Source organism: Streptomyces misionensis (assembly GCF_900104815.1).
Classification (GTDB): domain Bacteria; phylum Actinomycetota; class Actinomycetes; order Streptomycetales; family Streptomycetaceae; genus Streptomyces; species Streptomyces misionensis.
The window spans coordinates 5,765,001-5,995,686 of record NZ_FNTD01000004.1 but is presented as its reverse complement, the minus strand read 5'-3'; the positions used below and the strand labels follow the sequence as shown (position 1 = coordinate 5,995,686).

Annotated in this window: 173 protein-coding genes, 1 tRNA gene, 2 rRNA genes, 3 pseudogenes, 2 CRISPR repeat arrays and 1 riboswitch (2 of these 182 only partly in view); of the genes and pseudogenes, 63 read left to right on the top strand and 116 right to left on the bottom strand. The window is 72.2% G+C overall.

Annotation, left to right across the window (positions count from 1 at the left end; all coding sequences use genetic code 11):
- From BLW85_RS28915 to BLW85_RS28885, 7 genes are all read left to right on the top strand, one after another.
- Positions 1-11,553: the 3' end of a non-ribosomal peptide synthetase gene (locus BLW85_RS28915; RefSeq protein ID WP_074993773.1), read on the top strand. The gene continues 11,940 nt to the left of window position 1, outside the view; only the last 11,553 of its 23,493 coding nucleotides appear in the window; its start codon lies beyond the left edge, outside the window; it ends in the stop codon at positions 11,551-11,553.
- Between the two features lie 77 nt (positions 11,554-11,630).
- Positions 11,631-12,602, top strand: a complete 972-nt coding sequence (locus tag BLW85_RS28910; RefSeq protein ID WP_074993771.1) for an ornithine carbamoyltransferase — start codon at positions 11,631-11,633, stop codon at positions 12,600-12,602.
- Positions 12,599-13,912 (top strand): MFS transporter, encoded by a 1,314-nt coding sequence (locus tag BLW85_RS28905; protein WP_167381441.1) that lies wholly within the window; start codon positions 12,599-12,601, stop codon positions 13,910-13,912. The genes BLW85_RS28910 and BLW85_RS28905 overlap by 4 nt, the downstream gene beginning before the upstream one ends.
- A 40-nt stretch (positions 13,913-13,952) precedes the next feature.
- Complete coding sequence (locus BLW85_RS28900) at positions 13,953-14,894, top strand: TauD/TfdA family dioxygenase (RefSeq protein ID WP_070021911.1); 942 nt, start codon at positions 13,953-13,955, stop codon at positions 14,892-14,894.
- Positions 14,895-14,929: 35 nt separating this feature from the next.
- Positions 14,930-15,715 carry a thioesterase II family protein gene (locus BLW85_RS28895; protein WP_070021910.1) on the top strand — a complete coding sequence of 262 codons (786 nt, stop codon included), beginning with the start codon at positions 14,930-14,932 and terminating at the stop codon, positions 15,713-15,715.
- Positions 15,716-15,725: 10 nt separating this feature from the next.
- Positions 15,726-16,490 (top strand): 4'-phosphopantetheinyl transferase family protein, encoded by a 765-nt coding sequence (locus BLW85_RS28890; protein ID WP_070021909.1) that lies wholly within the window; start codon positions 15,726-15,728, stop codon positions 16,488-16,490.
- On the top strand, positions 16,487-16,969 hold the full coding sequence (locus BLW85_RS28885; RefSeq protein ID WP_070021908.1) for a hypothetical protein: 483 nt from the start codon (positions 16,487-16,489) through the stop codon (positions 16,967-16,969). Before BLW85_RS28890 ends, BLW85_RS28885 begins: the two co-directional genes overlap by 4 nt.
- Positions 16,970-16,979: 10 nt before the next feature.
- Here BLW85_RS28885 and BLW85_RS28880 read toward each other — a convergent pair whose 3' ends face one another.
- Positions 16,980-18,824 (bottom strand): AfsR/SARP family transcriptional regulator, encoded by a 1,845-nt coding sequence (locus BLW85_RS28880; protein ID WP_070021907.1) that lies wholly within the window; start codon positions 18,822-18,824, stop codon positions 16,980-16,982.
- Between the two features lie 268 nt (positions 18,825-19,092).
- On the opposite strand from BLW85_RS28880, the gene BLW85_RS28875 reads away from it, so the two are divergent.
- Together BLW85_RS28875 and BLW85_RS28870 are read left to right on the top strand one after the other, a co-directional pair.
- Positions 19,093-19,806 (top strand): ABC transporter ATP-binding protein, encoded by a 714-nt coding sequence (locus BLW85_RS28875; RefSeq protein ID WP_107409350.1) that lies wholly within the window; start codon positions 19,093-19,095, stop codon positions 19,804-19,806.
- Between the two features lie 144 nt (positions 19,807-19,950).
- On the top strand, positions 19,951-20,169 hold the full coding sequence (locus tag BLW85_RS28870) for a hypothetical protein (protein ID WP_070021905.1): 219 nt from the start codon (positions 19,951-19,953) through the stop codon (positions 20,167-20,169).
- A 100-nt stretch (positions 20,170-20,269) separates the two neighbouring features.
- Here the strand turns inward: BLW85_RS28870 and BLW85_RS28865 are convergent, their stop codons facing one another.
- The 3 genes from BLW85_RS28865 to BLW85_RS28855 all read right to left on the bottom strand — a co-directional run bounded on the left by BLW85_RS28865 (position 20,270) and on the right by BLW85_RS28855 (position 25,494).
- Positions 20,270-23,272: an AfsR/SARP family transcriptional regulator gene (locus BLW85_RS28865; RefSeq protein WP_074993767.1), complete on the bottom strand. Its 3,003-nt coding sequence runs from the start codon at positions 23,270-23,272 to the stop codon at positions 20,270-20,272.
- Between the two features lie 381 nt (positions 23,273-23,653).
- Positions 23,654-24,298, bottom strand: coding sequence for a response regulator (locus tag BLW85_RS28860; protein ID WP_070021903.1), 645 nt, complete (start codon positions 24,296-24,298; stop codon positions 23,654-23,656).
- Complete coding sequence (locus tag BLW85_RS28855; RefSeq protein WP_070021902.1) at positions 24,286-25,494, bottom strand: sensor histidine kinase; 1,209 nt, start codon at positions 25,492-25,494, stop codon at positions 24,286-24,288. Before BLW85_RS28855 ends, BLW85_RS28860 begins: the two co-directional genes overlap by 13 nt.
- Positions 25,495-25,775: 281 nt before the next feature.
- Between BLW85_RS28855 and BLW85_RS28850 the strand changes: the two genes are divergently transcribed.
- On the top strand, positions 25,776-26,168 hold the full coding sequence (locus BLW85_RS28850) for a hypothetical protein (RefSeq protein WP_070021901.1): 393 nt from the start codon (positions 25,776-25,778) through the stop codon (positions 26,166-26,168).
- A 292-nt stretch (positions 26,169-26,460) separates the two neighbouring features.
- Here the strand turns inward: BLW85_RS28850 and BLW85_RS28845 are convergent, their stop codons facing one another.
- From BLW85_RS28845 to BLW85_RS28830, 4 genes are read right to left on the bottom strand one after another with little or no spacing between them, the layout of a single operon-like run.
- The gene (locus BLW85_RS28845; RefSeq protein WP_074996241.1) at positions 26,461-27,720 is read right to left on the bottom strand and encodes an FAD-dependent oxidoreductase; all 1,260 of its coding nucleotides are present in this window, start codon (positions 27,718-27,720) and stop codon (positions 26,461-26,463) included.
- 27 nt (positions 27,721-27,747) lie between these two features.
- Positions 27,748-28,383, bottom strand: a complete 636-nt coding sequence (locus BLW85_RS28840; protein ID WP_074993765.1) for a maleylpyruvate isomerase family mycothiol-dependent enzyme — start codon at positions 28,381-28,383, stop codon at positions 27,748-27,750.
- Positions 28,380-29,207, bottom strand: coding sequence for a fumarylacetoacetate hydrolase family protein (locus BLW85_RS28835; RefSeq protein WP_070021899.1), 828 nt, complete (start codon positions 29,205-29,207; stop codon positions 28,380-28,382). Before BLW85_RS28835 ends, BLW85_RS28840 begins: the two co-directional genes overlap by 4 nt.
- 2 nt (positions 29,208-29,209) lie before the next feature.
- Positions 29,210-30,379: a cupin domain-containing protein gene (locus BLW85_RS28830; RefSeq protein WP_074993763.1), complete on the bottom strand. Its 1,170-nt coding sequence runs from the start codon at positions 30,377-30,379 to the stop codon at positions 29,210-29,212.
- A 71-nt stretch (positions 30,380-30,450) separates the two neighbouring features.
- Here BLW85_RS28830 and BLW85_RS28825 point away from each other — a divergent pair, with 71 nt between their 5' ends.
- Positions 30,451-31,227 carry an IclR family transcriptional regulator gene (locus tag BLW85_RS28825; RefSeq protein ID WP_074996240.1) on the top strand — a complete coding sequence of 259 codons (777 nt, stop codon included), beginning with the start codon at positions 30,451-30,453 and terminating at the stop codon, positions 31,225-31,227.
- A gap of 72 nt (positions 31,228-31,299) precedes the next feature.
- Here the strand turns inward: BLW85_RS28825 and BLW85_RS28820 are convergent, their stop codons facing one another.
- Positions 31,300-32,520, bottom strand: a complete 1,221-nt coding sequence (locus BLW85_RS28820; RefSeq protein WP_074993761.1) for an ATP-grasp domain-containing protein — start codon at positions 32,518-32,520, stop codon at positions 31,300-31,302.
- 65 nt (positions 32,521-32,585) lie between these two features.
- Positions 32,586-33,902 carry an MFS transporter gene (locus tag BLW85_RS28815; RefSeq protein ID WP_071828561.1) on the bottom strand — a complete coding sequence of 439 codons (1,317 nt, stop codon included), beginning with the start codon at positions 33,900-33,902 and terminating at the stop codon, positions 32,586-32,588.
- Positions 33,903-34,029: 127 nt separating this feature from the next.
- Between BLW85_RS28815 and BLW85_RS28810 the strand changes: the two genes are divergently transcribed.
- Positions 34,030-34,914 (top strand): phytanoyl-CoA dioxygenase family protein, encoded by an 885-nt coding sequence (locus BLW85_RS28810; protein ID WP_341867965.1) that lies wholly within the window; start codon positions 34,030-34,032, stop codon positions 34,912-34,914.
- A 72-nt stretch (positions 34,915-34,986) separates the two neighbouring features.
- Here the strand turns inward: BLW85_RS28810 and BLW85_RS28805 are convergent, their stop codons facing one another.
- Genes BLW85_RS28805 through BLW85_RS28785 form a run of 6 tightly spaced genes read right to left on the bottom strand, consistent with a single transcriptional unit; the run spans position 34,987 to position 42,339 of the window.
- Positions 34,987-37,329, bottom strand: a complete 2,343-nt coding sequence (locus tag BLW85_RS28805) for a peptidogalycan biosysnthesis protein (protein ID WP_074993757.1) — start codon at positions 37,327-37,329, stop codon at positions 34,987-34,989.
- A gap of 50 nt (positions 37,330-37,379) precedes the next feature.
- On the bottom strand, positions 37,380-37,931 hold the full coding sequence (locus tag BLW85_RS38530) for a P-loop NTPase family protein (protein WP_143060471.1): 552 nt from the start codon (positions 37,929-37,931) through the stop codon (positions 37,380-37,382).
- The gene (locus tag BLW85_RS38910; RefSeq protein ID WP_074993753.1) at positions 37,928-38,740 is read right to left on the bottom strand and encodes an HAD family hydrolase; all 813 of its coding nucleotides are present in this window, start codon (positions 38,738-38,740) and stop codon (positions 37,928-37,930) included. The genes BLW85_RS38530 and BLW85_RS38910 overlap by 4 nt, the downstream gene beginning before the upstream one ends.
- Positions 38,737-39,432: a class I SAM-dependent methyltransferase gene (locus tag BLW85_RS28795; protein WP_070021890.1), complete on the bottom strand. Its 696-nt coding sequence runs from the start codon at positions 39,430-39,432 to the stop codon at positions 38,737-38,739. Before BLW85_RS28795 ends, BLW85_RS38910 begins: the two co-directional genes overlap by 4 nt.
- 23 nt (positions 39,433-39,455) lie before the next feature.
- Positions 39,456-41,321, bottom strand: a complete 1,866-nt coding sequence (locus tag BLW85_RS28790; protein WP_079172442.1) for a B12-binding domain-containing radical SAM protein — start codon at positions 41,319-41,321, stop codon at positions 39,456-39,458.
- A 25-nt stretch (positions 41,322-41,346) separates the two neighbouring features.
- Positions 41,347-42,339 (bottom strand): thymidylate synthase, encoded by a 993-nt coding sequence (locus BLW85_RS28785; RefSeq protein WP_070021889.1) that lies wholly within the window; start codon positions 42,337-42,339, stop codon positions 41,347-41,349.
- 367 nt (positions 42,340-42,706) lie between these two features.
- Between BLW85_RS28785 and BLW85_RS39540 the strand changes: the two genes are divergently transcribed.
- The 5 genes from BLW85_RS39540 (at position 42,707) to BLW85_RS28765 (ending at position 46,924) form a co-directional block, all read left to right on the top strand.
- Positions 42,707-43,447, top strand: a complete 741-nt coding sequence (locus BLW85_RS39540) for a hypothetical protein (RefSeq protein ID WP_167381440.1) — start codon at positions 42,707-42,709, stop codon at positions 43,445-43,447.
- Complete coding sequence (locus BLW85_RS39535; RefSeq protein ID WP_074993751.1) at positions 43,444-44,229, top strand: energy-coupling factor transporter transmembrane component T family protein; 786 nt, start codon at positions 43,444-43,446, stop codon at positions 44,227-44,229. Before BLW85_RS39540 ends, BLW85_RS39535 begins: the two co-directional genes overlap by 4 nt.
- Positions 44,226-45,095, top strand: coding sequence for an energy-coupling factor ABC transporter ATP-binding protein (locus BLW85_RS28775; RefSeq protein WP_070021886.1), 870 nt, complete (start codon positions 44,226-44,228; stop codon positions 45,093-45,095). The genes BLW85_RS39535 and BLW85_RS28775 overlap by 4 nt, the downstream gene beginning before the upstream one ends.
- Positions 45,092-45,925, top strand: coding sequence for an energy-coupling factor ABC transporter ATP-binding protein (locus tag BLW85_RS28770; protein WP_074993749.1), 834 nt, complete (start codon positions 45,092-45,094; stop codon positions 45,923-45,925). Before BLW85_RS28775 ends, BLW85_RS28770 begins: the two co-directional genes overlap by 4 nt.
- Positions 45,926-46,486: 561 nt before the next feature.
- Positions 46,487-46,924 carry a hypothetical protein gene (locus BLW85_RS28765; protein ID WP_107409349.1) on the top strand — a complete coding sequence of 146 codons (438 nt, stop codon included), beginning with the start codon at positions 46,487-46,489 and terminating at the stop codon, positions 46,922-46,924.
- Between the two features lie 48 nt (positions 46,925-46,972).
- Here the strand turns inward: BLW85_RS28765 and BLW85_RS39810 are convergent.
- A pseudogene (locus BLW85_RS39810) lies at positions 46,973-47,107 on the bottom strand (ATP-binding protein); the annotation flags it as partial.
- A 74-nt stretch (positions 47,108-47,181) separates the two neighbouring features.
- A CRISPR array of direct repeats spans positions 47,182-48,856; the repeat unit is 29 nt; unit sequence CGGTTCACCTCCGCCTGCGCGGAGCGGAC.
- A 216-nt stretch (positions 48,857-49,072) separates the two neighbouring features.
- Here BLW85_RS39810 and BLW85_RS28755 point away from each other — a divergent pair.
- The 8 genes from BLW85_RS28755 to cas2e all read left to right on the top strand — a co-directional run bounded on the left by BLW85_RS28755 (position 49,073) and on the right by cas2e (position 58,774).
- Positions 49,073-52,009 (top strand): CRISPR-associated helicase/endonuclease Cas3, encoded by a 2,937-nt coding sequence (locus BLW85_RS28755; RefSeq protein ID WP_074996239.1) that lies wholly within the window; start codon positions 49,073-49,075, stop codon positions 52,007-52,009.
- A gap of 217 nt (positions 52,010-52,226) precedes the next feature.
- Entirely contained in the window at positions 52,227-53,819 is a 1,593-nt protein-coding gene (gene casA / locus BLW85_RS28750; protein ID WP_208624912.1) for a type I-E CRISPR-associated protein Cse1/CasA, read from the top strand.
- Positions 53,820-53,885: 66 nt separating this feature from the next.
- Positions 53,886-54,623 carry a type I-E CRISPR-associated protein Cse2/CasB gene (casB, locus tag BLW85_RS28745; RefSeq protein ID WP_074993745.1) on the top strand — a complete coding sequence of 246 codons (738 nt, stop codon included), beginning with the start codon at positions 53,886-53,888 and terminating at the stop codon, positions 54,621-54,623.
- A gap of 68 nt (positions 54,624-54,691) precedes the next feature.
- Positions 54,692-55,885 (top strand): type I-E CRISPR-associated protein Cas7/Cse4/CasC, encoded by a 1,194-nt coding sequence (gene cas7e, locus BLW85_RS28740; RefSeq protein ID WP_074993743.1) that lies wholly within the window; start codon positions 54,692-54,694, stop codon positions 55,883-55,885.
- Positions 55,882-56,757 (top strand): type I-E CRISPR-associated protein Cas5/CasD, encoded by an 876-nt coding sequence (gene cas5e / locus BLW85_RS28735; protein ID WP_074993741.1) that lies wholly within the window; start codon positions 55,882-55,884, stop codon positions 56,755-56,757. The genes cas7e and cas5e overlap by 4 nt, the downstream gene beginning before the upstream one ends.
- Complete coding sequence (gene cas6e / locus BLW85_RS28730; protein WP_074993739.1) at positions 56,754-57,446, top strand: type I-E CRISPR-associated protein Cas6/Cse3/CasE; 693 nt, start codon at positions 56,754-56,756, stop codon at positions 57,444-57,446. Before cas5e ends, cas6e begins: the two co-directional genes overlap by 4 nt.
- Positions 57,443-58,432, top strand: coding sequence for a type I-E CRISPR-associated endonuclease Cas1e (gene cas1e / locus BLW85_RS28725; RefSeq protein ID WP_074993736.1), 990 nt, complete (start codon positions 57,443-57,445; stop codon positions 58,430-58,432). The genes cas6e and cas1e overlap by 4 nt, the downstream gene beginning before the upstream one ends.
- A gap of 24 nt (positions 58,433-58,456) precedes the next feature.
- Positions 58,457-58,774: a type I-E CRISPR-associated endoribonuclease Cas2e gene (cas2e, locus tag BLW85_RS28720; protein ID WP_074993734.1), complete on the top strand. Its 318-nt coding sequence runs from the start codon at positions 58,457-58,459 to the stop codon at positions 58,772-58,774.
- Between the two features lie 18 nt (positions 58,775-58,792).
- Positions 58,793-61,263: a CRISPR direct-repeat array (repeat unit 29 nt; unit sequence GCCCGCTCCGCGCAGGCGGAGGTGAACCG).
- Positions 61,264-61,865: 602 nt separating this feature from the next.
- On the opposite strand, the gene BLW85_RS28715 is transcribed toward cas2e, so the two are convergent.
- Together BLW85_RS28715 and BLW85_RS28710 are read right to left on the bottom strand one after the other, a co-directional pair.
- Entirely contained in the window at positions 61,866-63,194 is a 1,329-nt protein-coding gene (locus BLW85_RS28715) for a class I SAM-dependent RNA methyltransferase (protein WP_074993732.1), read from the bottom strand.
- A 144-nt stretch (positions 63,195-63,338) separates the two neighbouring features.
- The gene (locus BLW85_RS28710; RefSeq protein ID WP_070022963.1) at positions 63,339-65,387 is read right to left on the bottom strand and encodes an APC family permease; all 2,049 of its coding nucleotides are present in this window, start codon (positions 65,385-65,387) and stop codon (positions 63,339-63,341) included.
- A 424-nt stretch (positions 65,388-65,811) separates the two neighbouring features.
- Here BLW85_RS28710 and BLW85_RS28705 point away from each other — a divergent pair, with 424 nt between their 5' ends.
- Both BLW85_RS28705 and BLW85_RS28700 read left to right on the top strand, forming a co-directional pair.
- The gene (locus BLW85_RS28705) at positions 65,812-66,483 is read left to right on the top strand and encodes a potassium channel family protein (protein WP_070022964.1); all 672 of its coding nucleotides are present in this window, start codon (positions 65,812-65,814) and stop codon (positions 66,481-66,483) included.
- Positions 66,483-67,157, top strand: coding sequence for a potassium channel family protein (locus BLW85_RS28700; RefSeq protein WP_070022965.1), 675 nt, complete (start codon positions 66,483-66,485; stop codon positions 67,155-67,157). Before BLW85_RS28705 ends, BLW85_RS28700 begins: the two co-directional genes overlap by 1 nt.
- Before the next feature lie 135 nt (positions 67,158-67,292).
- Here the strand turns inward: BLW85_RS28700 and BLW85_RS28695 are convergent, their stop codons facing one another.
- The 7 genes and pseudogenes from BLW85_RS28695 to BLW85_RS28665 form a co-directional block, all read right to left on the bottom strand.
- Positions 67,293-68,075 (bottom strand): DUF3159 domain-containing protein, encoded by a 783-nt coding sequence (locus tag BLW85_RS28695; RefSeq protein WP_070022966.1) that lies wholly within the window; start codon positions 68,073-68,075, stop codon positions 67,293-67,295.
- 470 nt (positions 68,076-68,545) lie between these two features.
- Positions 68,546-69,265 (bottom strand): response regulator, encoded by a 720-nt coding sequence (locus tag BLW85_RS28690; RefSeq protein WP_074993730.1) that lies wholly within the window; start codon positions 69,263-69,265, stop codon positions 68,546-68,548.
- Positions 69,266-69,368: 103 nt separating this feature from the next.
- A pseudogene (locus tag BLW85_RS28685) lies at positions 69,369-71,855 on the bottom strand (ATP-binding protein); the annotation flags it as partial.
- Positions 71,856-71,981: 126 nt separating this feature from the next.
- A complete protein-coding gene (locus tag BLW85_RS28680) occupies positions 71,982-72,686 on the bottom strand; it encodes an ABC transporter ATP-binding protein (RefSeq protein ID WP_074993728.1) in 705 nt (234 codons plus the stop codon).
- Positions 72,687-72,889: 203 nt separating this feature from the next.
- Positions 72,890-73,654, bottom strand: coding sequence for a DUF3710 domain-containing protein (locus BLW85_RS28675; RefSeq protein WP_070022971.1), 765 nt, complete (start codon positions 73,652-73,654; stop codon positions 72,890-72,892).
- Position 73,655: 1 nt separating this feature from the next.
- Positions 73,656-74,216 (bottom strand): dUTP diphosphatase, encoded by a 561-nt coding sequence (gene dut / locus BLW85_RS28670; RefSeq protein WP_070022972.1) that lies wholly within the window; start codon positions 74,214-74,216, stop codon positions 73,656-73,658.
- Complete coding sequence (locus BLW85_RS28665) at positions 74,213-74,797, bottom strand: PaaI family thioesterase (RefSeq protein ID WP_070022973.1); 585 nt, start codon at positions 74,795-74,797, stop codon at positions 74,213-74,215. Before BLW85_RS28665 ends, dut begins: the two co-directional genes overlap by 4 nt.
- A gap of 113 nt (positions 74,798-74,910) precedes the next feature.
- Between BLW85_RS28665 and BLW85_RS28660 the strand changes: the two genes are divergently transcribed.
- Positions 74,911-75,399: a DUF3093 domain-containing protein gene (locus BLW85_RS28660; RefSeq protein WP_070022974.1), complete on the top strand. Its 489-nt coding sequence runs from the start codon at positions 74,911-74,913 to the stop codon at positions 75,397-75,399.
- Between the two features lie 14 nt (positions 75,400-75,413).
- On the opposite strand, the gene BLW85_RS28655 is transcribed toward BLW85_RS28660, so the two are convergent.
- From BLW85_RS28655 to BLW85_RS28640, 4 genes are all read right to left on the bottom strand, one after another.
- Positions 75,414-76,328, bottom strand: a complete 915-nt coding sequence (locus BLW85_RS28655) for a hypothetical protein (RefSeq protein ID WP_074993726.1) — start codon at positions 76,326-76,328, stop codon at positions 75,414-75,416.
- Between the two features lie 13 nt (positions 76,329-76,341).
- Positions 76,342-76,638 carry a DUF4193 domain-containing protein gene (locus tag BLW85_RS28650; protein WP_037654155.1) on the bottom strand — a complete coding sequence of 99 codons (297 nt, stop codon included), beginning with the start codon at positions 76,636-76,638 and terminating at the stop codon, positions 76,342-76,344.
- Positions 76,639-77,040: 402 nt separating this feature from the next.
- The gene (locus BLW85_RS28645; RefSeq protein ID WP_074993724.1) at positions 77,041-78,288 is read right to left on the bottom strand and encodes a sensor histidine kinase; all 1,248 of its coding nucleotides are present in this window, start codon (positions 78,286-78,288) and stop codon (positions 77,041-77,043) included.
- Positions 78,289-78,294: 6 nt separating this feature from the next.
- Entirely contained in the window at positions 78,295-78,948 is a 654-nt protein-coding gene (locus BLW85_RS28640; protein ID WP_003993508.1) for a response regulator transcription factor, read from the bottom strand.
- 412 nt (positions 78,949-79,360) lie between these two features.
- On the opposite strand from BLW85_RS28640, the gene BLW85_RS39525 reads away from it, so the two are divergent.
- Positions 79,361-79,534, top strand: coding sequence for a hypothetical protein (locus tag BLW85_RS39525; RefSeq protein ID WP_167381439.1), 174 nt, complete (start codon positions 79,361-79,363; stop codon positions 79,532-79,534).
- 88 nt (positions 79,535-79,622) lie between these two features.
- On the opposite strand, the gene BLW85_RS28635 is transcribed toward BLW85_RS39525, so the two are convergent.
- Both BLW85_RS28635 and BLW85_RS28630 read right to left on the bottom strand, forming a co-directional pair.
- Complete coding sequence (locus BLW85_RS28635; protein ID WP_070022977.1) at positions 79,623-80,438, bottom strand: inositol monophosphatase family protein; 816 nt, start codon at positions 80,436-80,438, stop codon at positions 79,623-79,625.
- Between the two features lie 8 nt (positions 80,439-80,446).
- A complete protein-coding gene (locus BLW85_RS28630) occupies positions 80,447-81,574 on the bottom strand; it encodes a ferrochelatase (RefSeq protein ID WP_074993722.1) in 1,128 nt (375 codons plus the stop codon).
- A 171-nt stretch (positions 81,575-81,745) separates the two neighbouring features.
- Between BLW85_RS28630 and BLW85_RS28625 the strand changes: the two genes are divergently transcribed.
- On the top strand, positions 81,746-82,996 hold the full coding sequence (locus BLW85_RS28625) for an MFS transporter (protein ID WP_074993720.1): 1,251 nt from the start codon (positions 81,746-81,748) through the stop codon (positions 82,994-82,996).
- Complete coding sequence (locus tag BLW85_RS28620) at positions 82,944-84,275, top strand: D-arabinono-1,4-lactone oxidase (protein ID WP_074993719.1); 1,332 nt, start codon at positions 82,944-82,946, stop codon at positions 84,273-84,275. Before BLW85_RS28625 ends, BLW85_RS28620 begins: the two co-directional genes overlap by 53 nt.
- Here BLW85_RS28620 and BLW85_RS28615 read toward each other — a convergent pair.
- Positions 84,199-84,945 (bottom strand): hypothetical protein, encoded by a 747-nt coding sequence (locus tag BLW85_RS28615; RefSeq protein ID WP_074993717.1) that lies wholly within the window; start codon positions 84,943-84,945, stop codon positions 84,199-84,201. The genes BLW85_RS28620 and BLW85_RS28615 overlap by 77 nt on opposite strands.
- Positions 84,946-85,425: 480 nt before the next feature.
- Between BLW85_RS28615 and sepH the strand changes: the two genes are divergently transcribed.
- Entirely contained in the window at positions 85,426-86,469 is a 1,044-nt protein-coding gene (gene sepH / locus BLW85_RS28610; protein ID WP_070022982.1) for a septation protein SepH, read from the top strand.
- Between the two features lie 72 nt (positions 86,470-86,541).
- Here the strand turns inward: sepH and BLW85_RS28605 are convergent, their stop codons facing one another.
- Positions 86,542-87,393 (bottom strand): sulfurtransferase, encoded by an 852-nt coding sequence (locus BLW85_RS28605; protein ID WP_074993715.1) that lies wholly within the window; start codon positions 87,391-87,393, stop codon positions 86,542-86,544.
- A gap of 333 nt (positions 87,394-87,726) precedes the next feature.
- Here BLW85_RS28605 and BLW85_RS28600 point away from each other — a divergent pair, with 333 nt between their 5' ends.
- Complete coding sequence (locus tag BLW85_RS28600) at positions 87,727-88,518, top strand: VOC family protein (protein ID WP_070022984.1); 792 nt, start codon at positions 87,727-87,729, stop codon at positions 88,516-88,518.
- Between the two features lie 78 nt (positions 88,519-88,596).
- Here BLW85_RS28600 and BLW85_RS28595 read toward each other — a convergent pair whose 3' ends face one another.
- The 4 genes from BLW85_RS28595 to BLW85_RS28580 form a co-directional block, all read right to left on the bottom strand.
- Positions 88,597-89,247: a thymidine kinase gene (locus tag BLW85_RS28595; RefSeq protein ID WP_070022985.1), complete on the bottom strand. Its 651-nt coding sequence runs from the start codon at positions 89,245-89,247 to the stop codon at positions 88,597-88,599.
- A gap of 51 nt (positions 89,248-89,298) precedes the next feature.
- Complete coding sequence (locus BLW85_RS28590; RefSeq protein ID WP_070022986.1) at positions 89,299-90,489, bottom strand: alkaline phosphatase family protein; 1,191 nt, start codon at positions 90,487-90,489, stop codon at positions 89,299-89,301.
- Positions 90,489-91,085, bottom strand: coding sequence for a DUF5998 family protein (locus BLW85_RS28585; RefSeq protein ID WP_070022987.1), 597 nt, complete (start codon positions 91,083-91,085; stop codon positions 90,489-90,491). The genes BLW85_RS28590 and BLW85_RS28585 overlap by 1 nt, the downstream gene beginning before the upstream one ends.
- Positions 91,086-92,181: 1,096 nt before the next feature.
- Complete coding sequence (locus BLW85_RS28580) at positions 92,182-95,013, bottom strand: bifunctional acetate--CoA ligase family protein/GNAT family N-acetyltransferase (protein ID WP_074993713.1); 2,832 nt, start codon at positions 95,011-95,013, stop codon at positions 92,182-92,184.
- Positions 95,014-95,191: 178 nt separating this feature from the next.
- Between BLW85_RS28580 and BLW85_RS28570 the strand changes: the two genes are divergently transcribed.
- A complete protein-coding gene (locus tag BLW85_RS28570) occupies positions 95,192-95,473 on the top strand; it encodes an HPr family phosphocarrier protein (protein WP_070022989.1) in 282 nt (93 codons plus the stop codon).
- 346 nt (positions 95,474-95,819) lie between these two features.
- Here the strand turns inward: BLW85_RS28570 and BLW85_RS28565 are convergent, their stop codons facing one another.
- The 4 genes from BLW85_RS28565 to BLW85_RS28550 form a co-directional block, all read right to left on the bottom strand.
- The gene (locus BLW85_RS28565; RefSeq protein WP_074993711.1) at positions 95,820-96,506 is read right to left on the bottom strand and encodes a GntR family transcriptional regulator; all 687 of its coding nucleotides are present in this window, start codon (positions 96,504-96,506) and stop codon (positions 95,820-95,822) included.
- A gap of 238 nt (positions 96,507-96,744) precedes the next feature.
- Complete coding sequence (locus BLW85_RS28560) at positions 96,745-97,488, bottom strand: M23 family metallopeptidase (protein WP_074993710.1); 744 nt, start codon at positions 97,486-97,488, stop codon at positions 96,745-96,747.
- A gap of 12 nt (positions 97,489-97,500) precedes the next feature.
- Positions 97,501-97,663: riboswitch (cyclic di-AMP (ydaO/yuaA leader) on the bottom strand.
- 211 nt (positions 97,664-97,874) lie between these two features.
- A complete protein-coding gene (locus BLW85_RS28555; protein ID WP_074996237.1) occupies positions 97,875-99,245 on the bottom strand; it encodes a M16 family metallopeptidase in 1,371 nt (456 codons plus the stop codon).
- Positions 99,246-99,262: 17 nt separating this feature from the next.
- The gene (locus tag BLW85_RS28550) at positions 99,263-100,657 is read right to left on the bottom strand and encodes a M16 family metallopeptidase (RefSeq protein ID WP_074993708.1); all 1,395 of its coding nucleotides are present in this window, start codon (positions 100,655-100,657) and stop codon (positions 99,263-99,265) included.
- Positions 100,658-101,100: 443 nt separating this feature from the next.
- Between BLW85_RS28550 and BLW85_RS28545 the strand changes: the two genes are divergently transcribed.
- Positions 101,101-103,560, top strand: a complete 2,460-nt coding sequence (locus BLW85_RS28545; RefSeq protein WP_074993706.1) for a DNA gyrase/topoisomerase IV subunit A — start codon at positions 101,101-101,103, stop codon at positions 103,558-103,560.
- A gap of 16 nt (positions 103,561-103,576) precedes the next feature.
- Here the strand turns inward: BLW85_RS28545 and BLW85_RS28540 are convergent, their stop codons facing one another.
- Together BLW85_RS28540 and BLW85_RS28535 are read right to left on the bottom strand one after the other, a co-directional pair.
- A complete protein-coding gene (locus BLW85_RS28540) occupies positions 103,577-104,665 on the bottom strand; it encodes a CobW family GTP-binding protein (RefSeq protein WP_074993704.1) in 1,089 nt (362 codons plus the stop codon).
- Positions 104,666-104,730: 65 nt separating this feature from the next.
- Complete coding sequence (locus BLW85_RS28535) at positions 104,731-105,894, bottom strand: citrate synthase/methylcitrate synthase (RefSeq protein WP_074993701.1); 1,164 nt, start codon at positions 105,892-105,894, stop codon at positions 104,731-104,733.
- A gap of 122 nt (positions 105,895-106,016) precedes the next feature.
- Here BLW85_RS28535 and BLW85_RS28530 point away from each other — a divergent pair, with 122 nt between their 5' ends.
- The 3 genes and pseudogenes from BLW85_RS28530 (at position 106,017) to BLW85_RS28520 (ending at position 109,998) form a co-directional block, all read left to right on the top strand.
- Positions 106,017-107,279, top strand: coding sequence for a citrate synthase (locus BLW85_RS28530; protein ID WP_074993699.1), 1,263 nt, complete (start codon positions 106,017-106,019; stop codon positions 107,277-107,279).
- Positions 107,280-107,376: 97 nt separating this feature from the next.
- On the top strand, positions 107,377-108,318 hold the full coding sequence (locus BLW85_RS28525) for a sucrase ferredoxin (protein WP_074993697.1): 942 nt from the start codon (positions 107,377-107,379) through the stop codon (positions 108,316-108,318).
- 34 nt (positions 108,319-108,352) lie between these two features.
- Positions 108,353-109,998, top strand: a pseudogene (locus BLW85_RS28520) (ATP-binding protein).
- A gap of 46 nt (positions 109,999-110,044) precedes the next feature.
- Here the strand turns inward: BLW85_RS28520 and BLW85_RS28515 are convergent.
- The 3 genes from BLW85_RS28515 to BLW85_RS28505 form a co-directional block, all read right to left on the bottom strand.
- The gene (locus tag BLW85_RS28515; protein ID WP_070022998.1) at positions 110,045-111,100 is read right to left on the bottom strand and encodes an ABC transporter substrate-binding protein; all 1,056 of its coding nucleotides are present in this window, start codon (positions 111,098-111,100) and stop codon (positions 110,045-110,047) included.
- A gap of 68 nt (positions 111,101-111,168) precedes the next feature.
- Positions 111,169-112,032: an ABC transporter permease gene (locus tag BLW85_RS28510; protein ID WP_070023029.1), complete on the bottom strand. Its 864-nt coding sequence runs from the start codon at positions 112,030-112,032 to the stop codon at positions 111,169-111,171.
- A complete protein-coding gene (locus BLW85_RS28505; protein ID WP_070022999.1) occupies positions 112,022-112,837 on the bottom strand; it encodes an ABC transporter ATP-binding protein in 816 nt (271 codons plus the stop codon). Before BLW85_RS28505 ends, BLW85_RS28510 begins: the two co-directional genes overlap by 11 nt.
- Positions 112,838-112,995: 158 nt before the next feature.
- On the opposite strand from BLW85_RS28505, the gene BLW85_RS28500 reads away from it, so the two are divergent.
- Positions 112,996-113,676, top strand: a complete 681-nt coding sequence (locus BLW85_RS28500; protein ID WP_070023000.1) for a response regulator — start codon at positions 112,996-112,998, stop codon at positions 113,674-113,676.
- A gap of 57 nt (positions 113,677-113,733) precedes the next feature.
- Here BLW85_RS28500 and BLW85_RS28495 read toward each other — a convergent pair whose 3' ends face one another.
- The 6 genes from BLW85_RS28495 to BLW85_RS28470 all read right to left on the bottom strand — a co-directional run bounded on the left by BLW85_RS28495 (position 113,734) and on the right by BLW85_RS28470 (position 120,791).
- Positions 113,734-115,326, bottom strand: coding sequence for a solute symporter family protein (locus BLW85_RS28495; RefSeq protein WP_074993695.1), 1,593 nt, complete (start codon positions 115,324-115,326; stop codon positions 113,734-113,736).
- Positions 115,323-115,874 (bottom strand): DUF485 domain-containing protein, encoded by a 552-nt coding sequence (locus BLW85_RS28490; protein WP_074993693.1) that lies wholly within the window; start codon positions 115,872-115,874, stop codon positions 115,323-115,325. Before BLW85_RS28490 ends, BLW85_RS28495 begins: the two co-directional genes overlap by 4 nt.
- Before the next feature lie 69 nt (positions 115,875-115,943).
- Positions 115,944-116,636 carry a response regulator transcription factor gene (locus tag BLW85_RS28485; protein WP_070023003.1) on the bottom strand — a complete coding sequence of 231 codons (693 nt, stop codon included), beginning with the start codon at positions 116,634-116,636 and terminating at the stop codon, positions 115,944-115,946.
- Entirely contained in the window at positions 116,633-117,784 is a 1,152-nt protein-coding gene (locus tag BLW85_RS28480) for a sensor histidine kinase (RefSeq protein WP_074993691.1), read from the bottom strand. Before BLW85_RS28480 ends, BLW85_RS28485 begins: the two co-directional genes overlap by 4 nt.
- A complete protein-coding gene (locus BLW85_RS28475; protein WP_074993689.1) occupies positions 117,781-118,335 on the bottom strand; it encodes a CcdC protein domain-containing protein in 555 nt (184 codons plus the stop codon). Before BLW85_RS28475 ends, BLW85_RS28480 begins: the two co-directional genes overlap by 4 nt.
- Before the next feature lie 332 nt (positions 118,336-118,667).
- Positions 118,668-120,791: a DNA gyrase/topoisomerase IV subunit B gene (locus BLW85_RS28470; RefSeq protein WP_070023006.1), complete on the bottom strand. Its 2,124-nt coding sequence runs from the start codon at positions 120,789-120,791 to the stop codon at positions 118,668-118,670.
- A gap of 441 nt (positions 120,792-121,232) precedes the next feature.
- On the opposite strand from BLW85_RS28470, the gene BLW85_RS28465 reads away from it, so the two are divergent.
- A complete protein-coding gene (locus tag BLW85_RS28465) occupies positions 121,233-121,463 on the top strand; it encodes a DUF7455 domain-containing protein (protein ID WP_070023007.1) in 231 nt (76 codons plus the stop codon).
- A 99-nt stretch (positions 121,464-121,562) separates the two neighbouring features.
- Here the strand turns inward: BLW85_RS28465 and BLW85_RS28460 are convergent, their stop codons facing one another.
- From BLW85_RS28460 to BLW85_RS28430, 7 genes are all read right to left on the bottom strand, one after another.
- Complete coding sequence (locus tag BLW85_RS28460; RefSeq protein WP_074993687.1) at positions 121,563-122,456, bottom strand: serine protease; 894 nt, start codon at positions 122,454-122,456, stop codon at positions 121,563-121,565.
- A 119-nt stretch (positions 122,457-122,575) separates the two neighbouring features.
- Positions 122,576-124,108 carry an RNA polymerase sigma factor gene (locus BLW85_RS28455; RefSeq protein WP_070023030.1) on the bottom strand — a complete coding sequence of 511 codons (1,533 nt, stop codon included), beginning with the start codon at positions 124,106-124,108 and terminating at the stop codon, positions 122,576-122,578.
- Positions 124,109-124,547: 439 nt separating this feature from the next.
- Positions 124,548-125,435, bottom strand: a complete 888-nt coding sequence (locus BLW85_RS28450; protein ID WP_070023009.1) for a FadR/GntR family transcriptional regulator — start codon at positions 125,433-125,435, stop codon at positions 124,548-124,550.
- Between the two features lie 166 nt (positions 125,436-125,601).
- Positions 125,602-127,824, bottom strand: a complete 2,223-nt coding sequence (locus BLW85_RS28445) for an ABC transporter ATP-binding protein (RefSeq protein WP_079172652.1) — start codon at positions 127,822-127,824, stop codon at positions 125,602-125,604.
- A gap of 141 nt (positions 127,825-127,965) precedes the next feature.
- Positions 127,966-128,724 (bottom strand): NUDIX hydrolase, encoded by a 759-nt coding sequence (locus BLW85_RS28440; RefSeq protein ID WP_070023010.1) that lies wholly within the window; start codon positions 128,722-128,724, stop codon positions 127,966-127,968.
- Positions 128,725-128,843: 119 nt separating this feature from the next.
- Positions 128,844-130,442: a DUF4192 domain-containing protein gene (locus BLW85_RS28435; protein ID WP_074993683.1), complete on the bottom strand. Its 1,599-nt coding sequence runs from the start codon at positions 130,440-130,442 to the stop codon at positions 128,844-128,846.
- 234 nt (positions 130,443-130,676) lie between these two features.
- Entirely contained in the window at positions 130,677-131,027 is a 351-nt protein-coding gene (locus BLW85_RS28430; protein ID WP_074993681.1) for an antibiotic biosynthesis monooxygenase family protein, read from the bottom strand.
- Positions 131,028-131,178: 151 nt separating this feature from the next.
- Here BLW85_RS28430 and BLW85_RS28425 point away from each other — a divergent pair, with 151 nt between their 5' ends.
- The gene (locus tag BLW85_RS28425) at positions 131,179-131,760 is read left to right on the top strand and encodes a TetR/AcrR family transcriptional regulator (RefSeq protein WP_070023013.1); all 582 of its coding nucleotides are present in this window, start codon (positions 131,179-131,181) and stop codon (positions 131,758-131,760) included.
- 60 nt (positions 131,761-131,820) lie between these two features.
- On the opposite strand, the gene BLW85_RS28420 is transcribed toward BLW85_RS28425, so the two are convergent.
- Positions 131,821-133,980: a RecQ family ATP-dependent DNA helicase gene (locus BLW85_RS28420; protein ID WP_074993679.1), complete on the bottom strand. Its 2,160-nt coding sequence runs from the start codon at positions 133,978-133,980 to the stop codon at positions 131,821-131,823.
- 396 nt (positions 133,981-134,376) lie between these two features.
- On the opposite strand from BLW85_RS28420, the gene BLW85_RS28415 reads away from it, so the two are divergent.
- The gene (locus BLW85_RS28415; RefSeq protein WP_074993677.1) at positions 134,377-134,991 is read left to right on the top strand and encodes a hypothetical protein; all 615 of its coding nucleotides are present in this window, start codon (positions 134,377-134,379) and stop codon (positions 134,989-134,991) included.
- Positions 134,992-135,598: 607 nt separating this feature from the next.
- On the opposite strand, the gene BLW85_RS28410 is transcribed toward BLW85_RS28415, so the two are convergent.
- From BLW85_RS28410 to BLW85_RS28345, 14 genes are all read right to left on the bottom strand, one after another.
- Positions 135,599-136,228 carry a hypothetical protein gene (locus BLW85_RS28410; RefSeq protein WP_071828765.1) on the bottom strand — a complete coding sequence of 210 codons (630 nt, stop codon included), beginning with the start codon at positions 136,226-136,228 and terminating at the stop codon, positions 135,599-135,601.
- A 68-nt stretch (positions 136,229-136,296) separates the two neighbouring features.
- Positions 136,297-136,998, bottom strand: a complete 702-nt coding sequence (locus BLW85_RS28405) for a ribonuclease HII (protein ID WP_070023017.1) — start codon at positions 136,996-136,998, stop codon at positions 136,297-136,299.
- Between the two features lie 268 nt (positions 136,999-137,266).
- Positions 137,267-137,884 carry a pyridoxamine 5'-phosphate oxidase family protein gene (locus tag BLW85_RS28400; RefSeq protein ID WP_070023018.1) on the bottom strand — a complete coding sequence of 206 codons (618 nt, stop codon included), beginning with the start codon at positions 137,882-137,884 and terminating at the stop codon, positions 137,267-137,269.
- Positions 137,885-137,928: 44 nt separating this feature from the next.
- Entirely contained in the window at positions 137,929-138,906 is a 978-nt protein-coding gene (locus tag BLW85_RS28395; RefSeq protein WP_074993675.1) for a quinone oxidoreductase family protein, read from the bottom strand.
- Positions 138,907-139,006: 100 nt separating this feature from the next.
- Positions 139,007-140,446: an MFS transporter gene (locus tag BLW85_RS28390; RefSeq protein ID WP_074993673.1), complete on the bottom strand. Its 1,440-nt coding sequence runs from the start codon at positions 140,444-140,446 to the stop codon at positions 139,007-139,009.
- A 154-nt stretch (positions 140,447-140,600) separates the two neighbouring features.
- The gene (locus BLW85_RS28385; protein WP_244174922.1) at positions 140,601-141,167 is read right to left on the bottom strand and encodes a TetR/AcrR family transcriptional regulator; all 567 of its coding nucleotides are present in this window, start codon (positions 141,165-141,167) and stop codon (positions 140,601-140,603) included.
- Between the two features lie 92 nt (positions 141,168-141,259).
- The gene (locus tag BLW85_RS28380) at positions 141,260-142,771 is read right to left on the bottom strand and encodes a class I adenylate-forming enzyme family protein (protein WP_070023022.1); all 1,512 of its coding nucleotides are present in this window, start codon (positions 142,769-142,771) and stop codon (positions 141,260-141,262) included.
- 19 nt (positions 142,772-142,790) lie between these two features.
- Positions 142,791-144,761: an FAD/NAD(P)-binding protein gene (locus tag BLW85_RS28375; protein WP_074993669.1), complete on the bottom strand. Its 1,971-nt coding sequence runs from the start codon at positions 144,759-144,761 to the stop codon at positions 142,791-142,793.
- A 31-nt stretch (positions 144,762-144,792) separates the two neighbouring features.
- Positions 144,793-145,839, bottom strand: coding sequence for a 2-oxoacid:ferredoxin oxidoreductase subunit beta (locus tag BLW85_RS28370; protein ID WP_074993667.1), 1,047 nt, complete (start codon positions 145,837-145,839; stop codon positions 144,793-144,795).
- On the bottom strand, positions 145,832-147,730 hold the full coding sequence (locus BLW85_RS28365) for a 2-oxoacid:acceptor oxidoreductase subunit alpha (protein ID WP_425275374.1): 1,899 nt from the start codon (positions 147,728-147,730) through the stop codon (positions 145,832-145,834). The genes BLW85_RS28370 and BLW85_RS28365 overlap by 8 nt, the downstream gene beginning before the upstream one ends.
- 2 nt (positions 147,731-147,732) lie before the next feature.
- Positions 147,733-149,160, bottom strand: coding sequence for a methylaspartate mutase (locus BLW85_RS28360; RefSeq protein ID WP_070025972.1), 1,428 nt, complete (start codon positions 149,158-149,160; stop codon positions 147,733-147,735).
- On the bottom strand, positions 149,157-149,591 hold the full coding sequence (locus BLW85_RS28355; protein WP_070025973.1) for a cobalamin-dependent protein: 435 nt from the start codon (positions 149,589-149,591) through the stop codon (positions 149,157-149,159). The genes BLW85_RS28360 and BLW85_RS28355 overlap by 4 nt, the downstream gene beginning before the upstream one ends.
- Positions 149,592-149,649: 58 nt before the next feature.
- Complete coding sequence (locus BLW85_RS28350) at positions 149,650-150,870, bottom strand: fatty acid desaturase (protein WP_239697896.1); 1,221 nt, start codon at positions 150,868-150,870, stop codon at positions 149,650-149,652.
- A gap of 217 nt (positions 150,871-151,087) precedes the next feature.
- A complete protein-coding gene (locus BLW85_RS28345; protein WP_079172439.1) occupies positions 151,088-151,417 on the bottom strand; it encodes a helix-turn-helix domain-containing protein in 330 nt (109 codons plus the stop codon).
- A gap of 327 nt (positions 151,418-151,744) precedes the next feature.
- On the opposite strand from BLW85_RS28345, the gene BLW85_RS28340 reads away from it, so the two are divergent.
- Together BLW85_RS28340 and BLW85_RS28335 are read left to right on the top strand one after the other, a co-directional pair.
- A complete protein-coding gene (locus tag BLW85_RS28340) occupies positions 151,745-155,722 on the top strand; it encodes a type I polyketide synthase (RefSeq protein ID WP_279628619.1) in 3,978 nt (1,325 codons plus the stop codon).
- A gap of 254 nt (positions 155,723-155,976) precedes the next feature.
- Positions 155,977-156,528 (top strand): TetR/AcrR family transcriptional regulator, encoded by a 552-nt coding sequence (locus BLW85_RS28335; RefSeq protein WP_239697895.1) that lies wholly within the window; start codon positions 155,977-155,979, stop codon positions 156,526-156,528.
- 106 nt (positions 156,529-156,634) lie between these two features.
- Here BLW85_RS28335 and BLW85_RS28330 read toward each other — a convergent pair whose 3' ends face one another.
- From BLW85_RS28330 to BLW85_RS28320, 3 genes are all read right to left on the bottom strand, one after another.
- A complete protein-coding gene (locus BLW85_RS28330; protein WP_074993661.1) occupies positions 156,635-157,537 on the bottom strand; it encodes an ADP-ribosylglycohydrolase family protein in 903 nt (300 codons plus the stop codon).
- 12 nt (positions 157,538-157,549) lie between these two features.
- Entirely contained in the window at positions 157,550-158,209 is a 660-nt protein-coding gene (locus BLW85_RS28325; RefSeq protein ID WP_070025977.1) for a histidine phosphatase family protein, read from the bottom strand.
- Between the two features lie 140 nt (positions 158,210-158,349).
- On the bottom strand, positions 158,350-158,955 hold the full coding sequence (locus BLW85_RS28320; protein ID WP_070025978.1) for a YdbC family protein: 606 nt from the start codon (positions 158,953-158,955) through the stop codon (positions 158,350-158,352).
- 150 nt (positions 158,956-159,105) lie between these two features.
- On the opposite strand from BLW85_RS28320, the gene BLW85_RS28315 reads away from it, so the two are divergent.
- Positions 159,106-159,639, top strand: a complete 534-nt coding sequence (locus BLW85_RS28315; protein WP_074993659.1) for a TerD family protein — start codon at positions 159,106-159,108, stop codon at positions 159,637-159,639.
- A gap of 84 nt (positions 159,640-159,723) precedes the next feature.
- On the opposite strand, the gene BLW85_RS28310 is transcribed toward BLW85_RS28315, so the two are convergent.
- Positions 159,724-162,618 (bottom strand): vitamin B12-dependent ribonucleotide reductase, encoded by a 2,895-nt coding sequence (locus tag BLW85_RS28310; protein WP_070025980.1) that lies wholly within the window; start codon positions 162,616-162,618, stop codon positions 159,724-159,726.
- 161 nt (positions 162,619-162,779) lie between these two features.
- Positions 162,780-163,340, bottom strand: a complete 561-nt coding sequence (nrdR, locus tag BLW85_RS28305; protein WP_070026028.1) for a transcriptional regulator NrdR — start codon at positions 163,338-163,340, stop codon at positions 162,780-162,782.
- Between the two features lie 562 nt (positions 163,341-163,902).
- Here nrdR and lexA point away from each other — a divergent pair.
- Positions 163,903-164,682 (top strand): transcriptional repressor LexA, encoded by a 780-nt coding sequence (gene lexA, locus BLW85_RS28300; protein ID WP_070025981.1) that lies wholly within the window; start codon positions 163,903-163,905, stop codon positions 164,680-164,682.
- A 94-nt stretch (positions 164,683-164,776) separates the two neighbouring features.
- Here the strand turns inward: lexA and BLW85_RS28295 are convergent, their stop codons facing one another.
- From BLW85_RS28295 to BLW85_RS28280, 4 genes are all read right to left on the bottom strand, one after another.
- Positions 164,777-166,762, bottom strand: a complete 1,986-nt coding sequence (locus tag BLW85_RS28295; RefSeq protein WP_074993658.1) for an ATP-dependent DNA helicase — start codon at positions 166,760-166,762, stop codon at positions 164,777-164,779.
- 77 nt (positions 166,763-166,839) lie between these two features.
- Entirely contained in the window at positions 166,840-167,433 is a 594-nt protein-coding gene (locus BLW85_RS28290; RefSeq protein WP_074993656.1) for a GNAT family N-acetyltransferase, read from the bottom strand.
- 31 nt (positions 167,434-167,464) lie between these two features.
- The gene (locus BLW85_RS28285) at positions 167,465-169,342 is read right to left on the bottom strand and encodes an IucA/IucC family protein (protein WP_074993654.1); all 1,878 of its coding nucleotides are present in this window, start codon (positions 169,340-169,342) and stop codon (positions 167,465-167,467) included.
- A gap of 374 nt (positions 169,343-169,716) precedes the next feature.
- A complete protein-coding gene (locus tag BLW85_RS28280) occupies positions 169,717-171,207 on the bottom strand; it encodes a diaminobutyrate--2-oxoglutarate transaminase family protein (RefSeq protein WP_071828822.1) in 1,491 nt (496 codons plus the stop codon).
- Between the two features lie 261 nt (positions 171,208-171,468).
- On the opposite strand from BLW85_RS28280, the gene BLW85_RS28275 reads away from it, so the two are divergent.
- On the top strand, positions 171,469-172,698 hold the full coding sequence (locus BLW85_RS28275; RefSeq protein ID WP_208624911.1) for a trypsin-like serine peptidase: 1,230 nt from the start codon (positions 171,469-171,471) through the stop codon (positions 172,696-172,698).
- Between the two features lie 92 nt (positions 172,699-172,790).
- Here BLW85_RS28275 and hflX read toward each other — a convergent pair whose 3' ends face one another.
- From hflX to miaA, 6 genes are all read right to left on the bottom strand, one after another.
- Positions 172,791-174,281: a GTPase HflX gene (gene hflX / locus BLW85_RS28270; RefSeq protein ID WP_074993652.1), complete on the bottom strand. Its 1,491-nt coding sequence runs from the start codon at positions 174,279-174,281 to the stop codon at positions 172,791-172,793.
- A gap of 223 nt (positions 174,282-174,504) precedes the next feature.
- Positions 174,505-176,025 carry a M1 family metallopeptidase gene (locus BLW85_RS28265; protein ID WP_074993651.1) on the bottom strand — a complete coding sequence of 507 codons (1,521 nt, stop codon included), beginning with the start codon at positions 176,023-176,025 and terminating at the stop codon, positions 174,505-174,507.
- 130 nt (positions 176,026-176,155) lie between these two features.
- A complete protein-coding gene (locus BLW85_RS28260; RefSeq protein WP_074993649.1) occupies positions 176,156-178,315 on the bottom strand; it encodes a RelA/SpoT family protein in 2,160 nt (719 codons plus the stop codon).
- A gap of 281 nt (positions 178,316-178,596) precedes the next feature.
- Positions 178,597-179,466: a diaminopimelate epimerase gene (gene dapF, locus BLW85_RS28255; protein ID WP_074993646.1), complete on the bottom strand. Its 870-nt coding sequence runs from the start codon at positions 179,464-179,466 to the stop codon at positions 178,597-178,599.
- 57 nt (positions 179,467-179,523) lie between these two features.
- The gene (locus BLW85_RS28250; RefSeq protein ID WP_070025989.1) at positions 179,524-180,138 is read right to left on the bottom strand and encodes a hypothetical protein; all 615 of its coding nucleotides are present in this window, start codon (positions 180,136-180,138) and stop codon (positions 179,524-179,526) included.
- Positions 180,139-180,246: 108 nt separating this feature from the next.
- A complete protein-coding gene (miaA, locus tag BLW85_RS28245; RefSeq protein ID WP_070025990.1) occupies positions 180,247-181,185 on the bottom strand; it encodes a tRNA (adenosine(37)-N6)-dimethylallyltransferase MiaA in 939 nt (312 codons plus the stop codon).
- A gap of 564 nt (positions 181,186-181,749) precedes the next feature.
- Here miaA and BLW85_RS28235 point away from each other — a divergent pair.
- Positions 181,750-182,034, top strand: coding sequence for an antitoxin (locus BLW85_RS28235; RefSeq protein WP_070025992.1), 285 nt, complete (start codon positions 181,750-181,752; stop codon positions 182,032-182,034).
- A gap of 39 nt (positions 182,035-182,073) precedes the next feature.
- On the opposite strand, the gene BLW85_RS28230 is transcribed toward BLW85_RS28235, so the two are convergent.
- Both BLW85_RS28230 and miaB read right to left on the bottom strand, forming a co-directional pair.
- Positions 182,074-182,781, bottom strand: coding sequence for a class III extradiol dioxygenase subunit B-like domain-containing protein (locus tag BLW85_RS28230; RefSeq protein WP_074993642.1), 708 nt, complete (start codon positions 182,779-182,781; stop codon positions 182,074-182,076).
- A 191-nt stretch (positions 182,782-182,972) separates the two neighbouring features.
- Positions 182,973-184,499, bottom strand: a complete 1,527-nt coding sequence (miaB, locus tag BLW85_RS28225) for a tRNA (N6-isopentenyl adenosine(37)-C2)-methylthiotransferase MiaB (RefSeq protein WP_070025994.1) — start codon at positions 184,497-184,499, stop codon at positions 182,973-182,975.
- 142 nt (positions 184,500-184,641) lie between these two features.
- Here miaB and BLW85_RS28220 point away from each other — a divergent pair, with 142 nt between their 5' ends.
- Complete coding sequence (locus tag BLW85_RS28220; RefSeq protein WP_070025995.1) at positions 184,642-185,001, top strand: DUF6204 family protein; 360 nt, start codon at positions 184,642-184,644, stop codon at positions 184,999-185,001.
- A gap of 64 nt (positions 185,002-185,065) precedes the next feature.
- The gene (locus BLW85_RS28215; protein WP_074993640.1) at positions 185,066-185,506 is read left to right on the top strand and encodes a MarR family winged helix-turn-helix transcriptional regulator; all 441 of its coding nucleotides are present in this window, start codon (positions 185,066-185,068) and stop codon (positions 185,504-185,506) included.
- A gap of 46 nt (positions 185,507-185,552) precedes the next feature.
- Here the strand turns inward: BLW85_RS28215 and BLW85_RS28210 are convergent, their stop codons facing one another.
- A complete protein-coding gene (locus tag BLW85_RS28210; protein ID WP_070025997.1) occupies positions 185,553-185,981 on the bottom strand; it encodes a pyrophosphohydrolase domain-containing protein in 429 nt (142 codons plus the stop codon).
- 107 nt (positions 185,982-186,088) lie between these two features.
- Between BLW85_RS28210 and BLW85_RS28205 the strand changes: the two genes are divergently transcribed.
- Complete coding sequence (locus BLW85_RS28205) at positions 186,089-187,087, top strand: TAXI family TRAP transporter solute-binding subunit (protein WP_074993638.1); 999 nt, start codon at positions 186,089-186,091, stop codon at positions 187,085-187,087.
- Here the strand turns inward: BLW85_RS28205 and BLW85_RS28200 are convergent.
- Positions 187,077-188,519 carry a sensor histidine kinase gene (locus BLW85_RS28200; RefSeq protein WP_070025999.1) on the bottom strand — a complete coding sequence of 481 codons (1,443 nt, stop codon included), beginning with the start codon at positions 188,517-188,519 and terminating at the stop codon, positions 187,077-187,079. The genes BLW85_RS28205 and BLW85_RS28200 overlap by 11 nt on opposite strands.
- Before the next feature lie 9 nt (positions 188,520-188,528).
- Positions 188,529-189,215: a response regulator transcription factor gene (locus BLW85_RS28195; protein WP_070026000.1), complete on the bottom strand. Its 687-nt coding sequence runs from the start codon at positions 189,213-189,215 to the stop codon at positions 188,529-188,531.
- Between the two features lie 295 nt (positions 189,216-189,510).
- On the opposite strand from BLW85_RS28195, the gene BLW85_RS28190 reads away from it, so the two are divergent.
- The 8 genes from BLW85_RS28190 (at position 189,511) to BLW85_RS28160 (ending at position 195,955) form a co-directional block, all read left to right on the top strand.
- Positions 189,511-190,287 (top strand): amino acid ABC transporter ATP-binding protein, encoded by a 777-nt coding sequence (locus tag BLW85_RS28190; RefSeq protein WP_070026001.1) that lies wholly within the window; start codon positions 189,511-189,513, stop codon positions 190,285-190,287.
- 107 nt (positions 190,288-190,394) lie between these two features.
- Positions 190,395-191,228: a glutamate ABC transporter substrate-binding protein gene (locus BLW85_RS28185; protein ID WP_070026002.1), complete on the top strand. Its 834-nt coding sequence runs from the start codon at positions 190,395-190,397 to the stop codon at positions 191,226-191,228.
- Between the two features lie 75 nt (positions 191,229-191,303).
- Positions 191,304-191,969 (top strand): amino acid ABC transporter permease, encoded by a 666-nt coding sequence (locus BLW85_RS28180; protein WP_074993636.1) that lies wholly within the window; start codon positions 191,304-191,306, stop codon positions 191,967-191,969.
- A complete protein-coding gene (locus BLW85_RS28175) occupies positions 191,966-192,901 on the top strand; it encodes an amino acid ABC transporter permease (protein ID WP_070026004.1) in 936 nt (311 codons plus the stop codon). Before BLW85_RS28180 ends, BLW85_RS28175 begins: the two co-directional genes overlap by 4 nt.
- Positions 192,902-193,080: 179 nt before the next feature.
- The gene (locus BLW85_RS28170; RefSeq protein WP_074993634.1) at positions 193,081-194,682 is read left to right on the top strand and encodes an FAD-dependent monooxygenase; all 1,602 of its coding nucleotides are present in this window, start codon (positions 193,081-193,083) and stop codon (positions 194,680-194,682) included.
- 186 nt (positions 194,683-194,868) lie between these two features.
- Entirely contained in the window at positions 194,869-194,916 is a 48-nt protein-coding gene (locus BLW85_RS40945) for a hypothetical protein (protein WP_309506048.1), read from the top strand.
- Positions 194,917-194,987: 71 nt separating this feature from the next.
- Complete coding sequence (locus tag BLW85_RS28165; protein ID WP_070026006.1) at positions 194,988-195,545, top strand: cupin domain-containing protein; 558 nt, start codon at positions 194,988-194,990, stop codon at positions 195,543-195,545.
- Entirely contained in the window at positions 195,542-195,955 is a 414-nt protein-coding gene (locus BLW85_RS28160; protein ID WP_239697894.1) for a rhodanese-like domain-containing protein, read from the top strand. The genes BLW85_RS28165 and BLW85_RS28160 overlap by 4 nt, the downstream gene beginning before the upstream one ends.
- A 112-nt stretch (positions 195,956-196,067) precedes the next feature.
- Here the strand turns inward: BLW85_RS28160 and recX are convergent, their stop codons facing one another.
- The 4 genes from recX to BLW85_RS28140 form a co-directional block, all read right to left on the bottom strand.
- Positions 196,068-196,877 (bottom strand): recombination regulator RecX, encoded by an 810-nt coding sequence (gene recX / locus BLW85_RS28155; RefSeq protein ID WP_074993632.1) that lies wholly within the window; start codon positions 196,875-196,877, stop codon positions 196,068-196,070.
- A 2-nt stretch (positions 196,878-196,879) separates the two neighbouring features.
- Positions 196,880-197,995 carry a recombinase RecA gene (gene recA / locus BLW85_RS28150; protein ID WP_070026008.1) on the bottom strand — a complete coding sequence of 372 codons (1,116 nt, stop codon included), beginning with the start codon at positions 197,993-197,995 and terminating at the stop codon, positions 196,880-196,882.
- 398 nt (positions 197,996-198,393) lie between these two features.
- Positions 198,394-199,620: an AI-2E family transporter gene (locus BLW85_RS28145; protein ID WP_074993629.1), complete on the bottom strand. Its 1,227-nt coding sequence runs from the start codon at positions 199,618-199,620 to the stop codon at positions 198,394-198,396.
- A gap of 150 nt (positions 199,621-199,770) precedes the next feature.
- Positions 199,771-199,965, bottom strand: coding sequence for a DUF3046 domain-containing protein (locus BLW85_RS28140; RefSeq protein ID WP_070026009.1), 195 nt, complete (start codon positions 199,963-199,965; stop codon positions 199,771-199,773).
- Positions 199,966-200,045: 80 nt separating this feature from the next.
- Between BLW85_RS28140 and BLW85_RS28135 the strand changes: the two genes are divergently transcribed.
- A complete protein-coding gene (locus BLW85_RS28135; protein WP_208624910.1) occupies positions 200,046-200,990 on the top strand; it encodes a hypothetical protein in 945 nt (314 codons plus the stop codon).
- Positions 200,991-201,045: 55 nt separating this feature from the next.
- Here the strand turns inward: BLW85_RS28135 and BLW85_RS28130 are convergent, their stop codons facing one another.
- Genes BLW85_RS28130 through BLW85_RS28120 form a run of 3 tightly spaced genes read right to left on the bottom strand, consistent with a single transcriptional unit; the run spans position 201,046 to position 203,010 of the window.
- A complete protein-coding gene (locus BLW85_RS28130) occupies positions 201,046-201,354 on the bottom strand; it encodes an AzlD domain-containing protein (protein ID WP_070026011.1) in 309 nt (102 codons plus the stop codon).
- Positions 201,351-202,100, bottom strand: a complete 750-nt coding sequence (locus BLW85_RS28125) for an AzlC family ABC transporter permease (RefSeq protein WP_074993627.1) — start codon at positions 202,098-202,100, stop codon at positions 201,351-201,353. The genes BLW85_RS28130 and BLW85_RS28125 overlap by 4 nt, the downstream gene beginning before the upstream one ends.
- A 22-nt stretch (positions 202,101-202,122) precedes the next feature.
- A complete protein-coding gene (locus BLW85_RS28120; RefSeq protein WP_074993625.1) occupies positions 202,123-203,010 on the bottom strand; it encodes an AraC family transcriptional regulator in 888 nt (295 codons plus the stop codon).
- 232 nt (positions 203,011-203,242) lie between these two features.
- Between BLW85_RS28120 and BLW85_RS28115 the strand changes: the two genes are divergently transcribed.
- Together BLW85_RS28115 and BLW85_RS28110 are read left to right on the top strand one after the other, a co-directional pair.
- Positions 203,243-208,204 carry an ATP-dependent helicase gene (locus BLW85_RS28115; protein WP_074993623.1) on the top strand — a complete coding sequence of 1,654 codons (4,962 nt, stop codon included), beginning with the start codon at positions 203,243-203,245 and terminating at the stop codon, positions 208,202-208,204.
- Positions 208,205-208,258: 54 nt separating this feature from the next.
- Entirely contained in the window at positions 208,259-209,104 is an 846-nt protein-coding gene (locus tag BLW85_RS28110; protein ID WP_070026015.1) for an Fpg/Nei family DNA glycosylase, read from the top strand.
- An 84-nt stretch (positions 209,105-209,188) separates the two neighbouring features.
- On the opposite strand, the gene BLW85_RS28105 is transcribed toward BLW85_RS28110, so the two are convergent.
- From BLW85_RS28105 to BLW85_RS28060, 10 genes are all read right to left on the bottom strand, one after another.
- The gene (locus BLW85_RS28105) at positions 209,189-209,485 is read right to left on the bottom strand and encodes a hypothetical protein (RefSeq protein WP_074996236.1); all 297 of its coding nucleotides are present in this window, start codon (positions 209,483-209,485) and stop codon (positions 209,189-209,191) included.
- 132 nt (positions 209,486-209,617) lie between these two features.
- The gene (locus BLW85_RS28100; protein ID WP_070026016.1) at positions 209,618-210,088 is read right to left on the bottom strand and encodes a Dps family protein; all 471 of its coding nucleotides are present in this window, start codon (positions 210,086-210,088) and stop codon (positions 209,618-209,620) included.
- A 253-nt stretch (positions 210,089-210,341) separates the two neighbouring features.
- Entirely contained in the window at positions 210,342-210,716 is a 375-nt protein-coding gene (locus BLW85_RS28095) for a helix-turn-helix domain-containing protein (RefSeq protein ID WP_070026017.1), read from the bottom strand.
- Positions 210,717-210,825: 109 nt separating this feature from the next.
- A complete protein-coding gene (locus BLW85_RS28090) occupies positions 210,826-211,371 on the bottom strand; it encodes a CinA family protein (RefSeq protein ID WP_070026018.1) in 546 nt (181 codons plus the stop codon).
- On the bottom strand, positions 211,368-212,141 hold the full coding sequence (gene pgsA, locus BLW85_RS28085; RefSeq protein WP_074993621.1) for a CDP-diacylglycerol--glycerol-3-phosphate 3-phosphatidyltransferase: 774 nt from the start codon (positions 212,139-212,141) through the stop codon (positions 211,368-211,370). Before pgsA ends, BLW85_RS28090 begins: the two co-directional genes overlap by 4 nt.
- The gene (gene rimO, locus BLW85_RS28080; RefSeq protein WP_071828863.1) at positions 212,138-213,610 is read right to left on the bottom strand and encodes a 30S ribosomal protein S12 methylthiotransferase RimO; all 1,473 of its coding nucleotides are present in this window, start codon (positions 213,608-213,610) and stop codon (positions 212,138-212,140) included. The genes pgsA and rimO overlap by 4 nt, the downstream gene beginning before the upstream one ends.
- Positions 213,611-213,702: 92 nt before the next feature.
- Entirely contained in the window at positions 213,703-214,545 is an 843-nt protein-coding gene (locus BLW85_RS28075) for a helix-turn-helix domain-containing protein (RefSeq protein ID WP_074993619.1), read from the bottom strand.
- Positions 214,546-214,840: 295 nt separating this feature from the next.
- A complete protein-coding gene (locus BLW85_RS28070; protein ID WP_208624909.1) occupies positions 214,841-217,588 on the bottom strand; it encodes a DNA translocase FtsK in 2,748 nt (915 codons plus the stop codon).
- A gap of 123 nt (positions 217,589-217,711) precedes the next feature.
- Entirely contained in the window at positions 217,712-218,389 is a 678-nt protein-coding gene (locus BLW85_RS28065) for a response regulator (RefSeq protein ID WP_070026022.1), read from the bottom strand.
- Positions 218,390-218,662: 273 nt separating this feature from the next.
- Positions 218,663-224,119, bottom strand: coding sequence for a HAMP domain-containing protein (locus tag BLW85_RS28060; protein ID WP_107409198.1), 5,457 nt, complete (start codon positions 224,117-224,119; stop codon positions 218,663-218,665).
- A gap of 409 nt (positions 224,120-224,528) precedes the next feature.
- On the opposite strand from BLW85_RS28060, the gene BLW85_RS28050 reads away from it, so the two are divergent.
- The gene (locus BLW85_RS28050) at positions 224,529-227,291 is read left to right on the top strand and encodes a SpoIIE family protein phosphatase (protein ID WP_070026024.1); all 2,763 of its coding nucleotides are present in this window, start codon (positions 224,529-224,531) and stop codon (positions 227,289-227,291) included.
- A 47-nt stretch (positions 227,292-227,338) separates the two neighbouring features.
- Here the strand turns inward: BLW85_RS28050 and BLW85_RS28045 are convergent.
- The 4 genes from BLW85_RS28045 to BLW85_RS28030 all read right to left on the bottom strand — a co-directional run.
- Positions 227,339-227,411: transfer RNA gene (locus BLW85_RS28045), tRNA-Thr, on the bottom strand.
- An 84-nt stretch (positions 227,412-227,495) separates the two neighbouring features.
- Positions 227,496-228,158, bottom strand: coding sequence for a DegT/DnrJ/EryC1/StrS family aminotransferase (locus tag BLW85_RS28040; protein ID WP_074993615.1), 663 nt, complete (start codon positions 228,156-228,158; stop codon positions 227,496-227,498).
- A gap of 115 nt (positions 228,159-228,273) precedes the next feature.
- Positions 228,274-228,390: ribosomal RNA gene (gene rrf, locus BLW85_RS28035) — 5S ribosomal RNA — on the bottom strand.
- A 72-nt stretch (positions 228,391-228,462) separates the two neighbouring features.
- Positions 228,463-230,686: ribosomal RNA gene (locus BLW85_RS28030) — 23S ribosomal RNA — on the bottom strand (it continues 895 nt past the right edge of the window).

Genomic DNA, 230,686 nt, shown 5'->3' with positions numbered 1-230,686 from the left:
ACCACCTGGGAAGTCCCCGCCGATCCGACGCACGTGTCCATCGGTGCGCCCATCGACAACACCCAGCTGTACATCGTCGACACCCACATGGAACCCGTCCCCGTCGGCGTCGTCGGCGAACTGTGCATCGCCGGAGACGGCGTCGCCCAGAGCTACCTCGGCCGCCCCGGGTTGACCGCCGAACGCTTCGTCCCCGACCCCTTCGGCCCCGCCGGCACCCGCCTCTACAAAACCGGCGACCTCGCCCGCCGCATGCCCGACGGAACCCTCGAATTCCTCGGCCGCACCGACCACCAGGTCAAAATCCGCGGCTACCGCATCGAACTCGGCGAAATCGAATCCCGGCTCCTCACCCACCCCGCCGTCAAGGACGCCGCCGTCACCGCCCGCACCGAAGAAACAGGCGACACCTGGCTCGTCGGCTACCTCATCCCCAACGGCACGGTCGATCACCACGAACTCCGCACCCACCTGCGCGAAACCCTCCCCGACTACATGGTCCCCGGCGCCTTCGTCGAACTCGACACCTGGCCCCTGAACACCGCCGGCAAACTCGACCGCAAGGCCCTCCCCACTCCCGACGTCGTGCCCCAGGCCGAGTACGTCGCACCCCGCACCGAAGCAGAGAAGAAGATCGCCGACGCCTGGGCAGCCGCGCTCGGACTCGAACGTGTGAGCGTCCAGGACAGCTTCTTCGACCTCGGCGGCGACTCCATCCGGGCCATCGTCCTCGTCGGCGCCATCCGCTCCGCCGGCTTCCAGGTCGCCGTCCAGGACATCTTCGAACACCGCACCATCGCCGAACTCGCCCACCACCTCGACGCACACGACAACCCCGCCGAAACCGACCACTACGTCCAGCCCTTCGAACTGATCGACGACCAGGACCGGAACCTGCTCCCCGCAGACGTCACCGACGCCTACCCCGTCTCCCAGGTCCAGCTCGGCATGCTCGTCGAAATGTCCCTCGGCACCGAACGCGCCGCCTACCACAACGTCGACGCCTTCCGCATCCGCGACAACCAACCCCTCGACCCCACCGCACTCCAACACGCCACCGACGAACTCCTCACCCGCCACGAAATCCTCCGCACCGGCTTCGACCTGACGGGGTACTCCCGGCCGCTCCAGCTGGTGCACGGCGCCGTGACGCATCCGGTGACGGTCACGGACCTCAGCGCTCTGGACGGGGACGCGTTCGCCGCCGCGCTGCGTGCGGTGAACGAGGAGCAGAGCGCGACGCCGTTCGACCTGGCCCGGCCGCCGCTGCTCAGGGCGCGTGCGGTGCTCCAGGACGACGAGTCGTGGTGGCTGGTGCTCACCCACGCGCATCCGATCCTGGAGGGCTGGAGCTACCACTCGGTGATGGCCGAACTGGTCGAGCTGTACCACCAGTTCGCGCAGCACGGCGAGTTCGAGCCCGCGCGGCCCACGCCGAGCCGGTACGCGGACTTCGTCGCCGCGGAGCTGGCCTCCCTGGACGACGCGCAGGACCAGGCGTACTGGCAGGCGATGGTCACCGACCACGCCGGCTTCGAACTGCCGTCGCCGTGGGGCGATCCGCGGGGGGCCGACGCGGAGTCGTACGAGACGTACCAGGTGCACGTCCCGATGCACGACCTGGAGCCGCGACTGCGGGAGTTGGCGACCGCGGCCGGTGCCTCGCCGAAGAGCGTCGTCCTCGCCGCGCACCTGAAGGTGCTCGCGCAGCTCACGGAGGAGGAGTCGTTCTTCGCCGGGCTCGCCTTCGACGCGCGGCCCGAACTCCCGGGCGCCGACCGGGTCGTGGGCATGCACCTGAACACCGTGCCGTTCCCGTACGACCGTACGGCCGGGACCTGGCGGGAGCTGGTGAGCCAGGTCTTCCGGCAGGAGGCGGAGCTGTGGGCGCACCGCCGGTACCCGCTGCCCGCGATCCAGCGGACGGCGGGCGGCAACCGGCTGCTGTCCACGGTCTTCAACTACCTCGACTTCCACCAGGTGGACACCGCGGTGGTGGACGAGGAGGCGAGCGTCGGCATCGGCTCGACGGAGTTCCCGCTGGCCGTGGTGGCCCGCGGTGGCTATCTCGGGCTGCGCACGGACACCCGTCACCTCGGCCGGGAGCAGGCGGCCCGGCTCGCCGAGATGTACCGGATGGTGCTGGAGGCCATGGCGGCCGATCCGGACGGCGACGCCCGGGGCACCTTCCTGCCGGCGTCGGACCGGGCGGTGGCGCCCGTCGAGGCGGGCGCGTCCGGGCCGGTCACGGACACCCTGCACGGGCTGTTCGCGCGGCAGGCCGCGCTCCGGCCCGACGCGGGCGCGGTGACCGCGGGCGGCGAGACGCTGAGCTACGCGCGGCTGGAGGCCCGTGCCAACCGCATCGCGCACCGGCTGCGTGAACTCGGCGTCGGCGCCGAGTCGGTGGTGGGGCTGTGCCTGGGCCGCGGCGCGGGGCTCGTGCCGTCGCTGCTGGGCGTGCTGAAGGCCGGTGCGGCCTATCTGCCGCTCGACCCGGCGCAGCCGGCCGCCCGGCTGGCCACCATGGTGGAGGACCTCGGGCCGAAGGTGGTCATCACGGAGGCCGAGCACCTCGCGGTCGCCGAGTCCGCGCACGGCGGTGCGCTGATCGTGCTGGACGGCGCGGACGAGCGGTCGCTCGACGCCCTCCCCGACACCGCCGTGGAGCAGGTCACGGACCCGGGGCAGCTGGCGTACGTGATCTACACGTCGGGGTCCACCGGTGTCCCGAAGGGCATCGGGGTGAGCCACGCCAATGTGCTGCGGCTGATGCGGGCCACCGCGGAGCGGTTCCCGCTGGACGAGCGGCATGTGTGGCCGCTGGTGCACAGCTTCGCCTTCGACGTCTCGGTGTTCGAGCTGTGGGCGGCGCTGCTGCACGGCAGCCGGCTGGTGGTGGTCGACGCGGACACCGCCCGGGACCCGGACGCCCTGCTGGACCTGGCGGTCGCGGAGCGGTTCACGGTGCTGTTGAACAGCCCGTCGGCGTTCCGCGGCGTCTGTGCCGCCGCCGAAGGGGGCGACGAACGGCTCGCGCGGGTGCCGCTGCGGGCGATGTTCTTCGGTGGCGAGAAGCACACGGGTGCCGCGCTCGCCCCCTGGATCGACCGGTTCGGGCTCGACGAGCCGCAGCTCGTGGAGTTGTACGGGCCGACCGAGGCGACCGTGCAGGTGACCCACCACCGCATCACCGAGACCGATCTGAGCGCTCCGGCGATCCCGCTCGGGCTGCCGTTGCCGGGTACCCGGGTGCACGTCCTGGACCGGGAGGGGCACCTGGTGCCGGCCGGTGTGCCGGGCGAGCTGTACATCGGCGGGCCGCAGGTCAGCCGGGGTTATCTCAACCGGCCCGCGCTGACCGCCGAGCGGTTCCTGCCGGACCCGTTCGGCACGCCCGGCGCCCGCCTGTACCGGACCGGTGACATGGGCCGGATGCTGGCCGACGGGGGCATCGAGTTCCTGGGCCGGGTCGACGACCAGGTGAAGATCCGCGGTTACCGGGTCGAGCTGGGCGAGATCCAGGCCGTGCTGAACGCGCACCCGGCGATCCTCCAGGCGGCGGTGGTGACCGACTCCACCGCTCCGGGCGACCCGCGGATCGCCGCGTACGCCGTGCCCGCGGAGGAGGCCCTGCCGGCACCGGCCGAGCTGGCCGCGTACTGCCGTGCCCGGCTGCCGGAGTACATGGTCCCGGCGGCGTTCACGCAACTGGCGCGGATTCCGCTGATCTCGAACACCAAGGTGGACCGCAAGGCGCTGCCCGCGCCTGACTGGTCCGCGCTCGCGGGACGGCAGGAGCACGTCGCGCCGCGGACGGACCGGGAGCGGCGTGTCGCCGAGGTGTGGGCCGAGGTGCTGGGACTGGACGCGCCCGGCGTCGAGGACAGCTTCTTCGAGGTGGGCGGCGACTCGATCCGTGCGGTCGCCCTGGTGGGCGCGCTGCGCACGGCCGGGTTCGCCGTGACCGTGCGGGACGTCTTCGACGCCCGGACGATCGCCGGGCTGGCCGCGCTGGACACCTCGGACCGGGACGGCGACACCGCCTTCGTGGGCGTGCGGCCGTTCGCGCTGGTCGGCGAGGCGGACCGGGCGGTGCTGCCCACCGGTCTGGCCGACGCCTACCCGGTCTCCCAGGCGCAGCTCGGCATCCTGGTGGAGCAGCTGGCCGACGCCGAGGCGCTGAAGTACGTCAACGTCAGCGCGTTCCGGGTGCTCGACGAGCGGCCGCCGGTCCTCGACGCGCTGCGGGCCGCGGTGACCGAACTGGCCGCGCGGCACGAGGTGCTGCGCACCTCCTTCGCGCTCACCGGTTTCTCGCAGCCGCTTCAGCTGGTGCACCGCGAGGCCGGGCTGACGGTCGCCGAGCGCGATCTGCGCGGCCTCGACGAGTCCGCCCGCGCGGCGGCCGTGGCGGACTTCGTCGCCGTGGAGCGGTCCACCCCGTTCCCCGCCGACGCCCGCTCGCTGCTGCGGGTCACGGTGCTGCCGGAGGACGAGCGTGCGTGGTGGCTCGGGCTCACCCAGAGCCATGCGATCACGGAGGGCTGGAGCCACCACTCGATGGTGGCCGAACTGCTCGACCTGTACCGCTCGTTCCGGGACACCGGCGGGCCCGGCGAGTGGAGCGCGCCCGGTGTGCGCTACGCCGACTTCGTGGCCGGTGAGCTCCAGTCGCTGGCCGGCGGGGAGGACCGTGCGCACTGGCTGGCGGTCACCGACGGCTATGAGCCGTTCGAGCTGCCCGCGGACCTCGGCGACGACACCGCCGAGCCCGAGACGTTCACCGTGCGGGTGCCGTTCGCGGACGTCGAGGCCGGGCTGCGGGACCTGGCGGGCGAGGCGCGGGCGTCGATGAAGGCCGTACTGCACGCCGCCCATCTGGCGGTGCTCGCCCGGCTCACCGGGCAGGAGCGGTTCAGCGCCGGACTGGCCACCGACGCCCGGCCCGAGGCCGTGGGCGCCGAACGGGTGCTCGGCATGCACCTCAACACCGTGCCGTTCGCCTTCGACCGCGGCGCCCGCAGCTGGCGGGAGCTGGTGGCGCAGGTGTACCGGCGCGAGGCTGCCGACTGGCCGCACCGCCGCTATCCGCTGCCCGCGATGCAGCGGGACGCGGACGGGCGCCGCCTGGTGGACGTCACGTTCAACTACCAGGACTACCGGCACCTGGACGGTGGGGAGATCGACGCGGGGGCGAGCGACGGAGCCGCCGCCACCGAGTTCGCGCTGATCGTCACCACCACCGGCGGCCGGCTGAGCCTGACCACGCACACCGGGGTGCTCGGCCGCGCCGAGGCCGAGCGGATCGCCTCGATGTACCGGGCGACGGTCCTGGCGATGGCCGCCGACGCCGACGGCGAGGCCGTCGCGCCGCTGCCGTCGGGCGAGGCGGAGCTGCTGCTCGAATGGGGCACCGGGCCCGCGGGCCGGGACACCGGCACCGTGGTCGGTCTCTTCGCCGAGCAGGCGGCGAGCCGGCCCGGACACCCGGCCGTCTCCTACGGGGACACGGTGCTGACCTACGCCGAACTGGACGCCCGCACCGACCGGTTGGCGGCGCGGCTGCGGCAGGCCGGGGCGGTGCCCGGGGCGGTCGTCGCGGTCGGCATGGACCGCTCCGCGGTGCTGCCGGTGGCGCTGCTCGCGGTGCTGAAGACGGGCGCCGCCTATCTGCCGGTGGACCCGGCCTATCCGGACGAGCGCAAGGAGTTCATGCTGCGCGACTCGGGCGCCGGCCTGCTGGTCACCGACGGGCGCGCGGACGTGGCGCCGGAGGGCTGGGGCGGGACGGTCGTCCCGGCCGACGCGGACACCGACGTGCCTGCGCACGGCTTCGCGCCGGTCCACCCGGACCAGCTGGCCTACGTGATGTACACCTCCGGCTCCACGGGCACCCCCAAGGGCACGATGATCACCCACCGGGGTGTGGTGCGGACGGTCACCGAGGACGCGAGCCTCCAGGTGGGGCCGGACGACGTGGTCGCCCACGCCTCCAGCGTGTCCTTCGACGCGGCCACGGCGGAGATCTGGAGCGCCCTGCTCAACGGGGCGCGGCTGGAGATCCTGGACCGGGACACCGTCCTGGAGACCGAGGCCCTGGCGGCGGCCGTCGAGGAGCGCGGCATCACCACGCTGTTCCTGACCACCTCGCTCTTCAACCACGTGGCCCGGACGGTGCCCGGGACGCTGGGCCGGCTGCGCACGGTCGGCTTCGGCGGCGAGGCCGGCGATGTCACCACCGTCCGCGAGCTGCTGCGGGCCGGGGCGCCGGAGCGCCTGGTGAACATGTACGGCCCGACGGAGAACACCACCTTCTCGGCGGTCCAGGTGATCTCCGCGCTCGGTGAGCGGGCGGGTTCGGTGCCGATCGGCCGTCCGGTGCACGCCTCGACCGCGTACGTGGTCGACGCCGAGCTGCGGCTGGTGCCGCGGGGCGTGCCGGGTGAACTGTGCGTCGGCGGCGCGGGGACGGCTCGCGGGTACCACGGCCGGGGCGGGCTCACCGCCGAGCGGTTCGTGCCGAACCCGTTCGGGGCGCCCGGGGAGCGGATGTACCGCACGGGCGACCTGGTGCGCTGGCTGCCGGACGGCACCCTGGAGTTCCTCGGTCGCGCCGACCACCAGGTGAAGCTGCGCGGGCACCGGATCGAGCTGGGCGAGATCGAGACGGCCCTGCACGCTCATCCCGCGCTGGAGGCCGCCGCGGTGACCCTGCGTGAGGACGCTCCGGGTGACAAGCGGCTGGTCGCGTACACGGTCACCGCCCCGGGTGCGGCGCCCTCGCCCGCGGAGCTGCGCGAGCACCTGGTGAACCTGCTGCCGGAGTACATGGTCCCGGCCGCCTTCGTGGCCCTTCAGCGGCTGCCGCTGACCGCGCACGGCAAGCTCGACGTCCGGGCGCTGCCGGTGCCCGACGACGCCGCGTTCGCCGCCGTGCAGGAGTTCACGGCGCCGCGCACGGACGACGAACGGCGCATGGCGCGGGTGTGGCAGGAGGTCCTCGGACTCGACCGGGTCGGCGTGGAGGAGAGCTTCTTCAACCTCGGCGGCGACTCGATCCGGGCGGTCACCCTGGTCGGTGCGCTGCGCACCGCCGGCTTCCAGGTGACGGTCGGCGACGTGTTCGAGCAGCGGACGATCGCCCGGCTGGCCGCGGCCGGCGCCGGGCGGGCGGCGAACGAGCTGCGGTACGTCGAGCCGTTCGCGCTGATCGGGGCCGAGGACCGGGCGCTGCTGCCGGACACGGTCACCGACGCCTATCCGCTGTCGCAGTTGCAGACCGGCATGCTGGTGGAGCAGCTGAGCGCCACGGGCACCGGCACCTACCACCACACCACGTCGTTCGACATCAAGGACGGGCACCCGTTCGACGCCGACGCGCTGTACGAGGCGGCGCAGATCGTCACCGCCCGGCACGAGGCGCTGCGCACCGGTCTCGACCTGGACACGTACTCCGTGCCCATGCAGCTGGTGTACGCGCGGGCCGAGATGCCGGTGGCCGTGCACGACCTGACCGGGCTCGGCCCGGACGAGGTGGCCGCGCGGGTCGCCGAGATCAGCACGGCCGAGCAGGAGAACCCGTTCGACGTGACCCGGCCGACGCTGCTGCGGCTCGCCGCCGCCTTCGGCGATCACGGCTGGCGGCTGTTCATCAGCCTCAACCACACGATCATCGAGGGCTGGAGCCACTACAACATCTGGATGGAGGTGCTCACCGCCTACGGTGAGCTGCGCGCGGGCCGCCGGCCCGTGGACCCGGAGCGGCCCGAGGTCCGCTTCGCGGACTTCGTCGCGGGTGAACTGGAGTCGCTGGCCTCGGCGAAGGAGCGCGGCTACTGGAAGGACGTCGTCGGCCGGCACACCAGGTTCGCGCTGCCGGCGGCCTGGGGCGAGGAGCCGGAACCGGGCACCGAGCCGCGGACCTTCTCGGTCGAGGTGTCGCTGCACGACATCCAGGACCGGATCCGCGACGCGGCGCGGGCGGCCGACGTGCCGGTCAAGAGCGTGCTGCTGGCCGCGCACCTGAAGGTGCTGAGCCAGCTCACCGAGGAGGACGCCTTCCACAGCGGTCTGGTGTGCGACGCCCGTCCCGAGGCGCCCGGCGCCGAGCAGGTCATCGGTATGTACCTGACCACGCTGCCGATCGGCTTCCGGCGCGGTGCGCGGACCTGGCGGGAGCTGATCCGGCAGGTCTTCGCGACCGAGACGGCGCTGTGGCCCAACCGCCGCTTCCCGATGCCGGAGGTCCAGCGGGAGGCCGGCAACGGCCGTCTCATCGACGTCTTCTTCAACTACCTGGACTTCCGGCAGGTCGACACCGACCTCATGGACATGAGCAGCAGCGTCCGCGAGGGCGGCACCGAGTTCGACCTGGCCGTCACCACGATGGCCGGTGAGCTGGGGCTGCTGACCTCCACCCGGGTCATGACCCGCGCCGAGGCCGAGCGCCTCGGCGCCATGTACCGGGCGGTGCTGGACGCCGTCGTCGACGACCTCGACGGTGACGCGCGGGCGGTGTACCTGCCGGAGGGTGAGCGGGAACGGCTGCTGGGGGCGTGGTCCGGCGACGCCGGCACCGCCTTCGACGGCCGTCCCGTCCACCACCGGATCGCCGAGCGGGCGGCGGCGGCTCCCGACGCGGTCGCGGTGGTCGTCGGCGAACGCACGACGACGTACGGCGAACTGGACGCGGCGGCCAACCGGATGGCCCATCATCTGCTCGAACTCGGCGTGTGCCGGGGCGACTTCGTGGGTGTGCTCGCGGAGCGGGGCGTCGACCAGCTGGTCGCGGTGCTGGGCGCGCTCAAGGCCGGTGCGGCCTATCTGCCGCTCGACCCGGAGGCGCCCGCCGAACGGCTCGCCCACCAGCTCACCGACAGCGCGGCTCCGGTGCTCGTCACCCAGGAGCGGTGGCTGGACGGTCTGCCCGCGACCGGGGCCCGTGTGGTGTGCGCCGACCGTGACGCGGCGGCGATCGCGCGGCGGCCCGGCCACGCCCCGCACGCGCCCGTGACCGGGGACGACCTGGCGTACACCATCTACACCTCGGGCTCGACGGGCCGGCCCAAGGGCGTCCTGGTCACCCACCACGGGCTGGCCAACTACCTGGACTGGGCGCTCGGTCACTACGGCATGGACGGCGGGCACGGCGCCCCGATGTTCGGCTCGATCGCGTTCGACCTGGCCGTGCCCAGCTTCCTGCTGCCGCTGATCGCGGGCCGGGACGTGGTGGTCGTACCGGGCGACCGGGGCCAGGAGGCGCTGCCCGAACTGCTGCGTTCCGAGGGCGACTTCAGCATCGTGAAGATCACCCCGGCCCATCTCGACCTGGTCACCACCGAGGTCGGCGAGGCGGGCGGCATCGACTCGGTGCGCACCTTCGTGGTGGGCGGCGAGGAGATGAAGGCCGAGAGCGTCGCCGCCTGGCGGCGGGTCGCGCCGAACGCCCGGATCATCAACGAGTACGGGCCCACGGAGACCGTCGTCGGCTGTGTCGTGCACGACGCGACCGCCGCCGACGACCCCGCCCGCCCGGTGCCGATCGGCCGGCCCATCGCCAACACCCAGGTGTACGTGCTGGACGCCGCGATGGAGCCGGTCCCGGTCGGTACGGTCGGCGAGCTGTACCTCGGCGGTGCGGGCGTGGCCCGCGGCTACCTGGGGCGTCCCGCGCTGACCGCGGAGAAGTTCGTGCCGCACCCCTTCTCGGGAACGCCGGGCGGCCGGCTGTACCGGACCGGGGACCTGGCCAGGTTCCGTCCCGACGGCAGCCTGGAGTTCCTGGGCCGCGGCGACGGCCAGGTCAAGATCCGCGGCTACCGCGTGGAGCTGGGCGAGATCGAGGCGGCCCTGCTGCGCGCGCCCGGGGTCCAGGAGACGGTGGTCCTCGCCCGCGAGGACGCGCCCGGTGACCGCCGGCTGGTCGCCTACGTGGTGCCCGCGCCGGGCGCCGCACCCGCCCAGGCCGATCTGGTGGAGCACCTGCGCACCCTGCTGCCCGCCTACATGGTCCCGCAGGTCTTCCTCACCCTGGAGGCGCTGCCGCTGGCCGTGTCCGGCAAGGTCGACCGGGCGGCGCTGCCCGCCCCGGACCGGTCGGGCCCGGCCTCCGGGGTCCCCTACCGGGCGCCCCGCACCGACACCGAGCGCCTCCTTGCGGACGTCTGGTGCCAGGTGCTCGGCGTGGAACGGGTCGGCCTGGACGACAGCTTCTTCGGGCTCGGCGGCGACTCCATCCGGGTGCTCCCGGTGATCTCCGCGGCGCGCAAGGCGGGCCTGGTGCTGTCGCTGAGCACGCTGTACGAGAACGAGACGCTGGCCGAACTCGCCGCGGCGGTCGAACCGGCGCCCGCGCGGGCCGAACCGCCGGCCGATCCGGACGCGCTCGCCGAGGCACTGCGCATGGTGATGGCGCATCAGGACGCGCTCGGGCTACGGGTGGTGTCGGAGAAGTCCGCCGAACTGCCCTCTCCGGAGGCGGTGATGGCGGAGCACGCGGTGCCCGGCGTCGGGGTCGCGGTGATCCGGGACGGCGAGATCGCCGAGATCCGGTCCTACGGTGTCACGCGGGCCGGCGGCGACGAGCCGGTCACCCCGGAGACGCTCTTCCCGGCCGGGTCGATCAGCAAGCACGTCACCGCGCTCGGGGTGCTGCGGCTCGCCAAGGACGGCGTGATCGACCTCGACGAGGACGTCAACCGCTATCTGACGTCGTGGCAGGTGCCCGGCACGGACCCGGCCAACCCGGTCACCGCCGAGCGGCTGCTGCGCTTCACCGGCGCGGTGCACAACGCCACCGACAACCCGGACGACCACTACTACGCGCCGGGCGACGCGCTGCCGGCCCCGCTGGACGTGCTGCTCGGACGGGCCCCGGCCAAGACCCCGGCCGGCCGCCTGGACGGCGTCCCCGGCGAGGTGTTCCTGAAGAACAACATCAGCTACACCGCCTTGCAGCAGCTCATGGAGGACGTCACGGGCACGCCCTTCGGAAAGCTGATGCGCGAACTGGTCCTCGACCCACTGGGGATGACGCACAGCCACTACGTGCGCAGCGACCCGCGCGAACTCGGGCATCCGGTGGCGTACGGCCACGACGCGCCGGGCGTCCCGCACCCCGGGGGCTGGCAGGCGCACCCGGAGACCGCCGCGGCCGGGCTGTGGACCACGGCGGCCGACCTGGCCCGGGTCACCGTCGAGATCCGGCGGGCCCACCGCGGCCTGCCCTCGCCGGTGCTCACCCGTGAGCTGACCGAGCGGATGCTGACGATCGTCGAGCCGTGCCACTTCTACGGCATGGGCGTGTTCGTCGACGCCTCCGGCGGCGGGCTCGACTACGGCCACACCGGGCAGACCGCCGGCTACCGCGCCATGGCGCTGAGCCAGCTGGAGTCCGGCACCGGACTGGTGATGCTGGCGAACGCCGAGCACGCGCGGCCGGTACTGAAGTGGCTGATGGCGGCCGTGCGCGAACAGGACCGCTGGTCCGCCAAGGGCGAGCTGGCCCGCCTCTGGGAGGTCGGCCGGGTCAACCCCGACGCCCAGGACTGACCGCCTCGGGGCCGGCCCCGGCCGGGCCGGCCCCGCCTCCCCCGCCTCATCCCCACGACCCGCCAAGGACGTGACTCATGACCACCGCCGCCACCGCGCGCATGCTGCTGTCCATCGACGACCTCACCGACGAGGACCTGCGGTCCATCGTCACCCGCGGCGCCCACTTCGCCTCCGGCGCGGGCCGCGGCGAACAGCCGCTGGCCGGCTGGGTCGCCGGCATCTACTTCAAGAAGACCTCCACCCGCACCCGTACCGCGTTCTCCGCCGGGGCGCTGCGGCTCGGCGCGCAGATCCTCACGTACGGGCCGGACGACCTCCAGACCAACACCGGGGAGACCGTGGAGGACACCGGGCAGGTCATGGCCCGGATGCTGGACGTGCTGGTCGCCCGCACCGCCGGCCCCGACGAGGAGCTGTTCGGCCTGTCCGGCGGCGGCCGGCTGCCCGTGGTCAACGCCATGAGCGCGGCCGAGCACCCCACCCAGGGGCTGACCGACCTGACCACGCTCCAGCTGGCGTTCGGCCGGGTCGAGGGGCTGAGCCTGCTCTACGTCGGCGAGGGCAACAACACCGCCGCCGCCCTGGCCCTGGCCCTCACCCGCTTCCCCGGCACCAGCCTGGAGCTGCGCACCCCGCCCGGCTACGGCGTGGCGCGGCCGTTGCTCGACCGGGCCCGGGCGCAGGCGCGGCGGTACGGTTCCCGGATCTCCGAGGCACACCACATGGACGGCCTGCCCACCGGTGTCGACGCCGTCTACACCACTCGCTGGCAGACCACCGGCACCAGCAAGCCCGACCCCGACTGGCGCACCGTCTTCGCGCCGTTCCAGGTCACCCGGGCGCTGTGGGAGCAGTCGCCGAAGGCGCTGTTCCTGCACGATCTGCCGGCCCACCGGGGCGAGGAGGTCACCGCCGAGGTGCTGGACGGGCCGGCCGCCATCGCCTTCGACCAGGCGGAGAACAAGATGCACAGCGCGATGGCCGTGCTGGAGTGGATCCGGCACGGCGCCGTCGCCGACGCGACCGGCGGGACGGCGAGACTGTGACGACGGCACCCTCCGCGCAGCGGGCGACCGGACCGGAGTCCGCGCCCCTGGCCCCGCTGCGGCACAACCGCGACTTCGTCCTGCTGTGGGTGGGCGCCGCCGCCACCGCGCTCGGCACCCGGGTCAGCGGCATCGCGTATCCGCTGCTGGTCATCTGGACCACGGGGTCGGCGAGTTCGGCCGGCATGGTGGGGTTCGCCGCGCTGCTGCCCAATCTGCTGGTGCAGATGCACGCCGGGGCGCTGGTCGACCGGTTCGACCGGCGCCGCATGATGATCCTGTGCGACCTGGGCTCGCTGCTCGCCACGGGTGCCGTGGCCGCGGCCGTGGTCGCCGGTCATGTGTGGATCTGGCTGCTGATGGCGGCCACGTTCGTCCAGGGCAGTCTCGCGATCTTCTACCGGCTCGCGGAGCGGGCGGGCGTGCGGCACCTGGTGCCGGCCGCCCAGCTGCCGAAGGCGCTGTCCGCCAACGAGGCGCGCACCCAGGCCGCGGGCCTGTTCGGCCAGCCCGGGGGCAGCGTCCTGTACGCGGTCGGCCGCTCCGCGCCGTTCCTGCTGGCGACGGCCGCGCACGCCGTCTCGCTGTGCTCCCTGCTGATGATCCGGGGGAAGTTCCAGGACGAGCGCCGGCAGCCGCCCGGGAACCTCACCGAGGAGCTGCGCGAGGGGCTCGCCTGGACGTGGGGGCAGCGCTTCCTGCGCTGCGGCATGCTGCTGATCAGCGGTTCCAATCTGCTCTTCCAGGTCCTTTCACTGGCCCTGATCCTCATCATCAAGAACCACGGCAGCTCCGCGGCCCTCGTCGGTGTCATCACGGCGGTCAGCGGACTGGGCGGCATGTTCGGCGCGCTGACCGGGTCCTGGTGGATCCGCCGGGCGGGCCTGCGGACGCTGCTGATCGGGGGGTCGGTCGGCTGGGCGCTGCTGATGCCGCTGGTCGGCCTGACCGGCAACCCGCTGCTGCTCGGCGCGATCTTCCTCGGCGCCGCCCTGATCGGCAGCGTCACCAACGTGGCGGGCGGCATCTACCAGGTGGCCGTCACCCCGGACCGGCTCCAGGGCCGGGTCGGTGCGGCGATGGGGCTGATCGCCACGGGCGCCTCCTCGCTCGGCACGTTCGCCGGCGGTTTCGCCCTCCAGCGCTTCGGCACCACGACCACCGTGTTCGGTGTCGCGTCGCTGATGGGGCTGATCGCGCTGGCCTCCTTCCTGCTGCCCGCCGCCCCGCTGCCGAGCCGGCCGGGCCCCGCCGAGGAGGGCGGCACCGCCCCCGCCGACGCCGCCGACGCGGCGCCGCACGACGACTGACGCACGTACCGCCGCCACACGACACTGAGAAGGAAACGACGTGACCACCACCACCGGCGCGCCCCTGCTGGAGCTGACCGCCGCCGACACCGGGACGCCGGCCACCCCGGAGGGGCTGCTGTCCTTCCTCGCCGACGGCGCGCGCTTCGGTGACCTGCTGACCGAGCACAAGGCCGTCGTCTTCCGGGGGTTCGGACTGACCGCGGACACCGTCGACGCGGCTCTCGACCTGGTCCTGCCCAACCGGCTCGCCTACGTGCACGGCAACTCGCCGCGCACCAAGGTCGGGGACAACCTCTACACCTCGACCGAGTACCCGCAGCAGTTCACCATCTCCATGCACAACGAGCTGTCGTACGCGGAGCACTGGCCGCGCCGGCTCGCCTTCTTCTGCGAGCGGGCGGCCGAGACCGGTGGCGCCACCCCGGTGGTCGACGGCGCGGCCTGGCTGGCCGCCCTGGACCCGGAGGTCCGCGAGGCGTTCGCCGGCGGCGTCCGCTACACCCAGAACCTGCACGACGGTCTGGGCCTCGGCAAGAGCTGGCAGGACACCTTCGAGACCACCGACCGGCAGGCCGTCGAGGAGTACCTGGCGGGGACGAGCGCCGAGTGGGCGTGGCGGTCCGACGGCGGACTGCGGGTCAGCCTGGTGCGTCCGGCCACCGTCCGCCACCCGGTCACCGGCGCCGAGGTCTGGTTCAACCAGGCCGACCAGTGGCACCCGGCGGCCCTGGGCGACGAGGCCGCGGGCGCGCTCGCCCAGCTGCTGCCGCCGGAGGAGCTGCCGCAGTACGTCACCTTCGCCGACGGCAGCCCGATCCCCGACGCCCACGTCCTCCAGATCCGCGACCGCGGCCTGGAGACCGCCGTGGACGTCGACTGGAACACCGGCGACCTGCTGGTCATCGACAACGTGCTGGTCGGGCACGGCCGCCGGCCCTTCACCGGGAGCCGCCGGGTGCTCGTCGCCATGACCGACTGAGCGGCGCACCGCACCCGCCTTCGTACGGAGAACCCATGACCCTGCCCACCGAATCCCCCGCCGCCGCCTGTGCGGTGGACCCGGCGCGCTGGTTCAGGCGCCCGCCGCGCGGCTCGCACCCCCGGGTGCGGCTGGTGTGCTTCCCCCACGCCGGGGGCGCGGCCAGCCTGTTCCGCGACTGGTCGGAGGAACTGCCCGGCGGCATCGAGGTGCTGGCGGTCCGGCTGCCCGCCCGTCAGGACCGGTTCCGGGAGCCGCCCGTGGAGCGGATGGACGAGCTGGCCGACCTGATCACCGAGGCGCTGCGCCCGTACCTGGACCTGCCGTACGCGTTCTTCGGCCACAGCCTGGGCTCCGACGTCGCCTACGAGGTGGCCCGGCGGCTGGAGCGGCGGCACGGGCACGGCCCGCAGCGGCTCTTCGTCTCCGGCGCCGCGGCCCCGCACGTCGGCGAGCCGGTGGACATCGGCGACTACGACGACCCGGCCCTGATCGCCGAGATCCAGCGCCTCGGCGCGCCGGGCACCGAACTCCTGGACGAACCCGAGCTGGCGGCGCTGCTGCTGCCGTCCCTGCGGGCCGACTACCGGCTCAGCGCCGCCTACCGGCCCGCGCTCGCCGACCTGGACGTGCTGCGCGCGCCGATCACCGCGCTGATCGGGAACCACGACCCGCTGGTCCCCGTGGCGGAGGCGCTGACCTGGGCGCAGCTCACCAGCGGCGGGTTCAACCACCGGGTCTACCCCGGCGGTCACTTCTACCTGGAGCGGCACCGGCGCACCCTGCTGCGGCTGATCCAGGCCGTCCTCCTGCCGGCCTGAGGAGCACCCCATGCCCGTACCCGCCGATGCGGCGCCCCGGCCGGTTCACCCGGCACGGACCCAGGTGTGGTGGTGGGGGCTGCCCGAACGGGTGGACCCGGCGGACGCGGCCCTGCTGGGGCCGGCCGAGGAGGCGCGGCTGCGGCGGTTCGGCAGCGAGCGGGCCGCGGCCTCCTTCGCCCGTTCCAGGGCGGCCGCCCGGCGCGCGCTGGGCGCGCTGCTCGGGGTGCCGGCGGCCGAGGTGGTGCTGGGCCGGGCGGAGTGCCCCGGTTGCGGCGATCTCGGCCACGGCCCGCCGCGGCTCGTCCACCCGGCGGTGCCGCTGGCCGTCAGCCTGTCCCGCACGGCCGGCCGGGGGCTGCTCGCGGTGCGTGCCGGGACGCGGGTGGGCGTGGACGTGGAGGCGGTGCGTGCCGTGCGCGGCGAGGCGCTGGCCCGGACGGCGTTGACACCGGATGAGCGAGCGGCCGTGCTGCGGGTGCCGCCGGGGCCGGGGCGGGACCGGATGCTGCTGCGCGCCTGGACCCGCAAGGAGGCCGTGGTCAAGGCCGTCGGCACCGGCCTCACGGGCGCGCCGAACCGTCTGGAGACCCAGGTGGCGCGCCCCGGCCCGGTGGTGGTCGCGCACCGGCACGGGGCGGCGGACACCGTATGGTCGGTGGCCGACCTGGAGCTGGGCGAGGGCTACGTGGCAGCAGTGGCGACCGAGGGGACGGCCGGCGACCCGGCCGTCGACATCCATCCCCGCACACACCGAGACGAGGACCCGTCATGACCGTGCAGACCACCACCGCCGTACCGGCCCGCGACACGGACTGGGAGGAGTTCCTCGACGGGCTGTCCGCCGCCGTCGCGGCGGCCGACCCGGGCACCGCCTACGACTGGGAGGCCCGGGAGCGGATGCGGTTCTCGGCCTGGGTGCGTCATGTCTACGACGACCCGCGCGCCGTGGCCCTGTTCGCCCGCCCGGAGCCTCCCGCCGCCGCCGAGGCCCGCCGCCGGGAGGCGGCGGCCCTGGCCGGACGGCTCGACGCGGGCCGGGCGGTGGCCCGCCCGGTGCGGCCCGGCTGCGAGGTGTGGGCCGCCGCGGCCACGGCGGCGATGTGGGAGATCACCGGGGCGGCGCTGCGGGCCGATCGGCGGCCCCCGCGCGAGCACGTGGTCGCCGATGTGTGGACGGTCGTACGCACCCTGCTGCTGCCGGCCGTGGACCGCTTCACCCCGGTGTTCCGCCGGGCCCGCGGCTCGTGGTGAGGGCCGGCCGTCAGTGCCGCAGGATGCCGGTGTCCCGGCGGCGCTGGGCCGGCAGCAGGCTGGGGCGGCTCAGCTCGTACGCGAACAGCCGCACCAGCGTGTGGCAGCCGTAGATGGGACGGCCCTGCTGGTCCAGCCCGTTGATGGTCAGCAGGGAGCCGTCGACCAGTTCCTCCAGGCCGCGCTCGGCCTCGGCCTCGCCGGTCTCCAGGACGAACGCCATCTGCTGGGCGGTGCAGGACCCGTCGGGGAAACCGGCCAGGCCGCGCAGGGCCGCGCGGCCGGCGCGGGACAGCGACGGCAGGGAGCGGCCGAGTGCCTGGCGCACGCTCAGGTCGCCGAAGCGCAGTTCGTCGAGCCGGGTCCGCGGGTCGGCGAGGCGGGGCGCCAGCCGGGCCGGCGACCAGTGCGGGCGGGCCGCGAGCCGGGTGCCGGTGATGCGCAGCGCGAGCGGCAGCCCGGCGCAGTGCGCGAGCAGGGCGGCGGAGGCGTCCGGTTCGGCCGACAGGCGTTCGCGGCCCGCCGCGGAGGCGAGCAGGGCGCGCGACTCCTCGGCGTCCAGCGGACCGAGCCGGACGGTCTGGGCGCCGGGCACCTGGGTGAGGTGGGTACGGCAGGTGATGAGCACCGAGGCCGTCGACGTGCTCGGCAGCAGCGGCCGCACCTGGAGGTCGCCGACCGCGTCGTCCAGGACGACGAGCAGCCGCCGGCCGGCCGTGCGGGCGCGGTAGAGCCGGGTCAGCTCCTCCAGGTCGTCGTGGACGCCGGGGGCGTCGATGCGGGGTTCGCCGAGCGCCCGCAGCAGCCGGACCAGCGCGGCGCACGGGTCGCGGGGGGTGCCGTCAGGCTCCCGCAGCTCCACGTACAGCTGTCCGTCGGGGTGGTGTCCGGCGCTCAGGTGGGCGGCGTGCACCACGAGGGCCGTCTTGCCGACGCCCGCCATCCCGGTCACCAGGCAGCGGCGGGGCTGCCAGCCGGGGGTGTCGTGGGGTTCCAGGACGGCGCGCAGCACGGGCAGTTCGGCGGACCGCCCGGTGAAGTCCTCCACGTCGGGCGGCAGCATGGCGGGCGCGGAGGGGGCCTGGAACCGGTCCCGCAGGGCGATCAGGGGCGGGGACTCCAGTCCGATGCTGCCTTTCAGCACCGCCTGGTAGGTGGCGTCGAGGGCGGCGCCGGGGTCCACGCCGAGCTGGTCGGCGAGCACCTTGCGCGCGTCGTGGTAGACGTGCAGGGCGTCGGCCTGCCGGCCGCACCGGTAGAGCGCGGTCATCAGCTGGGCCCGCAGCTGCTCGCGGACCGGGAACCCGGCCACCAGACCGGTGAGTTCGGCGAGCACCTCCTCGTGCCGGCCGAGCGCCAGGTCCGCCTCGATCCGGCCTTCCAGGGCGAGGGTGCGCGCCTCCTCCAGCTGCGGCAGCTCCGTCTCGCGCAGATGGTGCGTGGCGTTGCTGAGCGCGGGCCCCTGCCACAGGGCGAGGGCCCGGTCGAGCAGGGCGGCCGCCTCCCGGTACCGGCCCTCGCCGAGCGCGGCGCGGCCCTCCTGCTCCAGCCGTTCGAACTCCAGCAGGTCGATCCAGCTGTCGCGGGTGGCCAGCACATAGCCGGGCGGGCGCCGGACGATCTCGATCTCGTCGCCGAGCCGTTTGCGCAGCCGGGACATGTAGGTGTAGATCTGCGCGCCGGCCGTGGCGGGCGGGTCCCACCCCCACAGCAGCGAGGTGAGCCGCTGGTCGGAGACGACCCGGCCGCGGGCGAGGAGCAGCGCGGCGAGCACGGTGTACACCTTCGACCCGGAGAGTGGGACCCGGGTGTCGCCGGCTCTCGCCTCGATCGGTCCGAGAACTCGGAACTCCATGTCTGTCCCCCGTTCGTTGGTCAGTGCGCGGTGGCACTGGCTGCGGCCGACGGTAGGAGGGGACGCTTTCGGCCGATTATCGCTTCGATTTCACACCTATCCCGGCCATTCGACCGGAACCCGCCGTCCCGCATAGAAGCATCAGAGATCGGCCAGGCAGTCTGGCGGCGGTAGCCCTGTACACGCGAGAGGACCAGCCCCCATGCGGATCGACACCAGCGGTGCCTTGCCGCGCGACGGCGAGCGAAGCCGGACGCCCGCCCTGACCATGACCGGCGTCACCAAGGTGTACGGGAAGGACGGCACCCAGGTCCGCGCGCTCGACGGTGTCTCGGTCGAGATCCCGCGGGGCTCCTTCACCGCGGTGATGGGCCCCTCCGGCTCGGGCAAGTCCACGTTCCTGCACTGCGCCGCGGGGCTGGACCGCCCGACGTCCGGCTCCGCAAGCGTGGGCGGGGTCGAGCTGACCCGGCTGGGCGAGACGGCCCTGACCAAGCTGCGCCGCAGGCGGGTCGGCTTCGTGTTCCAGTCCTTCAACCTGGTGCCGTCGCTGACCGTGCGCCAGAACATCGAGCTGCCGCTGCGGCTCGCCGGTGAGCGCCTCGACGACGCCTGGCTGCGGGAGATCCTGGAGCGGGTCGGCCTCGCCGACCGGACCGGGCACCGGCCCGGCGAGCTGTCCGGCGGCCAGCAGCAGCGGGTCGCCATCGCCCGCGCGCTCGTCACCCGCCCGGACGTCATCTTCGGCGACGAACCGACCGGCGCGCTGGACACCGTCACCGCCCGGGAGATCCTCGCCCTGCTGCGGGCGTGCGTGGACGAGGCGGGGCAGACCGTGGTGATGGTGACCCACGACCCGGGCGCCGCCTCCTACGCGGACCGCGTCCTCTTCCTCGCGGACGGGGCGCTCGCCGGCCGGCTGGACGCGCCCACGGCGGAGAGCGTCGCCGAACGCATGACCCGTCTCGGTGCGTGGTCCTGACCTGGAACCGCTCCCACGGGCGGCGGGCGCGGCAGGCGAAATCGGAGTGATAGCGCGGCAATAGAAAGGCTTCGTAGCCTTCGGGTTGTTCCGGAAAGACGGCTCGTGCCGCGGAACTCACAACCAACAAGGGGGAAGACACGAATGCTTGACACCCGCAGAGTTGCAGCCACGTTCACGGCCGCGTTCGCCCTCGGCATCGTCCTCGCGGGCAGTGCCTCGGCCGCGCCGGCCCTGAACGGGCAGCGGGGGGCGGCGACGGGTGAGGTCCCGTGGACCCTGACGACGACGGTCTCGGCCGCCGCGGACACCGGGGCGGGAAGCGAGGAGCCGACGACGAACAGCGAGGTTCCCTGGACCTGATCCCGGGCCGGCCCGGCCGGCGACACTCGGGTGGCCGAGGGCCGGCCCCATGGCGCTGCGCATGGGGCCGGCCCTCGTACCCGGCGGGCGCGCGGCCCGCTCAGCCGTCCGCGGTGGCCGCCAGTTCGGCCGGGGTCGGCGGGGCGGCGTCCGGTACGGTCCGCAGCCGCCGCGCCAGCTCGAGCAGCCGCTCGGCGCGCTCCTGCCATCTGCCGGCGCCGAGTTCGGCGAACGCCTCGCGCGCCGCGGCCAGCAGTTCCTCCGCGTCCTCGCCCAACAGCAGTCGGGCGCAGGCGAGGTCGGTCTTGGCACGGGCCCACAGATAGCGGTCGTCGACGGCCTCGGCCGCCTCCAGGGCCTGGTGCAGCACGAGCAGCGACTCGTAGGGGGCGCCGCGGCGCCAGCGGGCCTCGCCGATGCCGCGCAGCACATGGCCCGCGCCGAGCCGGTCGTTGCCCGGGTCGATGAGCGCCAGCGCCTCGAAGCAGATCCGTTCGGCGGCGAGGTGGTCGCCCTGGAGCATCAGCGCCTCGGCGAGACGGTACGAGTTCTGCGCCTCGCCCCGGTGGGAGCCCGCCTCCCGGCTCTTGGCGATGGCCTCGGTGGACAGTGCCGCCCCCTCGGCCACGTTCCCGCTCTCCAGTTCGATCTGGGCGAGCAGTCCCAGGGCGTGGGATTCACCGGCGAGGTCACCGGCCGTGCGGAACCCCTCCAGGGAGCGCCGGGTCAGCCGTCCCGCCTCGGCGAGATCGCCGGAGAACCGCCGGCACAGCGCCAGGTTGCGCAGCGCCAGGGCCAGCCCGAGGGGCGCGTCCATGGACTCGAACAGCGGGAGCGAACGGTCCAGCCAGGACGCGGCCTCCTTGTACTCCCGCTGATAGATCGCGAGCATGCCCATCGACCGCAGCATGGTCGCCTGCCCGAGCCGGTCCCCGGCGCGTTCCGCGGCGGCGAGGGCGGAGAGGGCGCAGGAGCGCCAGTCGTCCAGGTAGTTGCGCTCCTCGAAGAGGGTGGTGGCGTTCACGGTCAGCCCCCAGGCGGCGGCCGCCTCGTCGTCGGCCGCCGCCTGGGCGACGACGCCGGCCAGCGCGGTGCGCTCCGACTCGAACCAGGCCAGCGGGTCCTTCACCAGGTGTTCCACCAGCTCGTTCGACAGGGGCCGGGGCAGCGGGGCCTCGTACTCGAAGGGGCGGTTGCCGCCGTACTCGCGCTGGTGAGCCGCGTCCGCGAGGTGCAGGTAGGCCGCGTAGACCCGTTGCAGGGCCGACGCCCGCGCCTCCTCGCTCTCCTCGGCGCAGGCCCGCTCCCAGGCGAACACCCGCAGCAGGTCGGGGCACCGGTAGCGCACGCCCAGCGAGGCGTCGATGGAGGTGACCTCCAGCAGCTGGGCGTCGAGCAGTTCCTCCATGAGGATCTCGGCGCGGTCGCCGTCGGAGCCCAGCAGCGAGGCGGCGACCCAGCCGGCGAAGGTGGGCATCGCCAGCAGGCCGACGAACCGGTAGAGCCTGCGGGCACCCGGGGACAGTTCGCGGTAACTGAGCCGGAAGCCCGCCCGTACGCCGTGGTCGCCGAGGCTGAGTTCGTCGAGCCGGCGCCGCTGGTCGCGCAGCCGCCGCACCAGGTCGGGCACGGACCAGTACCCCTTGGCGGCGAGCCGCGCCCCGGCGATGCGCAGCGCCAGCGGCAGCCGGTCGCACAGGGCCGCGAGGTCGGCGGTCTCGTCCGGGTGGGCCGCGATCCGTTCCGGGCCGGCGATCTCCGCGAGCAGGGACACCGCCTCCTCCAGCGGCATCACCTGGAGCGGCACCTGGATCACGGCGTAGTCGCCGAGCAGGTCGGTCATCGGGTGCCGGCTGGTGATCAGCACGCAGCAGCGGCCGTTGCCGGGCAGCAGCGGGCGGACCTGCTCGGCGTCCCGGGCGTTGTCCAGGATGATCAGCACCCGGCGGCCGCCCAGCAGGCTGCGGTAGAGCGCCGCCCGTTCGCCCGTGTCGGCCGGTATCTGCGCGGTCTGCACGCCGAGCCCGCGCAGGAACTGGTCCAGGACGGCGCTGGCGGAGACCGGCTCCTCCTCGTGGTAGCCGCGCAGATCGACGTAGAACTGCCCGTCGGGGAAGTGTCCGACGACCTGGTTGGCCCAGTGCACGGCGAGCGCCGTCTTGCCCACGCCGCTCACCCCGCTGATCACCCCCACGGTGAGCGGGCTGTGCCCGAGCCGCTCGTCCAGCATCCCGTCAAGCCGGCGCAGTACATCGGTGCGGCCGGTGAACGAGGCGGGCTGGACCGGTAGTTGGCTGGGCGTCCCGGTCTGCGGGGCGGGTGCCGGGTTGGTCGCCGGGAGGGTCAGCGTCGGGGAGTCCTGGAGGACGAGGTTGTGCAGGGCCTGTAGCGCGGGGCCCGGTTCGATGCCCAGCTCCCGCACCATCAGGTCGCGGCCCTCGCGGAAGACGGCCAGCGCGTCGGCCCGGCGGCCGGCCCGGTAGTGGGCCAGCACCAGATGGGCCCGCGCCTGCTCGCGCAGCGGGTGTTCACGGACGTGCGCGGTCAGCTCCGGTATGAGCGTGCGGTGCCGCCCCAGCTTCAACTGCAGTTCGGCGTAGTCCTCGTAGGCGCCGATGCGCACCGAGGCGAGCCGTTCCGCCTCCTCCGTCAGCCGTTCCCCGTCCAGTCCGTCGAAGGCGGGGCCGCGCCACAGCGCGAGGGCGTCGTTGATCAGGTCGCAGGCCGCCCCGATCTGTCCGGCGCGGGCCTGGTCCCGGGCCTGCCGCACACGCTCCTCGAAGTCGGGGGCGTCGATGTAGTGACCGTGGTTGTTGAGGAGGTAACCCGGGTGCGCGGTGGAGATCAGATCGGTGCAGCCGGCCTGTTCGCTGAAGAGCTTGCGCAGTCCCGCGACGCAGATGGCGATCTGGTTGCGGGCCGTGGCGGGGGCGCCCCTCGGCCAGACCGCGTCGATGAGGGAGTCCACCGAGACGACGCGGTTCCTGGCCACCAGCAGCGCGGCCAGGACGGTTCTCTGTCTGCGGCCGCCGACGTGGACGGCGGCACCCCCGTCCGTGTGCACCGCCAACGGGCCCAGGACCCGGAACGTCAGTGACTGCATTCGACCGCTCCCCCGTGCTACCGAACCATACTTGCTCGAAACATCATTGTGATCATTACCCATCGGTAACCCAATGGCCGGAGGCCCGGCCCCCACCATGGCCTTACCTCTGGTCCGGACGCCATGGGGTCGCGGCGTACGAGCGGCGACCGGCATACGAGGTGACCCGGTGCGGGCGGTCGGTCCGCCCTTCCACCCTTGCGTACACCAGCATGCGCCTTCGCCCCGGCAGAGCACAGGAGTTGACGGCGAGTCGGAACGGAGTGCCCGGCGCCGCCGGGGAGGTATACGGCACGGCCGCCGGTTCGGAGGCGGGCCGGCCGGGAGCGAGGGCAGTGGTGCGCACGGGCGAGGTGCCGGGCCGCGTGCGGCGCGGGGGCCTCAGCTCACGCCGAGGAAGCGCAGCACCGCGAGCACCCGGCGGTGGTCGGCGTCGGCCCTGGGCAGGTCGAGCTTGGCCAGGATGCTGTTGATGTGCTTGCCCACCGCGCTCTCGCTCACCACCAGCCGCTCCGCGATACCGGCGTTGGAGCGGCCCTGCGCCATGAGTTCGAGCACTTCCCGCTCACGGGCGGTGAGGCGGTCCAGCGGATCGCTGTGCCGCCTCACCAGCAGCTGGGAGACCACCTGGGGGTCGAGCGCCGTACCGCCGTCCGCGACCCGGCGCAGCGCCTCGACGAACTCGTCGACGTCCGCGACGCGTTGCTTGAGCAGATAGCCGACGCCGGAGATGTTCCCGGACAGCAGATCGGCGGCGTACCGCTCCTCGACGTACTGGGACAGGAGCAGGATCGCCATGCCGGGCCAGCGCTGACGGATCAGCAGGGAGGCGCGGACGCCCTCGTCGGTGAAGCCCGGCGGCATGCGCACGTCGGAGAGGACGAGGTCGGGTTCGTGCTGTTCGACCGCGGTCAGCAGGCCCTCGGCGTCCGCGGCTTCGGCGACGACCTCGAAGCCCGCGATCTCCAGGACCTTGACCAGTCCGATCCGCAACAGAACGGAATCCTCGGCAATCACCGCGCGCAAGGAAGCTCCACACTCACCAACGTCGGCCCTCCGACAGGGCTGTTCACGGAGAGGGTACCGTCGATCGACGCGACGCGTTTGGCGAGTCCCGCGAGTCCCGAGCCGGCCGTGATGTCGGCGCCGCCCACGCCGTCGTCGGAGACACAGATCAGGATCGTGTCGCCGATGCGCTCCACCGAGACCTCCGCCTGCGCGGCGTGGGCGTGCTTGACCACGTTGGCCAGTGCCTCGGACACCACGAAGTACGCGACCGCCTCGACCGCCGGGGACTGCCGCTGCGGCAGGTCGACCTCGACCCGCACGGGCAGCGGCGCCCGTTCCGCGATGCCCGACAGCGCCGCGTCCAGGCCCCGGTCGTCGAGTACGGCCGGATGCAGGCCGCGCACCAGGTTGTTGAGTTCCTCGATCGCCTCCTTGGCCTCGCGGTGCGCCTCGTCGATCACCTTCCGGGCGTGCTCCGGCAGATCGGGCAGGGTCGCCTTGGCGAGACCGAGGTTGACCGCCATGGAGACCAGCCGCTGCTGGGCGCCGTCGTGCAGGTCCCGCTCGATGCGCCGGCGCTCGGCGTCGGCCGCGTCCACCACACCGGCCCGGCTCTCGCTGACCTCCGCGACCCGGCGGGCCAGCTGGTCGGCGCGGCTGGGGCCGAGGCAGGCGCCCGCCGCCCGCGTGTCCAGCCGTACCAGGGCCTTGGACAGGGGCGCGGCCAGGTAGAGGCCCACCACGCCGAGGACGGTGAGGAGCACCTGCTGACCGATCCCGCCGGTCAGCGGGAACCAGCTCTGCGGGCCGGCGCCCAGCCGCCACAGCAGGACGGTCACGGCGGCCGCGGAGGCGGCCCACAGCGCGAGGGTCAGCAGGCCGGCCACGGCGATCAGCGGGGCGGCGATCAGGTGGTATCCGACCTGGCGCCAGGAGGACCAGGCCTGCAGCCAGCGCAGCACCCGTTCCTTGTAGGTGTCGCCGCCGGTCTTCGGGGGCGGCGGGATCTCCAGGTCCAGACAGGCGTGCAGCCGGGCCCGCTGGACCGGGGTGAGCACGGGAGTGGCGGCCACCACCCCGACGGGGCCGCCCGCGAAGACGAGCAGCAGCAGCGTGGCCACCTGCACGACGGCGCCGAGCGCCAGGCAAGCGGTGGCCGGACCGGCCCCCTTGAGGGGACGCAGCCAGGAAGGAGAGGCGGTGGAGACACGCATGCGGACACGGTAGGACCCCGGCCGATACCGGAGCCATGCCACAGGACTCCGGGTTGGGGTGTAGCTGGCCTCACCCCCAAGACGGTGCGCCCTTGTACTGATCCGGACCCGGCCCCGCTGCCATGCTCGACCTTGTCAGATCGACCCGACGGCCGCACAGGGAGTGCCCGACGATGACTGTCCTCGATCCCCGCTCCGGCGTGGGGGTACCGGGATGCGCCCCGCGCATCCGGTACTCGGCGGACGGCGGCGCTCCCCGGACCCCTTCGAGGAGCGCACCGGTGGAAGCCCCCGTATTCCACCAGCCCTTCGCCAGGCATCGCGCGCTGGGCTACGGCCTGGTCGCCTGCGGAGCGGCGCTCCTTCCGTGGCTGTGCCTGCTGGCGTCGGGCCTGCTGCCGACGAAGTTGTCCGCGGTCTGGGTCGGTCTGGACCTGTTGGAGGCCGGTGCGCTCATCGGCACCGGCCTCCTGACGGCACGCCGGGACCCCCGGGGCGTGCTGGCCGCCGCGGCCACCGCGCCGCTGCTGCTGACCGACGCGTGGTTCGACGTCATGACGGCACGTCACGGCGGCGAACTCGCACTGGCGCTGGGCACGGCCGTGACCGCGGAGCTGCCGCTGGCGGTCTGCTGCGCGCTCATGGCGGTCCGTGGCTTCCGGAAGCGGAGGTGATGCCCTTAGCCACCAGACCGGTTTTTTTCTCGGAGCGCCCACCCCGGCCAACTGACCTGGATCCCCCGTCAGACATTGCACCGGCCGGGGTGGGCGCGTTGGAACGCCCACCCGCACAGCACCCCGCGGCGGCCCTCGCCGCCATGACGCCGACGGCCCACCGGCCGAGCGGCGTTCTCGCGTCAAGGCACCCGCTCCGCGCGGAGCGCTACCGTGCCGCGTTCCCCCGGCGAAGCCGATGTTCCGCCCCCGAAGACCGGCACGGCACCGCAGGCGCGGAGGCGGGCGCCGCTCAGGCCGCGCCGTCCGCCACGGCCGCGAGCCGGTCCCCGGTGTCCGCCGCGGACAGCGGGATCGGGGTGAACATGGGCGGCTCCTCGTCCGGTGTGAGCGCCGTCGGGCCGTACAGCCAGTCCACGAACGAGTAGTCGTAGGTGTCGCGGGCGCGCAGCAGCACGTTGCGCTGTTCGCGGGCGACGCCGTCGAGGTGCCACAGCTCGCCCCAGGCGCGGGAGGTGGTCACCACCCGGCGGCAGTGTTCCGGGCGGACGGCCTCGTAGGCGGCGAGGGCCGCGTCCCAGTCGGGCCTGCCGTCCTCGGCGCGGTGGCGGGCGACGTGCTCGCCCAGCACCCAGCCGTCCTCGATGGCCATGATGGCGCCCTGCGCGATGTACTGGAGCGGCGGGTGCGCGGAGTCGCCGAGCAGCGCGATCCGCCCGTGCACCCAGTTCATGACCGGGTCGCGGTCGAACATCCGCCACCACTTGTCGCGCCACATGAACGGCAGGCCCTCCCGCACGAAGTCGCAGGTCCCGGCGAAGGCGGCGTCGAGTTCGTCCGGGGTGCCCCAGTCCTCCCGGCCGGCCAGCGCCTTGGGTGACTCGAAGACGGCGACCTGGTTGAGCAGTTCACCACCGCGCAGACCGTAGTGGACGAAGTGACAGGAGGGGCCGATGTGCACCACGACCTCGCCGAGGTCGACGGACCGCACCCGCTCCAGCTCGGCGGGGACGGTGCCGCGGTAGGCGACGTACGCGGACGAGACGGGCTGGTCGTCGACGAGCAGCCCGCGGGCGACGGAGTGCAGGCCGTCGGCCGCGAGCACGACGTCGGCCTGGTGGGTCCCGCCGGAGGCGACGGTCACGCGGGCGCCGCCGTCGGTGTTCTCGTACGAGGTCACCGTGGCGTCGGTGACCAGCTCCACGCCGGCGCGTTCGCAGGCCCGCAGCAGCAGGCCGTGCAGGTCGCTGCGGTGGATGACGAGGTACGGGTAGCCGTAGCGCTTCTCCAGGTCGCGCAGGTCGAGCCGGGTCAGCTCGCTGCCGTCGACGGCGTCGCGCATCACCATGGAGTCCGGGACGACACCGAGGCTCTTGGCCTCGTCCAGGAGGCCGTAGTCGTCGAGGATGCGGGTGCAGTTGGGGGCGAGCTGGATGCCGGCGCCGACCTCCCCGAACGCGGGGGCGCGCTCCAGCAGGCGGACGCCGAGGCCCTGGCGGGTCAGGGAGTACGCGGCGCCGAGGCCGCCGATGCCGCCGCCGACGACGATCACTTCGGGATGGGACATGACGTGACTCCTCTACAGCCACGGGCCGAGCAGGGGAGCGTCGGCGAGCGAGTGGGGGCGGCCGGCCAGCCAGGCGGCGACCTCGGGGAGGGGGCCGTCGGGCAGCGCGGTCAGGTCGCGCCTGGCGCGGATCTCCGCGACCAGGGCGGTCAGGAACCCCTTGGGAAGGTCGGCGAAGGTGACGGTGCCCGTGCCGAGGTCGACGGCGTGGACGCACACCTCGCGGGCGCGCATCCAGGGCAGTTCGGTGGCCGGGACGGTACGGCCCTGGGCGGTGACGACCTCGTGCCGCCACTGCTCCGCGGTGAGCCGGTCCAGTCCGTCGGCGAGCTTCTGCGCGGAGCCGGTCAGCCAGGAGCGCAGTTCACCGGCCGGCATGTCCGTGCCCCTGGCGATGCCGGCGGCGCGCTCCTCGGGGGAGGCGTACATCGGGGTCCGCTCGCCGGTGGCCGCCCAGTGCACCAGGTTGCACAGCGCGTCCGCGTTGGCGGCCACGTGCGCCACGAGCTGCCCCCGGGTCCAGTCCGGCAGCAGGCTGGGGGCCGGGAACGCGGCCTCGTCGAGGCCGGCGACGGCGTCGAGCAGCAGCCGGGTGCCGGTGCGGGCCCACGCGTGCGCCTCGGCCAGGGTGCGTGCGGTGTCCGTCACGGCGCGACCACGTTGTTGGTGCAGGCGCCCAGGCCGGCGATCTCGGTGACCACGGTCTGGCCGGGCAGCAGGAAGACCTTCGGGTCGCGGGCGTTGCCGACGCCGGCCGGGGTGCCGGTGGCGATGATGTCGCCGGGGCGCAGGGTGATGACGGTGGAGATGTAGCGCACCAGGAACACCGGGTCGAACAGCAGCGTGCCGGTGTCGTCCTGCTGCATGACCCGGCCGTCGACGACCGTGCTGACCTGGAGGGCGGGGCGGACGCCGCCGACCTCGTCGGGGGTGACGACGTAGGGGCCGACCGGGGTGGACGCCTCCCAGATCTTGCCCTGGGTCCACTCGATGGTGCGGAACTGCCAGTCGCGCATCGAGATGTCGTTCATGACGGTGAAGCCGGCGATGGCGTCGGCGGCCTGCCGCTCGTCGGCGCGGCGCACCCGCTGGCCGATGACGACGGCGAGTTCGACCTCCCAGTCGAGTGCGTCGGTCTCGGCGGGCTTGACGATGTCGTCGTTCGCGCCGAGCAGGGTGTCGGCGAACTTCGGGAAGAGGGTCGGGTGGCTCGGCAGGTCCCGGCCCATCTCCTTGATGTGGTTGGTGTAGTTGTGGCCGACGCAGACGACCTTGGACGGGTTCGGGACGACCGGCGCGAAGTCGGCGCCCCGGACCGGGTAGGTGGCGCCGGAGGCGGCGGCGGCCTTCGCCCGCCAGTCGGTCTCGGCGAACAGCTCGCCCAGGTCGGCGTACCCGAGGTCGACGAGGACCTCTCCGTCGAGGCGGACCGCCCGGGTGCCGTCGGCGGTGCGGAGCGTGGCGAGCTTCATGGTCAGGCGTCCTTCGTGGTGCGGTCGGTGCGGTTGAGGTGGAGCGCCTCGAAGACGGGCGCGTCACAGAAGCGGAAGAGGTCGAGGGCGCCCTCGTCGGAGTCGGTCGCGCCGGCCTCGGAGCGGGCGGAGAACGGCTCCCAGGACGGGACGACGAAGAGATCGCCGCGGCTGACGGTCCAGGACCGGTCGCCGACGGTCACCACGCCGCTGCCGTCGAAGACCTGGTAGACGGAGGAGCCGGTCTCGCACACCGGCGCGGTCTCGGCGCCGCGGGCGACGCGGTGGAACTCGGCCCGGAGGGTCGGCAGGACGTCGGAGCCGTCGTGCGGGTTGGTGTAGCGCACCGCGGCGTGGCCGGGCTCGACGGTGCCGCCGAAGCCCTCCTTCTCCAGCAGGAGCTGGTCGCGCAGCGCGGCGTTGGTGTACTCCCACTTGTACGACAGCAGCGGGCTGCCCGGCGTGGCGGGGGCGGCCGCCAGCGGGCGCAGGCCCGGGTGGCCCCACAGGCGCTCGGAGCGCGACCGCTCGGGCGTGGTCCGCTCGGCGTCGGTGATCTCGTCGCGGCCGAACTCGAAGAACTGGGCCTCCGTGACGTACTGGAACGGGATGTCCAGGCCGTCGATCCAGGCCATCGGCTCGCTGGTGGCGTTGTGGTGGGCGTGCCAGTTCCAGCCGGCCTGCGGCAGGAAGTCGCCCCGGTTCATGGGGACGGGGTCGCCGCCGACGACCGTCCACACGCCGGACCCCTCGACGACGAACCGGAAGGCGTGCTGGGTGTGCCGGTGCTCGGGGGCGTCCTCGCCGGGCATGAGGTACTGGATGGCCGCCCACAGCGTCGGCGTGGCGAAGGGCCGCCCGCCGAGGGAGGGGTTGGCCAGCGCGATGGCCCGGCGCTCGCCGCCACGGCCGACGGGGACCAGGTCGCCGGCCTTCGCCGCCAGCTCCCGCAGCCGCTCCCAGCGCCACAGGTGCGGTACGGCACGCGAGCGCGGACGGGCCGGCATGAGGTCGCCGATCTCGGTCCACAGCGGGACGAGGAGTTCCTGCTCGAAGCCCCGGTACAGCTCTTCGAGTGCCGGGGTGACCTGGGGCTGCCCCTCCGCGGTGACGGCCTGGAGCCGGACCGGGGAGCCCGCGGCGATGTCTTGGGTGATGGAGGACTCAGTCACAGACCTCAGGGTGCGCCGCGTCCAGCACGAGGACATGTAGATTCTGGAGAGCAGAATCAGAGGTGAACATCATGGACAAGCCGCTGAAGACTCCGCCGCCCTATCCCATCGCCAGCGTGGACCACGCGCTGCGGGCCGCGACCATCCTCCAGATGGAGGGCGGCGCCACCGTGGCGCAGCTTGCCGAGCGCCTGGGCGTCGCCCGGTCGACGGCCCACCGCGTCCTGGCGATGCTGGTGTACCGGGATTTCGCCGTACAGGGCGAGGACCGCGTCTATCGCGCGGGCCCGGTGCTGGAACTGGCCGCCCACTCCCAGTCCCTCGTGTCCCGGCTGCGCGCGGCGGCCCTGCCCCATCTGCACCGGGTCGTCGATCTCCTCGACGAGACGGCGAACCTGATCGTGCGCACCGGGGACACGGTCCGGTTCATCGCCAGCGTCGAGTGCCGGCAGGCCCTGCGGGTCGGCTCCCGGGAGGGCATGGTGTTCCCGGCGCACCGCACCACGGCGGGCCTGCTCCTGCTCGCCGACCTGACCGGCGAGGAACTGGAGGAGGTCTACGCCCCCGAGCGCTACCGCGACCGCCCGGCCGAGCGCCCCGACCTCGCGCGGCTGCGGACGGAGCTGCGGCGCATGCGCCGCAACGGTTTCGCCGTGAACAGGGAACGGTCCGAACGCGGTCTCGTCGCCGTCGGCGTCCCGGTACGCGACCGGGAGGACACCGCCCGCGCCGGACTCTCCGTCTCGATGCCCAGCGTGCGCTACGACCCGCACCGCCTCCAGCACCTGGTCAACGCGCTGGAGGCCGCGGCCCACGCGCTGGAGCAGGACCTGGCGGAGCAGGACTGAACGGCGCCCCGTACCGGGTATGCGCGCGCTCGCCCCGCACCGCGCGGAGGTGGCCGGGCCGGACGGCCGCCGTCACTCGAAGGTGAAGCTGAAGACCGAGCGGACCCGGTCGGCGATCTCGTGGAGGCCGGCGACGCTGTCGGCGGTGATCATGGCCTCGGCGAAGAAGTTCTCCCGGTCCATGGTCACCACGCGGAAGTTGTCGAACAGGTAGCCGTCCACCACCCCGGGGATGCGTTTCAGCTCCTCGACGGGGGTGGCCCGCACCAGGGTGCCGACGCGGTCGGCCTCGAAGGGGAGCATGGCCAGCAGTTCGGTACCGCCCGGGGTCGCCCCGGCCAGGGCGCCGTCCAGGCGCTCGCCGAGCGCCATGCGCACCGACATGTCGATGGGGTCGACACCGCAGACCCGCTGCGTGGCCGCCCGGTACATACGGCCGCCGGGACGCGGGTTGATCTCGACCAGCTCACAGCTGCCGTCCGCGCGCGCCCGCCCCTCGACATGCAGCCAGCCGTTGCCCACGCCGAGGGAGGCGTACAGCGCGCCGACCCTCTCCGACAGCTCGCCCACGGCCTGCCGCACGTGCGCGGAGGGCGGCGGCGAGACGAGCAGTCCCGCGTCGTGGTGCCGGAGGTTGTCGTGCTCCGTCTTCTCGACCTCGAAGAGCGGGTGGAACCGGCCGTCCAGCACCGGACCGTCGACCGAGAACTCGACGCCGTCGATGTACTCCTCCACGATGACGTCCGTGTCCGCGCCCACGGAGTCGGTCAACTCCTTCAGACGGGCGCGGAGTTCCCCCGCGTTCCCGGCGCGCCGGACGAGCCGCGAACCCCCCGAGTCCTGATCCGGCTTGACGATGACGGGGTACGAGGCGACCGCGTCGACGTCGAGGTCGGCCGCGGTTCCGGCGACGAACGGCAGCGCGGACAGGCCCCGTTCCGCCATGGCCGCCCGCACCCGGGCCTTGCTCAGCAGAACCTCCCGGCCGTCTTCCCCGCCCACCAGCCCGTAGTGCCGCGCCGTGCGCACCTGCCAGGAGATCAGCGATTCGACGAAGTTGACGACGGCGGTCGGCACCACGCCCGCCGCCTCCACCGCCGCCACCAGCTCCTCGAGGCTCGCCTTCTCCCAGTCGACGACGACATGGGCCGCGCAGTGGTCGCGGTTGACGTCCTCGGGCTCGTCGGAGACCAGGACCGGGCGGCGCCCCATGTCCGAGAGCATGCGCGAGACGAGGCGCACCCCGCCCTCGAAGCGCTTGGAGTAGATCAGGACGTCTCGCTCAGCAGCCACGTCGTTCTCGCTTCCGTGTCCAGGGCGGTGGGATGAGGGGTGGTGCGGACCGGGCACACGGCCGGTCAGGAGGCGGAGGTCTGTTCGCCGACCTCGTCCGCCGCCCCCGGTGGCACGCCAAGCTCACGGGCCTGTTCGAGCGTGGTGGCGGAGCGCAGCGGCGAGAACGTCAGCCAGAAGGAGACGCACAGGTAGGAGACCCCGACGAGCCAGATGGCCCGGCCGGGTCCCAGGGCGTCCGCGAGGGCTCCGCCGGCGAAGGCGCCGAGCGGCAGCGTCCCGAGGGCCACCAGCCGGTAGCTGGCCGTGACCGCGCCCAACTGGTTCTCGGGCGGGATGGTCTGGCGCAGGCTCACCGCGAAGACGTTGAAGAGCGCCACCCCGAAGCCGTTCACCACGAAGGCGAGGGCGAGGAGGGTCACCAGGGCGAGGGCGCCGAGGTCGAAGACGGCCACGAAGGGGACCAGGAGCAGACCCACGGCGGCCAGGACCACTCCCCCGGTGAGCGCCCGGCCCACGGTGATCCGGGCGCCGATGCGCGCGGCCACCAGCGAACCGACCAGCGCGCCGAGGCTGCCGATGCCGATGGCCACGCCGACGGCGGTGCCGCCGAGACCCAGCTCGCGGACGGCGAAGACCAGGAAGACGGTGAGGAAGCACTGCTCGTGCAGGTTGGACAGGCCCGCCTGTGTGCACAGGTCGCGCAGGGTGCGCAGGGACCAGGTGTAGCGCAGCCCCGATCCGATGGTGCGCAGCGCCGACTGCTGCGGCACGCCGGGGGCCTTGACGCCGCGGAGCAGCGATCCGCTGAGCGCGGCGCCCGCGAAGAGGGCGGCGGTGACGGCGAAGGTGGGCGAGAGTCCCGCCCTGCCCACCAGGAAGCCCGCGGCCGAGGGGCCGGCGAGCTGGCTGACGGAGTAGGTGGCCTGGTGCAGTCCGTTGGCCGAGGAGATGGAGTCCATGGGGACGATCTTGGGGAGGGTGGACTGGTAGGCGACCTCGTAGAAGACGGTGGCCGTGCCGATGACCGCGGCGGCCACGACGACATGGGTGGCCGTCAGCCCCTCGGTGGCCTGCGCGAGACCGAGGAAGCCGAGCGCCGCGCCCCGGACCACGCTGGTGATCACCAGCGTACGGCGGGGCGGGTGGCGGTCGACGACCATCCCGGCGACCAGCGACAGCAGGACGACCGGGACGAACTGCACGGCGGAGATGAGGCCCACCTCGGTGCCGCTGGAATGCAGGGCGGTCACCGCGACCAGCGGTAACAGGAAGTTCGTCAGCTGGGCCCCGAAATGGGCGGCCGACTCCCCTGTCCATACGTTTCGGAAATCCCTGTTCTTCTTGAGGAGAACCCGGATTTCCTCGTCTAGGATCGCCATCTCATCCCTCGATCGCACCAATTGGAGAATGAACCTAGCACACGCCTCATCCATACGCTAGGGTGCGTCGCGGACCGACGGTTCGCCGGGTACCGAGAGAGACGAGGACACGGTGTCGGAATATTCGGTGTTGACAGAACAGGAATTAAGGCTGCTGCCGTCGGACGAGGATGTCCGGCGCTACGAGGAAACCGGCTGGTATCTTTCGCAGAAGCTGCTCAGCGATGCGGAGACCGAGACGCTGACCCAGGCCAGCGAACGCTTCTACGCTGGTCACGAGGACCGCAAGCTGCCGAGCCGACCGGACCGGCTGGCCGACTGGTCCCCCGCCGACGGCGAGATCCAGCGCAACAGCGACTACATTCATTACCGGGACGAAGCCATTGCCAAAATTCTCCGTAAACCCGTGATCGCCGCCGTGGCGGCGCGATTGGCGAGAACATCGGAGATACGCACGTTCCAGGCGACGCTCATTTACAAGCCGGCGGTCCCCGAAGAAACGTCGAACATCGTCTCGTGGCATTTCGACAAATACTTCTGGCCCACCTGCTCCTCCGACAACATGCTGACCGCTTTCATCCCGTTCCATGACTGCACGGAGGAGGCGGGCACCATCACGATGGTGCCGGGGAGCCACCGGTGGAAGCGGCGCCACGGCGCCGAGCGACCGGTCGGCGATCCCGCCGACGTGGCCCGCGACTACCTGCTGGAAGGGGACGCGGAACGCAACGGCGCCGCCATCGAGCGGGTCCCCGTGCACATCCCGCGCGGCCACATGACCTTCCACCACTGCCTCCTGTACCACGGCAGCGGCCCCAACCGCAGTCCTCACCCCCGGCGCGCGATCTCGTTCCACCTCCAGGACGGTGCCAACACCTACCGGCACTACCGGAACTCCGACGGCCGCCAGCAGCCCTACAAGCACGACACGCTGGTGCGCCGGACCCCGTCGGGGGAGCCGGACTACGCCGACCCGGAGTTCTGCCCCACCCTCTGGCCCGCCCAGGGCTGAGGGTTCCCGCTCCGGGGCCCGCAGGGGGTGCCGCGCCGGCCGGCCGGCACCCCTCGGCGAGTGCCGTACGGGTCAGAGCGGGGTGACCCGGCTCAGCTCCCACTCCCCCTCGTCCATCCCGCCGCCCGCCTCGGCCCGCACCGAGTCGGCCAGTGCCTGGTCGGCGGCGGCGTCACGGGTCAGGCCGGCGCCCCGGACCAGCGGCAGCGGCAGCACCGCCGCCCAGACCGGGTGGAGCCGCGCCCCGCGCCTGACCTTGGCCTGCACGGCGGACAGGCCCAGGTGGAGGGTGCTCAGCCCGTGCCGCTCCATGTGGCGCAGCGGGCCGTAGTACACGGCGTTGAAGTACTCGTACGCGTCCCGGGTGCGGGTGTAGTCGAAGCCGGCCACCCGGGCGTAGAGCATCTCCCGCCAGGCGAAGGCGACATGTCCTCCGACCAGGTCGCCTTCCTCGTCGACGACGCGGAAGACCGTGCTGAGCCCGTCGAGGTGCTCGGCCTGGACCTTGAGGAACGTCAGGATCTCCGTCAGGTCCAGGGAAGCGTCGTACCGGTCCATGGTCTGGCCGATCAGCGGGGCCAGTTCGTCCACGCACTCCGACAGCGGCGCCGTCTCCAGCCGCAGCCCGGCCTGCTCGAACCTGCGCACCTCGTAGTCGCGTTTGCGGACGTTGCGCCCGAGCAGCCGCCGGTACGACTCGAAGGTGCCTCCCTCGTTGTGCACCACGGCCTCGGCGCTGCGCAGCTGGGCCCGGACCGGGAACAGACCGGCGAGCAGCCGCAGGCTGTCGGTGGTGAGGAAGTCGAAGAGGAGGGCGTCGCGGCCGAGTCGGGCGGCGTGCTCCGCCAGGCCCTCCACCAACTCGGCGAGCGCCTCCCGTCGTTCGGCGTCCGTCCCGGCGAGCAGGAACTCGTTGTGGTACCCGGTGCGCGTGCCGACGCGCAGGACCTCGCGGTCGGCGGCGACCGGCGGGAGCGGCGGGGCGTTCTCGGCGGGGAAGTCGTAGGACGGGGTGGCGGCGCGCAGTGCGCCGCCCGACGACACCACGGTGTAGGTGGCCGTGGCGAAGTCGGGGCGCTCCTGCCCGGCGAGCCAGCCGTGGCTCTGGTAGAAGCAGGAAGCGGGCACCAGGGCGTCCCAGGTGCCGCGTTCGATGTCGCCGATCGACGGCAGGTGCCTTGTCTCGGTCATGGCCGGGGCCTCCTTACGCACCGTCCGGTCCCCGGGGTGGTGCACGTGTTCACAGCTGCCAGTCCTCCGTGTCGACCCCGCCGACCACGTGCCGCGCGTACGCGGCCCCGAACGCCTCGGTCTCCGCGCGGTTGCGTTCCCGCACGGCGTCGGGGTCGGCCCCGAGGGGCTGGTCCACGCCCACGAGCACCGTGTACAGCGGGACCGGCTGGGCCCCCGGCTCAGCTTGGCCTCGAAGGTGCCGAGACCGAGGTGGATGGCGCGGGTGGTGCGCCCCGTCCCCTGGGCGATCGGGTGGTAGAAGACCAGGTTGAAGTAGTCCGCCTTGTTGGCGTAGCCGTAGTCGAAGCCGGCCACCCGGGCGTAGAGCATGTCCTGGTGGCGGTAGCGCAGGGCGAAGCCGACGGGGCCCTCGCCCTCCTCGGCCAGCAGCAGCGTGCTGCGGTCGCCCAGGTACCGGCCCTGCCGGCCGTAGACCTCCGCGGCCCGGGCGACCCCGTAGTCGTGACCGTGCTTGCGCATCAGCGCGCTGTTGAGCGGGGCGATGCGGTCGACCACCTCGGGCAGTGCGACCTCGCGCACCGTGCGCCCGCTCTCGCGGAAGGTCCGGACCTCGCGCCGGGCGCGCGGGCGCCGTTTCGCGGGAAGCCAGGCGTAGTAGTCGTCCAGGTCGTCCCAGAGTCCGATCGGGAGCACCGTCTCCACGTCGTGGAAGAGCAGGACGGCCCCCGCGTGTTCATGGGCGCGGGCGATGTCGAGCGCGTCCTCGCGCGGCAGGTAGTAGTAGGCGAGCACGGACGCCTCGGCCTGCTTGGCGAAGTTCAGGGCCTCGGTGGTCAGCGCCTCGACGGCCGCCGTCCGCTGCTCGGGCCCGGCGTCCGGGCGGTGGACGACCTGGCCACGGAACTCGGACCAGCCCGCCCCGATCGCCAGCGGGCGCGAGGCGACGGCGGCGTGGCGCTCCTCGTCGACGAGCCCGGCCAGCAGGTCGGCGGGCGTGTACAGCGCGTGCGGGGGCCGGGTGAAGGTGTACGCCTCGAGACCGGCCGCGACGGTGCCGTCGGCGTCGTGGGCCATGATGTGACGGGCCTGCGCCCCCTGCGGGAGTTCTTCCTCCCGTACGCCCTGGAAGCCCGCGGTCGAGTAGATGGTGGACCCGGACGCGAGAGCGTCCCAGTCGGCGCCGGGCAGCTCCCCGACTGTGTTGTAGGTGCGGACATCCATGGGTGACTCCCGACGTTGACAAGCGGATTGTTCCATCGGCCCGGACTGGATCACCGGGCGGTCCGGCCGACGAGGTCCCACACGTCGCCGCCGCGGAACCGGATGAGACGCACGTCGGACCCCGACAGGCGGACGAACAGGTCGTGGTTGGCGCGCCGTTGTTCCGCGCGCACCTTGAGGGCGTACCAGAGGATCGAGCGGGGGCCGACCACGGTCCAGAAGGTCTCCCGGGTGCCGCCGTACAGCTCCTCCCGGCGTATCCAGCGACGCAGGGTGCGGCGCAGCAGCCGGGGCCAGGCGATGTACAGCGGCGGGTCGACCCAGATCACGCAGTCGGCGGTGTGCGCGTAGGCCGCGACGGCGGCGGGGAACTGGCCGTCGACCACCCAGCGCTCGGCCTCCAGCGCCTTTCCCACCTCCGCGACGAACGTGTCCTCCGGCACCGGTGTCCAACCCGGGCCCCAGAAAAGGGTGTCCAGGCTGACCGGGGGCGCGTCGGACTCCGTCAGCAGTCCGGCGAGGGTCGACTTCCCGCAGCCCGGCCCGCCGACTATCCATACTTTCCCCGCCGGCGGGCTGCCCGGAGGGTTCACTTCACTCACAGCAGGTTCCTCTCCACCCACTTGGCCACCCCGTCCTCGTCGTGGCCGGCCGTCAGTTCCGTCGCCGAAGACCGTACGACAGAAACGGCGTTGGCCACCGCCACCGCCGTGGCGGCCGAGCGCAGCAGGCTCAGGTCGTTGGGTGCGTCGCCGAAGGCGACGACGGTGCTCCAGTCGAGACCGCGGCGGTCGAGGAGCCACGAGACGGCGGACCGCTTGTCCGCGCCGGGCGCCGACACCTCGACGAGTCCGGCGTCCGACGAGGTCCAGCACAGACCGGCGGGGTCGAGGAGGGAGGGCGGGGGCGGCTCGGGGCAGAGGACCATGAGGCAGAGGACGTCCTCGTCGTCCGGCACCTGCTCGATGCGGGGCGCACCGGCGCCGCCGCTGCTGAGGACGTCCGGCCAGTCGGGGCCGAGCAGCCGCCCGGAGGGGCGGTCCACCGCCCAGGGCACCGGGCCGAGGAGCGCGAGCGCCTGGCGCACCCGGGCCGGTGCCATGGCGCGGACCCGCCGCGGCCGGGGGTCGTCCAGTTCGCCGGTGACGGCGCCGTTCGAGGAGACGAGCGACGCGCCCAGGCCGCGCAGCGGCAGCAGCACCTGCCGGGCGGACCAGGCGGGCCGGGCGGTGGCGAGGACCAGGTGCACGCCGCCCGCCACGGCGGCGCCGAGCGCCCTGCGGGTGCGTTCGCCGATCTTCCCGTCCGCGTTCAGCAGCGTGCCGTCCAGGTCCGAGACGACGACCGCCGGGCGGGCGCCCCCAGGAAGGTGGGGGCGCCCGCCGGTCCGTGCGGTGTCCGTGGAGGTCACGGGGTCGATTCGGGGACGGTGGGCAGCGGCATGCGGTGCACGATGGCGGCGGCGTACCGGTGGTAGTGCCACTCCTCGTAGCCGAGGTGGCTCTCGCCGCGGATGCCGAGGTCGGCGTTCTCGAAGAGCTGCCAGCCGGGGCGGTCGACGATGCGGTCCATCTCCTCCCGGGGCGGGTAGTAACCGCACGTGCGCTCCTCGTCGTTGAGCCCGATCAGGTACTCGCCGAAGAAGATGCCGCGCGGTGCGACCATGTCCATCGCGTGATGGATCAGCGCTTCCAGGGTGTGGGCCCGGTTGGGGGGCATCGACCACAGGCCGCTGCCCAGCACCAGCTGGAACTCGCCCGAGGCCGGGAGGGTCATGTAGTCCTGCTCCACGATGGTGCAGTTCTCGGCGAGGCCCTCGGACGCCAGCCGCTCCCGGAGGCCGACGACGTCGTGGTGGCCGTCGACGAGGTCGAACTCGCCCCCGTCCAGGAAGAGCGCGTCGGTCTCCACGGCGACGACCTTCCAGCCGGCGCGGAGCAGGGGAAGGGCGAACTTGCCGTCCGAGGCGCCGAGCACGCAGGCGGTCGGTCGCACCCGGCGGACGTACTCGCCCATCGGGATGTAGCGGGCGAGGGCGGGGAAGTACGAGTAGTACGGACCCCAGTAGCTCTTCTCGTCGACGTCCAGCACGTGGTCGTTCACGGCATTCCTTCCGCTGGTGGGCGTCATGCGCCTATGGGGGCCGCCGACTCGGCGGCGCTGTTGCGGGTGCTGCCCCATCGCTTGGCCGAGGCCTCGTGGATGAACCAGATGTCGTCCTCGTCCAGGAGCCGGGAGACCACCTCGGGGTACGCCTCCTCGAAGTACGTGTAGGGCGGCCGGTTGTCCTTGCGCGAGTGGTAGTCGAGCCGGTCCTGCCCGTGTGCCGCGGTGATCGCGGTACCGGGGTGGTAGGTGAGGATGTTCGGGCTGGCCATGACGAGCAGTTCGTCGTCGATGAGGCGGCCGATCTCCTCGATCGTCTCCTCGATGGTCTGCCGGTTCTCGCCGTCGAGTCCGAACAGCACGGAGCTGCCGACGCGGATCCCGTGGTCCCTGATGGTGGTCAGGGCCTCCCGCACCTTGCTCACCCAGGCTTCGGGGTTGCGGCGCAGCAGGTTCTTCCCGACGTTGCGCATGACCTGCTGGGCCATGCTCTCGATGCCGATGTAGACGTAGGTGCAGCCGTTCTCCCTCATGAGGTCGAGGGCCTCGTGCACCTCCTTCGCCTTGGCGCGGTTGAGGACGACGTCCACGGTGAGCTGCGCGCCCCACTCGAACGACCGTACCTCCGGCCGACGGGCCCGCAGGCGCGCCAGTTCGTGGCAGAAGTCGGTGATCGCCTTCCAGTTGCCGCCCCAGAAGACGGGGTCGTCGAAGAAGGCCGCCTCCGTTCCCCAGTCGACCAGTTGCTCGATCCGCCGCGCGACGTGCTCGGTCTCGGACACCGCGAACCGCGTGGGCCGCTGCGACACCTGGATGCTCTCGGAGCAGAAGGTGCACTTGAAGGGGCAGGCGTCCAGCGTCATCATGTGGGCGGTGCGGCTGCCCAGGGGGGAGCTGCCCGCGCGGGTGAAGATCCCGAACCGGGCCCGCACGGAGAACGCCTCGTACGGCGACGGAAGTTGGGCCGCGCCGAGACGCTCCCCCTGCACGGGGACGAGCACGGCTTCCTCCGCGGTGAGCCCGACGATGCTGCCGAGCCCCTTGGTTCCCCCGTCATGGGTGGCGACGAGGTCGAGCGCGTCGAGGACCTCCTCGACGGGGGTGGGCCCGAACCCGGGGGTGGCCACCAGCCCGACCGCACGTAACAGCAGGTCGAGGAGGGGAGATCCGTCCCCCGCCACCACGAAGTCGACCACGGGCCGGGCGCGGCCGTCGCGGATGACCTCGACCGTGCTGCTCCAGGACAGGTCGGCCGTGCCGTCGGCGTGCCGGTAGCGGACGGTCTCGTCGGCGTGTCTGCCGCCGAGGATCACCAGGCAGCCCGGTGCGTGCTCCTTGGCCAGCTCGGCCATCTCCAGCGCGTAGCGGTGGCCGGCCGACACCGAGCTGAGCAGCAGCACCTTGGGCCGCAGCGCCCTCAGTTCGGTGATGAACGCCTCGCGGGCCACATCGTCCCAGATGCGCGGGTCGAAGACGTGGCCGTCGGTGGTACGGCTGTCCGCCACGAGCACGGAACGCGGTCCGTCCTCGGCGCGGCGGTAGGCGTCGTCCGGGTAGCGGCCCCAGTCGGCGGCGACGTCGTCCAGCGACGGCTGCGCGGCGAGACCTCGCACGAGGCGGGCGACGGACCGTTCGATGGTGAGGGAGAGGGCCGAGTAGAGGCACATGGGGTCGCCGGGGTAGGCGACCTCCCCGCCACGGCTGGTGGCGACGGGGGCCAGGGCGGCCATGATCGGAAACAGGTAGGGGTCCCGGCCCGGGCGGGCGGCGGTGGCGCCGGCCCGCTCGAAGAGGTCGCGCCGGCGGGAGAGGCGGTCTGCCAGCTCCTGCCGGGCGGCGGGGTCGGGACATCGCGGTTCCAGGGGTGGACGAACCGTCAGTATCACGTGAGGTCCCTGCGCTTCGGGGGGATCAGATGGCCGAGATCAGCTCGGCGACGGCGGGCTCGGCGGCCCGGCTGGTCACCAGGGAGGTGGTGTCGCCGAGCTTGCGGTAGGCATGGGTGGCCAGACAGGCGCGGGCCACGTCCGCGAAGTCGGTGACGGCCGGCGTCGCGGCGATCTTGTCGACCGTGGCGGTGTCCTGCGCCTGGGCGGCCTCGCGCAGCCGGGATTCGAGGTCGACGAGTTCCCGCGCCGCCTCGCGGGCGCCCTCCGGGGTGGTGGGGAAGGCCGGCAGAGCGGCCGGGAGCGCCGGGTCGTCCACGATCTTCCGGGCGAGTGCGGTCTCGTTCTCGTAGAAGTGGAACGTGCCGGCCTGGTGGATGTACCGGCCGGCGGGCACGCCGAGGAGTCCGGCGGCGTACTGCTGCATGCCCATGAAGAGGAAGGCGTCGTAGGGCAGGACGGTCAGCGCCTGCTGGGCGCGCATCACGGTGAGCCAGACGAGGGCCCCGTCCCGCAGGAAGAGGTGCACGCCGACGGCGCAGGGGTACTCCCGCGACTGACGGAAGTTGTCCTGCGGCTCCAGGACCAGAGCGAAGGCCCGGCGGTGGGCGGGGTCGCGCTCGATGCGGCCGACGACCTCCTCCAGCTGGTTCCCGTTGGCCGTGATCAACCGGTGGCCGAAGGCGCCGCTGAGGGTGTGCTGGTCGTCCGAGTACTCGTGGGCGCCCCGGCGGTAGTACGCGGGGGTCTCCACGTCGTTGCGGCCGTCGAGCGACCAGGCGAGGAGGCCGAAACAGTACGAGAGGTTCACCGGCAGGTGCGGGGTGACCGCGAGACAGGACGTGGGGTTCTCGATCGTGCTGCGATGGGCGATGAGTTCGCGGTAGGGGCGGTCGTTGCGGCCGAAGTCGGATGCCTTCGAGAGCGGGTCGCGGACCGACGGGATGTCACTTCCCTCGTCGAGGACCGCCTGGAGACCGGACGTATAGGCATCAGCAAAAGAACGGAAAACATCCATGCCGCGTTCCCCTTAATTTTGAGAGTTGCCCGAGGGATGGGATGGGTGAAAAGTTCACTTCGCGTCAACTCGGACAAACCATCGTGGCTTGTTGGCCAGCTGCCCAAGTGATCCCACACCAGCCACCCAGCCATTGTCAACCAACGCCTGAAATACGCGAGTTACAGTCACAGCAACCCGAGAAGCCCATGAATCAGGAAAATCACGGGCGCCGTTGACATCCATTGGAGAGGCCCTGCTAGTGTGCGCGCTTGAATTTCCAGTAATCACCTCGCTTCCGTTGGAATGAGGTCAAAGAATGGCTGGTTTCAATCGCTCCGCTCCCCCATGGCTGAACGAGCGGTGGCGTATAGGGTGGGGCACCGGCGTGGTGCTCGTGACCTACGCGGGGCTCATCGCCGTCCACCCCACCTCGACGCATGGCGTGGGTGGCCCGATCGCGCTGCTGGCCCTGGTGGGATACACGCTCGGTGCCCTCCTGATCGTCTCCGGCGCCGTGGCCCGGCTGCCTCCCACCACCGTGGCCCTGTTACCCGTGGCCATCACGGTGAACATCGTGATGGGCAAGATCGTCTACTTCAGCGGCCTGCCCCTGCAGCTCGACTCCATCGGAACCGTGCTGGTGGGAGTGGTCGCGGGGCCGGCCGCCGGGGCCGCGACCGGGGCGCTCGCCAGTGTCATCGTGGGCATGACGATCACACCCGGCGCCCTGCCCTACGCCGTGACTGCGGCCATGATCGGCTTCACCGCGGGCACGCTGGCACGCGCGGGGCTGTTCCGGCGGCTCCCCACAGCGGTGCTCGCCGGTGGCCTGATCGGTGTGGTCGCCGGCGTCATCTCCGCCCCCATCACCGCCTTCGTCTTCGGCAACGCCAGCGGATCGGTGGGCCAGTCCGCGCTGATCGCGACCTTCCAGGCGTTCGGCAACGGCATGCTCAAGGCCGCCACCCTGCAAGGACTGGTGGCGGATCCGCTCGACAAGGCACTGACGGTGGTGCTCGCGATGGCCATTCTCAAGGGCCTGCCACCGGGATTCCTCCACCGCTTCCCGTTCGTCCGGGACCGGCACATCCTGGCGCCCCGGCCCGACCTTGTGAGGGCCGGGTGAAGGCCGTGCGGGACACCACACCCGCGACCGGCGCCTCCGGCATTCACCGGCTCAATCCCCTGACGAAACTCGCCTTCGCCGTCACCGTGACCGTCTGCGCTTTCGCCGTGGTGGATTACTGGTGGCCCCTGCTGCTCTTCGGCGCCCTGCTCCTTCCGGCCGCGATCGGCGCGGGAGTGTTACGGCGTTTCCTGCTCCTGCTCGCCACGTTCTGGGTTCCGGTTGCCGTGGTCCTGTTCCTGGTCCAGGGATTCTTCCTGCCCGATGCCCATGACGTGATTGCCCAACTCGGACCGCTGAAACTGAAGAGCGAGGGCGTCTCCTTCGCCTTTCTGACGGCACTGCACATCCTGGTGCTGATGGGCGGGTTCTTCCTGCTGCTCCTCACCACCCACCCCGGGGCCTTCATGAGCGCCCTGAGCGAACGCAGGGTGTCGCCGAGCCTCATCTACATCGCGTCGGCGGCGCTGCAGATCGTGCCGGCGCTCAGCCGTCGCGCCACGCGCATCCTCCATGCCCAGCAGGCACGCGGCCAGGTGATCCACGGTCTGCGCGGCCGGGCGCGGGCGCTGATACCTCTGATGGGACCGCTGATCCTCGGCGCCTTCACCGACGTGGGCGAACGCGCCGCCGCCATGGAGACCCGGGGGTTCGGCGCCACCCGCCACCCCACGAGCCTCACCACGGTCCCGGACAGCGGGGCACAACGATGCCTGCGCGCCGCCTTGATGCTGTGCGCCGTGGCCGCGGTCACTGTGAACGTGTGGGGAGTCATGCGTTGATCGAAGTCAAGGGTTTCTCCTTCACCTACCCCACCGGCTCCCGGCCGGCGCTCCGCGACATCGAGTTCGAGGTCGGTCCCCGCGAACTGTGCGCGGTGGTGGGCGGCAGCGGCGCGGGCAAGAGCACCCTGGCCGGCGTGGTGAGCGGCACCGTTCCCCATCTCACCGGCGGCACGGCGGAGGGGGCGGTCCAGGTCAACGGCAGGGACCTGGCCGACACACCGCTGTCCGGGCTCGTGGGCGAGGTCGGGCTCGTCATGCAGAATCCGTTCAACCAGATCTCCGGCGCCCGCTTCTCGGTACGCGAGGAGATCGCCTTCGGCCTGGAGAACCTCGGCGTCCCACGGGACGAGATGACGGCCCGGATCGACCCCGTCCTGCACGACCTCGGGCTCGCCGGGGTGGCCGACCGGTCGCCGTACGAGCTGTCGGGCGGGCAGCAGCAACTGCTGGCCATCGGCTCGATCCTGGTCATGCGGCCCACCGTCATGGTGCTCGACGAACCGACCTCGCAACTGGACGCGGCCGGAAACGCGCTGGTCTTCGAGGCGCTCGACACCCTCAAGGAGAAGGGCGTCACCGTCCTGCTGATCGAACACCGGATGGAACGACTCGCCCGCGCGGCCGACCGCGTCCTCGTGCTCGACCGGGGGGCGATCGTGGCGAACGGCACGCCCGAGGAGGTACTGGCGGACGAGCGGCTGGAGGAGTGGGGAGTCGCACCGCTGCGCTACACGGTGGCCGCGCGCCGTGCGGCGGACCGGGGACTCTGGCCGGCCCGAAGGCCGCTCCCGGTGACGCTCGACGCCGCCGCCGCGGGATTCGGCGAGACGGTGGGCCGCCCCGACCGAGGAGACTGGCGATGATCATACGGATCGATTCCCTGACGTTCCGCTATCCCAACGGCACCACGGCCCTGGACGGGGTGTCCTTCTCCGTCGAGGCCGGTGAACGGGTGGCGATCGTCGGCGCCAACGGCGCGGGCAAGAGCACCCTCGCCCGTCACCTCGTCGGCATCGAACGTCCGGCCTCCGGAACCATCGAGATCGACGGACGGCGGGCCGACGGCCTGGGCATCGCCGAACTCGCCCGCACCGTCGGTTTCGTCTTCCAGAACCCGGACGACCAGCTCCACGCGGCGAGCGTCGACAAGGAGGTGGGGTTCGGCCCGCGCAACCTCGGCTTCCCGCCGGCCCGCCGCGCGGAGCTGGTCGAATCCGCCCTGCGCAGAACGGGTCTGACGCGGTGGCGCGACACCCACCCCCACCACCTGTCGCTGGGCGAGCGCAAACGGGTCGCCCTCGCCTCGGTCCTCGCCATGGACACTCCGGTCGTCGTCCTCGACGAGCCGACGACCGGCCAGGACCACGCCTCCGTCGTCCTGCTGGGCAACCTGGTCGACGACCTGGCCGCCGACGGCCGGACCGTCCTCGCCATCACCCACGACATGGACTTCTGCGTGGAGCACTTCGACCGCGTCCTCGTCCTGCAGAACGGCCGCATCGCCTGGGACGGCCCGATCACCGGCTGGCTCGCACACGTCGCCGCCACGGACGGCCAGGGCCTCGAACTCCCCCAACTGGCCCACCTCGGCCGCCGACTGGGCTGGGAGGGCCCGGTGACCACCGTGACGGACTTCCTGCAACGCCTGGCCGCGGAGACCGGGCCCGCGCCGGTGACGTCCACCGCCCCGTGAGGGCGCCGACGGCCAGGGGCCGCGGCCATTTCCCCGGCCGGGCGCGTCACCGTCGCCTGGGCGGGGGCGCCGGCCCGGGCCCGGACCGACTGCTCCATGGGCACGCGTCTACAAATCATGGGCCGCGGATGCGGTACGGCTTGGGGATCACTGGACCAGACCAGCCTGAGTTCGACGTGGCGTGGGGTGGTCGAGCGTGCGCGGGCACCCGGTGCCCCGTGGCCTTTCGCGCCGCTGGACGGAACGATGTGCGAGGCGGCCTGTCGGGCTGGAAGGTGGCCCCTTGGTTTCCATGTTGCCGCGCAGGCTTTTGGCGTTCTCCTTGCAGGTGGCGAGGCCGAGCAGGTCGAGCCAGGTCACCGGGTTGAGGACGTACGCGCAGGGGTTGGGCCCCGCTTCCAGGCCATGAGGGTCGGGGGAGACGTAGCGGGCGGTCTCGGGTAGTACTGGCGGAAGTGGTTGTAGTGCACGCCGCCGGTCTCGGCGTCGGCCCGGTTGTGTGAGGTTCCGGTCCAGGTCCGGAGACGTTGATCGTCAGTGGCAGATGTCAGAATCCGTGGCGTGCCAGACGCTGACTACTTCTCTGCCGCCGATGATGAGTCCGCCGTTGCCGTGATCGAGGCTGGTGGACCGGTCCGTGCAGGGCTGGACGTGATCTTCCTCAAGGACATCGATCCGGTCGATGCCATCGCCCGGGTCGAGGCTGTGATGACCGGCTGCAGTTATCAAGAGGTAAGCCGGCGCCCGAGGGTGGGGCAGCTGTTGTCCTCTGAGGACGTCGACACGCCGTTCGTCCTGACCGTCTCGGACACGCTTTGCGATGCCCTGGTCTCCGCCTCCGGAGACGACGTCGCGGCCGCGGCCGAGGCTTGGTCTGGGAGGGGTGGGGGTGTCGGACATGATGCGGCGACGGCAGCTGTGGTCCTGGAGGCCCTGACCGGCCTGGCCAAACGGGCTCGCGCCGCGGACCTGCGCCTTTATTGCTGGTGGACTCTGTGACGGCTCACTCCCGTCCGGCCCGGTCTTAGTCCGCAGCTCGCGTCGGGCCCGGATCCGGCGGGAGTCGCCGGTGAGCGTGAGGACCTCGGCGTGGTGGACCAGGCGGTCGGTCATCACGGCCGCGACGACGTCGCCGGAGAAGGTCTCTCCCCAGCGTCCGAAGGGCAGGTTCGAGGTCACCATCACTGTGTCCCTGCGGCTCACCTACGCGTCAGCGGAGCGGTCGTCGCCTGCACCAACCCCACCGGCCAGCACCGCGGTCCACCTCCGCGTAAGCGGAGCGGACCACGAGCCCGACGATCCAGGGGGCGAGTCGACCGGTTCACCTCCGCCTGCGCGGAGCGGACATCACTGCCCTCCGGATCCGGTCGTTGACTCCGGTTCACCTCCGCCTGCGCGGAGCGGACGGGGCGGGGCGGCAGCTCGGTAGCCCCGCCCCGGGTTCACCTCCGCCTGCGCGGAGCGGACCGCGGCATGGTCTACAAGCGCGACACGGTCGACGGTTCACCTCCGCCTGCGCGGAGCGGACGGCTCGACGCGGAGGCTGACGTTTCCGCTCTACGGTTCACCTCCGCTTGCGCGGAGCGGACGCCCTCCTCGGCGCCGTCGTCGCCGGGCCCGGCGGTTCACCTCCGCCTGCGCGGAGCGGACGAGTCGGCGGCCAGCTGGTTCGCGGCGGTGATCGGTTCACCTCCGCCTGCGCGGAGCGGACTTGTTCAGGTAGCCGGTGAAGACCTGCACCCACGGTTCACCTCCGCCTGCGCGGAGCGGACGCCCGCACCCGCCTGCCCAAGCAGGTCAACGTCGGTTCACCTCCGCCTGCGCGGAGCGGACGACGGCGGTATCTACGTCCTGGCCCTCGGCGGCGGTTCACCTCCGCCTGCGCGGAGCGGACGTCAACGTCTACGACTACCTCAGCCCCGGCTCCGGTTCACCTCCGCCTGCGCGGAGCGGACGCCGTGGCCACGGCGCCGGCGGTCTCGATGGCCGGTTCACCTCCGCCTGCGCGGAGCGGACTACGGCTTTCCTCAGTTCGGAACAAAGGATTACGGTTCACCTCCGCCTGCGCGGAGCGGACGCTTCCGCCGGCTGCGTGGTGGCCCGAGCGGGCGGTTCACCTCCGCCTGCGCGGAGCGGACATCACCGACGTGATGAACCAGGCCCAAGCGGACGGTTCACCTCCGCCTGCGCGGAGCGGACGTCAGCAGGTACAGGTCGGTGATCTCCTCGATCGGTTCACCTCCGCCTGCGCGGAGCGGACGGCTTCGTTCCACGGCTGGGTGGCACCGGTCCCGGTTCACCTCCGCCTGCGCGGAGCGGACGAGGCGAGCGGTACGGACGGGAAGCTGGTGCCCGGTTCACCTCCGCCTGCGCGGAGCGGACGTCCGTAGCGGGTGACGGCCTGAAACAGCAGCTGGTTCACCTCCGCCTGCGCGGAGCGGACGACCCCCACCGCCGCTCCGGCGGCTGGCGGGCCGGTTCACCTCCGCCTGCGCGGAGCGGACGGGAGCATCTTCGCGGTGGTCTTGCGCAGCCACGGTTCACCTCCGCCTGCGCGGAGCGGACGACGGCGGTGTCGGCCCAGCGCGGGTCGGTGTCGGTTCACCTCCGCCTGCGCGGAGCGGACACGCCCGGCGGCTGGAGGCGGAGATGTGGTGGGTCTTCACCTCCGCCTGCGCGGAGCGGACACAGTACGTCCCCGGCCACGGCCTCCAGCGGGTCCTTCACCTCCGCCTGCGCGGAGCGGACACGCGCCCCTCGACCCTCCCCGGCTCCGCTCCTTCTTCACCTCCGCCTGCGCGGAGCGGACACACCACCGTGTCCCAGTGCTTGTCATGATGGAGCTTCACCTCCGCCTGCGCGGAGCGGACACCAGACCGATGACGCCCGGATGAGCGTCGACTTCTTCACCTCCGCCTGCGCGGAGCGGACACACTTCCTGACCTGCGATGTCAGAAGGGCTTGACACTTCCTTTACCAACGCTGTTGCGGCGCATCAGAGTCTCCCTGACCTCGATCAAATCGCGGCGTCTCAGAGAGACGCGCCACGACGGTGACAGAAGTCAGACTATCTCCGGCATGGAGACGGCGGTGGAAAGTCCGCAGGTGGGGCCGTGTTGTCGGTGGCTGCTGCTAGAAGTTCTCGGTATGAGCGATGTGGTGGTCCCGGACCAGGTGGATGTGCGGGTGTGGGGCAAGGAGCGGGGACTGCCGTATCCGTACCCCTTGATCTGTCATCTGCTGGATGTGGCAGCGGTGTTCGGCGCGCTGTGGGATGTCCTGTTGCACCCTCGGTTACGAGCGCGCGTCGCGGGGGAGCTTGGGCTGGGTGTGGGCGAGGCGCGAGCGGTGCTGGCGTGGTGGGCGGGTCTGCATGATCTGGGGAAGATCACGCCACCGTTCCAGGCGCAGGTGCCGGATGCGTTCAGGGCGTTGACGGGCGACGGGGTCTACGTTGCGGCGGCAGGGGCCGAGAGGTTGGCGGGGTTCCGGCACGAGCTGGGGACGCACTGGGCGTTGGTGTCATTGTTGGCGGAGGCCGGATATCCGGTATCGCGGGTGCAGGCGCGCAGTCTGCCGCATCAAGTGGCCCAGTTGCTGGGCGGGCACCACGGGTGTTTTGCAGATGTGGTGCCGCCCCGGCAAGCCGCGGCAGCCGGGCAGTATCAGGCGGGGCTGGGGCAGCGCGGGTGGCAGGAGCAGCGGCGCTGCCATCTTGAGGCGGTTCGGCGGGTAGTGGGGGCCGAGACCGTGCCGGCAGGGCAGCTGTCGGCGGCGACGTCGGTGCGGGTGTACGGGCTGGTCGTATTGGCGGACTGGCTGGCCAGCAGCGTCGAGTGGATCCTGCCCGGTCTGCCGTCCAGGACGTGGCCGGGCAGTGCGGAACAGTTGGATGCGCACTACCGGCAGGCTGCGCGGGACGCGCCTGGCGTGGTGGCGACGGCGCGACTGGGCCGTACCGAGTTCCCGCGTAAGAAGGCTTTGAAGTTCGAGGAGTTGTTTCCGTTCACGCCGAACGCATTGCAGCAGGACATCGCGGAGGTCCTGCCCGGGCTGGTGGGGCAAGAAGGCTCGGGACTGGTACTGGTGACAGCGCCGACAGGCGACGGGAAGACGGAGGCAGCCCTGTTCGCGGCCGCGACGCTCGGTCGGGCCTCGGGGGCGCGAGGGGTGTACTTCGCGTTGCCGACGATGGCGACCGCGGACCAGATGTTCCCCCGGGTGGCCTCGTTCGCCGAGCGCGTGCTGACCGGGGAGCGGGCCCTGTTGCTGATGCACAGCGCGGCCTGGCTGAGCCCCGCGATGGACGGCGTCCAGGGCGGACGCGCGACGGACACCTGGAGCCTCAAGGAGACCGTCGGACAGGGTGAGCAGGACGCGGATGCGTCAGACGATGAGTTCAGTGCGGCTCCGGCCACTGCGGTGGAGGCGCGTGCATGGCTGCGGGAGGGCGGCAAGCGGGGTTTTGTCGCGCCGTTGGGCGCGGGCACGATCGATCAGGCTCTCGCTGCGGTCCTGCTGGTCTCCTTCAACGCGCTGCGTCTGTTCGGCCTGTCGGACAAGGTGCTGATCGTGGACGAGGCGCATGCCTACGGGCCGTGGATGCAGACGCTCATGGTCCGCCTTCTGGAATGGCTGGGGGCGTTGCGGGCGCCGGTGGTGCTGCTGTCGGCGACGTTGACCGGCCGCTCCGCCAGTTCCCTCGTCGACGCGTACCGGCGGGGTGCCGGCTACACCGCGCCCTGCAACATTCAACCGGCCTACCCAGGCTGGCTGTTCACGGACGCCGCGACGGGAGAGGTGTCGCATGCGCGCGCGGTGGCGACCTTGCGCCCACGCACCCTGGACCTGTCGCTGCGGCAGGTGACCTGGGACTGCGATGACAGCGAAGCCCGGCTGAAGCCGGGCGGGCGACGCGGCGTACTACGTGAAGTCCTTGCTCCCGTGGCCGAGTTCGGCGGGACGGCGCTGGTGTGCTGCACGACCGTCGCTGAGGCACAACGCACCTTCCGCGACCTCCGCAGGGCGTTCCCGGCCCTGGCCCGCAGGAAGGGCGGGCTCCGGCTGCTTCACTCACGCTTCCCCGGCCTGCTGCGACAGGAGATCACCGCCGACTGCGAGCACGCCTACGGAAAGCCCGGCCCGGACGAACAGCCCTGTGCGCGGCCTGCGTCGATCCTGGTGGCGACCCAGATCGTGGAACAGTCACTGGACTTCGACTTCGACCTCGTGGTCAGTGACCTCGCTCCGCTGGCCCTACTCCTGCAACGCGCTGGCCGCGGACGGCGCCACGCCCGCGGGGCGGCCGGACGGCCCCACTGGGCGCGAGCGGAAGAGCGGCCTGCTCTGGTCATCCTGGAGCCCACCGGGCCGGACGGTGCGACCGAGCCCCCCAGGTCGTGGGGAGACGTCTACGACCACTCGCTTCTGCTGCGCTCGGCCGCCCTGCTGCGGGAGAAGGCAGGGCAGGGAATCGCTGTTCCCGGGGACGTGCAGCACCTCGTGGACGCCGTGTACGCGCAGGACTTCACCGATCGGCTGAAGGAGGCCGGCGGGGAGGAGGCCGAGGCGGCCGCGCGGCGGCTGCACGCACTCGACCAGCGCCGGACGGGTGCTCAGATCGCGGAGGAGACGCTCGCCGTGATGACTGGGATCAGTCCACCGTATGCGGTACGCGGTGATCTGTCCCTCCTGAGCAAAGGCACCGCGGAGATGACCGCGGAGTTGCTCACCACCCGGCTCGGTGCCGACACCGGACGCCTGCTCATGCTGTTCACCCAGGATGCGGGGGGAGTCTCGCTCGACGAGGACGGGCGACTCCCGATGCCGGACAAGGGTGCTCCGGACCGGGCGGCGGTGCGACGGATCGTCGCGCGCGCCGTACCCGTACCCGGCAGTTGGCTGCCTCCGGCTGGCGAGCGGCCCGACCTTCCTGCGGCCTGGCGCAAGCAGACCCACCTGCGTGACCTCGTCCTCGTACCCATGGTCCGTACGGCGGAGGGCAGCGAGGGCGCAGTCTGGCACGGTCAACTCGACGGCAGACGCGTCGAGTTCACGCGCGAGACCGGAATCGATCGAATTTGACCGAGGTCACCGAACCGCTTGAGCTGTGCCAGGCACCCTTGGATGATTGGACCAGGCCCGCCCCCCGGCACTGGGAGACGAGGGGTGGGCCGGACGAGCCCGCTTGCGCGAGCAGAGGGGAAGCACCGGCGGCGAGCTGTGGCACGCACCCGGTTCACCCCCGCTCACACGGGGCCCTCGATACCCATTGTGCCAACCCGCCCACCGCAGGAGCGTGATGTTCACGGTGTCCACCTTTCCCCTTGACGAAGCACCGTGGATCCCGGTCCTGTGGACTCCGGCCGCCCAAGCAGGCGGCAAGCACCTCCCGCCGCTGGTCGGCCTGCGCACCGTGCTGGCGCGCAGTCACGAGATCAGCTCGCTCGCCATCACCGAACCGCCGGCCTACTCCGCGGTCCTGCGCACGCTGTACGCGCTCACCGCCCGGGTGTGCGCGCTGGATGAGGACGACGACGGATCGGGAGAGGACTGGTCCGAGCGCCGTCTGAACATTCTGGACACGGGTCGTCTGCCCGCCGACGGCATCATCGCCTACTTCGACGCCTGGGCGCACCGGCTGTGCTTGTTCGGCGAGCGGCCTTGGATGCAGGACCCGCGCCTGGCCGAACAGTGCGATCCGGCGCGTTCGGCCGGGGTCAACAAGCTGGTGCCGACCCGGCCTTCCGGAAACAATCACGCCTGGTTCACCCACGTTCAGGACGGCGACCCTGACCCCGTCCCCGCCGGTGAAGCCGCCCTGAGCCTGCTGACCTGGCACTACTACGGCCCCTCCGGACGAGGCTCCGCCCGCACCGTCGGTGGAACCGCGAGCGCGAACATGAAGGCGGGCCCGCTGCGCGGCGCGCTCTCCTACCATCCCGAGGGCTCCACCCTCTTCGAGACTCTCCTGGCGGGCCTCCTTCACCCGGACCCGCAGGTGAGCCGTACGACGGACCGCTGCATGTGGGAGTGGGAGGAACTGCCCGACCCGGACGCGCCACCGCCCCCCGTGCAGGGGCCCTGCTCGCGGCTGACGGCCGTCTCCCAGCATGCCCTGCTCCTGATCCCCGACCCGGACGACGAGAACGTCGTGACGGATGCCTTCATCACCTGGGCCTACCGCGACGGGCGTCTGCCGCGCGACGACCCGTTCCTGATCTGGCAGATCAGCCAGCAGGGCAACCCCTATCCCCGGCCTGCGGATTCGGGGCGCGCGCTGTGGCGGGACATCGACAGCCTGCTGCTGCTCAAACCCGGCGGCACGGCCCAGGCCCGCCACCCCGAAGTCTTCTCCCCTTCCCATGCCCTGGAAGTCTCCGACGTGCTGGACAGGCCACTGGCCGTGCGTGCTCTCGGCTTCGAGCAGGACGGGCAGGCCAAGGACCGGCAGTTCGTCGCCGGGCTGACCCCGCCCGTCCTTGACCGGGCCGAGGAAACCAACCCGGCCGTCGCGCCGGCGGTCGGCTGGCTGCGGCGCACCGGCGAGCTGTACGGGCGGCGCGTGCAGTACGCGGTGCGCCGTGCCTGCCAGCTCTACACCCGTGAGACCAGGCCGAAGGAAGCTGACAACTGGGCAGAGCGGGCCGCCGCCTTGTACTGGCCGCACGCCGAGGAGGAGTTCTGGTCCCGCTTCGACGGCCTCGATCCGAGCGGCGCGCTCCTCGTCGAGGCCGGACTGGACCGTAACGCTGCCAGGCGGGCGTTCTTGCGGATCGCGGAACGGGCCTACGCGAGCGTCACCGAGCCGGTGTGCCACACCCAGCGCGGTGCGCGCGCTGTCGCCGACGCCCGTACCGAGCTCTACGGCGGCAACCGGCGTCCGCGCTCCTGATCCGCCCCTGTCCGTCAGACCGCTGGCCGTGCCCAGCCGCAGCGGCCGTCCCCGGAGGAACTCCCGATGACCATCACCGCCCCACCTGTCACCCGGCTTTCCCTGTACCGCACATACGTCGAAGAGATCACCGCCAGGTGCGGTGCCGATCCCGGTGTCCGGGTCGCTCTGCGCAAGGGACTGCGCCGCGGGCTGAACGACGTCGGCTCCATGCACCGCATCGTCGCCCCGTGGTTGCCCGAAGAGAGGGGAGAGGCGGAGGAGCGTGCCTTCTACGCCGTGGCCGCGATGATCGCCGACCGGCCCCGCCACTCCTTCACCACCCCCGACACCGACGCCGACGAGACGACGCCGGAGCCCGACGGACAGGACTTGCCGGCCGCCGGCAACGAGCCGAAGACATCATCGACGGCGGGCAAGGAGGCGGAACCCGCAGAAGGGCGGAAGCCACCTGCGCGAGCCCGCCGGGACAGCCTGGGCGCTTCCTTCGCCCGTGCCGTCGTCGCGCAGGGCGGACAGACCGGGGTCCGTCAGGACACGGCCGAAGCCCGCCTGAACCTCCTGACCCGACAGAGTCTGGAGGGAGTCCACCGTCATCTGCCCGGCAGCGTGCGACTGTTGCGCGCCAGTGACACCGACATCGACTTCGCCGTCCTCCTGGCCGACCTGGCGGCCTGGCCCCGGTACTCCAAGGCCATCTCCCGGCGCTGGCTCCAGGACTTCTACCGCATCCGGAACTCCGCCATCGAAGCCGCCGCCCGCCGCCACGACAGCGAGGACGACGAGACCGGCGACCCGAACTGACCTCCCTCACAAACCACTTCGCGCCAACCTCGGCGGCCGGCCGCATCCACTTCCCTGGAGGACCTCTCATGACTGCGCGCGCCCGATTCCTCGACATCCACATCATCCAGTCCGTACCATTCGCGAACCTCAACCGCGACGACACGAACTCCGTCAAGACCGTGCTCTATGGCGCAAAGCTGCGCACCCGTGTCTCCAGCCAGTCCTGGAAGCGGGCAACGCGCGTCGAGTTCGAGAGGATCACCGGGAGCAGCACGCTGCGTACCCGCCGCATCGGCGAAGCCGTCACCCGCGAACTCGCAGACCGCGGCTGGCCGCAGGAACTCGCCGAGCGGGCGGGAGCCCACATCGCCGCCTCGGTCGGCAAGTTCGAGGTCGAGGAGAAGACCGAAGGGAAGACCAAGACCGCGATCCCCAACCACGTGATCACCAACGCGATGGTCTACGTCCCCCGGGCCGCCGTGCGCGAACTCGCCGACTACGCCGAGGAACACCGCCAGACACTGGAAGCCGCCAAGGACATCACGAAGAAGGGCGAGGCCAAAGCCTCTGCCTTGCCCAAGGCCGGTGTGGACGCGATCCTGCGCAGCCGCAACGACGTCATCAACCTCTTCGGGCGCATGCTCGCCGAGGTCGACCGGGCCGGCGTCGACGGCGCCGTCCAGGTGGCTCACGCCATGACCACCCACGAAGCCGACGCCGACCTCGACTACTTCACCGCGGTCGACGACCTCACCTCCACCTGGCAGGACACCACCGGCAGCGCCCACATGGGCCACGCCGAGTTCAGCGCAGGGACCTTCTACCGCTACGCCACCCTCGACCTCGAAGAACTCACCCACAACCTCGCCGGGACCGACAGCACCGCCGACGTCCACGAGGTTCTCACCAGCTTCCTGACCGCGTTCACCCTCGTCGTGCCGCAGGCCAAGAAGAACTCCACCGCCCCCCACACCCTGCCCCACCTCGTCCACTTCGCCGTGCGCGGCGACCGGCCCGTCTCCTTCGCCGCCGCCTTCGAGGAACCCGTACGCCCCGGCGCGCACGGCGGCCACGGCGCCCCTGCGGTGGACGCCCTCGCCCAGTACGCGGCAGCAGCCGGCTCCTTCCTCGGCACCAGCCACCTCCTCTACCGGAGCTGGACCAGCCCGGAACTCAAAGACCTTCCCGACGCCCTCGGCCCGCGCGCCGACAGCCTCGACGCCCTCATCACCGAAGCCGTCGGCCACGTCCGGACCGCCGGCCAGGACAGCGCCGCATGAGCGCCCCCCGCCGGGCGCACGTGCCGGGCCTGTTGCTGCGGCTGGCCTCACCCCTGCAGTCCTGGGGCGAGCACAGCCACTTCGACGACCGTGACACCCTGCCTTTCCCCACCCGCTCCGCCATCACCGGCCTCCTCGCCTCGGCCCTGGGCCGCTCCCGCCACCACCGCCTCGACGACCTCGCCCTGTCGGTCACGGTCCGCGCCGACCGTCCCGGCAGTCACCTGCGCGACTTCCACACCGTGGGAGGCGGCCTGAGCCGCGAGCGGACCGTGGTCACCGCCGACGGCAAACGACGCGACAGCGACACCTCCACCCTCACCAGCACCCGCTGGTACCTGCAGGACGCCGCCTTCACCGTGGCCCTCACCCTGCCCGACCACACCGCCCCCCCCGCCTCCTGGAGCGACGCTTTGCTGTCCCCGCGCTGGCCCCCCTACCTGGGCCGCCGCTCCTGTCCCCCAGCGGGCCCGCTCCTCCTGGGCCGCAGCACCGACGTCCTCCACGACCTCGTCCACCTCCCCCTCGCCGTACACGCGCGCCACGCCGTGACCGGCCCTGATGACGGCAAAGGCGCCACGGTCTCGGTGCTGTTCCTGTCCGACCAGCCCCTGACCGGACTGCCCGCCCCCCTCGGCCGCAGCACACCCGACGACGGCACGCAGGAGCACTCCACCATCCTGGACGCCCCCGTCGACTTCACCTCCCTACACCGCCGCCACCGGGCCCGCCCGCTCTACCGGCGCACACTCACCCTGCCCGCCTCCCAATGCGCCGACTACGGAACCCGACAACTGACCCGACTCGCCGCCTACACCTCTCCCACCTACACACCCGCCGCCCACCCCGCCCGGGAAGGAAGCATCCAGTGACCCTCTACCTCACCCGGCTCATCCCCCACCCCTCCTCCCGACTGGCCCAGCAGGAACTGGGCGCCGGCACCTCCCACGCCTCCCTCCACCGCCGCGTGATGTCCCTGTTCCCCGACGGCATCCCCGAACAGGCCCGTGCCCACTTCGGTGTCCTGTTCCGCGTCGAGGACACCCCCCGCGGCAGCCACCTCCTGCTGCAGTCCAACCAGCCCCCCGACCCCGCCCGCCTCCCCGCCCAGTACGCCACCCTCACCACCCGACCCCTCGACGCCCTCCTCGACGCCCTAAAGCCCGGCCGCACCCTGCACTACCGCTGCACCGCCTCCCCCGTCCGCAAGCCCGGCGCCACCACCCGCGCCCACTACAAGCTCCCCGCCGTCGTCCCCCTCAACGGCACCGCCGCAGACGAATGGTGGCACCGCCAGGCCGACCAAGCAGGACTGAAAACCCTCACCCTGCGCTCCCAGCCCGTCGACGCAGCCCGCGACCGCCAGTACCCCGCCGACACCACCCGCGCCGACCGCGCCAAGCACAGCAACCGCATCCACCACCACCGCGTGCGCTTCGACGGCACCGCCACCGTCACCGACCCCGACCTGCTGCGCACCGCCATCCTCAGCGGCATCGGACGCGGCAAGGCATACGGCTGCGGACTCCTCAGCATCGCCCCCGCCCCGGATCCCGCATGACCAGCGTCCCCGCGACGGCTCCCGGCCCCAACGGCGGGGGCCGTCGCCGTCTTGCCGCACCCACCGTCGCCATGCTGCCCCGCGTCGTCGACAGCCTCTCCTTCCTCTACCTCGACATCGTCCGCGTCCACCAGGACGACACCGGCGTATGCGCGGAGATCACCACCCAACGCCGTGGCACCGAGACCGTCTACCTCCCCACCGCCTCCCTCGCCTGCGTCCTGCTCGGCCCCGGTACCTCCATCACCGCACCCGCCCTGGCCACCTTCGCCCGCCACGGCACCACCGTCCTGATCACCGGCATGGGCGGCGTACGCTGCTACGCCGCCACCGTCCCCGGCACCCTCACCACCACCTGGCTCGAACACCAGGCCCGCGCCTGGGCCGACGACACCCGCCGCCTCGCCATCGCCACCGCCATGTACGAGCACCGCTTCGGCCCCGGCCAGGCCCCACCAGGAGCGACCCTCCAGCAACTGCGCGGACTCGAAGGACAACGCGTCAAAGCCCTCTACAAACTCCTCGCCAGACAGCACCGCATCCAACGCTTCCGCCGCTCCTACGACCCCGACTCCTGGGACACCCAGGACCCCGTCAACCTCGCCCTGTCCGCCGCCAACACCTGCCTGTACGGAATCGTCCACGCCGCCATCGTCGCCCTCGGCTGCTCCCCCGCCCTCGGATTCGTCCACAGCGGCAACCAGCAAGCCTTCGTCTACGACATCGCCGACCTCTACAAGGCCGAACTCACCATCCCCCTTGCGTTCTCCCTGAACACCTCAGACCGGCCCGAAGCAGAAGCCCGCCGCTCCTTCCGCGACGGCCTGCGCCTCTTCCGCCTCATGCCACGCATCGTCCGCGACCTCCAGACCCTCCTCGCCCCCGACAGCCCCCAACCCGACCCCGACGAAACGCCCGACGAACAACTCGTCGACCTCTGGGACCCCGTCACCGGCCCTCTCCCCGGCGGCACCAACCACGCCTGACCCACGACAGGAGCATCCCGGCCTGTGCCCGCCATGACCGTCATCTCCGCCACCGCCGTCCCCGACCACCTGCGCGGCGCCCTCACCCGCTGGCTCCTCGAAGTCACACCTACCCTCTACATCGGCACCATCTCAGCCCGCGTCCGCACCGAACTCTGGAACAACCTCACCGCCTGCCTCACCGAAGGGAGCGCTGTCCTGGCCTACCCCGCAACCAACGAACAAGGCTTCACCCTCCATACAGCCGGCCCCCAACGCCGCGACCCCCTCGACTTCGACGGCCTCACCCTCATCGCCTTCCAACGCCTCCCCACAAGCCAAGAAATCGCAAAGCCCCTATAGAACCGCAGGCCACGAAGGGCCCGCTCCGCGCAGGCGGAGGTGAACCGCCCGCTGGAGTTGTGGGACTGGGTGCTGATGCGCCCGCTCCGCGCAGGCGGAGGTGAACCAGTCCTCAGCGCCGCGCGTACCGCCTTCGAGACGCCCGCTCCGCGCAGGCGGAGGTGAACCGGCGAAGAAGTCCCAGCGCGGGTCGTTCCCAGCGCCCGCTCCGCGCAGGCGGAGGTGAACCAGATCACCGCGGCCGGCGGCAAGGCCATCGCGGTCGCCCGCTCCGCGCAGGCGGAGGTGAACCGGCGTGGCGGGAGATAGCCCGGTCCCGCCTGCCGCCCGCTCCGCGCAGGCGGAGGTGAACCGTCGACCGGCTGCGCGTCGCCCATGTCGACGTCGCCCGCTCCGCGCAGGCGGAGGTGAACCGCCGGCCTCGGGCCTCCGGCCCCGGTGATCCGCGCCCGCTCCGCGCAGGCGGAGGTGAACCGCACGGTACGAACAAAGGGGCGTGACGGAGCATGCCCGCTCCGCGCAGGCGGAGGTGAACCGCTCTGGAACGACGCCAAGGGCCCGGCCTGCATGCCCGCTCCGCGCAGGCGGAGGTGAACCGAAGTCGCGGGCCTTCACGCTCGACATGAATGCGCCCGCTCCGCGCAGGCGGAGGTGAACCGTCCAGGCCGCTGGTGGGGTAGACGCCGGGCTGGCCCGCTCCGCGCAGGCGGAGGTGAACCGGTCCGGGTGAACTGACGTGGCGACCCTGGATCGCCCGCTCCGCGCAGGCAGAGGTGAACCGGCGCTCGGGGTCGGCGCGTTGAAGATGGCGCAGCCCGCTCCGCGCAGGCGGAGGTGAACCGTACCCCGACTCTTCGCCGAGTTGAGGGGCTGTGCCCGCTCCGCGCAGGCGGAGGTGAACCGGCCGCCACGTTCGCCGCGCAGCTTCAGACCCTGCCCGCTCCGCGCAGGCGGAGGTGAACCGCGCCAGCCGACAACACCAACCGGCTCGCCCAGGCCCGCTCCGCGCAGGCGGAGGTGAACCGTCATGGGGCGTCTTCCTCCCCGTCGAACTTCCGCCCGCTCCGCGCAGGCGGAGGTTAACCGCCGTCGCAGTGATGGACGAGCCCGGTGCCGGGGCCCGCTCCGCGCAGGCGGAGGTGAACCGACGCCTCCAAGGGGCAGGCAGGTCACGGCGCCGCCCGCTCCGCGCAGGCGGAGGTGAACCGGTCTGCTGGATGGCGACGTGGCCGATCCAGTTGCCCGCTCCGCGCAGGCGGAGGTGAACCGCAGCCTGGTCGCTTTGCGCTCCACACGCAGATGCCCGCTCCGCGCAGGCGGAGGTGAACCGGGGCCGGCCGCCCGCGCGAGCGGGGTGTCGTCGCCCGCTCCGCGCAGGCGGAGGTGAACCGCAGGGCGGCGGGTCGCGCGGGTCGCTGTGGAGGCCCGCTCCGCGCAGGCGGAGGTGAACCGACGACCGCGCAGGTTGCGCGGACTGGGAGCTGGCCCGCTCCGCGCAGGCGGAGGTGAACCGCGGTTCGCCTGCCGGTACCTCAGCCCGGACAGGCCCGCTCCGCGCAGGCGGAGGTGAACCGCCCGAGGCGTGGGCGGCCCTGGCGGAGGGGCAGCCCGCTCCGCGCAGGCGGAGGTGAACCGTGGCAGGAGCGCCTGGAGGACGGTCACGCGGAGCCCGCTCCGCGCAGGCGGAGGTGAACCGGTGCTCATGCGCTGGTTGAACGCGCCGCTGCCGCCCGCTCCGCGCAGGCGGAGGTGAACCGTGGCTGTGGGAGGACGGCGCGAGGGAGGCGGGGCCCGCTCCGCGCAGGCGGAGGTGAACCGGGCCCCCTACCTTGGCCGGTTCTGGCCAAAGGGCCCGCTCCGCGCAGGCGGAGGTGAACCGGAGCTGCCGCAGGCGTAGCAGCTCGGCCGTCCGCCCGCTCCGCGCAGGCGGAGGTGAACCGGTGCCGTTCGACTGCCGGCCTCGCTCGATGGCGCCCGCTCCGCGCAGGCGGAGGTGAACCGACGTCGGCTACCTTCGCCTTCGCCATCAGCACGCCCGCTCCGCGCAGGCGGAGGTGAACCGGCCGCCGGCCACCGGCTCATGCCCGGCGAGTGGTCCGCTCCGCGCAGGCGGAGGTGAACCGTCTTGCTGGGTCATGTCGTGCTGGGCCTTGGAGTCCGCTCCGCGCAGGCGGAGGTGAACCGGTGCAGCAGGCCCCAGAACAGCTCGCCGATTCGTCCGCTCCGCGCAGGCGGAGGTGAACCGTCGTCCGGCGCATGGCCCGCGGGCGTCGGACTGTCCGCTCCGCGCAGGCGGAGGTGAACCGTCCTCCAGCACAGTCCGTGCCGCGTATTCGTCGTCCGCTCCGCGCAGGTGGAGGTGAACCGTACCCCGGTGAATGAGGGCGCCCTGTGCGGTGGTCCACTCCGCGCAGGCGGAGGTGAACCGCTTCCTCCCGGCATCGGCCCCTCGACGGAGAAGACCGCCGCGCGCAGGCGGAGGTGAACCGGCGGCACCGGGCTTGCCAGGATGGTCGTCGGTGCCCACCTTTTGCAGGCGAACATGAACCGCCGTTGCGGTCAACTGGCCACGCCCACGACGAATGGTCGCCACCGCTTATCAGGAACCTACGATCTCGCACGGCATCCACCGAGCGTCAGTCGCCCGATTTCAGATTGTCGCGCCCTCGTCGGCAACAGGGCCTACCTAGAGCTCGCAGTGGCGTACAAGGAGGAAGGGGCGCCCGTCGCGGTCGGAGCCCTCTGGGACTTTTCTGGGACTTCCGGCCCCATCAGCCGGCACGAACGTGAAGCAGCTGAAAGATCATTCGCGCAGGTCAGCCACCATCAGCCACTCATCGCGACGGTCACCGCGTTTACTGGTCTCTTCCGGGACATCTACCCAGCGGGAATCAGTCGGTCCGCACCCAGCATCGCCTGCCCTCGTCGCACCAGCCACGCTCACCACCCTGACACGGTTTGACCTGCCCGACAAGGCACCTGACATCCCATCAGAACGAGCGTCAAATGAGCGTCACGAGCGTCATTTCAGCGTCAAGATATCGCCCGTAACGCCCACACCGCACATAATGCGCACACGCAAAACCGCAGGTCAGGAGCCCTTCCCGGCCGGTTCCAGAATCGCCACACACTCCACATGATGCGTCATCGGAAACAGATCGAACGCCCGCAGCGTCCGCACCCTGTACCCGCCGTCACGGAAGTAGCCCAGGTCCCGGGCCAGCGCCGCGGGGTCGCACGCCACGTAGGCGATGCGGCGGGCGCGCAGGGAGGTGAGGTGGGCGACCGTCGCGCGGCCGGCGCCCGCGCGGGGCGGGTCGAGGACGATGAGGTCGACCTCGGTGATGCCGGTGCGCGGCAGGACGGATTCGACCTTGCCCTGTTCGATCCGGACCCGGGGGAAGTCGGCCAGGTTGTGCCGCGCGTCCTCCACCGCCCGCTTGCCGGACTCGATGCCGAGGACCGCGCCCTTGTCGCCGAGGCGGTCGGCGAGGGCGCCGGCGAACAGGCCGACGCCGCAGTAGAGGTCGAGGGCCATCTCGCCCTTGCGCGGGAGCAAGCCCTGCATCACCGCGGTGACCAGGGTGTCCGCCGCCTTCGGGTGGACCTGCCAGAAGCCGCCGGCGCCGACCCGGTGGGTTCGGCCGTCGGCCCGCTCGCGGACGAAGGGGCGGCCGTGCACGCGGTGTACGCCGCCGGACTTCTCGTCGACCCGCAGGACCGAGACCGGCTTGTCCAGCTCGACCAGCGGGAGGCGGGCGCCCGGCCGCGGGGTCAGGATGACCTGGCGGTCCTGGGAGCCCGTCGCCGCGATCGCCTCGACCGACTCCATGCCGGTCCAGTCGTGCTTCTCGATGCCCAGCTCGGAGACGCCGGCCGCCGCGATCATGCAGTGGTCGATGCGCTCGACCTCGTGCGAGCGGTGGCGGCGCAGACCCGCGTGGCCCTCGGCGTCGACGGCGTACTGCACCCGGGTGCGCCACTGCGGCACCTCGCCGGCCGGCAGCTTGTCGCCCTCGGCCGGGACGACCGTGCCGTCCCAGCCCGCCTCCTCCGGGGTGAGGCCCGCGAGCCGCTGGAGCTGCTCGGCGATCACGTCCGCCTTGAGGCGGCGCTGGGCGCCCGGCTTGGCGTGCTGCCAGTCGCAGCCGCCGCAACGGCCGGGGCCCGCGTAGGGGCACGGAGCCTCGATGCGGTCCTTGGACGCCTCCAGGACGCGTACGGCGTCCGCGCGCAGGAAGCGGGCGCCTTCCTCGCCCTCGGTCACGCGCGCCACCACCCGCTCACCGGGCAGCGCGTGCCGCACGAAGAGGACCTGGCCCTGCGCGGTGCGGGCGATGCAGTGGCCGCCGTGGGCGACGGGGCCGATCTCGACCTCGTACTCCTCGCCCACCAGAGACGTGGTCGGTTCTGCCTGCATGGTGGGTGACTCCAGATCGACTTGTCGACACGGGGAAAGGGAAGGCCGGGAGACGGGTCCGGGCGGTCGAGCGCGGCCCGGTGAACCGACAACAGCCCACCAGTCTACGGCCTCGCCGCCCGGGACCCGACCCTCGGTCCTTCGTCAGCCCTTCGTCGACGGCTCCTTCGGCCGCTCCCCCGCCGGGCCGCGGCGGACGGCGCCCGGGGCGCTCCACTCCTGGCGCCTGCGGGCCCGCATCTTGGCCGCCTCGGAGGAGGCCAGCTGGTAGGGGACGGAGGTGACCATCACGCCGGGCGTGAACAGGAGACGGCCCTTGAGCCGCAGGGCGCTCTGGTTGTGCAGCAGGTGCTCGTACCAGTGACCGACCACGTACTCGGGGATGATCACGGAGACCGCGTCGCGCGGGGACTCCTTGCGCAGGCTCTTGACGTACTCGATCACCGGGCGGGTGACCTCGCGGTACGGCGAGTCCAGGACCTTCAGCGGTACGTCGATGCCGCGCCGCTCCCACTCCTCGCGCAGCGCCCTGGTCTCGGCCGGGTCGACGTTGACGGTGAGCGCCTCCAGGGTGTCGGAGCGCATCAGCTTGGCGTAGGCCAGGGCCCGCAGGGTCGGCCGGTGGATCTTGGAGATCAGCACCACCGAGTGCACCCGGGACGGGCGGACCAGGTCGTCGTCGGGCTCCTCGGGAGCGGCGATCTCCTCGGCGACCCGGTCGTAGTGCTTGCGGATCGCGGTCATGGTCGCGAAGAAGATGCACATGCCCAGCAGGGCCACCCAGGCGCCGTGCGTGAACTTGGTGACCAGGACGACGACGAGCACCAGGCCGGTCAGGAAGGCGCCGAAGGTGTTGATCGCGCGCGAGCGCACCATGTGGCGGCGCTTGGCGGGGTCCTTCTCGACGGCCAGGTGGCGGTTCCAGTGCCGGACCATGCCGGTCTGGCTGAGCGTGAAGGACACGAACACGCCGACGATGTACAGCTGGATCAGGCGCGTGGAGTCGGCGCCGTAGATCACGGTCAGCAGCGCGGCGGCGCCGGCCAGCAGCACGATGCCGTTGGAGAAGGCGAGCCGGTCGCCGCGGGTGTGCAGCTGGCGGGGCAGGTAGCGGTCCTGCGCGAGGATCGAGCCGAGCAGCGGGAAGCCGTTGTACGCGGTGTTCGCCGCGAGGAACAGCACCAGCGCGGTCGCGGCCGCCAGGAGCACGAACAGGAAGCTGCCCTTGCCGAAGACCGCCTCGGCGACCTGGGAGATCACCGGGTTCTGCACATAGGAGGAGCCGAGGGGGTGGCCGTTGCTGAGCAGGTCGGTGGCCGGGTTGGCGGCCATGCGCACCTTGGTCGTCATGGCCAGGACGATGATGCCGCAGAACATGGTGACGGCCAGCAGACCCATCGCCGCGAGGGTGGTCGCCGCGTTCTTGGACTTCGGCTTGCGGAAGGCCGGGACGCCGTTGGAGATCGCCTCGACACCGGTGAGCGCGGCACAGCCGGAGGAGAAGGCGCGCAGCATCAGGAAGACCAGCGCGAAACCCGCGAGGCCCTGGTGCTCGGCCTTGATGTGGAAGCCGGCGGTCGGCGCCCGCATGGTGTCGCCGAGCACCAGGCCGCGGAACGCGCCCCAAAGGATCATGATGAAGACGCCGCCGACGAACACGTACGTCGGGATCGCGAAGAGCTTGCCGGACTCCTTGACGCCGCGCAGGTTCATCAGCGTCAGCAGGACGATCACGGCGGTCGCGCAGAGGACCTTGTGCTCCACCACGAACGGGACGGCCGAACCCAGGTTCTCGATGCCGGAGGCGATGGAGACGGCGACGGTCAGCACGTAGTCGACGAGCAGCGCGCTGGCGACGGTGAGGCCGGCCTTGGGGCCGAGGTTGGTGGTCGCCACCTCGTAGTCGCCGCCGCCGCTCGGGTAGGCGTGGACGTTCTGGCGGTAGGAGGCGACCACGGTGAACATCAGCACCACGACCGCGACCGCGATCCAGGGGCTGAAGTGGTACGCCGACACGCCCGCGATGGACAGGACCAGCAGAACCTCCCCCGGCGCGTAGGCGACGGAGGACAGCGGGTCGGAGGCGAAGACGGGGAGTGCGATGCGCTTGGGCAAGAGCGTTTCGCCCAGCCTGTCACTGCGCAGTGCGCGCCCGATCAGAATCCGTTTGGGCACGTCGGTCAGTTTGGACACGAGAGAGGATCGTAAGCCTTCGCACTGGGCGCCGCCCACCCCGTCCGCAATATCTTCCCCATGGGTGAACTCGACGGCGAAGTGATGTACGGATTCCGTGGCCCGGGCTCCGGCCGTGTCTAGATGGCAAACCCCGCCTGCCGCCCATGCCTGGAGGCCCTCATGCCCCCGACCGCTGAGCTGATCGGGGCCGTGCTCGCGCTGGCCGGCCTCGGAATCCTGACCCTGTGCAGCGTGCGCAGCATCACTCGAAGACGGGCCGGATGAGCGCGTGGGGCGACCGGATGAGCGGGCGCACGAGGCGGGCGAGCGGCGCGACCGGGGCACGGGGGTGCCCGACCGGGACGATGCGTGTGTAGCTTGGGCGGCGGTCTGAGAACCTGTTCAGACCAAGCCAACGACTCTTGACATCGGAAGGACGGTCGTGCACATCGTCATCATGGGCTGCGGGCGAGTAGGCTCCGCTCTCGCCCAGACCCTGGAGCAACAGGGGCACACGGTCGCCGTGATCGACCAGGACCCGACCGCCTTCCGTCGGCTGGGACCGGGATTCGGGGGCCGCCGGGTCACCGGAGTCGGCTTCGACCAGGACACCCTGCGCGAGGCGGGGATCGAGGAGGCCGGCGCGTTCGCGGCCGTCTCCAGCGGCGACAACTCCAACATCATCTCGGCTCGCGTGGCCCGCGAGATGTTCGGTGTGGAGAACGTCGCCGCCCGCATCTACGACCCCCGCCGCGCGGAGGTCTACCAGCGCCTCGGCATCCCCACCGTGGCCACGGTCCGCTGGACCGCCGACCAGATGCTGCGCCGGCTGCTGCCCTCCGGGGCGGAGCCGCTGTGGCGGGACCCCACGGGCGGGGTGCAGCTCGCCGAGGTGCACGCCTCCCCGCGGTGGGTCGGGCACAAGATCAGCAAGTTGCAGGAGGACACGGGCGTCCGGGTGGCGTTCCTGACCCGGCTGGGCGAGGCGATCCTGCCCACTTCCCAGACGGTGTTGCAGGAGGGCGACCTCGTGCACGTGATGATGCGGACGGACGACGTGGAGAAGGTCGAGGCGGCGTTCGCCGGGGGCCCGGAAGAGGAGGGCGGTCACTGATGAGGGTCGCCATTGCCGGAGCCGGCGCCGTCGGCCGCTCGATCGCCACCGAGCTGCTGGAGAACGGCCACGAGGTCCTGCTCGTCGACAAGGCCCCGACCGCCATCTCGGTGGAGCGGGTGCCGCAGGCGGAGTGGCTGCTGGCCGACGCCTGCGAGATCACGTCCCTGGACGAGGCGGCGCTCCAGCGCTGCAACGTGGTGATCGCCGCGACCGGTGACGACAAGGTCAACCTGGTGGTGTCGCTGCTCGCCAAGACGGAGTACGGCGTCCCCCGGGTCGTCGCCCGGGTCAACAACCCGAAGAACGAGTGGCTGTTCAACGAGGCGTGGGGCGTGGACGTGGCCGTCTCCACCCCGCGGCTGATGTCCGCCCTGGTCGAGGAGGCGGTGAGCGTCGGCGACCTGGTACGGCTGCTGCGCTTCAGCCACGGCGACGCCAACCTGGTGGAGCTGACCCTGCCCGAGGAGTCGGCGCTGGCCGGCACCCAGGTGGGGGACGTGCGCTGGCCGGAGGACACCTCGCTGGTCACCATCATCCGGGGCACCCGGGTGCTGACCCCGTCGCGGGACGACTCCCTGGAGCCGGGCGACGAACTGCTCTTCGTGGCCGCCCAGGCCCGCGAGCAGCAACTGGAGGAGCTGCTGTCGGTGCGCAGGCCGGAAGAGTCCTGACCGCCGGTCCGCCGCGGCCCTGACCGCCCGAGCACACGAGAAGGGCGCCCTTGTCACCAAGGGCGCCCTTCTCGTCGTCGTGGGCGCGGTGATGGCTCACGGCCGGCAGCGGCTCGGTGCCGCCGCGCGGCGGTGTCACACCTTGCGGTGCCGCCCCGGCTCCGGTTCCCCGCCCTCCGCGGCCGGTGCCGCCCTGCGCTCCTTCTCGGCCTTCTCGGCCTCCTCCTGCGCCTCCATCTCCGCGAAGACGTCGATCGGCGCGGGCGCCTTGGCGAGGAAGACCCAGGTGAGCCAGACCGCCAGCAGGAAGGGCGGGATCTTCAGGGCCACCAGCACCCAGCCGAGCCGGGTGGTGTCCGACCACCAGTACAGCGGGAAGAGGATCGCGCACTTGGCGAGCAGGATCAGGCCCCAGGCCCAACTGGACTTGGCGTAGGCCTTCTTGCGGCCGGGGTTGCGGGTGCGCCAGGAGAGGTTCTCCCGGAAGACCGGGCCGAGGATCAGGCCGATCAGCGGGACCCCGGCGAGGGTCGTGACGATGTACGCCAGCGCCAGGCCCAGCGTGTAGAGCATGCCGGGGAGGTAGAAGTCCTTGGCGTTGCCGGTGAACATCGCGAAGACCACGCCGAAGGCCACGCCGAACACGCCGCTGAAGGCGTGCTTGACGGTGTCCTTCCTGACGAGCCGGACCACGACCAGGACGAGGGAGACGGCCAGCGCGGCGATCGCCGAGAGGTGCAGGTCCTTGTTGATCGTGAAGATCGCGACGAAGAGCAGGCCGGGCACGACCGTCTCGACCATGCCGCGGACCCCGCCGAAGGCCTCGAACAGTGCCGCCTCGGTCACCGCGCGGGCGTCGCCGGGCCGGCCGGGCGGGGTCTGGTCGGTGTCTTCGGTCGGCTTGTCGAGGGACGTCACCGGCTACTCCCGTCCGAGGGGTCGCAGTTCGTACTTCGGGTTGAAGAGCACCCGGCGGCCCCGGCTCAGCGAGATCCGGCCCGATGCGATCAGCTTGCGCCCCGGTTCTATACCCACGATGGAACGCCTGCCGAGCCACACCACGTCCAGCGCGGCCGAGCCGTCGAACAGTTCGGCCTCCAGGGCCGGGACTCCGGCACGCGGGCGCAGGGTGACCGTGCGCAAGGTACCAGTTACCGTGACGATCTGCCGGTCCTGGCAGTCGCCGATCTTCGTACAACCCGCCGTCTCGGCGTCCTCGCGCAGCTCCTCGGACTCCAGGTCCTCCTGCGACGAGGACAGCCGGTCGAACATGCGCCGGAGCCGGCCGGCCGGCTTTTCGGAACGAGGAACAGCACTCATACATGAAGCGTACCGGGGCCCTCCGACAGCGCCGTATCCCCGCTCACACTCCCGGTACGCGCACCTCCTCACTTCTCGAACCGGTACCCCATTCCGGGCTCGGTGATGAAGTGTCTGGGGTGCGAGGGGTCCGCCTCCAGCTTGCGGCGCAGCTGCGCCATGTAGACCCGCAGGTAGTTGGTCTCCGTCCCGTACGACGGCCCCCACACCTCCTGGAGGAGCTGCTTCTGGCTGACCAGGCGGCCGGTGTTGCGCACCAGCACCTCCAGCAGATGCCACTCGGTGGGGGTGAGCCGGACGTCCCGGCCGTCGCGGTTGACCTTCTTCGCGGCCAGGTCGACGGTGAACCCCTCGGCGTCCACGGCGGTCAGGCCGTCCTCGCCGGCGCCGACCGGCTCGGCGCGGCGCACGGCGGCCCGCAGCCGGGCCAGCAGCTCGTCCATGCCGAAGGGCTTGGTGACGTAGTCGTCGGCGCCCGCGTCCAGGGCCTCGACCTTCTCGTCGGAGGAGTGGCGGGCGGACAGCACCAGGATCGGCACCCGGGTCCAGCCGCGCAGGCCCCTGATCACCTCGACGCCGTCCATGTCGGGCAGGCCCAGGTCGAGGACGACCACGTCGGGGTGGCGGGAGGCGGCGAGGTCGAGGGCGGTCCTGCCGTCGGCGGCCGCGTCCACCTCGTACTTGCGTGCCTTGAGGTTGATCACGAGGGCGCGCACGATCTGCGGCTCGTCGTCGACCACGAGGACCCTCGTGGGGGTCTGGGGCGTCCCCCCATTCGGGCTCATCATAGGGTCTGCCTTTCTGGTTCCGCGTTGTCCGCCCCGGCGTCCTCGGGGCGGGGGTGGCCGCCGTGCCGGGGCCGGGCTGTGCCGAGGGTTGTGTTCCGTTCGGACTGCGCAGGCTGAGGACCATGGTGAGTCCGCCGCCCGGCGTGTCCTCCGCGTTCAGGGTGCCGCCCATGGCCTCGGCGAAGCCGCGGGCGACGGCGAGTCCGAGCCCGACGCCGGCGCCGCGCGGGGCGTCGCCGTACCGCTGGAAGGGCTCGAATATGCGGTCCTTGGCCGCGTCCGGGACGCCGGGTCCGCGGTCCACCACCCGCACCTCCACCCGGTCGGCGAGGGCGCTGGCGGAGACCAGGACGCGCCGTCCGGGCGGGCTGTACTTGACGGCGTTCTCCACCAGGTTGGCCACCGCGCGCTCGAGCAGTCCGGGGTCGGCCTGGATCATCGGCAGCGTCTCGGGCACGTCCAGGTCGACACTGTCCTCCGGCACACCGCCCAGGGCCATCGGCACGACCTCGTCCACGTCGATCTCGCGGATCAGCGGGGTGACGGTGCCGGTCTGCAGGCGGGACATGTCGAGCAGGTTTCCGACGAGGTGGTCGAGCCGGTCGGCGCCATCCTCGATGCCCTCCAGGAGTTCGGCCCGGTCCGCCTCGGACCAGTCGACGTCGTCGGAGCGCAGCGAGGAGACGGCGGCCTTGATCCCGGCCAGCGGGGTGCGCAGGTCGTGGCTGACGGCGGCGAGCAGGGCGGTGCGGATGCGGTTGCCCTCGGCGAGGGCGCGGGCCCGGTCGGCCTCCTCCTGGAGGCGGCGGCGGTCGAGGACGACGGCGGCCTGGGCACCGAACGCGGCGAGCACCCGGCGGTCCTCGGCGGGCAGCGGCCGGCCGGTCAGGGCGAGCGCCATGTGGTCGCCGACGGGCATGTCCACATCGGCGTCCTCGGGCCGCTGGAGGGCGGGCCCGAAGCCGGCCCGGCCCACGCAGTTCCACGGCTCGACGTCGCTCTGCCGCTCCAGCAGGGCCGCCGACTCCATGGCGAAGGTCTCGCGGACCCGCTCCAGCAGCTCCTCCAGGCTGGTCTCACCGCGCAGCACGTTTCCGGCGAGGAAGGAGAGGATCTCGGACTCGGCGCGCAGCCGGGCCGCCTGGTGGGTGCGGCGGGCGGCGAGGTCCACCACGGAGGCCACCGACACCGCGACCCAGAAGAAGATGACTATGGCGACGATGTTCTTCGGGTCCGCGATGGTCCAGCGGTGCAGGGGCGGGGTGTAGAAGTAGTTCAGCAGCAGCGAGCCGAAGGCGACCGAGGCGAGCGCGGGCAGCAGGCCGCCGAGCAGGGCCGCCGCGACCGTGACGGCCAGGAACAGCAGCATGTCGTTGGCGAGGCCGATGTCGACGGTGATCAGCAGCAGCGCCAGGATCGCCGGTCCGGCGATCCCGGTGGCCCAGCCCCACAGGATGCGGGTGCGGCCGAGCCGGGCGCCGCGGGCCACGGGCAGTCCGCGTCCCTTGGCGACCTCCTCGTGGGTGACGATGTGGACGTCGATGTCGGGCCCGGAGTCGCGGGCGACCGTGGCGCCGACGCCGGGCCCGAAGACGTACTGCCAGGTCTTGCGCCGCGAGGAGCCGAGCACGATCTGGGTGGCGTTGACGCCGCGCGCGAAGTCCAGCAGCGCGGCCGGTATGTCGTCGCCGACCACCTGGTGGAAGGTGCCGCCCAGGTCCTCCACGAGGGTGCGCTGGACGGCCAGTTCCTTCGGGGAGGCCGAGGTCAGCCCGTCGCTGCGGGCGATGTAGACGGCGAGGACCTCGCCGCCGGCGCCCTTCTCGGCGAGCCGCGCGGCACGCCGGATCAGGGTGCGGCCCTCGGGGCCGCCGGTCAGGCCGACCACGATCCGCTCGCGGGAGCCCCAGATCCTGGAGACCCGGTGCTCGCTGCGGTACTGGTTCAGGTATTCGTCCACCCGGTCGGCGACCCACAGCAGCGCCAGTTCGCGCAGGGCGGTGAGGTTGCCGGGGCGGAAGTAGTTGGACAGCGCCGCGTCGACCTTGTCCGGCTGGTAGATGTTGCCGTGCGCCATCCGGCGGCGCAGCGCCTCCGGGGACATGTCGACCAGCTCGATCTGGTCGGCCCGGCGCACCACCTCGTCCGGCACGGTCTCGCGCTGGCGCACCCCGGTGATCGACTCGACGACGTCGCCGAGTGACTCCAGGTGCTGGATGTTGACGGTCGACACCACGTCGATCCCGGCGGCGAGCAGTTCCTCCACGTCCTGCCAGCGCTTGGCGTTGCGCGAGCCGGGGATGTTGGTGTGCGCGAGTTCGTCCACCAGGGCGACGGCGGGCGCGCGCCGCAGTACGGCGTCCACGTCCATCTCGCCGAAGACGCCCCCGCGGTACTCCAGGTCCTTGCGGGGGACCTGCTCCAGGCCGTGCAGCATCACCTCGGTGCGGGGGCGGTCGTGATGCTCGACGAACGCCACGACGCAGTCGGTGCCCCGCTCGGTACGGCGATGGGCCTCGGCCAGCATCGCGTACGTCTTGCCCACACCCGGTGCCGCGCCGAGATAGATCCGAAGCTTCCCGCGTGCCATGGCTCCATTGTCTTCCGGTGACCCGTGTGTACGCAGCGTCGACCTTACGGCCAACGATGCGGACAAAGCGGACGAGACGGGGAAGGCGGGGTGTCTTTGACGGAACCCTGATGGTGGTCCGGGCCGTCAGTGGCTCACGAGCTCGCCGTCGTGGAGTTCCAGCACCCGGTCGGCCAGGCCGAGGAGGGTCGCGTCGTGGGTGGCGACCAGGATGGCGGGGGGCGTGCCGGGGGTGCCGTCCCCCTCGGGGGACTCGCCGTGCACGACGGCGCGCAGGAGTTCCATGACGGCGTGGCCGGTCTCGGCGTCCAGTTGGCCGGTCGGCTCGTCGGCGATCAGCAGGGCCGGGCGGTTGGCGAGGGCGCGGGCGATGGCGACGCGCTGCTGCTGACCGCCGGACAGCTCACCGGGGCGCTGCCCGGCGTGCTCCGCCAGTCCCACCTGGGACAGCAGCGACTCCACGCGCTCCTCGCGCTCACGGACCGCGGTCCGCCGCAGCCGCAGCGGCACGCCCACGTTCTCGGCCGCCGTGAGGATCGGGATCAGCCCGAAGGACTGGAAGACGAAACCGATCCGGTCCCGGCGCAGCCGCAGCAGCTCGTCCTCCCCCAGCTCGCCCAGCGGCCGCCCGTCCACCTCGACGCGCCCCTGGTCGGGGATGTCGAGCCCGCCGACGATGTTGAGCAGCGTGGTCTTGCCGGACCCCGAGCGCCCCTTGAGCGCCACCAGTTCACCCGGGCGCACTTCGAAGGAGACCCCGCGCAGGGCGTGCACGGCGGCCGCGCCCCGCCCGTACGACTTGTGGACGCCCTCCACCCGCACCATGACCATGTCGCCTCCCCCGTGGGCAGGGCGCCAGTATCACCGAGCGGGACGAGCCCCGGAAGGGGCGCGGACGCCGTATCGGCCCGCGGCCGCGCGGCGACCGCGAAAAACGGGCCGCGCCCGGAACGGCACGGCCCGTACACCCCCTGCGGGGCAGGCGGAGCGCCAGGGTCTTTCGCGCGAGCCCGGCAAGATCCAAACGAGAGGCCCTAGCGGACTTCCGTGATCTCCGGTCCGCGCTGCAGCTGCCCCATCCCGCCGGAGAACCGCGAGGACTCCTCCTGCTGCACGCCCTCGGGAACCATCTGCGCGTCGTTCGGCAGCTTGAGCACGATCGGGTCGCGGGGCGCCATCGGGCCCTCGCCGCGGACGACGACCGTGTCCCGGAAGATCTGCTCCAGGAGCCCGGCGGCCTGCGGCTGCACCGCGCCCTGGCCGGAGATCACGCCGCGCAGGAACCAGCGGGGGCCGTCCACGCCGACGAACCGCACCACCTGGAAGCCACCGGTGCCGTCCGGCAGCTGGACCGGCACCTGGGCGCGCAGCTCCCAGCCGAGCGGGCCCTCGACCTCGTCGACGATGCCACCCTGCTGGGTGATGCCGGACGCGATCTCCTCGCGGACCTCGCCCCAGATCCCCTCGCGCTTCGGCGCGGCGAAGGCCTGGAGCTGGACGGCGCTGTCGTTCAGGACGACGGTGGCGGCCACGATCGCGTCACCGGCGACCTCGACCCGCAGCTCCATGCCGTCCACGCCCGGCACGAACAGCCCCCCGAGATCCACCCGGCCCTCGGCCGGGTCGCGCACCTCGGTGCTGTCCCACGGTCCGTCGGGCCGCGGTCCGGGCTCCAGCCGGACGCGCTCGCGCTCGGCCTCCGCTTCCTCGTCCGCCTCGGTGTCGACGCTGTCGACGACCTGCTCGGCCTCGCCGGCCGCGTCCTCGGCGGCACCCTTCTTGTTGCGACGTCCGAACACGTCACTGTCCTTCCCGGTCGGATACGACCGAAGCGTATCGATTCCCACCCGCCGGACCGCTGTTGGCGGACCGGCCGTTTGTGCCGCTCTCGTCGCCCACCGCGGCATGGCCACCGGTGGACCCGAAGCCCCCTTCGGCCCGCGCAGAGCCGGGAAGCTCCGCCACCTCCTGGAAGCGGACCCGCTCGACCTGCTGGACGACCAGTTGGGCGATCCGGTCGAAGCGCTCGAACCGCACACTCTCGCGCGGGTCGAGATTCACCACGATCACCTTGATCTCCCCACGGTACCCGGCATCAACCGTCCCCGGGGCATTCACGAGGGCGACACCGCAGCGGGCGGCGAGACCGGAACGCGGGTGCACGAAGGCCGCGTACCCCTCCGGGAGGGCGATCGACACCCCCGTGGGCAGAACGGCCCGCTCTCCGGGGCCCAGTTCGCACGCCTCGGTGGTGCGCAGATCGGCGCCGGCGTCCCCGGGGTGCTCGTACGCCGGAAGCGGTACGTCCGGGTCCACGCGCCTGAGCAGCACGTCGAGCGGCTCGCGGCCGGCGGGGCTCACGGGTTCACCTCGAAGGCGCGGGCCCGGCGGACCTGGTCGGGATCGCTCATCGCGGCCTGGATCTCCTCGGGGCGGCCGTGGTCGACGAAGTGGTCGACCTTCACCTCGACGAAAAGGGCGTCGGCGCGGACGGCGACCGGACCCTCGGGGCCGTCGAGGCGGCCGACGGCGGTGGAGTAGATCTTCCGTCCGGCGACGGCGGTGACCTCGGCCTCCAGGTGGAGCGTGGTGCCGACGGGCACGGGCCGTACGTAGTCGGTCTCCAGGCGGCCGGTGACGGCGATGGTCCGCAGCAGCCAGTTCAGTGAGCCCAGGGTCTCGTCCAGGGCCGTGGCCAGCACTCCGCCGTGCGCGAGGCCGGGGGCGCCCTGGTGGGCGGGCTGGACGGTGAACTCGGCGGTCAGCGAGACGCCCTCGCCCGCCCGTGCCTCCAGGTGCAGCCCGTGCGGCTGTCCGGGGCCGCATCCGAAACAGTGTTCGTAGTGGGCGCCGAGAAGCTCCCCGGGCGCGGGCGCGTCGGGGTGCCGTACCGGTTTCACCGCGTCGGCGGGGGGCTGAAGGCTTGCGGAACTACCACTCACAGCCGCAGACCTTACCCGCCCGTCCGCCGCCCACCACCGCCCCGCCCGGCGGCGCCCCGCACCGGCTCCCCCTGGTTCCGGGCCAGTGGGCTCCCCGTGCCAAGCTTGGCTTCATGCAGCACTCCGCCACCCCGTACGAAGAACGCCTCACCGCCCCCCGCTCGTGGTGGCTGATCAGCCTTCTCGTCGGTGTCTCGTTCGCCCTGATCCTGTTCCCGTTCGGCACCCTGCCGATCCTCGGCGGCCTGGTCGGCGGCACGGCCGCGGCCGCGGTGGTCGCCAGCGCGTACGGCTCCCCGCGCATCCGCGTGGTGGGCGACTCGCTGATCGCGGGCGAGGCGAAGATCCCGGTGTCGGCGCTGGGCGAGTCGGAGGTGCTGGACCCGGAGGAGGCCCGCGCCTGGCGCACGCACAAGGCGGACGTCCGCGCGTTCCTGCTGCTGCGCGCGTACATCCCCAGGGCGCTGCGGGTGATCGTCACGGACCCCGACGACCCGACGCCTTACCTCTACCTGTCGACGCGGGAGCCCGAGCGGCTGGCGGCGGCGATCGAGGCGGCGCGCGAGGCGAACGCCCCGAGCGCGCCGGAAGGCCGCGCCTGAGGAGTCCGCGAGGGTCAGAGTTCTCCGGGCAGATCGCGCATCTTCAGCGGCTCGGCCGGCTGATCCAGGGGCGGCTGCTGCTCCAGCTCTTCCCAGGGGACCTGGATCTTGCGCAGGTCGGCGCGGATGCGGGCCGCGAGTCTTCTGGTGTCCCGGCGGTTGAGGACCGCCCCGACCGCGGCGCCCACCATGAACGGCATGAGGGTCGGCATGTCGCGCACCATGCGCTTCATGATCTGCTGGCGCAGTTCGCGTTTCATGCGGCCGCCGAGGGCCGCGTCGTAGGTCGACGGCTTCGTCACGTCGACGCCGCGCTCCCCCGACCAGGAGGTCAGGTACGCGGTGCTGCGGGTCTTGAGGCCGCCGGGCGGGCGTACGCCGTAGACCTCGTGGAGTTCCGCGATGAGTTTCAGCTCGACCGCGGCGACCCCGGTGATCTCCGTGGCCAGTTCGGTCGGCAGGGCGGGCGGCACGGGGAGCATCGCCATCGCACCGATCCCGGCCCCGATGGTCGAGGTGCCGGCCGCCGCTCCCGCCACCAGCTTGTCGGCCAGTTCCTCGGGGCCGAGGCCCGGGAACTGTCCGCGCAGCGTCGCGAGGTCGCGTACGGGCACACGCGGGGCGATGTCGATGACCCGGTCCGCGAGATGGGCCAGGCCCGCGCGGGCGCGGGAGCCGCTCCTGCGGGCGCCTTCCCGGGCGTAGTACCGGGCCTTGCCACTGATGACCCGGACCCGTCGCCTGGCGACGGGCGCGGGCCCCTTCTCCGGCGCCGGGTGGTCGGCCCGGTCCGCCGTCGGTTCGAGCGAGCCCCCCGCGTCCGGGGAGCCACGCTCGTCGTCACGCGCGCCGAATGAGCCGTCGAGCGGCCCTTGGTCCGCCTTCCGCAGGGAAAGGCGGCGCTTCCGGGGAGGGGTCGAGCCAGTCATGGCCGACCCCTCCTCAGTCGCAGTCGCGGCAGATCGGCTGACCGTTCTTCTCGCGGGCCAGCTGGCTGCGGTGGTGGACCAGGAAGCAGCTCATGCAGGTGAACTCGTCCTGCTGCTTGGGCAGGACCCGGACGGCCAGTTCCTCGTTCGAGAGGTCCGCGCCGGGCAGTTCGAGTCCTTCGGCGGCCTCGAACTCGTCGACGTCCACTGCGGAGGTGGTCTTGTCGTTCCGCCGGGCCTTCAGCTCTTCCAGGCTGTCCGAGTCGACGTCATCGTCGGTCTTGCGTGGAGTGTCGTAGTCGGTTGCCATATCGCTCTCCCCCTCTGGGTGTCTGCGGTGTCTCCAGCGCACGTAACGCGTGAGAGGCCGGACTTGTGCCCGACCTGAGGCGGAGATTTTGCCTCACATCAAGGGCTGTTACTCAATCGACACCCAACCCGATCTCCCGAGAGTGATCGGCTTGGATGGCGGTGAGGACCGTACACGCTTCGAATACCGCACCTCAAAGGCGCCTCATCGTGTACTTCCCGTGATCAAGAGGCCTGAAAACCAGGACTTTCCGGGCTTTCTGCCATCTGTCATGATCACTGACAGTACATGGCCGGAAATCCGCCCATGTGATCGATCACACAGAGAGAAGCCCATTCGGCCCCTGGAAAATTCCGCGTCGAGCGAACATCTCTCGCGTGTGTCGATGTTTTCCGGCATGGATCACAGCGGAAGTGTCACATGCATCACCAGGCCACCGCCCTCGCGGGGCCGGGCCGCGATGTGCCCGCCGTGCGCGCGGGCCACGGACCGCACGATGGACAGGCCGAGACCCACGCCCTTGTCGCTGCCCGTGCGCTCCGTGCGCAGCCGTCTGAAGGGCTCGAAAAGGTTGTCGATCTCGTAGGCGGGCACCACCGGACCGGTGTTCGAGACGGTGAGCACCGCCTGTCCGTGCCGGACCTCGGTGTCCACCTCGACCCAGCCGTCCTCGGGCACGTTGTACCGCACCGCGTTCTGGACGAGGTTCAGCGCGATCCGCTCCAGGAGCACGCCGTTGCCCTGCACCACGGCCGGTTTGCGCTCGCCGCGGATCTCCACGCCCTTGGCGTCGGCCTCGGACCGCACCTGGTCGATGGCCTGGGTGGCCACCTCGGCCAGGTCGACCGGTTTGCGCTCCACGATCTGGTTGTCGCTGCGGGCGAGCAGCAGCAGGCCCTCGACCAGCTGTTCGCTGCGCTCGTTGGTGGCCAGCAGCGTCTTGCCGAGCTGCTGGAGCTCCACCGGCGCGTTCGGGTCGGAGAGGTGGACCTCCAGGAGCGTGCGGTTGATCGCGAGCGGGGTGCGCAGCTCGTGGGAGGCGTTGCCGACGAAGCGCTGCTGGGCGGTGAAGGCCCGCTGCAGGCGCTCCAGCATCTCGTCGAAGGTGTCCGCCAGCTCCTTGAGCTCGTCGTCCGGGCCGTCCAGCTCGATCCGGCGGGACAGGTCGGAGCCGGCCACCGCGCGGGCGGTGCGGGTGATCCGGCCGAGCGGGGACAGCACCCGGCCGGCCATCGCGTACCCGAACGCGAAGGCGATCACGGCGAGGCCCAGCAGGGCCAGCAGCGACCGGCTGAGCAGGTTGTCCAGGGCGACCTGGCGCTGGTGGTCCACGCACTGGCTGATCGCGTCGTTGAAGTCCGCCAGCGGCAGGCTGGTGGTGTTGATCGCGGGGCAGTTGTCGCTGGAGACCTTCAGCTCCTGGAAGCTGACGATCTTGAACAGCGGCTGGTTGCCGGTGCTGATGGCCTGCGCGGCCAGCAGGTAGATGATCGACAGCAGCAGGATGCCGGCGATCAGGAACATCCCGCCGTACAGCAAGGTGAGCCGTATGCGGATGGTCGGCCGCAGCCACGGGAAGGGTGCCTGCGGCCGCCGGGGGTCCCAGGTGGGCTTCGGGGGCGCCTGCGGGGGTGCGGGTGTCGCGGCCATGGCGGATCAGATCCGGTAGCCGGAGCCGGGCACGGTGACGATCACGGGGGGCTCGCCGAGTTTGCGGCGCAGGGTCATCACGGTCACCCGGACCACGTTGGTGAACGGGTCGGTGTTCTCGTCCCAGGCCTTCTCCAGCAGCTGCTCCGCCGAGACGACGGCGCCCTCGCTGCGCATGAGCACCTCCAGGACGGCGAACTCCTTGGGCGCGAGCTGGACCTCCTTGCCGTCGCGGAAGACCTCGCGGCGGTTGGGGTCCAGCTTGATGCCGGCGCGCTCCAGGACGGGCGGCAGCGGCACGCTGGTGCGGCGGCCCAGGGCGCGTACGCGCGCGATCAGCTCGCTGAACGCGAACGGCTTGGGCAGGTAGTCGTCCGCACCGATCTCCAGGCCCTCGACGCGGTCGCTGACGTCGCCGGAGGCGGTGAGCATGAGCACGCGGGTGGGCATGCCCAGCTCGACGATCTTGCGGCAGACGTCGTCGCCGTGCACGAGGGGGAGGTCGCGGTCGAGGACGACCACGTCGTAGTCGTTGACGCCGATGCGCTCCAGGGCAGCCGCACCGTCGTACACGACGTCGACCGCCATGGCCTCCCGGCGCAGTCCGGTGGCCACCGCATCGGCGAGCAGTTGCTCGTCCTCGACGACGAGTACGCGCACGTCGCTAGTCCTTCCTGTGTCCACCCGCGTGGCGCACCGGGCGCCCTGCGCGGGCAGGGATGTTCGTGGAGTGTGACTCCATCCTGCCCTTTTCGGTCATAAGTCGGCTGTAAGCGGTGTCCCGGCCGTGGGAACGGGCGTCCGGGGGCGGGAATGCGAGATTTTCTCCGCCGGCGAGGTTTCCCGGGAATGCAGCGGGGGGAGGACGGGTTTACACCCCGCGATCACGCTCTGCATGTGCCGCAGCACCATGCGGTACCTCGCGATCCGCTTGTGCAGAGCGGGCGCGGGTGTCCGGCACCGTAGCCGCCCGGCCAGGGCGCGCCGGGCACCTGCGGAAGGCGTGATCGTCCCTTCCCGACGGCACACCCCCGTGCCACCGACCCACCGACCCTGGACGAGGGGGCGCAGCATGGACGCTTTCACCGCAGGACTTCTCCAGCGCATAAAGGCGACCGAGTCCGACCTGTCTCGGGCTCGTGACGAAGGCGACGACTTCCTCGTCGAGGTGGAGCAGGCAGAGCTCGACGACCTGCGCCGCCTCGCCGCCGAACACGGTGTGGAGGTCGGCGCGTCACGCGTCTGATCGGCCCGAGCGTGCTGGAGTGACAGCAGACGGCGAAGGGACCCCGGCGAATCCAGCGCCGGGGTCCCTTCGCGTGCGCCCGGGGGCGTCAGTCGTGCCAGGCCCCGAAGTCCTCCAGCAGCCGCTGGAGGGGCTCGAAGACGCCCGGGGTCCCCGCGACCGCCAGATCGCGTCCGGGGCGTTCTCCGGGCCGTCCACCGGTCAGCGCGCCCGCCTCCCGGGCGATGAGGTCCCCCGCGGCGTGGTCCCACGGGTGCAGTCCGCGCTCGTAGTAGCCGTCGAGCCGGCCGCAGGCCACGTCGCACAGGTCGATGGCGGCCGAGCCGCCGCGCCGGATGTCCCTGAGCAGCGGGATCAGCCGGGCGGCCACCTCGGCCTGGTGGGTGCGGACCTCGGCGACGTAGTTGAAGCCGGTGGAGACCAGCGCCTGGTCCAGCGGGGGCGCGGGGCGGCAGGCGAGCGCCCGCTCGCCCTCCCACGCGCCGGTGGCCCAGGCGCCGCCGCCGCGCACCGCCTGGTACGTCTCGCCGCGCATCGGGGCCGCGACGACCCCGGCCACGGTCTCGCCGCCTTGTTCGGCCGCGATGGACACCGCCCAGGTCGGCAGCCCGTAGAGGTAGTTCACGGTGCCGTCGAGCGGATCGATCACCCAGCGGACGCCGCTGGTGCCGGCGACGGAGGCGCCCTCCTCGCCGAGGAAGCCGTCGTCCGGGCGCCGCTCGGAGATCAGATCGGTGATCAGTTTCTCCGCCGCGATGTCCATCTCGGTGACGACGTCGATCGGGCTGGACTTGGTGCGGGCCACGGCGAGGTCGGCCGGGCGGCCGTCCCGCAGCAGCTCGCCGGCGCGGCGGGCGGCCTCCTGGGCCAGTTCCAGCAGTTCCCTGTGCAGGGCGTCGGTCACGGGTCTCCTCACGCGTAGGGGCTGTCGGCGCCCGCGGCGGCCGGGCGGGGCGCCCGGGACGGGCAGCAGCCGACCGGGCAGACGTCGTGGCTCGCGCCCAGGGAGCCCAGGGCGCAGGGTTTGATCGGCTGGCCGCGCTCGGTGGCGGCGCGCTCCAGGACCAGCTCGCGCACGGCGGCCGCGAACCGGGGGTCGGCGCCCACGGTGGCCGAGCGCCGCACCGGCAGGCCCAGTTCCTCCGCCTTGGCCCTGGCCTCCGTGTCGAGGTCGTACAGGACCTCCATGTGGTCGGAGACGAAGCCGATGGGGGCCATGACGACCGCCGGGACGCCCGCCGCGTGCCGCTCCTCCAGGTGGTCGCAGATGTCGGGCTCCAGCCACGGGATGTGCGGGGCGCCGGAGCGGGACTGGTAGACGAGCCGCCAGGGGTGGTCCACACCGGTGCGCTCGCGGACCGCGTCGGCGATCAGCTGGGCCACGTCCAGGTGCTGCTCCACGTAGGCGCCGCCCTCGCCGTGGTCCTCGACGGGGCCGGAGGTGTCGGCGGCGGCCGTGGGGATGGAGTGGGTGGTGAAGGCGATGTGGGCGCCGTCGCGGACGTCCTCGGGGAGGTCGGCGAGGGAGCGCAGCACGCCGTCGATCATGGGTTCGACGAAGCCGGGGTGGTTGAAGTAGTGGCGCAGCTTGTCGACCCTCGGGAGGTCGAGGCCCTCGGCCTCCAGGGTGGCCAGCGCGTCGGCGAGGTTCTCGCGGTACTGGCGGCAGCCCGAGTAGGAGGCGTAGGCGCTGGTGGCGAGCACCAGGATGCGGCGGCGGCCGTCGGCGGCCATCTGGCGCAGGGTGTCGGTCAGGTACGGCGCCCAGTTGCGGTTGCCCCAGTAGACGGGCAGGTCCAGGCCGTGTCCGGCGAAGTCCTCGCGCAGGGCCTCGATCAGGGCGCGGTTCTGGCCGTTGATGGGGCTGACCCCGTCGAACAGGAAGTAGTGCTGCCCGACTTCCTTCAGGCGTTCCTTGGGGATGCCGCGCCCGCGTGTCACGTTCTCCAGGAACGGGACCACGTCGTCCGGTCCTTCGGGGCCGCCGAAGGACAGCAGGAGCAGGGCGTCGTACGGGGTGGCATCGAGCGCGTCTGGCATGACTCGATCCTGCCACCCGGTACCGACAGCCCGGCAACCGCGGGATGAAGAGTCTGGTCCCAAATGGTTTATGGCGATATTTCCCACCGGTAAACCGGATGCGCTTAGGGTCGCCTAACTCGTAAGCTGTATCCGCCGCATTCGCGCCTTACGGACCGCCCCGGAGACCACGTGCCCAGCCCCTACAGAGCCTTGTTCGACGTGCCCGGCACCAAGGCCTTCTCGGCCGCCGGACTGCTCGGCCGGATGCCGCTGTCCATGATGGGCATCGGCGTGGTCACGATGGTCTCCCAGCTCACCGGGCGCTACGGGCTCGCGGGCGCGCTGTCGGCCACCATCGCGCTGTCCGCGGCGGTCCTCGGACCGCAGGTCTCCCGCCTGGTGGACCGGCACGGCCAGAGCCGGGTGCTGCGGCCCGCGACCCTCGTGGCCCTCGCGGCGACGGCCGGGCTGCTGCTCGTCGCGCACTTCGGGTGGCCGGACTGGGCGCTGTTCGTCTGCGCCGCCGGCATCGGCGCGGTGCCGAGCCTGGGCGCGATGATCCGGGCCCGCTGGGCCGCCATCTACCGGGGCACGCCCAAGCTGCACACCGCCTACTCGTTCGAGTCGGTCATGGACGAGGTCTGCTTCGTCTTCGGGCCGATCATCTCCATCGGCCTGTGCACGGCCTGGTTCCCCGAGGCCGGTCCGCTGCTGGCCGCCTGCTTCCTGGCGGCCGGCGTCTGCTGGCTGACCGCACAGCGGGCCACCGAGCCGCAGCCACACCCGCGCGAGCGGCACGGCGGCGGCACCGCCCTGCGCTCGCGGGCGCTCCAGGTGCTGGTGGCGACCTTCGTGGCGACCGGCGCGATCTTCGGGTCGGTGGACGTGGTCACGGTCGCCTTCGCCGACGAACGCGGCCACAAGGGCGCGGCGAGCGTGGTCCTCGCCGTGTACGCGGCCGGCTCCTGTGCGGCCGGGGCGGTCTTCGGACTGCTGCGCCTGGCCGGGGCGCCGGAACGCCGCTGGCTGCTGGGCGTCGCCGCGATGGCCGTGAGTATGATCCCCCTCCTACTGGTCGGAAACCTGCCGCTTCTGGCCGTGGCGCTGTTCGTTGCGGGGCTGTCCATCGCACCGACGATGATCACGACGATGTCCCTCATCGAAGAGCACGTACCTCGCGCGCAGCTGACCGAGGGCATGACCTGGGTGAGCACCGGCCTGGCGGTCGGCGTGGCGCTCGGCTCCTCGCTGGGCGGCACGGTGATCGACGCCGCCGGCGCGCGGGCCGGGTACGGGGTTCCGGCGCTGTCCGGGGCCGTCGCGGTCGTGGTCGGTTTCCTCGGGTACCGCCGGCTGCGCAGGCCGGCCGCGGGTCGGGGAGGCACCGTTGAGCAGCACAGCGAGCGGGAAGACGAGCGGCGCGAACGGCACATGGCGTAACTGGGGCGGGAACGTCGCGGCCCGGCCCGCCCGGCAGGTCGAGCCGGCCTCGGTCGAGGAACTGGCCGCGGCGGTGCGCCGGGCGCGCGAGGACGGCCTGAAGGTGAAGGCGGTCGGCACCGGGCACTCCTTCACGTCGATCGCCGCCACCGACGGCGTCTTGATACGCCCTCAACTGTTGACGGGCATACGCGGGATCGACCGGGCGGCCATGACCATCACGGTCGAGTCCGGTACCCCGCTCAAGAGGCTCAACGCGGCCCTGGCGCGCGAGGGCCTGTCGCTCACCAACATGGGCGACATCATGGAGCAGACGGTCTCCGGCGCCACCAGCACCGGCACCCATGGCACGGGCCGCGACTCGGCCTCCATCGCCGCCCAGATCAAGGGCCTCGAACTCGTCATGGCGGACGGCTCGGTGCTCGGCTGCTCCGAGAAGGAGAACCCCGAGGTCTTCGCGGCCGCCCGGACGGGGCTCGGCGCGCTCGGCATCGTCACCGCGATCACCTTCGCCGTGGAACCGCTGTTCCTGCTGACCGCCCGCGAGGAGCCGATGCCCCTGGACCGGGTCCTCGCCGAGTTCGACCAACTGTGGGCGGAGAACGAGCACTTCGAGTTCTACTGGTTCCCGCACACCGAGAACACCACCACCAAGCGCAACAACCGCAGCGCCGGGCCCGAGCGGCCCGTGGGGCGGTTGGCCGGGTGGTTCGAGGACGAGTTCCTGTCCAACGGCGTCTTCCAGGTGGCCCAGTGGGCCGGCCGGGCGGCCCCCGCCGCGATCCCGGCCATCGCGCGGATCTCCAGCCAGGCCCTGTCCGCGCGCTCGTACACCGACATCCCGTACAAGGTCTTCACCTCGCCGCGCCGGGTGCGCTTCGTGGAGATGGAGTACGCCGTTCCGCGCGCGGCCCTGGTGGAGACGGTGCGCGAGCTGAAGACCATGGTGGAGCGCTCGGGCCTGCGCGTCAGCTTCCCCGTGGAGGTGCGCACCGCCCCGGCCGACGACATCACCCTGTCCACCGCCTCCGGCCGGGACAGCGCCTATGTCGCCGTGCACATGTACCGGGGCACGCCCTACCAGGCGTACTTCACCGCCGCCGAGCGGATCTTCACCGCGCACGAGGGCCGGCCGCACTGGGGCAAGGTGCACACCCGGGACGCGGAGTACCTCGCCCGGGTGTACCCGAGGTTCGCCGAGTTCACGGCGTTGCGGGACCGCCTCGACCCGGATCGGCTGTTCCAGAACGACTATCTGCGGAGGGTCCTGGGGGCGTAGTCGCCGGGGCGGAGCCGCTGGGCGCGGGGGACGGGCCGGTCCCGCCGTCCTGCGCCCGCCCGTCCGGCGAGGCGCTCGGGGTGGGCGTCGCCGGGTCCGTCGTACCGCTGCCGCCGGTGCCGGAGCCGGAGCCCTGAGAGGGGACACCGCCGGTCGGGGTGGTGAGCGAGGGGGTCCCGGAGGGGGCCTGGCCGGGCTGGGGGTCGTTCGTCCGGTGCGCCGAGGAGTGCCGCCCGCCGACGGCGTCGCCGACCGTCGTGCCGGTTCCGCCGCTGAAACTGCTGCCGGACACCAGTTCGTACACCGTGATGCCTCCCATGGTCACCCCGAACACGAGAGCGGCGGCGACCAGCGGCCGGCGCCAGTTCTTGATCCGCGCCCGGTAGACGGTGCCCTCGGTGAACTCCCCCGGGGCCGGCGGCGCCTGCACCTGGGGCCGGGCCCCGGTCTTGACCACCCGCAGCTGTTCCCCGGTCCGCTTGAAGAAGTGCTGGAAGACGGTGCCGCCGCAGGTGGCGATCACACTGACGACGCCCGCGCCGAGGATCGTGCCGTACACGCCGAAGGAGGAAGCCAGCTTGGCCGCCACGACCGCCGCCAGGGCGCTTCCCGCCACCTGGGGGACGTTGAGGTCGATCCGCTTCCGCCCCGCATCGGGTGTTTCGCGCATACCCGGAACTTGCCTGCCTTTCCCGTACTTGATCGACATTGAGTGGCCGACTGCACGAGATAGGGACGTACGCACGAAACCATTAGTTCCGTTTCTGGAGATTACGTGAAGTTCGCCACGTTCATGATCGACAAATCCCGTTGCGGCGGGCCGAGTCGCGTCCGTTGCCGGAAGTTGGGCGGCGCGCCAATCCACGCTCGTGGCCCGAATGGAGTACTGTTGCGAGCCCTGGGTCCGGTCTCCCACCAGGGTGTCCGCGGCCGCCAAGGACCGCCGGGAGGGGGCTAGTTGCACAGGGTGACGGACTTGGTCACTTAGCGTGGCGAACAGGTAACCGTGCCATAACGGCGATCCAGGGCCCGTGCCCGACACGCCGGGCAACTCGGCAAGGTTGTGGCAGGCTGCACCCGGGCAGGCCACACTCGACTAGCGGAAGCAGCGACGCACGTGACGTCGGCAGGCACCACCCGGGAGGTCCCCATGCCCGAACTGCGTGTCGTGGCCGTCTCGAATGACGGCACACGGCTGGTGCTGAAGGCTGCCGACTCAACGGAGTACACGCTTCCGATCGACGAACGGCTGCGCGCCGCCGTACGCGGCGACCGGCCGCGCCTCGGCCAGATCGAGATCGAGGTCGAGAGCCATCTGCGCCCCCGCGACATCCAGGCGCGGATACGAGCCGGTGCCACCGCGGAAGAGGTCGCCCAGCTCGCAGGCATCCCCGTCGACCGGGTACGGCGCTTCGAGGGTCCGGTACTGGCCGAGCGCGCCTTCATGGCCGAGCGCGCCCGCAAGACCCCGGTCCGCCGCCCCGGCGAGAACTCCGGTCCCCTGCTCGGCGAGGCCGTCCAGGAACGGCTGCTGCTGCGCGGCGCCGAGAAGGACACCGTGCAGTGGGACTCCTGGCGCCGCGACGACGGCACCTGGGAAGTCCTGCTCGTCTACCGGGTCGCGGGCGAACCGCACTCCGCGAGCTGGACGTACGACCCGCCCCGGCGGCTGGTCCAGGCCGTGGACGACGAGGCCCGCTCGCTGATCGGCGAGTCCGACGACCTCGCCGCGCCCGAGCCGAGCTTCCCGTTCGTCCCGCGCATCGCCCGGCTGCCGCGCGAGCGCTCCATGGACCGCGCCCTCGACCGGCAGACCGACCGCGAGCGGCCCACCCTGCCCGCGCAGTCGGCCGAACCCGCCGAGGAGAGCACCGGTGAACGGGACTCGCTGACCAGCCTCCTGGAGGCCGTGCCGTCCTTCCGCGGCGACATGGTCGTCCCGGAGCGCGCCCCGGACCCCTCGGACGAGCCCGACGAGGAGGCCGTCGCGGAGGAACCGCCGGCGCCCGCCGCCTCGGCCGGTTCGGCCTACGCGGACGTCCTCATGCCCCGCTCGGTCGGCAGCCACCGCGACCGGCTGATCGGCGCGACCGACCGCCAGGCGGAGGCCGACGGCGTCCGCCCCGGCCGCCGCGCGGCCGTCCCGAGCTGGGACGAGATCGTGTTCGGCACCCGCCGCAAGAAGCAGGAGTAGCCGGCCGTACGACGACGCGGAGGGGCGGATCACCGGAGTGACCCGCCCCTGCCGTCCGTTGCCGCCGGCTCGCTACTGCGGATCCGCGCCCGTCGCGACCGGCCGGGACGGGTCCGCGGACCACTCCGACCACGAACCGGCGTACAGCGCCGCCGGGATGCCGGCCACCGCGAGCGCCAGCACCTCGTGCGCGGCCGACACGCCCGAGCCGCAGTAGACGCCCACCTCCGTGTCGGCGTGTACGCCGAGCGCCTTGAAGCGGTCCTTCAGCTCGGCCGCGGGCAGGAAGCGGCCGTCGGGGCCGACGTTCTCCGCCGTCGGCGCCGAGACCGCGCCCGGGATGTGCCCGCCGACCCGGTCCACGGGCTCCACCTCGCCCCGGTACCGCTCCCCCGCGCGGGCGTCCAGCAGCACACCCGTGCGGGCCAGCGCGGCGGCGCCGTCCGCGTCCAGCAGACCCGCCGCGCCCGGCACCGGCCTGAAGTCGCCCTCGGCCGGGGTGGCCGTCCCGGTCGCCAACTCGCCCTCCCAGGACGGCAACCCGCCGTCCAGAACCCGCACGTCCGGGTGACCCGTCCAGCGCAGCAGCCACCACGCGCGCGCGGCGGCCCAGCCCTGACCGCCGTCGTAGACGACGACCGGACGGCCCGCCGACACGCCCGCGCGGCGCATCGCGGCGCCGAACTCCGCGATGTCCGGCAGCGGATGGCGGCCCCGCGCGCCCGGGGCCGCGGCCAGTTCCCGGTCCAGGTCGACGAAGGCCGCACCGGGGATGTGCCCGGCCGCGTACTCGGCCCGACCGTCGAAGGCCGGGGCACCCGCCGCCTTCGCCAGGCTCAGCTGCCAGCGGACGTCCAGCAGGACCGGCGGCGCCTGTCCGGCGAGCTCCCGGGCGAGTTCGGATGCGGTGATGATGACTGTCATGGCGCCATGCATACGCCAGGGGTGGCCGCGGCGTCCAGGTACGACTACTCTGCTCGGCCGGACAGGCTCGGTCACGAACGGTAAGGGACCGGGCACGAACCGTACGTCCGGCGGACGCCCGTCGGACATCGTCAAGTGGCGGCGGAAGACGTCGGCCCGGGAAAACTTCCGAAGACACCGCCAAGAGGCGGCGCGGCGGCGGGACATGGCCGCGAGAGCGTGGAAGATGCGGACACCGGTACGGGCGTACGCGCCGACGGCGTGTGCGCACCCCTGCCGGGGGGAGCGGAAGCGACACGGCCGCCACACGGGCGGCCGGGGAGAGAGTGATCGATGACCGAGGCACGGGAGTCGGACGGTCCGCACGCGCTGCGCGCGCCCGGCACGCCCTGCTGGGTGAGCCTGATGGCGCACGGGCTCACCGCCACCGAGGAGTTCTACGGGGCGCTGTTCGGCTGGGAGTTCCGGCCGGGCCCGCGGCAGCTCGGCCCGTACGTGCGGGCGCTGCTCGACGGGCACGAGGTGGCCGGCATGGGGCAGCTGCCGCCGGACCACCGGCTGCCGATCGCCTGGACGCCCTACCTCGCCTCGGACGACGTGGACCGCACCGCCGAGGCGGTACGGCTGTGCGGCGGCACGGTGGCGGTCGGGCCGCTGGACGCGGACGAGGCCGGGCGGCTGGCCATCGCCGCGGACCCCTGTGGCGCGGTGTTCGGCATCTGGCAGGGCCCCGCGCGCCTGGGCACCCCGATCACCGGGGTGCCGGGCACGCCCGCCTGGAACGAACTGCTCACGTTCGAGACGGAAAGCGTCACCAAGTTCTACGCGAGCGTGTTCGGCTACCAGACGGAGACGTCGGCCGGCGCGGGTGCGGACCAGGTGACGCTGCGCGTCGACGGGCACCCGGTGGCCGCCGTGCACGGCCTGGGCCGGGCGCTGCCCCGGGACCGGGGACCGTACTGGGCGACCTGCTTCCGGGTGGCCGACACGGACGGGGCGCTGCGCCGGGTGACCGCGCTCGGCGGCCGGGTGATCCGCCCGGCCGAGGACGGCCCGCACGGCCGGGTGGCGACGGTTGCGGACCCGGAGGGCGCGGTGTTCTCGGTGGTCCAGGAGCCGCGCTGAAAGGGTTCGGGCAGTCCCTCCCCCGGATGCGGTCGGCCCGTTCGGGAGAACCGGCTCAGGAGACCGCGGAGGACGGGCTCAGGAGGACGAGACCGGCAGCACGTCCGGGGAGATGGCCGCCGCGCGGGCCGTCGCCGCGGTCATCCGGCGCCGGTGGTGGCGGCGGCACAGCACCTCGTAACCGACCTCGCCCGCCTCCTGGTTGACGTCACCGACGACCACCTGGGCGCCCTCGACCACCATCTCCCCGCCGACCGTGCGGGCGTTGTGCGTGGCGCGGGCGCCGCACCAGCACAGCGCCTCCACCTGGAGCACCTCGATGCGGTCGGCCAGTTCCACCAGCCGCTGGGAACCGGGGAACAGCTTGGAGCGGAAGTCGGTGGTGATGCCGAAGGCGAAGACGTCCACGCCGAGGTCGTCCACCACACGGGCCAGCTGGTCGATCTGGCCGGGCGCGAGGAACTGCGCCTCGTCCGCGATCACGTAGTCGATCCGGCCGCCCTGCGAGAGGTGGTCCACGACGTAGACGTACAGATCCTGGTCGTCGGCGACCTCGACGGCGTCGGTGACCAGGCCGAGGCGGGAGGACAGCTTGCCCGCGCCCGCGCGGTCGTTGCGGGTGAATATCATGCCGGCCAGGCCGCGAGCGGAGCGGTTGTGCTCGATCTGGAGAGCCAGCGTCGACTTCCCGCAGTCCATCGTTCCGGAGAAGAACACCAGCTCGGGCATGAGGAGTTGAGCACCTTTCGGCAAGGGGAGGAAGGCGGTGGGGGTAGGGGGTCAGGAGCGTACTTCGAGCAGCGGGACCAGCTGCTCGACGGGGGTCATCGAACCGTGGTTGCCCACCAGCGCGGACTCCTTCGGTTCCCGCTCGGAGGCGATGATCAGGACGTCGTCGTACGCGGCCGCGATCACGTCCCCGAGCCGGGCGTACACCCGCTCGTCCACGTGCGGCCCGAACCAGCCGGCCTGGATCGCCTCGTCCCGCGAGGCCACCCAGAACTGCTCCCCCAGCACCTCGCGCCAGCAGGTCAGCACGTCGTTGTGGGCGCCCGGCACCGCGTACACGTGCCGGGCCCGCCCCTCGCCGCCCAACAGGGCGACGCCGGCGCGCAGTTCCCAGTCCGTGTCGAAGTCGATGCGGTGCTCGTCGTCGAACGGCACGTCGATCATGCCGTGGTCGGCGGTGACGTAGAGCGCGCTGCGCGGGGGCAGCTGCTCGGCGAGGCGCTGGGCCAGCCGGTCGACGTACATCAGCTGGCCGCGCCAGGTGTCGGAGGCGACGCCGTAGCGGTGGCCGGAGCCGTCGAGTTCGGCGTAGTACGTGTACACCAGCGAGCGGTCCCCGGCGGCCAGTTGCTCGGCGGCCAGGTCCATCCGCTCCTCGCCGGACAGCCTGCCGTGGAAGGTGCCGCCGCTGAGCGCGACCTTGGTGAGCGGGGTGTGCTGGAAGGCGGGCGAGGACACCTGGGCGGCGTGCACCCCGGCGTCGTGGGCCAGCTGGAAGACGGTGGGGTACGGCTGCCAGGGGCGCGGGTCGGTGTACGGCTGCCAGCGCAGCTGGTTCATCAGCGCGCCGGTGGCCGGGTCGCGGACCGTGTAGCCGGGCAGGCCGTGCGCGCCGGGCGGCAGGCCGGTGCCGACGGAGGCCAGGGAGGTCGCGGTGGTCGCCGGGTAGCCCGCGGTGAGCGGGCGGCCGGTGCCGCCGCGGGAGCTGCCGAGCAGCGAGGTGAGGAAGGGAGCCTCGTCGGGGTGGGCGCGCAGCTGCTCCCAGCCGAGACCGTCGACCAGGAAGACACAGGCCCGGTCGACCGGGGTCAGCTCGGTGATCGTCGCGGACATGCCGGGGACGCCCATGCCGGCGGCGAGGGTCGGCAGCAGGTCGGCGAGGGAGCCGGTGCCGTACTGGGGCAGCGGCGCGGTGTCCAGGGCGAGGGGTTCCGGGTGGTCCCAGGCGGAGAGCTGGGACATCAGCGGGCGACGTCCGCGGTCGCCTCCGAGATGGCCTGCGCGAAGGCGAGCGCCTCGCGCACCGTCTCCGGGCCGTCCCCGGCCTCGCTGACGCGCAGGCTGAGGTCGTCCGCCGTGGAGTTGCCGGTGTAGCCGTGGTCGGCGTCGCAGTTGGGGTCGCCGCAGGCGGCGGGCTCCAGGTCGATCCGGCTCACCGCGCCCCAGCCGATGGTCAGCACGACCTCGCGGGGCAGGGTGCCCGGGGTGTACTGCTCGGGGTTGGCCACCACCCGGCTGACCACGACGGAGGAGATCCGGCCGAGCTTGACCGACTCGGTGGAGGTGGTGGCGTACGGCGTCGGGGAGGTGCTGTCGGCGGCCTGCTCGTCGGTGTGACTGACGATGAAGCGGTTGGCGGTGAGGACCAGGACGGTCACATGGCGGCGTACCTCGTTCTGGTCGAACGTGGTCTCCTGGTGGACCAGGTACGACCGGATGGGCTCGCCGCCCACCGCGGCCTCCACCGCCTCGGCCACGAGGGCCGGGTAGTAGCCGCTGCGCTCGATCGCCGCGCGCAGCCCCTGGGTCGTCGTACTGGTCTTGGCCATGGCGTCCATCCTAGTCCGTGGCCAAGGCGGGTCAGGGCCGCCCGGGACCACGGGCCGCGCCGCGGCCACGGGACCGGGGGCCGCCCGGGGACACCCGGATGAACACCGGGACTCCGGTCCGTGGCTGACCGCCTGCGGGGGGCGCGGGGTGGCGGATGTCCGCCGGGGCGGGCGGGCAAGGAGCCCGTGCGGGGGGCGTGGGCGGGGGCGGGGGCGGGGCCGGGAGTCGGGGGACTTGAGACGGGGAGGCGGCCAGGAGGGCCGGGGGCCCGGGGGCCGGAACGCCCGGAAGCCAGGAGGCCGGAGGCCGGGGAGGCCGGAGGCCGGGGAGGCCAGGGAGGCCAGGGAGGCCAGGGGGTCAAGAGGCCGGAACGCCCGGAAGCCGCAAGCCCGGAAGCCGGGGAGACCCGGGGGCCGGAACGCCCGGAAGCCGCGAGACCGGGCGCCCGGGCGACCGGAGCCCGGGAAGCCGGAAGCCTGAGAGACCGGGAAGCCGTAGGCCCAGAAGCCCAGAGGTCGGAAGCTCGGGAGAGACCGCGAGGCAGGAAGGCCGGAAGGCAAGGGGCCGGAACTCCCGGGGGCCGGGTGACCGATACACCGGCAGGTCGGAGCGCCCGGGGGCCGGGAAGCCGGAAGCGCGGGGCCGGAAGGCCCGGAGCCCTGGGGGCCAGAGACCGTAAGCCCAGAGGCGGAAGGCCGGGAAGCCGGAACGCCTGGGGCCGTGTACCTCGCGGCCGTCGGGCCCAGTGAAGGCGCGGGTCTGCGGCTCGGGGTGGTAGGCGGGGTCAGCCCGGCGGCCGGGAGGCCCAAGGGCCGGAACGCCCGGAAGCCCGGAGGCCGGGAAGCCGGGAGCCCAGGAGGTCGAGAGACGAGGAAGCCGAGAGCCGGGAAGCCGTAAACCCAGAAGCCCAGAGGCCGGAAGGTCGGGAGACCGCGAGGCAGGAAGGCCGGAAGGCCCGGGGGCCGGGAGACCAGGAGCCCAGAGGGCGGGACGCTGGGAGGCCGGGAAGCCGTAAACCCGGAGGCCGGAGGGCCGAGAGACCGGAACACCCGGAAGCCCGGAGGGCCGAGGCGGCGGTAAAAGGAGTGGTGGGCCCGCTCCCGCTCAGTACGTCGGCATCGTGCGGGGGCCGTGGTCGTCCCGGGCCGGGGGTGGGGCGAGGCGGACGGTCGCGCCGAGGACGTTGGCGCCGCGAGGGGCCACGACGACCGGTTCCAGGGTGACCGCGACCACCTCGGGGTGGTCGTCGACCAGCCGGGACACCCGTAGCAGCAGTTCCTCCAGGGCGGGGGTGTCGACGGGGGTGGAGCCGCGCCAGCCGAAGAGCAGGGGCGCGGTGCGGATCGTGCGCACCAGCGAGGTCGCGTCCCGGTCGGTGACCGGGATCAGCCGGTGCGCCGTGTCGTCCAGCAGTTGGGAGACCGCGCCGGCCAGGCCGAAGGACAGCACGGCCCCGGCCGCCGGGTCGATCACGGCCCGTACGACGGTGTCGACACCCCTGGGCGCCATCCCCTGCACCACCGGCCGCAGTTCCTCCGGCTTGCCGAACAGCTCGGACAACTCGGCGTAGGCCCGCCGCAGTTGGTCCTCGTCGGCCAGGTCCAGGCGGACCCCGCCCAGGTCGGCGCGGTGCCTGAGGTGGGGGGCGGTCGCCTTCAGGGCCACCGGGTAGCCGAGGGCGCGGGCGGCCTCGGCGGCGGTGTCGGGGGTGGGCGCGGGCAGGGCGCGCCGCACCCTGATGCCGTACTTGCCGAGCAGCTCGCAGGTCTCGGCCTCGGAGATCGTGAGTCCTTCGCCGCGTGCCAGCAGCTCCCCGATCAGCCGCGCGGCCCCCTTCTCGTCGATGTCCTCGTACTCCGGCACCCTTCCCGGGTCCGTCGCCTCCCTGCGCCACTGCCCGTAGCGGACGGCCTCGGCGAGGGCCCGGACGGCGCGTTCGGCGGCGGGGTAGGCGGGGATGAGCCGGGCCCCTTCGGGCGGGGAGACCGCGGTGGGCGGTCGTTCCGCCGGGCGGGGCGGCTGGGCGCCGCCCCGGTCGCCGGACGCCTTGTCCGCGGCGGCCGGCGCGGTGCTCGCCGCCGCCGACAGTGCCTGCGCCAGTCCGCCCAGCTCCACGTGCACCACCAGCACCGGCTTCCCCGGCACCGCCGCCGCGGCGGACCGCAGCGCCTCCGCCAGCTCCGCGTCCCCCGGCGACGCCTCGCCGATCGCCGGGATCGCCGTCACCACGACGGAGTCGTTCGTGTCGTCGGCCAGCGCCGCGCTCAGCGCCCGGTGGAAGTCCGCCGCGCTCGCCCCGGTCGTCAGGTCCAGGGGCCGCGCCGGCCGCAGCCCCTCCGCCAGGCAGCGGTCGTACGTCAGGACGCCCAGCGACTCGGAGTTGCCGAGGATCGCCACGCGCGGCCCGGCGGGCAGCGGCTGGCGGGCGAGCAGCAGTCCCGCGTCGACCAGTTCGGTGATGGTGTCGACCCGGGTCACCCCGGCCTGGCGGAGCAGCGCGGACACCGTCGCGTGCGGCAGCCGGGTGGCGCGCACCGCGTGGCCCTGGGGCGCGGTGCCGGTCCCCTGCACCACGACGAGGGGCTTCGCCGCCGCCGTCCGCCGGGCGAGCCGGGTGAACTTGCGGGGGTTGCCGATGGTCTCCAGGTACATCAGGACGACGTCGGTGTCCGGGTCCTCGTACCAGTACTGGAGGACGTCGTTGCCGGAGACGTCGGCGCGGTTGCCCGCGGAGACGAAGGTGGAGACGCCGCTGACCCCGGTGACCCCGCCGCCGCGCCGGTGCAGCCGGGACAGCAGCGCGATGCCGATGGCGCCGGACTGGGCGAACATGCCGATGCGGCCGGGGCGCGGCATCTCGGGCGCGAGGGAGGCGTTCAGCCGTACGCCGGGGGCGGTGTTGATGACGCCGAACGCGTTGGGCCCGATGATCCGCATGCCGTACGCCCGTGCCTGCTGCACGAGCGCCCGCTGCCGCTCCTTGCCCTCGGGTCCGCTCTCGGCGTACCCGGCGCTGAGCACGACGAGCCCCTGGACGCCGTGTTCCCCGCACTCGGCGACCACGGCGGGCACGTACTCGGCCGGTACGGCGACGACGGCGAGATCCACCGGGCCGTCGATGTCCCGCACGCAGTGGTACGCGCTCACCCCGTCGACCTCCGCCAGGTCCTCGGGGAAGGCCCTGTTCACCGCGTACAGCCGGCCCGCGTACCCGCCGTCCTTGATGTTGGCCAGGACGCTGCGGCCCACCCCGCCGGGGGCGCGGCCGACGCCGATGACCGCGACGGAGCCGGGGGCGAGGAGCCGTTGCACCGAGCGGGCCTCGGCGCGCTGCTCGCGGGCGCGCTGCACGGCGAGCGAGCGGTCGGTGGGCTCGATGTCGAACTCCAGGCGGACGACGCCGTCCTCGAAGCTGCGCTTCTGGGTGTAGCCGGCGTCCGTGAAGACCTTGATCATCTTGGTGTTGGCGGGCAGCACCTCGGCGGTGAAGCGGCGGATGCCCCGCTCGCGGGCGACGGCCGCGATGTGCTCCAGGAGCGCGGAGGCCACTCCCCTGCCCTGGTGGGCGTCCTGCACCAGGAAGGCGACCTCCGCCTCGTCGGCGGGCGCGGACGCGGGGGTGCCGCCGGCGCCGATGCGGTCGTAGCGGACCGTGGCGATGAACTCGCCGCCCACGGTGGCCGCGAGCCCCACCCGGTCGACGAAGTCGTGGTGGGTGAAGCGGTGCACGTCCTTGGCGGACAGCCGGGGGTAGGGCGCGAAGAAGCGGTAGTACTTGGACTCGTCCGACACCTGCTCGTAGAAGTGGACCAGGCGGTCGGCGTCGTCGACGGTGATGGGCCGGATGCGGGCGGTGCCCCCGTCCCGCAGCACCACGTCCGCCTCCCAGTGCGCGGGATACTCGTACCGGCCCTGCGGTTCCGCCGAGGTTCGCATGCGCCCCAGAGTACGGCTAGCGTCCGGCAACGGCGCGGGGCAGTCTGTGGAGACGGACGCCGGGCCGAGGGTGCGGTCACGACGGCACGGTGGAGGGGGTGCGCAGCCCCTCTCCAGGCATGGTTCACCATATGGAAGACTGGTCTAGACAACCCTGAAGAGTGAAGGGCAGCAACACATGGCTGAGCGCCGCGTCAACGTCGGCTGGGCCGAGGGTCTCCACGCCCGCCCCGCCTCCATCTTCGTCCGGGCCGCGTCGGCCTCGGGCATCCCGGTGACGATCTCCAAGGCCGGCGGCACCCCGGTCAACGCGGCCAGCATGCTCGGCGTCCTGGGGCTGGGCGCCCAGGGCGGCGAGGAGATCGTGCTCGCCTCCGACGCCGAGGGCGCCGAGGCCGCCCTGGACCGGCTGGCCAAGCTGGTCGCCGAGGGCCTGGAAGAGCTGCCCGAGACCGTCTGAGCGGCATCGGGCCTTCGACGGACCGGGCTTCGGCGCAGTGGCGCGACGCCCGGTTCGGCACTTTCATGACGCCCGGTCCGGGCCGGTCCGCCGGCTCGGCGCGGGCGGGGTGGCGGGGCGGGCCGCCCCGCCACCGCCCGGACCGCATGACGGTGGTCGGCGGACGGGCGAAGCCCCGCGGGCCCCCCTTGCGGCCGTCGCGAGCGGAGGCGGAATTCGCGATTTCCGGCGCTTTCGTCGCAGCAGAACACCCATTCCATTCACCCGGGTCCGTCAATTCACGGCACCGGAGAAATAGGGGAATCGGGCCCGTAGAATACCCACCCCTTTGTATACGGCACCCGTGTTAATTCTGTGCGCCCGACATGTTTACGGCATGTTGCGAAGTCCTCACGCGCTCCGCGCCACCGGGCACGCGCAGCCGGTGCTCGGCCGCCGCCCGCTCGGCGTGCTGCGCGGTCACCGCGCGGGCGCGCGCCCCGTCGCCGCGCGCCACCGCGTCCACGATCGTGCCGTGCTCCGCCCAGGTGCCGACCGGGTCCGACGGCGTGTCGAGCACGTACATCCAGGCGATCTTGTGCCGCAGCTGAAGCAGGGTGGAGGTCAGCGAAGGGCTGCCGCAGGCCTGGGCCAGCGTCTCGTGGAACCAGCCGTCCAACGCGCGCAGTTCCTCGCCGTCGCCCCGCCGGGCACGCTCCTGCCCCAGCCTGACCAGTCCGCGCAGCACCTTCAGATGCGCCTCGGTGCGTCGCCGGGCGGCCCGGGCGGCGCCGAGCGGTTCCAGGAGCAGACGCATCTCCAGCAGGTCGGCGGCCTCTTGCTCGCTCGGCTCGGCCACACAGGCGCCCGCGTGCCGGCGCGTCACCACGAAGCCCTCCGCCTCCAGGGTGCGCAGGGCCTCGCGCACGGGGACGCGCGAGACCCCGTAGCGACGGGCCAGCACCTCCTCGGTGAGACGGCCGCCGCGTTCGAGGACGCCCGCGACGATGTCGTCCCGGATCGCCGTGCACACCGACTGCGCCGGAATACGCATGACCGACCTCCGTCTTGATCCCGCGACACGACGCCGACGACGGACGCGTTTTTCCATGACTCTATTCCGGTGACTCTATTCCACCGCGCGGCCTTTTCCGACGGCGGACCGGAATCCGGGGATATTTTTTGGACAGGGGCCACCGGAACACGGGGTCACCGGAACACCGCGGGAAAAGGCGAAAGCCCCGGCTCGGTGGCCGGGGCTTCGGGTGCCGTGCGGGGTCGCGCGGGCTCGGTCAGACGTTCACGCCGTGGTTGCGCAGGTAGGCGACGGGGTCGACGTCGGAGCCGTAGTCGGGGCTGGTGCGCGCCTCGAAGTGCAGGTGCGGGCCGGTGACGTTGCCGGTGGCGCCGGACAGGCCGATCTGCTGGCCGGCGGTGACCTGCTGGCCCACCGTGACGCCGATGGACGACAGATGGCCGTACTGGGTGTACATGCCGTCGGCCATGCGGATCACGATCTGGTTGCCGTACGCCCCGCCCCAGCCGGTGGAGACGACGGTGCCGACGCCGACCGCGTGCACCGGGGTGCCGGTGGCGGCATGGAAGTCGATGCCGGTGTGGGACCCGGAGGACCACAGAGAGCTGCTGGCCTCGTAGCCGGTGGACACATAGGAGTGCGCGATCGGGGCGACGAAGGCGTTCAGCCGCTTGCGCTCGGCCTCGCGGGCGGCGCGGGCCTCCGCCTCGCGCGCCTCCTTCAGCCGCTTGGCAGCGGCCTCCTGGGCCGCCTTGCGCTCGGCTGCCCGCTGCTGGGCGCTGGCCTGCGCGTCGATGTGCGCGGCGACGTCGTCGCTCGCGGCGAGTACGGGGGTGAGACCGGTCTGTTCCGCGGGGCGCTCGGCGGCGAGCGCCGGGGAGGCCGCGAGGGTGCCGATGACGCCGGTGGTCGTCAGGGCCGCGACACCGGCCGCCTGGGCGGTGGTTCGCTTGACCCGGCCGGGCTTGCGGTGCTTCCCGGTGGCGCACATGAACGCCATGGAGTGGCTGTTCCTTTCCTTCCCTCTCGCCTACCGGGTTAGCTGACGGGTTCGGAGCAGGAAGGTCTCCTACGGACTCCCTCGCGTCACGCGCGGGTGCCCGATTCACCCCAGGGACGTGTGGGTCCCCGGCTCCCCTGGCTCGCGCCGTACGGGGACTCGGCGATGGCTGTCCGGTGCCGCGGGTGCGGCGCACTGCCCGACGAACAGCCCGGACGACGCTAAGCGGACCGGCTCTCGATCCCCAAACAGATCGGGGTTTTTGTAGCGCATCCCACAGGGCAGACGGGCAACCTCCGCCCCAATTCGGACATCTGAGGAAGAGAGTGGAACAACAGGGGCCCTGACGACCCGTAGGTCGCCAGGGCCCCGTCCCCTGTGTGCCGTTACTCGGCCGCCACCACGGTGACGTCGCCGATGCCCAGCGCCTCGACCGGCGCCTTGATCTGCGCCGCGTCACCGACCAGGACGGTCACCAGGCGGTCCACCGGGAAGGCGTTGACGACGGCCGCGGTCGCCTCCACCGTGCCCGTGGCGGCCAGTTGCCGGTACAGCGTCGCCTGGAAGTCGTCGGGCAGGTGCTGCTCGACCTGGTCGGCGAGGGTGCTCGCGACGGCCGCCGCGGTCTCGTACTTCAGCGGCGCGACCCCGACGAGGTTCTGCACGGCGACGTCCCGCTCGGCGTCGGTCAGGCCCTCCGCCGCGAGGGTGCGCAGCACCTTCCACAGGTCGTCCAGGGCGGGGCCGGTGTTGGGCGTGTCCACCGAGCCGCTGATGGCGAGCATCGACGCGCCGGTGCCGTCCGGGGCGGAGCGCAGGACCTGGCCGAAGGAGCGCACCCCGTAGGTGTAGCCCTTCTCCTCGCGCAGCACGCGGTCCAGGCGGGAGGTGAGGGTGCCGCCCAGGCAGTAGGTGCCGAGCACCTGGGCGGGCCACACCCGGTCGTGCCGGTCCGGGCCGATCCGGCCGATGAGCAGCTGCGTCTGGACGGCGCCGGGCCGGTCCACGATGACGACGCGTCCGGTGTCGTCGGCCGTCACCGCCGGCACGGGCCGGGGCTCGCCGGGCGTGCCGGTCCAGGCGCCCAGGGTGTCGGCGAGCAGCGCGTCCAGGTCGATGCCGGTGAGGTCGCCGACCACCACGGCGGTGGCCGTGCCGGGGCGCACATGGCGCTCGTAGAAGGCGCGCACGGCGGGCGCGTCGATCTTCTCGACGGTCTCCTCGGTGCCCTGGCGCGGCCGGGACATGCGCGAGGACGCCGGGAACAGCTCCCTGGACAGCTCCTTGGCGGCACGGCGGGCGGGGTTCGCCAGCTCGTGCGGGATCTCGTCCAGACGGTTGCGGACCAGGCGCTCGATCTCGCTCTCGGCGAAGGCGGGGGCGCGCAGCGCGTCGGCGACCAGGCCGAGGCCCTTGGCCAGGCGGGAGGCGGGGACCTCCAGGCTGAGCCGGATGCCGGGGTGGTCGGCGTGCGCGTCGAGGGTGGCGCCCGCGCGCTCCAGCTCGGCGGCGAACTCCTCGGCGGAGTGCCGGTCGGTGCCCTCGGAGAAGGCCCGCGCCATGATGGTGGCCACGCCGTCCAGGCCGGCCGGCTCGGCGTCCAGCGGCGCGTCGAGCAGCACCTCCACGGCGACGACCTGCTGGCCGGGGCGGTGGCAGCGCAGCACGGTCAGGCCGTTGTCGAGCGCGGCGCGCTCGGGGGCCGGGAAGGCCCAGGGCCTGGCCTCGCCGGGCTCCGGCCGGGGGTGGAAGTCCATGGTGGCGAGCTGCTCGGTCACTTGGCCGTCTCCTCGTTCTCGTTGCCGGCCTCTACGGTGGCTTCCGACTCGGGGTCCTCGGGCAGGTCGGCGTCCTCGACGTTCTCCGGGGACTTGGGCTCGTAGACCAGGACCGCGCGGTTGTCGGGGCGCAGACGGGCCTTGGCGACCTCCCGGACCTCCTCCGCGGTGACCTCAAGGATGCGCGGCACGGCGTTCAGGGCGAGCTGCGGGTCGCCGAACAGGACGGCGTAACGGCACAGTTCGTCGGCGCGGCCCGCGACCGTGCCGAGCCGGTCCAGCCATTCGCGCTCCAACTGGGCCTGGGCGCGCTCCATTTCCTCGGCGGTGGGGCCTTCCTCGGCGAACCGGGCCAGCTCCTCGTCGATGGCGGCCTCGATGACCGGCACCTCCACGTCGCCGGAGGTCTTCACGTCCAGCCAGCCCATGGAGGGCGCGCCGGCCAGACGCAGCAGGCCGAAGCCGGCCGCGACGGCCGTACGGTCGCGGCGCACCAGCCGGTTGTAGAGCCGGGAGGACTCGCCGCCGCCGAGGACGGTCAGGGCGAGGTCGGCCGCGTCGCAGGCTCGGGTGCCGTCGTGGGGCAGCCGGTAGGCGGCCATCAGGGCGCGCGCCGGGACCTCCTCGACGACGACCTCGCGCAGCTGCTCGCCGATGACGTCCGGCAGGGAGCCGTCGCGGGGCGCGGGCTTGCCGTCGTGCGACGGGATGGACCCGAAGTACTTCTCCACCCAGGCGAGGGTCTGCTCGGAGTCGATGTCGCCGACCACGGAGAGCACCGCGTTGTTCGGCGCGTAGTAGGTGCGGAAGAACTGGCGGGCGTCCTCCAGGGTGGCCGCGTCCAGGTCCGCCATGGAGCCGATCGGCGTGTGGTGGTAGGGGTGGCCCTCGGGGTACGACAGGGCGGTCAGCCGCTCGAAGGCCGTCCCGTAGGGAACGTTGTCGTAACGCTGGCGGCGCTCGTTCTTCACGACGTCCCGCTGGTTCTCCATGGACTCGTCGTCCAGGGCGGTCAGCAGGGAGCCCATGCGGTCGGCCTCCAGCCAGAGCGCCAGCTCCAGCTGGTGGGCGGGCATGGTCTCGAAGTAGTTGGTGCGCTCGAAGCTGGTGGTGCCGTTGAGCGAGCCGCCGGCGCCCTGCACCAGTTCGAAGTGGCCGTTGCCCTTGACCTGCCCCGAGCCCTGGAACATCAGGTGCTCGAAAAGGTGGGCCAGGCCGGTGCGCCCCTTGACCTCGTGGCGGGAGCCGACGTCGTACCAGAGGCAGACGGCCGCCACGGGGGTCAGGTGGTCCTCGGAGAGCACCACGCGCAGACCGTTGGCCAGGCGGTGCTCGGTCGCTGTCAGGCCCCCGGAGCCTGCCTCGGCTGTGGTCGTGTGACCCATGGGCATGTACGTCCCTTCGCGAGCGGAGGCGGTTGTGGAAACCGCGTTTTTCCTGCCGTTCCTGCCACTGTATGCAAAGCGTGCGAGGCCCCGGCGAAGTTCCCGCGGCACGTACGCCCACAGCGGATCGCGTAGCCTGCGTCGGACCCGGATCCGTGATCGCCCGGGGCGCCGGGCGAGCCGCGCGGGCCGGGGTGCGGACAGGGGTGCGGGCAGGGGGCCGGGCGGAGCGACGCCCGGGCCCGGAACCGGACGCGGCGTGGTCGGGGGCCGTTCGCGGGCGGGTCGTGGAGCCCGCCGGCGACGGCTCGTGGACCGGGTCGCGGCCCGGCTTGTCAGTGCCCCGGTCCACAATGGTCCGCGACAGATCCGTCAACCGCTTCAGCAAGAGCGAGCCGAAGGGTGCGCGCCCCGAAGGCGAGCGACCAGATCAGGAGGAGCCGGCAGCGATGGCCCGCCGCAGCACGAAGACCCCGCCGCCCGACGATTCGCACGAGGAGAAGATCCTCGACATCGACGTCGTGGACGAGATGCGTGGCTCCTACCTCGAGTACGCGTACTCGGTCATCTACTCGCGCGCCCTGCCGGACGCCCGTGACGGTCTCAAGCCGGTGCACCGCCGGATCGTCTACCAGATGAACGAGATGGGCCTGCGCCCCGAGCGCGGCTATGTGAAGTGCGCCCGTGTCGTCGGCGAGGTCATGGGCAAGCTGCACCCGCACGGCGACGCGTCGATCTACGACGCCCTGGTGCGCATGGCCCAGCCCTTCTCCATGCGCCTGCCGCTGGTCGACGGCCACGGCAACTTCGGTTCGCTGGGCAACGACGACCCGCCGGCCGCCATGCGGTACACCGAGTGCCGGATGGCCGAGGCGACGAGCCTGATGACCGAGTCGATCGACGAGGACACGGTCGACTTCGCGCCGAACTACGACGGCCAGGAGCAGGAGCCGGTGGCGCTGCCCGCCGCCTTCCCGAACCTGCTGGTCAACGGCTCCTCGGGCATCGCGGTCGGCATGGCCACGAACATGCCGCCGCACAATCTGCGCGAGGTCGTCGCCGCCGCCCGCCATCTGATCAGGCACCCGAACGCGGACCTGGACGCGCTGATGAAGCACGTCCCGGGCCCCGATCTGCCCACCGGCGGCCGGATCGTGGGGCTGGACGGCATCCGGGACGCGTACGCGACCGGCCGCGGCACCTTCAAGATGCGCGCGACGGTCTCGGTCGAGCCCGTGACCGCCCGCCGCAAGGGCCTGGTGATCACCGAACTGCCGTTCGCGGTCGGCCCGGAGAAGGTCATCGCGAAGATCAAGGACCTGGTCAACGCCAAGAAGGTCCAGGGCATCGCGGACGTCAAGGACCTCACCGACCGCGAGCACGGACTGCGCCTGGTCATCGAGATCAAGAACGGCTTCGTGCCCGAGGCCGTCCTGGAGCAGCTCTACAAGCTGACGCCGATGGAGGAGTCCTTCGGCATCAACAACGTGGCCCTGGTGGACGGCCAGCCGCTCACCCTCGGCCTGAAGGAGCTGCTGGAGGTCTACCTCGACCACCGCTTCGACGTGGTGCGCCGCCGCAGCGAGTTCCGGCGCGGCAAGAAGAGCGACCGGCTGCACCTGGTGGAGGGCCTGCTCACGGCCCTGGTCGACATCGACGAGGTCATCCGGCTGATCCGGTCCAGCGACAACTCCGCGCAGGCCAAGGAGCGCCTGATGGGGCGCTTCTCGCTGAGCGAGGTGCAGACGCAGTACATCCTCGACACGCCGCTGCGCCGGCTCACCAAGTACGACCGCATCGAGCTGGAGGCGGAGAAGGACAGGCTCACCGAGGAGATCGCGGAGCTGACCCGGATCCTGGAGTCCGACGCGGAGCTGCGCAAGCTGGTCTCGGCCGAACTGGCCGCGGTGGCGAAGAAGTTCGGCACCGACCGGCGTACGGTCCTGCTGGAGTCGGCGGGCGCCCCCGCGCTGGCGGTGCCGCTCCAGGTGGCCGACGACCCGTGCCGGGTGCTGCTGTCCTCCACGGGCCTGCTGGCGCGTACGGCGACGGCCGAGCCGTTCCCGGAGCAGGCGGGCGCCAAGCGGGTCAAGCACGATGTGATCGTCTCGGCGGTGCCGGCGACCGCGCGCGGTGAGATCGGCGCGGTGACGTCGGCGGGCCGGCTGCTGCGGATCAACGTGGTCGACCTGCCGCAGCTGCCGGACACCGCGGCCGCGCCGAACCTCTCCGGGGGCGCGCCGCTGGCGGAGTTCGTCTCCCTGGAGGACGATGAGACGGTGGTGTGCCTGACCACGCTGGACGAGTCGTCCCCGGGTCTCGCGCTCGGCACCGAGCAGGGTGTGGTCAAGCGTGTGGTGCCCGACTACCCGTCCAACAAGGAGGAGTTGGAGGTCATCACGCTGAAGGAGGGCGACCGGATCGTCGGCGCGGTGGAGCTGCGCACCGGCGAGGAGGACCTGGTCTTCATCACGGACGACGCGCAGTTGCTGCGCTTCCAGGCCTCCATCGTGCGTCCGCAGGGCCGCCCGGCGGGCGGTATGGCGGGCATCAAGCTCGCCGAGGGGGTGCGGGTCATCTCGTTCACGGCCGTCGACCCGGCCGTCGACGCGGTGGTGTTCACCGTGGCGGGCTCGCGCGGCACGCTGGACGACTCGGTGCAGACGACGGCCAAGCTGACCCCGTTCGACCAGTACCCGCGCAAGGGCCGGGCGACCGGCGGAGTGCGCTGCCAGCGGTTCCTGAAGGGCGAGGACTGCCTCGCGCTGGCCTGGGCGGGCCCGACGCCCGCCCGTGCGGCGCAGAAGAACGGCAGCCCCGCGGAGCTGCCGGAGCCGGACCCGCGCCGGGACGGCTCGGGCACCTCGCTGCCGAAGACGGTCTCGGTGGTCGCGGGTCCGGTGTTCTGACCGCCGCGGGCCTGCCCTAACCGTCGTAGGTCTCGGCGTCCGGCTCTTCCTCGGAGCCCTGGACGTAGCGCAGGACGCCCCACATGCCGTGCTCGTCGGCGTGTGGGGCGTCGCTCTCGCAGCCCCGTAGTTCCTTGCCGAGCGTCTCAGTGTCGATGCCGGAGCCGATCAGCACCAGTTGGGTGCGGCGGTCCTCGGCGGGCGGCCAGGGCTCGGGGTAGAAGCGCAGGAACCGGCCGACGGCGTGCACGGCGTAGCGGTTGCGGGGGTCGCACGGGCCGAAGTCGACATGGCCCTTGATCCGGTACAGCCCCTCGGGCCTGCTGTCCAGGAAGCGCATCAGGCGGCGCGGGTCCATGGGGGCGCCGGCGGTGAAGGACAGGCTGTCGTAGCCGGTGTGCAGGTGCCCGGTGTGCTCGTGCGCGCCGCGGTCGTGCAGATCGTCGAAGGACAGCTGGCCGATGCGCTCCTCGCTCGGCCGGCAGTCGAAGAGGAACTCGGGGTCGACCCGGCCGTAGGTGGCCGGGGCGACGGCCGCCCGGTCGGTCAGGGAGCGCACCAGGGAGAGCACCCGTTCGGGGTCGGCGGCCCGGTCGAGCTTGTTGACGACGACCAGGTCGGCGAGGGCGAGGTGCCGGTCGATCTCGGGGTGCTTGTCGCGTGTGTCGTCGAACTCGGCCGCGTCCACGACCTCGACCAGGCCGCCGTAGACGATGCCGGGGTGCTCGCTGGCGAGCACCATGCGCACCAGTTCCTGGGGCTCGGCGAGTCCGCTGGCCTCGATGACGATCACGTCGATACCGGTGCCGGGCGCGGCGAGCCGGTCCAGGTAGACGTCGAGTTCACCGGCGTCCACGGCACAGCACAGGCAGCCGTTGCCGAGGGAGACGGTGGAGTCGCCGAGGGCGCCGGCGACGGCCAGGGCGTCGATCTCGATGGCGCCGAAGTCGTTGACGATCGCCCCGATCCTGCTGCCCGCGCTGTGGTGCAGCAGGTGGTTGAGGAGCGTGGTCTTCCCCGAGCCGAGGAAGCCGGCCAGTACGACGACCGGGATCTGCCGAGGACGGCCGCTGCCGTCCGCACTGTGCGCCAAGCTGTTCCCCAAGGGGCGACCTCTCTCCTGTGAACCGGCTGCGGACCAGGATAAAAGGGTTCCCGGGGGCGGCTCGTCTAGACGGCGGGAAGAGTGGCGGGGGCATCGGGGCCGACGTAGCGGGCCGCGGGGCGGATGATCTTCGGGTCGGCCGCCTGTTCGAGGAGGTTGGCGCTCCAGCCGACGACCCGTGAGGCCGCGAAGGTGGGGGTGAACATCTCGCGGGGCAGGCCGCACAGTTCCATGACCACACCGGCGTAGAACTCGACGTTGGTGTGGAGTTCTCGGCCCGGCTTCAGCTCGGCGAGGATGGCCTCGACCCGGCGTTCGACCTCGACCGCGAAGTCCACCCGCGGGCCGCCGAAGCCGAGGGCGATCTCCCGGAGCATCCGCGAGCGGGGGTCCTCGGTGCGGTAGACCGCGTGTCCGAAGCCCATGATCCGGTCGCCGGCCAGCACCCGTTCCCGGATCCAGGGGTCGATGCGCTCCGGGGTGCCGATCGCGTCCAGGGTGTCCAGGGCCCGGCTGGGCGCGCCTCCGTGCAGCGGGCCGGACAGCGCGCCCACGGCCCCGGTGAGACAGGCCGCGACGTCGGCGCCGGTGGAGGCGATGACCCGGGCGGTGAACGTTGACGCATTGAAACCATGGTCAATGGTGGAGATCAAGTATTGCTCGACGGCACGGGCCCGGCGCGCATCGGGTTCCGAACCGGTCAGCATGTAGAGGTAGTTGGCCGCGTACGACAGGTCGTCGCGCGGCTCCACCGGGTCGAGCCCCCGCCCCAGCCGGTACAGGGCGGTGAGCAGGGTGGGCACGGCGGCGCAGGCGGCCAGCGTGTCGGCGCGGCGCCGCTCGGCGTCCAGGTCGTACAGCGGCCGGAAGCCGCGGGCCGCACCCAGGAGCGACAGTGCCGTGCGCAGGCCGGCCAGCGGTCCGGAGCGGCGGCTCGCCGCGGCGATCGCGGGCAGGGCGGCCCGGACCTCCCCGGGCAGCCGGCGCAGCGCCGCGGTCTCGGCGGCGAAGGCGGCGGCGCGTTCGGCGCCGGGCAGCGCCCCGTGCACGAGGAGGTGCCAGACGTCCTCGAAGCGCCGGGTGCGCGCGAGGTCGACGGCCGAGTACTGCCGGTAGTGGTAGAAACCCTCCCGCCCTCGGACGTCACCGATCTCCGTCTCGGTGACGACGACGCCGGCGAGGCCCCGCGGCACGTCCACGAGCGGCGTTGCGGTCCTGTTGATGGCCATGTCTCTCCTCCTCTGAACTTGATTCGACTGTCCATGCTTGATGGATCTTCTGTCAATATTGATTGAATCAATACACAGCAGGATGTCCATCAAGGTGTGCAGAGGCCGCTACCGTGACCCCCATGCGCGATCACGAACCCGTCCCCAACCGCCCCGGGCGAAGGCTGACCACCAAGGAGACCGCCGAACTGCTCGGCGTGAAGCCCGAGACGGTCTACGCGTATGTGAGCCGCGGCCTGCTGAGCAGCAGGCGCGAGCCCGGCGGCCGCGCCAGCACCTTCGAGGCGCGCGAGGTGGAGGAACTGGCCCGGCGCAACCGCCGCGAGAGCGCCGGGGTCCCCGGCTCGGGCGGTGACCTCTCGGTACGCACCCGGATCACGCTGATCGAGGCGGACCGGTACTACTACCGGGGCGTCGACGCCACCGAGCTGGCCGCCCGCCACTCCTACGAGGAGGTCGCGGAGTGGCTGTGGACCGGCCGGCTCGCCCCCGGTGCGGCCTTCACCGCGCCGGAGGAGACCCTGCGGGTCGCCCGCCGGGCCGTCAAGGCACTGCCCGAGCACACCTCCCCCACCGACCGGCTGCGGGTCGCGGCGATCGCCGCGTCGGCCGAGGACCCGCTGCGCTTCGACCTGTCCGGGGACGCCGTGCTGAACACGGCGCGCGTGCTCATCCCCACCATGGTGGCCGCGCTGCCGCCGGCCCTGCGCGATCCCGGGGACGACGTACCGCTCGCCCACCGCCTGTGGGCGCGGCTGACCGGCCTCCCGGCCGACGAGGACGCCCTGCGCGTGCTGGACGCCGCGCTCGCCCTGCTCGCCGACCACGACCTGGCCGCCTCCACGCTGGCCGTCCGGGTGGCCGCCTCGGCCCGGGCGCACGCGTACGCGGCCGTCTCCGCCGGGCTCGGCGTCCTGGAGGGCCCGCTGCACGGCGCCGGCAGCGGCCTCGCCCACCGGATGCTGCTGGACGTGCTCGAACTGGGCACCGCCGCCCCGGTGATCGCCGACGAACTGCGCGCCGGCCGCCGCATCCCCGGCCTCGGCCACCGTCTGTACACCGGCGAGGACCCCCGCGCCCGGGTCCTGTTCGGCCTGCTGGAACGGCTCCCCCGCGCGGAGTCGGCGCTGCTCGCGGCCCGCGACATCGTCGCCACGACCGCCCGGCACACCCCGCTGCACGCCAATGTCGACCTGGCGCTCGCGGTGTTCACCGCCTCCTTCGGGATGCCGGCCACCGCCGGCGAGACGATCTTCGCCGTGGCCCGCACGGCGGGCTGGATCGCGCACGCCCTGGAGGAGTACGACGAGCGCCCGCTGCGCATGCGCCCCGTGGGCCACTACGTCGGCCCGCGCCCGCCCCAGCCCTTGCCGGAACCGCGGTAGCCGGGGCCTCTCCCGGGGCCGGCCCCACACCCGCCGCCAGGCGCGACACGGCCCGGCCGGAAGTCGCCCCGCCGCAAGTCAGGTTAGGCTCACCTCTGTGAGTTGGTGCGCGACCGTCTCCCGAAGCCTCGACGAGCCCCTTTCGGCAACGGCGGCCACGGCGACGACATGGCTGCTGCTGGAACAGCCCGGCCCGTGGGGTGCCAAGGCGCTCACTTCCAGCCATCTGGACCCGGCCGTGGGCCGGGCCCTCGAGGCGGCGGCGGAGGGCACGGGCGTGCGCGTCGCCCTCATCCGGCGTCCCGGCCGCCACGCCGATCCCGGCACCTGCGAGATCCGGCGGGTGTACGCCGCCCACACCTTGCCGGGACGGGTGTGGCTGCACGGCGCCGTCACCCGAGATCCGCGCCGGCTGCTCGACCTGGACCTGCCCGCCCTCGGAGCGGGCGACCACCGTTCCTTCGCCGCGGTGCTCGGCGGGCGTCCGCACACCGGCGCCCCGCTCGCGCTCGTGTGCACCAACGGCAAGCGCGACCGCTGCTGCGCCCTCCAGGGCCGTCCGCTCGCCGCCGAGCTGGCCGCCGCCGGGGAAAGCGGGGTCTGGGAGGTCACCCATCTGGGTGGACATCGCTTCGCGCCGACGGTGCTCGTGCTGCCGTACGGCTACGTCTACGGGCGCGCCGGGACCGCCACCGTCAAGGCGGCCCTGGACGGGGTCCGGGAGGGCCGGGTGGCGGTCGAGGGCTGCCGTGGCTGCTCCGCCTTCGAACGGCCGGGGCAGGCCGCCGAACTGGCGGTGCGTTCGGTGGCGGGCGAGCACCGGGCGGGCGTGCTGGGCGTCGTACGCACGGATGGCGCGGCGCCGCGCTGGGAGGTCACCGTCGTCCACTCCGACGGGCGCCGCTGGCGGGTCACCGTGGCGCGCGGGGCGTCGTTGCCGCCGCGCCCGGAGAGCTGCGGCGCCGCGGTGCTCGGCACTCCGGCCCGGATGAACGTGGTGGCGGTGCGCGAACTGCGGCCGACGGCGCTGGCGAGCTGAGCCACGCGCCGGGCGGAGCCCGTACTGTCCTCCCATGAGCCACACTCCCCCCGCACGCCGTCTGCGTCTCGGTATGCCACGGCGGGTGTTCTCGCAGGTGCTGCTGATGCAGGTCACGCTCGCCGCGGGAGTCGCGGTGCTGGCGACCGGCCTGTTCCTCGCGCCGCTGAGCAAACAGCTGGACCACGAGGCGATGCGGCGCGCGCTGGCCATCGCCGAGACCACGGCCCAGGACCCGCAGATCGCCCAGGGACTGCTGAGCACCCCGCCGACCGAGGACGGGCCGGTGCAGCAGGAGGCCGAGCGGATCCGGCGGGCCACCCACGCCGAGTACATCGTGGTGCTGGACCGGCACTGGGTGCGCTGGTCGCACCCGACGACCTCGCAGATCGGCCACAAGGTCTCCACGAGCCCCTCCGGCGCCCTGGCGGGCAAGGAGGTCATGGAGATCGACCGGGGCACCCTGGGACGCTCCGCACGGGGCAAGGTGCCGCTGTACGACGCCGATCACCACGTCATCGGGGCGGTCTCGGTCGGCATCGCCTACGACAGCGTGCGCGCCCGGCTGATCAGTGCCATCCCCGGGCTGCTCGCCTACGCCGGGGGCGCGCTCGCGGTGGGCGCGCTGGCCGCCTGGCTGATCTCCCGCAGGGTCCAGCGGCAGACCCGTGACCTGGCCTTCTCCGACATCTCGGCGCTGCTCGCCGAGCGCGAGGCGATGCTGCACGGCATCCGGGAGGGCGTGGTCGCGCTGGATCGCAGCGGCCGGATCCGCCTGCTCAACGACGAGGCGCGGCGGCTGCTGGGCATCGGCGACGAGGCGGTGGGCCGCACTCCCGACGAGGCGCTCGGCGCGGGCCGCACGACCGATGTGCTCGCCGGGCGGGTGACCGGGACCGATCTGCTGACGGTGCGCGGCCCGCGGGTGCTGGTCGCCAACCGGATGCCCACCGACGACGGCGGTGCGGTCGCCACCCTGCGCGACCGCACCGAGCTGGAGCAGCTGGGGCGGGAACTGGACTCCACGCGCGGGCTGATCGACGCCCTGCGCGCCCAGGACCACGAGCACGCCAACCGCATGCACACCCTGCTCGGGCTGCTGGAGCTGGAGATGTACGACGACGCGGTGGAGTTCGTCGGCGAGGTGGTCGGGGACCACCGGGTCACGTCCGAACAGATCACCGAGAAGATCCACGACCCGCTGCTGGCCGCGCTGCTGGTCGGCAAGGCGACCGTGGCGGCCGAGCGCGGGGTGGCCCTGTGGGTGTCGGAGCGCAGCCGGCTGCCGGACCGGCTGGTCGATCCGCGGGGGCTGGTCACCGTGGTCGGCAACCTCGTGGACAACGCCCTGGACGCGGTCGCGGGCACCCCGCACGCGCGCGTGGAGGTCGAGTTGCGCACCGAGGGCCGCACGGTGGTGCTCCGGGTGCGCGACACGGGCCCGGGGATCCCCCGGACCAGCGGGAGTTGGTGTTCACCGAGGGTTGGTCGACCAAGCGGCCGCCCGCGCACGGCAAGCGGGGCATCGGGCTGTCGCTGGTGCGCCGGCTCGCCGAGCGCCAGGGCGGCAGCGCCACCGTGGGCACCGCCGGCGGGGGCGGCGCGGAGTTCACGGTGGTGCTGCCGGAGGCACTGGGCGAACCGGAGCTGGAGCCCCAGCGCACGGTGAGCAACAGCTGACCGCGGGGCCGCCCGGCGGGGCGTGCGGGTTGACGGCCCGTCGGGCCTACTTGACCGCCTTGACGAACTCCGTGGTGTACGTCTTGCTCAGGTCGACGTTGGCGTTCTTGATGTTGGGGTTGAACGCCTTGAGCACCTTCTCCACGGTCTCCGGCCCGTTCTGCGGCATCACGCCGTCGTCGGTGAACATCGGCAGGGTGCTCTTGATGGACTGGGTGTAGAGCGCCTTGTCGCCCTGGGAGTAGTCGGCGGGCATCTTGGCGGCGATCTCGTCGGCGCTGTGGGTGGACATCCACTTGAGCGTCTTGACGAATGCGTTGGCCAACTTCTGGACGGTGTCCTTGTGTCCGTTCACCCAGTCCGTCTGCATGTACAGACTCGACGACGGGTACGGCCCGCCGAGCGCCTGCTGCGACCCCTCCGGGGTGCGCATGTCGAGCAGGATCTTGCCCGCCTTCTTGTCCAGGATCGTCGCGACCGTCGGGTCGGTGGTCATGCCGCCGTCGATCGAGCCCTTCTGCAAGGCGGCTATGAACGTCGGGCCCGCGCCCACGGCGACCGGGGTGAACTCGCTGACCTGCACGCCGTTCTTGACCGCCAGGTACTTGGTGAGGAAGTCGGTCGAGGAACCGAGCCCGGTCACGCCCAGCTTGCGGCCCTTGAAGTCCTTGGGCGAGGTGAGGTCGCCCGCGGCCTTGTCGGAGACGACCTCCACCTCGCCCGGCGCGCGCGAGAACTGCACGACGGACTCCACCGACTTGCCCTTCGTCTGGAGGTCGAGGGTGTGGTCGTAGAAGCCGACCGCGCCCTGCACCTGCCCGGCGACGAGCGCGGTCTCGGCCTGGACACCAGCGGGTTCGGTCATGAGCTGGACGTTCAGGCCCTCGTCCTGGAAGTAGCCGAGGCGCTGGGTGAGCATCGCGGGCATGTAGATGACCTTGTCCAGGCCACCGACCATGATCTTGACGGTCTCGCCCTTGCCGCCGCCTCCGCTGCCGGCGTCGGCCGAGGAGCCGGCCGCGTCGTTGGCGCAGGCGGTGAGCGAGGTGAGGGCGAGCAGTCCGGCGGCGGCCAGGCAGGCGTGTCGGGCGGTCTTGCGCATGGCGGTTCACGTCCTTGTGAGTGGGCGGTGCGGGGAGGGCGTGGGGGGTGGTGCGGGGCGCCGGCGGGTCAGCCGTCGGAACCTGCGGGCTTCCAGCGGAAGATCCGGCGCTCGGCGAAGGTCAGCAGGCCCTCGGCCGCGAGTGCGACCACGGCGAGGATGACCATCGCGGCGTACACACCGGCCGCGTTGAAGGTGTTCTGCGACTGCGCGACGAGCAGGCCGATGCCCTTGGTCGCACCGATGTACTCGCCGACGATGGCGCCGATCAGCGCGAAACCGAAGCTGACGTGGAGGCTGGTGAAGATCCAGGAGGTGGCCGACGGGATGACCACCTGGAGGGTCACCCTGCGGTCGGTCGCGCCCAGGATGCGCGCGTTGGACACCAGGTTGCGGTCCACCTCGCGGGCCCCCTGGAAGGCGTTGAAGAACACCGGGAAGAACACCAGCACCACGGCCGAGGCGACCTTGGAGGAGGGGCCGAGCCCGAACCAGATCAGGAAGATGGGCGCGAGCACGATCCGCGGTATCGAGTTGAGCACCTTGATGTATGGACCAAGAACCTCGGCCAGCAAGCCGATCCGCCCGAGCGCGATGCCGAGCAGCACACCGGCGACCACACCGATCACCCAGCCGAGCAGGGCCTCGTAGAGCGTGTACCAGATCTGCTCGCCCAGAGAGCCGAGCGCGGTGCCGTGCATGACCCAGGTGGAGATCTGGTCCCAGATCTTGGAGGGCATCGAGAAGTTGAACGGATCGATGACCTTCGCCCGGGACAGCGCCTCCCACAGCCCGAGGACCGCGACCAGGAGGACGCCCCGCGCGGTGTTGACGAGGAGCCTGCGGCGGCGGGCGGCCTGGGCCCGGCTGCGGGCGCGGTCGGAGATCTTGGCGCCCTCGGCGACCGGAGTGGTGAGGACCTCAGGCGACATGCGCGGCACCCCTCTCGCGGGTGATGCGGACCTCTTCGCCGAGGGACTCCCAGATCTCCCGGTAGATCTCGATGAAGCGCGGCTCCAGACGGACCGACTCCACCTTGCGCGGCCGGGGCAGGTCGATCTCGAAGACCTGCTTCACCGTCGCGGGCCCCGCGGTCATCACGACGACCTTGTCGGCCAGCGCGATGGACTCCTCCAGGTCGTGGGTGACGAAGACGACGGAGGCGCCCGTGCCCTCCCACAGCTCCAGCAGCTCGTCCGACATCAGCGCCCGGGTCTGCACGTCGAGCGCCGAGAAGGGCTCGTCCATCAGCAGGATCTCGGGGTCGTTGACGAAGGTGGCGGCGAGGGCGACACGCTTGCGCTGACCGCCGGAGAGCTGGTGCGGATAGCGGTCCTCGAAGGCCGCGAGCCCGACCCGGCCGAGCCATTCGCGGGCCTTCTCCCGGGCCTCCGCCTTGGGGACGCCCCGGAAGCGCGGCCCGGCCATCACGTTGGACAGGACCGTGCGCCAGGGGAAGGTGGCGTCCTGCTGGAAGACGAAGCCGACCTTGCCGCCGACGCCGTCGACCGGCTCCCCGGCCACCAGCACCTCGCCCTCGGTGGGCTCCTCGAGCCCGCTGACCAGGGTCAGCGTGGTGGACTTGCCGCAGCCCGTCGGCCCCACGACGGCCACGAACTCACCGCGTCCCACGGTGAGATCCAGGCCGCGCACGGCCGTGTGCAGTCCCCCGGACGGGGTCCTGAAGGTCTTGCTCGCGCCCCGCAGCTCGATGGCGGGGCTGGTGTGTGCGCTCATGGCCCGGGACGGTAGGTGGGGGCCGCCCCGCGCAGCAGTCTTGTGTGCGCAAGCCGTTCTTTTGCTCGCAAGCACCTGTTGTGCTCTTTTTGCTCGCGCTACAACTGCGGAGCCGAAAACACGGGCTTGGTGCTCGCCGGCCTTGGAGGAGAGGCCTGATGATTGACGTCCTGGTGGTCGACGACGACTTCCGCGTCGCTGAGATAAACGCGAAGTACGTGGGAAAGGTTCCCGGGTTCCGGGTGGCCGCCCGCGCGCACAGTGCCGCCCAGGCGCTGGCCGCCGTCGAACGCGGTGCCATCGACCTGGTGCTGCTCGACCACTATCTGCCGGACCGCACCGGCCTGGAACTCGTCCACCGCATGCGGGAGCAGGGCCAGGGCACGGACGTCATCATGATCACGGCGGCCGGGGACGTCGCCACCGTGCAGCAGGCGATGCGCCTGGGCGCCCTGCACTATCTGGTCAAACCGTTCACCTTCGCCGCGCTGCGCGCCCGGCTGGACTCGTACGCCGCGCTGCGCCGCACGGTCGACCGGGTGGGCGGCCGGGGCGTGACCGGCCAGGAACAGGTGGACCGGATCTTCGGCGCGCTGCGCACGGCTCCCGTCCCCTCCGTGCCCGGCCACACCGCTCCCACCGCGGACCTGATATGCGACGTCCTGTACGGCGCCGACCACCCGCTGTCCGCCCACGAGGTCGCCGCCCGCACCGGCCTGAGCCGCTCCACCGCCCAGCGCTACCTCCGCCACCTGGAACAGGCCGGCCGGCTGCGCCTCTCCCTGAAGTACGGCGACACCGGCCGCCCGGAGCACCGGTACGCGTGGGTGGCGCCGTGACCGCTCATCCATGCCGTGACCGGAAAGGTGCACCGGCTCGCGACGCCCGGCGCGGCATTAGACGGCCCCCGCGCCGGTGAGGGACCGCACTTCCGTCTCGGCGTACTTGGCCTCGTCCGGGGTCTCGTCCGAGGTGACGGTGCCCAGCCAGCCGGCGAGGAAGCCGAGCGGGATGGAGACGATGCCCGGGTTCTGCAACGGGAAGTACTGGAAGTCCACGCCCGGGAACAGCGAACCGGGGCAGCCGGACATTATCGGGGACAGCAGCACCAGTCCGAGCGCCGGTACCAGTCCGCCGTACACGGCCCACACCGCGCCTCGGGTGGTGAAGCCGCGCCAGAACAGCGAGTACATCAGCACCGGCAGATTCGCCGACGCGGCGACCGCGAAGGCGAGTCCGACCAGGTAGGCGACGTTGAGGTCCCGGGCGAGCAGGCCGAGCGCGATCGCCACCGCGCCGATGCCCACGGCGGCCAACCGCGCCACCGCCACCTCGCCGCGGGCCCCGCCGCGCGGGCGCCGCAGCGACGCGTACAGGTCGTGGGCCACGGAGGCGGAGGAGGCGAGCGTGAGACCGGCGACCACCGCGAGGATGGTGGCGAAGGCGACGGCGGCGACCACCGCGAACAGAACCGTTCCTCCCGTGGAGCCCGCGCCGCCGCCCAGATCGAGGGCGAGCAGGGGCACCGCGGTGTTCCCGGCCGCGTTGGAACGGCGCAGCGCCCCCGGCCCCACGACCGCCGCGGCCCCGAACCCGAGGAGGACGGTCATCAGATAGAAGCAGCCGATCAGACCGATGGACCACACCGCGGACCGGCGGGCGGCGCGCGCGGTCGGCACCGTGTAGAAGCGGGAGAGGATGTGCGGCAGCCCGGCCGTGCCCAGCACCAGTGCGAGGCCCAGGCTGATGAAGTCGAGGCGGGCGGTCCAGTCGCCGCCGTACTTCAGGCCGGGCGCCAGGAAGGCGTCCCCGTGCCCGCTGCGCTGCGCGGCCGTGAGCAGCAGCCGGCCGGCGTCGCCGTGGAAGCGCAGCAGCAGGAGCACGGTCAGCGCCACGGTCCCGCCGAACAGCAGCACTGCCTTCACGATCTGGATCCAGGTGGTGGCCCGCATTCCGCCCAGCGACACATAGACGACCATCAGCGCGCCGACCCCGACGACCGTCCACGCCTGCGCCGCCCCGCTCGTCCGCCCCAGCAGCAGCGACACCAGGCTGCCCGCGCCGACCATCTGCGCCACCAGGTACAGCACGGACACCGTGACCGAGGAGGTGCCGGCCGCGATCCGCACCGGACGCTCGCTCATCCGCGCGGCCACCACGTCGGCCAGGGTGAACCGCCCGCAGTTGCGGACCAGTTCGGCCACCAGGAACAGCACGACCAGCCACGCCACGAGAAAGCCCACCACATACAGCAGCCCGTCGTAGCCGTACAGCGCGATGAGCCCGGTGACGCCGAGGAAGGAGGCGGCCGAGAGGTAGTCGCCCGCGATGGCAAAACCATTCTCCATCGGGGAGAACAGTCGCCCTCCCGCGTAGAACTCCTCCGCCGAACCGCGCCGCCGCCGGCTCACCCATGTCGTGATCCCGAGGGTGACCGCCACGAAACCGCTGAACAGCAGCAGCGCCAGGGTCTGGTGATCGCCGGTCACAAGGCGCCTCCCCGCGCCTCCCGGGCCAGTTCCTGGGTGTCCCAGCGCAGCTCCAGCGCGGCCCGGTCCCGCCGCAACCGGGCGTGCCGGGAGTAGGCCCAGGCGAACAGGAACGTGGTGAGGAACTGTCCGAGCCCGGCGAGCATCCCCACGTTCACCACGCCCGCCACGGGCCGTGCCATCAGCCCCGGCGCGGTGGTCGCCGCGACCACGTAGGCCACGTACCAGCCGAGGAAGACCGCGACGCCCGGCACCACGAACCGCCGGTACCTGCCGCGCACCTCCTGGAAGGCCGCGCTGCGCTGCACCTCGGCGTACACCTCGCGGGCGTCCCTCGCCGCCGCGGCCCGCTCCTGCCCGCGCGGGGGCGGTACGGCGGACACGGGCGCCTCGGTGCCGTCCGGCTCTCCCCAGCCCGGCTCCGGCGCGGGGGACCAGGGGTCCTCGTGCCGCGCGGCGCGGGCGGGGGTTCCGTGGTCGTTCGCGTGCTCGGCCGAACTCCCGGGACCGTCCCCCGCTTCGTGGGCACGATCGTTGCTTGACTGCATGTCCCAGGATGGACAGACCGGGAAGTTCCGTGACTCTTCTTCTCCGGGCTCTTCACCCCATCAGGTGACTCATCCCGTGGGCGGCCGCACCAGGCCCTTGCCGTAGGCGTAACGCACCGCCTGCGCCCGGTCCTTGAGGCCCGTCTTCGCGAACAGGTTGTTGATGTGGGTCTTCACGGTCGCGGTCGAGACGTGCAGCCGACGGGCGATCTCCTGGTTGCTGAGCCCCTCGGCGATCAGCACCAGGACCTCGGTCTCGCGCGTCGTCAGCCCGTCCGGCGGGGCGGGTGCGACCGCGACCGGCGCTTGGGGCTCGGGCTGGGACAGCCGCTCCAGCAGCCGGCGCTGGACGCTCGGCGACAGCCCCGCGTCTCCCGACAGCACGCTCTCCACGGCCCTTACGATCTCCTCGCCGCCCGCGTCCTTGGTCAGATACCCCCGGGCCCCGGCGCGCAGCGCGGGGAACAGGGACTCGTCGTCCGCGTACGTGGTGAGCACCACCACCTGGGTCCCGGGGTACCGCTCCCGGATCCGCCGGGTGGCCTCCACGCCGTCGCAGCGGGGCATCCTGAGGTCCATCAGCACCACGTCCGGAGCCAGCTCCCCTACCAGGCGCACCGCCTCCTCGCCGTCCCCGGCAGCGCCGATGACCTCGACCCCGGGCAGCAGCCCGAGCAGCATGACGATGCCCTCCCGGACCACGGTCTGGTCGTCGGCGACCACCACGCGCGCCGGCTTCCTCTCCCCCTCCGTCCCGGTCATACGGGCACCTTCAGCGTCACCACGAACCCCTCCTCGTCCGGCCCCGCGTCCAGCGAGCCGCCCAGCAGTTCGGCGCGCTCACGCATACCGAGCAGACCGTACCCGCCTCCGGAGCCGGTGAGATCGCCCGGCCGTCCGCCCGAGTCCCGCACGTTCAGCGTCACTTGGTGTTCGCTGTAGTCGAGCCTCAGATCCACCTTGGCGCCCTGGGCGTGCTTGCGGACGTTCGTCAGCGCCTCCTGGGCGACCCTGCGCACGGCCTGGGAGGCCTCGGCGGGCAGGGGCCTGGGCTCACCCGTGACGGTGACCGCCGCGCCCTCGGCTCCGCTGACGAGTTCGCCGAGGAAGTCCTCCAGCGGGGTCAGTTCGCCCCGCAGCGCGGACAGGGCCTGTCTGGTCTCCGCGAGGCCGTCGCGGGCCATGCCCCGGGCGGCCACCACCCGCTCCAGGATCCGCTCGCGGTCGGCGCCCGTCTCGATCAGCAGCCGCGCCGCTTCCAGGTGCACGAGCTGCGCGGAGAGGCTGTGGGCCAGCACGTCGTGGATCTCGCGGGCGATCCTGGCCCGCTCGCCGAGTGCCGCCGAATGGGCCTCCGCGACCCGGGCGGCCCGCTCCTGGTCGAGCAGCCGCTGCGCGTTGCCGCGGGCCTCCGCGTCCAGACGCATGACGTAGCCGGCGAGGGCCATGCCCGCCACGGAGGCGGCCGTGGTCAGCCAGACGTCGTGGTTGAAGGCCGAGTACGCGGCGAGTCCCGCCGAGGTCACGGGGGCCGCGGCGGCGAGCGGCAGCCGCTCCAGGGCGGTGATGCCGCAGCCGCACCAGAGCACGAGGGCCAGCGCGGTGAATCCCGAGGCCTCGGCGGCGACGGCGATGCCCATGATGGCGGCCAACAGCACGAGGGAGGGCACCACGCGGTGCTGGTAGGTGGTGCGGAAGAAGGCCCAGGCGAGGAAGCCGGCGGCGACGACTCCCGCCGCCGCGGCGAGCCCGGTCCAGACACCGGCGTGCTTCTGGTTGTAGGCACCCCACAGCAGCAGACCGATCACCAGGACCCGGACGGCCCAGGCGAGCAGACGGCGGGGCCGGGTGGTGCCGGCGCGGCCGAGCGCCTCTCTCGATGGCCACCGCGTCCAGGCGTTGTCACTCACGCGCGCTCCTTCTCCGCGGGCCTGCCGCTGTCACCGTACGCCGCGGCGAAGCGGGGCGAGGCGCCCAGCGGCGGGGTGGACAGGGCGGCCGGGGCGACGAGGATACGCGCTCGCCAGGTCAGAATTCCGCCGCGGACCAGCAGGGAGCCGGCGAAGCCGAGCATCAGGGCGGAGCTGTGCTGGTGCAGGCCGAGCGCGGCGCCGAGGCCGTAGCCGCCGATGCGCAGGGCGATGCCCGCGATCCAGACGGCCGCGCTCGCCTTGGTGCTCTTGGTCCACACGACACCGTCCGGCTCCGTCCAGACGCGGGTGGTCCAGGCCCAGCCCGCGCCCATCGCCAGGCCGATGAGGAGTTCCACGGCGAGCAGCACGGCGGATTCCGCCTGGTGGTGCACGTCCAGGATGCCGGGCTCGCGCAGCGCTATGGCACCGAGGATCACCGGCAGCAGCCACCAGCGCCGGTCCGTGTTGATCGGGCGGGCACGGAACTGCCGTACCAGCACGAGCGCGACGACGGCCACGACCACCACTGCGTTGGTGAGCCCCACCATCGGATCCTCCGTGGGCTTGAAGACGGTGCCGGCGGCGGGCGCTGCCGACGCTTCGAAGTTACGGAAATCCGCAGGTCGGGAGATCGGAGCCCGGGTGGATCACAGGTGGAGATCTTCGGCGGCTGTTCTCCACCCCCGGGTGGAGAACAGATGCCGTGGGCTCCGGGCCCGCCCGGCTCGTGCCGGGCGGGGCGGGGGCGGGACAGGCTCGGTGAGCGGGGGCGGGACAGGCCCGGTGAGCGGGCTCGTGCAAGTGCGCCGCCCCACGCTCCGGCCGACGCGGTACGGCGGGCGGTCCGGGCCCGCCGCCGCGTATCGGCCGGCGCGGCGCGTCACGCGTCGATGCGGGAGCGGTCCAGGGTCGCCGCGGAGCTGGAGATGAACTCCTTGCGGGGGGCCACGTCATTGCCCATCAGGAGGTCGAAGACCTTCTCCGCGGCGTCCAGGTCGGACAGGTTGATGCGCCGCAGGGTGCGGTGGCGGGGGTCCATCGTGGTCTCGGCCAGCTGGTCGGCGTCCATCTCGCCGAGGCCCTTGTAGCGCTGGATGGAGTCCTTGTAGCGGATGCCCTTGCTCTGGAACTCCATGAGCTTGTCGCGCAGCTCCCGGTCCGAGTACGTGTAGACGTACTTGTCCTGCCCCTTCTTCGGCTGGATGATCTCGATGCGGTGCAGCGGGGGCACCGCGGCGAAGACGCGGCCGGCCTCGACCATGGGCCGCATGTAGCGCTGGAACAGCGTGAGCAGCAGACAGCGGATGTGCGAGCCGTCCACATCGGCGTCGGTCATCATGATGATCTTGCCGTAGCGGGCCTGGTCGATGTCGAAGGTGCGGCCCGAGCCCGCTCCTATGACCTGGATGATCGCGCCGCACTCGGCGTTCTTGAGCATGTCGGTCACGGACGACCGCTGCACGTTGAGGATCTTGCCGCGGATGGGCAGCAGGGCCTGGAACTCGGAGTTCCGCGCCAGCTTGGCCGTACCGAGCGCGGAGTCGCCCTCGACGATGAACAGCTCGCTGCGGTCGACGTCGTCACTGCGGCAGTCGGCGAGCTTGGCCGGCAGGGACGAGGACTCCAGGGCGGTCTTGCGCCGCTGGGCGTCCTTGTGCTGACGGGCCGCGACACGGGTCCGGGCGGCGGCGACCACCTTCTCCATGACCACGCGGGCCTGGGCCGCGGCGTCCCGCTTGGTGGCCGTCAGGAACGCCTTCAGCTCCTTGGACACCACGTTGTTCACGATGCGACGGGCCGCCGAGGTGCCGAGGACCTCCTTGGTCTGGCCCTCGAACTGCGGCTCGGCCAGGCGCACCGTGACGACCGCGGTGAGGCCCTCCAGGGCGTCGTCCTTGACGACGTTGTCCTCGGCGACGCGCAGCAGCTTCTTGGCGCGCAGCACGTCGTTCATCGTCTGGGTGAGGGCCTGCTCGAAGCCGGAGACGTGGGTGCCGCCCTTGGGGGTGGCGATGATGTTGACGAAGGATCGCACGGTGGTGTCGTAACCGGTGCCCCAGCGCAGCGCCACGTCCACGCCGAGTTCGCGGGCGACCTCGGTGGGGGTCATCTGGCCGTGTTCGTCCAGGACCGGCACGGTCTCCTTGAAGGTGCCCTTGCCGGAGAAGCGGAGCACGTCGCAGACCGGCTTGTCGTTCGCCAGGTACTCGCAGAACTCGCTGATGCCGCCGTCGAAGCGGAAGGACTCCTCGCCCTTGCTGCCGCCCTCGCCGAGGCCGTACTCGTCGCGGACGACGATGGTCAGGCCGGGCACCAGGAAGGCGGTCTGCCGGGCGCGCTGGTGCAGCGTGTCCAGGGACAGCTTGGCGTCCTTGAGGAAGATCTGCCGGTCGGCCCAGTAGCGCACGCGGGTGCCGGTGCGGGTCTTGGGGATCTTCTTGGCCTTGCGCAGGCCGCTCTTGGCCTCGAACCTCGCGTCCGCGCCGGCGCCCGAGAAGGCGCCCGGCACACCGCGCCGGAAGCTGATCGCGTGCGTGCTGCCGCTGCGGTCCACCTCGACGTCCAGGCGGGCGGAGAGGGCGTTGACCACGGAGGCGCCGACGCCGTGCAGACCGCCGGAGGCCGCGTAGGAGCCGCCGCCGAACTTGCCGCCCGCGTGGAGCTTGGTCATGACGACCTCCACGCCGGACAGGCCGGTCTTGGGCTCCACGTCCACGGGGATGCCACGGCCGTTGTCGCGCACCTCCACGGAGCCGTCGTCGTGGAGGATCACCTCGATGTGGTCGCAGTAGCCGCCGAGGGCCTCGTCCACCGAGTTGTCGATGATCTCCCACAGGCAGTGCATGAGACCGCGGCTGTCCGTCGAGCCGATGTACATGCCGGGGCGCTTGCGCACGGCTTCGAGGCCCTCAAGGACGAGCAGGTGCCGCGCGGTGTAGTTGGAACCGTCCCGGTCTGCTCCTGCCAGCAGCGCTGTGGACGGCACGGACGTATCGGCGGTCACGCGGTTCGCTCCTCGCTGAATTTCAGATTGCCCCCTTCTGGGTAAGGGGGAGGCTTCGGTCGCCGGACAGAGGGTACCGAGGCCTGGTAGAGCCGGTGTAACGCCACCCTCGTCGGCTCCTCAGACTAGTCCAGACTCGCATGCACGTTCGATCCCTCGTTGGGGTGAAGTACATATCACGTTCCCTTGGAGGCATGAACCATTTAGGCTCCGGGCACGTCCTCATGAACAACCGGCAAGCCAGCCGGGAGGACCGAGATACTAGACAGCGCGAAACCGTAAGCACCCAAGAGACGCACTACGGCACATTCGCCGCCAACCGGCAGCAGACAGCCGACCCGGAAAAATTTTTTCGAAAGAAAAGCCACGAGCGGGAACGTTTTCGGGCTGGTTGGATGTTGACCCTGGTACGACAGCTCGTCGAGCTAGAGAAGAGGCGACGTGACTACTGTTCTGACCCCCGCGAGCCCGCTGACGGCCGCTGACCGCTGCGACCGCTGCGGCGCCCAGGCATACCTGCGCGTCGTCCTGCTCAGCGGCGGAGAGCTGCTCTTCTGCGCCCACCACGGTCGCAAGTTCGAGCCAGAACTCAAGAAGATCGCCGCTGAGATACAGGACGAGACGGAGCGGCTCACCTCCGTTCCGAACACCTCTTCCGAAGAAGAGCGCTGAATCTCGCGCGTACGACGAGCCAGCCCCGGCCCAGGCCGGTGAACGGGCGGCCGCTCCCCCTCGGAGCAGCCGCCCGTGCTCGTACGTCGCGCAAGGCCCTCAGGAGACCCTCTGGGACCTCCCCGCGGCCTTGGCGGACGTCTTCCCGCCCCGGCCGTCCTGCGGTGCCAGGGCGCGTACGACCTCGGAGACCCGTGTGTAGACGCCGGGACTGCCGGGCCGCCCGCAGCCGCTGCCCCAGGACACGAGCCCGATCAGCCGGCCGTCGGCCACCAGCGGGCCTCCGCTGTCCCCCTGACACGCGTCCGGACCCCCGGCGGCCTCTCCGGCGCACAGCATGCTGCTGGCCCGGTAGACGCCCTCTGGGCCGCCCGGATAGGCCCGGCTGCAACGGTCGTCGGCGAGCACATGCACGTTCGCGGCATGCAGCCGGTGCGCGTAGGCGCCGCCGCCCGTCAGGTCACCCCAGCCGGTGACCAGGGCCTTGGTGCCCGGCGCGTAGGCCGCGTCCCCCGGGCCCGCCATCCCGATGACCGCGCTCTGCGGCAGCGGCTCCGCGAGGGTGACGACGGCGAAGTCGCCCGAGTTCGTCGCACCGTCGAAGCCCGGGTTGACCCGGACCTCCCGTACGGCGATCTCCTGACCCTCGTCCGACAGCAGGTCCGTGCGGCCCGCGATGACCTTCAGATCGCGCACGTGGTCCGGCGGTCCGCCGAGGACGTCCTCGGCCATGCAGTGGGCGGCCGTCAGCACGGTGGTGCGGGCGATCGCCACTCCGCCGCAGAACTGGCCCGCCCGGGCGCCTCCGAACCGGTCACGGCTCGACAGCGCCACCGTCCACGGGGCCTGCGAGACGTCGATCGGGAAGCCCCCGACGACCACGCTTCCGGGGGACGCCGGGGACGCCGGCGACGCGCCGACCAGGGGTATGGCGGCGACGGCGGCCGCCAGGACGAGCGGCCGGATCAGTGCGCGGACAAGGGAAAGGCGCATCTGCACTCCTCACTCAGGGTCGATACCGGAGAACCCAGAGTGATCCACGAGAGCGCCGCTCGCAGCACGAAGGCCCGGATCCCACGGGGGAACCGGGCCTTCTTCGTCGTACGGGCGGACTAGTCGAGGTAGTCGCGCAGCACCTGGGAGCGCGACGGGTGGCGCAGCTTCGACATGGTCTTGGACTCGATCTGCCGGATGCGCTCACGCGTCACGCCGTAGACCTTGCCGATCTCGTCGAGGGTCTTCGGCTGACCGTCGGTGAGACCGAAGCGCATGGAGACGACGCCGGCCTCGCGCTCGGAGAGGGTGTCCAGGACGGAGTGCAGCTGCTCCTGGAGGAGCGTGAAGCTGACGGCGTCGGCGGGGACGACGGCCTCGGAGTCCTCGATGAGGTCACCGAACTCGCTGTCGCCGTCCTCGCCCAGCGGGGTGTGCAGCGAGATCGGCTCACGGCCGTACTTCTGGACCTCGATGACCTTCTCCGGGGTCATGTCGAGCTCCTTGGCCAGCTCCTCCGGGGTGGGCTCGCGGCCCAGGTCCTGGAGCATCTGGCGCTGCACGCGCGCGAGCTTGTTGATGACCTCGACCATGTGCACCGGGATGCGGATGGTGCGGGCCTGGTCGGCCATGGCGCGGGTGATCGCCTGACGGATCCACCAGGTGGCGTACGTGGAGAACTTGTAGCCCTTGGTGTAGTCGAACTTCTCGACCGCGCGGATCAGGCCGAGGTTGCCCTCCTGGATGAGGTCCAGGAAGAGCATGCCGCGGCCGGTGTAGCGCTTGGCCAGGGAGACCACCAGACGGAGGTTGGCCTCCAGCAGGTGGTTCTTGGCGCGGCGGCCGTCCTCGGCGATGATCTCCAGCTCGCGCTTGAGCTTCGGGGCGAGCTTGTCCGAGTTGGCCAGCTTGTCCTCGGCGAACAGGCCCGCCTCGATGCGCTTGGCGAGCTCGACCTCCTGCTCGGCGTTGAGCAGGGGGACCTTGCCGATCTGCTTCAGGTAGTCCTTGACCGGGTCGGCGGTGGCGCCGGCCGCGGCGACCTGCTGGGCGGGCGCGTCGTCCTCGTCCTCGTCGGAGAGGACGAAGCCGGCGCTCTCGGCACCCTCGGGCTCGTCGCCGACCTTGGTGTCCTCGAGGACCTCGTCCTCGAGAAGCTCGACGTCGTCCTTCTTGGCCGTGGTCTTCTTGGCGGCCGTCTTCTTCGCCGTGGTCTTCTTGGCGGTCGCCTTCTTGGCGGTGGTCTTCTTGGCGGCGGCCTTCTTGGCCGCGCCCTCCTCGGTGGGATCGGCCGACGCGGCGGACACCGCGGGGGCGGCCGTGGTGGCGGTGGCCTTCCTGGTGGTCACCGTCTTCGCCGCGACCGTCTTGGTGGCGGTGCGCTTGGCCGGGCTCTTCGCTGCGACGCTCTTTCGGGTGCGCTTGGGCTCTGCTGCACTGACCATCAGCGTCACACCCTCTTCCTCAAGAATCTGGTTGAGGCTGCGCAGTACGTTCTTCCACTGAGTGGCCGGAATCTGGTCAGCTTCGAAGGCCCGACGCACATCGTCGCCGGCGATCTGCCCCTCAGCCTTTCCCCGCTCAATGAGCGCCATGACAGAGACGGACTCGGCGATCTCCGGCGGGAGCGTACGGGATGTGCTGGCCGACACGAACAACCTCTCGGAACGTTGGAAAACGGCTTCCGGCACCGTCCACTTCGGACGGGAGCCGACCACCGGCCTGGGGATGGGCCGACGGCGCGGGCGCGGGCCGGGAGGATTCACAGCGCCTTGTCCGGCGTCCGTATTCCCTCCGCGGCTATCACCTCTTAGGTCATCGCGCTGTCCCCATGAGTGTTACGCCCAATCTGCGTGGCCCGAGTCACACCCCGTAAGCGAACAAAACCAGTCGGACATGGGCAAAGAAGACGCCTGACGTGTCGGCCGGGTCAGGGAGGTCGCGCGTGGGGCCGGGCCCGTGCGCGGCAGCGCCGGGTCCCGCCGGACTGCTGAGGATCCGGCGGGGACCGGCGACGGCCGCGGCCCCCGGGCCCGGCACGTCATGGGAACCGACGCGCACACTCGGCGATCGCACCGCCCGCGGCGCGGGTCAGTGCTCGCGCGGGGCGGGTACCACCCGCTCCACCTCGGGGTGGACCGTCAGCAGTTGGCGCATGGCGGTCTCCGCCGCACCGCCGTCGCCGGTCCCGAGGGCGTCGACGATCCGCGCGTGCTGCGCGAGGGACGCCTCGTTCGGCCGGTCACAGGCCGTGACCGGACCGCCGGAGACCTGGAGGGCGGCGGCGACGATGCCGGAGAGGTGCTCCAGCATGCGGTTGCCGGCGATCTGGATGAGCAGCGCGTGGAACTCGTTGTCGGCGCGCGAGTAGGTGAGCGCGTCGCCCTGCGCCATGGCGTGGCTCATGATCTCGACCATGTCGCACAGGCGCTGCTGCACCTCCTCGCGGCCGTGCCCGGCGGCGAGACGGGCGGCGAGCGGCTCGATGGTCCAGCGCAGCTCGCTCAGCTCGCGCCGCTGGTCGTCGCGCTGGGGGCCGAAGGCCCGCCACTCGATGATGTCCGGGTCGAGGAGGTTCCAGTCGCTGACCGGGCGCACGCGTGTGCCGACGTTCGGACGGGCGCTGACCAGGCCCTTGGCCTCCAGGACACGGAGGGACTCGCGGACGACGGTGCGGGAGACCTCGAAGCGCTGGCCGATCTCCTCGGGCACCAGCGGACGGTCCGCGCCCAGATCGCCGGAGACGATCATCTGACCCAGCTGCTGGACGAGTTGGCCGTGCAGCCCCCGGCCGCGGTTGCCCGTGGCCCGCCGGCCGACCCGGCCCAGCTCGGATTCCCCTCCGTCCCAGGCGGGCGCTCCGACGCGTTCGCCCACCGGGGCGTCGCCGTAGGAGTAGCGGTCGAGTTCGCCCGGGCCGGCCAGACCGGAGTCTGACGAGCGGGCGGCGGTCATCATGGTGTGCGCAAGGGTACTCACGAGTCCTTTGTCGGCGCCGTGTCCAACTCCCTTGAGGTCTTTGGTGAAAAGCACACGAAAGGGTGATCGCTCACACCGTCGCAATTGACGCCTTATCGGAAGGAAACGAGCCGTCCGCGGGGAGTTGTGGGCACAAGCCGGATCAGAAGCGTAAGGGCAACGGTCATCAGGTCCTGGTTCGCAGCGTCGTGAACAGATACGCGCACACCAGTGCCGTCAGGGACAACACCAGTGCGCCGCCCACGGGTTGGACGATCAGTCGCACCACCGCCAGCAGGTAGCGGTCCCCTCCGAAGGGCCACTGGAGCAGGAACACCTCCCGCGAGCGCGCGGGGAGATCGGCCGCCATCCCCACGGCCGCGCCCCGAAGTCCCCGGTGGACAAGGGGTACGACGACCACGGGCACGGCGAGGACGGCGGCGAGGCCGCCCGAGGTGGACCGGAAGACGCCGGCCGCGAGCACGCCTGCCCACGCGCACCCGGTCATGAGGGCGAACCAACTCGCGGTCAGCGCGAGCCAGTCCTCGGGGACCTGTGTCGCCTCCCGGCCGTGGACGAGGTGGAGCGCCTCGGCGTCGCAGCCCACGGCGAGGAAGGCGAGCAGGGCGGCGGTGGTTCCGGAGACGAGGAGTTTCGCGGCCAGCAGCCCGAGCCTGCGGGGCACGGTGCCGCGGTCGGCCGCCAGTGCGGGGTGGCGGAACTCGTCCCCGAAAGACAGCGCGCCGAGCAGTCCGGCCGCGAGCGCGGCGGGCGGCAGCGGCAGTTCGCGCGGCCACGCCGCGAACAGCCGGGCCTGCGGGGTGTGGCCGATCCCGGCCAGCACCACGGCGGTGAGCACGGAGATCACGAGCGCGGCGCCGCAGACGAAGAACCCCGTGCCGACGCCGGCGGCCCGCCGGAGTTCGTAGCGCAGCGGGCACAGCGGGGCGGGGGCGGGACGAACCGAGATGAGAGGCGGGAGGGCGCGGGCGCCGTCGGTCCGGGCGTCCGCGGTCCGCGGTGCCCGGGGGCCGGGCCTTCCGGCTCCGGGCAGGTGGGCGCGCAGCGCGGCGAGGCCCGCCGCGGCGACGCGTCCGCCGGTGGTCTCCGGCCCTCGGGCGCGCGGTTTCCCGGAGGCGCGGGTGGTCCCGGTATCCGCCGTCACCGGATGCCGTCGCGACTCGGGGCGCTCGGGCGCGGAGCGGTGGGCGGGGACCTCTTCGGACGCCGCCCGGTCGTCAAGGACCGCCCGCACCCGCGGCACCGCTTCCGGCCGGCGGGAGGTGTGCTGACCGTCCTCGGCGGGGCCGGCCGGCTCGGCGGGCCCGACCGACGCGACCAGGTCGGCCCGCCGGTCCTGCGACGACGGGTCCGGCACGGAGAAACCGAACACGATCTTCCCGCTCTTCGCCGTGGCCCGCCGTTCCACCAGCCCGGGGCCGGACGCGGTCCCGGGCGTGCCCGGCGGCGGGCCGGGGGCGGCCGGTCCACGGTCGGCAGCGGTGCCGTGCGCACCGGGTCCGCTGTCGGCGCCCGGCCCCATGTCGCCTACCTCGTCGGCGAGTTGGTGGACGAGGATGCCGTGCCGGAAGGCCGTCTCACCGATGTCGGCGGTCGTCGTGCCGTACACGGAAAGGCGGTTGCCGCCCTCGTGCACGACCTCGACGGAACGGCGGCCGGTACGCGCCTCCTTGGCGAGTACGGCCGCGAGGCGCCGGGCGTGCGGGGTGCGTACGGCCACGCGCGGCCGCAGCCGGGTGCGGGCGAACTCCTCGGCCTCCTGGTCGGCGACGAGCCGGCCGGCGTCGAGGGTGACGACCCGGTCGGCGGTGCGCGCGGCCTCCCTCGGGTCGCCCGTGGCCATCAGCACCGTGCCGCCCTGGTCGGCGTGGGAGCGCAGCATGTCGTGCAGCCACTGCGCCTCCCGGGCGCAGAGGCCGCGGGTCGGATCGTCGAGGACGAGCGTGTGCGGGTCGGGCAGCAGGGCGCAGGCCAGGCCGAGCCTGCGGTCCATGCCGCGCGACAGCGTGCCGAGGCGTTCCTCGCGGAAGCTGACGAGGCCGACGGCTTCGAGGAGTTCGTCGGCACGGCGTGCCGGGACGCCCGACGCCGCGCAGAGCATGCGCAGATGACCGCGGACCGTACGGGCCGGGTGCCCCGGCACGTCACCGAGGAGCACGCCGACCTCACGCGCCGGGTGGGCGATCCGGTGCAGGGGCCACCCCCTGAAGTAGGTGATGCCACGCCCCTGCTCCAGGGCGAGCATCAGCCGCAACGTCGCGGTCTTGCCCGCGCCGGGGGCACCCAGGAGCACGGTGATCTGCCCGGCGCGCGCCTCGAAGGAGACGTCGTCGACGGCGGGCGGCTGCGCCTTGCGGGAGGTGCTGGTCAGTCCGAAGGCCTGGATCACCTGCAGCAAGATAGCGTGCGTTGTCCGGTTTTTTCGTGTATGGGAGGGTTGAGCGGCGGGTGCCGCTCCCCCGGGCCCGTCTCTGTCCTCCGTTCGATGCAACCAGGGGCCCGCTCCCCGGACCGGCCGGGTCCGCGCCGGTCAGACCTCGGGGCGCAGCATCGGGGGGTTGAGCAGGGTGGCGCCACCAGCCCTGAAGAGCTGGGCGGGGCGGCCGCCCTGGCGAGTGGTCGTGCCTCCCGTCGGCACGAGGAACCCGGGGGTCCCGGTGACCTTGCGGTGGAAGTTGCGCGGATCGAGGGCCACCCCCCACACGGCCTCGTACACCCGGCGCAGTTCTCCGACGGTGAACTCGGGCGGGCAGAAGGCGGTGGCCAGCGACGAGTACTCGATCTTCGACCGGGCCCGCTCGACGCCGTCGGCGAGGATCCGGGCGTGGTCGAAGGCCAGCGGGGCGAGGGGCTCGCCGTCCCGGCCGTAACCGCCCTGCTGGAGCAGTTCCTCGACCGGCGCCCAGCGCGCGTTGCTGGCGTCGCCGCCCGCGCGCGGTGCGGGCAGGTCGGGGGCGAGCGCCAGGTGCGCGACGCTGACCACGCGCATCCGGGGGTCGCGGTCGGGGTCTCCGTAGGTGGCCAGCTGCTCCAGGTGCGCCCCGTTGTCCTGCGCGGGGGACGAGGGGTCGTGCGCCCGCAGCCCGGTCTCCTCGGCCAGCTCGCGCGCCGCCGCCTGGGAGAGGTCCTCGTCGGCCCGGACGAAACCGCCGGGCAGCGCCCATCGTCCCTGGAAGGGGGGCTCGCCCCGGCGCACCGCCATCGCGCACAGCGAATGACGGCGAACGGTCAGCACGACCAGGTCCACGGTGACAGCGAAGGGCGGAAAGGCTGACGGGTCGTAGGGCATGCCGCGATCATAGTCGTCTGCCTGACGATAAACACGTCGTTCGCCGGGCCCGCACGCGCCGCTTCCGCTTCGTCGGATTATGGGCGGCGACCTCCGCTCCCGTCCAGGTCAGGCGGTGATCATCCCGCGTCCTCCACCTCCGTTTCCCGGGAGAAACCCCCCGCCGGGGCGCCGGTGACGGCGGTGTCGCCGGGGCCCTTGGTGCGGCTGCGCGCGCCGCCGGGGTGCCGGGCGGCACGGCTCGGGGGCTGGTCGGCGGCGGGGCGGGAACCGGCCGGCCTGCGCCGGCCTCCGGCGGCCCGGGTCGCGGCCGTCCGGGTCACGGTCGGGCCGTCGCCGCCGGTGGTCGCGGAACGCGTCCGGCGCCGTCGGCGGCCGCTCCCGCCGGTGTCCGGCTCCCCGGAGGGTCCCGAAGCGTTCGGCACCGGGGACTCCGCGGGCTTGTCGGATTCCATGGGCTCCATGTCCTCCGCCTTCTCCGCGGCTCCGAGGGGTTCCGCGCCCGTACCGGCGGCATCCGGTTCCGCGTCGGGCGCGTCCCCGGCCCGCTCGCCCCGAAGGCACCGGCGGATGGACTCCGGGTCGAGTCCTTCGTTGCAGGCCTGGTGCAGGAGGCGGGCGAACAGGTAGTCCGGGTCGGCGCCGAGGGCCATGGCCAGTGCCTCGCGGGCCTCGAGTTCGTCGCCCGTGGACCAGGCGACCCAGCCGGCCAGGGTCAGCGGGGCGGCGGCGTGCTCGCCGTAGGGGCCGACGCAGCGGCGAGCGAGGGAACGCCAAAGGCGCAGCGCCGGTTGGGCCGCGTCGCCCTCCATCCACGCGGCGGCCCGGTCGCGGGTGTCGCGGTCCTGGAGGCCGAGGATCAGCAGGGCCGCCTCGTCGTGCCCGATCAGGCCGTCGTCGCGCAGGTCGGCCGGGAGCGCCCCGGCGACCGGGGCCGCCGCCGAGAGGCGGTGCAGGAGGCGCTCGGCGAGGGCGAGGGTCTCCTCGGCCACCTGCGCGCGCCCCGACTCGTCCAGGATGCGGGGCACGAGGTCCATGCCGGCTGTGTCCAGGGCCAGCTCCTGTTCCAGTGCCGCGGTGGTCTCCCAGGGCTGGAGCCGGGCGCGCAACTCCTTGAGCGTGCCCCGGACTTGGAAGCCGGCGTAGGTGGCCGCGGCGGCGAGCACGGAGGTGCCGGGCAGGCCCATCGGCGTGCCGTCCGGCGGGCAGCAGTCCGCGACGGGGCAGCAGTACGACCAGAAGCGGCCGTCCGAGATGCACAGGGCCTCGACGACCGGCACGTCGAGGTCGCCGCACTGGACGCGCATCAGACGGGCGAGGCGGGCGAGCCGGCGTTTGACGTCGCTGCCGGTCTCTCCCGGGGCCGGCTCCTGGCAGACGTAGGCCACCATCTGCTCGGGCCTGGCGCCGCGCCGTTCGCTGCCGGTGACCAGGCCGCGGGCCAGTTGGCGCGCGGCTTCCTCCCAGTCCTCCTCGTGCGCGGGGAGGCCGAGCCGGGCCCGGCCGCCGAACCTGCCCTTGCCGCCGCGGTCGTGCAGCGCGACCAGGATCATGCTGTCCTCCGGGCGGTAGCCCAGCAGGTAGGGCAGGGCGTCGGCCAGCTCGGCCGGGGTGCGCAGGGTCACCTGCTCGGTGTGCGCGGACGGATCGGCCGGGGACTCATCGCCCGGGATACCACTGTTTTCGAAGGATCCGGTGGTTTCGCTGTGATTCGTCATGCGCCGACGATCTCGCGAATCCCGGCTTCCCGCTGGAGCCTGTGGACAACTCGAATCAGGGACACGACAACCCCCGGCGGTTGTCCACAGGTCCGCGACCGGCCGACCTCACGCCCCCGCGTCACCCGGGGTGAGGATCTCCACGAGGTGTCCGCCGGGGTCGCGGAAGCAAGTGCCCCTGCGGCCCTCCACGTGCTTGCCGTCGTCGGCGGTGGATCGGCCGCGGCCGCCGTGTCATACGTCGATCGGCTCGAAGATGTGCGGGTACGACACGATGTCGTCGGGGAAGTCGGCCGCCATGCGCTGGAACTCGGGGCTGCCGAGCGCGGTGGCGAGCGCCTCGGTCGACTCCCAGACCGCGACGTTCATGAGGAGCCGGCTGCCCGCCGTTCCCCGGTGCATCCGCAGGGAGACGAATCCCGGCTGCGCCTTCATGAACTCGGCCTGCCGCCGGAAGAGAGCCAGGAACTCCTCGGTCCGTTCCCGGGGAACGGCGAAGGTGTTGGCCAGGACGATGGGCCCGGTCCTCTCCTGGAACTGCCTGAACATCGGCGTGTGCGGGTCGAGGCTCTGGAGCTTGGCCATTTCGGTACGTCCTCTCGCTTCCGGTGGTGCGCTCAGGGGTGGTGTCACGATCTAGCCAACATGCGTTGCCAACGAGCGTTGACAACGTCTGTTGGCAACCGTAGGACCGCGGTCCTGGACTGTCAACACTCGTTGGCCTACATTCGTCGGCATGACCGGCACCCCGGAGAAGCAGCAGGCCGTACGGCGTTCCGACGCGACCCGCGCGGCGATCCTCACCGCGGCCCGCGAGCGGTTCGCGGCGGACGGCTACGAGAAGGCGACCATCCGGGCCATCGCGCGCGACGCGAAGATCGACCCGTCGATGGTGATGCGCTACTACGACAGCAAGGCGGGCCTGTTCGCGGCCGCCGTCGCGATCGACCCCGCACTGCTCGACCTGCCCGTCGAACCGCGCGAAGCGATCGGCCGCACGCTGGTGAGCCACTTCCTCACCGTGTGGGAGGAGAACGAGGGACTCACCGCACTGATGCGGGTCGGTGCCACCGACCCGGCCGCCGCCGAACGCATGCAGAGCGTGCTGCGCGACCAGTTGATCCCGTTGGCCCGGCAGGTGGGCCCCGAGCCGGAGCAGGCACAAACACGCGCGGCGCTGTGCGCCGCGACCGTGCTCGGACTCGCGCTGACGCGCTACGTCCTGCGGTTCCCGGCGAGCGTGGCGCTCGGCCGCGACGAGATCCTGGACTGGCTCGGCCCCACGATCCAGCGGTATCTCACCGCGCCCACACCCTGAAGCGACGCGGCCTGCTGGCCGCCGCCCGGCTCCCATCCGCCACGACGGGCGGAGGGGCTTTCAGCCCGCCGCGGCGAGCACCAGCGGCAGAACCTGGTCGGCTCCCTTCTGCCTCAGCAGACGCGCGGCGACCGCGAGGGTCCAGCCGGAGTCGGTGTAGTCGTCCACGAGCAGGACCGGCCCCGGGGTGCGGGCCAGGGCGTCGGCCAGGTCCTCGGGGAGGGTGAAGGCGCCGGCCAGCGCGCGGAGCCGTTGGGCGGAGTTGCTGCGCCGTGCCGCGTGCGCGCCGCTCGGGCCGGTGTACGCCAGGCTGCCCAGGTAGGGAAGCCGCCCGATGTCCGCGACTCCCCGAGCGAGGGACGCGACCAGCCGAGGGCGGGTCAGGGACGGCACCGAGACGACCCCTGCCGGCCTGGCGGAGGCGTCCGGGCCGTCCGACATCCAGCCGCCCGGAGAGCGCGCCCAGTCCGCGAGGACCGTCACGACGGCCTTCAGCACGTCCTCGGGGACCGGCTCGTCGGGCGCCTGCTCGGACAGCAGCGGCCGCAGCCGGTTGCCCCAGCCGATGTCGGAGAGCCGCCCCAGTGCCCGGCCGGTGGAACACTGCTGCTGGGCCGGGATGCGCCCTTTGAGGTCGACGCCGAGTGCCGGCATGCCCGTCGGCCACATCCGGCGCGGCTCGATCTCCACCCCAGGGCGGCCCAGCTCCTTCGTCGCCCCCGCGAGAGTCTCCGCCGAGACGGCGGGGTCGGCCCAAGCGCCCGCGCAGTTGTCGCAGCGACCGCACGGCGCGGCCTCCTCGTCGTCCAGCAGGCGACGCAGGAACTCCATGCGGCATTCGGTGGTGGTCACGTACGAGCGCATCGCCTGCTGCTCGGCCGCACGCTGCCGGGCCACCCGTGCGTACCGCTCGGCGTCGTACACCCAGCCGGCACCCGTGGCCGTCCAGCCGCCCTTCACCCGCCGCACGGCGCCGTCCACGTCCAGCACCTTCAACATCGTCTCCAGCCGGCTGCGCCGCAGATCCACCGAGCCTTCCAAGGCCGGCACGGACAGTGGCCGCCCCGCCTCGGCGAGGGCCGCGAGGGTCTGGCGCACCTGTTCCTCCGGGGGGAAGGCGGTCTCGGCGAAGTAGCGCCAGATCGCCTCGTCCTCCTTGCCCGGCAGCAGCAGCACCTCCGCGTGCGCCACACCGCGGCCCGCGCGACCCACCTGCTGGTAGTAGGCGATCGGCGAGGACGGCGAACCGAGGTGGACCACGAAGCCGAGGTCCGGCTTGTCGAAACCCATCCCCAGCGCGGAGGTGGCCACCAGCGCCTTGACCCGGTTGTGCAGCAGGTCGTCCTCGGCCTGCTGGCGGTCCGCGTTCTCCGTCCTGCCCGTGTACGAGGCCACCTGGAGGCCGCGCTGCCGCAGGAACGCGGTGGCCTCCTCGGCGGCGGCCACGGTGAGCGTGTAGATGATCCCGGAACCCGGCAGCTCGTCCAGATGCTCGGCCAGCCACGCCATCCGGTGCGCCGCGTCCGGCAGCCGCACCACGCCCAACCGCAGACTCTCCCTGTCCAGGGGACCGCGCAGCACCAGTGCCTCGCCGGCGCCGGTACCCAGTTGCTCGGCCACGTCCGCCGTGACCCGGGCGTTGGCGGTCGCCGTGGTGGCCAGCACCGGGACCCCCGGGGCGAGCTCGGCCAGCATCGCCCGCAGCCTGCGGTAGTCGGGGCGGAAGTCGTGGCCCCAGTCGGAGATGCAGTGCGCCTCGTCCACCACCAGCAGGCCCGTCGTCGCCGCGAGCTTGGGCAGCATGTGCTCACGGAAGTCCACTGAATTGAGGCGCTCGGGGCTCACCAGGAGAACGTCGACGTCGCCGCGGCCGACCTCCTCGTGGATCGTCTCCCACTCCTCCGGATTGGCCGAGTTGATGGTCCGCGCGTGGATACCGGCCCGCGCCGCCGCCTCGACCTGGTTGCGCATCAACGCCAGCAGCGGGGAGACGATCACCGTGGGTCCGGAGCCGCGTCGGCGCAGCAGCGCCGTGGCCACGAAGTACACCGCCGACTTGCCCCACCCCGTGCGCTGCACGACCAGGGCGCGACGGCGCTCCACCACCAGCGCCGCCACCGCCTGCCACTGGTCCTCCCGCAGCCGCGCCGCCCCCGTCGGATCACCGACCAGCTCGGCGAGGATGGCGTCGGCTTCGGCACGCAGCTCCAGATCGTTCATGCCTCCATGCAACCCGACGGCAAGGACAATCGGCCACTTCACCCCGCGTGACGGACGGCATGCCCGCTCCACGCGCGCTCCGGGGCACGACCAGCCGGACCGCGCCCCTGTCCCGGCCCGATCTGCCGGTGACGGTGGCCCAGGCGGCAAGTCCACGGCCGACGCCCGGCCCGGCCCCATGCGTCAGCGGCCTGACCTGTGGGTAGGGATATAAGCCACGCACCATCCGATAACCGGCGGCGACCTCAATTGCTCGTTGCCGCATCCCAGTTCGACAGGAAGAATTGAGATCCGCTCCCCGCACGGTCCGCCCGTGATCCGGCCGGGCTCCACTGCGGTGCGCGCTCCCGAATCCGACCTCGCCCGCTGTGTGGGCGCGTAGCCGAAGGGAGGAACGTGACCTTCGGATTCGCCTCGTCCTCGGCGGCCTCGTTGTCGACCTCCACCACTTCCGCCGGCCGCCTGCTGGAGCCGGCGGAGTGGGCCGCCGCCGGAATCCCCCTGCTGCGCAACCCGCGTGAGGTCGTCAGCGGGCTCCACGCCCGACATCATCCGAGGCCGTCCACAGCGATCGTGGCCGTCCTCGATCCGGACGAGCGGCTCTGCGCCAGCGCCTCGTTCACCCGCCGCGCCGCCCCGGCGGACGGCTGGATGCTGCGCAACGCGCTGCTGTCCCAGCTGCGCCGGGTCATTCCGCACGATCTGCGCCGCCGCACCCCGGTGCGCACCGCCGTCCTGCTCTACTGCCGCGAGGGCGACGCGCGTTGGACCGAGGAGGACGGCGCCTGGATGTGGGGACTGCGCGACGCCTGCACGCTGCACGGGCTGCGCTGCGGGGCGTACATCACGCTGACCCGCGACGGCTGGCAGGTGCTGGGCGAGGACCGCGGCGGTCGTCGCCCCAACGCCCGTTCGGCGCCGGAGCCCTTCGCCACGGCGGACGCCCCGCCGCCCCCGCCGCGTACCGGCGGACCGGTCTCCGAGGTGCTGCGCCGGGCCGCTGCCCGCTGAGGGGACGGCCGACCCGGGCCGGTCCGCGTAGGCGCGGCACCGCCTCGGGGCCGATCCGCGTACGCCCGGCGTCCGGTCGGGACGAGCCGGTGGACGCAGGGCGCCCGCTCCGGCCACCGGCCGTGCCATGGACGTACGACACCCGCTGCGGACGGTCCGCGGAGGCACGACACCCGCGCTGTAGCCGCGACCGCCGTTCCCGAACGACGCGGACGACCCCGGACCTACGACGCCCGCTCGGGCGACCGACCGGTCCGTGGCCGTAAGCCGACCGGTCCGTGGCCGTACGGCACCGACTCCCCCACCGGCCGGACCGGACGCCGCCGACGGAAGGTCCCCCCTTCCGTTCCGGACGTCCCGGTGCCAACCGGGTTGCAGTGCGGGGCAGTCGGAGCGCGCCGGGCACGGCCGGCCCGGTGGGCGTGGCCCGAGGGTCGTACGGCCTTCCGGCGATCACCTCTGCCCGGGGCGACCCGGCACGGCGCTCCCGTCGCCCGGGCACGCCGAAGACCGCTCCGAGCGGTGACCACGTGGACGACTCGTCGCCCGGGCTCGCCGAGCCCCGGCCCCGAGGTCCCGGGTTCTCCGGGCGCCTGGGCGCGCCGGCTCAGACTCCGGCGCCCAGCACCCCGTTGATCTGCTGCGGGTCGCCGCAGACGATCAGCAGGGCACCGGCCCGGGAGTGGGCCAGCGGGAGGGCGGTGCCGGCGGCGGAGGCCGGGCCCCCGTTGACGGCCACGACGACCACCGGACGGGACGCGGCACGGGAGGCGATGGCGGCGTCCGTGTAGAAGACGTCGTCACCGGCGTCGTGCTGCGCCCAGTAGGACGCTTCGCCGAAGGACAGCTCGTGCTCGGCCCACGGGTGCTGGGCACCGGTGGTGATCACGAGTACGTCACCGGGGGCGCGGCCCGAGTCCAGCAACAGGTCGACGGCCTCTTCGGCGGCGTCGAGCGCACCCTCGGCCGAGGCCGGGATCAGCTGGATCTGCGGGCCGGCCACGGCGGCGGGAGCGGCCGGACCGGACGGGCCCGGCTTGGCCGGAGCCACGTCACGCGGCGTGCGCTGCACCGGCGGCGCGGGCCGCTGAGGGCCGGGACGACCGGGGCGGGACGGCGCCGCGGGGCGGGGGCCGGGTACGGGGCGAGGGGTCGGCGCGGTGCGGCCGCTGGCCGGCGTGGCGCGGGGACCCTGGGCACTCTCGTGAATCTGAGGCTCCTCGGGAATGAGAGGCATGAGCTGATTTTTATCAAACGTTGAGGCGGCACTGACGACGGGGTGGCACATCAGTGCGAGCGGACCGATCAGAAATCGAAGCCGAGCTGCCCCTCGATCTCCGGAACGTTTCCGTCCGCCCACGTGCGGGCCTTCTTGAGATGCCGCCACTGGGGCAGCGCATCAAGATACGCCCACGACAAACGGTGGTGCGGGGTGGGGCCCCGCTCTTCCAGTGCGGCTTTGTGCACGGGCGACGGATACCCGGCATTGTCCGCAAACCCGAAGTCTGCATGGTCGACACCCAGTTCGGCCATCATTTTGTCGCGCTGGACCTTGGCGATCACGGAGGCCGCCGCGACGGCGACGCACGACCGATCGCCCTTGATCACCGTGCGCACCCGCCACGGGGCACCGAGGTAGTCGTGTTTCCCGTCGAGGATGACGGCGTCGGGACGGACCGGCAAGGCCTCCAGGGCGCGGACGGCGGCGAGCCGCAGCGCGGCCGTCATCCCCATGCCGTCGATCTCCTCCGGGGAAGCATGCCCCAGCGCGTACGCGGTCACCCATGTCCGCAGGATCTCGTCCAGTTCGGTGCGCCGCCTGAGGGTCAGCAGCTTGGAGTCGGTCAGGCCCGCGGGCGGTCGGCGCAGTCCGGTGACCGCCGCGCAGACGGTGACGGGTCCGGCCCAGGCGCCGCGCCCCACCTCGTCGACACCGGCGATGACCTTCGCTCCGGTCGTGGCGCGCAGGGAGCGCTCGACGGTGTGGGTAGGCGGTTCGTACGGCATGGCGCCCTTAGGTTACGCCGCCGGGATCGCCCTGCGACACCCCGGTCTCCCCCGCGGACAGGGGACTGCCGCGAGGGGGATCGCCTTTCCGGAACCCGGGTCATCATATTTGCAGCTGCACACGAACTGAAGGGTTCGCTGTTCACCGGAGAGCAGGGCGCCGGCGGCATCGGATCGATGCCAACCAGCGCCCGACGGAGGGCGGTTCCTTTCACCATGCATCCCGCTCCGCGCGTACGCTCCCCGTCCGGAGGGTCGCGCTCGTGAATCACTCCTTCTTCTCGGCGGTGAGGGCCCGGTTCGCCTCCCTCAGCCTGGTGATCTCGTCCCTGATCGGTTGCAGCACCTCGTCCAGTTCGGCCGGGGTGAAGCGGGGGGTGATGTGTTTGGGGCAGTTCCAGCTGAGGCCCTCGACGGTGATGGTGACGAGCCGTTCCAGGCGGCCGTCGGTGCGCGGCCGGGCGAGCCGGCCGGCCAGGGCGGGGGCCTCGTCGGCGTCCTGCCAGCGGGCGCGGCCGAACAGCTTCAGCCGGGTGCGGTAGGCGTAGTCCATCAGGAAGAGGGCGACCCGGTCGTTGTGCCGCAGGTTTCCGGTGGTGATGAACTGCCGGTTGCCGCCCACGTCGGCGAAGGCGACGGTGTGCTCGTCCAGCACGTGCAGGAAGCCGGGCGGGCCCCCGCGGTGCTGGATGTAGGGCCAGCCGGTCTCGCTGACGGTGGCCATGTAGAAGCTGTCGCGTTCGGCGATGAACTGCTGCTCCACCGGTCCGAGCGGGTCGGGTTCGTCGGGTCCGTCCAGTTGCCGCAGCATGGCCTGGCCGCTGCCGTTGCGTTCCTGGACGCCGCGGACCGAGTCGGTGTACGCGATGCGGGCGAAACGGGTCATGGGCGTCTCCGTTCCTTCGGCTGTCCCTCCGGTCTGCGGGCCGCTCAGTGCCCCGGCTGGAGGAGGAGTTTGCCGGTGGTGGTGCCGGACTGGAGGTCGGCGTGGGCGCGGGCGGCCCGGTCGAAGCCGTACCGGCCGCCGATCGTGGTCTTCAGCACGCCCTCGCGGAGCCAGCCGAAGACGTCGGCGGCGCGGCCGGCCAGTTCGGCGGGGTCGGTGGCGTGGTCGACCAGGGTAGGGCGGGTGAGGAACAGCGAGCCGCGGGGCGCGAGCGACTGGGGGTCGAGCGGTGGGACGGGCCCGGAGGCGGCGCCGACCAGCACGAACATCCCGCGGGGCCGCAGCGCGGCGAGGCCCGCCTCGAAGGTGTCCTTGCCGATGCCGTCGTAGACGACGTCCACTCCCCTGCCGTCGGTCCGGTCGAGGACCTGCCGGGTCAGGTCGTCGGCGGCGCCGCGGACGATGACGTGGTGGGCGCCGGCCGACTCGGCCGCGGCGGTCTTGCCGGGCGTGGAGACGGTGCCGATGACCCGGGCGCCCCGGCGGACGAGCAGGCGCACCAGGTGCTGTCCGAGGCCGCCGGCCGCGGAGTGCACGAGCGCGGTCTCGCCCTCGGCCGCCCGGTAGGTGGAGGTCGTCAGGTAGTGGGCGGTCAGTCCCTGGAGCATGGCCGCGGCGGCGTCGCTGTCGGAGATGTCGTCCGGGACGCGCACCGCGGCGCGGGCGGGGACCGCGACGAGTTCGGCGTAGGAGGCGGGGGCCGCGCACCAGGCGACGCGGTCGCCGGGCCCGAACCCGGTGACGTCCGCGCCGGTGGCCACGACCGTGCCCGCGCCCTCGCTGCCGGGGACGAAGGGGGCGCGCAGCGCGGCGCGGCCCTCGCGTTCGTAGACGTCCTTGTAGTTGATCCCGGCGGCGGTCAGGCGGACCAGCAGTTCGCCGGGGCCCGGCCGGGGGTCGGGGCGTTCGGTCTCGGTGAGTACTTCGGGTCCGCCGTGCCGCTCGGCCACTACTGCGCGCATGGGGGCGCTCCTTGCCGTTCTCGTCGCTGGTTCTACGGATGGGCGGCGGGGCCGTGCCGTCGGTGGTCCGTCCGGCACGGCCCCGCCCGGTGCGGGTTGGTCAGGCGGTCTCCTTGCGCGGCACGTACGCGACGCTCAGACCGATGATGGCGAAGAAGCAGAGCGCCACCAGGACGACACTCACGCGCAGGCCGAGCATCGTGTCGTGCATGCCGATCAGGGAGCCGAGCAGGGCCACGCCCATCGCCATGCCGACCTGGCGGGCGGTGTTGAGGACGCCGGAGCCGAGGCCGGCGTAGGCCGGGTCGATGGCCAGCAGGGCGGCGGCGTTGAGGCTCGGCGAGAACACTCCGCAGCCGAGACCGGTCAGGCTGGTGCCGATGGCGAACAGCGGCCAGGTGCTCTGGTCGGTGACGCCGAGCAGCAGGGCGCTGCCGATGAAGGAGGACAGCGCGCCGGTCCACAGCAGGAACCGCGGACCGCGGTGTACCAGGCGGCGGTTGAGGACGATGGTGCCGAACACCCAGGCGATGCCGAAGGGCAGGAAGTACACGCCGGTCTTCTCGGCGCTCAGGCCCCACTGCTGCTGGAGGTAGATGGCGAGCATGAACTGGAGGCCGTAGCCGCCGAACTGGAAGGCGAAGCCGTTGGTGATGGAGGCGGAGAACGCGGCGCGGCGGAAGACGGCCAGCGGCAGCATCGGGTGCTGGGAGCGGGACTCGACGGCGACGAAGGTGATCGCGGTGACGACGGCGACGGCGAGCAGGACGAGCGGGACGGGGGCGAGCCAGCCCAGCGAGCCGCCCTCGATCAGGTAGGCGACGATCGCGGAGAGGGCGATGATGCCGGTCAGCTGGCCGGGCAGGTCGGCGGCGCGGGCCTCGCGCCGGGGGGTCTCGCTGGCGTAGCGCTGGGCGAGGTAGAGGGTGACCAGGCCGACGGGCACGTTGATGAGGAAGATCGAGCGCCAGCCGAGGAGTTCGGTCAGCGCGCCGCCGCCGATCGGGCCGGCGACCAGGGCGAGTCCGCCGGTGGCGCCCCAGACGGTGATGGCCTTGGCGCGCTCGATCGGGTCGGGGTAGGTGCGGGCGATGATCGCCAGGGTGGTGGGCAGCAGACCGCCGGCCGCGATGCCCTGGAGGAAGCGGGCCACCACCAGGACGGTCAGGTTCGGGCTGACCGCGCACAGCAGGGACGCGGCGGTGAACGCGGCGAGCGAGGAGACGAACAGCCGGCGGGCGCCCCAGCGGTCGCTGATGCTGCCGGCGGTGAGCAGGATGCTGGCCAGCGGGATGGTGTAGATGGTGACGACCCACTGGAGGGCGGCCATCGAGCCGTGCACGTCCCGCTCGATGGCGGGCAGGGCGATGTTCAGGGCGCTGCCGTCCAGCAGGATCATGAAGAAGCCGAGGCAGACGGCGGCGAGGGCGAGGGCGGTGTGGCGCGCGCTGCGCACCGGCGTGGCGGGAGCGGCGGGCGTGCCGGGCGTGCCTATCGGCTGGCGCGCCGTGCTCGTCGGCGAGTCGGGGACGGTGGTCATGGGGTGAACCTTCTTTCGGACGCGGTGCCGGGGCGGGGTCCGGCGAGCGGGGTGGTGCGAGGGTCCGGCGGGGTGGTGCGACGGTTCGGAAGGGCGGTGACCCGGTGCGCGAGGGGTGCCGCGCCCCGGGCAGCGGGGGCGGCGGACGGCCGGGTCACGCCCTGAGGTGGGCGAGGGCGCTCTTCGCGGCCTGGGTGGCGCGGCGGAACGCCGCCTGGTCCTGCTGGGCGCGGGCGAGCACATAGCCGCCCTGGACGGTGGCGATGACGAGCGAGGCCATGGCCGCGACGTCGGTGTCCGGGCGCAGTTCGCCGCTGCGCACGCCCTCGGCGAGCACATCGGCGATGCGCTGCTGGAGCCAGCCGAAGAACTCCTCCACGGGGGCGCGCAGCCGGTCGTCGGCGACGACGTCGGGATCCTGGACGAGCCGGCCGACACGGCAGCCGGCGAGCGGGTTGCGTTCCATGTCGAGGTAGGCGCCGACCCGTTCCAGGGCCGTCGTGCCGCTGTCCAGCGCCGTCTCCGTGGCGAGCCGCAGCTGGCCCGCGGAGTGCCGCATGGCGGTGACGGCCAGGTCGGCCTTGCCGGAGAAGTGGTGGTACATGCTCCCCTGTCCGGCGTGGGAGCGCTTCTGGATCATCGCCGGGCTGGTCGCCGCGTAGCCGCGCTCCCAGAGCAACTCGGCCGCGGCCTCGACGAGGTGTTCCTTCGTCGCCTTCATGACTCGACTGTACATACTAGTAGGTACAGAGCGCAAGACAGAGCCCCCGCCGACTTGCGGCAGGGGCTCTGACGTGCTCTTTCCGTGGAAAATCAGGCGGCGCTCAGCCGCACGGCCAGCTCCTCCCGCAGCACCAGCAGCGCGACCTTGCCCGCGCTGTTGTACGGGATGCGCTCGGCCTCGGTGACCCTGGCCGGGCCGGCGAACCGCCCGAGGACCTCACCGGCCCGGGCCAGGGCCCGGTCCCGCAGTTCGGGTGCCAGCCCGGGCCGCAGCACCACCACCGCGACCGCGCCCGTGTCCGCGCCGTCGAGCCCCGAGGTGACGCACACGTCGCGCACCGCCGGGTCCTCCTTGATGGCCCCCTCCACGCGCACGACGTCGAGGCGGGGCTCGGAGCGTGCCGTGATGTAGAGCCGCCCGTCGTCGCCGAGGTAGCCGTAGTCGCTGGTCAGGATGTGCCGCCGGCCGTCCAGTTCGACGGTGTCCAGCGGCCGGTGCACGTACTCGTCCATGGCGTACGCGCTGTCGATCGCCAGCAGTCCCACCCGGCCGGGCGGCAGTTCGCCGAGGGTGTCCGGGTCGAGCGCGCGGACCGTCACGCCCGGCATGAAGCGGCCCGCCGCGTACGGGGCGGCGGCCAGGTCGGCCGGATCCGCCATGGTGTTGATGCCGGTCTCGGTGGTCGCGTAGTACACGTACAGCAGATCGCCGAGGCGGGACCGGGTCTGGTCGATGGTGCGCGGACTGATGTGCCGGCCGCCGGTGAGCAGGAAGCGCAGGGCCGTCAGATCGGCGCCCCGGTGGGTGGTGGTGGCCGCCTCCAGCACCCGGTCGAGGAAGGGCGGCACGAAGAACGCGCCGGTCAGCCGCTCCGTTGCCAGCACCTCCACGGCCGCCTCGGCGTCCGGCGGGCCGAGTCGCACCGCGGCGCCGAGCGCGAGGGCGGCGCCCGCCCACACGTGTCCGGAGGCGAAGGCGAGGGGCGAGGTGATCAGGAAGGAGTCGCCGGGGCCGAACGCGAAGCGGTCCCGCAGGAAGGCGACGCGCTGGTTCTCGGTGCGCTTGCGGCGCACGAACAGCTTCGGGGTGCCGGTGGTACCGCTGGTGAACCCCAGTGCGCTGAACGGGGGTTGGACCCAGGGGGCGGCCTGGTGCTCGCCCTCCGCGACGGCCAGGTAGTGCGTGACCCGGGTGTCGAACGCGGGGAACGCCACCAGGTCGAGCAGTACGGCGGTGTCGCCCCAGCGCGGCCAGAAGTCCTCCGGCAGGTTGGGCAGCGAGCTGTCCACCACGATGAACGTGGGCCCCACGGCGGCCAGTTGCTCGCCGATCGTGGCACCGTCCCGCTCCGGGTCGACCCCCACCCAGGGGATGCCCAGCGAGGTCAGCGCGGCGGTCGCCACCACGACGCGCACGGTGTTGCCCGCGATCACCATCGCCCGGTTGGGCTCGTCGGCGTCCAGCGAGCGGGTCAGCCAGGCCCGCACCGCCGCCACCCGGTCCGCCAGCTCCGCCCAGGTCAGCGTCTCCTGCCCGTCGCTGACCGCCACGCGGTCCGGTGCCGTCGCGGCGTGCTCTCGTACAGCCTCAAGCGTGATCATTGCCGTCTCCTCGGGGGTGTCAGCCGGCCAGCGGGACAGTGGTCGCCGTCTCGCGGCGGGCCGCGTCGTCGGCGTCGAGCCGGGCGAGCCGCGCCATGCCCTGGCGCAGGCACGAACGGGCGATGGAGTCGCCCTGGAGCAGCGTGCGGGAGTTGACGTGCGGACGGGCGCCGATGGCCGTGACCCACTGCACGGACTCGACCGGCGGGCCGTAGCTGAAGCGGGCCGGGTGCGGGGTGCCGTCGCCGCGCACCACCTGGAACGTCGACTCGGTCACGTCCAGACCGCCGGTCTCGTACCCTCCGCCGTCGGCGTCCGGGATGAAGTGCGCCCGGCACTCCCCGGCCGCGCGCAGCGAGGCGAGCAGCGGATCGGTGGCCCGGCGGACGTCGGTGAGCGGCAGGTGCGCCTCCACCAGCGCGGTGGCCCGCACCTCGGTGCCGGGCACGTCCGGGGACGAGGCCAGGAAGACACCGTCGTCCTCCTCGGCGCTCACCTTCATCCGGGGGCCGAGCGGTTCGACGATCCCCGCCCGCACCAGCGCCAGCAGCTGGGCCACCCGGGTGGCCGGCGGGCCGCTGGCCGCGTAGTTGTTCAGGCCGCTGAACCAGCGGTCGATGTGGTCGCGGTACGAGGCGCCGCTGATGCCCTGGTGGGAGATGACCGCCCGCACCTCCTCGCGCAGGTCGCGCATGACCGCGGCGGCCGCCTTCACCGCGCTGCGCTCCGGGCCGAGCCTGGAGTGCCGCAGGTCCTCGGCCAGTTGGGCGGTGATCCAGTCGCGGAAGGCGGCCTGTCCCGCGAAGCCGATCCCGTCCGCCGGGCGGTCCAGGCGCTTCCAGTCGAACCTCAGCTCCGGGTCGGGCACCAGTTCCTCGATGAGCCGCTCCATGCGGGGGCTGCCCCAGCTCAGGCCCGGGAACTCGGCCACCAGCCGGGCGTGCCCCTCGGGTGCGGTGTCCTTCAGCAGCGCCCGGTAGTACACCCAGGCGACCTCCTTGGCCACCAGCGGGAACAGGTCCCGCAGGAAGTCGGTGCGCCCGGTGCCGGCGCCGAGCCGCAGCTCGGCTATCTCGGTGGCCGTGATGAAGTCGGGCTTGTAGCGGGGTACGACCTCCTGTTTGATCTCCGCCCGGGCCCGGTAGGGCATGCCGCGCCCGGAGCCCGCGTACATCACCGGCTCCTCGCCGCTGGGCAGGTAGCGCAGGCCGTCGCCCTCGGTGACGAAGTGGCCGCCGCGGCCCTCGCTGAGCAGGATCATGTAGTCGTAGAAGTTGAGGCCGAGCCCGCGCACGATGACCGGCTCGCCGGCCTCGACCCACGAGAGGTCCGCCTCGGCGGGGCTGTTGGGGGCCACGTAGTGCAGTCCGTGCCGGGCCGCGAAGTCGATGAGGTGCTGCTCGCGGGTGGTGGGCGCCACGTCGTAGTGGCCCTGGGCGAGCACCACGGCGTCCACCCGCAGCGGCAGGTCCTCGCCCTCCAGCCGCACCTCCTGCATCCCGTCCGGGGACTCCGTGACGGAGACCGCCCGGGTCTGGTGCACGCTGACGGACACCCCGGCCGGGGCGCGCTCCACGATGTGCCGGAACGACCAGCCCAGGTACTCGCCCTGGAAGGCGCGGGAGGCGTACGACCAGGCCTCCATGTGCGCGGCCTCGGCCTTCGCCTCGTCGCTGACGTCGGTCACCAGGCCGTCCGCGACCATCCGGGCCCACTGGTACTGGGTGGGGCCGGGGGTCAGCGGCCCCTCGCAGGTGACGGTCTGGTCGGTGAAGACGGTGACGTCGCCGGCGACGGTGTTCATGAGCAGCTCGCGCGGCTGGTCGAACTTCCACACCCGGCCGCCGCCGACCGGGTAGGGATCGACGACGTGGACGTGGACGTCCTGGCCGGGGCTGAGCAGCGGCGCGTTGGCGCAGACGCGTTCCAGCGCGACGGTGCCCCGGGGGCCGGCGCCGACGATGCAGATGTCGATGGTGCGAGTGGACATTGCGGTCTCCCTGCGAAGTGGGTGGGCGGGGTCAGGCGAGGACGGTCCAGGTGTCGGTGCCGGTGAGGAGGTCGGTCAGGTCGCCCTTGCCGTGCCGGTCGACCGCGGCGTCCAGCTGGGCGTTGAGGGCGGTGTCGTAGACGGTCCGTTCGGTGTCGCGGAAGACGCCGACGGGGGTGGGGTCGGTCAGCCGGGAGAGCGCGAAGGCGGTGGTGGGGTCGTGCGCCCCGCTGTCGTGGACGACGAGGTCCGCCTCGTTCTGCGGGGTGACGGTGACGACGTCGAGGCTCCCGGTCCGCGGGTCGCGGACGACGCCGCGCGTGCCGTCGGCACCGAAGCGGATGGGCCGGCCGTGTTCCAGCCGGATCAGCGCCTCCTCGGCCCGCCGGCGGTCCTTCAGGGCGTCGAACGCGCCGTCGTTGAAGATGTTGCAGTTCTGGTAGATCTCGACCAGGGCGGTGCCCGGGTGCGCGGCGGCGGCGCGCAGCACCTCGGTGAGGTGCTTGCGATCGGAGTCGATGGTCCGGGCCACGAAGGTGGCCTCGGCGCCGAGGGCCAGCGAGACGGGGTTGAAGGGGGCGTCGACCGAGCCCATCGGCGTGGACTTGGTGATCTTCCCGGTCTCGGAGGTGGGCGAGTACTGGCCCTTGGTCAGGCCGTAGATCCGGTTGTTGAAGAGCAGGATCTTGAGGTTGACGTTGCGGCGCAGGGCGTGGATCAGGTGGTTGCCGCCGATGGACAGCGCGTCGCCGTCGCCCGTGACCACCCACACGCTGAGGTCGCGGCGGGAGGCGGCGAGGCCGGTGGCGATGGCGGGGGCGCGGCCGTGGATGGAGTGCATCCCGTAGGTGTTCATGTAGTACGGGAAGCGGGAGGAGCAGCCGATGCCGGAGACGAAGACGATGTTCTCCCGGGCCAGGCCGAGTTCGGGCATGAAGCCCTGTACGGCGGCGAGGATCGCGTAGTCACCGCAGCCCGGGCACCAGCGCACCTCCTGGTCCGACTTGAAGTCCTTGGCCGTCTGCCTGGCCTCGGCCTTGGGGACCAGTTGCAGCAGTCCGCCCGCGGTGTCAGTCATCGATGGCCTCCTTCAGCGCCGTGGCGAGCTGCTCCGCCTTGAACGGCATACCGTTGACCTGGGTGAGCGCACGGGCGTCCACCAGCCAGCGGGCGCGCAGCAGTTGGGTGAGCTGACCGAGGTTCATCTCGGGCACCAGCACGGTGCGGTAGGCGGACAGCACGGTGCCGAGGTTGGCGGGGAAGGGGTTCAGGTGCCGCAGATGGGCCTGGGCGATCCGGCCGCCCTCGGCGCGCACCCGCCGTACCGCCGCGGTGATCGGTCCGTAGGTGGAGCCCCAGCCGAGCACCAGGGTGTCCGCCGCGCCGCCGGGGTCGTCGACGGTGACATCGGGCACGGCGATGCCGTCGATCTTGGCCTGGCGGGTGCGGACCATGAAGTCGTGGTTGGCCGGGTCGTAGGAGATGTTGCCCGTGCCGTCCTGCTTCTCGATGCCGCCGATGCGGTGCTCCAGGCCCGGGGTGCCCGGCACCGCCCAGGGGCGGGCCAGCGTCACCGGGTCGCGCAGGTACGGCCAGAACTCCCCGTCGTGGTTGGGTTCGGTGGCGAACGGCACCCGCAGGTCCGGGAGTTCGCCGGGTTCCGGGATCCGCCAGGGCTCCGAGCCGTTGGCGAGGTATCCGTCGGACAGCAGGAACACCGGGGTGCGGTAGGTGAGGGCGATCCGGGCGGCGTCCAGGGCGGCGGTGAAGCACTCGCCCGGGGTGGCCGGCGCCACCACCGGGACCGGCGCCTCGCCGTTGCGGCCGTACATCGCCTGCAAGAGGTCGGCCTGCTCGGTCTTGGTCGGCAGCCCGGTCGAGGGGCCGCCGCGCTGGATGTCCACGATGAGCAGCGGCAGTTCCAGGGACACGGCCAGCCCGATCGTCTCCGACTTCAGGGCGACGCCCGGCCCCGAGGTGGTCGTCACCGCCAGCGAGCCCCCGAAGGAGGCGCCCAGCGCGGCACCGATCGCGGCGATCTCGTCCTCCGCCTGGAAGGTCCGCACGCCGAAGTTCTTGTGCTTGCTCAGCTCGTGCAGGATGTCGGAGGCCGGGGTGATCGGGTACGAGCCCAGGAACAGCGGGAGTTCCGCCTGGTGGGAGGCGCTGATCAGGCCGTAGGACAGGGCGAGGTTGCCGGAGATGTTGCGGTAGGTGCCGGGGGCGAACGCCCGGCTCGCCGGGGCGACTTCGTAACTGACCGCGAAGTCCTCCGTGGTCTCGCCGAAGTTCCAGCCCGCGCGGAAGGCGGCGATGTTCGCCTCCGCGATCTCGGGGCGCCGTGCGAACTTGGTCCGCAGGAAGCGTTCGGTGCCCTCGGTCGGCCGGTGGTACAGCCAGGACAGCAGGCCGAGCGCGAACATGTTCTTCGCCCGCTCCGCCTCCTTGCGGGTCAGCGGGAAGCCGGTCAGCGCGCCCACCGTCAGCGTGGTCAGCGGCACCGGGTGCACCGTGAACGCGGCGAGCGAGTCGTCGTCCAGCGGCGAGCCGTCGTACCCGGCCTTGGCCAGGTTGCGGGGCGTGAACTCGTCGGTGTCGACGATGATCTCGGCGCCGCGCGGCAGGTCGCCCGTGTTCGCCTTCAGGGCGGCCGGGTTCATCGCCACCAGCACGTCCGGCGCGTCACCCGGGGTGAGGATGTCGTGGTCGGCGAAGTGCACCTGGAACGAGGAGACTCCGGGCAGGGTGCCTGCGGGGGCACGGATCTCCGCCGGGAAGTTCGGCAGCGTCGACAGGTCGTTTCCGAACGACGCGGTCTCGGAGGTGAACCGGTCCCCGGTCAGCTGCATCCCGTCGCCCGAGTCGCCCGCGAAGCGGATGACCACGCGGTCGAGGGTCCGGGTCGTCTTGTGGTCCCCGGTGTCTTCGGCGTGCTGTTCCCGCGGCGGTGCGGCGGGTTCCGCGGCGATGGTCACGACGTCCCCTCACGGTCGCTCTCCCCGAACAGGGTGAGGAAGTAGTTGATGTCTCCGGTCAGATCCGCCAGCAGGGAGCCGAGTCCCGGGTCCGCGCCGCCTGCCTCGGCGCGGCGCAGCAGTTCGTCGTTGCGGCGCAACGCGCGCCGGGACAGGGGCAGCGAACCGGCGGACAGATAGCGGATGGCGCCCTCCGCGTCCCGCTTCGGGATGATCTCCGACTTCGCGTACCGGCTCGCGCTGAACGGGATGTCCAGCGTGCCGCGCTCCAGCGCCTGCGAAACCGCGGCCTTGAGGTCCGGCTGTTCCAGCAGGGGTTCGACGATGTCGGCGACCTCGGCGAGGATCCACTCCTGTTCCTCGGCGACCCGGTCCGCGTCCACCGCGACGAAGTCCAGCAGCGGGGAGTTGGCGCGGGCGGCCAGCCGCAGCCCCTCGACGTTGGCGCGGGTGTCGGGGATGCCGTACGCCTCCTGGTAGGTCTTGGTGATCAGCTTGGAGGCGCCGCCGAGCCGGGCGACGAGCGCGCCGTAGAAGATGAGGTCCTCGGCGTGGCCGCGGCCCCTGGGGAAGACGCCCATGAACTCGTGGAACACGGCGTGCACCTGGACGCCCTCGGGCAGGTAGCGGCGGGCCAGCAGCGGGATGGTGCGCAGCGCGGCCACGTCCTGCACCAGGTGGCCGCTCTGCGGATAGGCCACCGAGATGCAGCGCACCCCGGCCCGGGCGGCCAGCACGGCCTCCACCACGCTGATCGCGAGGCTGATCGACGGCGGGACCAGGACGGCGGTCAGCGTGCCGAACAGCTCCCGGTCGATGATCAGCCCGAGTTCGGCGAGCCGGCCGCACACCCGGTCCACGTCCTCCCAGGCGGCGAGCGACTCCGCTACCGGCACGGCCTTGGAGTAGGGCAGGTTGTAGGAGATGCCGCCGCCCTCGAAGGAGGTGATGCCGGAGGCCACCGAGACGTCGAAGAGGGCGCGGGCGTCGGGCGAGCCGTGGCGGATCTCCAGCGGCGCGGCGACGGCTTCGTTGAGGTCCCGGCCGCGCTGCCAGCCGTGGGTGACCAGCGGATAGCCGTTGAGGTCCCGGGGGTCGCGGTTGAGGGTGCGCAGCGCCTGCTCGAACCGCTTGAGGCGGGTGTGCGCGTCGATGGTCAGGGTCAGGATGTCGGGCGCCGCCTGGGCCTCCAGGTCCCGCAGCAGGGCCTTCATCTCCTCGTGGCCGCCGACGCCGCAGCGCGGCTGGATCGCCACCCGGCCGGACTCGCGGGCATCCTGGAGCACTTGGGCGGCCGTGGGCTTGCCGAGGGACGCGACGTAGGCGACGGATTCCTCGAGCGGCGGGAGGGACTCGGCGCCGGGGACGCTGTGGGGGGCCTCCCCGGCGCGGTCCGCGCCGAGGAGGACGATCTTGCTGGTCATGACACGGCCAGCAGCGGCTCGGCCACCGGGCGGGTGGCGCGCAGTTCGTCGAGCACGGCGGGCAGGGCGGCCGGGTCGTTCACGATGCGGTCGACGCCGAGCCGGTAGAGCCGCTCCAGGGCGGCGGGGTCCTTCTTGCTGCCCACCGAGAGGTTGCCGCCGACGATGACGGGGCACCGGATCGCGCCCTCGGCCTTGGTGGCGGCCAGGTCCCGGAGGTCCTCGTGGATATGGCCGTTGAGACTCCCGATGACCACCGCCTCGGCATCGGGATGCTCCCGGCAGGCTTCCGCGAACTCCTCGACCGGGGTGCAGGTGCCGAGATTGACGACGGTGTAGCCGATGCCGCGAAGGGCGTGGGCGATCAGGTGGTTGGCCACGGCGTGCGCGTCGCTCGCGGCCACGCCCAGGATGATCTTCCGCTGCTGCATGGGGGCTCCTGTGGATGGGAGATGGCGGGTGGTGCGGGTCTCGGGTCGGTACGGGGCCTCAGTCGTCGAAGGCGGCGAACAGCTCGCGCTTGCTCACGTGCGGGAGCCGGGCGATGTCGTACTCGGCCGGGTCCGCGACGGCCAGGGAGTCGAAGACGTAGTTGATGGCGGGGACCAGGCCCCACACCTCGTGGTACTCGGGCCAGCCCTTGTGGCCGGCCTCGATGTCGCGCTTGCGGGCGAAGAGGTAGTCGGCCCACTCCCGGCTGGAGGGGTAGCGGTGGTGGTAGTCGTGGACCACGGTGTCGCCGGTGAGCACGAGGTAGCGGGTCGGGGCGTGCACGAACAGCATGCGCAGCGCCCAGCGGACCCAGGCGAGGGCGCGGCGGCCGGCCGGCAGCGTGGCCGAGGGGGCGGGTTCACCGATGAAGATGGCGTTGGTGAGGCCGGCGAAGTAGTCGCGGCCGCGCCGGACTTCGGTGCCGGCCACCGGGAAGGTGTGCTTGACGCACAGCCGCAGGGTGTTGCTGACCTGGAACAGCGGCAGCAGCGGCACGAACCACACGAGCAGCAGGGCCGGCCAGGTGCCGGTGGCGATGGTGGCGGCGGCCAGGGCGGTGTAGAGCACGACCGCGGCGACGCGCTCGCTGCGGGCGGCGGTGCTCCAGAAGGAGCGCACGCGGGAGACGGAGAAGGCCAGGTGGAAGCGCGGGGAGAGGAGCTTGCCGACGACCCGGCGCCACATCTGACGGCGCGTCATCCCGGGGCTCAGTTCGAGGCTGACGAGGAACGCCTGCACGGTGGGGTCCCGCAGCGTCATGTGGTGGGCGGCGTGGTGGTCGCTGACGTGCTCGCGGCTGTAGCGCTCGAAGTTCTGGATGACGAGCAGGCTGGAGATGGCCCGTCCGATGACGGTGTCCAGGCGGCGGCGCCGGTACATGTTCCGGTGCGAGCACTGGTGGTAGACCATCATGCGCAGGTTGCGCAGGCCGTGCAGGGTGAGCGCCCAGCCGGGGAGCAGGGCGAGGAGCCACCAGCCGCCGAGCGCCCAGGCGGCCGAGCCGACGGCGGTGCCGGCGAGCATCGCGAACACCGCCGCGGCCAGGTGGAAGGTCGGGGTCCACGGCAGCCCGGTCTGCTCGGACAGCGGTTTGCCGGTGAAGACGGTGAGCGGGTACTGGAGGAAACCGGGCAGGGCCCGCATGGTTTCCCGCGGATCGGCGGGGTCGGGTGCGCCCTCGGCACGGGCGCTTCTTGTCTCGACATCGGTGAGGGACACGCGTCATCTCCTTGTTCGGGGAGTGGGCGTTCAGGCAGCGCAGGACGAAATGGCTGCGGAATTCCGCGAGGGAATGGGAAAGTGAACTTCGCCGACGGCGTGCTGCACACGATGCCGCGGCAAAGCGGAGGCCAGCAGGGCATGGTGAACCCCCTGGCCGCCACGGGGACGGCTCAGCCTCTCCGACGCGATCCGGAGCGGTGCGCCGGGGACTTTTCTATCCCGTGCGGCCCGGGCTGTGAATTGGACTTTCGTTCATGACGCGGTAGGCGTGGGCGACGAGACCCGCCTGCAGCCTGGATTCAACCCGGAGTTTGCTCAGCACTTGGGCGACATGCGCCTTGACGGTGCGTTCGGTCACCCGGAGCCGGGTGGCGATGCTGCGGTTGGAATGGCCGGCGCCGAGCATCAGGAACACCTGGCGCTCGCGCACCGACAGGTGGACGACCCCGGCCAGCGCCTCGGACCAGTCCGGCAGTGCGTCGATGGGATCGGTGCCGTCGTCGGCGTACGCGACGGCTCTGGACCTTGACGGTGCGTCGGACATCACTGCTCCCCCGTCGTGCCCTGGTGATCATTTATGAACGACAACACAAGAGTAGACTGACATGCATAAGAAGACGCAAGTACAAGTATTCGGTGACCTGGGTCACAGTCAAGAAGGAAGAAATCCGGACAGACACCTACCAACCGGCCCACACCGTCTCACGATTCGGGACAGAGTCTGAGACGCAGTTATGAGCCTCTGGGTCAATCTTGGTTGGGGGTGTAACTTTGCATCGCACTTGCACCGCGCACCTCAACCCGCCTTGTCCGCTTCCGGGCGAGGCGGTCGTGTTTGTTCTCAATCGGCTCTGATCGAAGGTGAACGTACGTGGAGCGCTTCTCATGCGCAGGTGGCACTCCCATTGCCGTCATCGGTATGGGATGCCGTTTCCCCCGCGCCAACAGCACCGGCGAATTCTGGGATCTCCTCATGGCCAACTCCGAGGCCGTGACCCGGATTCCCGAGGACCGTTTCAACATCGACGACCATTACTCCGGCCGGGCGCCCAGCCCCGGCAAGACCGTCTCCCGCGACGGCGGTTTCCTCGACGACGCGTTCTCCTTCGATGCGGGATTCTTCGGGATATCCCCGGTCGAGGCCAAAAGCATGGACCCCCAGCAGCGCATCCTGCTGCACGTCGTATGGGAGGCCCTCGAATCGGCGGGAATCGCGCCGTCCAGTCTGGCCGGTTCCCGTACCGGCGTCTTCGTGGGCCAGGCTACCGCGGAATACGGTGAATCCGGGCAGCCGGCCGACGGGCCCGGCGTCCGCGACACCGTGGGCGGACGGCTGCGCGCGGTCACCGCCGGCCGGGTCTCCTACGCGCTCGACCTGCGCGGACCGAGCCTGGTGCTGGACACCGCGTGCTCCTCCTCGCTGGTCGCCGTGCACACCGCCCGGCAGAGCCTGCTGACCGGCGAGAGCGGCCTCGCGATCGCGGCCGGCGTCAACATCATCGTGTCCCCGCAGGACTCCATCGCCTACTCGCAGGGCGGCATGCTGTCGCCGGACGGGCGGTGCCGGTTCGGGGACGCCTCGGCCGACGGGTTCGTGCGCAGCGAGGGCGTCGGCGCGGTCGTCCTCAAGCCGCTGCCCGACGCGCTGCGCGACGGCGATCCGGTGCTCGCCCTGCTGCTCGGCAGCGCGGTCACCAACGACGGCCAGGGCAGCGGGCTGTTGCTGAAGCCCTCGGTGTCCGGGCAGGCCCAGATGCTGCGCGACGCCTGCCACAGCGCGGGGATCGAGCCCGCCCAGCTGGACTACGTCGAGGCGCACGGCACCGGGACGCCGACCGGCGACACCGTGGAGCTGCGCGCGCTGGGGGAGGCGACGGGCGGTGAACGGACCCTGCGCTGCGGCTCGGTGAAGACGAACATCGGGCACGCCGAGGCCGCCGCCGGCATCGCCGGGCTGATCAAGGCGGTGCTGATCGCCCGCCACGGCGTCATCCCCGCCTCGCTGCACCTGACCGACCCGCACCCGCTGCTCACCGGCGAGCGGCCGGCCGTCTCCGTCGTCACCGAGAACACCCCGCTCGACAAGGCCGGTCCCCAGGCCCTGCTGGGCGTCAGCTCCTTCGGGCTGTCCGGCACCAACGCCCACGTCGTGGTCGGCGAGTTCGTCGACGACCGGCGGCCGGCCGAGCCCGTGGTGCCCGCGGTCCCCGGCCCCCGCCTGCTGGTGCTCTCCGCCCGCTCGGCCGCGGCCCTGCGCCGCCTGGCCGGGGCCTACGCGGACCACCTCGGCCCGGGCGGCGCGGGCCGCGACCAGGCACTCGCGGACATCTGCGCGACCGCGGCGACGCGCCGTGACGCGGGCCCGCACCGGCTCTGGGCCACCGGCACCTCGCATGACGAACTCGCCTCCGTGTTGCGGGCGTTGGCGGCGGGCGAGCAGAGCCCGCACGGCGGTGTCGGCGAGGCGGGGTTCAGCGGTCCGCGGCGCGCCGTCTTCGTCTTCTCCGGACAGGGCTCGCAGTGGCTCGGCATGGGTCGGGACCTGCTCGCCTCCAACGAGGCGTTCCGGACCACCCTGCGCGCCTGCGACCAGGCCATCCGCGAGGAACTCGGCTGGTCGGTCGAGGAGTTGCTGACCGCGGACGCCGATCGCTTCCCCGGCGGGGTGGAGATCGTGCAGCCCGCGCTGTGGGCGGTGCAGGTGGCGCTGGCGGCGGCCTGGCGGGACCTCGGCGTGGCGCCGGAGATGTGCGTCGGGCACAGCATGGGAGAGGTGGCGGCGGCCTGTGTCAGCGGGGCGCTGTCGCTGCGGGACGCGGCGGCGGTGATCTGCCGACGCAGCCGGCTGATGCGACGCGTGGCGGGCGGAGGCGCCATGCTCGTCGTGGAGTTGTCCGCGGACCGGGCCCGCGAGGCCGTCTCCCGGATCCCGTCGGTGTGCGTGGCCGCGGAGAACTCCCCCACCTGCACGGTGCTCGCCGGCGACCCGGAGGCCCTCGCGGAGCTGACGGCCCGGCTGGAGGCCGACGGGGTGCTGTGCCGGCCGGTGAACGTCGACGTCGCCTCGCACTCCCCCCAGATGCGCCCGCTGCACTCCGAACTGGCCTCCGAACTGGCCGGGTTGGCGCCCCGCGCGGCCGCCACCGGACTGTTCTCCACGGTCCGCCGCGCCGAGCTGGCCGGACCGGAACTGGACCCCGGCTACTGGGCGGACAACCTGTGCGAGCCGGTGCGCTTCCGGGAGGTGGTCTCCGACCTGGCCGCCACCGGCACGGTGGAGAACGTCTTCCTGGAGATCAGCCCCCACCCGGTGCTCACCGCCTCGGTCGCCGAGACCCTGGCCCACGACGGCGCGCCCGGCACCGCCGTGCCCTCGCTGCGCCGCGACACCGACGAGACGGCCGAACTGGTGCGCGCGGCGGGCCGGTTCTTCGCCGCGGGCGGCCGGATCGACTGGACGCGGTGGTACGGCCATCCGGTGCGGCCGGTGCCGCTGCCCCACTACCCGTGGGAGCGCACCGAGTTCCGGCAGGTTTCGGCCGCCCCGCACCCGGCGCGGACCGTCCTGGAGGGCCGGGTGGAGCTGGGCCGGTGGGGCTTCGCCGCGTGGGCGGAGCAGCTGAGCGTGGCCGGGCTGACCGTACTGCCGCCCGCCGTGCAGATCGCCGCCGTGCTCGACACGGCCGCCGAGAAGCTGCCCGGCACGATGTACGCGGTGCGCGACGTCCGGCTCGCCCCCGCTCCGGTCCTCCTCCCGGACCCCTCGGCCGCCGTGCTGGCCGTCGCCCTGGAACGGGGCGGGGACGGCTGGCGGGCGGTCGTCGAACTGGAGCGGCCGGACAGCACCGAGCGGACCTTCTGCGCCACCGCGTCGCTCACCCCGGTGGACGACAGCGACGGCCGCCGGGCGCCCCGCGAGCTGGACGGCGCCCTGGCCCGCTGCCACACCTACCTGTCCGCCGCCGGGTTCCGGGAACTGGCCGGGAGCCACGGGCTGGAGATCGGCGAGACGTCCGGCGCGGTGGAGCAGGTGTGGCACCGGCGCGGTGAGGCGGTGGCCCGGATCAGGCTCGCCAAACCGGCGCCGGGGCTGTGGGAGGCGGCGCTGCTGCCGTTGGTCGCGGCCTGGCCGCAGGCGCGCCGCGGCGAGGAGGACCGGGGCTTCGTGCCGACCGGCTTCGACAGTGTGCAGCTGTACGGCGAGCTGACGGACGACCTGTGGAGCCTGGCCGTCGTCGCCCCCGGGTCCGACGCCCGGCAGGCGCGCGGCGACGTGCTGGTGCTCGACGGGGACGGGCGGGTACTGGCGGAGTTCCGGGGGATCGCCCTGCGGCGCCCGGGGCGGCCGGCCGGCCCGGCGGCCTCCCTGGTGCGCGCGCTGCCGGCCCGGCTGGGCGCGCCCCGGCGCGGCCCCGCGCGTCCTCTGCTGTCCCGGTTCGCCACCATGATCCGGCCGCCGGCCACCCGGCGGGCGCTGCGGCTCGGCGAGGCCCCGGCCCGGCCGGCCGCGCCGGTCCGGGCGGACCACCGCGCCGCGGCCCCGGCCCCGGCCGCGGTGCCGGTGGCCGGGGGGACGGAGGCGGCGGTCGCGCCGGACGCGGTGACCGTGCGCGTGGACCCGGCGGACGCGATCCTCACGGCGGCGTCCGAGGTGCTCGGGATGGCCCGGGCCGATCTGGACCCGCGCCGGTCGCTGCGCGATCTCGGGCTCGACTCGCTCATGGCACTCCAGCTGCGCAAGCGGCTCCAGACCGGCTGCGGTGTGGAGATCACCGCGGGCCGGCTGCTGGGCGCGGAGAGTCTGGAGCGGATCGTCCGAGATCTCGCGGCGGCGCCCACGCCCGTGTGACCCGTCCGACAGCAGGCTCCGGGGCCGTCACGTCCAACTGGCGTGACGGCCCCGGTACTTATCCGGAAATGATACTCGCCCCCATAGTTAGACTGTGGTATAAAAATCAATGGCAAAGCCTAGACGCTACTCAGCGTTGTCAGCCCCGTGAAGCGGAGATGAACATGGCTCCTGGTCCGTCAGGCGGGACGCAGTCGCCCGGTCGACGCGAACGCAACAAACAGCGCGTCAAAGAACGCCTCTACTCATCCGCGTTGTCCCTGTTCACCGAGCAGGGCTACGACCGCACCTCGGTGGACGAGATCGCGGAACGCGCCGATGTCGCCCGGGGGACGTTCTTCAACTACTTCCAGCGCAAGGAAGACGTCATCAGTGCCTGGGGGGAGGAGCGGCGAACCAAATTGCTCACCTATCTGGAACAGGAAGACGTCCACGGTTCGCACGCCGTCGCCCAGCTGGTGCGATGTATGTCGGTGCTGGCCCGGATCAACGAGGAGGAGCAGGAGGTCACCGCGGCCATGCTCTCCGCCTGGGTGAAGGCGGGCCGGCCGCTGAGCGAGGAACCGTACGTCGCCGAGATATTCGCCGACATCGTCGCCTCCGGCGCCCGCTCCGGTGAACTCGCCCCCGACCTCGTGCCCGAGCGCGTCGGCAATCTGCTGCGCGACGTCTACTTCGGCGCCCTGTACCGCTGGTCCCAGCACGCCCACAACGAGCGGCCCGGAGAGCTGGACGACGAGTTGCAGGCGGTGCTGAAGGTGCTTCTGCACGGCATCGCCACCGTGGAGCACGCCCACCACGTCTGACAGGACGGGCGCGCGGCAGCCGGTGAGATCCCCGCCGTACCCGGGGAGCCCGGGCCGCCGCGACCGAGCCGGACCCCCCACTCCGGCCCCTCCCGGCCGCCTTCCGTCACAGCTCCCGCGGCACCCAGTCGGGCAGTGCCTCGGTCCGCCGCGTCCACTCGGCGGGCGGCGCCGCCTTCCCCGCCGCGAGCACTCCGCCCACGATGGCGCAGGTGGTGTCCACATCGCCGCCGACCCGGGCCGTCGTCCAGAACGCCGCCTCGAAGTCGCCGAGGCACCGCGCGGCGGACCACAGCGCGAAGGGCACGGTGTCATGGGCCGTCCTGCGGCGCCCGCACCCCAGTACGGCGGCGACGGTGGTCGCGTCACCGTAGTCGAGCATGTCCCGGGCACGGCGCAGCCCCTGCCCGACCGCGCTCTTCGGCACGAGCGCGATGACGCCGTCGAGCAGCTCCCCGGGTCCGGGCGGACCGTCCGGCGCACCGGCCAGCGCCGCGGCCGCCGCCACCGCCATGGCACCGACCACCGCCTCCCGGTGCTGGTGCGTGGGATAGGCGGAGATCTCCGCCTGATGGGTGGCCTGCTCCGGATCGTCCGCGTACCAGGCACCCAGGGGCGCGGTCCGCATCGCCGCGCCGCTGCCCCAGGAGCCCCGCCCGTGGAAGAGCGCCGCGGCGGGCCCGCGCCAGTCCTCGCCCGCGCGCACGAGTGCCAGCAGCCGGCTCGCCGTGGCGCCGTAGCCCCGGTCCGGGTCGTGGTGATCGGCGAAGGAACGGGCCAGGGCGTCCTGGTCGACGCGCTGGTGGGCGGCGAGCACGGCGAGGACGGAACAGGCCATCTCGGTGTCGTCGGTCCACCGCCAGGGCGCCGGCGGCAGCTCGCGCCGCTTCAGCAGGGCGTGATGGGCGGGCACGAAGAACTGGGCACCCAGGGCGTCCCCGACGGCCAGTCCGCGCAGGCTCGCCAGGGCGCGTTCATGGCGTCCACGGGGTGAGAGAGGTGCGGTCATGGCTCTGCCACTCTATCCGGTGGCCCAGTCCGGCACCGGCTCGCGCCAGCGCTCGAAGGGCCGGTCGAGGGTGTACTTGTCGTCGTCGCCGAGCAGCAGCATCCGCATCTCGGCGTTCCCGGGATTGGACAGCGACTCGAACTCGGCGACCGTCCAGTGGAACCAGCGCATGCAGAACAGCCGCATCGCGAGCCCATGGGTCACCAGCAGCACGTTGGGCGGGTGGTCCGGCGCCTCGAAGCTGCGGAAGAGGCTCTCCAGGAAGCCGCCGACCCGGTCGTAGACGTCGGCCCCGGACTCGCCCTGCGGGAACCGGAAGAAGAAGTGGCCGTAGGCGTCGCGGTAGGTCTTCTGCAGCCGCACGTCGTCGCGGTCCTGCCAGTTGCCCCAGTCCTGCTCGCGCAGCCGGGGTTCCTCGCGCACGCGTATGAGGTCGGGGTCGAGCTGGAAGGCGCGCAGTGTCTCGTGGGTACGGCGGTACGGCGAGACGTACACGCTCACGCGCTCCGGGCCGAACAGCTCCCGGAGCCGTTTGCCGGTCTCCTCGGCCTGCCGCCGGCCGCGCTCGGTCAGCGCCAGGGCGTGGTCCGGCTCCCGCTCGTACACGGAGTCGTCGATGTTGCCCGTCGACTCGCCGTGCCGGACAAGAACGATGCGCCGTGGTCGTGCCATGCCAAAACCCTAGATCGAGCGGCGCGCGGGCGGGCACTCGGACCGGGCCCATACAACGTAGGTCACAAGTTTGATTTTCCAACCGGCTCGGTGGGAAATCCGGCCCGGGCCGACAAGGCCGGTAAGACGGAGCGGCTCGCTCACACCGTCCAGGACGGCTCCATGTCCACGATGTCCCCGGTGAGCGCCGCGATGTCCGCCTCGGTCTGGGCGCGCAGCGCGAGCCGTTCCACCCGTTCGGTGCGGTACTTGCCGTGCTCGGCCGCCGCCCGCCACATCGAAAGGATCAGGAACTCCTGCCCGGGCGCCTCGCCGAACATCCCGCGGATCATCCCGGGCGAGCCCGCGACGGCCGGGTTCCAGACCTTCTCCTGCATCAGCGTGAAGTGCTCCACCCGCTCCTCGTGGACCCGGCAGTGGGCCAGCCTGAGCAGGTCGGCGTCGGTGAACCGCGGCTCGAAGCCCGTCTTCACGTCGAAGCGGTACTCGAACAGCTTGACCTGGGCGTCCTTGAACGTGCCGGACTGGGCCGCCGCCAGCCGGTCGTGGGAGCGGGCCATGAAGGAGTCGTAGAAGGCGCGGCTCTCCCAGAAGGCGACGACGTGCGCCACCCCCGGCCGATGCCGGCTCCATCCTCCGCCCTGTCCCCGGAATCCCGGCTCACCCAGAAGCCCCGCCCATTTCCGCTGCCCCCGCTCGAACCCCCGGCGGTCCACCACGGTGCAGCGAATCCACTTGACCAGCACCGCGCCATCGTAAGGCCACCGGACGTGGCGCCGGTCACGCTCCGCGGGAGTTCGCCCGCGCACACACCCCCGTGTGCATGGCACGATGGGCAAGCATCCCCGACCTCACGGGAGTTGGGGACGACGTGCCCACAGGGAAGGGGAGGCCCGGTGACCGGATTCAGCAAGGGACTGCACAAGGTCGAGGTCGCGCTCAAGTGGGACCCCAGTCCCACCGGACAGGCGCCCACCGATCTCGACATCATCGCCGCGACCTTCGAGTCGGGCGACGCCTACGGTGCTCCGGCGTATCTGGTGCACTTCGACAGCCGTTCGCCGGACGGCACCATCTTCCTCAACCGGGACAGCACCGACGGCCGCGGCTTCGGCTGGGACGAGGTCATGACCCTGGAGCTGGACCGGCTCAGCGAGCGGTACACGCGCGTGGTGGTGGGCGCCGTCATCCAGCAGCAGCCCGTGCGCCGTACGTTCGGCGAGGTGCTGAACCCGGCCATGCGCGTCCGGGAGGGCTACACGGTGCTGTCCGAGGACGACTTCACCTCGGTCCGCGACGCCACGGCGGCCACCCTCGCGGAGTTCGTGCGCAACGAGGCGGGCGAGTGGAACTTCCGGCCCGGCGTCCACGGCTTCGACGAGGACCCGGACACGTTCACCCATGTCATGGGGCGGGCCCACCAGTCCTGAACGACACCTCGGGCACGGATGAGGGGCGCCGACCGATGGTCGGCGCCCCTCACTTCAGCGTTTCAGCGCCTCAGCGGCAGGCCGTCAGCTGCAACCGCTGGTGGAGCCGCAGCCCTCGCAGATGTAGCAGGAACCGGCGCGCTGCATCTTCGTACCGCAGGAGAAGCACAGCGGGGCGTCGGCCTGGATGCCCAGCTGCATCTCGACCAGCTCGGCACTGGTGTGGGCCTGCTTCGGGGCGGGCTTGGCCGCCTCGGTCTCGGCCTTGGGCGCGGCGACGGCCTTCAGCTCCTGGGCACGCGGCGCGGACTGGGCCAGGCCCTCCACGTCGACCTCGTCGTCGGCCGGCTCGTACGAACCGGTCTCCAGGTGACGCTGGCGCTCCTCGGCGGAGTGGATGCCGAGCGCGGAGCGGGTCTCGAAGGGCAGAAAGTCCAGCGCCAGGCGGCGGAAGATGTAGTCCACGATGGACTGCGCCATCCGCACGTCCGGGTCGTCCGTCATACCGGCCGGCTCGAAGCGCATGTTGGTGAACTTCGAGACGTAGGTCTCCAGCGGCACGCCGTACTGGAGGCCGACGGAGACGGCGATGGAGAAGGCGTCCATCATGCCGGCGAGGGTGGAGCCCTGCTTCGACATCTTCAGGAAGACCTCGCCGAGGCCGTCGTCCGGGTACGAGTTGGCCGTCATGTAGCCCTCGGCACCGCCGACGGTGAAGGACGTGGTGATGCCGGGACGACCCTTCGGGAGGCGCTTGCGGACCGGACGGTACTCGACGACCTTCTCGACCGCCGTGCGGATCGTGTCCTCGGCCTTCTCGGCGATCTCGGCCTTCTCGTCCTTCTTCTTGGCGGACAGCGGCTGGCCGACCTTGCAGTTGTCGCGGTAGATCGCGAGCGCCTTGACGCCGAGCTTCCACGCCTCGAAGTAGATCTCCTCGACCTCCTCGACGGTCGCCGTCTCCGGCATGTTGACCGTCTTGGAGATGGCGCCGGAGATCCACGGCTGGATCGCGGCCATCATGCGGACGTGGCCCATCGGGGAGATGGCGCGCTCGCCCATGGCGCAGTCGAACACCTCGTAGTGCTCCTGCTTGAGACCGGGGGCGTCGATCACATTGCCGTTCTCGGCGATGTGGGCGACGATCGCCTCGATCTGCTCCTCCTGGTAGCCCAGGCGGCGCAGGGCCTGCGGGACGGTGCCGTTGACGATCTGCATCGAGCCGCCGCCGACCAGCTTCTTGAACTTCACCAGCGCGAGGTCGGGCTCGACACCGGTGGTGTCGCAGGACATCGCCAGACCGATGGTGCCGGTCGGGGCGAGGACGGACGCCTGGGAGTTGCGGAAGCCGTTCTTCTCGCCGAGGCGCAGCACGTCCTGCCAGGCCTCCGTGGCGGCGGCCCACACCGGGGTGTCCAGGTCGTCCATGCGCACGGCGGTGCCGTTGGCGTCGGCGTGCTGCTTCATGACGCGCTTGTGGGCGTCGGCGTTGCGGGCGTAGCCGTCGTAGGTGCCGACGACCGCGGCCAGTTCGGCGGAGCGGCGGTAGGCCGTGCCGGTCATCAGGGAGGTGATGGCGCCGGCCAGGGCGCGGCCGCCGTCGGAGTCGTACGCGTGACCGGTGGCCATCAGCAGGGCGCCGAGGTTGGCGTAGCCGATGCCGAGCTGGCGGAAGGCGCGGGTGTTCTCGCCGATCTTCTGGGTCGGGAAGTCCGCGAAGCAGATCGAGATGTCCATCGCGGTGATGACCAGCTCGACGACCTTCTGGAACCGCTCGGTCTGGAAGGACTGGTGGCCCTGGCCGTCGTCCTTGAGGAACTTCATCAGGTTCAGCGAGGCCAGGTTGCAGGACGTGTTGTCCAGGTGCATGTACTCGCTGCACGGGTTCGACGCGGTGATCCGGCCGGACTCGGGGCAGGTGTGCCAGTTGTTGATCGTGTCGTCGTACTGGATGCCCGGGTCGGCGCAGGCCCAGGCGGCCTCGGCGATCTTGCGGAAGAGCGCCTTGGCGTCGACCTCCTCGATGACCTCACCGGTCATCCGGGCGCGCAGCCCGAAGTTGCCGCCGTCCTCGACCGCCTTCATGAACTCGTCGTTCACCCGGACCGAGTTGTTGGCGTTCTGGTACTGGACGGAGGTGATGTCGTCCCCGCCCAGGTCCATGTCGAAGCCCGCGTCGCGCAGGACGCGGATCTTCTCCTCCTCCTTGACCTTGGTCTCGATGAAGTCCTCGATGTCGGGGTGGTCGACGTCGAGCACGACCATCTTGGCCGCGCGGCGGGTGGCGCCACCGGACTTGATGGTGCCGGCGGAGGCGTCGGCGCCGCGCATGAAGGAGACCGGGCCGGAGGCGTTGCCGCCGGAGGACAGCAGCTCCTTGGAGGAGCGGATGCGGGAGAGGTTCAGGCCGGCACCGGAGCCGCCCTTGAAGATCATCCCCTCTTCCTTGTACCAGTCGAGGATCGACTCCATGGAGTCGTCGACGGACAGGATGAAGCAGGCCGAGACCTGCTGCGGCTGCGCCGTGCCCACGTTGAACCACACGGGGCTGTTGAAGCTGAAGATCTGGTGCAGGAGGGCATAGGCCAGCTCGTGCTCGAAGATCTCGGCGTCGGCGGGCGAGGCGAAGTACTTGTGGTCCTCGCCGGCCTTCCGGTACGTCTTCACGATGCGGTCGATCAGCTGCTTGAGGCTGGTCTCGCGCTGCGGGGTGCCGACGGCGCCCCGGAAGTACTTGCTGGTGACGATGTTGACCGCGTTCACCGACCAGAATTCGGGGAACTCGACGCCACGCTGCTCGAAGTTGACCGAGCCGTCGCGCCAGTTGGTCATGACGACGTCACGGCTCACCCACTCGACCTCGTCGTACGGGTGTACGCCGGGCGTGGTGTGGATGCGCTCGATGTGCAGTCCCTTGTTTCCCGCCTTGCCGCCCTTGGCGCGGGAACCTCGTGCCGGACCGCTCGCCGTCTCTGTCATGCCGCCTCCCTGTACGGGCAAAAACGCCCTGAAGTGCCCCGTTTGTTCCCGTGGCACGGTGTTCTGTCATGTGTCGCGGGCACCCTCAGCTGCCGCCCGCAACAGGTCCTGGTCGCCGCCTCGCGGCAGGAGTCCGGGCCCTCTCCCGGTCTCCGCACCGCTCAGTCGGCGGCGTGCGCGGGTTCGGGGACCTGGCCGGCCCCGCCCGTCCCGCGCTTGTCCTCCCGGCATCCCGCCGCCGTGTCCGTCTCGCCGTCCCCGTCCGCCGCGGGACCCTGCGCCGTCTGCCTCAGCTCCGCGATCGCGGCCTCGAAGTCCTCGAGCGAGTCGAACGCCCGGTAGACCGAGGCGAACCGCAGAAAGGCGACGAGGTCGAGCTCCTGCAACGGGCCGAGTATGGCCAGACCCACGTCATGGGTGGTCAGCTCGGCACTGCCGGTGGCCCGCACCGCCTCCTCGACCCGCTGGCCGAGCTGGGCCAGCGCGTCCTCGGTGACAGGCCGCCCCTGGCACGCCTTGCGCACACCGTTGATGACCTTCGTACGACTGAAGGGCTCGGTGACTCCGGACCGCTTCACCACCATGAGCGAGCACGTCTCCACGGTCGTGAAACGACGGGAGCAGTCGGGGCACTGGCGGCGCCTGCGGATCGACGTGCCGTCGTCGGTCGTACGGCTGTCGACCACGCGGCTGTCGGGGTGCCTGCAGAAGGGGCAGTGCATGATCTCCAACCCTCCTCACAGCAGACTCGATGGCCTCACGAGTCCCACGGGACCCGCGAAGCAGCCCTAAGCATAGGCGATCGTGGAGCCGCCCCGGACCGGGGGGACCACAACTTGTGGGCTGCTGTAGCCATCCAACCACTACATGTGGGGATCGACTCATTCTTCGAGGCCGGATCGCGTGTCGCACGGGAACGGCCGCGTAAGGGCGGCCGGAAGGACACGCGGGCGCGCGTCCGTACCGCTGTGACGCTTACGGAGATACGGTGGGCGCCGCACGGAGGATGCGTAGGACTCCGGCGCAGAACGGCCCCCTGGTCCCGGCGGGCCGGGCTCCGGATGGCAGACTGGGGAAGCACCCACGAGGTCGGCAACCCCGGCGGGGCAGACCATCAACGTACAACAGAGAACGCTTTTGCCCGCCCGATGCCGCGTCAGCCCATACACCGAAACACACGATCGCAACAGGTGAATCGCTCTTTTTCACTCGAACGTGTGTTTGGCGCAACCTTTCGAAAGCAACTACCGTTGTCCAGCAGGGAGACCATCGAGAGGGGCCGACGTGACCACCACCGCAGACAGTGCCACCATCACCGCCCAGGACCGCTCCCAGGGCCGGGTCGAGCCGGTACACGCGATGAACGAAGCCGCGAATCCCGAGGGACACAAGCGCTCCCTGCCGGGCCGACCTCCAGGCATCCGGGCCGACAGCTCGGGGCTCACGGACCGGCAGCGCCGGGTGATCGAGGTCATCCGGGACTCGGTGCAGCGGCGGGGCTACCCGCCGTCGATGCGGGAGATCGGCCAGGCCGTCGGCCTCTCCAGCACCTCCTCCGTGGCACACCAGCTGATGGCACTGGAGCGCAAGGGCTTCCTGCGCCGCGACCCGCACCGCCCGCGTGCGTACGAGGTGCGCGGCTCCGACCAGGCCGTGTCCGTGCAGCCCACGGACACCAGCGGCAAGCCCGCCGCGTCGTACGTCCCGCTGGTCGGCCGGATCGCCGCCGGTGGCCCGATCCTCGCGGAGGAGTCCGTCGAGGACGTCTTCCCCCTCCCCCGCCAGCTCGTCGGCGACGGCGAGCTGTTCGTCCTCAAGGTCGTCGGCGACTCCATGATCGAGGCGGCGATCTGTGACGGCGACTGGGTCACCGTGCGCCGCCAGCCGGTCGCCGAGAACGGCGACATCGTGGCCGCCATGCTCGACGGCGAGGCCACCGTGAAGCGCTTCAAGCGCGAGGACGGCCACGTCTGGCTCCTCCCGCACAACGCGGCCTACGAGCCCATCCCCGGCGACGACGCCACCATCCTGGGCAAGGTGGTCGCCGTACTGCGGCGCGTGTGACGCCCGCGGCGAGCGGACCCCGCTCGCCCTCCCTGACCGGGCCCCGGAACCCCTGCGCCGGTTCCGGGGTCCTGCCTTGTGCCGCGGGCCCCGCTCACTCGGCTCCCGCGGCCTCCGTCTGCTTCGCCGCCGCGTCGATCGCCGCGAGCGACCTGCGCACCTGGTCGCGGTCCGTGGTGTACCAGAAGTCCGGCAGCGAGGCCTTGAGATAGGAGCCGTACCGCGCCGTGGCGAGGCGCTGGTCCAGTACGGCGACCACACCCCGGTCCCCCGAGGCGCGCACCAGCCGGCCGGCGCCCTGCGCCATCAGCAGGGCGGCATGCGTGGCGGCCACCGCCATGAAGCCGTTGCCGCCCGCGTCCTCCACCGCCTTCTGCCGGGCGCTCATCAGCGGATCGTCGGGACGCGGGAACGGGATCTTGTCCATGACGACCAGCTGGCAGCTGGGTCCGGGCACATCGACGCCCTGCCACAGCGACAGCGTGCCGAACAGACAGGTCCCGGGGTCGGCCGCGAAGTTCTTGATCAGCTCGCCGAGCGTCTCCTCGCCCTGGAGCAGGATCGGGTACTCGGGAATGCGCGAACGCAGCTCCTCGGCGGCGAGCTGGGCCGCCCGCATGGACGAGAACAGCCCGAGGGTGCGGCCCCCGGCCGCCTGGATCAGCTCCGTCAGCTCGTCGAGCATGTCGCCCCGCTCGCCGTCCCGCGCGGGCCGGGCCAGGTGCTTGGCGACGTACAGGATGCCCTGCTTGCGGTAGTCGAACGGCGAGCCGACGTCGACGCCCTTCCACTGCGGCAGGTCGTCGCCCTCCATGCCCTCCGGGCCGAGCCCCAGCGAGGCGCCGACGCCGTTGAAGTCGCCGCCCAGCTTGAGCGTGGCGGAGGTGAGGATCACGGCGCGGTCGGCGAACAGCTTCTCCCGGAGCAAGCCCGAGACCGACATGGGGGCGACGCGCAGGGAGGCGCCGAAGCGGTCGTGGCGTTCGTACCAGACGACGTCCCACTCGGAGCCGTTCAGCACCCGTTCCGCCACGTCGTGGACCGACTCGACCGAGGCCAGGGCCTGCTTGCGGACGGCGTCCTCGTCCTGGACCGACTTGTCGCGGGTGGCGCCGATCGCGGAGATCACCGTACGGGCGGCGTCCCGCAGCGTCATCAGGGCGTACCCCAGGTCCTCCGGGATCTCCTCCAGCCGTCCGGGCAGCGCCAGCTCCATCAGCCGCTCGAAGCCCTCGGCGGCGGTCTGCAACTGGTCGGCGGCCTTCTCGTTGACGAGTTTCGCGGCGCGGCGCACGGCACGGTTGACCTGGCCCGGGGTCAGCTCGCCGGTGGCGACGCCGGTGACCCGGGAGACCAGTTCGTGCGCCTCGTCCACGATCAGCACCTCGTGCTGGGGCAGCACCGGGGCGCCCTCGATGGCGTCGATGGCCAGCAGCGCGTGATTGGTGACCACCACCTCGGCGAGCTTGGCGCGCTCCCGGGCCGCCTCGGCGAAGCACTCGGCGCCGTACGCGCACTTCGTGGCGCCGAGGCACTCCCGCGAGGACACCGACACCTGCGCCCAGGCGCGGTCCGAGACGCCCGGGGTGAGGTCGTCGCGGTCGCCGGTCTCCGTCTCGTCCGACCAGTCCCGCAGCCGCAGCAGGTCCTGGCCCAGCTTGCTGGTGGGCGCGGCGGCCTCGAACTGGTCGAAGAGGCCGTCCTCCTCGTCCTGGGGCATGCCCTCGTGCAGCCGGTGCAGGCAGAGGTAGTTGGAGCGGCCCTTGAGCATCGCGAACTCCGGGCGGCGGCGCAGCAGCGGGTGCAGGGCGTCCACGGTGCGCGGCAGGTCGCGCTCGACCAGCTGGCGCTGGAGCGCGAGGGTGGCCGTCGCCACGACCACCCGTTCTCCGTGCGCGAGCGCGGGCACGAGGTAGCCCAGCGACTTTCCGGTGCCGGTGCCGGCCTGGACCAGCAGATGGGATCCGTCGTCGATCGCCTCGGCGACCGATTCGGCCATGGTCACCTGGCCGGGGCGCTCCGTGCCGCCGACGGCGGTGACGGCGGCATGCAGGAGTTCGGAGAGTGAGGGCTTCGTCATAGCCCGACCAACCCTACGGCCCGGCACCGACAAACGGATGCCGTTCCCACCCGTGGTGACCCCCCGATCACGTGTCGCTACAGCACATCGCGCAGCTCCCGGTCCCTGATCATCAACGCGGCCCGCTTGCCGGGCAGGTCGGCCTCGGCCGCGTACCGGAAGCCGGCCCGCAGGAACGCGGCGACGGACGGGGTGTTGCGCAGGTCCGGTTCCGCCACGACCCGCGCGCAGTGCGGCCGCCGGTCCAGGACGAGGTCGGCCACGGCCCGGAGCAGGGCGGAGCCCAGTCCCCGGCCCCGGTCCCCGGCGCCGCCGAGGAGCAGGTGGATCCCGGTGTCGTGCGGCCCGACCGGGCAGTGGCGGGCGAGCGGGTCCAGGTCCGCGCGGTAGATCTCCCAGTAGCTCATCGGGGTGCCGTCCAGCACGCCCAGGCAGGGCACGCTGCGTCCTTCGCCGTCGAGTTGGGCCCGCACGTGCTCCTCGGTCAGGCGGCGGGGCCCGGCCAGTTCCCAGAACTCGGCGACGGCGGGGTCGCACATCCAGCCGTGCACCAGGGGCAGGTCCCGGTCGAGCAGGACGGGCGTCAACCGGAAGACGCCGACGGGGGTGTGCACGGGACCCCAGTCGTGGAGGCGGTCGAGGAGATCGGTGGCCGCGAGGGTGGGAGACACGGTGCGCTCCGCTCTGCGCTGACGAAGTGGCTCAAGGGTGCAGGGGGTTGTCGATGGTGACGTAGACGGACTGGGTGTCGACCGGGCCGACGAGTTCGTCCATGCCGTGCAGCCGCGTCAGCAGATTGGCCTTGCAGCGCAGGGTGGGCGAGTCGAGCAGCCGGCCGGGCACGGGGGTGCGCAGGGCCGCGGGTCCGGTGGCGAGGCCGGCCAGGAAGCGGCGGAAGGCGGCGAGGAGCAGCCGCTCGTCGGCGAGGTGCTGGGAGCCGAAGGCGCCGATCAGGCCGAGGACGTTGTTGACGGCGAGGTAGTAGGCGAGGCGTTCGTCGGCGACCTCGTCCGCCACGAAGGTGTCGCTGTGCTCGCCGATGCCGGGCAGCCGGGCGGCGAGTTCGGCGCGCCGGGACTCGCGGAAGTAGTAGCCCTGGTTGTCGCGGTAGCGGCCGCCCGCGGGCCAGCCGTCGCCGTCGAGCAGGACCAGGGTGTTCTGCTGGTGGGCTTCGAGGGCGACGCCGGCCTCCGCGTCCAGCCAGAACACCGGGCGGACGACCTGTTCCAGATAGCGCAGGAACCACTCGGCGGCGACGGCGGTCGGGGGCCGGCCGGTGCGCACGGCGAGCCGCGCCACCAGCACGGACAGCCGGGACCGCATGGCCGGCGGAGGCCCGCCGGCCGCGGTGCCGGGGGCCGGTTCGGCGAGCGGCCGGGGCGAGACGAGCCCGGCGAGGCAGCCGGCGTCGTCGGCCGGGGTGAACGGGTTGTGCCGGATCACGACGTCCAGTCCGGGCACGGGCCGGCCGTCCGGGTCGTCCACGGCGAGCCACGCCGGGTCGCGCACGATGTCGAAACCGGGGTGCGCGGCGGCCCACTGCCTGGACAGTCCGGTGCGCAGCAGCCGGTGCACCTCGACGCCGCGGCGCAGTTCCTTGCGCAGGTTCTCCCGGCGGGAGTTGGTGATCCGCAGGCCGAGCGACAGCTTGAGCATCGCGGGGGCGCCGCAGCGGTGGACGGTGCGGACGGAGGAGGTGGGGTGCCAGGCGGGTCCGTGCGGTCCGAGGTCCCTGAGCAGTCCCGAGTCGAGCAGGGCGGCGACGGCCGGGCGGTGCCGTACCTCGCGGGCCTGCCAGGGGTGCAGGGGCAGGGCGGTGTCGCCGTCGGGCAGGGGCAGCGCGATGCCCGCGAGGTGCCGGGTGAGGCGGTCGGCGGGGACGGGGCGCCCGCGCTCGGTCCAGGCCGAGTCGGTGGCGAGCAGGGCGGGGGCCACGGCCATCCAGTGCAGCGGAAAGGCTCCGCGCGACTCCGGTGAGTACAGTGCGGCCTCCCCCTCGGTCAGTCCCTCCCGGCTCTTGGGCGTCGGGTGCAGGGGGTGGCCGAGGAGGAGGGCCTGTTCGGCGCTGAGGAAGAGGTCGGGGCCGTCGGCGGGGTGCTCGCGCCGGTCGCGGATGAAGGTGGCGGTGCGGCGCAGGCTGTCGGCGACCCGGGCCACGAGGTCGCCGTCGTCGGCGGCGGGGCCCTCCCTGGTGAGCAGCGCCGCGAGGGTGACGGCGTCGACGGGCGGGGCGGCCTCGGGCGCCTCGGCGAGCCGGGGCGGTCCGAAGCGGTGCCAGCCGGTCGGGGACCAGTAGCGGACCGGGACGAGCAGACCGGCACCGCTGGCGGGGAGCGGGATGCGCAGGGTGCCGTCGGCGGGGGCGCGCAGACCGGTCTCGCGGACCCAGCAGCGCAGCAGGTTCTCCAGGGCGGCGGACTGCGCCGCGGCACCCGGTTCGCGATCGTCCAGCGCGTCGGCGCCGGGTTCGGTCCGCCGGGCGGGGTCCGCGTGCCGTCTGCGCTGCTGCGGAACCGACTCGGCGACGGGGGCACGGGAGCCGGACGCTCCGTGTTCCTCGGGGGCGGGGGTGGCGTTCATGGGGTTCCTTGGGGCGGGGCGGATGACGGAGCGGTCTGGAGGGCGGGTCGGACGGGCGGCTTCGGAGGGTGGCCCCGCGCGGTCCGGGGCGGGGCTCGGCCCGGAGCGGTCGGACGGCGCGGGCGGCGGGTTGCCCTCGCGGGGCTCCGGGACGCGCCGCGGGTCCCGTCCTCGGGCGGTCGAGCGTGCCGGTCGCGCCCCTCAGGCCGCGCGCGGCGCCGGACCGCCTCGACGGGCCGGCGCACCGTGGCCGTCGGAGCCGCGGGGCGGGGCCGGGGTGACCGCGTCCCGCGGCGGACCGGGTGTCCCGGCACGGCGCGGCACGGTCGCCCCGGACCCGCCGGGCGCGGTCGTGCCGGGCCGGCCGGGCGCCGTCACCCCCGGCACGGCGCCGCGTCCCCTCGTCTGGGCCCGGGCGGGCCGCAGGTCTCGTGGTCGCGGGCCACCGTCGCCACCGCGTCGGTCAGCCGGTCCAGTACGGCCGTCGCCTGTTCGTCGCTGATCGTGAGCGGGGGCAGCAGCCGGACCACGGCGCCGTGCCGGCCGCCGAGTTCCACGATGAGCCCGCGCCGCAGGCACTCCCGCCGTACGGCCGCGGCGAGTTCGGGCGCGGCGGGGCACGGGTTCCGGGCGGGCTCCGGTCCGGGTGGCGGCGGGTACGGGCCGTGCGCGGCGAAGTCCCCGCCGCGCGGCCCGGTTTCCGTGCCCAAGGCGTCGCCCGCCCCGCGGGCCGGCCCGTCGGCAGCCGGCTCCACCATCTCCACCCCGATCATCAGCCCCCGCCCCCGCACCTCGCCCACGCACGCCAACGCGCCGATGTCCGACCGGAGTCGCGCCAGCATCCGGGCGCCCAGCCGCCCCGCCCGCTCGGCGAGCCCGTTCTCCCGGACGTACGACAGCGTCGCGGTCCCCGCGGCCATGGCCAGCTGGTTGCCGCGGAAGGTGCCCGCGTGGGCGCCGGGTTCCCAGACGTCGAGGTCGTCGCGGTAGACGAGCACGGCCAGCGGGAGGCTGCCGCCGATGGCCTTGGACAGCACCATGACGTCGGGGGTGATCCCGCTGTGGTCGACGGCCCAGAAGGCGCCGGTGCGGCCCACGCCGGTCTGCACCTCGTCGGCGATCAGCGGGACGCCCCGGTCCGCGGTGATCCGGCGCATCCGGCGCAGCCAGTCGTCCGGGGCCGGGAGCACCCCGCCCTCGCCCTGCACCGGTTCGAGGATCATCCCGGCGGGCAGCGGCACACCGGACTTGGGGTCGTCCAGGAGCGACTCCATCCAGCGGGCGCCGAGTTCGGCGCCGCGCGGGCCGCCGACGCCGAACGGGCAGCGGTAGTCCTGCGGGTAGGGCAGCCGGACGGCCCGGGCCTCCCGCGCACCGCCGGAGACGGCGAGGGCGCCGGCGGTCATGCCGTGGTACGCGCCGGTGAAGGCGAGGATCGCGCCGCGCCCGGTCGCGGTCCGCACCAGTTTGAGCGCGGCCTCCACGGCGTCCGTGCCGGCCGGTCCGCAGAACTGCACGCGGGCCCGGTCCGCGAGGCCCGGCGGCAGGGTTCGGAACAGTTCGGTGACGAAGGCGTCCTTGACCGGTGTCGCGAGGTCCAGGACGGTCAACGGGGCGCCGGAGTCCAGGACTTGGCGGATGGCCTGCAACACCACCGGGTGGTTGTGGCCGAGGGCGAGGGTGCCGGCACCGGAGAGGCAGTCCAGGTAGCGGCGGCCGTCGGCGCCCTCGATGGTGAGCCCCCGCGCCCGCACCGGCACGATGGGCAGGGCCCGCGCATAGGTGCGCGCCGAGGACTCGCGCGCCGACTGGCGCCGCAGGATCCCCTCGTGCGCGTCTTCCGCCCTCGACTCCGTAACGGCCACGACTCGCTGCCCTCCCGCTGTGCACCCATCGCCTACAACCGTTCATCGCGCGCCGGGTTACGGCTTTCCTCCGGATCGATGCGCGTCGGCGGGGCGCGCTCGTAGCGAAACCGTTGCCGTTCCGGCGGGAGTCGCCCATGGCGAACGCATAGGGTGTGATGCCGTTCCGAAGGTCGTGGCACCGGTCCGAACTCGCCGTCGGCGGGCGGCGGGTGTCACGGCCGAGCGCCGAGTTCCGTCTTCACACGGGGAGTCAAGAGCATGCGATCCATACGGCCGTCGTCCACCGCCCGGCAGGGGAGGGGCCGTCGCACCCGCCGCGCCTCGTCCTCGCTGGCGGCGGTCGCCCTCGCCTCGGCGCTGGCGCTGACCGCCACCGCCTGCGGTGGCGACGACCAAGCCGACGGCAACCCGTCCGCCTCCGCCGCCGCGGCGGGCAGCGGCGACGGCAAGGTCAGGATCCCGGACGACCTGAGGCAGAAGCTGAAGGAGCACGGGATCGACGTCGACAAGTGGAAGAACGGCGCCTGGAAGGACTGGAACAGGAAGGACTGGCTGCGCGAGGCCAACGACTTCATCAACCCGATCATCAAGGGCCTGTGGGACCCGAACCGGATGCGGCACGCGGGCGACCCGGACAAGGGCGTCGACGACAACGACATCTCCGGTGACCAGGGCGTGACCGACCCGACGCCGGCGCCGGTGCGGGCGCGGCAGGTCGCGGCGCCGTACCACGTGAACGCGGCCACCTCGGGCAAGGTGTTCTTCGACTCCCCCGAGGGCCACATGGTGTGCTCGGGCACGGTCGTCGAGGACCCGGCGCACCCGGGCAAGTCCAACCTCGTCTGGACGGCGGGCCACTGCGTGCACGCGGGCAGGAGCGGCGGCTGGTACCGCAACCTCGCCTTCGTGCCGTCGTACAACAACGCGGCCAAGTCCGTCGACCAGCTGCAGAACGCCGCCCGGTCCGACATCGCCCCGTACGGCGTCTGGTGGGCGGATGCCGCGCAGACCTCCCAGCAGTGGATCGACCAGGGCGGCGAGACGGGCGGCAACGGTGCCCCGTACGACTTCGCGGTCATCCATGTGACGCCGGAGCAGGGCAGCGGCGGCAAGTCTCTGGAGGAGACGGTCGGCGGGGCGCTCCCGGTGGACTTCGACGCGCCGGCCGTGCCGAAGGTGCGGACCATGACGGCGTCGGGGTACCCGGCGGCGCCGCCGTACGACGGTCAGCTGCTGTACCGGTGCGAGGACAGGCCGGGCCGGCTGTCGATCGACCGGTCCGCCCCGACGATGTACCGGATCGGCTGCTCGATGACGGGTGGCGCCTCCGGCGGCGGCTGGGTGGAGACCGGTGCGGACGGCAAGCCGAAGCTGGTGTCCAACACCTCGATCGGCCCGGTGACCGCGGGCTGGCTGGCGGGTCCCCGGCTGGGCGACGTCGCCAAGGGCGTGTACCAGTCGGTGAGCGAGAAGTTCGCCGGGCGGTAGCCCGGTCGAACGCCGAGGCGGCGCCGGCCACGGCCGCACCATGACGAAGGCCCGCCACCCCGAGGGGTGGCGGGCCTTGGTGTCGCGGTGGGTCAGCCCGCGGAGATGGGCGTGTACGGCGCCAGGTCCGAGGCCAGCTCCTCGTGCACCCGGACCTTGAGCAGGGTGCCCTCCGCGGTGTGCTCCTCGGAGATCACCTCGCCCTCGGTGTGGGCGCGGGCGACGAGCTTGCCGTGGGTGTACGGCACCAGCGCCTCGATCTCGACCGAGGGGCGGGGCAGCTCGTCGTCGATCAGGGCGAGCAGTTCGGCGATGCCCTGGCCGGTGCGGGCCGAGACCGCGATGGCGCGCTTCTCGACCCTGAGCAGCCGCTGGAGGACCAGCGGGTCGGCGGCGTCCGCCTTGTTGATCACGACGATCTCGGGCACGTCGGTGGCGCCGACGTCCCGGATGACCTCGCGCACGGCGGCCAGCTGCTCCTCCGGGACGGGGTGCGAGCCGTCCACCACGTGCAGGATCAGGTCGGAGTCGCCGACCTCCTCCATGGTGGAGCGGAACGCCTCGACCAGGTGGTGGGGCAGGTGCCGGACGAAGCCGACGGTGTCCGCCAGGGTGTACAGCCGCCCGCTCGGGGTCTCCGCGCGGCGCACGGTCGGGTCCAGGGTCGCGAACAGCGCGTTCTCGACCAGGACGCCCGCGCCGGTGAGCCGGTTGAGCAGGGAGGACTTGCCGGCGTTGGTGTAGCCCGCGATGGCGACGGAGGGCACCTTGTTGCGGCGGCGCTCCTGGCGCTTGATCTCGCGGCCGGTCTTCATGTCCGCGATCTCCCGGCGCATCTTCGCCATCTTCTCGCGGATCCGGCGCCGGTCCGTCTCGATCTTGGTCTCGCCGGGACCACGCGTGGCGAGGCCACCGCGGCCGCCGCCCATCTGCCGGGACAGCGACTGGCCCCAGCCGCGCAGCCTCGGCAGCATGTACTGCATCTGGGCGAGCGCGACCTGCGCCTTGCCCTCGCGGGACTTGGCGTGCTGGGCGAAGATGTCGAGGATCAGGGCCGTACGGTCGATGACCTTGACCTTGACGACGTCCTCCAGCTGGATCAGCTGGCCGGGGCTCAGCTCACCGTCGCAGATCACGGTGTCCGCGCCGGTCTCGAGGACGATGTCGCGCAGCTCGGCGGCCTTGCCGGAACCGATGTAGGTGGCCGCGTCGGGCTTGTCGCGGCGCTGGATGACGCCGTCGAGCACGAGCGCGCCCGCGGTCTCCGCGAGGGCGGCCAGCTCCGCGAGGGAGTTGTCCGCGTCCTGTGCGGTGCCGGTGGTCCACACGCCGACGAGCACGACCCGCTCCAGGCGGAGCTGCCGGTACTCGACCTCGGTGACGTCCTCCAGCTCGGTGGACAGGCCCACCACGCGGCGCAGGGCCGCGCGCTCGGACCGGTCGAACTGGTCTCCGTCCCGCTCGCCGTCGATCTCGTGGCTCCAGGCGACGTCCTCTTCCATCAGGGCATCGGCCCGAAGACCCTCGGGGTAGGCGTGCGCGAGGCGCTTGGCGTCCTGGGAAGGGGAAGAAGAGGAGGTCATTGGATCCTTACGTCGATGGGAGTCGTTACGGCGTCGGCACGACGGTCACGGCGTGCCGCTCATGAGGGACAACGCACGGGTACCCCGGGAGATTCCCGTGTCCCGTGCCGCGCCGACCCGAAGATGGTCGCACGAGCCGGCGCGTCCCGTCACCGTGTTATCGCGGGGTCCCGGCGCGTCCCGTCACCGTGTTATCGCGGGGTCCCGGCGCGGCCCCTCGCGGTCATTTGTGGGCCGGCCGCTGCGCCGCCTTCACGCTCGGGTCCTGCTTCCAGTCCGGGTGGCCGGGCATCGGCGGGGTCTTCTCGTCGTAGAGCCAGGCGTGCAGGAAGCCGCCGAGGTCGCGGCCGGCGACGGCGGAGGCCAGCTCGATGAAATCGCCGGTGGAGGCGTCGGAGTCGCGGTGGTCGCGGACCCAGAGCCGCTCCAGGCGCTCGAAGGCGGGGCGGCCGATCTCCTGTCGCAGGGCGTAGAGGGCCAGGGCGGCGCCGTCGTAGACGCTGGGCCGGAAGATGCTGATCTTCTGGCCGGGCACCGGCGGCTTGGGCCGGGCGGGCGGGCCGCCGGAGGCGCGCCAGCCGTCGGAGGCGGCATAGGCGGCCTTCATCCGGTCGGCCATCGGGCGGTGCGCCTTCTCCTCGGCGTACAGCGCCTCGTACCAGGTCGCGTGCCCCTCGTTCAGCCAGACGTCGGACCAGGTGCGGGGGCTGACGCTGTCGCCGAACCACTGGTGGGACAGCTCGTGCACCATGACCGACTCGACGTACCAGGCGGGGTAGGCGGGCTCGGTGAACAGCTTCTTCTCGAACAGGGAGAGGGTCTGTGTCTCCAGTTCGAATCCGGTGGTGGCGTTCGCCATGATCACGCCGTAGTTCTCGAACGGGTACCGGCCGACCTTGCTCTCCATCCAGGCGATCTGGTCGGGCGTCCTGGCGAGCCAGGGTTCGAGGGCCTCGCGGTCGGCGCTGGGCACCACGTCGCGCAGGGGCAGCCCGTGGGGGCCCTCGCGGCGCGGTACGGCGGAGCGGCCGATGGAGACCTGGGCCAGCTCGGTGGCCATGGGGTGCTGGGTGCGGTACGTCCAGGTGGTCTCCCCGCCCGCGCGCCGGATGCCGCCGGGCAGGCCGTTGGCCACCACGGTGTAGGCGTTCGGCGCGGTGACCCGGAAGGTGAACATCGCCTTGTCGGACGGGTGGTCGTTGCACGGGAAGACCATGTGGGCGGCGTCGGCCTGGTTCGCCATGACGAGGCCGTCGGTGGTGCGGACCCAGCCGCCGTCGCCCTTGTGGTCCTCGCCGGGCACGGGGTCGCTGGTGTGCCGCACGGTGATCCGCACCCAGTCGCCCCGGTGCAGGCGCTCGGCGGGGGTGACGACCAGGTCCTCGCCCGCACCGGCGAACTCCGCGGGTACCCCGTCGACCTGCACGGACCGCACGGTGCCGTGCGCGAAGTCCAGGTTGATCCGGTCGAGGTCGGCGGTGACCCAGGCGTCGATGGTGGTGACGGCCTGGAGCGGCTTGTCGTTGGTGCCGGGATAGGTGAGGTTCACGTCGTACGACGTGACGTCGTAGCCGGGGTTGCCGAGGGTCGGGTAGAGCCGGTCGCCGATGCCGAGCGGCACGGGCGGCGCCGCGGCGGCGACCAGGCAGACGGAGCACAAGGTGGCGGCGGAGGCGAGCAGGGCGGCCTTCCGGCGCCGGGCGACAGGGCCGGGGACGCCCCGGCGGCGGGGGTTGAGCAGCATGGACCACCGCTACCAGCGCCCGCCCCCGTCCCCGGGCCGACGCGCACCCGTCCCACCCGAACGGATGGTCCCCGGGCCGCCGTTCTCCGCAGATCCGCCCCCGTGCGCCCGCCCCGGCGCCGGGCGCTTCTCACCAGCCCTGTGACTGGTGCCGGGCGCGGTCCACGTCGTAGACGCCGGGGACGTCGCGCATGGCGCGCATGAGGGCCGGCAGGCCCGCGGCGTCGGGGAGTTGCAGGGTGTAGGTGTGCCGCACCCGTTGCTGGCTCGGGGGTTCCACGGTGGCGGAGACGATGTCGCCGCCCGCCAGGGCGATGGCCTCGGTGAGGTCGGCGAGCAGGTGCGGGCGGCCGAACGATTCGGCGACCAGCGTGACCCGGCACGCGGTGGAGTCCCCCCAGCGCACCCCGGTCTCCGCGCGCCCCTTGCTCTTCATGTGTGCCACCGCCGCGCACTCCACGCGGTGCACGGTCACCACTCCCCCGCGGACCGGGAAACCGGTGATCTCGTCCGGCGGCACGGGCGTACAGCACCCGGCGAGGCGGACGGCGGCCCCGGGCAGGTCGGTGCGCACGTCGGCGCCCCGCGGGGGCCCGGCGGGGCCGGTGCCGCCGGCGCGCCGCTCGGGGAGGCCGGCGGCAGCGCGGTAGCCGCCCGGCTCCTCGGCCGGGGCTCCTCCGTCGGGATGCGTGGCCAGCCACCGCTGGATGGCGATGCGGGCGGCCGGGGTGTGGGCGTGCTCCAGCCACTCGCGGGACGGCTCCGAGGCGGGGTCCTGGCCCATGAGGAGTTCGACGGTGTCACCGTCCTTGAGGACGGTGCTGAGGGTCGCCAGGCGGCCGTTGACGCGGGCGCCGATGCAGGCGTGCGCGTCCTCGCCGTACTGCCCGTACGCCGCGTCCACGCAGGTGGCGCCCTCGGGCAGGCCCAATGTGCCGCCGTCGGGGCGGAAGACGGTGATCTCGCGGTCCTGGGCGAGGTCCTCGCGCAGCGTGGACCAGAAGGTGTCGGGGTCGGGCGCGGCCTGCTGCCACTCCAGGAGGCGGGAGAGCCAGCCGGGGCGGGTGGGGTCGGCGCGCTCGCCGTCGGCGGGGTCGTCGGCGCCGGGCGCGTAGGGGTTGCCGAGCGCGACGACACCGGCCTCGGCGACCTGGTGCATCTGGTGGGTGCGGATGAGGACTTCGACCACCTGGCCGTCCGGGCGCGCGACGGCGGTGTGCAGCGACTGGTACAGGTTGAACTTCGGTACGGCGATGAAGTCCTTGAACTCCGAGACCACCGGCGTCATACAGGTGTGCAGTTCGCCGAGCACGCCGTAGCAGTCGGCGTCCTCCCCCACCAGCACCAGCAGCCGGCCGAAGTCGGCGCCGCGCAACCGCCCGCGTTTGCGGGCCACTCGGTGCACGGAGACGAAGTGCCGGGGGCGGATGAGGACTTCGGCGCTGATGTCGGCCTCGCGCAGCACCGCGCGCATCTCGTCGGCGACCTCAGCGAGGGGGTCGTCCGGGCGGGCCGCGTTCTCCGCGATGAGTTCCCTGGTGTGCGCGTACTCCTCGGGGTGGAGGATGGCGAAGACCAGGTCCTCCAGTTCGGTCTTCAGCGCCTGCACGCCGAGTCGTTCGGCGAGCGGGATGAGGACGTCCCGGGTGACCCCGGCGATCCGCGCCTGCTTCTCCGGGCGCATCACGCCGAGGGTGCGCATGTTGTGCAGCCGGTCGGCGAGTTTGATCGACATCACGCGCACGTCGCTGCCGGTGGCGACGAGCATCTTGCGGAACGTCTCGGGTTCGGCGGCGGCGCCGTAGTCGACCTTCTCCAGCTTGGTGACGCCGTCGACCAGGTACCGCACCTCCTCCCCGAACTGCTCGCGCACCTGCTCCAGCGTGACGTCGGTGTCCTCGACGGTGTCGTGGAGCAGGGAGGCGGTCAGCGTCGTGGTCTCGGCGCCGAGTTCGGCGAGGATGAGGGTCACGGCGAGCGGGTGGGTGATGTACGGCTCGCCGCTCTTGCGCGTCTGGCCGCGGTGCGAGGACTCAGCCAGCACGTAGGCGCGGCGCAGGGGTTCGAGATCGGCGTCGGGGTGGTGGGCGCGGTGCGCCTCCACCACATGGCCGATCGCGTCGGGCAGTCTGTCCCGGGCGGCGGGCCCCAGCAGTGCGGCCCGGCCGAGCCGGCGCAGGTCGATCCTGGGCCGGGACTTGCGGCGGGCCGCCGCGGGTGCCACTGCGGCCGTCGGGACCGTGGGCACTACCGGGATGGGGGTCGGGGGGTTCGTGGCCTCCGCACTCATGGGCACCTCCGGCTCGTGGACCGGCGGACGGAGCCCCAGGGCATGCGCGGCTCAGGGTGGCGCGTTCCCCCGTCCGTGCCGGTGCTTGATGCTATCGAGCCGGACACGTGCGACCGACCGCCTCTCGCCGAGCGTGAAACGGATCACCCATTCGAGCGACGGAAAAGAGGTTTAAGGTTTGCGCCACCTGGCCTGGGATCGTCCGTGGATTCGATCCGGGCGGGCGCCGCGGAACCGCTGTTCCGGGCGCCCGGAGCCGCCCGGACGACGGTTTCGGCAGGTCAGCGGAGCGCGCTTTCCAGCCACTCGGCATCGATCTCGCCCTCGGCGACGATCACGGCGGGGCCGGTCATCTCGATCTGTCCGTCCGGCCGTTCGGTGATGACGAGCCGGCCACCGGGCAGGTCCACGGTGTACGTCACGGGGGTGCCGGTGACGGCCGGATCGGCGCCGTCACGGCGGGCGGCGGCCACGGCGACGGCGCAGGCGCCGGTGCCGCAGGAGCGGGTCTCGCCGGAGCCGCGCTCGTGCACCCGCATGGCGACGTGCCGGGGCCCGCGGTCGACCACGAACTCGACGTTGACCCCGTCCGGGTAGGCACCCTCGGGGCTCACCGGCGGCGCGCCGTACAGGTCCCCGGCGTGCCCGAGGTCGGACACGAAGGCGACCGCGTGCGGGTTGCCCATGTTCACGTTCCGCGCGGGCCAGCTGCGCTCGCCGACCCGCACCGTGACGTCCCCTTCGGGCAGGCGGGCGCTGCCCATGCCCACGGTCACGTCCCCGTCCTTGGCGATGTGGACGCTCTTGACGCCGCCACGGGTGGCGATCGCGAGGTCGCCCTCGGTGACGTGCCCGGCGCGCTGGAGGTAGCGGGCGAACACCCGGACGCCGTTGCCGCACATCTCCGCGACCGAGCCGTCGCTGTTGCGGTAGTCCATGAACCACTCGGCCTCGCCGGCCATCGCCCGGGCGTCCGGGTGCGCGGCGGAGCGCACGACGTGCAGCACGCCGTCCCCGCCGATGCCGGCCCGGCGGTCGCACAGGGCGGTCACGGCGGCCGGGGACAGCTCGATGGCGTTGTCGGGGTCAGGGACGATCACGAAGTCGTTCTCGGTGCCGTGACCCTTGAGGAAGGCGATCCGCGTGCTCATTCCTCGATCGTACGGGGTGGGTGCGGCAAGGGGGCCCGGCCCGGGCCCCGGCGGCGGTCAGCGCAGCCGGGCCACGCGCCACACGGCGAGTACGGCCACGACGGCGACCAGCACCGCGTACCCGAGGACGACCCGCCAGTCCGGGCGGCGGCCGGAGCCGCGCGGGGGCAGGCCCGGCCAGGTGTGGCCCACCCGGCGGGCGGCCATCATGCCCCAGCCGGCGGCACAGCTGCAGATCAGCAGGCCGAGCATGGCGATGACCGCGCCGCTGTCGCCGTCGAAGGCGAGCGGGAAGGCGAACATCAGGGAGCCGAGCGCGGAGAGGCCCACGATCGGCGCGAGCTGCCAGATGCGCAGCCGGCGCTGCGGGCGCAGTTCGACCTCGACCTCGGGGCCGCTGGTGTACATCTCCTCGGGAGCCGGGCCGTCCTCGGTCACGCCGTCCGTGGTCTCGTCGAGCCCGTCGTCGGCCAGAGCGTCGTGGTCGTCGGACGGCCGGGACGGGTTCCCGGCCGGGCGGTCCTCACCGTCGTACGGCCGGGGCAGCCGGTCCCCGCCCTCGGCGAGCCCGGTCACGCCCTCGGCGGGGCGGTCCTCGCCCTGGTCCGGTTCGTCACTCTCGGTGGTGACGTGCTCGGCACTTGGTGCGGTGTCACGAGGGCCGGCCTCCATCGCCACGCGCCCTCCCAACTAGGACTCCACTTGGTCGATCGAAGCTCGATGATGGCACGGCGCCGAAGGCCCCGATGACCGGCGACGCATCCCGATGCCATCACGTGATCAGGCTGTAACCGGTCGTTCGACCAACGTCAGGGCCTGCCGCGGAAGTTCCCCGCGGTCGGCCTCGGCCCCGCTCAGCCAGTGCACGCGGGGGTCGCGCCGGAACCAGGAATCCTGCCGGCGCGCGAAGCGCTTGGTGGCCCGCACGGTCTCGGCGCGCGCCTCCGCTTCGGTGCACTCGCCGCCGAGCGCGGCGAGCACCTGCTGGTAGCCCAGCGCGCGCGAGGCCGTGCGCCCCTCGCGCAGGCCGCGCGCCTCCAGTGCGCGCACCTCGTCCACCAGCCCGGCCTCCCACATCCGGTCGACACGCCGGGTGATCCGGTCGTCCAGCTCCGGGCGGGCCACGTCGACGCCGATCTGGACGGTGTCGTACACCGAGTCGTGGCCGGGGAGGTTGGCGGTGAAGGGCTGGCCGGTGATCTCGATCACCTCCAGGGCCCGGACGATCCGGCGGCCGTTGCTGGGCAGGATCGCGCGGCCGGCCTCGGGGTCGGCGGCGGCGAGCCGGGCGTGCAGCGCGCCGGAGCCGCGCAGCGCCAGTTCCTCCTCCAGGCGGGCGCGCACCTCGGGGTCGGTGCCGGGGAACTCCAGGTTGTCGACGGCCCCGCGGACGTACAGGCCGGAGCCGCCGACCAGGATCGGCCAGCGGCCCTCGGCGAGCAGCGCGTCGATGCGGGCGCGGGCCAGTTTCTGGTACTCGGCGACCGAGGCGGTGACCGTGACGTCCCAGATGTCCAGCAGGTGGTGCGGGACGCCGCCGCGCTCCTCGGGCGTCAGCTTGGCGGTGCCGATGTCCATCCCGCGGTACAGCTGCATCGAGTCGGCGTTGACGACCTCGCCGCCGAGTTGCTGGGCCAGGAAGACGCCGAGATCGGACTTTCCGGCCGCGGTGGGTCCGACGACGGCGATGACGCGGGGAACGAGGGGTGCGCTGCTCACGGCACCAGTCTCGCAAACCCCGCGGCGAGGTCTCGAACGAGTTACGTGACGGGGCGGTCGCCGGGTCGTTGCCCGACGTGAGGTGCCGTCCGCGGGCTGCCCGAGGCAGTGACCCGGGCGGTGCGAGCGTACGCACCGCGTGACGCGGGAACTCCCCCGCGCGAGTACCTTATGGAGTGACTATGGGCGTGTTTGCACGACTCCTCGGCAGGTCGAAGGCGACTCGGGAGGCGTCGGCCGCCGCGGCGAAGGCCGGTACGGAGCCGGTGGGGGCCGAGGCGGAGGAATCGCGGTCGGCGCGGCCGGGGGCGAAGGGAGTCGGGGCGGCACAGGCACAGGACTCCTCCGGGCGTGAGAGGGAGGGTTCCGGGCAGGATGCCGACGAGGGACGTGCGGATGTGGCGGCGCGGCAGGGCGCCGACGCGGAGGACGCGTCCGAGGGCTCCGGGATCCCCCGGCAGCAGTCGGCCGAGGAGGCGGCCGACAGCGAGACCGGCGAGGGCGTCCGCAAGTAACCGTTCCGCGAGGAAATCCCGCGGGCAGTCCCGCAAGGGAAGGTGGATCATGGGTCTGTTTGACAACATGAAGGCCAAGCTCGGCCCGGCCAAGGACAAGGTGTCCGACCTCGCGCGCCAGCACGGGGACAAGGTGCAGCACGGCATCGACAAGGCCGCGAAGGCCGTCGACGAGCGGACCAAGGGCAAGTACAGCGACAAGATCCAGGCGGGCACCGGCAAGGCCAAGGACGCGGTGGACCGCCTCGCGCAGAAGGACGGCGGCCCGGACGCGGCACCGGGCGCCCATCCGAACCCGCCCACCCCGCCGCAGGGCCCGCCGCCGGCCTCCTGACCGGGGGGCTCACCCCCGGGCCGGGCGGCGGCCGGGTCCCTAGGACCAGGTGGCGACCAGATAGCCGACGCCGTAGGGCGCGTCCTCGTGAAGCAGGGCGCCGTCGAGGTCCGCGTCCTCGGCGGCGCCCGCGAGGATCTGCCAGGGGGCGCGGCCGGACGCCTTCAATTCACGGGCGAGCCCGGCGTCCAGCGCCCGGACGGCCGCGAGGTCGGCCGCGCCCAGTGCCCGGGCGACCGCCGCGTCGAACGGCTCCGCCCGCTCGTCCAGATAGCCCGGCGCCTTGACCGTGCGGCAGGCGCTGGCGTCCCCCATGACCAGCAGCGCCACGCGCCCGGCCCGGGCCGCGAGTTCCCGCCCGGTCTCCGCGCACCGCTCGGGCGCGACCGTCTCCTCGACGCCGAGCCCCTCGACCGGGACGTCCCACCGGCCGGTCCGCTCCAGCAGCCAGGCGCCGACCGCCAGCGACGACGGCAACGCGGGCCCGTCGACGGCTCCTTGGCCCAGCCGCACGTCCAGCTCCACCCCGAACCCGCGGAACGACCCCGGCGCGCCCTGCGGGAACGCCCCGCCCTCGCCCTGTCCGGTGGGGCCGACCACCACCAGCAGATCCGGGCGGGCGGCCGCGAGCACGCCGAGCGCGTCCGTGCACGCCGCGCGCAGGGCGTCCAGTTCGGGGGCGGCGCCCGCGGCGACCTCGGGCACGAGCAGCGGCGGGCAGGGGCAGACGGCGGCGGCGACAAGCATGATCGGCAGCGTAACGCGGGCCCGGTGCGCGCGGGCAGCCCCCAAGGGGGTGCGCGTGTGGCGGCAGGGGTCGGTTTCGCGACGCGAAGGCGCTGTCGTACACAAGTCTGCCGGTAGCGGCGGGCGGCCGGCCGGCCGCTCCCTCTCCTGGCCGCCTGTCCGGACGGTCACCGCCCGGACAGGCGCCGCGGTCAGTCGCAGCCGCAGCCGCTCGCGGCGGCCGGCAGCGGCGCCGGAACGCCGACCTTCGGCAGGCCGAGCATGACGCCGGCGGGCTTGGCGGCCTCTTCGGCGGTGCGCTTCTCCCAGGCGTCGCCCGCGCGCGTGCGGCGCACGCCGAGCACGGCGCCCTCGGCGAGCAGGTGGTGCGGGGCGGCGTACGTCACCTCGACCGTGACCACGTCACCGGGGCGGACCTCCTGCTCCGGCTTGGTGAAGTGGACCAGGCGGTTGTCCGGGGCGCGGCCGGAGAGCCGGTGGGTGGCGCCGTCCTTGCGGCCCTCGCCCTCGGCCACCATCAGTTCGAGGGTGCGGCCGACCTGCTTCTTGTTCTCCTCCCAGGAGATCTCCTCCTGGAGGGCGACCAGCCGCTCGTAGCGCGCCTGGACGACCTCCTTGGGGATCTGGTTCTCCATGGTCGCGGCCGGGGTGCCGGGGCGCTTGGAGTACTGGAAGGTGAAGGCCTGCGCGAACCGCGCCTCGCGGACCACGTGCAGGGTCTGCTCGAAGTCCTCCTCGGTCTCGCCGGGGAAGCCCACGATGATGTCGGTGGTGATGGCCGCGTGCGGGATGGCGGCGCGCACCTTCTCGATGATGCCGAGGTAGCGCTCCTGCCGGTACGAGCGGCGCATGGCCTTGAGGACCGGGTCCGAGCCGGACTGGAGCGGCATGTGCAGCTGCGGCATCACGTTCGGCGTCTCGGCCATGGCGGCGATGACGTCGTCGGTGAAGTCGCGCGGGTGCGGGGAGGTGAAGCGGACGCGCTCCAGGCCGTCGATCGTGCCGCAGGCGCGCAGCAGCTTGCTGAAGGCCTCGCGGTCGCCGATGTCGGAACCGTAGGCGTTGACGTTCTGGCCGAGCAGGGTGATCTCGGAGACGCCCTCGGCGACCAGCGCCTCGACCTCGGCGAGGATGTCGCCGGGGCGGCGGTCCTTCTCCTTGCCGCGCAGCGCCGGGACGATGCAGAAGGTGCACGTGTTGTTGCAGCCGACGGAGATCGACACCCAGGCCGCGTAGGCGCTCTCGCGCCGGGTCGGCAGGGTGGAGGGGAACGCCTCCAGGGACTCGGCGATCTCGACCTGCGCCTCCTCCTGCACGCGGGCGCGCTCCAGCAGGACGGGCAGCTTGCCGATGTTGTGCGTGCCGAAGACGACGTCCACCCAGGGCGCCTTCTTGACGATGGTGTCGCGGTCCTTCTGCGCGAGGCAGCCGCCGACCGCGATCTGCATGCCGGGCCGGGAGGCCTTCTTGGGCGCGAGACGGCCGAGGTTGCCGTACAGCCGGTTGTCTGCGTTCTCGCGCACCGCGCAGGTGTTGAAGACGACCACGTCCGCGTCGCCGTCGGCGCCCTCCGGCGCCCGCACGTATCCGGCGTCCTCCAGCAGACCGGCCAATCGCTCGGAATCGTGGACGTTCATCTGGCACCCATAGGTGCGGATCTCGTAGCTCTTGGGTGCGGGCACGTCCACTGCGGGGCTCCGGTCGCTGCTGCTGGTCATGGGTCAAGGGTAGGCGGTCCCGGACGCGCCGCGGCCCGCCCTGTGGACAACCCCGGCCCGCCCCGGCCGGGACTCCGGACGGCGCGGCCCGGCGGGAAAAAGCCGGTGGTGGACCGGGCGCCGGTCCGCCTAAGGTCGCCGGATGAGCATGCGAACCTTCCGTATCACCGTGCGCGGTGCCTTCGACGGCCTCACCGGGGACCAGCGGGCCGCGCTGCTGGCGGACGCCGCCGCCCATGACGTGCTGCGCGCCGCCTTCACCCCCGAGGGGACCCTGACCTACGACATCGCCGCCCGTCCCGCCTTCGTCTTCCGCTTCTCCGCCACCGGGGAGGAAGAGGAGGACATCCTGGAGGCGACCGAGCAGGCCGAGGCGGCGGCCGAGGCTTGGCTGACCGAGCGCGGCTACGGTTTCAAGAACCTCCGCTCCTCGGCCGAGGACCTCTCCCAGGCGCCCCTGAGCAAGCGGCAGCGCCGCGCGGCCCGTTCGGCGGAGGCATGAGAACGCGACACCTTCCGCCCATAAACTTGAGCAGTCAAGGAGTGCACAAGGAAAGAGGCGGGGCATGAGTGACACCCTGGACGCGGCGCTGCGGCTGATGCGGGCCCAGGCGACGCTGGTGCGGCGGTTCGACGCCCGGCTGGGCGGGCTGCACGGGGTGAGCCTCGCGGACTTCACGCTGCTGCTCCGGCTGGGACAGGCACCCGGCGGCCGGATGCGCCGGGTCGACCTCGCCGAGGCGCTGGGACTGACCGCGTCCGGGGTCACCCGGGCGCTGGCTCCCCTGGAGCGGATCGGCCTGGTGACCCGGGAACCGGACGCCCGGGACGCGCGCGTGGCCTACGCGTCGCTGACCGGGACGGGCCGCGAGCGGCTGACGGAGATGCTGGCCACGGCCGAGGAGACGGCCGACGAGCTGTTCGCCGCCCCGGTCTGGGACGAGCGGGACGTCCCGCTGTTCGCGGGCCTGCTGTCCCGGCTCGGCGGCACCGGCCTGCGTCCCTGACCCGGCCGCACGGCGGACGGTGGGCGCCTGCCCGTACCCTGCGGGCTCAGGCGCCCACCTCCGTGGCACCCTCCCGCGCCGCCGGCTCCCAGCCCTGGCGGCGCAGAACGGACGACACGTCGGGGGCCCGGTAGAACTCGCCCTTGAGGACCTTGCCGTCGGCCCGGCGCGCGACCTGGCCGTCGGGGCCGAGCTTGCTCATGTTGGCGCGGTGGATCTCGGCGATCACCTCGTCCAGGTCGATGCCGTGGACCAGGGCGGTGCCGTACGCGACGTAGACCACGTCGGCCAGTTCGTGCGCCAGCTTGTCCAGCGGACCCTCGACGGAGACCTCCTCGACCTCCGCGGCCTCCTCGGCGAGCATGTCCCAGCGGTGTGCGGCCAGTTCGGGGGCCACCTCGGCCGGCGTGGCCCGGACGTCGAGGCCGAAGGCGCGGTGGAACTCTCGGACGAGGTCGGCGGGAGAAGTGCTCATGCGACGACTCTAACGGCGGCCACCGACAGTGCCCGCCGCCCGGCCCCGGGCCGCCGTACCGCCCCGGCCCTGGTCAGCGCCGTACCCCGCCTGGCAGGATCACCGCCATGTCCAAGCTGTTCCCCCGGATCGGCAGGCGCCGGGCGCTGCCGGGCGCGGCCGCCGGTGCCGTCGCCCTCGGCCTGCTGCTGTGGTGGCTGCTGCCCCTGGGCGAGAAGCCGCCGAGCGGGACGATCGTCTTCAGCACCGGCACCTCCAAGGGCGTCTACCAGGAGTACGGCGAGCGGCTGCGCAGCGAGCTGGCCAAGGACATGCCCGGGCTGAAGGTGAAGCTGCTCAAGAGCGCGGGCTCCCAGGAGAACGTCCAGCGGGTGGCGACCGGGAAGGCCGACTTCACCATCGCGGCGGCCGACGCGGTGCAGACGTACGAGGTGGCGCACGGCAGAGGTGCCGGGCGGCTGCGCGGGGTGGCCCGGCTCTACGACGACTACGTGCACCTCATAGTGCGCAGCGACTCGGGCATCCGGAGCGTCCGCGACCTGCGGCACAAGCGGGTGGCGACCGGGCTGCCCGACTCCGGGGTGAAGCTGATCGCCGACCGGGTGCTGCGCGCCGCCGGCATCGATCCCCTCAAGGACATCACCCCGGCCGCCGACGGCATCGACATCGGGCCCGACCAACTCGAACAGGGCCGCATCGACGCGTTCTTCTGGTCGGGCGGCCTGCCCACCAGGGGCCTGGTCTCGCTGGCCGGGAAGGGCGCGTTCCGGTTCGTCCCGATCGAGGCCGACCTGGTCGCCAAGCTGCACGCGCAGGGGGAGGAGACGCGTTACTACCGGGCCACCAACATGCCCGAGTCGGCGTACCCGGGCGTCCAGCAGGGCGAGGAGGTGCCGACGATCGCGGTGTCCAACCTGCTGATGACCCGCGCGGACATGGACCCGCGGCTCACCGAGTGGGTCACCCGCACGGTGATCAAGAGCCGGGACGGCATCGGCGCCCATGTCCACTCCGCCCAGCTGGTCGACCTGCGCACCGCCATCTACACCGATCCGATCCCCCTCCAGGAGGGCGCGCGGCGCTACTACCGCTCGGTCAAGCCCTGAGGGTTCGCGCCGCCCGCTCGTCCGCCCCGGCGCCTTCCGCGTGCCTCGGCACCGACACCGTCACCCGCAGCCCGCGAGGTTCGTGGTGGCCGTACTCGATCGAGCCGCCACCGGCCGCGAGGAGGGCGCGGGTGATGGACAGGCCGAGGCCGGAGCCCTTGACGTTCTGGTGGCGGCCGCTGCGCCAGAAGCGGTCGCCCACGCGCGCGAGTTCCTCGTCGGTGAGGCCGGGTCCGGTGTCGGTGACGACGACCTTCGCGGTGTCGCCGTCGAAGGAGACGGCGACCTCGACCCGACCGCCCCCGGGGGTGAACTTCACCGCGTTGTCGATCACCGCGTCCAGCGCGCTGGACAGGGCGATCGGATCGGCCCAGCCGGTGGTGGCCGGGCAGTCGCCGGTCAGCAGCACGCCCTTGGCCTCGGCGGCCGGTGTCCAGGCGGCCAGCCGCTCCCCGGCCAGCTCGCCGATGTCGGTCAGGCACAGCTCGGCCTCGGCGTGCTCGGCGAGCGCCAGGTCGAGCAGGTCGTCCAGCACCTGGGCGAGGCGCTTGCCCTCGGTGCGGACCGAGGCGATCTCCTCGTTGTCCTCCGGGAGTTCGAGTGCCAGCAGTTCGATGCGCAGCAGCAGCGCCGACAGCGGGTTGCGCAACTGGTGCGAGGCGTCCGCGACGAAGGCGCGCTGCTGCTCCAGCACGTCCTCGACATGGTCCGCCATCTCGTTGAACGACCGGGCCAGGCGCCGCAGTTCCGGCGGCCCGCCGGCCGCCGCCACCCGCGACTTCAGCCGCCCGGTGGCGATGTCGTGGGTGGTGGCGTCCAGGACCCGGACCGGTCTGAGCACCCACCCGGTCAGCCGCAGCGCCGCGCCGACGGCCAGCAGCATGGCCGCGCACTCGCCGGCCGCGATGAGCAGCCAGTCGTGCAGGGTCCGCGAACGCAGCGACCCGGTCGGCGAGTCGGTGACGACGACCGCGATCACGTCACCGTCCCGGATCACCGGTGAGGCGACGACCAGCCGGCCGCGCCGCCAGGGCCACACCTGCTCCGGGTCGTGGCTGCGCCGGCTGAGCAGCGCCTCGTCGAAGGCCGAGCGCACCTCCCCCGTCCGCGGTACGAACCAGTCGCCGGGCGCGTTGGCCATGGCGGAGCCGTTGCGGTAGAAGACGCCCGCGCGAATGCCGTAGACGTCGTGGTAGCTGTCCAGTTCGCTGCGCAGGGTCTCCCAGCGCTGGTCCGTGCTGGTGCGCCGGGAGCCGCTCGGCCCGTCGGTGACGAACTGGGCGAGGGCGGCGAAGCGCGCCGTGTCGTCGATCCGGTCCACGACGACCTTCTGCTGCTCGGCGGCGGCCATGCTGGCGGCCAGCGGTACGCCGAGGGCGAGGAGTACGGCCGCCATCAGGACGATGAGCAGCGGCAGCAGCCGTGTGCGCACCCGGCCTCGCTAGGCGGCCGGGGCGACGAGCCGGTAGCCGACGCCGCGTACGGTCTCGATCAGCGCGGGCATGCGCAGCTTGGCGCGCAGGGAGGCGACGTGCACCTCCAGGGTGCGGCCGGTGCCCTCCCAGCTGGTGCGCCAGACCTCGCTGATTATCTGCTCCCGCCGGAAGACCACACCGGGGCGCTGGGCGAGCAGCGCGAGCAGGTCGAACTCCTTGCGGGTCAGCTGGACGACCGAACCGTCCACGCTGACCTGCCGGGTGGGCAGTTCGATGCGCACCACTCCGAGGTGCAGGCTGCTCTCCCCGCCCTGCGCGCCCTCCTCGTTGGTGGTGCGCCGGCTGACGGCGTGGATCCGGGCGAGCAGCTCCCCGGTGTCGTACGGCTTCACCACGTAGTCGTCGGCGCCCAGGTTGAGCCCGTGGATGCGCGAGCGCACGTCGGAGCGGGCCGTGACCATGATGACCGGGGTGCTGGTGCGCTTGCGGATCTTGCCGCAGACCTCGTAGCCGTCCTGGTCGGGCAGGCCGAGGTCGAGCAGGACCACGCCGAAGCCGGCGCCCTCCGGGACGAGCGCCTGGAGGGCCTCCTCGCCGTTGCGCGCGTGGGTGACGTCGAATCCGTGCCGCTTGAGCACGGCGGACAGGGCCGCGGCGACGTGGTTGTCGTCCTCGACGAGCAGCAGTCTCATTCCGGCCCCCTCCGGTTCAGCGGTCGTACGGACGCGGTTCGTGTCCGCCTGGTAGATCGAATGCACGAGCGCGTGCACCAAGGCAGTGACGCCGATGGAGCGGGACCCCGTCAAGAGGGTTCCGGTCGCCGCCCGCTTCCGTTACCCGGCCGATATCCATCCGGTCACATGGTGCTACAAGATGTCGCCGACGGTTGTCCGATTGTGATGCTCAGATCTCCCTCAGATGTGATGACGCAGGTCACAGCCCGTCATTACTGTCCTCCGAAACCGAGGAGGACGGAGCCGGAAAGCGATGACCGAAGTACAGGTGGCCAAGGAGGACAGGGCCGCTTCCGACGAACTGGTCGTCCTGAAGAGCGTCAACAAGCACTTCGGCGCGTTGCACGTGCTCCAGGACATCGACCTGACGATCGACCGCGGCGAGGTGGTGGTGGTCATCGGGCCCTCCGGGTCCGGCAAGTCGACCTTGTGCCGCACCATCAACCGCCTGGAGACGATCGACTCGGGCACCATCACGATCGACGGCAAGCCCCTGCCGCACGAGGGCCGGGAGCTGGCGCGGCTGCGCGCAGACGTCGGGATGGTCTTCCAGTCCTTCAACCTCTTCGCGCACAAGACCGTGCTCGAGAACGTGATGCTGGGCCAGATCAAGGTCCGCAAGGCGGACAAGAAGGCGGCCGAGGAGAAGGCGCGGGCCCTGCTGGACCGGGTCGGGGTGGGCACCCAGGCCGACAAGTACCCCGCGCAGCTGTCCGGCGGCCAGCAGCAGCGTGTCGCCATCGCCCGGGCGCTGGCGATGAACCCGAAGGTGATGCTCTTCGACGAGCCGACCTCGGCCCTCGACCCCGAGATGATCAACGAGGTCCTGGACGTCATGCAGCAGCTGGCGCGTGAGGGCATGACGATGATCGTCGTCACCCACGAGATGGGCTTCGCGCGGTCGGCCGCCAACCGCGTGGTCTTCATGGCGGACGGCCGGATCCTCGAACAGGCCACGCCCGAGCAGTTCTTCAGCAACCCGCGCAGCGACCGGGCCAAGGACTTCCTGTCCAAGATCCTGCACCACTGAGGGTGCGGGCGGCCGTGGCCGCCGCACCTGCCCGGGCCCGGTTCCCGACGGATCTCGGCCGCCCCTTCCGACGGACCTCGTTCTCACCACTTCGAAGGATGTTCAGCATGCAGCTTCGCAAGGTCACCGCCGCCTCGGCCGTCGTCCTCGCCCTCGCCCTGTCCGCCACCGCGTGCGGCGGCGACAAGAAGGACGACAAGGGTTCCTCCGGCGGCAAGAAGATCGCCATCGGCATCAAGTTCGACCAGCCCGGCCTCGGCCAGAAGACCCCGCAGGGCTACTCGGGCTTCGACGTCGACGTGGCCACCTATGTCGCCAAGAAGCTCGGTTACGGCCCCGACCAGATCGAGTGGAAGGAGTCGAAGAGCGCCGACCGCGAGACCATGCTGCAGCGCGGTGACGTCCAGTTCATCGCCGCCACCTACTCGATCACCCCGGAGCGCGAGCAGAAGGTCGACTTCGCCGGCCCCTACCTGCTGGCCCACCAGGACGTGCTGCTGCGCGCCGACGAGTCGGGCATCAAGGCCGCGGGCGACCTGAACGGCAAGAAGCTGTGCTCGGTCTCCGGGTCGACCTCCGCGCAGAACCTCAAGGCCAAGCTGGCCCCGAAGGCGAACCTCCAGACCTACCCGACCTACTCCGCCTGCCTGTCGGGTCTGCAGAGCGGCGCCATCGACGCCCTCACCACCGACGACTCGATCCTCGCCGGCTACGCCGCCCAGACCCAGTTCAAGGGCAAGTTCAAGCTCGGCGGCCTCAAGATGACCAACGAGAACTACGGCATCGGCGTCAAGAAGGGCAGCGACCTCAAGGCCAAGATCAACAAGGCCCTGGAGTCGATGGTGTCCGACGGTTCCTGGGAGGCGGCCGTGAAGAAGAACTTCGGCCCGGCCAACTACCACTACGAGCCCGCGCCGAAGATCGGCGACATCAAGAGCTGAGGCAACGCCCTGCCGGTGCGCCGCCCCTGACGGCGGCGCACCGCGGCATCCCTACACGCGGAAGCGCGGGAGATCGTGTTCGATTTTCTAGGACATTACGACGTACTGGGCGCCTTCTGGAAGACGGTGCAGCTCACCCTGCTGGCCGCCGTGGGCTCCCTGGTCTGGGGCACCCTGCTGGCCGCCATGCGGGTGGGCCCGGTACCGCTGATGCGCGGTTTCGGCACCGCCTACGTGAACATCGTGCGGAACATCCCGCTCACGGTGATCATCCTCTACTCCTCGCTCGGTCTGAACCAGACGCTGGGCGTCAACCTGGGCGCCAAGGGCTTCGAAACGATCAACTTCCGGCTTGCCGTGCTCGGTCTGATCGTCTACACCTCGGCCTTCGTGTGCGAGGCGATCCGCGCCGGCATCAACACGGTGCCGGTCGGCCAGGCGGAGGCGGCCCGCGCCATCGGTCTCGGCTTCTCCCAGGTGCTGGGCCTGGTCGTACTGCCGCAGGCCTTCCGCGCGGCCGTGGGCCCGCTGACCAACGTGCTGATCGCGTTGACGAAGAACACGACGGTGGCCGCCGCGATCGGCGTGGCGGAGGCAGCCCTGCTGATGAAGTCGATGATCGAGAACGAGGCGCAGTTGCTGGCGATCTCGGCGGTCATCGCCTTCGGGTTCGTCTGCCTGACCCTGCCGACCGGGCTGATCCTCGGCTGGGTGGGCAAGAAGGTGGCGGTGAAGCGATGAGTTCGGTCCTGTTCGACACGCCGGGGCCCGGCGCCAAGCGGCGCAACATCCTGTACACGGTGGGCTTCCTGGTCGTCCTCGCGGCCGTCGTCTGGTTCGTGTACTCCGCCCTGGACGAGAAGGGACAGCTGGCCTGGTCCCTGTGGAAGCCGTTCTTCACCGGCACCGAGGCGTACACGACGTACATCTGGCCGGGTCTGGAGAACACCCTGGAGGCCGCGGCGCTGGCGATGGTCATCGCGCTTCCGCTGGGTGCCGTGCTCGGCATCGCCCGGCTCTCGGACCACGTCTGGGTGCGGGTCGTGGCCGCGGTCGTGGTGGAGTTCTTCCGCGCGATCCCCGTGCTGGTCCTGATGATCTTCGGGCTGGCGCTCTTCGCCCAGTACACCGACGTGAGTTCGGACGACCGGCCCTTCTACGCGGTCGTCACCGGTCTGGTGCTCTACAACGCGTCGGTGCTCGCGGAGATCGTCCGCTCGGGCATCCTCTCGCTCCCCAAGGGCCAGTCCGAGGCGGCGCAGGCGATCGGTCTGCGCAAGGGGCAGATGATGCGGCTGGTGCTGCTGCCGCAGTCGGTCACCGTGATGCTCCCGGCCATCGTCAGCCAGCTGGTGGTCATCGTGAAGGACACCGCCCTCGGCGGCGCGGTCCTCACCTTCCCCGAACTGCTGGCCTCGGCCAACACCATGAGCGGTTACTACGGCAACATCATCGCCTCGCTCACCGTCGTGGCCGTGATCTACGTGGTCATCAACTTCTCGCTGACCTCCTTCGCGCACTGGCTGGAGGGCCGGCTGCGGCGCGGCAAGAAGTCGACCGGGGCGGTGCTGGGCGTCCAGGACGTCACGGACGCCGCGGGTACGGCCGCGACGGGCGCCGATCCGGCCGGCGGCCCCTCCGGCGCCGGTGACATCGTCGGCACCAAGAAGTGACGATCATTCAAGTCGCCTGATTCGGCCGGGGGCGGTGGCATGATCGCCACCGCCCCCGAGGGTCACTTGACGCATACTCTGCCAATGGGTTGCATACGTTCTGTGATCGTGCACCCGGCCTCACCTTGCTGTTCACCCACCGCCGTCGAGGCATCGCCGCGGACGGGGGGCGCCGCGCCGTGGACCCGGTGATCATCGTCGGAGCGGGGCCCGTCGGGCTCACGCTCGCCCTGGCGCTGGCCCGCCAGGAGGTGCCGTCCGTCGTCCTGGACGAGGGTCCGGGCAAGGAGGAGGCCCGCCCGGCGCGCACCGCCGTGCTCTTCGAGGACACGGCCGCCCTGCTGACGCGGCTGACCGGTGCCGATCTCGCGTTGCACGGGGTGCGCTGGACCGGCTGGCGGTCGCTGCGGCGCAAGCAGGTGGTGAGCGAGATCGCCTTCGCCGAGGACGAGCCCGCGCCGCTGCACATCGCCCAGCATGTGATCACCGAGCTGCTGCGGGCTGCCGCGGCCGGGGAACCGCTGGTGGAGATCGCCACGGACAGCCGCGTGGACTCGATCGAGCAGGAACCCTCCGGTGTCACCGCGCACACCCGTGGCCCCAAGGGCACCTGGTGGCGCGGCAGTTACCTGGTGGGCTGCGACGGCACCCGGTCCACCGTGCGCAAACTTCAGGACATTCGCTTCCCCGGCCGTACGGCGGTGGAGCGGTACGCGGTCGCCGCGCTGCGCACGGAACTCCCGTGGCAGCACGAGGCGTTGCTCCACCGGTCGCCGCCCTGGCGGTCGTCCGGGCCGTTCGCCGGGGAGGTGACCGCCCGCCCCCTCCCCGACGGAGTGTGGCGCCTGGACTGGCTGCTGCCGGCGGGCAAGGACCTGGTCACCCCCGAACTCCTCGTGACCCGGATCCGCGAGACCCTCGCGGGCTGGACCGACGGCTCCACACCGCCGTACGACCTGCTCGACACCGGCGTCCACACGGTGCACCACCGGCTGGCCCGGCGGTGGCGCGACGGCCGTGTCTTCCTCACCGGGGACGCGGCGCACCTGCTCGGCGCGCTGGGCACCCAGGGCCTGGACGAAGGGCTGCGGGACGCCGACAACCTCGCCTGGAAGCTGGCTTCCGCCTGGCACCACGGGCCGCACGAGAGGCTGCTCGACAGCTACCAGGCCGAGCGGCGCGCCGCGGTCGCCGCCCGGCTGCGCGCCGCCGACCAGGCGCTGCCGGCGCTGCGCGGCGGTGGCGGGCTGCGCCACATCGTGCCGGTGAAGGCCCGCAACCAGGACACACTGCTCGCCGACGGCCACTTGGGGCGGGGAACGCTCGGCGCGCCGGGGGCGTACACCGGCTCCCCGCTCACGCCCCATGGCCTGGAGGGCGAGATCCCCGTCGACACCCCACGCGGCGCGCCGGTGGCCGATGTGCGGGTCACGGCGGAGGACGGCTCCTTCGTCCGGCTGCGTGACCGCCTCGGCCACGGCGCCCTCCTCGTCGTCCTGGTCGCCCCGGGCACCGGCGTCTGGGACCGCAAACACTGGGTGTCCGCCGGGGTGATGCCCCGTCTCGCCGCGGCCGTCACCGCCCTTCCGCACCCCGCGGAACTCCTGGTCGCCGAGAACTACCCGGGCGCCCCCGCCCACAGCGTCCTGCTGGTGCGCCCCGACGGCCACCTGGTCACCGCGCTGAGCGGAGTGCGCCCGGCCGACCTGTACGCGGCGGCCGAGGCCACGGTGGGCGGGCCCATGGCGGAGGAGGCGCAGGCGGAGGCCGGGGTGCGGTGAGCACCGACTCCCGGGCGTGCGGGCCGTGTTGCGCCGGGGCCCGCCGCACCGCGGGCCCCCTGCCGCGCTTCCGTGAGCCCCGTCACGCTCTGTCCACATGGTGACGGTCGGTTGACCGGCCCCCGGTGGCGTGCTGTACTCCCGATCGTGACCGACACCTGTGTGCGCCTGTGGCGGAGGGTCCATATGGACCTCGTCCGCTATGCGGGCTGCGTGTGTCGGCCGTCCTGCTGAATTCGCCTCCCCTTTTTTCTTCCGGGCGCCGTCGTGCGCCCGTTCCGCGAACCCTCTTCAGGACGGTGCACGTGTCCCTCCCGTCTCCTTCGACGTCTCCTTCCGCGTCCGCTGCCCCCGCTTCGGCGCCCGCCTCCGCGCCCACGCAGGCGGACCTCCTCGACTTCGTGCGACGCACGGCGGCCGACGCCGAACTGCTCGCCTCCCTCCCGCTCGACCCCGAGGGCCGCACCTGGGTGCGGCTGGCGGGCCCCGGCGGCAGCGAGGCGTGGCTGATCGGCTGGCCTCCCGGCAGCGGCACCGGCTGGCACGACCACGCCGAATCGGTCGGCGCCTTCCTCACCGCCTCGGGCGAGCTCAAGGAGAACGCGCTCGCCGCCCGGCTGCCCACCGACGGCTGGAAGACCCTGGAACTCGCCGAGGGCGTGGACCGCGAACGGCGGATGCCCGCCGGACAGGGCCGCGCCTTCGGCCGCCACCATGTGCACGAGGTGCTCAACGAGTCCCCCGACCGACACGCCGTCTCCGTGCACGCCTACTACCCGCCCCTCCCCCGCATCCGTCGTTACAGTCGCTCCGGCCAGGTGCTGCGCCTGGAGCAGGTCGAACGCCCGGAGGACTGGCAGTGAGCCCCACCCCATCCCCGCACCCGCTCGGCATCGACGAGCTGCTGGAGCGGGTGCGCACCGGCTACCGGCGCGTCGAGGCGCGGGAGGCGTACGACGCGGCGCGCGCCGGCGAGGCGCTGCTGGTCGACATCCGGTACGCGGCCCTGCGCGAGCGGGACGGTCTGATCCCCGGGGCCCTCGTGATCGAGCGCAACGAACTGGAGTGGCGCCTCGATCCCCGGGGCAGTCACCGTCTCCCGGAGGCCACCGGCCACGATCTGCGCGTCGTGCTGGTCTGCAACGAGGGCTACGCCTCCTCGCTCGCCGCCGCCTCCCTCCACCAGCTCGGCCTCCATCGGGCCACCGACCTGGTCGGCGGCTTCCAGTCCTGGCGCGCGGCCGGTCTGCCGGTGGAGCCGGCGGGGGTCTGAGCGCTGCTCCGTCACCGTTGCCGCCGTCACCGCCGGGACACTGCGGTGCCCCGGTGCCCCGGCCGGGGGTCAACTCCCCGGCGGGTCGCCCTGTCCGCCCGGCCCGCCCTTGTCACAGGTCGGGCTCGCCCAGGAAGTCGGTGTCCTCGCCCTCTTCCTCCAGCGCCCGGCGGACGATGCGCAGGGACATCCCCTCCGGGTATCCCTTGCGGGCGAGCATGCCGGCGAGGCGGCGGATGCGCTTGTCGCGGTCGAGGCCCCGGGTGGCGCGCAGCTTGCGGGCGACGAGTTCCCGGGCGGTCGCCTCCTCCTGGTCGGAGTCGAGCTGCCCGACGGCCTCGTCGATCAGCGTCGAGTCGACCCCCTTGGTGCGCAGTTCCCGGGCGAGGGCGCGCCGGGCGAGCCCCCGGCCGTGGTGACGGGACTCCACCCAGGCGTCCGCGAACGCGCCGTCGTCGATCAGCCCGACCTCCTCGAACCGCGACAGCACCTCCTCGGCCACGTCCTCGGGGATCTCCCGCTTGCGCAGGGCGTCCGCGAGCTGTTTACGGGTGCGCGGGGTCCCGGTGAGCAGGCGCAGGCAGATCGCCCGTGCCCGCTCGGCCGGGTCCCCGGAAGACTCCCCCCGCTCGGCCCTCGACGAGGAAGGGGCGCCTTCGTCCTCACCACCGGGCGGGTCCCCGAAGCCGCGCCGGCGGCGCCCCCGCCTGCCCCGGGAGCCGGGATCGGTCGGGCCGCCCCCGTGCGGCTCGCCGCTCCCGTCGCCCGGCCGGGTGCCGTCCCCGTGTCCGTCGTGTCCGCCGGTCGCGTACGCGTCGTCGTCACCGCCCGGGGCGAAGGCCGGGTGGTCCCCGGTGCCCCTCCCCCGTGGGGCACCGGGGGTGGCGTACTCGTACTCGGCCCAGTCGGTTCGTCGTGTCACGGTCAGCTCTTGGCAGCGGCGGCCTTGGGCTTGGCGGCCTTGGCGGCCGTCTTGGCGGTGTCCTCGGCCGACGGGACGGTGGCCGCGGCGTCCGCGACGGGCTCGGCCGACGGCTCCTCCGGCCGGACACCCACGCCCAGCTTCTCCTTGATCTTCTTCTCGATCTCGTTGGCCAGGTCGGGGTTGTCCTTGAGGAAGTTGCGCGCGTTCTCCTTGCCCTGGCCGAGCTGGTCGCCCTCGTACGTGTACCAGGCGCCGGCCTTGCGCACGAAGCCGTGCTCCACGCCCATGTCGATCAGGCCGCCCTCGCGGCTGATGCCCTGGCCGTAGAGGATGTCGAACTCGGCCTGCTTGAAGGGCGGCGCGACCTTGTTCTTGACGACCTTGCAGCGGGTGCGGTTGCCGACCGCCTCCGTGCCGTCCTTCAGGGTCTCGATGCGGCGGATGTCGATGCGCACCGAGGCGTAGAACTTCAGCGCCCGGCCACCGGTCGTGGTCTCCGGCGAGCCGAACATGACACCGATCTTCTCGCGGAGCTGGTTGATGAAGATGGCGGTGGTCTTGGACTGGTTGAGCGCGCTGGTGATCTTCCGCAGCGCCTGGCTCATCAGCCGGGCCTGGAGACCCACGTGGCTGTCGCCCATCTCGCCCTCGATCTCCGCGCGCGGCACGAGCGCGGCGACGGAGTCGATGACGATCAGATCGAGCGCGCCGGAGCGGACCAGCATGTCCACGATCTCCAGCGCCTGCTCGCCGTTGTCCGGCTGGGACAGGATCAGGTTGTCGATGTCGACGCCGAGCTTGCGCGCGTACTCGGGGTCGAGGGCGTGCTCCGCGTCCACGAACGCGACCTGGCCGCCCGCCTTCTGCGCGTTCGCCACGGCGTGCAGGGTCAGGGTCGTCTTACCGGAGGACTCCGGTCCGTAGATCTCGACGACACGGCCGCGGGGCAGGCCGCCGACGCCGAGCGCCACGTCCAGCGCGGTCGAGCCGGTCGAGATGACCTCGATGGGCTCCTTCGACCGCTCGCCCATGCGCATGACCGCGCCCTTGCCGAATTGCCGTTCAATCTGTGCGAGCGCGGCGTCGAGCGCCTTCTCGCGGTCGGTTCCTGCCATGGGTTCCACCCGGTTTGCTTGAGTCGATCGCTTCACGTCAAAGACGCTAACGCCTGCCACTGACAACGCGCCCCGACGTCGGCCCGGCCTGTGGATAACTGGGGTGCGTATCCACCCAAACCATGACCAAATCTCCCGCTCACGGTCCTGCCGGAGCCTTCATAAGAATGGATGTTCGATTTTCGTGTCAAGCGACACACCGCCCGGCGGACCGCTGGTGACGGAAGCGCGCGGCCTCCCCCGAGACACGGCGCGGACGGACGGATGCCCATGCAACGGCGGACTCGAAACGGCAGTCGGTCCGGAACGTGTCGACGCATGTCGACGCCCTTGAGCGTCAGCGTTCCGGAGGTCGGGGCGCCCGGACTTCGGCGGCACGGGAACCCACGCGCGGGACGTCACCGCCGCGTGCGGGCCGCCCTGATCCGCGCGAGCATCCCGGGGCCGGCCGGGGTGCGGACGCGGTGGCCGTTCACCCGGGGGTCGTCGGTGACGTCGTACCGCTTCACATAGGCGCCCAGGAACGCCTGGAGGGTGGCCACCGCGGGGATGGCGATCAGCGCGCCGACGGCGCCGAGCAGGGCCGTGCCGACGATGACCGAGCCGAAGGCGACGGCCGGATGGATGTCGACGCTCTTGGCGGTCAGCTTGGGCTGGAGCATGTAGTTCTCGAACTGCTGGTAGATCACGACGAAGACCAGCACCCACACCGCGTACCAGGGCGCGACGGTGAACGCGATCAGCATCGGCAGCGCGCCCGCGAGGTAGGTGCCGATGGTGGGGACGAACTGCGAGACCAGTCCCACCCAGACGCCGAGTACGGGCGCGTACGGCACGCCGAGGGCCTGGAGCAGGATGTAGTGCGCGATCCCGGAGACGAGCGCCATCAGGCCGCGCGAGTAGAGGTAGCCGCCCGTCTTGTCGACGGCTATCTCCCAGGCGCGCAGCACCTCGGCCTGGCGGGCCGGCGGCAGCACGGAGCACAGCGCACGGCGCAGCCGGGGCCCGTCGGCGGCGAAGTAGAACGAGAACAGCGCGACGGTCAGCATCTGGAAGAGCCCGCCGAGCACCTGCTGGGAGACGTCGAGCACACCGGCCGCGCTGTTCTGCGCGTACTTGCGCAGCCAGTCGGAGCGCAGCACCCCCTCCTGGACGTCGACCCGCTTGAGGTTGGTGCGGAAGGTCGCGTTGGTCCAGTGGATGAGGGAGTCCAGGTAGTCCGGGAAGCCCTCGATCATCTTGATGATCTGCCCGGCCAGCATCGAGCCGAGCAGGGTGACGAATCCCGCGGCGGCGACGGTCAGCAGGAAGAAGACCAGGAAGGTGGCGAGCCCTCTGCGCATGCCGCGGGCGGCCATCCGGCTCACCGCGGGTTCGACCGCCAGGGCCAGGAAGAACGCGATCAGGATGTTGATCAGCAGTCCGGTGAGCTGGTGGAAGGCCCAGGTGCCCAGCTGGAAGGCGGCGATCAGCGCGAGCGCGAGCACCATGGCGCGCGGCAGCCAGCGCGGCATGCGACCCTCCCGCGCGCCGGCCCCGGGGGCCGGTGGCCGGTCGGTCCCCGGCGTAGCGGCCGGGATCGCGGGCCGGGTCGGCTGCTCGATGTCCTCGTCAGTGCGTGCCACCCGCCAAGTCTCGCCCACACCGCCGACAAACGGCGCCCACCTGCGGTTTTCGTGACCGTACGGTGCCGTAGCGTCGACCTCACAACGGACTTTCCAGACACTTCACCCGAGATCGGTCGGCTTCGGTGCCGTTCCCTCGGTGCCGTTCCCTCAGCGCCGCTCCGCCGGCACGTCCATCACGGTGCACACCACTCGCCACACGTCCTTGGCCGCCCAGCCGGCGTCCAGAGCCTCGTTCACCGTGCGCCCGCCCAGCTCCGTCATCACGTGGTCGCGCGCGAACGTGTCGGCGTACCCGGGACCGAAGTGCTCCGCCATCCGCTGCCAGAAGACCGTCAACCGCATGAATCCAGTATCCCGCCCCTGAGAGTGGGGCCCGCCCGGGACCGCTTGCCAAGACCGCTTTCCGCCCTACGGTCTGACGCATGGCCGATACCGGAGCTTCCCCACTCCCCTCCGCGCCCCCGGCGCGCTCCCCGCTCTTCAGCGCCGAGCAGTTCGTGTGGCTCACCGCGCGCGTGCTGGAGCAGCGGTTGTTCGCGTACCACTTCCTGCGCGGCGCGCCGGACGCGGTGGAGGCGGCGCTGGACGCCTATCGCAACGAGGACGGCGGGTACGGGCACGCCCTGGAGCCCGACCTGCGCGGTCCCGTGAGCCAGCCCCTGCACACCGCGCACGCGCTGCGCGTGCTGGACGCCGTCGGGCGCTGCGGCGGACAGCGGGTGGAGCGTGTGTGCCGCTATCTGACCTCCGTCTCCACGGCGGACGGCGCGCTGCCCGCGGTCCACCCGAGCCAGCGCGGATATCCGGCGGCGCCGTTCGTCCCGGTCGTCGACGACCCGCCCAGCGATCTGCTGGCCACCGGCCCGGTGGTGGGGCTGCTGCACCGCAACGAGGTCTGGCACGCCTGGCTGTTCCGGGCCACCGACTTCTGCTGGCAGGCCGTGGAGAACCTGGAGAAGTCGCATCCTTACGAGGTGCAGGCCGCCGTGGCCTTCCTGGACTGCGTTCCCGACCGCCCGCGGGCGCAGGCCGCCGCGGACCGGCTGGGCCGCCTGGTGCGCGAGCAGCGGCTCGTCGCACTGGACCCGGACCGGCTCGACGCCTGCCCGGTGGCCCCCGGTTACGCCCCGGGGGAGCACCACTTCCCGCACGACTTCGCCAGGAGCCCCGCCTCGCTCGCGCGCGCGTGGTTCACCGACGAGGAGATGGCGCGCTCCCTGGACCACCTGGCCGCCGAGCAGCGGTCGGACGGCGGCTGGCCCGTCCGCTGGCGCCGCTGGGCACCGGTTCCCGCGCTCGAGGCACGCCCCATGGTGACGATCGAGGCGCTGCGCACCCTGAGGGCGTACGGCCGCTTCGTGGGCTGATCCGCTCCGAACCGCGGCTGCCCCCCTGACCCCTCCTCTCGGGGCCGCACGCCGCTCAGCCGCCGAGGGCCCGTACGCCCGCCGTCACGAGTACGGCCGCCGCGACGACCACCAGGAACGGCGCGCGCAGCACCAGGGCCACGGCGGCCGCCCCGAGCCCCGCGGCCCGGGCGTCCAGCACCAGCGCGTGCCCCTGGGCGAACGTCTGCTGCGCGGTGAGCGCGGCCAGGAGGGCGACGGGCAGCAGGGCAGCGAGCCGCCGCACGAGGGGCCGTTCGATGACATGGGCCGGCACCAGCAGACCCGCGAGCTTGACGGCGTAGCAGCCGAGCACGGTCAGGCCGATCGCGATCCAGGTGTTCACCGGGCCTCCGCCTCCTCGGGCGCGTCCCCGGGGCCGCGGCCCGCGCGCCGTCCCGACACGAACAGGGCGAGCGGCGCGGCCAGCGCCGCCACCAGGACCGGTACGCCGGCCGGCAGCACGGGCAGCAGGCCGAGGCCGAGCAGCACCGCGAGGCCCGCGACCGCGCGCTCGGTCGCCGTCGTCAGCATCGGCGCGAGCAGGGCCAGGAACACGGCCGGTCCGGCCGCATCCAGCCCCCACGCGCGCGTGTCGCCGATCGCCTTGGCGCCCAGGGCGCCGAGCAGGGTGGTGAGGTTCCACAGCACGTACAGGGCGAGCCCGGTGACCGTGAAGCCGATCCGGGCGGCCCGCCGGGTGGGCTGCGCCAGGGTGACCGCCGTGGTCTCGTCGATCACCCACTGGGCGGCGAGGGGCCGCACCGCGCGCGGGAGCGCGAGCAACTGGGACAGGCGCAGCCCGTAGAAGGCGTTGCGGACGCCCAGGAAGAAGGCCCCGGCCGCGGCGGTGTAGGGGTTGCCTCCGGCGGCGAGGGCGCCGACCAGGGCGAACTGGGAGGCGCCGGTGAAGACCAGGAGGCTCAGCGCGCAGGTCTGCAGGAGCCCTAGTCCGCTGCCGGCCGAGGTCACCCCGAAGGCGAACCCGGACAGGCCCACGGCGATGCCGACGCCGAGGGCGTCTCGTACGACGGCGGCGTCGGGCTTGGCCGAGCCGCCGGATATGTCCACTGTTGCCGTCTGCTGTGCCACACGGGGACCGTATGTTCGAACGTCAGTCCCGGTCTTGTACGTTCTTGCGCTCGCGCTGGTAGGCGCCCGGGGGGACGCCGACGATGCGGGCGAAGTGCCGGTTGAGGTGCGGCTGGTCGGTGAAGCCGACGGCGACGGCCGCCTCGGCCGGCCGGACCCCCTCGTCCAGCAGCAGCCGTGCGCGCCGCACCCGGGCGTCGGTCAGCCAGGTGTGCGGCGGCATGCCGTAGGTCTCGCGAAATGCCCGCAGGAGTGCGAACGGGCTGGTGCCGAGGTCGGCGGCCAACCGCTCCAAGGTCGGCGGCCCGGCCATGTGCTCCTCCAGCACGGCACGCGCGCGGGCCGCGATCCCGGCCCCTGCCGTGCGCGGCCGCCGCTCGGGCAGCGGGTCGCCGTTCAGCCGCAGCAGCCGGGTCACAGCGATCCGCAGCAGGGTGTCGGCGGCCAGCGCGTTGCCCTGCTCGGCGGCGCGCAGCACCTGGTGGACGAGGCGGGCGGCGGCGGGGTCGTCGAGGACGGGACTGACGAAGCCCGGGGTGCCGCGCAGGGTCGTGGTCTCCGCCGCTATCGCCGCCACCACCTCGGGCGAGGGGTAGACCGCGCCGTACCGCCAGCCCTCGGGCACCCCGGCCCGGCCGGTGTGCGGGGTGTCCGGGTTGACCAGCGCGAGGGCCCCCGCGCCCGCGGACACGTCGGAGCCGCCGTGGTGGAACACCTCGACGCCGTCGGCGATGGCGGCGATCACGAAGTTCTCGTGGGTGTGCCGGACGAAGGTCTTGTGGACGTACCGAGCACGCAGCAGGTCCACGCCGGGCAGTTCCTCGTAGCGCCAGTGCCGCGCCCGCTCCACCGCCTGCCGCTCCCGCTCGCGGGGCGGCCGGTCATGCCGCGCTCCGGCCGTTCCTGCCATGGGGCCATTCTCCGTCCGGCCGTTCCCGTTCCGCGTCCCGCGGCCCGCGGCCATTCTCCGTCCGGCCGGTCCCGTTCCGCGTCCCGCGGCCCGCGGCCATTCTCCGTCCGGCCGGTCCCGCCCCCACGGCCGTTTTCCGTCCCGCCGGCCGCCCCACTCCCCGCCCGCCCGGCGGGATGGGGCATTTGCCCAGGTCAGCCCGATTGTCAGTGGTCGGGTGCAGGATGGACGCATGGTCAGCTCAGCACATCGGGCCCTCGACGGCTTCTCCCCCGCGACCCGCGGCTGGTTCACGGGGGCGTTCTCCGCGCCCACCGCGGCCCAGGCGGGCGCGTGGCAGGCCATCCAGGCCGGCTCGGATGTGCTGGTGGTGGCGCCGACCGGCTCCGGCAAGACGCTGGCCGCATTCCTCGCCGCCCTGGACCAGCTGGCCTCGACCCCGCCCCCGGCCGACCCCAGGAAGCGCTGCCGGGTGCTGTACGTCTCACCGCTCAAGGCCCTCGCGGTCGACGTCGAGCGCAATCTGCGCAGCCCGCTGACCGGTATCCGCCAGGAGTCCGTCCGGCTGGGGCTGCCCGAGCCCGAGATCAAGGTCGGCATCCGCTCCGGCGACACCCCGGCCGCCGAGCGCCGCGCCCTGTCCACCCGCCCGCCGGACATCCTGATCACCACCCCCGAATCGCTCTTCCTGATGCTCACCTCGGCCACCCGCGACGCGCTCACGGGCGTGGAGACGGTGATCCTGGACGAGGTGCACGCGGTCGCGGGCACCAAGCGCGGCGCGCACCTCGCGCTCTCCCTGGAGCGCCTGGACGAACTGCTGCCGAAGCCCGCCCGGCGGATCGGCCTGTCGGCGACCGTGCGCCCGGTGGACGAGGTGGCGCGCTACCTCTCGCCGCACCGCAAGGTGGAGATCGTCCAGCCGGAGTCCGGCAAGGAGTTCGACCTCTCGGTGGTCGTCCCGGTCGAGGACATGGGCGAACTGGGCGGCTCCCCCGCCACCGACGCGGCCGAGGGCGGCGAGCGGCCGTCGATCTGGCCGCAGGTCGAGGAGCGGATCGCCGACCTGGTGCAGTCGCACCGCTCCACCATCGTCTTCGCCAACTCCCGGCGCCTGGCCGAGCGGCTGTGCAACCGGCTCAACGAGATCGCCTACGAGCGCGCGACCGGCGAGCCGCTGGCCGAGCACCACGCGCCGGCCCAGCTGATGGGCGGCTCGGGCGCGGCCCAGGGCGCACCCCCGGTGATCGCCCGCGCCCACCACGGCTCGGTGTCCAAGGAGCAGCGCGCGCTGGTCGAGGAGGACCTGAAGGCGGGCCGGCTGCCCGCGGTGGTCGCCACCTCCAGCCTGGAGCTGGGCATCGACATGGGCGCGGTCGATCTCGTCGTCCAGGTGGAGTCCCCGCCCTCGGTCGCCTCCGGGCTCCAGCGCGTGGGCCGCGCCGGGCACCAGGTGGGCGCCGTCTCCACCGGTGTGGTCTTCCCCAAGTACCGGGGCGACCTGGTACAGGCGGCGGTGGTCACCGAGCGGATGCGCACGGGCGCCATCGAGTCCCTGAAGGTGCCCGCGAACCCGCTGGACGTGCTCGCCCAGCAGCTCGTGGCGATGACGGCGCTGGACACCTGGCAGTTCGACGACCTGCTGGCCGTGGTGCGCCGCGCGGCTCCCTTCGCCTCCCTCCCCGAGTCGGCGTTCACGGCGGTCCTGGACATGCTCGCCGGGCGCTACCCGTCGGACGCGTTCGCCGAACTGCGCCCGCGGGTGGTGTGGGACCGGGTGGCCGGCACCATCACCGGCCGGCCCGGCGCCCAACGGCTGGCCGTCACCTCCGGCGGCATCATCCCGGACCGGGGCCTGTTCGGGGTCTTCCTCGCCGGCAGCGACCCCAAGAAGGGCGGCGGCCGGGTCGGCGAGCTGGACGAGGAGATGGTCTACGAGTCCCGTGTGGGCGACGTCTTCACACTGGGCACCAGCTCTTGGCGCATCGAGGACATCACCCGCGACCGGGTGCTGGTCTCGCCCGCGCCGGGCGTGCCGGGCCGGCTGCCGTTCTGGAAGGGCGACCAGCTGGGCCGCCCGCTCGAACTGGGCCGCGCGGTCGGCGCGTTCCTGCGCGAGGTCGGCTCGCTGCCCAAGGACGACGCCCGGCTGCGGCTGCTCACCGCGGGCCTGGACGCATGGGCGGCGGACAACGTGCTGTCCTACCTGGAGGAGCAGCGCGAGGCCTGCGGCCACGTCCCGGACGACCGCACGATCGTGGTGGAGCGCTTCCGTGACGAGCTGGGCGACTGGCGGGTGGTCGTCCACTCCCCCTTCGGCGCCCAGGTGCACGCGCCCTGGGCCCTCGCGCTCGGTGCCCGGCTGTCCGAGCGGTACGGCATGGACGCGCAGGTCATGCACGCCGACGACGGCATCGTGCTGCGCCTGCCCGACGCCGATCTGATGAGCCTGGACCTGCTCGACCACGACCCCATGAGGGCGGGCAGCGAGTACGACAGCGAGCAGGCGCCCGTGGGCGCGGCGGACGTCGCCTTCGACAAGGGCGAGGTCGACCAGGTCGTCACCGACCAGGTCGGCGGCTCGGCCCTGTTCGCCTCCCGGTTCCGCGAGTGCGCCGCGCGCGCCCTGCTGCTACCGCGCCGCAACCCGGGCAAGCGCACCCCGCTGTGGCAGCAGCGCCAGCGGGCTGCCCAACTGCTCCAGGTGGCGAGCGAGTTCGGCTCGTTCCCGATCGTGCTGGAGGCCGTCCGCGAATGCCTCCAGGACGTCTTCGACGTCCCCGGGCTGGCCGAGCTGATGGGCGACATCGAGTCCCGCAAGGTGCGCCTGGTCGAGGTCACCACCCCGGAGCCGTCCCCGTTCGCCCGCTCCCTGCTGTTCGGTTACGTCGCCCAGTTCCTGTACGAGGGCGACTCCCCGCTGGCCGAGCGCCGGGCCGCCGCGTTGTCCCTGGACTCCCGGCTGCTGGCCGAGCTGCTGGGCCAGGCGGAGCTGCGCGAGCTGCTCGACGCCGATGTGCTGACCGAGCTGGAGCGCGAACTCCAGTGGCTGACCGACGACCGCCGGGTCAAGGACGTGGAGGGCGTCGCCGACGTGCTGCGGCTGCTCGGGCCGCTCACCGAGGCCGAGCTGGTCGCGCGCGGCGCCGATCCGCACTGGGTGCGGGAGCTGGCCGGGGCCCGCCGGGCGATCAAGGTCCGGATCTCCGGCGCCGACCACTGGGCGGCGATCGAGGACGCGGGCCGGCTGCGCGACGCGCTCGGCACCGCGCTGCCCGTCGGCGTCCCCGAGGCCTTCACCGAGCCGGTCAAGGACCCCCTGGGCGACCTCCTCGCGCGCTACGCCCGTACGCACGGCCCGTTCACCTCGGCCACCGCGGCCGACCGTTTCGGCCTGGGCGTGGCGATCACCGACGGCGCCCTCCAGCGGCTCGCCGCGAGCGGCCGGGTGGTGCAGGGCGAGTTCCATCCCGCGGGCATCGGCCAGGAGTGGTGTGACGCGACCGTGCTGCGGCGGCTGCGCCGCCGCTCCCTGGCGGCCCTGCGGCACGAGCTGGAACCCGTGCCGCCCGCCGCGCTCGCCCAGTTCCTGCCCCAGTGGCAGCACATCGGCAAGGGGCACGGCCTGCGGGGCATCGACGGACTGGTCCGCGCCGTCGAGCAGTTGCAGGGCGCCTCCGTGCCCGCCTCCGCGCTGGAGAAACTGGTCCTGCCGTCCCGCGTGGCCCACTACACCCCGTCGATGCTGGACGAGTTGACCGCGGCCGGCGAGGTGGTCTGGGCCGGCGCGGGCGCGCTGCCCGGCAAGGACGGCTGGGTCTGCCTCTATCTGGCGGACGCGGCACCGCTGTTGCTCCCGCCCCCGCACCCGCTGGAGCTGACCGCGCTCCACCAGTCCGTCCTGGACGCGCTGTCCGGCGGCTACGGCCTGTTCTTCCGGCAGATCGCCGACCAGGTCCGCGCCACCACCCACCCCGACGCCACGGACCCCCAACTCGCCGACGCCCTCTGGGACCTGGCCTGGTCGGGCCGGCTCACCAACGACACACTGGCGCCGATGCGCGCCCTGCTGGGCTCGGGCCGTACGGCGGGTTCGACCGCCCACCGCGCCAAGCGCTCCGTGCCGCGCGGGCGTTACGGCTCCCTGACGGCCGCCGCCCGCACCGCCTCCCGTACCGGCCCGCCGACCGTCGCGGGGCGTTGGTCGCTGCTGCCCGTCGCCGAGCCCGACGCCACCGTGCGCGCGCACGCGCTGGCCCGCACCCTGCTGGACCGACACGGCGTGGTGACCCGGGGAGCCGTCGCCGCGGAGGGCGTCGAGGGTGGCTTCTCGGCGGTCTACCGGGTGCTGTCCGCCTTCGAGGAGAGCGGCCAGGCCAGGCGCGGTTACGTGGTCGAGGGGCTGGGCGCGGCCCAGTTCGCCATGGACGGCGCGGTGGACCGGCTGCGCGCGGTGGCCAACGCCCGCGACCGGGGCGAGGCCGCGCTGCCCGCCCCGGCCCCGCCTCACGGCTTCACCCCCGCCGATCCGGACGGCTTCCCCGGTACCGACGGCGATCCCCACGGCCACACGCCGTCCGGCGCCGAGGGCGGCTTCGCCCACCCGGGTCCCGACGACGGCTTCGCCTGGCCCCCGGCCGGCCTCCCGCCCACCGCGCCCAATGAGTACGTCTCGTCCCGCGACCTCCCCGACCCCTTCTCCGCCCCCGGCTACGGCGGCCCCCGGGGCGGCGGGGCCACCGGTTACGGCGCGGCCCCGCTCGGGGGGTACGGCGAGCAGCGCACCCGGGGCCGTTCCCCCGTCCCGCGAGCCGTGGTGCTCGCCGCCGCCGACCCGGCGAACGCCTACGGCGCGGCCCTGCCCTGGCCCGAGCCGCCGACCGGGGCCGGGCACAAGCCGGGCCGCAAGGCGGGCTCCCTGGTCGTCCTGGTGGAGGGCGAGCTGACCCTGTACATGGAGCGCGGCGGCAAGACGCTCCTAGCCTGGCCCGTCGCCCCCGACACTGCGGCCGCGGACGACCCCCGGCTGCGCACGGCCGCCGAGGCCCTCGCCGAGGCCGCCCGCGCCGGCTCCCTCGGCACGGTCACGGTCGAGCGGATCAACGGCACCCCAGCCCTGACCTCCCCGACCGGCTCCCTCCTGGAAGGAGCGGGCTTCGTGGCCACGCCGCGCGGCCTGCGCCTGAGAGCGTGACCCCGGTCCCCGCGGCCCGCCGCCCTGCCGCCCCGCCGTGGCACCCTTGGACCCATGCCCGAAGGTGACACGGTCTGGCAGGCCGCGCGGCGGCTGCACGAGGCCCTCGCGGGCAAGGCGCTGACCCGCAGCGACTTCCGGGTGCCGAAGTACGCCACGGTCGACCTCACCGGCCGCCGGGTGCTGAGCACCGTCCCGCGCGGCAAGCACCTGCTCACCCGCTTCGAGGGCGGTCTGACCCTGCACACGCATCTGCGGATGGAGGGCTCCTGGAAGGTGTACGGCACGGGCGAGCGCTGGCGGGGCGGACCGGCGCACCAGATCCGCGCGATCCTCGCCACCGCCGACCGCACGGCCGTCGGCTATCGCCTCCAGGTCCTGGAATTGCTGCGCACCACCGAGGAGGAGCGGGTCGTCGGTCATCTCGGACCCGATCTGCTCGGCCCGGACTGGGACCCGGAGCGTGCCCTGGACCGGCTGCTCGCGGACCCGGCCCGCCCGCTCGGCGAGGCCCTGCTGGACCAGCGCAATCTGGCCGGAATCGGCAACATCTACAAGAGCGAACTGTGTTTCCTGCTCGGCGTCACCCCCTGGCTGCCGGTCGGCGCGCTGCCCGCGGACCGCGCCGAGAAGCTGCCGGGCCTCGCCCAGCGGCTGCTGGAGGCCAACCGCGACCGCCCGGTCCGCCGGACCACCGGGCTGCGCCACCACGACCTGTTCGTCTACGGTCGCGCGCCTCGCCCCTGTCTGCGCTGCCACACCTCGGTCCGCGTGGCCGACCAGGGCGACGGTTCCCAGGACCGCCCCACCTACTGGTGCCCCACCTGCCAGACCGGCCCCGCCCCGGCACCGGGCGCGCCCCAGCGCTGGCGCGAGCGCCACCGCCGCACTCCCACCTGACCGCCCGGCGACCAGCGACCGGCGACCGGCGGTCACCAACCCCAGCCCCAGCCCCAGTCGGCCCGCACAGCCGGACCACCTTCACTACGGCCCGGATATCTCACCCGAACGAGACCCCGCCACCCCCGCGTCCTCCACCCCCGCGTCCGCCACCCTCTCCCCCGCCCGCCAGGCCGCCGCCCAGCGCCCGGAGTCCAGCGCCCCCGCCGCCCGTCCCTTGGGCGCGCAGTGCACTGGCAGCACGCTCAGTCCCCACCCGCCGGCCGCGACGGCCGCTTCCAGGACGCCCGCGCCCTGCCCCAGGGCGAGCCGCAGCACGGCCCACCACCACACCGCGCCGCATCCCAGCGCCACCGTCCGGCGCACCGTACGCCCGGTCATGCCCGCCACCACCTCCCGCCGGACGCCGCCCCGTCGTGCCCGCCCCGCGCGCCAGGCGCGTCACGGGCTCGTGGTCGCGGCGCCGGGCCGCCGGCCCGGCCCGTACCGGGCCCCGAGCCGCACCGGCAATCGCTACGCGTTCTCCGCCTGGAACATCCAGTGGTGCTTCTCCAGGTCCGCGGTGATCCCGATGAAGAGGTCCTGGGTGACCGGGTCCGGCTCCGCTGTGGCCTGCACCCGCTCCCGCATCCGGCCGATCACCGCGCCGAGGGCGTCCACCATCGTGCCCACCGCGTCCCCGTCCTTGATCCAGCCCGACGGGGTGGTCTTGATGCCGCTGCCGGAGGCGACCGTGGCGGCACGGCCGTCGGGCGGGATGCCCAGCGCCGAGGCGCGCTCGGCCACCGTGTCGGAGTGGGTGCGGGCGGAGGCGACGACCTCGTCCAGCTGGAGGTGGACCGACCGGAAACGGGGCCCGACGATGTTCCAGTGGATCTGCTTGCCGGCCAGGGACAGGTCCACCAGATCGACCAGGGCGCCCTGCAACGCCTCGGACACGGTCTTCAGGTCCGCGTCGGCCAATGGGCTCTTCACGACGTACATCCGCTTCCTCCGGCGGTCGGGCGGCCCTCACGGCCGTCACGTCCCTCCACCATGACCGCCCGGCCGGATACCGGCAAACGGACGCATACCGGGCAGGCACCGTGCGTCACCGACGCACCATCGGTCCCCAGGGCATCACGTGCACCACGTGGGCGACCCGGCACAGCACAAGGCCCCGGCCGCGCCCCCGGGTTGGATCCCGGGAGCCCCGGCCGGGGCCTCACTGTGTCTGTCGGTCGGACCGCCGGAAGACTCAGGCGGCGACCACGTCCACCGCCTTCGCGGGTGCCTTGATGGTCACCCGTTCCGGTGGCACACCGGTCACCGAGACAGAACCCAGCATCGGACGGACCGGCGTGGGCACGGGCTCGGTGGCCGCGGCGGACTGGGCCAGCTCGGCGAGCGCCAGCTCGTCGCTCACTTCTCGCATGAGTTCCGACATCCGTACGTCCAGCGCGTCGCAGATGGCGGAGAGCAGCTCGGAGGAAGCCTCCTTCTGCCCCCGCTCCACCTCGGAGAGATAGCCGAGTGAGACTCGGGCGGACGAGGAGACTTCGCGCAGAGTACGGCCCTGGCGTTGGCGCTGCCGACGCAGCACGTCACCCAGCAGGCGACGGAGCAGAATCATCGGTGGCTCCCTCCTCGGACCGCGTAGCCGCATCCTTCACGCCCCACCGTACCGCCTCGCGCTGCGGCCGTGCGGGGAGCGATGTCGTGTTCACTCAGGGCTGCAAACATCAAAACCCCCCGTTCCGTTCCGTATCCTGTGCCCGCTCATTCCCATACTGTTCGCCCGCAACCTGCTCCAGGAGCAGTGCGAGTACGCTCCGTACACTCTCCATACGAATTTCCGTACGGCTGCCGTTCAACCGCAGGGCCTCCACTTTTCCGCCACCGGCGGAACGAGCGGCTGCCGTCAGCGGTCCGTCGACGGCCACGAAGACCGTACCGACCGGTTGGCCGTCCTGTGGGTCGGGGCCGGCGACCCCGGTGGTCGCGATGCCCCAGTCGGCCCCCAGAGCCTTTCGCACCCCGGCCGCCATCTGTTCCGCGACCTGCGGGTCCACCGCTCCCTGCCGCTCCAGCAGGGTGGCGTCGACGCCCAGCAGCCGGTGCTTCAGCTCGGTGGCGTAGGCGGTGACCGAGCCCCGGAACACCTTGGACGCCCCGGGCACCGCGGTGATCTCCGCCGCGACCAGTCCACCCGTGAGCGACTCGGCGACCGCGAGGGTCTCGCCCCTCACCGTCAGTAGTCTCACCAGGTCGGTGGCCGGAGAACTCACGCTTCCTTCTCCTCCAACGCCGCCGCGCGCTCGGCGATTCCCCGCCGGCGCAGCACAATGGCCTGTCTTACATAGTCGAGACCGGTGGCAACGGTCAGGACGACCGCCGCGGCCATCACCCAGAACCGCAGTGTGGCCAGCCATCCCGTCAGCGCCAGCACATACATCCCGACCGCGACGCCCTGAGTGAGGGTCTTGAGCTTGCCGCCGCGGCTGGCCGGGATCACGCCATAGCGAATGACCAGAAAACGCAGCAGGGTGATGCCGAGTTCCCGGCCGAGGATCACGATCGTCACCCACCACGGCAGATCGCCGAGGGACGACAGACAGATCAGCGCCGCCCCCATGATCGCCTTGTCGGCGATGGGGTCGGCGATCTTTCCGAAGTCGGTGACGAGGTTGTAGGTGCGCGCCAGATGACCGTCGAACAGGTCGGTGATCATGGCGATGGCGAAGGCCGCCCAGGCGAGGGAGCGCCAGGCCGGGTCGTATCCGCCGCCCGCCAGCATCAGCGCCACGAAGCCCGGCACCAGCACCAGCCGGAGCATGGTCAGCAGATTGGCGACGTTCCACACGCTCGCCTGGTTGACCGCCGCGGCGGTGATCTTCCCGCCGCGTGCGGGCCGTCCGTCGGCCGACGGACCGGCGCCGGGAGCGGATTCGGGTGCGGGACCGGAGACCTCGGGAGCCACGCCGTCGGCAGCGGCGGCGCCCCGGGCGCCGTGCGCGCCGGAGGAGCCGCCCGCGGCGGATGCCGGGACTCCGGTCATCTGCCCGCCTCCTCACTACACGCGAGCGAGCCGGTCAGCGGCTCGGCCACCAGGTCGACACCCTCCGTACCGACCACCTTCGCCTCGACCATACGTCCGACGGCAAGGCCCTCGCCGCTCGTGAGCAGCACCTGGCCGTCGGTCTCGGGCGCCTGGTGCGCGGCGCGGCCGTACACGCCCTCCTCGCCGTCCACCGACTCCACCAGGACGTGCACACTCTCGCCGACGCGCTCCTCGGCGCGCTGCGAGACCAGTTCCTCGGCGAGCCGGGAGATGTGGGCCAGGCGCTCGGCGACGACGTCCTCGTCCAGCTTGTTGTCGTAGGTGGCCGCCTCGGTGCCCTCCTCGTCGGAGTAGCCGAAGACGCCGATGGCGTCCAGGCGGGCACCGTTCAGGAACCGCTCCAGCTCCGCCAGGTCCGCCTCGCTCTCGCCGGGGAAGCCGACGATGAAGTTGGAGCGCACACCGGCCTGGGGGGCCTTGGAACGGATGGTGTCGAGCAGCTCGAGGAAGCGGTCGGTGTCGCCGAAGCGGCGCATCGAGCGCAGCACGCCGGGAGCGGAGTGCTGGAAGGACAGGTCGAAGTACGGCGCGATCTTGGGCGTCGAGGTGAGCACGTCGATCAGCCCGGGGCGCATCTCGGCCGGCTGGAGGTAGCTGACCCGGATCCGCTCGATGCCGTCGATGCCGGCCAGTTCGGGCAGCAGGGACTCCAGCAGGCGGATGTCGCCCAGGTCCTTGCCGTAGGAGGTGTTGTTCTCGGAGACCAGCATGATCTCCTTCACGCCCTGCTCGGCCAGCCAGCGCGACTCGTTGAGCACATCACTGGGGCGGCGGGAGATGAAGGAGCCGCGGAAGGACGGGATGGCGCAGAAGGAGCAGCGCCGGTCGCAGCCGGAGGCGAGCTTCACCGAGGCCACCGGGGAGCCGTCCAGACGGCGGCGCAGGGGCGCGCGGGGGCCGGAGGCGGGGGCCACGCCCTCCGGGAGGTCGGCCGGGCCGTGGCCGGGCAGCGCGACGGCGGCCGCCGAGTCCTGGCGCTCGGCCGGGCTGATCGGCAGCAGCTTGCGGCGGTCGCGCGGGGTGTGCGAGGCGTGGATGCCGCCGGACAGGATGGTCTGCAGACGATCGGAGATGTCCGCGTAGTCGTCGAAGCCGAGCACGCCGTCGGCCTCGGGCAGCGCCTCGGCGAGCTCCTTGCCGTACCGCTCGGCCATGCAGCCCACCGCCACGACGGCCTGGGTTCTGCCGTGGTCCTTGAGGTCGTTGGCCTCCAGGAGGGCGTCGACGGAGTCCTTCTTGGCGGCTTCGACGAAGCCGCAGGTGTTGACCACGGCGACGTCGGCTTCCGCGGCGTCCTCGACGAGCTGCCAGCCGTCCGCCTCCAAACGGCCTGCGAGCTCTTCGGAGTCCACCTCGTTACGAGCGCAGCCGAGAGTGACGAGTGCGACGGTACGGCGTTCAGGCATGGGCTCAAGAGTACTTTGTCTCACCGACAGCCCATGTCGACGGGGTTGGCCGAACCCGGCCGACCCCGTCGGCGACGTGCCGCCGAGGGCGGTCAGCCCGCTACCGGGTCGCCCTTGGTGTAGGTCAGGCGCTCCACGGCGCCGGGCCGGAAGTTGTCCTCGATCTTCTTGCCGTTGACGTACAGCTCGATCGCGCCGGCGTCCCCGAGGATGAGGTTGATCTTGGTGTTGTCCTGGAACGTCTTGGACTGCCCCTTGTCCAGCAGGCCGTCGAAGAGCATCCGGCCGTTGTGGTCCTTGGCCGAGATCCAGCTGCGTCCGTTGGGCGCGCTGACCTGGACGGTCACCTTGTCCTGGGGGGCGGCCGCGATGGCGCTGTCGGTGGGCTCGGGGGTCGGGTCGGCGGGCTTGTCCCTGGTCGGCGCGGGCGAGGCCGACTTGCCGGCGGCGGGCGTGGAGCCCTCGGCCAGCTGGGACTTCGCGTCGCTGCTGCCGCCGCCGCCCTTGACGGCGGTGAAGCCGACGAAACCGATCACGACGACGATCGCGGCGACCATGGCCGCGGTCCAGTTCGGGCCGCGCCGCTCGGGCCGGATCCGCTCGGCCTCGAACAGGGGTGCGGCCGGAGTGGGCGCGGGCCGGCCGCCGTGTTCCGCGTCGTACTGGGCGACGAGCGGTTCGGGATCGAGGTGGACGGCCCTGGCCAGCGTGCGGATGTGGCCGCGCGCGTACACGGCACCGCCACAGGGGCCGAAGTCGTCCGCCTCGATGGCGTGCACGATGGCGAGGCGGACACGAGTGGCGCTGCTGACGTCGTCCACGGTGAGCCCGGCCGCGATCCGCGCCTGCTGGAGGGCACGGCCCACGGAAATCCGGGCTTCCTGGGACTCGTCTGGGAAGGGACGCTCGTCTTCAGGGGAGTTGCCGATGGACACGGGGGCGCCTTTCGAGCGTGTAGCCACCTGTGCTGGAAGCTCAGTCTAGGGGGGGTACGAAAGGGTGGGGCAACCGGGCGGTACGACTTTCTACGCCATCGGAATGGCCCGACAATCCGGTGGCTGGACAGGCGCGTGCCCCGCAACGGGAGGCTCACCCGTCCTCTCGCTCAACTTGACGTGGGACGAAGGGAAACGGTTGCCCGCCGCTCTCTAACGGGTGGATCACGACGACGGTCGAGCACGGCGGGCCCGCCGCCCGGCAGACCTCGCGTGAACCGGGCGGCTCTTCGTACTATCCCTCAGTCTCACCGCGGATCAGGGCGAGCACGCCGTCCAGTTCATCCGGTTTCACCAGAACGTCACGCGCCTTGGAGCCCTCGCTGGGTCCCACGATGTTGCGGGACTCCATGAGGTCCATGAGCCGGCCGGCCTTGGCGAAGCCGACGCGCAGCTTGCGCTGGAGCATGGACGTGGAGCCGAACTGGGTGGAGACGACCAGCTCGGCCGCCTGGCACAGCAGGTCGAGGTCGTCGCCGATGTCCTCGTCGATCTCCTTCTTCTGCTTGGTGCCGACCGTGACGTCGTCCCGGAAGACCGGGGTCATCTGCTCCTTGCAGTGCCGGACGACGGCCGCGACCTCCTCCTCGGTCACGAAGGCGCCCTGCATACGGGTCGGCTTGTTGGCGCCCATCGGCAGGAAGAGGCCATCGCCCTTGCCGATCAGCTTCTCGGCGCCGGGCTGGTCCAGGATGACGCGGGAGTCGGCCAGCGAGGAGGTGGCGAAGGCGAGCCGGGAGGGCACGTTGGCCTTGATCAGACCGGTGACCACGTCGACGGAGGGGCGCTGGGTGGCGAGCACCAGGTGGATGCCGGCCGCACGGGCGAGCTGGGTGATGCGCACGATCGCGTCCTCGACGTCGCGCGGGGCGACCATCATCAGGTCGGCCAGCTCGTCCACGATCACCAGCAGATAGGGGTACGGCTGGAGCTCGCGCTCGCTGCCCTCCGGCGGCTTGACCTTGCCCTCGCGCACGGCCCGGTTGAAGTCGTCGATGTGCCGGTAGCCGTAGGCCGCGAGGTCGTCGTAGCGCAGGTCCATCTCGCGCACCACCCACTGCAGCGCCTCGGCGGCCCGCTTGGGATTGGTGATGATCGGCGTGATCAGGTGCGGGATGCCCTCGTAGGCGGTCAGCTCGACCCGCTTGGGGTCGACCAGGATCATCCGCACGTCCTCCGGGGTCGCCCGCATCATGATCGAGGTGATCAGACAGTTGATGCAGGACGACTTGCCGGAGCCGGTGGCGCCCGCGACCAGCATGTGCGGCATCTTCGCCAGCGAGTGCATGACGTAGCCGCCCTCGACGTCCTTGCCGAAGGCGACCAGCATCGGGTCGTCGTCCTCGGCGGACTCCGCGAGGCGCAGCACGTCGCCGAGGTTGACCATCTCCCGGTCGGTGTTGGGGATCTCGATGCCCACCGCGGACTTGCCGGGGATGGGGCTGATGATCCGCACGTCGGGGCTGGCGACGGCGTACGCGATGTTCTTGGTGAGCGCGGTGATCCGCTCCACCTTGACGGCGGGGCCGAGTTCCACCTCGTAGCGGGTGACCGTCGGGCCCCGGGTGAAGCCGGTGACGGCGGCGTCGACCTTGAACTCGGTGAAGACCTGGGTGAGCGCGGCGACTATGGCGTCGTTGGCGGCGCTGCGGGCCTTGCCGGGGCCGCCGCGCCGGAGCAGGTCCAGGGCGGGCAGCGCATAGGTGACGTCCCCGGACAGTTGCAGCTGCTCGGCCCGGGAGGGCAGGTCGCGGGGCTCGTCGGGGGCCTTCTTGGTGAGGTCGGGTACGACGGACCCGCTCGCGGTCTTCCGCTGCTCGGGGCGCGCGGCCGGGACCGGCTTCGCGGGCGGCTCGGGCGCCGGCACCGGGGTGGTCTCCTCGCGGTCGCCGACGCTGACGCCCTGGGTGAGGTCGGCGACCAGCGGGGAGGGCGGCATGCCGTGCAGGACGGCGCCGTCGAGCGCGGCGGCGGCAGCGGCGGCCACGTCCACGGCGTCCATCGGCCGCTGCGGGTCCGGCTGGGGCACCGCGGAGCGCCTGGGGCGGCCGCGGCGGCGCGTGAGGGCCTCTTCCTCGGCGCCGTCCGGGTCGTACGCCCCGGGCCCGGCCGAGCGCTTGCGGGAGCGGGCGGGCAGCGCCTCGCGCCACTGCTCCTCGTAGCGCTCGTCGTCCTCGGTGTACTCCTCCGTCTCGTGGTCGTGCAGGACGCCCAGCCGCACGCCCAGGGCACGCAGCCGCTGCGGGATGGCGTTGACCGGGGTGGCGGTGACCACGAGCAGCCCGAAGACGGTCAGCAGCACCAGCAGGGGCACGGCGAGCATCTCGGTCAGGGCGTACGTCAGCGGGGTGGCCGCGGCCCAGCCGATGAGGCCGCCGGCGTCCCTTATGGCCTGCATCCCGTCGCCGCGGGCGGGCGAGCCGCACGCGATGTGCACCTGGCCGAGCACGCCGATGACGAGCGCGGACAGGCCGATCACGATCCGTCCGTTGGCCTCGGGTTTCTCCGGGTGCCGGATCAGCCGTACGGCGATCACCGCGAGCAGTATCGGCACCAGCAGGTCGAGCCGGCCGAAGGCGCCGGTGACCAGGACCTCCACCAGGTCGCCGACCGGGCCCTTGAGGTCGGCCCAGGTGCCGGCGGCGACGATCAGCGCGATGCCGAACAGCAGCAGCGCGACGCCGTCCTTGCGATGGGCCGGGTCGAGGTTGCGCGCACCCTGTCCTATGCCGCGGAAGACGGCGCCCACCGCGTGCGCGAGACCGAGCCAGAGGGCACGCACCAGGCGGAACAGCCCCCCGGTGGGGCTCGGCGCCGGCCTCGGCGGGACCTTCTTCGCCGCGGCCTTCCTGGCGGGTGCCTTCTTGGCGGGCGCCTTCTTGGCCGGGGCCTTCTTCACGACGGCCTTCCGCGCCGGAGCCTTCGCGGGAGCGACCGCCTTCTTCGCGGGCTGCTTCTTGGCTGCGGAGGGACGTGAGGCCATGGAAGTGAGGTTACCGGGGGAGACGACAGCGGACACGTGTGCCCACAGCTTCACCCGTTCGTGTCGCCCCGGCCGGGGCACGGAACTGACGGGGACTCACGGGCAACGGGGCACCGGCGCGGATCAGTTGGGCGACGACAACGCCGAGCCACCGGCCCCGGTGCCGGGCTCCAGTGCGTCGAGGGCGCGGCGCAACCCGGTGAGTTTGCGCTCCAGATGGGCCGCCGTGGCCACCGCGGCCGCGTCCGCCGAGTCGTCGTCCAACTGCTTGGACAGCGCCTCGGCCTGCTCCTCGACGGCCGCGAGCCGCGCGGACAGCTCGGCGAGCAGCCCGGCCGACTCCTTGCCGCCGACCGCGCCCTTGCCGCCCTCCAACTGGAGCCGAAGCAGCGCCGCCTGCTCGCGCAGCTGGCAGTTCTTCATGTACAGCTCGACGAAGACCGAGACCTTCGCGCGCAGCACCCACGGGTCGAACGGCTTGGAGATGTAGTCCACCGCGCCGGCCGCGTAACCCCGGAAGGTGTGGTGCGGGCCATGGTTGATCGCCGTGAGGAAGATGATCGGGATGTCGCGGGTCCGCTCGCGCCGCTTGATGTGCGCCGCGGTCTCGAACCCGTCCATGCCCGGCATCTGGACGTCCAGCAGAATGACCGCGAAATCGTCAGTGAGCAGCGCTTTGAGCGCTTCCTCCCCGCTCGATGCCCGCACCAGCGTCTGATCGAGCGCAGAGAGGATGGCCTCCAGCGCCAGCAGATTCTCCGGCCGGTCATCGACCAGGAGGATCTTGGCCTTCTGCACCATGGCCCGCCCTCCTCGCCCCGGCGGTACACCGGGCGCCGCCCCAGGGGACGACTCCCTTTCGCCGCCCGTCCTTGTGCCGGTCATCGTAGCCGCACCCCGCTCGTCGCCACACCCTGTCACCGCGATGTCACCGCGCACGTAGCGGAAACGCGGCGGGAACCCGGATGGTTCCCGGAACCCCACGTTCCCATACGTCCGCACCCACCTTAGGCGGGCGGCTCCCCGCGACCGCCGAGGGTTCCCCGGTGTTCACAGCACGGTCGGCCGATCCCGTCACTTCCCCCGCATCCACTCCTGGAGCACGCCGAGCAGATGGTCCGAGTCGACCGGCTTGGTCACGTAGTCGGACGCGCCCGCCTCGATCGCCTTCTCCCGGTCGCCCTTCATCGCCTTCGCGGTCAGCGCGATGATCGGCAACCCGGCGAACTGCGGCATCCTGCGGATCGCCGTCGTCGTCGCGTAGCCGTCCATCTCGGGCATCATGATGTCCATCAGGACGACCGCCACGTCGTCGTGCTGCTCCAGGACCTCGATGCCCTCACGGCCGTTCTCGGCGTACAGCACCGACAGGCCGTGCTGCTCCAGGACGCTGGTGAGCGCGAAGACATTGCGGATGTCGTCGTCGACGATCAGCACCTTCTGGCCGCCGAAGCGCACCCCGCGCGCGGACGGCGCGCTGTCCTGCTCGGGCACCGCCGCCCACTGCTCGGCGCGCTGCTCCCCCTGCGGCAGGCTCCGCCGGCGGCGCCGGAACAGCGCCGCGGGGCCGTTCTGCATCTCCATGTACGACTTGACCTCGGCCGGCGTCTCGATCTCCGAAGCGGACAGCTGCGAGGACTGCTCCGCGTCCGAGGCGGCCAGGTCACCGGCCTCCGGCGGGGCCACGGACTGCTGGTAGCCCTGCGGCGGCAGCTCGCTCGGGTACAGCGGCAGGTACAGCGTGAACGTGGAGCCGCGGCCCGGTTCGCTCTGCGCGTGGATCTCACCGCCGAGCAGCTGCGCGATCTCCCGCGAGATGGACAGGCCGAGCCCCGTGCCGCCGTACTTGCGGCTGGTGGTGCCGTCCGCCTGCTTGAACGCCTCGAAGATCACCCGCATCTTGCTGGCCGCGATGCCGATGCCCGTGTCCGTCACCGAGAACGCGATCAGCTCGCCCTCCGGATCGGTCAGCGACCCGGCCTCCAGCAGCTGCTCCCGGATGTTCCGCGGCACGTCCGCGCCCGCCGGCCGGATGACCAGCTCCACCGACCCCGAGTCGGTGAACTTCACCGCGTTGGACAGCAGGTTGCGCAGCACCTGGAGCAGCCGCTGCTCGTCGGTGTGCAGAGTCGCGGGCAGCTCCGGGGAGACCCGCACCGACAGGTCCAGGCCCTTCTCCGCGGTCAGCGGCCGGAAGGTGGCCTCCACGTAGTCCACGAGCTGGACGAGCGCGATCCGGGTCGGCGAGACGTCCATCTTGCCCGCCTCGACCTTGGCCAGGTCCAGGATGTCGTTGATCAGCTGGAGCAGGTCGGACCCGGCACCGTGGATGGTCTCGGCGAACTCGACCTGCTTGGGCGAGAGATTGCCCTCGGCGTTGTCGGCGAGCAGCTTGGCCAGGATCAGCAGCGAGTTCAGCGGCGTGCGCAACTCGTGCGACATGTTGGCCAGGAACTCGCTCTTGTAGCGCATCGACACCGCGAGCTGCTCGGCGCGCTCCTCCAGGACCTGCCGGGCCTCCTCGATCTCGGTGTTCTTCACCTCGATGTCCCGGTTCTGCCGGGCCAGCAGCTCGGCCTTCTCCTCCAGTTCGGCGTTGGACGCCTGGAGCGCCTTCTGCCGGTTCTCCAACTCCGCCGACCGCTCGCGCAGTTGCTCGGTCAGCTCCTGCGACTGCTTGAGCAGCTGCTCGGTCTTGGTGTTGACCGAGATGGTGTTGACGCTGGTCGCGATGACCTCGGCGATCTGGTTGAGGAAGTCCTTCTGGATCTGCGTGAACTTCGTGAACGAGGCCAGCTCGATCACGCCGAGCACCTTGTCCTCGAACAGCACCGGCAACACGATCACCTGGGCCGGCGGGGCCTCGCCGAGCCCGGAGGAGATCTTCAGGTAGCCGCTGGGCGCGTCCGAGACCAGGATGGTGCGCTTCTCCTGGGCAGCCGTGCCGACCAGCGCCTCACCGGGCCGGAACGACGTCGGCATGGAGCCCATCGAATAGCCGTAGGAGCCGAGCATCCGCAGCTCGTAGGCGTTCTTGCCGTCACCGGCGGCCTTGCCCTCCACGAGCGGCATCGCCAGGAAGAACGCGCCGTGCTGCGCGGAGACCACCGGCGTCAGCTCGCTCATGATCAGCGACGCCACGTCCTGGAGGTCCCGGCGGCCCTGCATCAGCGCGGAGATGCGGGCCAGGTTGCCCTTGAGCCAGTCCTGCTCCTTGTTCGCGATCGTGGTGTCGCGCAGGTTGGCGATCATCTTGTTGATGTAGTCCTGGAGTTCCTGGATCTCGCCGGACGCGTCGACGTCGATCTTCAGGTTCAGGTCGCCGCGGGTCACCGCGGTCGCCACCCGCGCGATGGCGCGCACCTGCCGGGTCAGGTTCCCGGCCATCTCGTTCACCGACTCGGTCAGGTCCCGCCAGGTGCCGTCCACGTCCCGCACCCGCGCCTGCCCGCCGAGCTGGCCCTCGGTGCCCACCTCGCGGGCCACCCGGGTGACCTCCTCGGCGAAGCTGGACAGCTGGTCCACCATGGTGTTGATCGTCGTCTTCAGCTCGAGGATCTCGCCGCGCGCGTCGATGTCGATCTTCTTGGTCAGGTCGCCCTTGGCGATGGCCGTGGTGACCATCGCGATGTTGCGCACCTGGCCGGTCAGATTGGACGCCATCTGGTTCACCGACTCGGTGAGGTCCTTCCAGGTGCCCGCCACGCCCGGCACGTGCGCCTGGCCGCCCAGGATGCCGTCCGTGCCCACCTCGCGGGCCACCTTGGTGACCTGGTCGGCGAACGAACTCAGCGTCTTGACCATGGTGTTGATGGTGTCGGCGAGCTGCGCGACCTCACCGCGTGCCTCGATCGTCACCTGCCGCGTCAGATCACCGTTGGCGACCGCCGCCGCCACCTGGGAGATGTTCCGCACCTGCATGGTCAGGTTGTTGGCCATCAGGTTGACGTTGTTGCTCAGGTCCTTCCAGATGCCCGTGACACCCGGCACGTGCGCCTGCCCGCCGAGGATTCCCTCGGTGCCCACCTCGCGCGCCACCCGGGTCACCTGCTCGGCGAAGCTGGACAGCTGGTCGACCATGGTGTTCACCGTGGTGACCAGCTCCAGGATCTCGCCCTTGGCGTCGACGGTGATCTTCTTCGACAGATCGCCCTTGGCGACCGCGGTCGTGACCTCGGCGATGTTGCGCACCTGGATCGTCAGGTTGTTCGCCATGAAGTTCACCGACTGCGTGAGGTCCTTCCAGGTGCCGGAGACCCCCTGCACCTCGGCCTGCCCGCCGAGGATGCCCTCCGTACCCACCTCACGGGCCACCCTGGTGACCTCCTGGGCGAACGACGACAGCTGGTCCACCATCGTGTTCAGGGTGTTCTTCAGCTCCAGGATCTCCCCGCGCGCGTCCACGGTGATCTTCTGGGAGAGGTCACCGCGCGCCACCGCGGTGGCGACCTGCGCGATGTTGCGCACCTGGGCCGTCAGGTTCCCGGCCATGCCGTTCACCGAGTCCGTCAGGTCCCGCCACACGCCGGCGACGCCGGGCACCTGCGCCTGACCGCCCAGCCGGCCCTCGGTGCCCACGTCCCGCGCCACCCGGGTCACCTGGTCGGCGAACGCGGACAGCTGATCGACCATCGTGTTGATCGTGTTCTTCAGTTCCAGGATCTCGCCGCGCGCGTCGACGTCGATCTTCTGCGACAGATCGCCGTTGGCCACCGCCGTGGTCACCTGGGCGATGTTGCGCACCTGCGACGTGAGGTTGCCGGCCATGAAGTTGACGGAGTCCGTCAGCTCCTTCCAGGTGCCCGAGACGCCGTCCACCCGCGCCTGACCGCCCAGCCGGCCCTCGGTGCCCACATCCCGCGCCATCCGCGTCACCTGGTCGGCGAAGCTCGACAGCTGGTCCACCATGGTGTTCACGGTGTTCTTCAGCTTGAGCATCTCGCCGGAGACGTCCACGGTGACCTTCTGCGACAGATCGCCGTTGGCCACCGCCGTGGTCACCTGGGCGATGTTGCGCACCTGCCCGGTGAGGTTGCGGAACGCCGTGTTGACGGAGTCCGTCAGGTCCTTCCACGTACCGGCCGCACCCGGTACCTGCGCCTGGCCGCCCAGCTCGCCCTCGACGCCGATCTCCCGCGCCACCCGCGTCACCTCGGCACCGAACGCGGACAGCTGGTCCACCATGCCGTTGACGGTGTTCTTCAGTTCCAGCATCTCGCCGGCCACGTCCACCGTGACCTTCTGCGACAGATCACCGCTGGCCACCGCGGTCGTCACGGCGGCGATGTCCCGCACCTGCGTGGTCAGGTTCCGGAACACCGTGTTGACCGAGTCCGTCAGGTCCTTCCAGGTTCCCGCCGCGCCCGGCACGTTCGCCTGGCCGCCGAGCCGGCCCTCCGCGCCGACCTCGTTGGCGACGCGCGTCACCTCGTCCGCGAAGATCCGCAGCGTCTCGGTCATCTGGTTGATGGTCTGGGCGAGCTGCGCCACCTCGCCGCGCGCCTGGACGGTCACCTTCTGCGACAGGTCGCCGTTGGCGACGGCCGTGGTCACCTGCGAGATCCCGCGCACCTGGGCGGTGAGGTTGCCCGCCATCGTGTTGACGGAGTCGGTCAGCTCCTGCCAGACGCCGGCCACCTCGGGCACCTGCGCCCGGCCGCCGAGGATGCCCTCGGTGCCCACTTCCCGGGCCACCCGCGTGACCTCCGAGGAGAAGGCCGACAGCTGGTCCACCATCGTGTTGACGGTGTTCTTCAGCTCCAGCATCTCGCCCGCGACGTGCACGGTCACCTTGCGCGACAGATCGCCCTTGGCGACCGCCGTCGTCACCAGGGCGATGTCCCGCACCTGGGCGGTGAGCCGGTCCGCCATGGTGTTGACGGACTCGGTCAGGTCCTTCCAGGAACCCGACATCCCGCGCACCCGGGCCTGACCGCCCAGCTTGCCCTCGGTGCCGACCTCGCTGGCCACCCGCGTGACCTCGTCGGTGAACGTCGACAACTGGTCGACCAGGTTGTTGACCGTGCGGCCGACCTTCAGGAACTCGCCCCGCAGCGGATGCCCGGTGCCGCCGTCCGGCGCCTGCGCCCGCAGCTCCATCCGCGGCGACAGATCGCCCTCCGCGACCGCCGTGAGCACCCGGCCGACCTCCGACACGGGCCGCACCAGATCGTCGACCAGCGCGTTCGAGTGGTCGATCGCCGTCGCCCAGGAGCCCTCGCAGGCCCCGGTCTCGAGCCGTTCCGTGAGCTTGCCCTCGCGGCCCACCATCCGCCGCACCCGCGCCAGCTCGCCGGTCAGATGCAGATTGCGATCGGCCACCTCGTTGAAGACCGCCGCGATCTCCGACACCACGCCGTCCCCGGACACCGTCAGCCGTTTACGGAAGTTCCCGTCGCGCATCGCCACGAGAGCCGCCAGCAGGCGGTTCAGGGCAGCGGTGTCCACCTCGGTGACACCGCCGCTCCTGCCCAGGGACGGTCCGCCCTTCGCGCGCGTCTTCGTGCCACGCGTCGCTGCGCCAGACTCCACTGTGTCCCTCCCGGGGGATCGACCCTTACTGCCGTATGCGGCCGCTTCGGCCCGGCACGCCGGTCATCGGCGTACCGGATGCGTCCGCGTACCGGTTACTGCTGCGTATTTCTGCCAGACGAGATCCGGCCACACCAAGGGCTGCTGCCCGTCGTACACGGAACACACGCGATGCGACCCGACCTTCATCAGAAGCTTGCCCAGTGTTTCACCCTGCCCGAACCAGGCCATAACAGTTCGGCAGCTTCGCACATCGTCCGCACACCCTGGGGGGTAAACACCGGCGACCGGCATCCGCTCGGACCGCGAAGGTAAGTAACCTTGCATCCGGCTGTCCAGCCGCACCGGTCCCGACCGGCCTGGGCGGTGGCACGAGAACGAGCGGGCATCGGAGGGGCGGCCGCAGACCATGACCACCGGACTGATTCCCGGGGGACAGACCCCGGAGCCGCGGCCGACCGACCCGCAGATGCCACAGCAGCAGCGGCACGACCCGGCCGGCCGGTCAGCCCCGCACGACGACAACCGGCCGAGGAGTTCTGTGATCACCGCGCGCGCGGCCGCCAGTTTCGAGCCCGTCGGACGATCCGTGGCGACCGCCCGGGCCTTCGTCCGCGACACCCTCCAGGGCTGGGGCTTCGCCGACATCGTCGACGACGCCGTCGTCCTCACCAGCGAACTGGTCACCAACGCGGTCGTGCACGCCGGTACCCACGCCGAGGTGCTCTGCCTGCGCACCGAGGACGGTGTGCGCATCGAGGTCTCCGACCACTACCCCGAGCGCGAGGTCCCGCTCCAGACCTCCGCCCACCCGATGGCGGGCCCCGACCGCGAGGGCGGCCGCGGCCTCCAGCTCTGCGCGGCCCTCGCCACCCGCTGGGGCGTCGACTACACCCCGACGCACAAGCACGTCTGGTTCCAGCTGAACCTGCCCGAGCGACCGGTCGGCACCCGCACCGCGGGCCCCGCGCTCCCCACGGACCTGCTCCCGCTGGCCGACGGCCGGGTCCGCGTCGCCGTCCTCCAGGTCGACCGCAAGGGCGCCATCACCGCCTGGAACGAGGACGCCGAGGAGCTCTTCGGCCACCCCGCCGTCGAGGCCATCGGCAGGCCCCTCACCGAACTCGCCGCCTGGCCGCACACCCCGGGCACCGGCACCGGCGTCGCCGAGGCCCTCCGGCTCTCCCGCTGGGAGGGCAGTTACGGCATCCGCGGCGCCGACGGCCGGGTCGTCCAGGTGTACGCCTCCCACCTCAGGGTCCGCGACACCGGCGGCGAGCCCTCCACCGTCTGCCTGCTGGTGCGCGACCACGAGCGGGCCGTGCTGCAGACGCCCGCGCGGGTCCCGGCCGGTGACCAGGGCAGCGCGCAGGACGGCCAGAACACCGACCCCTTCGAGGTGTTCATCGGCTCCCCCGCCCCGGACGACCTGGACGGACTGCTCCAGCGCACCGTGGAGCGCGCCCGTGACATGCTCGACGGCGACTCCGCGTTCCTGCTGCTGGCGACCGACGACGAGACCGAGCTGGAGGTCCGCGCGTCCACCGGGCTGCCCTCCGCCCGCCAGCGTTTCGCCCGGGTCCCCGTGGAGGCGGGCCCCGGCCGCTACGGCTCGGCGCGCATGCCCGCCGTGCACGACGACCTCAGCGCCGTCCCCGGCGCCGTCCCGCTGCTGACCGGCACCGGCATGCGCTCGGTCGTCACGGTTCCGCTCAAGGTCGAGGGCCGTCTCACCGGCTCCCTCGGTGTCGCGGCCGAGGCACCGGGCCGCTACTCCAACGAGGAGGCGCTGCGCCTTCAGTTCGCCGCCGACCGGATCGCCCTCGCCGTGGAGTCGGCCCGCCTGGGCGAGCTGGAGCGGCTGCGCCGCGGTTCCCTGAGCTTCCTGGTCGAGGCGTCCGATCTGCTGGCCGGCACCCTGGACCGCGACCAGACGCTGGCCCTCATGGCCCAGATGACGGTTCCGACGCTGGCCACCTGGTGCGCGGTGTACACCATCGCCGACCAGGCCTCGGAGCCGTACCTGTCGTACGTCCTGCACGAGGACGAGGAACTCATCGACGGCATCAAGTCGTTGCTGGCCAAGGTCGCCCCGCCGGATCCGGTGCCGACGCCCGGCGCCCGCGTCTGGACGGTCCCGGGCGAGGTCGCCCACCAGGCCGCCCTGCGCACCTCCATGCGCACCCTGGGCCTGGCGGGCGGACCCACGCACCGGGTCGCCGCGGGTATCGGTCCGACCCTGGCGACGGCTTCCGCCGTCGGCGGCGAAACGGTCGTGCTGCCGCTGGTCGCCCGCAACCGGGTCATCGGCATGCTGGTGCTCGGCAAGCCCACCGACGAACACTTCCGTCAGGAAATCCTGGAGCTGGCCGAGGACTTGTCCCGCCGGGCCGCCCTGGCCCTGGACAACGCCCGTCTGTACTCGGAGCGCACGGCCATCAGCCAGGCCCTCCAGCGCAGCCTGCTGCCGCCGGGCACCCCGGACATCGAGGGCGTCGAGGTGGAGGTCATCTACCGCGCGGCCGGCGAGGGCAACGAGGTGGGCGGCGACTTCTACGACCTGTTCCCCATCGGCAACGGCGCCTACGGCTTCGCCATCGGCGACGTCTGCGGTACGGGTCCCAACGCGGCGGCGGTGACCGGCCTGGCCCGGCACGCCCTGCGTCTGCTGGCCCGCGAGGGTCTCAGCGGCCCGGCGGTCCTGGAGCGGCTGAACTCCGCCATTCTGGACGAGGGCGACCGCAGCCGTTTCCTGACGCTGCTGTACGGCGAGATGCGCCCGCAGGAGGACGGCAGCGCCGAGTTGAAGGTGGTCTGCGCCGGCCATCCGCTCCCGCTCCGGCTGCGCCAGGACGGCACGGTGACTCCGGCCGCCGAACCCCAGCCGCTGCTGGGCGTGATCGAGGACCTGGAGCTGTACGAGGAGACGGTCACCCTTGATCCCGGTGATGTGCTGCTCTGTGTCACGGACGGCGTCACCGAACGCCGCGAGGGCACGCGGATGCTGGGCGACGACGGTCTCGCCGATGTCCTCACGACCTGCACGGGTCTGACGGCGGGTGCGGTCGCGGCCCGCATCATGCGCGCGGTGGAGCGTTTCGCGTCGGATGCCCCGTCGGACGACATGGCGATTCTGGCGATGCGGGTCCCGGGAATCCACAAGGACGCCTGAGGGCATACGAAAAGACCCCGCCCGGATGGGCGGGGTCTTTTTCGCGGAGCCCCCAAACGGAATCGAACCGTTGACCTTCTCCTTACCATGGAGACGCTCTGCCGACTGAGCTATAGGGGCCTGTCGTTTCGGAGGTTTCCCTCGCGGCGACAAGAAAACTGTACCCCGAAGTGGCCTGACTTCCCAAATTCGTTCGGCGGGCGGTCAGAAGGCGGGCTGGAGGAGTCCGCCGAGGGCGTTGCAGGCGGCGGCGATCCGCTGCATCTCACGCTTCGTCAGGGCGGCTTCGACGGGCAGTGCGAGGGTTTCGTCGGCGGCCAGCTCGGTCTGCGGCAAGGACACGCACCGGCGGAATTCCGGCAGCCGGTGCACGGGTGTCTTCACCGGTACCCGGCAGTCGACGCCCTTGGTCCGCAGGGCGCGTGCGAAGGCGTCCCGGTCCGGCCGGCCGTTGCCGGGGACGCGTACGACGTACTGCTGGTAGGTGTGTCCGTCACCGCCGTCGGGGGTGCGTACGCCCTTCAACTTGGCGTCGAGGTAGGCGGCCCGCTCCCGGCGCTGTGCCGTCTCGTCGTACGGCGCCTCGGATTCGCCCTGCTCCAGGACCAGCAGCTGGTGCCGTTGTCCGAGGGCGTGCATCCGTCCGATGTCGGCCCGCCGTCCGAAGCGGTGGACGACGACGACGGCCGCGGTGCGGCGGGTCAGGACCGCTTCCACCGCCGCCGGATCGAGGCAGTAGGTGACGGGGTCTATGTCGGCGAACACGGGGAGCGCGCCGGCCCGGGTGACGGCCTCGGCCACCTCGACGTTCCCGAAGGCCGGTACGACGACCTCGTCACCGACTCCGACGCCGGCCGCCCTGAGCATTTCGGAGGTTCCCATGTGAGGGATGCTGAGCGCGCAACGTGAACGACACGTTACGCACAACAGAAAAAGGCCGGACCCCGAACCGAAGTTCAGGATCCGACCTCTTCTAAAAGGAGTTCGGCGGCGTCCTACTCTCCCACAGGGTCCCCCCTGCAGTACCATCGGCGCTGTGAGGCTTAGCTTCCGGGTTCGGAATGTAACCGGGCGTTTCCCTCACGCTATAACCACCGAAACACTATGAAACTGACAACCAGCACAATGGTTGTTCGTGGTTTCAGAACCAACACAGTGGACGCGAGCAACTGAGGACAAGCCCTCGGCCTATTAGTACCGGTCACCTCCACCAGTTACCTGGCTTCCAGATCCGGCCTATCAACCCAGTCGTCTACTGGGAGCCTTACCCCATCAAGTGGGTGGGAGTCCTCATCTCGAAGCAGGCTTCCCGCTTAGATGCTTTCAGCGGTTATCCCTCCCGAACGTAGCCAACCAGCCATGCCCTTGGCAGAACAACTGGCACACCAGAGGTTCGTCCGTCCCGGTCCTCTCGTACTAGGGACAGCCCTTCTCAAGACTCCTACGCGCACAGCGGATAGGGACCGAACTGTCTCACGACGTTCTAAACCCAGCTCGCGTACCGCTTTAATGGGCGAACAGCCCAACCCTTGGGACCGACTCCAGCCCCAGGATGCGACGAGCCGACATCGAGGTGCCAAACCATCCCGTCGATATGGACTCTTGGGGAAGATCAGCCTGTTATCCCCGGGGTACCTTTTATCCGTTGAGCGACGGCGCTTCCACAAGCCACCGCCGGATCACTAGTCCCGACTTTCGTCCCTGCTCGACCCGTCGGTCTCACAGTCAAGCTCCCTTGTGCACTTACACTCAACACCTGATTGCCAACCAGGCTGAGGGAACCTTTGGGCGCCTCCGTTACCCTTTAGGAGGCAACCGCCCCAGTTAAACTACCCATCAGACACTGTCCCTGATCCGGATCACGGACCCAGGTTAGACATCCAGCACGACCAGACTGGTATTTCAACGACGACTCCACAACCACTGGCGTGGCCGCTTCAAAGTCTCCCAGCTATCCTACACAAGCCGAACCGAACACCAATATCAAACTGTAGTAAAGGTCCCGGGGTCTTTCCGTCCTGCTGCGCGAAACGAGCATCTTTACTCGTAGTGCAATTTCACCGGGCCTATGGTTGAGACAGTCGAGAAGTCGTTACGCCATTCGTGCAGGTCGGAACTTACCCGACAAGGAATTTCGCTACCTTAGGATGGTTATAGTTACCACCGCCGTTTACTGGCGCTTAAGTTCTCAGCTTCGCCCCACCGAAGTGAAGCTAACCGGTCCCCTTAACGTTCCAGCACCGGGCAGGCGTCAGTCCGTATACATCGCCTTACGGCTTCGCACGGACCTGTGTTTTTAGTAAACAGTCGCTTCTCGCTGGTCTCTGCGGCCACCCCCAGCTCAGACCGTAAAGATCATCACCAGGTGTGGCCCCCCTTCTCCCGAAGTTACGGGGGCATTTTGCCGAGTTCCTTAACCATAGTTCACCCGAACGCCTCGGTATTCTCTACCTGACCACCTGAGTCGGTTTAGGGTACGGGCCGCCATGAAACTCGCTAGAGGCTTTTCTCGACAGCATAGGATCATCCACTTCACCACAATCGGCTCGGCATCAGGTCTCAGCCGTACGCAAGGCGGATTTACCTACCTTGCGGCCTACACCCTTACCCCGGGACAACCACCGCCCGGGATGGACTACCTTCCTGCGTCACCCCATCACTCACCTACTAACCGCTTGGTTCAGCGGCTCCACCACTCCCCTTTGCCCGAAGGCTCCAGGGCGGCTTCACGGCCTTAGCATCACGATGCTCGATGTTTGACGCTTCACAGCGGGTACCGGAATATCAACCGGTTATCCATCGACTACGCCTGTCGGCCTCGCCTTAGGTCCCGACTTACCCTGGGCAGATCAGCTTGACCCAGGAACCCTTAGTCAATCGGCGCACACGTTTCTCACGTGTGAATCGCTACTCATGCCTGCATTCTCACTCGTCAACCGTCCACAACTACCTTCCGGTGCTGCTTCACCCGGCAGACGACGCTCCCCTACCCATCACAACACCCGTTAGGGCTATATGCTGCAATGACACGACTTCGGCGGTACGCTTGAGCCCCGCTACATTGTCGGCGCGGAATCACTAGACCAGTGAGCTATTACGCACTCTTTCAAGGGTGGCTGCTTCTAAGCCAACCTCCTGGTTGTCTGTGCGACTCCACATCCTTTCCCACTTAGCGTACGCTTAGGGGCCTTAGTCGATGCTCTGGGCTGTTTCCCTCTCGACCATGGAGCTTATCCCCCACAGTCTCACTGCCGCGCTCTCACTTACCGGCATTCGGAGTTTGGCTAAGGTCAGTAACCCGGTAGGGCCCATCGCCTATCCAGTGCTCTACCTCCGGCAAGAAACACACGACGCTGCACCTAAATGCATTTCGGGGAGAACCAGCTATCACGGAG

Excerpts from the sequence above, each read along its gene's own strand:
- BLW85_RS28805 (WP_074993757.1), bottom strand. The coding sequence starts at position 37,329 with ATGGATGTCCGCACCTACAACACAGTCGGGGAGCTGCCCGGCGCCGAC.
- BLW85_RS28295 (WP_074993658.1), bottom strand. The coding sequence starts at position 166,762 with ATGACGAAGCCCTCACTCTCCGAACTCCTGCATGCCGCCGTCACCGCC.
- BLW85_RS28385 (WP_244174922.1), bottom strand. The coding sequence starts at position 141,167 with ATGAAGGCGACGAAGGAACACCTCGTCGAGGCCGCGGCCGAGTTGCTC.
- BLW85_RS28100 (WP_070026016.1), bottom strand. The coding sequence starts at position 210,088 with ATGTACGTCGTGAAGAGCCCATTGGCCGACGCGGACCTGAAGACCGTG.
- BLW85_RS28360 (WP_070025972.1), bottom strand. The coding sequence starts at position 149,160 with ATGACCAGCAAGATCGTCCTCCTCGGCGCGGACCGCGCCGGGGAGGCC.
- BLW85_RS28185 (WP_070026002.1), top strand. The coding sequence starts at position 190,395 with ATGCAGCTTCGCAAGGTCACCGCCGCCTCGGCCGTCGTCCTCGCCCTC.
- BLW85_RS28535 (WP_074993701.1), bottom strand. The coding sequence starts at position 105,894 with ATGGCCATCAACAGGACCGCAACGCCGCTCGTGGACGTGCCGCGGGGC.
- casA (WP_208624912.1), top strand. The coding sequence starts at position 52,227 with ATGTTCACGGTGTCCACCTTTCCCCTTGACGAAGCACCGTGGATCCCG.
- BLW85_RS28380 (WP_070023022.1), bottom strand. The coding sequence starts at position 142,771 with ATGATCACGCTTGAGGCTGTACGAGAGCACGCCGCGACGGCACCGGAC.
- BLW85_RS28425 (WP_070023013.1), top strand. The coding sequence starts at position 131,179 with ATGACCGGCACCCCGGAGAAGCAGCAGGCCGTACGGCGTTCCGACGCG.
- BLW85_RS28890 (WP_070021909.1), top strand. The coding sequence starts at position 15,726 with ATGCCCGTACCCGCCGATGCGGCGCCCCGGCCGGTTCACCCGGCACGG.
- BLW85_RS28310 (WP_070025980.1), bottom strand. The coding sequence starts at position 162,618 with ATGACAGAGACGGCGAGCGGTCCGGCACGAGGTTCCCGCGCCAAGGGC.
- BLW85_RS28500 (WP_070023000.1), top strand. The coding sequence starts at position 112,996 with ATGATTGACGTCCTGGTGGTCGACGACGACTTCCGCGTCGCTGAGATA.
- BLW85_RS28865 (WP_074993767.1), bottom strand. The coding sequence starts at position 23,272 with ATGCAGTCACTGACGTTCCGGGTCCTGGGCCCGTTGGCGGTGCACACG.
- BLW85_RS28570 (WP_070022989.1), top strand. The coding sequence starts at position 95,192 with ATGGCTGAGCGCCGCGTCAACGTCGGCTGGGCCGAGGGTCTCCACGCC.
- BLW85_RS28050 (WP_070026024.1), top strand. The coding sequence starts at position 224,529 with ATGACCACCGGACTGATTCCCGGGGGACAGACCCCGGAGCCGCGGCCG.
- BLW85_RS28430 (WP_074993681.1), bottom strand. The coding sequence starts at position 131,027 with ATGGCCAAGCTCCAGAGCCTCGACCCGCACACGCCGATGTTCAGGCAG.
- BLW85_RS28615 (WP_074993717.1), bottom strand. The coding sequence starts at position 84,945 with ATGCGCGAAACACCCGATGCGGGGCGGAAGCGGATCGACCTCAACGTC.
- BLW85_RS28885 (WP_070021908.1), top strand. The coding sequence starts at position 16,487 with ATGACCGTGCAGACCACCACCGCCGTACCGGCCCGCGACACGGACTGG.
- BLW85_RS28530 (WP_074993699.1), top strand. The coding sequence starts at position 106,017 with ATGCGCGATCACGAACCCGTCCCCAACCGCCCCGGGCGAAGGCTGACC.
- BLW85_RS28260 (WP_074993649.1), bottom strand. The coding sequence starts at position 178,315 with ATGAGTGCGGAGGCCACGAACCCCCCGACCCCCATCCCGGTAGTGCCC.
- BLW85_RS28595 (WP_070022985.1), bottom strand. The coding sequence starts at position 89,247 with ATGCCCGAGCTGGTGTTCTTCTCCGGAACGATGGACTGCGGGAAGTCG.
- cas5e (WP_074993741.1), top strand. The coding sequence starts at position 55,882 with ATGAGCGCCCCCCGCCGGGCGCACGTGCCGGGCCTGTTGCTGCGGCTG.
- BLW85_RS28855 (WP_070021902.1), bottom strand. The coding sequence starts at position 25,494 with ATGCGTGTCTCCACCGCCTCTCCTTCCTGGCTGCGTCCCCTCAAGGGG.
- dapF (WP_074993646.1), bottom strand. The coding sequence starts at position 179,466 with ATGAGCACGCGGATCGCCTTCCTCAAGGGTCACGGCACCGAGAACGAC.
- BLW85_RS28345 (WP_079172439.1), bottom strand. The coding sequence starts at position 151,417 with ATGTCCGACGCACCGTCAAGGTCCAGAGCCGTCGCGTACGCCGACGAC.
- BLW85_RS28065 (WP_070026022.1), bottom strand. The coding sequence starts at position 218,389 with ATGGTGCAGAAGGCCAAGATCCTCCTGGTCGATGACCGGCCGGAGAAT.
- BLW85_RS28660 (WP_070022974.1), top strand. The coding sequence starts at position 74,911 with ATGCAGCACTCCGCCACCCCGTACGAAGAACGCCTCACCGCCCCCCGC.
- BLW85_RS28560 (WP_074993710.1), bottom strand. The coding sequence starts at position 97,488 with ATGGCGTTCATGTGCGCCACCGGGAAGCACCGCAAGCCCGGCCGGGTC.
- BLW85_RS28910 (WP_074993771.1), top strand. The coding sequence starts at position 11,631 with ATGACCACCGCCGCCACCGCGCGCATGCTGCTGTCCATCGACGACCTC.
- BLW85_RS39525 (WP_167381439.1), top strand. The coding sequence starts at position 79,361 with ATGGACGCTTTCACCGCAGGACTTCTCCAGCGCATAAAGGCGACCGAG.
- BLW85_RS28440 (WP_070023010.1), bottom strand. The coding sequence starts at position 128,724 with ATGCCCTACGACCCGTCAGCCTTTCCGCCCTTCGCTGTCACCGTGGAC.
- BLW85_RS28095 (WP_070026017.1), bottom strand. The coding sequence starts at position 210,716 with ATGATTCTGCTCCGTCGCCTGCTGGGTGACGTGCTGCGTCGGCAGCGC.
- casB (WP_074993745.1), top strand. The coding sequence starts at position 53,886 with ATGACCATCACCGCCCCACCTGTCACCCGGCTTTCCCTGTACCGCACA.
- BLW85_RS28815 (WP_071828561.1), bottom strand. The coding sequence starts at position 33,902 with ATGGCGATCCTAGACGAGGAAATCCGGGTTCTCCTCAAGAAGAACAGG.
- miaB (WP_070025994.1), bottom strand. The coding sequence starts at position 184,499 with ATGACCAGCAGCAGCGACCGGAGCCCCGCAGTGGACGTGCCCGCACCC.
- BLW85_RS28070 (WP_208624909.1), bottom strand. The coding sequence starts at position 217,588 with ATGGCCTCACGTCCCTCCGCAGCCAAGAAGCAGCCCGCGAAGAAGGCG.
- BLW85_RS28555 (WP_074996237.1), bottom strand. The coding sequence starts at position 99,245 with ATGGACTTCCACCCCCGGCCGGAGCCCGGCGAGGCCAGGCCCTGGGCC.
- pgsA (WP_074993621.1), bottom strand. The coding sequence starts at position 212,141 with ATGACCGGAGTCCCGGCATCCGCCGCGGGCGGCTCCTCCGGCGCGCAC.
- BLW85_RS28220 (WP_070025995.1), top strand. The coding sequence starts at position 184,642 with ATGAGCATGCGAACCTTCCGTATCACCGTGCGCGGTGCCTTCGACGGC.
- BLW85_RS28195 (WP_070026000.1), bottom strand. The coding sequence starts at position 189,215 with ATGAGACTGCTGCTCGTCGAGGACGACAACCACGTCGCCGCGGCCCTG.
- cas1e (WP_074993736.1), top strand. The coding sequence starts at position 57,443 with ATGACCAGCGTCCCCGCGACGGCTCCCGGCCCCAACGGCGGGGGCCGT.
- BLW85_RS28110 (WP_070026015.1), top strand. The coding sequence starts at position 208,259 with ATGCCCGAAGGTGACACGGTCTGGCAGGCCGCGCGGCGGCTGCACGAG.
- BLW85_RS28120 (WP_074993625.1), bottom strand. The coding sequence starts at position 203,010 with ATGGCAGGAACGGCCGGAGCGCGGCATGACCGGCCGCCCCGCGAGCGG.
- sepH (WP_070022982.1), top strand. The coding sequence starts at position 85,426 with ATGCCCGAACTGCGTGTCGTGGCCGTCTCGAATGACGGCACACGGCTG.
- BLW85_RS28410 (WP_071828765.1), bottom strand. The coding sequence starts at position 136,228 with ATGCCTCTCATTCCCGAGGAGCCTCAGATTCACGAGAGTGCCCAGGGT.
- BLW85_RS28040 (WP_074993615.1), bottom strand. The coding sequence starts at position 228,158 with ATGCTCAGGGCGGCCGGCGTCGGAGTCGGTGACGAGGTCGTCGTACCG.
- BLW85_RS28700 (WP_070022965.1), top strand. The coding sequence starts at position 66,483 with ATGAGGGTCGCCATTGCCGGAGCCGGCGCCGTCGGCCGCTCGATCGCC.
- BLW85_RS28230 (WP_074993642.1), bottom strand. The coding sequence starts at position 182,781 with ATGCTTGTCGCCGCCGCCGTCTGCCCCTGCCCGCCGCTGCTCGTGCCC.
- BLW85_RS28405 (WP_070023017.1), bottom strand. The coding sequence starts at position 136,998 with ATGCCGTACGAACCGCCTACCCACACCGTCGAGCGCTCCCTGCGCGCC.
- BLW85_RS28205 (WP_074993638.1), top strand. The coding sequence starts at position 186,089 with ATGTCCAAGCTGTTCCCCCGGATCGGCAGGCGCCGGGCGCTGCCGGGC.
- BLW85_RS28580 (WP_074993713.1), bottom strand. The coding sequence starts at position 95,013 with ATGCGAACCTCGGCGGAACCGCAGGGCCGGTACGAGTATCCCGCGCAC.
- BLW85_RS28115 (WP_074993623.1), top strand. The coding sequence starts at position 203,243 with ATGGTCAGCTCAGCACATCGGGCCCTCGACGGCTTCTCCCCCGCGACC.
- BLW85_RS28680 (WP_074993728.1), bottom strand. The coding sequence starts at position 72,686 with ATGGTCATGGTGCGGGTGGAGGGCGTCCACAAGTCGTACGGGCGGGGC.
- BLW85_RS28325 (WP_070025977.1), bottom strand. The coding sequence starts at position 158,209 with ATGGCACGACCACGGCGCATCGTTCTTGTCCGGCACGGCGAGTCGACG.
- BLW85_RS28545 (WP_074993706.1), top strand. The coding sequence starts at position 101,101 with ATGGCCCGCCGCAGCACGAAGACCCCGCCGCCCGACGATTCGCACGAG.
- BLW85_RS28550 (WP_074993708.1), bottom strand. The coding sequence starts at position 100,657 with ATGCCCATGGGTCACACGACCACAGCCGAGGCAGGCTCCGGGGGCCTG.
- BLW85_RS28475 (WP_074993689.1), bottom strand. The coding sequence starts at position 118,335 with ATGGTGGGGCTCACCAACGCAGTGGTGGTCGTGGCCGTCGTCGCGCTC.
- BLW85_RS28590 (WP_070022986.1), bottom strand. The coding sequence starts at position 90,489 with ATGTCCCAGCTCTCCGCCTGGGACCACCCGGAACCCCTCGCCCTGGAC.
- BLW85_RS28275 (WP_208624911.1), top strand. The coding sequence starts at position 171,469 with ATGCGATCCATACGGCCGTCGTCCACCGCCCGGCAGGGGAGGGGCCGT.
- BLW85_RS28140 (WP_070026009.1), bottom strand. The coding sequence starts at position 199,965 with ATGCGGTTGACGGTCTTCTGGCAGCGGATGGCGGAGCACTTCGGTCCC.
- nrdR (WP_070026028.1), bottom strand. The coding sequence starts at position 163,340 with ATGCACTGCCCCTTCTGCAGGCACCCCGACAGCCGCGTGGTCGACAGC.
- rimO (WP_071828863.1), bottom strand. The coding sequence starts at position 213,610 with ATGCCTGAACGCCGTACCGTCGCACTCGTCACTCTCGGCTGCGCTCGT.
- BLW85_RS28870 (WP_070021905.1), top strand. The coding sequence starts at position 19,951 with ATGCTTGACACCCGCAGAGTTGCAGCCACGTTCACGGCCGCGTTCGCC.
- BLW85_RS28210 (WP_070025997.1), bottom strand. The coding sequence starts at position 185,981 with ATGAGCACTTCTCCCGCCGACCTCGTCCGAGAGTTCCACCGCGCCTTC.
- BLW85_RS28505 (WP_070022999.1), bottom strand. The coding sequence starts at position 112,837 with ATGAGCGCACACACCAGCCCCGCCATCGAGCTGCGGGGCGCGAGCAAG.
- hflX (WP_074993652.1), bottom strand. The coding sequence starts at position 174,281 with ATGACCTCCTCTTCTTCCCCTTCCCAGGACGCCAAGCGCCTCGCGCAC.
- BLW85_RS28600 (WP_070022984.1), top strand. The coding sequence starts at position 87,727 with ATGACCGAGGCACGGGAGTCGGACGGTCCGCACGCGCTGCGCGCGCCC.
- BLW85_RS28285 (WP_074993654.1), bottom strand. The coding sequence starts at position 169,342 with ATGAACGCCACCCCCGCCCCCGAGGAACACGGAGCGTCCGGCTCCCGT.
- BLW85_RS28135 (WP_208624910.1), top strand. The coding sequence starts at position 200,046 with ATGGCCGATACCGGAGCTTCCCCACTCCCCTCCGCGCCCCCGGCGCGC.
- BLW85_RS28875 (WP_107409350.1), top strand. The coding sequence starts at position 19,093 with ATGACCGGCGTCACCAAGGTGTACGGGAAGGACGGCACCCAGGTCCGC.
- BLW85_RS28645 (WP_074993724.1), bottom strand. The coding sequence starts at position 78,288 with ATGGCCGCGACACCCGCACCCCCGCAGGCGCCCCCGAAGCCCACCTGG.
- BLW85_RS28355 (WP_070025973.1), bottom strand. The coding sequence starts at position 149,591 with ATGCAGCAGCGGAAGATCATCCTGGGCGTGGCCGCGAGCGACGCGCAC.
- BLW85_RS28215 (WP_074993640.1), top strand. The coding sequence starts at position 185,066 with ATGAGTGACACCCTGGACGCGGCGCTGCGGCTGATGCGGGCCCAGGCG.
- BLW85_RS28235 (WP_070025992.1), top strand. The coding sequence starts at position 181,750 with ATGGGTCTGTTTGACAACATGAAGGCCAAGCTCGGCCCGGCCAAGGAC.
- BLW85_RS28895 (WP_070021910.1), top strand. The coding sequence starts at position 14,930 with ATGACCCTGCCCACCGAATCCCCCGCCGCCGCCTGTGCGGTGGACCCG.
- BLW85_RS28460 (WP_074993687.1), bottom strand. The coding sequence starts at position 122,456 with ATGCGCCTTTCCCTTGTCCGCGCACTGATCCGGCCGCTCGTCCTGGCG.
- BLW85_RS28585 (WP_070022987.1), bottom strand. The coding sequence starts at position 91,085 with ATGGACGCCATGGCCAAGACCAGTACGACGACCCAGGGGCTGCGCGCG.
- BLW85_RS28485 (WP_070023003.1), bottom strand. The coding sequence starts at position 116,636 with ATGACCGGGACGGAGGGGGAGAGGAAGCCGGCGCGCGTGGTGGTCGCC.
- BLW85_RS28395 (WP_074993675.1), bottom strand. The coding sequence starts at position 138,906 with ATGCGCGCAGTAGTGGCCGAGCGGCACGGCGGACCCGAAGTACTCACC.
- BLW85_RS28605 (WP_074993715.1), bottom strand. The coding sequence starts at position 87,393 with ATGACAGTCATCATCACCGCATCCGAACTCGCCCGGGAGCTCGCCGGA.
- cas7e (WP_074993743.1), top strand. The coding sequence starts at position 54,692 with ATGACTGCGCGCGCCCGATTCCTCGACATCCACATCATCCAGTCCGTA.
- BLW85_RS28755 (WP_074996239.1), top strand. The coding sequence starts at position 49,073 with ATGAGCGATGTGGTGGTCCCGGACCAGGTGGATGTGCGGGTGTGGGGC.
- BLW85_RS28650 (WP_037654155.1), bottom strand. The coding sequence starts at position 76,638 with ATGGCAACCGACTACGACACTCCACGCAAGACCGACGATGACGTCGAC.
- BLW85_RS28190 (WP_070026001.1), top strand. The coding sequence starts at position 189,511 with ATGACCGAAGTACAGGTGGCCAAGGAGGACAGGGCCGCTTCCGACGAA.
- BLW85_RS28630 (WP_074993722.1), bottom strand. The coding sequence starts at position 81,574 with ATGCCAGACGCGCTCGATGCCACCCCGTACGACGCCCTGCTCCTGCTG.
- BLW85_RS28835 (WP_070021899.1), bottom strand. The coding sequence starts at position 29,207 with ATGAAGCTCGCCACGCTCCGCACCGCCGACGGCACCCGGGCGGTCCGC.
- BLW85_RS28250 (WP_070025989.1), bottom strand. The coding sequence starts at position 180,138 with ATGGAGGCCGGCCCTCGTGACACCGCACCAAGTGCCGAGCACGTCACC.
- BLW85_RS28175 (WP_070026004.1), top strand. The coding sequence starts at position 191,966 with ATGAGTTCGGTCCTGTTCGACACGCCGGGGCCCGGCGCCAAGCGGCGC.
- BLW85_RS28690 (WP_074993730.1), bottom strand. The coding sequence starts at position 69,265 with ATGATGAGCCCGAATGGGGGGACGCCCCAGACCCCCACGAGGGTCCTC.
- BLW85_RS28435 (WP_074993683.1), bottom strand. The coding sequence starts at position 130,442 with ATGACGAATCACAGCGAAACCACCGGATCCTTCGAAAACAGTGGTATC.
- BLW85_RS28330 (WP_074993661.1), bottom strand. The coding sequence starts at position 157,537 with ATGACCGCACCTCTCTCACCCCGTGGACGCCATGAACGCGCCCTGGCG.
- BLW85_RS28655 (WP_074993726.1), bottom strand. The coding sequence starts at position 76,328 with ATGACTGGCTCGACCCCTCCCCGGAAGCGCCGCCTTTCCCTGCGGAAG.
- BLW85_RS28565 (WP_074993711.1), bottom strand. The coding sequence starts at position 96,506 with ATGCGTATTCCGGCGCAGTCGGTGTGCACGGCGATCCGGGACGACATC.
- BLW85_RS28515 (WP_070022998.1), bottom strand. The coding sequence starts at position 111,100 with ATGCGCAAGACCGCCCGACACGCCTGCCTGGCCGCCGCCGGACTGCTC.
- BLW85_RS28265 (WP_074993651.1), bottom strand. The coding sequence starts at position 176,025 with ATGCTGCTCAACCCCCGCCGCCGGGGCGTCCCCGGCCCTGTCGCCCGG.
- BLW85_RS28105 (WP_074996236.1), bottom strand. The coding sequence starts at position 209,485 with ATGACCGGGCGTACGGTGCGCCGGACGGTGGCGCTGGGATGCGGCGCG.
- BLW85_RS28785 (WP_070021889.1), bottom strand. The coding sequence starts at position 42,339 with ATGGATGTTTTCCGTTCTTTTGCTGATGCCTATACGTCCGGTCTCCAG.
- BLW85_RS28490 (WP_074993693.1), bottom strand. The coding sequence starts at position 115,874 with ATGCAGTCAAGCAACGATCGTGCCCACGAAGCGGGGGACGGTCCCGGG.
- BLW85_RS28880 (WP_070021907.1), bottom strand. The coding sequence starts at position 18,824 with ATGGAGTTCCGAGTTCTCGGACCGATCGAGGCGAGAGCCGGCGACACC.
- BLW85_RS28715 (WP_074993732.1), bottom strand. The coding sequence starts at position 63,194 with ATGCAGGCAGAACCGACCACGTCTCTGGTGGGCGAGGAGTACGAGGTC.
- BLW85_RS28825 (WP_074996240.1), top strand. The coding sequence starts at position 30,451 with ATGGACAAGCCGCTGAAGACTCCGCCGCCCTATCCCATCGCCAGCGTG.
- BLW85_RS28400 (WP_070023018.1), bottom strand. The coding sequence starts at position 137,884 with ATGACCCGTTTCGCCCGCATCGCGTACACCGACTCGGTCCGCGGCGTC.
- BLW85_RS28375 (WP_074993669.1), bottom strand. The coding sequence starts at position 144,761 with ATGTCCACTCGCACCATCGACATCTGCATCGTCGGCGCCGGCCCCCGG.
- recA (WP_070026008.1), bottom strand. The coding sequence starts at position 197,995 with ATGGCAGGAACCGACCGCGAGAAGGCGCTCGACGCCGCGCTCGCACAG.
- BLW85_RS28770 (WP_074993749.1), top strand. The coding sequence starts at position 45,092 with ATGATCATACGGATCGATTCCCTGACGTTCCGCTATCCCAACGGCACC.
- BLW85_RS28390 (WP_074993673.1), bottom strand. The coding sequence starts at position 140,446 with ATGACCACCGTCCCCGACTCGCCGACGAGCACGGCGCGCCAGCCGATA.
- BLW85_RS28420 (WP_074993679.1), bottom strand. The coding sequence starts at position 133,980 with ATGAACGATCTGGAGCTGCGTGCCGAAGCCGACGCCATCCTCGCCGAG.
- BLW85_RS28510 (WP_070023029.1), bottom strand. The coding sequence starts at position 112,032 with ATGTCGCCTGAGGTCCTCACCACTCCGGTCGCCGAGGGCGCCAAGATC.
- BLW85_RS28370 (WP_074993667.1), bottom strand. The coding sequence starts at position 145,839 with ATGACTGACACCGCGGGCGGACTGCTGCAACTGGTCCCCAAGGCCGAG.